Below are 228483 nucleotides of genomic sequence, written 5' to 3'. Positions count from 1 at the left end.
CAGCAGCGCATTCGCCATCACGCTGACGCTGGAGAGCGCCATCGCCGCGCCCGCCACCACCGGGCTCAACAGACCCAGCGCCGCGAGCGGCACGCCAGCCGCGTTGTAGGCAAAGGCCCAGAACAGGTTCTGCCGGATCTTGCCGACGGTGCGGCGCGAGAGTTCAAGCGCTTCGGCCACCAGCGCGAGGTCACCACGCATCAGCGTGATGCCAGCGGCCTCCATCGCCACGTCGGTGCCGCCCTGCGCATGCGCCATGGCAATGCCGACGTCGGCAGCCGCCAATGCGGGTGCATCGTTGACGCCGTCGCCGACCATCGCGACGACGTTCCCATTGCTTTTCAGCGCGCCGACCACGGCCGCCTTGTCTGCGGGCAACACCTCTGCGTGGACGTCCGCCGCGTCGATGCCAAGGCGCGCCGCCATCGCGTGTGCTGCCGCCGCGTTGTCGCCCGAGATCATCACCACGCGCAGGCCGCGCGCCCGCAGCGCCGCAATGGCTTCGGCCGCATGCGGCTTGGGCTGGTCGGTGAATGCGAGCAGCGCCCGCAACTGCGCACGCGTGTCTCCGGCGCCTTCGAACCGGAGCAGCGCCGACAAGGTCGCGCCCTCGACTTGCGGCGTGCGCTGCGGCTCGACCAGCACGCCGAGTTCCGCGCACCAACGCAGGCTCGCCAGTGCCCATTCGCTGCCGCCCACGATGCCGCGCACGCCGCGGCCTGGCAACGACTGCACGTCCTGCGGCGATTTGACATGCAGGCCCCGCCGTTGCGCAGCCGCGAGCACCGCGCGCGCCAGCGGGTGCCCGCTGCCGCTTTGCAGGCTGGCAGCCACGCCCAGCAGCGCGGCCTCGTCGCCCTTGCCTGCCGGCAACAGGGCAGCGAGCTCCGGCGTGCCCAGCGTGAGCGTGCCGGTCTTGTCGAACGCCACCGTGTCCACGCGGTGCGCTACCTCCAGCGCCTGCGCGTCCTTGACGAGGATGCCGCGCCGCGCGGCCACGCCCGTCCCGGCGATCACCGCCACCGGCGTGGCAAGGCCCAGCGCGCACGGGCAGGCGATGACCAGCACCGCCACCGCATGGACCAGCGCCAACTCCAGGCCCGCGCCGGCCAGCAGCCACCCGACCAGCGTCACCAGCCCGACCAGCAACACCGCCGGCACGAACACCGCCGACACCTTGTCGACCAGCCGCTGGATCGGCGCCTTGGCCGCCTGCGCGTCCTCGACGAGCCGGATGATGCGCGACAGCACGCTCTCGGCGCCCACCGCGCGCACCTCGATCACCAGGCGTCCGGTCCCATTGACCGACCCGCCAGTGACCGCATCCCCCGCGCGCCTGGGCACCGGCAGCGGCTCGCCGGTCAACATCGATTCATCGACCTCCGATTCGCCCTCCAGCACCCGCGCGTCCGCCGGCACGCGCTCCCCCGGCCGCACCGCAAGCCGATCACCCGGCATGACCTCGGCCAATGGCAGATCAGATTCCCCGCGTACGCCGACCAGATGCGCCACCTCCGGCCGAAGCTGCTGCAGGGCGCGGATCGCCGATGTGGCTTGCCGCTTGGCGCGCGCCTCCAGCCACTTGCCGAGCAGCACCAGCGCAATCACCACGGCCGACGCTTCGAAGTAGAGATGGGGCGCCGCGTGGCTCCCGTGCGCGCCAGCGCCCGTACTCGCGCGCCACCACAGCCAGAGCGACAGGCCGAAGGCCGCGCTGGTGCCCAGCGCCACCAGCAGGTCCATGTTGCCGGTGTGCGCCTTCAGCGCATGCCACCCGGCGCGGTAGAAGCGCGCGCCCAGCCAGAACTGCACCGGCGCGGCCAGCAGCAGTTGCAGCCACGGCGGCAGCGTGAGGTTCATGCCAAGGGGCGCCAGCAACATCGGTGCGAGCAGCGGCGCCGACAGCAGCAGCGCGGCCGCGACGGGGCCGAATCCGCGCCAGGGCGATGCCTCCGGCTCAGCACCGACGGCCGCAATGCGCGGTTCGTACCCGGCGGCGCGCACTGCACGACGCAAGCGCGCGTCCATCGCCTCGCCCATCTCATCCCCGGTCCAGGCCACGCGCGCCGACTCGGTCGCCAGGTTCACCGCGGCCCCGGTCACGCCGGGCACCTGCCGCAACGCACGCTCGACCCGCCCGACACACGACGCGCAGGTCATCCCGCCCACGGAAATATCCAGCACCGCTTCCTTCGACAAGTTCATGCCGCAAGGCTAAAGCCTCACATCGTGGCAAGGTCAAGTGCCCGCGCTTGACCTTGCCACGGCGTCAAGGTTCAGACTCCGGATCCTCAATCACAGGAGCCACACCCATGAGCCAGAAATTCCAGGTCGACGGCATGAGTTGTTCGCATTGCGCCGAGAGCGTCACCAGCGCTGTCAAGCAGGTCGACCCCGAAGCCCAGGTCACCGTCGACCTGCCCACCGGCCATGTCGATGTGATCACGCACAACCCCCGCGAAGATATCCGTCTGGCCATCGAGAACGCGGGCTACCGGGTGGCATGATGCCGGTCGCCATCGGCGAGGCGGCCCGCCAGTCGGGCGTCTCGGCCCGCATGGTGCGGCACTATGAAGGCCTCGGCCTGCTGCCCGCCGTCGGCCGCACCGACGGCGGCTACCGCCAGTACAGCGAGGCCGACGTTCACACCCTGCGCTTCATCAAGCGCGCCCGCGATCTCGGCTTCTCGATGAGCGAGATCGCCGAGCTGGCCGGCCTCTGGCACGACCACCACCGCACCAGCGCCAGCGTCAAGACCATCGCGCAGCGGCATCTGGCCGATCTCGACCAGCGTATCGCCGACATGCAGGCCATGCGCAAGACGCTGACCCACCTGGTGCATTGCTGCCACGGCGACCACCGGCCGGAGTGTCCGATCCTGGACGACCTGGCCGGCGCGTGACACTTGCGACGGAGCGCCTGCAGCGCATCCCACCGAGCCGGGCGCGGGCCCCGGGGCCGTGCGACGCAGGCCGCCGCGACAACTCGGTACCATTCGCGCCATGTCGCCGAAGCCCCGCATCCTGATTGCCGAAGACGAGTCGGGCATTGCCGACACCCTGCAGTACGTGCTCAAGAGCGACGGCTTCACGCCCGTCTGGTGCGCCACCGCCGAAGAGGCACTGAAGGAGTTTGCGCAGGAGCCGCCCGCGCTTGCGATCCTCGACGTGGGCTTGCCGGACCTCAACGGCTTCGAACTGTTCAAGCGCCTGCAAGGCATCACGCGCGCATCGGGCGGCGTTGAAGTGCCGATGATTTTCCTGACCGCGCGCAGCGACGAGATCGACCGCGTGGTCGGCCTCGAACTCGGCGCCGACGACTACATCGCCAAGCCCTTCTCGCCGCGCGAATTGGTGGCGCGCGTGCGCACGGTGCTGCGCCGCAGCGGCCGGGCGCAGGCGCAACCGCCGGCCGCCATGCCTGCCACCGCGCCGGCGTCCAAACCCCAGCCTTTCATGCTCGATGCCGAGCGCATGCAGATCCGCTACTACGGCCGCCTGCTCGACCTGTCACGCTACGAGTACGGCCTGCTCAGGCTCATGGTGCAACGCCCCGGCCGCGTGTTCACGCGCGACGAACTGCTGGAGCTCGTATGGGACGACGCCAGCGAAAGCTTCGATCGCACGGTCGACGCCCACATCAAGACCCTGCGCGCCAAGCTCAAGGCCATCGCGCCGGACATCGAGCCGATCCGCACCTTGCGCGGCACCGGCTACGCGCTCAACGAAGAACTGCCAGCGTCACCTTGAACATGTGCATCCCATGCCAGGAACACCGCGGAACCGGCTCTGCCGGGCCGCCGGTGTTGCCCACGGCGAGGGGGTGGGCGGCTACACGAAGTGAGCAAGCCTGGGGGTGGTCGAACTGACCCAGCGCACCCGCATCTTCATCGGCATCCTGCTGATCTACACCTGCGGCATTGCGTTCCTGCTGTACCGCGTCGTGGCCGACATCGATCCGCGCTATCGCGAATCGGCGGAAGAATCACTGGTCGAGACATCGCAGCTCATGGCCAGCCTGATCGAGCAGGACGTGATTGCCGGCGCGCTCAATACCGCAAAGCTCGAGCCGCTGTTCCGCTCGGTCTACGCGCGACAGTTCTCGGCGCAGATCTACAACCTGCACAAGACGCACGTCGAGTTGCGCGTGTACGTCACCGACAACACGGGCCACGTCGTGTTCGACTCGACCGGGCGGCAGCTCGGCCACGACTACTCGCGCTGGCCGGACGTGGCCCGCTCGCTCACCGGCGAATACGGCGCGCGCACGTCACGCGACGTGGCCTCCGACCCGCGCACCTCGGTGATGTACGTCGGCGCGCCGATCCGCTGGGGCGAAGAGATCGTCGGCGTGGTCACCGTCGGCAAGCCGGTGCAGAGCTTTGGCCAGTTCGTCGAGGATGCGCGGGCGCGCACGCTGTGGGTGGGCGCAGGCTCGGCCCTGGCCTTGCTGGTGCTTGCCATCATCATGTCGGTGTGGCTGGTACGGCCGTTCGGGCTGATCTCCGACTACTGGAAATGGGTGCGCAGCCAGCCGCGCCTGAGCGTGTCGCGCATGGTGCGCCGTGCGGTCGACGTGTTGCGCGGCGGGGTCAGCGAGATGCGCGATGCGCTCACCGGCCGCAACTACGTCGCCGACTACGTGCAGAACTTCACCCACGAAGTGAAGAGCCCGTTGTCCGCCATCCGCGGCGCGGCCGAGCTGCTGCAGGAGCCATCGATGCCGCAGGCAGAACGAGCGCACTTCCTCGCCAACATCACGCGCGAGACGCAGCGCATCCAGGAGATCGTCGACCGCATGATGGAACTCACCGCGCTCGAAGCCCGCCGCTCGCTGGACCGGGTGGAGGCGATTGCGCTCGCACCCTTGTTGCAGGACATCGCGGCCAGTGCGCGCACGGCGGCATCGGCGCGCGACGTGTCGGTGCGCGTGGCCATCGACGCCCCGCAGGCCACGAGCGAAGGCGACCCCTTCCTGCTGCGCCGCGCCGTGAGCAACCTGCTCGACAACGCCGTCGACTTCTCTCCCCCGGGCCGCGAAGTCGTCATCACGCTCCAAGCCACCGCGCGCCTCGCCCGCATCTCCGTACGCGACCGCGGCCCCGGCATTCCGGACTACGCGGAAGACAAGGTGTTCGAGAAGTTCTATTCGCTCGCACGGCCGCACAGCCACAAGAAGAGCACCGGGCTCGGCCTGGCGTTCGTGAAGGAGATCGCGGCGCTGCACCGCGGGCATGTCGAGTTGGTCAATGGGCCTGGCGGCGGCGCGCTGGCGACGCTCACGCTCCCACTCGCGCCCCGCGGCTGATCGCCCCACGCCAGAAGCATCACACCTTCTGGGCAAACATCCGGTAGATGAAGTCGCGCAGCCACTGGTTGGCCGGATCCTGGTGATACCGGGCATGCCAGAACATGGTGATCGCGGTGTCGGGCAATGGAGCCGGATGCTTGCTCCAGGTCAGGCCGAAGGGCTCGACGATCTTCTCGGCCAGGCGCTGAGGCAGCGTGGCGATCATGTCGGTGCCGGACAGGATGTGGCCCACGGCCACGAAGTGCGGCACGCGCAGGCGCACCGTGCGGTGGATGTTGCGGCGCTGCAAGGCTTCATCCACGCGCCCGTGCCCGGTACCTGCCGCCTCCACCACCACATGGTCTGCCGCCGAGAACTCCGCCAGCGTCAGGCGCCGCTTGCCGCCGGAGTCGAGCGCATGGCCCTTGCGAAACACGCACACGTACCCCTGTGGAAACAACCGGCGCTGCAGGAAGCCCGCCTTCAGTTGCGGCAACAGGCCCAGCGCCAGGTCGACCTGGCCCGCGCCCATCGCATCGGCCAGATTCACGGCGGTGTTGCGCACCGTGCTGATGCGCACCTGCGGCGCCTGCGCCTTCAGCGCATCCATCAAGGTCGGCAGGAAGTAGATCTCGCCGATGTCCGACATGCCGATGTTGAAACTGCGCTGGCTGGTGGCCGGATCGAAGCTGATGCGCTGATTCATCGCACCATGGATCAGCGCCAGCGCATCGGCCACCGGTTGGGCCAGCATCTCGGCCCGAGGCGTGGGCGCCATGCCGCCCGGGGTGCGCAGGAACAGTTCGTCGCCCAGCAGGCGCCGCAGCCGGGCCAGCGCATTGCTGACGGCCGGCTGCGTCAGGCCGAGCGTCTCCGCCGCGGCCGACACGCGCCGCTCGATCAGCAACTGGTTGAACACCACCAGCAGGTTCAGGTCGATCTCGTTGATTTCCACGGGCCTCCCGTATTCACAGGATTGATGCAATGTATTCGCCGGATTCCATTGGCTGATGCAGCAAAAAGCGCCATGATGGCCGTCACGACGCCGCCCCACAAGAGGAGACAGTCATGGCCATCGAAGCCACCCTGCACTGGCATGACGCCGGCACCAGCCGCATTCCCTTTGCGGCTTACACCGACGACGCACGGCACCGCCTGGAGCTGGACCGGTTCTTCTACGAGGCCCACTGGTGCTACGTCGGCCTCGAAGCCGAGATCCCCAACGCCGGCGACTTCAAGCGCACATCCATCGGCGAGCGCTCGGTGATCATGGTGCGCGACGCCAACGGTGCCGACATCCACGTCGTCGAGAACGCCTGCGCCCACCGCGGCGTGGCCTTCTGCCGCGAGCGGCATGGCAACCGCAAGGAGTTCGTCTGTCCGTACCACCAGTGGACCTACACGCTCAACGGCAACTTGCAAGGCGTGCCGTTCCGCCGCGGCGTGAAGCGGGACGGCAAGGTCAATGGCGGCATGCCAGCCGACTTCAAGCCTGCCGAGCACGGGCTCACCAGGCTCGAGGTCGCAGTGCGTGGCGGCGTGGTGTTCGCATCGTTCGACCATGACGTCGAGCCGCTCGAAGACTTCATCGGCCCAACCGTGCTGCACTACTTCGACCGCCTCTTCAACGGCCGCAAGCTGTGCATCCTCGGCTACAACCGCCAGCGCATTCCAGGCAACTGGAAGTTGATGCAGGAGAACATCAAGGACCCCTATCACCCCGGCCTGCTGCACACCTGGTTCGTCACCTTCGGCCTCTGGCGTGCCGACAACAAGTCGCAACTGGTGATGGATGCGCGGCACCGCCACGCGGCCATGATCTCCACGCGCGGCGCGCAGGGACAGGCCGACCAGGTGACGCAGGTGTCGAGCTTCAAGGCCAGCATGCAATTGCACGATCCGCGCTTCCTCGACATCGTGCCCGAGCCCTGGTGGGGCGGCCCCACCGCAGTGATGACCACGCTGTTCCCCAGCGTGATCCTGCAGCAGCAGGTGAACAGCGTGTCGACGCGCCAGATCATTCCGGATGGCCATGGCGCCTTCGACTTCGTGTGGACCCACTTCGGCTTCGAGGACGACACAGACGAGATGACGCAGCGCCGCCTGCGCCAGGCCAACCTGTTCGGCCCGGCCGGCTTCGTGTCGGCGGACGATGGCGAGGTGATCGAGTTGTCGCAGCTGAGCTTCGAGAGCAGGCCGTCGCATCGCACGCTGGTCGAGCTGGGCGGCAGGGAGGTCGAGGACACCGACCACATGGTCACCGAAACGCTCATTCGCGGCATGTACAAGTACTGGCGCGAAGTCATGGAGGCTTGACCATGCAGTTCGACGACTACATGGCGCTCACGCGCCTCTACGCAGACTACGCCAGCGCCGTGGATTCCGGCAACTGGGACTTGTGGCCCGGCTTCTTCATCGACGAGTGCAGCTACCGCATCCAGCCGCGCGAGAACCACGAGCGCGGCTTTCCGCTGGCCACGCTGGCGTTCGAAAGCAAGGGCATGCTGATGGACCGCGTCTACGGCATCAAGGAAACGCTGTTCCACGACCCGTACTACCAGCGCCACGTGGTCGGCGCGCCGCTGGTGCACAAGGCCGATGGCGAGCGCATCGAATGCGAGGCCAACTACGCGGTGTTCCGCACCAAGCTCAACGAGCTGACCAGCGTCTACAACGTCGGCCGCTACATCGACACCGTCGTACGCACGCCCGACGGCCTCAAGTTCGCATCGCGCCTGGTCGTGTACGACAGCGAGATGATCCCCAACTCACTGATCTATCCGCTATGAGCAGCATGACAACCACAGCCGAATGGATCGACATTGCCGCGGCCGATGCGGTGCCCGCGGGAGACGTCATCGGCGTCGAGACAGCCGGCCTCGACATTGCCCTCTTCAACGTCGATGGCACCATCCACGCCACCGACAACCGCTGCACGCACGGCGACGGCCGCTTGTGCGACGGCTTCCTCGAAGGCCACGAGATCGAATGCCCCCTGCACCAGGGCAAGTTCGACGTGCGCAGCGGCAAGGCGACTTATGCGCCGGCCGACAAGCCGATTCGCAGCTATCCGGTGAAGGTAAAGGACGGGCGCATCTGGCTGGTGAAATGAAACACCCCCGATGCGCCTGCGGCGCCTCCCCCTCGAGGGGGCGCACCCAGCGGCCCGGCAAAGCCGGTTCCGCGGGTAGATAAAACACCCCCGATGCGCCTGCGGCGCTTCCCCCTCGAGGGGGCGCACCCAGCGGCCCGGCAAAGCCGGTTCCGCGGGTGCCCACGAACAGGCCAGGATGAGCCCTCCCCGAATCGCCTGCGGCGCCTCCACTCAAGCCCCTCGAGGGGGCGCACCCGGCGGCCCGGCAAAGCCGGTTCCGCGGGTGCCCACGAACAGACTTCGCCGTGCTCGTCCTGGTTTCACGCAGCGAGGATCACGCGATGGCGTGGTGGAAATTGATACGAGGCGTCATCAACGGAACCAGTCGAGGATGCGGTTGCGTTCCTCGGGCCTGGGCACCGGCGCGACCTGCTCCACGGGCGCGGCCGGCGCAGCGGGAGTCACCGCCATTTGTTCAGCCGGCGGCGTCGGCACCGCCACCGCATCCAGCCCCAGGCTGGCCACCCCGTGCCCCGGCGTGAAGTCATCGAAGTACCAGCTGCCGTCGACATTGGCCACGCCCTCCGGCGGCGTCAGCGCCGCCACCGACACACCCTTCAGCGCGGTCTCCATATAGCCGGTCCAGATCGGCAGGCTCAGGCTGCCACCGGTCTCGCCACGCACGCCGAGTTGGCGCGGCGTGTCGTAGCCGACCCATGCAATGCCCACCATCGTGGGCTGGAAGCCCGCGAACCAGGTGTCGACCGAATCGTTGGTGGTGCCGGTCTTGCCGAACAGATCGTCGCGCTTCAGCGTCTGCCACGCCTTGAACGCGGTGCCGCGCTTCACGACGCTGTTGAGCAAGGTGCGCATCACGAAAGCATTGCGCTCTGGAATGGCGCGCATGTCTTCATCCCGCACCGGCGGCTTGTTCTCGAACAGCACGTTGCCCCTGAAGTCGGTCACCCGCGCCACGAGCCAGGGGCTCACGCGATAGCCGCCGTTGGCAAACACCGAGTAGGCCGCAGCCATCTGCAACGGCGTGACCGAGCCGGCGCCCAGGCCCATCGGCAGCACCGCAGGATGCTTGTCGCGGTCGAAGCCGAAACGCGTGATCCAGTCCTGCGCATATTGCGTGCCGATCGCCTGCAGCACACGCAGCGTGACCATGTTCACCGACTTCTCGAGTGCACGCTGGATCGTCATCGGGCCACCGTAGGTGCCCTCGAAATTCTTCGGCTCCCACGGCGCGCCGCCGGTCGCCGCGGAATCGAAGACCAGCGGCGAATCGTTGACCACCGTGGCCGGTGAGAAGCCCTTCTCCAGCGCGGCTGAATAGATGAAGGGCTTGAAGCTCGAACCCGGCTGGCGCCAGGCCTGCGTCGCATGGTTGAACTTGCTCTTGTCGTAGTCGAAGCCGCCGACCAGCGCCTTGATCGCGCCATCACGCGGATCGACCGCGACGAAGGCCGCCTCGACTTCAGGCAGTTGCGTGATCTCCCAGGTGTTCTTGGGCGTCTTGATCACGCGGATCACCGCGCCCCGGCGGATTCTCACGTTGGCTGCCGCCTTGTCGGAAAGACTCGCCAGCATCGGCCGCAGCCCTTCCCCGTTTATCTGAAGCGACTCGCCGTTGGCGCGCACCGCAACGACCTCCTTCGGGCTCGCGGACAACACCACCGCCGCCCTGACATCGCCGTTGTCGGGGTGATCGGCCAAGGCGTCGTCCACCGCGTCGTCGAGTGCCGACGGATCGGCCGGCAGCTCGACCGTCTCCTCCGGCCCGCGGTAGGGCTGGCGCCGTTCGTAGTCCAGGACGCCGCGGCGCAGCGAGCGGTAGGCAGCCATCTGGTCAGTCGCCACCAGCGTGGTGTAGACCTTCAAGCCACGGGTGTAGATGGTGTCGCCGTACTGGGCGAGCATTTCGCGGCGAACGGATTCGGCCACGTATTCCGCATGCACGCGCGTCGGATCGGCGGCATCGCGCAGGTGCAGTTCCTCGTCGCGCGCGGCCGTGGCCTGCTCGGCAGTGATCGCGCCGGTGTCCTGCATGCGCTCGATCACATGCAGCTGGCGCGTGCGCGCGCGGTGCGGATTGACCAGCGGGTTGTTGGTGCCCGGCGCCTTCGGCAGGCCGGCCAGCATCGCGGCTTCCGCCGTCGTGATGTCCTTCAGCGGCTTGCCGAAGTAGGACTCCGATGCGGCGGCAAAACCGTAGGCCCGGTTGCCGAGGTAGATCTGGTTCAGGTAGATCTCCAGGATCTGGTCCTTCGTGAGCTTGCTCTCCAGCTTGTAGGCGAGCAGCGCCTCGTAGGCCTTGCGGGTCAGCGTCTTCTCGGAGCTCAGGTACACGTTGCGCGCCACCTGTTGCGTGATGGTCGACGCACCCTGCCGGTTCGCACCATGCAGGATGTTCGAAAGCGCGGCACGCACAAGGCCGAAGTAGTCGATCCCGCCGTGCGCGTAGAAGCGCGAATCCTCCACCGCGATCACCGCATCCTTCAGCACCTTCGGCACTTCGCCGATCGGCACCAGGTCACGGCGCTCCTCGCCGAATTCGCCGATCAGCACGTTGTCGGATGAGTACACGCGCAAGGGCAGCTTGGGCTGGTAGTCGGCCAGCGCCGATACGTCAGGCAGTTTCGGCGTGATCACCACCGCTGCGACGCCCACTGCGCCCACCACCACCAGCGCCCCGGCAACGACAGCGCCGCCGCCCCATAGGACGACGCGCTTCAACACGGGAGAAAGTTTGAACATCCAGAAACACGCTTTCTCATCAATCAATTTCGCCGACGACGGCGCATTCGCGACACTGGCCCACAACGCCCCACAACGCATCTCTGTCGACCCTGCGGGTCGCCAGCATAGGCGATTCCGGATACGGAACTCTCCGACTTCGCAAGCAACAACAGGGGCAACAGTGCGATCGCCAAACCCACCGGCCTGCACGGCACGGGATGCATGCGCATGCTTGCGCAACAGCTCGAAACATTCGAGGCCGCGATGCTCGCCGCGCCATCCGAAGCCTGTATGAAGTCCATTGCCGCAGGACTTCACACAGACTTCACATTCGCGCTTCTTGATTCCCACGGTCTTCCAACTGGCTTCGCTTGCGCTCGCGACATTGAGGTCCGTGCAAGTTCGCACGACCTGAGGAAACAAGAATGACGCAAGCCGCCTCTCCCTGCCACGGCCATTGGCTATGGCTCGCCACCGTGAGCGTTGCCACCACCTGCTTCGTGCTGCTGACCGTGCGCCCCGCCAGCGCGCAAGAGGCCACGGGGCCGCGCCTGAAAACCGAAAGCCCGTACTTCTTCGTGAAGAGCGATTCGCCCGACACCGACCGGCTGCCGCTCAAGGCCACCGAGGTCAACGTGCATGTGTCGGGCGTGATCGCCGACGTGACGGTGACGCAGACCTATCGCAACGAAGGCCAGCGCGCCATCGAAGCGCGCTACGTGTTTCCCGGCTCGACCAGGGCTGCCGTCAGCGGCCTCAACGTGCGGCTGGGCGACCGCCTCATCACAGCGCAAATCCGCGAGAAGAAGCAAGCGCAGATCGAATACACCACCGCGAAGAACGAAGGCAAGACCGCCGCGCTGCTGGAGCAGCACCTCCCCAATGTTTTCCAGATGAACGTCGCCAACATCCTTCCGGGCGATGACGTGAAGGTCGAGCTGCACTACACCGAACTGCTGGTGCCGAACGCCGGCAACTACCAGTTCGTGTTCCCGACCGTGGTGGGTCCGCGCTATCACAGTCCGCGAGCCGACCCGGCCACGACGAAGTGGGTGGCGCAGCCGACGCTGCGTGCGGGCGTTGCGCCCAACACCACGTTCGCGCTCAAGGTCGCGATCGACACGCCCATGGGCATCCGGGAGATCCGATCGGCCACGCATGCGATCGACGTGAAGAAGGACGACGAAGAAAGGCACGCGGACGTCGCGCTCACAGCCACCAACGAGCCCGCGAACAACCGCGACTTCGTGCTTGACTACCGCCTCGCCGGCGACAAGATCGAATCGGGCCTGATGCTCTTCAAGGGCCAGGACGAGAACTTCTTCCTCGCAATGGTCGAGCCGCCCAAGTCGGTGGCGGCCAGTGCCATCTCGCCGCGCGACTACATCTTCGTCGTCGACATCTCCGGCTCGATGCACGGCTTCCCGCTGGACACCGCCAAGGCCATGCTCGAGCGCCTCATCGGGGGCCTGCGCCCAAGCGACACCTTCAACGTACTGCTGTTCTCCGGCAGCAACCGGATGCTCTCGCCCAAGTCGGTGCCAGCCACGCGCGCCAACATCGAGCAGGCCTTGGCCACCATCAACCAATACCAGGGCAGCGGCAGCACCGAGCTGGTTCCCGCGCTCAAGCGCGCGTACGCCGAACCGAAGCCGGACAACGTCTCGCGCTCGGTGGTGGTGGTGACCGATGGCTACGTCGATGTCGAACGCGAAGCCTTCGAACTCGTGCGCAAGAACCTCGGCCGCGCCAACCTGTTTTCGTTCGGCATCGGCAGTTCGGTGAACCGCCACCTGATGGAGGGGCTGGCCCGTGCCGGCATGGGCGAGCCGTTCATCATCACCGACCCGATCCAGGCGCCCGAGCAGGCTGCGCGCTTCAAGCGCATGGTCGAATCGCCGGTGCTGACGCACGTGAAGGCGACCTTCGGCGACCTCGACGTGTATGACGTGGAACCCACCGCATTGCCCGACGTGCTCGGCGAACGCCCGGTGATCGTGTTCGGCAAATGGCGCGGCGAAGCGAAGGGCCGCGTCGTCATCGAAGGCCAGAGCGCCAGCGGCGCGTATCGCCAGGAGCTGGCCGTGGACACGAAGACCCGCCAGGACACGGCCGCGCTGCGCACGCTGTGGGCACGCCATCGCATCGCGGCACTGAGCGACCAGGAGTCGCTGGAGCCCACCGACGCGATCGCGAAACGCATCACCGACCTCGGCCTGCGCTACAGCCTGCTCACGCAATACACGAGCTTCATCGCTGTCGACAAGGTGGTGCGCAATCCGGCGCCGCAAGGCACGACCAGCGTCGACCAGCCGCAACCGCTGCCCAAGGGAGTGAGCGAACTGGCGGTGGGCGGCACGCCGACGCTCGGCGCCGAAGTGCCGAGCACGCCGGAACCTGAATTGATCGGCGCCGTTGCCGTGGTGCTGTCGATGCTCGCCATGCTGCGTCGCCGCGCACGCCGCAACGACGCGCGTCGCCTGACACATTGAGGCCGGAAGATGTCGCTCGCATCCCTCGCCCGAACCCATCCCCGCCTGGTGGACTGGAGCATCCGGCTCGACCGCGCGCCAGCCGCCGGTTGGCTCGCGCTGCAGGCCACGGCGCTGGCGCCCACATGGCTGTGGATGGCCGCGCGCCTGCGCGACGGCTCCGATGATCCACTGGGCGTGCTGGCCCTGGCCGCGCTGGCCGTGCTGGTCTGGCATTCACGACGAGACCTGCGTGCCTCGCCGCGACTCGGCTGGCTCGCGCTGGCGATGATCGGCACTGTCGCCGCCACGCTGCTGCGGCCGATGTTGCCGCCGCTGGCTTCGGGATTGCTGGCCGTGCTGGCGCTCGCCTGCGCCTTGTCGGCATTCATGCCGCGCCGGGTCGCGATGCTGCCTGTTGCGGGCCTTGCGGTGCTGGCGCTGCCGCTGCTCTCGTCGCTGCAGTTCTATGCCGGCTATCCGCTGCGCGTGATCACGGCCGAGGCGAGCCGCTGGCTGCTCGCGCCGGCCTTCAGCGTGATGCGCGAAGGCACGACGCTCCAGGTCGACGGCCGCATGGTCATCGTCGATGCACCGTGCTCGGGCGTGCAGATGGTGTGGCTCGGCTACTTCACGGCATGCGCGGTCGCGCTGTGGGTCGGCCGCGGCAATCGTTCGTTCTTCGCGCGCCTGCCTGCGGTGGGCCTGCTGGTGATGGCCGGCAACGTCGTTCGCAACAGCGCGCTGGTGGCCTTCGAGGGCGCCGGCCGTCCGCTGGCGCCCTGGGCGCACGACGCGTTCGGCCTGCTCGTGCTCGCGGCAGTCTGCGCATGCATCGCGCGCGCGATGGCGCCGCCTCGATCGCGCGGCGCCGGACAAGCCCTCACCGACCACGGAGACCGCCATGTCCTTGCAACTGCTTGAGCGCTTGCTGTTTGCCAATCATTTCATGCAGCGCATCGCGCACAAGGCCGCCTTCGCGCTGGTGATGGCGATGTGCCTTTTGTGGTCGGCAGCCGATGCGCTTCATGCACCGGCAGAGTCCGTTCCCGTCGTCGCCGCAAGCTCGGTTCATGCGTGGCCGAAGCAATGGGACAACTCACCGATGCGCCCGGTCGCACTGAGCGCGGTCGAGCAGCGCTTTGCGGAACACTTCCCCGGCGCGATGACCCGCATGACCGACGGGACCCAGACGCTGGTGCTGCGCGAGGTCAATGCACCGACACGCATGCTGCATCCGGCCGCCGATTGCTACCGGGCGATCGGCTATCGCATCGAGAAGGCGCGGCTTGAACGCGATGCGCGGGAGCGCCTGTGGCGCTGCTTCACCGCCGAGCGCGCCCGCACGCAAAGCCTGCGCGTGTGCGAGCGCATCGTGGACGCCGGCGGCACAGCCTTCACGGATACATCATCGTGGTACTGGGCTGCGGCCAGCGGCCAGTCGAAGGGTCCGTGGCAAGCCGTGACCCTGGCGCGCGCGGCCGAGTAAAAAGGTGGGCCTTTCAACTTGCCTATAATGCGACCCTCACAAATCGCGGGAATAGCTCAGTTGGTAGAGCGCAACCTTGCCAAGGTTGAGGTCGAGAGTTCGAGACTCTTTTCCCGCTCCAATTTCATCCCTTGCGGCCCTCGGCCGGCAAGCGGTTCTGCAGGAGTCCCGGCGGCATGCATGTCGCCCGGCACCCCATCCTCAGATCACACCGCCCGGCCAAATGGCATAGCGCCAAAAATCCGGGGAACGGTGCCTGTGCGCAACGCCGCGCGCATGGCGATGCTCGACATTTGAAATCAGGCTGCGGCCGTGGCCGCCCGCAGCATGGCAAGCTGGCACGATCGCCACGATGACAATAGCGACGACAACGACCTCAACGAGACGCGCCGTGAACAAGATCCTGCGTTACCTGCTGTACGTGGCCCTGGCGCTGGTGGTGACGGCCGCCGTAGCCGTCGTCCTCATCGTCAGGATCGCGCTGACGCCAGCCGCGGGCGAGTGGGCCACGCGCGTCCAGGCCGGGCCGATCGAATTCGATGTCGGCGTGCCGACCATGATCCGCGTCGTGACCGCACCCTGGTTCGGCCCGTGGCTCGACGGCCGGTCGCTCAACACGCGCTTCGGCCCGACGCGCTTCGGCTGGAACGAGCCGAAGCAGACCCTCGACCTGGTGTGCGCACCCTGCAGCGCGACGGTGCCCGAACTGGGCGAACAGCCCATCAAGGTCGATCGCCTGCACATCACCGTGCGCCGTGACGTCGTCGCGCTGACCGGCACGCTCGAAGCCATGCTGCCCGGGAGCGCCGTGTCGGTGCTGCAGGGCCATTGGGACGGCCGCCTGTCGCAGAAGACGCTGCAGCTCAACGTCGACATGGACGACGCGCCCATCGACAAGTGGTACGGCGTGTTCGTGCCGACTCTCCCCGAATTGAAGCGCGCGCGCATCGGCGGCACGATGTCGTTGCGCGCCCAGCTCGGGCTGCCGACCGAGAGCTTTCGCGTCCAGCCGAAGATCTCGCAGTTCACGGTCGAGGGGCTCGGCACCGAAGCGATGCTCAGCGCACGCACCAGTTGCGGCCCTTCCGCCCGGCTCGCGCCGGAAAGCTGGCTGGCGCGCGCCGTCGTCGCGGCGGAAGACCAGCGCTTCTTCGAGCATCCCGGCTATGACCTCACCGAATTGAGCGCCGCCGCTGCCGCCAACCAGAAGGCCGGCCAGATCGAACGCGGCGGCAGCACGATCACGCAGCAACTCGCGAAGATGGTGGCGACAGGCAGGGAACGCACGGGCGAGCGCAAACTGCGCGAGATGCTCTACGCAGTGGAAATGGAACAGACGCTCGGCAAGGCCCGCATCCTGCAGATCTACCTCGACAACGCACCCTGGGGCGGCGGCATCTGCGGCGCCGATGCCGCCGCGCGGCGCTACTTCAACAAGCGCGGCGCTTCGCGGCTGGAGCCCACGCAGGCCGCGTGGCTGGCCGCGATGCTGCACAAGCCCGACGCGGAGCTGGCGCAGTGGAAGCGCACCGGCAACATCAACACCGCCCGCACCAAGTGGGTGATCGAGGGAATGCACACCGTCAGCAAGGGCCAGCGCGATGCGATGGTGCGCAACCTCGCCAATGCGCGCTTCGCACCGCCGCAGTGAAATGAAACACCCCCGAAGCGCCTGCGGCGCCTCCCCCTCGAGGGGGCGCACCCAGCGGCCCGGCAAAGCCGGTTCCGCGGGTGCCCACGAACAGACTTCGCAATGCTCGTCCTGGCTCGATGCTTCGCGGGAGGCGCTCCGCGACCGCTGACATGAAGACAGATGACATCGAGGCGATCGAGCGCGCCACCGTCGCCGCCGTCGCACCCCGGGCCGTGGAAGAGACTGACGACCGCTGGCTGCTGCCCTTCGACAACGGCACGGTCGGACGCGCGAAGACTGCCGTGCCGTTGCGCCATGAAGCGCCGGCCGCACGGCTGGTCGAGCGCATCGAAGGACGCTATCTTGCGCAGGGCCTGCCTGCCGCCTTCCGCGTGGCCGACGCGCCATGCTTCGATGCGCTGCAGGAAGCCTTGATGCAGAGCGGCTACCAGCGGCGCAAGCCCACGTTCACGCAGGTCGGCACGCTGCGAGCGTTGCTCGCGCTGTCGTCCGATGCACCGGCCGAGGTCGACGGCGCACCCGACGCAGGCTGGGCATCGGTGTTTCTCGGAGAGGGCCTCGACCCGGTCGATGGCGCGAGCCGCGTGAAGGCATTGAGCCGGGCGACCGGTACGCTCTTTGGCAGCGTGCGCGAGGACGGTCGCACGGTGGCCGCCGGCGCCATGGCGCTCAGCCATGGCTGGGCCAGCGTGCACGGCATGCGCACCGAGCAATCGGCGCGCGGCCGCGGGCTCGCCGGAAGGGTCATGGCGGGGCTGGCGCAGGCAGCGTTGCAGCGCGGCTTCGAGCGGGTGTTCCTGCAGGTCGAGGCGGGCAATGCACCGGCGCTGGCCCTGTACCGGCGCGCAGGCTTCACGCCGGCCTGGGCCTACGCGTACTGGACGCCCGCATCCGCCCGATAGTGGTGCATCCGGCGCGCCGGTGGTAGCGCGCTCATTGGCACATGTCTTGCGATTGCCAGTGCAATGGAACCTGTCGCCAACCCCCCTCCTGCGGCTGTCGAGATCGTTGCGCTGACCAAGCGCTATGCGGCCGGCACGCCCGCGGCGGTCGACCACATCGACCTTCGCATCGAAAGCGGCAGCTACTGCTGCCTGCTCGGCCCCTCGGGTTGCGGCAAGAGCACCACGCTGCGCATGATTGCCGGGCACGAGTCCGCCTCCGCCGGCGACGTGCTGCTCGACAACCGCAACATCACCAACCTGCCCGCCGCGGCGCGCGGCACGGCCATGATGTTCCAGAGCTTCGCGCTGTTTCCGCACCTGTCGGCGCTCGACAACGTGGCCTTCAGCCTGAAGATGAAGGGCGTGGGCAAGGTCGAGCGCCGCAAGCGTGCGGGCAACTTGCTCGATCGCGTGGCGATGGCCCATCTGGCCGAACGCAAGCCGGCCGAGCTCTCGGGCGGCCAGCAACAGCGCGTGGCGCTGGCCCGCGCACTCATCACCGAGCCGCGCGTGCTGCTGCTCGACGAACCGCTGTCGGCACTCGATCCCTTCCTGCGCATCCAGATGCGCGCCGAACTGCGCCGCTGGCAGAAGGAGTTGGGGCTGACCTTCATCCACGTCACGCACTCGCAGGAGGAAGCGATGGCGCTGGCCGACACGATGGTCGTCATGAACCAGGGACTGATCGAACAGGTCGGCTCGCCGCACGCGGTCTACAACCATCCGTCGAGCGAATTCGTCGCACGCTTTATGGGCGGCCACAACGTGATCGATACCCCGGCAGGCCCCATTGCGGTGCGCAACGACCACATGCGCGTGGGTGGCGCGGACGAGGCCGGCGGCATCGGGGCCGTGGTCACCGACGTCGAATACCAGGGCACCTACGTATTGCTGGGCCTCGACGTGACCGAGGCCGCCGAGGGCCGCAAGGGCGTGTCGGTGCTCTTGAACGAGTCGACCTTCCTGGGCCACCCCTACAGCGCGGGCGACCGCGTCACGCTGGCGTGGGACCCGGCCGATGCGCGGGTTCTGGGCCCGGGCGTCTCGCGGCCGGCTTCGCGCGGCACGTCCACGCCTTTCGGCCGCGCGCATCGCGATGAGTTGGCCGCTGAAGCCGCCTGAGCCCGTTCATCCTGTCCGTGGTTCTCCCACGCCGCTCCCTTCCCACCACCAACTCTGGAGGCCTTCCCATGTCCGATCCGATCGACTCTTCCAACAACGGCATCAAGCGCCGCTCCCTCGTGCAGGGCGGCGCCGGCCTCGCGGGCATCATGGCCACGGGCATGGCACCCTTCGTCCACGCGCAGGAAAAGGTCGTGCTGCGCTACCTCGGCACGGCGGTGAACCAGGACAAGGCGATCGGCGAGAAGTTCAAGGCGGACACCGGCATCGAGATCCAGTACGTGGCCGTGACCACCGACGACGTGACCAAGCGCGCCGTCACCGCGCCCAACAGCTTCGACCTGATCGACACCGAGTTCTTCTCGCTCAAGAAGATCGTGCCGACCGGCAACCTCAAGGGCATCGACACGAAGAAGATCAAGAACGCCGACAAGATCACCTCGCTCTTCACCAAGGGCGAAGTGGCCGGCAAGAAGGTCGGCGACCAGGGCACGGCGCCCAAGAAGGTGATCTACCTCGAAGGGGAGAAGTCGAAGAAATTCTCGGCCACGCCGACTCAGTTCATGTCGCTGATCCCGACGGTCTACAACGCCGACACGCTCGGCATCCGCCCCGACCTGATCAAGCGCCCGATCGACTCGTGGGCCGAATTGCTGAACCCCGAATTCAAGGGCAAGGCCGCGATCCTCAACATCCCCTCGATCGGCATAATGGACGCCGCGATGGTGGTGGAGGCCAAGGGCATCCACAAGTACGCCGACAAGGGCAACATGACCAAGCAAGAGATCGACCTCACGATCAAGACCTTGATCGAGGCCAAGAAGGCCGGCCAGTTCCGTGCGCTGTGGAAGGACTTCAACGAATCGGTCAACCTCATGGCCTCCGGCGAAGTGGTGATCCAGTCGATGTGGTCGCCCGCCGTGACGGCCGTGCGCACCAAGGGCATTGCCTGCAACTTCCAGCCGCTGAAGGAGGGCTACCGCGCCTGGGCTGCCGGCTTCGGCCTGCCGGCCACGCTGAGCGGCAAGAAGCTCGACGGCGCGTATGAATTCATCAACTGGTTCCTCGACGGCTGGGCCGGCGCCTACCTGAATCGCCAGGGCTACTACAGCGCCGTGCTCGACACCGCCAAGGCCAAGATGGAAGCCTACGAATGGGCCTACTGGATGGAAGGCAAGCCCGCCGCGCAGGACATCAAGAGCCCCAACGGCGACGTGCTGGCGAAGGCCGGCGCGGTGCGCGACGGCGGCAGCTACGAGCAGCGCATGGGCGGCATCGCCTGCTGGAACGCGGTGATGGACGAGAACGAGTACATGGTCCGCAAGTGGAATGAGTTTGTGGCCGCCTGACTTTCTGCCCCACTTTCAATCGCCATGCTCTCTTCCTGCGCTCTCCCACAGGACGAGGGAAAAAGATCCAGCACCATGAGCGCACCAGCAACATCCGGCCACGCGGCCACCATGCCGACCCACACGGTCAAGGCCTGGTGGCAGGCGGCGCCGTTTGCGCTGGTGTTCCTGTTGTTCTTCCTGATCCCGCTGGCGCTGATCGCGATGGTCAGCCTCTGGAATTTCAACGAGTACGAGTTGATCCCGGCGGTCACGCTGCGCAACTACTTCAGCATCTTCGAAGGCTGCTCGCACCTCACCGACAACGGTGACTTCTGCGTCACGCTCAGCACCTACATCAGCACGCTCAAGTTCTGCGTGCTGGTCTGGGGCATCACGCTGCTGCTGGGCTTCTCGGTTGCCTACTTCCTCGCGTTCCACGTGCGAACGCCGGGCATGCAGACGATCCTGTTCGTGCTGTGCACGGTGCCCTTCTGGACATCGAACGTGATCCGCATGATCTCGTGGGTGCCGCTGCTGGGCCGCAACGGACTCGTCAACGATGTGTTGATGACCCTCGGCTTCGCTGACAAGCCGGTCGAGTGGCTGCTGTTCTCCGATTTCTCGGTGGTACTCGCCTTCGTGCACCTCTACACGATGTTCATGATCGTGCCCATCTTCAACAGCATGATGCGCATCGACCGTTCGCTGCTGGAGGCCGCCAGCGACTCGGGCGCCTCGGGTTGGCAGACGTTGTGGAACGTGATCGTGCCGCTGTCGCGCACCGGCATCCTGATCGGCTCGATCTTCGTCATCACCATCGTGATGGGCGACTTCGTAACGATCGGCGTCATGGGCGGCCAGCAGATCGCGTCGGTCGGCAAGATCATCCAGGTGCAGACCTCCTACCTGCAATTCCCGCTGGCTGCGGCCAACGCGGTGATCCTGCTGGCGGTGGTGCTGATGATCATCTGGGGGTTGACGCGGCTCGTTGACATTCGCAAGGAGCTGTGAATGGAACACCCCCGATGCGCCTGCGGCGCCTCCCCCTCGAGGGGGCGCACCCGGTGGCCCGGCAAAGCCGGTTCCACGGGGAGGTTTAAACACCCCCGATGCGCCTGCGGCGCCTCCCCCTCGAGGGGGCGCACCCGGTGGCCCGGCAAAGCCGGTTCCACGGGTGCCCACGAACAGACCCGGATGACTCCCCCCCGATCCGCGGGTGCCCACGAACAGACTTCGTCTTGCTCCACGGGGTTTCATCCGTCGCGGGTCACGCGATAGCGCGGTGGAAAACCAAGGTGAAGACGAGCTTGCTTCAAGACCGGGGGTGGGATCGCGATCCAGACGTGCAGTCGTCGATCGGCCGGCACCACGGACCGTTCCACGTGCCGGGGGCGCTGGGTGTCCCCCGCGGCGAAATAAAGGAGGAGCCGAAGGCGGGGGACATTCGCGGAGGGGGATGCCCAGTGGCCTCGGCACGCATCCACGGTTCTCCGAGCGCCCCAAACGCACTCATGAGACAGGCACAACACACAGTGGGACGACAACGATGAGCCAACGCATCGGTGAACAGCGCGCCGCCGGCTTCTGGCCGCTGGCCTTCGTGTTCGCAGCCTTCGTGCTGTTTCTCTACGGCCCGATGATCACGATCTTCGTGCTGAGCTTCCAGGGCCCCGAAGGCGGGCTGACCTTTCCGCTGCGCGGCGTCTCGCTGCACTGGTTCCACAAGCTGGCAGAAGGTCTGGGCACGGTCGACATCGGCGCCGCATTCCGCCGCTCGCTGATGCTGGGCACGGTGGTCATGGTGTTCACCGTGGTGCTGTCGGTGCTGGCCGGCCTCGCGTTCCGCAAGCGACTCAAGGGCGGCGACGCCGTGTTCTTCGTCACGGTGGCCAGCCTCATCATGCCGTCGATCATCGTTTCGCTCGGCATCGGGCTGCAGTTCCGGCTGCTCGACACCGGCATCAAGGATGCGCTCGCCGCCATGGACGCGACCGGCACGCTCGAAAACTACGGCACCGCGCTCGGCCTGCTCACCTCGGCGCTTGGCGCGCACCTTACCTGGACACTGCCGTTCGGGCTGCTCATCATGTTCGCCGTGTTCAACCGCTTCAACCCCGCGTACGAGGAAGCCGCGCGCGACCTGGGCGCAACGCCATGGCAAGCCTTCCGCCATGTCGTGCTGCCGCTGATCGGGCCGTCGGTCGTCGGCATCGGCATGTTCGGCTTCACGCTGAGCTGGGACGAGATCGCGCGCACTTCACAAGCCATCGGCGACGTCAACACGCTGCCGCTCGAACTGCAGGGCCTGACGTCGACCGTCACCACGCCGTCGATCTATGCGCTGGGCACCGTGACCACCGTCGTCTCTTTCGCTGTCATCGGCATCGCGCTCGGCGCCGCCGCGATGCTGCGCCGCCGCTCTGCCAAGCGGGCGTGACGGCCCGCTTCGCTGCCTGACCCCACCGACCGCGCCATGCCTTCATTGCTCGTCATCAATCCCAACACTTCCGAATCGATCAGCCTGCTGCTGCAGCAACACATTCGCCAGGAAACCCGCGACGCGCTGGACGTGCGCACCATCACCGCGCGATTCGGTGCGCCCTACATTTCTTCCGAAGCCAGCTATGCGGTTGCCAACCACACCGTGCTGGACGCCTGGGCGGTGGCGCTCACGCAGCGGCCGAAGCCCGATGCGGTACTCATCGGCTGCTTCGGCGACCCCGGCCTGTTCGCGCTACGCGAAGGCGCCGGCGTACCGGTGAGCGGGCTGGCCGAGGCAGCGTTCTCGGCGGCCGCGTGGCATGGCCGATTTGCCGTTGTCACCGGCGGCGCGCGCTGGCGACCGATGCTGTCGCGCCTGGCCAGCGCGCTGGGCCACACCGAGACACTCGCCGGCATCCATACCGTGAAGCAGACCGGCGCCGAACTCGCGGCCGATCCGGCGGCCGCACGCAGGGTGCTGGCGCAGGCCTGCCGCGACGCAGCCGAGCGCTTCGACGCGCAAGCCATCATCCTTGGCGGCGCGGGGCTGGCCGGCATGGCGAGCTGCATCTCGGACGACGTGCCGGTGCCCCTCATCGATAGCGTGCAGGCGGGCGCGCAATGGGCGCTCGGTGCCGTGCGCAACGCCGACAAGGCACCGGCGGAAAGCGGCTTCGGCGTGGCCTGGGAAAACGTCTCGTGGGAAATGGCCGCGCTGCCCTGAGCGGCGCGAACAACCACAGCTCGGACATCCGCGTTGCTGGCGCGGTTGACCGCTTGGTGCGACCATCTTCCGATGACCAGCGCACAGCCCTCCCCGCACGCCCTCCATCTCACCGAACTGCTGCCCGTGGCCACGCCGCGCGGCATCGACCGCATCGTGGCCGGCGTCTCGACAAGCGACGGTGACGGCGTCAAGCTCACGCGCGTGCTGCAACAGCCTTTGCAGCAGCGGCTCGATCCCTACCTGATGCTCGACGCCTTCGGCAGCGACAACCCCGGCGACTACATCGGTGGCTTCCCGAACCATCCGCACCGCGGCTTCGAGACCGTTACCTACATGATCTCCGGCCGCATGCGGCATCGCGACAGCGCGGGCCATGAAGGGCTGCTGTCCAACGGCGGCGTGCAATGGATGACAGCCGGCCGCGGCCTCATCCACAGCGAGTTGCCGGAGCAGGAAGACGGCATGATGGAGGGTTTCCAGCTCTGGCTCAACCTGCCCGCCAAGGACAAGCTGCGCGACCCCTGGTATCGCGACATCCAGAGCGCCGAGATTCCCGAATACCTCACCCCCGCCGGCGTGCACGTGCGCGTGATCGCCGGCCTGAGCCACGGCGTGAATGGCGCGATGCAGCGCGAACACACGGAGCCGCTTTACCTCGACATCACGCTGCCGCCCGGCACCGAGTTCTGGCAGCCCCTGCCGGATGACCGCAACGCGCTTGTCTACGCGTTTCGTGAGTCGGTGTGGATCGGCAGCAGCGAAGTGCCGACCCGGCGCATGGCGATCATGGCCAACGACCCGGGCAGCGATGGCGTCCGGCTGCGCGCCGCTGCCACCAACCACAGCCCGGCGCGGGCGTTGCTCATCGCCGGCAAGCCGTTGCACGAGCCGATTGCGCAATATGGGCCCTTCGTCATGAACACGCGCGAGCAGCTCATGGAGGCGGTGCAGGATTTCCAGAACGGCAAGCTCGGCTGAAGGGCGCCGTTGGCGCCGGCAGCAACACGAAGTGCCGGGCCTCGGGGCAGAATCCTCGCACCATGTCCGAACCCTATACCCCCGAGACCACCGACCGCGCCGCGATCGACCGCTTCGATGGCCCCACCGTCGTCGAATTCGGCACCAACTGGTGCGGCTTCTGCCTGCGCGCCGAACCGTTGATCGACGAAGCCTTCGAAGGCCATGCCGGCGTGCGCCGCATCCGCGTGGAAGACGGCAGCGGCCGGCCGCTCGGCCGAACCTTCCGGGTCAAGCTGTGGCCCACGCTGGTGTTCATGCGCGACGGCAAAGAAGTTGCGCGCGTGGTGCGCCCGACCGCCGCCGACGAAATCAGCCGCGCGCTCGGGCAGATCACCACGCCGGCCTGAACAGGCAAACCAATCTTTACAAATCAGCACCCGCGCCGATGTCGAATTCGCGAGACCTCGTTCGGCGTACAGACAGAGCCGCCCTGATTCCGGTCGATATCGATCGACCGGCGGCTCTTTCATCCTCACCGCAACCTTTCAGGAGTACCGAATGAAATTCATGGTCATCGTCAAGGCCGACGCCAACACCGAAGCAGGCGTCATGCCCAGCGAGCAACTGCTCACCGAGATGGGAAAGTTCAACGAGTCGCTGGTCAAGGCCGGCGCGCTGCTCGCGGGCGAGGGCCTGCACCCGAGTTCGAAGGGCGCGCGCATCCGCTACGACGGCACGCAGCGCACCGTCATCGACGGACCGTTCGCCGAGACCAAGGAACTGGTGGCCGGCTTCTGGCTGATCCAGGTCAAGTCGAAGGACGAAGCCATCGAGTGGCTCAAGCGCGCACCGTTCGGCGACGGCGCCGAAGTCGAGATCCGCCAGGTGTTCTCCCCCGAAGACTTCGGCCCGGCGCTCACGCCGGAACTGAAGGCCAATGAAGAACGGTTGCGCGCGCAAGCCGCGGCGCAGCAGCAACAGCAATAAGCGCAGAGGGAGCACGCATGCGATTCATGATCATCCGCAAGGCCGACGCCGAGACCGAATCCGAAACCAGCCCCGTCGGCAAGGAACACGAGCAATTGCTCAAGGACATGATGGCCTACAACCAGGCCATGCTCGACGCCGGCATCATGCGCGGCGGCCAGGGCCTGAAGCCCAGTTCCGCCGGCGCACGCATCCAGTTCAGGGACGGCAAGCCGACAGTCACGGACGGCCCCTTCACCGAAGCCAAGGAGTTGATCGCCGGCTTCACGCTGATCGAGGTGAAATCGAAGGAAGAAGCCATCGAATGGGTGCGCCGCTGGCCGTCGAGCGACGGTCACGGCAATGTGTCGCTCGAGTTGCGGCAACTCTACGAACTCGAGGATTTCGAAGGTGTGGCCGGCCCCGAGCTGAAAGAACTCGAGAAGCAGATGCACGCCTCGCCCGACGTCCCCCGCTGACGTCCGGGGATCAGGGAGAACACCATGCTCAAGAAGATCCTGCTGACCACCGCCCTGCTGCTTGCCGCCGGCATCGCGATCGTGCTTGGCCTGGCGACCGGCAAGCCCGACACGTTCAAGGTCGAGCGCAGCACGACCATTCAGGCACCGCCTGAAAAGATCGCGCCGCTGATCGCCGACTTCCATCGCTGGGGCGCCTGGTCGCCCTACGAAAAAATCGACCCGTCGATGAAGCGCGAGTTCAGTGGAGCACCCAGCGGCAAGGGCGCTGTCTACGCTTGGGAGGGCACCGGAAACGCCGGCGCGGGCCGCATGGAGATCGCCGAGTCGACACCGAAACGGGTTGCCATCCAGCTCGATTTCAGCAAGCCCTTCACGGCCCACAACATCGCTGCGTTCACGCTGCAGCCCCAAGGCAGCGGCACTCAGGTCACCTGGTCGATGGAAGGCCCGGCGCCGCTGGTGTCGAAGGTCATGCAGGTGTTCTTCAGCATGGACACGATGATCGGCAAGGACTTCGAAACCGGCCTGGCGAGCCTCAAGGCCGCGGCAGAAAAGTGAGCTGAGGTGAGCGGCACGGGCGCCACCCACAGCGCCATCGATGCGGTCTGGCGCATCGAGTCCGCGAAGATCATCGCGGGCCTGACGCGCATCGTGCGCGACGTCGGCCTGGCGGAAGAACTGGCGCAAGACGCGTTGGTCGCGGCGCTGGAGAAATGGCCGCAGCACGGCGTGCCCGACAACCCCGGCGCCTGGCTCATGGCCGCCGCCAAATACCGTGCCCTGGACGAACTGCGCCGCCGCAAGCTGGTCGAGCGCAAGCACGACGAATACGGCCATGAGCTCGAAGTGCACGAGGCCCACCTGCACGTCGACTCGCACGAGGCACCCGATGACGACGTGGGCGACGACCTGCTGCGCCTCATCTTCATCGCCTGCCACCCGGTTCTTTCGCCGGATGCGCGTGCCGCCCTGACCTTGCGCCTGCTCGGCGGCCTCACGACCGACGAAATCGCCCGTGCCTTCCTCGTGCCCGAAGCCACGATGGCGCAGCGCATCGTCCGTGCCAAGCGCACGCTGACCGAAGCCCGCGTCCCTTTCGAAGTGCCGCGCGCCGCCGAGTTGCAGCAGCGCCTGGCATCCGTCCTCGAAGTGATCTACCTCGTCTTCAACGAAGGCTATGCCGCCACCGCCGGCGACCACTGGATGCGCCCCGCGCTGTGCCAGGAAGCGCTGCGGCTGGGCCGCATCCTCGCAGAACTGGTGCCGGGCGAACCCGAGGTGCACGGCCTCGTCTCGCTGATGGAAATCCAGGCCTCGCGCACGGCCGCCCGCGTCGACGCGCAAGGCGTGCCCATCCTGCTGCTGGACCAGAACCGCGCGCGCTGGGACTGGCTGCTGATTCAGCGCGGCCTTGCCGCTCTTGCGCGGGCCGAAGCACTCGGCGGCGCCTTGGGCCCCTATGCGCTGCAGGCCGCCATCGCCGCCTGCCACGCTCGCGCGACCACACCCGACGCGACAGACTGGCCCCGAATTGCCGCCCTCTACGACGCGCTGGCGCAACTCATGCCCTCGCCGGTGGTGGAGCTCAACCGCGCCGTCGCACTGTCGATGGCCTTCGGCCCGGCGGAAGGGCTCGAAGTCGTCGATGCCCTCGTGGCGCAGGGCGCCCTTCGCGGCTACCACTTGCTGGCAAGCGTGCGCGGCGACCTGCTCGCCAGGCTGGGCCGAATGAGCGAGGCGCGCGCCGAGTTCGAAACCGCAGCCTCCCTCACACGCAACGCCCGGGAGCGCGCCCTGCTGCGCGACCGCGCAGCCGCCTGCGCTTCGTAGCCAGCTCGTTCACCCAACTTTACGCAAGCACACCGCCGCCTCACGGTTGCGAAACAGAGCGATCCGACACTCCTCTCACCTGCTGCCGAGTGGCATCAGTCTTCTTCGAAAGGAAGCTCTCTCATGATCTCGATCACACAACGTCTCGTTTCCGCCGGCTTGCTGGCCACTGCGGCCTTCGCCGCTTCGGCCCAGGCGCCCACCGCGCCCACGGCACCGGGCGCACCCGCCGCACCCGCCGCTGAACACCGCATGGACCGCGAGCAGCGCGACGGCAAGTTCTTCGAACGCATGCAGGCCCGGCACGCCGAGCACCTGGCCGCGCTGAAGGCCAAGCTCAAGCTCAGCGCTGCGCAGGAAAGCGCCTGGTCCACCTACACCGCTGCCACCGCGCCACCGGCACGCCCACCGCAACGCCGCGACCGGGCCGAGTTCGAAAAGCTCACGACGCCGGAGCGTATCGACCGCATGCAGGCCCGCCAAGCCGAACGCCAGGCCATGTTCGCCAAGCGCGCCGATGCGACCAAGACCTTCTATGCCGCGCTGAACCCCGAGCAGCAAAAGACCTTCGATGCCGAGACGGTGGCCATGATGCGCCACGGCGCGCGTGGCGGTCCGGACCACCAGGGACATCGCCCGCCGCCCACCAAGGGTTGAGGCAAGGGCCTTTCCAGGCGCCTCATCCCACATGAGAGAGCCCGCCGCGCTCATTAGGTCAGGTACCGCCGTGCTTCGCACCGCGGTGCCAGCGCTTTCGGGCGGCGAGGCGGCCCTCCCGGACCGCGGCCTTTCACGCCTGGCGACACACGTCTACTTCGGCGTCCCGGTTTCGTGCGCCGGATTGGTCGGCACGTCCGGGCGTTCGCCCTTCTCGCCACCCCGGAAATGCGGACGCTCCTTGTAAGTCTGCTGGCGCACCTCGGCCCGAGTGGTGTCGCTGATCGGCGTGGGCATCATGTTCGGCTGGCTATTGACCGTCGTGCTCGCCTCGCCGCCCGGTGACAGCGAATTTGCCGGGGTGCGATTGTGGATGCGCGCCTCGGCACGCACCGCTTCGCGCGATGCCGGTACTGTCTCGCTCACGTGGGCGCTCGGACTCACCGGGTCCGGCCGCTGGGCTAACGCGGTGCCCGTGACGGCCAGCAAGGCGGCCAGCACGGCCGACGAAATAACTTGTTGCTGCTTCATGGTGTCTTCCTTTGGTTGGGTTGGAACTTCCGGCCCTTTCTCAGAAACTCAGAAACCGTGAAACCACCGTAGGCCTGCAATGCGGCCGCGGCGTGTGGTCATCGGGCAGGCCCCCCTGTAGGAGCCGGCCGCCGTGCCACGAAGGCGCGGCCTGAACGTGGTGTGCTCCTACAGGCAAGGCCATCTCGCCGCCGTAAAACCATGAATGCCATGACGCACCAACCACCCGCCACGCCCGTCGCCCAAGACGCACCGACCTCTCTGAAGGTGATGACGGTCAATACGCACAAGGGTTTCACCGCGCTCAACCGCAAGTTCATCCTCCCCGAGTTGCGCGATGCGGTGCGCACGGTCGGTGCGGACGTGGTGTTCCTGCAGGAGGTGCAGGGCACGCACGAGCGCCATGCGCGCCAGCATGAGAACTGGCCCGACACGCCGCACTACGAATTTCTTGCCGAAACGATGTGGCCGCAGTTCGCCTACGGGCGCAATGCGGTGTATCCGAAGGGACATCACGGCAACGCGGTGCTGTCGAAATTCCCGATCGTGGATTTCCGCAACCACGACGTATCCATTGCTGGCCCAGAGAAGCGCGGACTGCTGCATTGCGTGCTGCGCCTGCCCGGCCGACCCGGCGACGTGCACGTGATCTGCGCACACCTCGGCCTGGCCGAAGGGCACCGGCAGCAGCAACTCGAATTGCTCTGTCACATCGTGCGCGACGAAGTGCCGGCTGATGCAGCGCTGATCGTGGCCGGCGACTTCAACGACTGGCGTGGCCGTGCGCACGACGTGCTTGCCGAAGGCGCCGCTTTGCGCGAGGTGTTCGTGCATGCCAACGGCAGCGCGGCGCGCACCTTTCCGTCGCGCTTTCCGCTGCTGCCGCTCGACCGCATCTACGTGCGCAACGCCGGCGTGCACGCGCCCGTCGTGCTGCCGCGCAAGCCCTGGTCGCACCTGTCGGACCACACGCCGCTCGTAGCCGACATCGAACTGGTATGAAACACCCCCGATGCGCCTGCGGCGCCTTCCCCTCGAGAGGGCGCACCCAACAGCCCGGCAAAGCCGGTTCCGCGGGTGCCCACGAACAGACTTCGCCCTGGTCGTCCTGGGTTCATGCGTCGCTGGAGACGCACCGGGATCAGTGGCGCACTGAATGAACCGGAGAACCGCACCATGAGCAGCCGCTGGACCACGGGCAACAAGGTCGAATTGCTTGAGAACGGCGAGGGTTTCTACCCGCGCGTGTTCGAGGCCATCGCCGATGCCGAGCGCGAAGTGATCATCGAGACCTTCATCCTGTCCGAGGACAAGGTCGGCCAGGCCCTGCGCGACGCCATGCTCGCGGCGGCACGGCGGGGCGCGAAAGTCGACTTGATGATCGATGGCTTCGGCTCGCCCGACCTGTCGCATGAATACATTGCAAGCCTGACATCGGCCGGTGTGAAGGTACGTGCCTTCGACCCGGGCAATCGTCGCTTCGGCCGCCGCATGAACATGTTGCGCCGCATGCACCGCAAGATCGTGGTGGTCGATGGCGTGAGGGCCTTCATCGGCGGCATCAACTTCTCGGCCGACCATCTCGCCGACTTCGGCCCCAAGGCGAAGCAGGACTACGCGGTGGAATTGCGCGGCCCGGTCGTCAACGAGATCCACCGCTTCGTGCTGCACGCCATCGCGGCCGGCGGCAAGGGCCACCACTGGTATCGGCGGCGCGTGGAGGCGGCCATCCCCGACACGCAGCAAGCACAGCCGGCGGGCGATTCCGACGTGCTATTCGTCACGCGCGACAACCGCCATCACACCAACGACATCGAGCGCCACTACCGCGCCGCCATCCGCTCGGCCCGCCATCGCATCACCATCGCCAATGCGTACTTCTTTCCCGGCTACACATTGATCCGCGAGATGCGGCGCGCGGCGCGCCGTGGCGTCGACGTGCGGCTGATCCTGCAGGGCGAACCCGACATGCCGATCGTCAAGACCGCCGCGCGCATGCTGTATCACCACCTGCTGCATGCCGGCGTGCGCATCTTCGAATACTGCGACCGCCCGCTGCATGGCAAGGTCGCCCTGGTCGACGACATCTGGAGCACCGTCGGCTCGAGCAACCTCGACCCGCTCTCGCTGTCGCTCAACCTCGAGGCCAACGTGGTCGTACGCGACAAGGCATTCAACGCCGCGCTCGCGGAACGGCTCGAGCACCTGATGCGCCACAGTTGCACGCAGATCGAAAGCCAGCATCTCGACGACTGGAGCGGCTGGCGGCTGGTACGCAGCTTTTTCATCTTCCACCTGATGCGCTGGTATCCCGCGTGGGCCGGCTGGCTTCCGCGGCATGCGCCGCGACTGGAACGCATCCAGCCCGGACAATCCGGCGCGAACGGACCCACGCAAACGGACGTGGCATGACCATCCATTCGCTCACCACCCACCCCTGGTGGCCCTGGACCCGACGCATCGCAGTCGCGGGCTTCCTGTCTTTCGTACTATTCATGCTCGTGCACGTAGCCCGTGCCATCGACTGGCGCGAAGTTTTCGAAACGATGCTCGCCTACCCGCTGTGGGTCGTGGCGCTGGCGGCCGTGCTGGGCGCGACCAGCCACCTGATCTACAGCACCTTCGACCTGGTCGGCCGACACTACACGACGCATCCGCTGCGCGCGACGTCGGTCATGGCCATCACCTTCGTGAGCTATGCGTTCAACCTCAACCTCGGCACGGTCGTCGGCGCGTTGGCAATGCGCGTGAGGCTCTACGCGCGGCTGGGGCTGGACGCGCCCGTCATCGCCCGCATCGTCGGCATGAGCATGCTGACCAACTGGCTGGGCTACTGCCTGCTGGCCGGGCTGGCCTTCGTCTTCTGGCCGGTCTCGCTCCCATCGGACTGGCACATGGGCGCGGTGGCGCTGCGCGTGCTCGGCGGCGTGCTGGTGCTGGCATCGCTGGGCTACCTGGTGCTCTGCGCAGTGTCGAAGCGCCGCGAATTCAGCGTGCGTGGCCATGACATCGCATTGCCGCATCTGCGCATGGCGTGCGTGCAACTTGCGATTTCGTGTGCCAACTGGTCAGTGATGGGTGCCACGATGTACGTGCTTCTGCAAGGCAAGGTCGCCTATCCCGTGGCGCTGGGCGTACTGCTCATCGGCGCGGTCTCCGGGCTGATGTCTCGCGTTCCGGCCGGCCTGGGCGTGCTCGAGGCGGTGTTCGTCGCGTTGCTCTCGCCGCCGCTGTCGACCACCACGCTGATCGCCGCGGTGCTGACCTACCGCGCCGTCTACTACTGGGCGCCTTTGGTCGTCGCCACCGTGGTGTACCTGACCATGGAGGTGCACGCCAGAAAGCTCGCCGCGGCCGCCGCGGGCAATTCTGGCACGCGGTCACATCGACGGCGGCTTCAACCTTCCTGAGGACGCAGCCCACCTTCAAGTGGGCCAGCCCTCAAAAATGGTACTGGTAGCGCAACTTGAAGAAGGTCTCCCCGGGATTCGGCTCCTTGATGCCCGCATTCGACACATGCTGCACCCGCAACTGGAGTTCGTGCGCGCCGGTGTCGCCGAAACTGCGTCCGATGCCCAACACCTCGGTGAACTGGAAGCGCGTGCTGAAGCTGCGGTCCGGTGTTTCGTAGAGCTTGTCCAGCAGCGTCAAGCCGATGCCCAGGTCGGCGAACCAGGGTGAAGTGCCTTGCGCGAAGCGATAGCGCGCGTTCGCGATGATGCCGACCTGCGTGTAGTTCTGCTTGCGGTCGTTTGATCGTCTCTGCGCCCGCCATTCGCTCACGAACAAGTCGCCAAAGGTGGTGACGACGCCGCCCCACAACTCGCGACGCGGCCCGAACCCGAACGTGAAGCCCGCAGACGCCACGCCAGCCTTGGAATTGCCCTCCAGCGTGTTCCCGCCTTCCACATAGATGCCCCAAGGTGACTGCAACTCGGGGCTTTGTTGCTGGGCCACCACAGGGGCCGCCAGCGCCATCGCGCAACTTCCCGCACACACCGCCAACATCCGTCGCACGTTCATCATTTTTTTTCTCCTGTCGCACGGTGCGCGCACCGCCAAAAAAGGTTGTCTTGGAGACATTGTGGAAAAAAATCGCAAATCTCGCATCACCAAGTAGGACAGTGCGGTTTATGTTGCAGTGCAGCATAAAAATGCTGGCGGCCCTATAGTGGAGGCATGCGCACTTCCAAACCCTCCTCCCGGTTCTTCAATCCGCTCATGATCTGGACCGATGTGGCCCTGAAGACCAGCGAAATGCTGGTGTCCTCAGGCTCGGTAATTCAAATGCGCACCAGCCGCATGGCGGAGCACGGCATGGAACCCTCACCAGCCGACATGCGCGAGATTCACCTGATGAGCGCCGAAAAGCTTGCCGCGGCCACCGAATCTGGCGCAGCCATCGCCAACCAGTTGCACACGACCCACTACGCGCTCGTCAATCGCGCGGTACAGCAGTGGTTTCAAAGCCACACTGCACTGTGGTCGCTGGCCACCAGCTTCACGCCGGCGCAGGTGCTGGCGCGCAGCCAGGCTTTTCTCGAGGCAAGCACCCGCGTGGCGCACACCTGGAGTCAACTTTCGAGCGCTGGCGCGCGCATTGCTCAACGTGCGCTCAAGCCCATTCACGCCAAGGCCACCTCCAACGAGCGCCGTTTGTCGCAGGCTGTCCCGGCAGCCGCCTGAGCTGTCTCAGATCAGTCTTCCATTACGCTGTCGCGTGACCCGCGACGCATCAAACCAGGACGAGTGCTGCGAGCTCTGTTCCTGGGCACCGAACCGGCATTGCCGCGCCGCCGGGTGCTCCCCCTCGACGGGTCTTGACGGGGAAGCGCCATAGCCGCTTCGGAAGTGTTTCGTTCCAGTTTTGCACCACGCCATGCGTGACCCGCGACACACGAAACCGGCGCAGCCAAATGCCAGGGATACCGCGGAACCGGCTTCGCCGGGCCGCTGGTATCGCCCCCTCGGGGAGGCGCCGCAGGCGCTTCGGGGGTGTTTCATCTCACCGGGCGCGCACCAGGCGCAGCAGCGTGATTTCCGAAGGCGCGCCAAAGCGCTTCGGCGGCCCCCAATAACCGGTGCCCCGGCTCACATAGACCCACATGCCCTGCAGCCGGTGCAGCCCGGCCGTGAATGGCTGTTGCAGCGGTACGAACAAATTCCACGGAAAAAACTGGCCGCCGTGCGTGTGGCCGGAAAGCTGTAGTTGATAGCCCGCCGCCTCCGCAGCCACGGCGCTTCGCGGCTGATGCGCCAGCAGCACGCGAGTGGTCGTGGCCAACGGCGCACCGGCCAATGCACCTTCGGGATCGCTGGCCTGTGACGCGTCGAAGTGGCCGGCAGTGAAGTCGGTCACTCCCGCCAGCACCAGCGCCTCGTTGTCGCCTGTAGAACGCCCTGGCGAATCCTGCCGCAGCACAACATGTTCGTTCAGCAACACCTGCAGCCCGATGCGGCGTAGCTCCGCAATCCAGGCGGGGGCGCCAGCGTAGTACTCGTGGTTGCCAGTCACCACGTAGGTGCCGTGCCGCGCGCGCAATTCACCCAGGGGCGCAATGTGCTCGCGCAATTCGGGCACGCTGCCATCGACCAGGTCCCCGGTGATTGCCACCACGTCGGCGCCGAGCTTGTTCACGGCCTCCACGATGCGGTGGATATATCCGCGCTTGATGGTCGGCCCGACGTGAATGTCGCTCAACTGGGCAATCGTGAACCCTTCCAGTGCGGCCGGCAGCCCGGCAATGGGCACGTCAACCCGTCTCACGCCCGCTGTACGCCTCGCATTCACGAATCCAAGGAGGGAGGTCGCAGTGGCCATCAATGGCACCGCAGCGGCACTCCAGGCGCTTGCACGCGGCCAGTCGGCGGTCCAGAGTCCGGCCCAGCCACCCAACCAGGCGCCGCACAAGCCGACATCACGCACCAGAGTGAGCACGAGCATCGACGAAAACCACCCCATGCTGAGCAGCCCGACCCACTTCCAGGTGTCCGACACCGGCCTGGCCGACGAGCGCCTCCCGACGAACGGCAACGGCATCGTCACGGCCGAAATAGCCAGCAACAGCAGCACCACCGGCCAGATCGGCGTGAGGGCGGCCAGCGAAGGAAGAAGCCGCAACCCGATGAAGAGGTGCAGCAGGGACGTCAACAAGGTCAGGGGGCGAAGCGGCATCGAGGCCTTGGTCGTCGGGTAGTCCCGGGACCATCGAGATGCAAGGCGCGTGCCCCGCATTCAAGAGCACCGCTTCAGGAGAAATGCAGCGTCGGATCAGGAACGCAGCGCGCTGGTAGGCCAAACGAAGGTGGCTTTGCTGGCTTCGCCGGCACGCACGGTCAATTCCTGTTTCAGGGTCTGGCCGTTGAGCGTTGCTTCGACCGCGTAGTGCCCGGGCTCCAGCCGAGCCAGCAGGAACGGGCCGTCCGCTGTCGCTGTCAGAAGGGAATTGCCGTTGTTCGCATCACGTACCTGCACCTGGACATTGGCCGCGAAATCCGCGCCTTGCTTGTTCGACGCGTCCTTGACCGCGAATTCGAACGTCGCCGCCCACCGCGGCGACACCGTTTCCATGAACTGGGCCTCATCGCTGCCGATGCCGCCACTCATGTATTCGATCCCGTTGACGATGTGGATCGGCGGATTGGCCGCCTGCGCCGACAGCACGCCAAACAGGCTCGCGCCACAGAGAACGGCAACCGCTGCGGGCCGCATCGTCCCTTGCAAGAATTTCCAACCGGTCATGTTCGAACTCCTTTGAAGCGGGTGTGAAAAACGACGCCCTCACTCTGCAGCGTCCACCTTAGAGGAACCTGAGTAACCGGGCGATGGCTATTCCCCCAGGGCCGCCATCGTGCGCGCCGTCTGGCTCAATGCCGCGAAGTCGACATTCGACGGAAACACGAACAGCGCGGTAGCGGCAGCACCCCGAACCACCGTGAGGCGCTGCGTCACCGAAATGCCGCCCGCCATGGCCTCGACGTCATAAGTGCCCGGCTCCAGCCGCGTCAGCGTCAGCGGGCCGGTCGCCCGGATCTCCATCGCCAGGTAGCCGTTGTAGCTGTCGCGTACCGTCACCTGCACCGGTACCGGGAAGGCACCGCGAGGCCCCCGGCTCACTGCGAACTCAAAGGTGGCAGCCCAACGTGGCGACACCATGCGCAGGAATTGCGACTCTTCGCGGTCGGCGCCGCCGCACATGTACTCGACCCCCTGCGGCGCCACGCGAATCGGCGGATGGCTCCAGGCCTGAGCGCCGGCGATCCATGGCCCCGGAAAAACAGCACAGGCACACAGCGCCACGGCGCGGATTCGGGAGCGGGCGGACGCAAGGCGGGTATTCATCGCGGGCCAAATCGAGGAGGTTTTGCGGGGATCTGCAGCCCTAGCAAGACTCGGGCACAGCGAACGATTTGGCCGCATTCCGACCGACGCGCCAACCCGGTACGACCCGCACCTTCCCGCTCCCGGGCAACGCAACTCAACGAATCGCGCCGTCCTACAACCAGCCCGCCTTGCGAAACCGGTAGTACAGATAGCCGCAGGTGCCGCCCATGAGCGACAACGCAATCGCATATCCATAGCGCCACTTCAACTCCGGCATCGCTTCGAAGTTCATGCCCCAAATGCCGGCGAATGCGGTGCACACCGCAAAGATCGCGGCCCAGGCCGCCAGCCGCTTGGTGACTTCGCCGTCCTCGATCGTCACCATCGACAGGTTGACCTGGATCGCCGTACTGATCGTGTCGCGCATCGACTCGATCGACCCGTTGATGCGGCCCAGATGGTCCACCACGTCGCGGAAGTACTCCTGGGAGCTCACGCAGATCTGCGGCACCCGCCCGCCGTGCAGCTTGCCTGATGCCTCCAGCAATGGCGCCACCGCGTGTTTGAGCACCATCACGCGCTGCTTGAGCGCATACAGGTTCTGGATGCTGGTGCGCGCGTTGCTTTCGATGAAGATCTGTCGCTCGACCTGTTCCAGTTCCACTTCGAGCGCATCGATCACCGGAAAGTAGCGATCGACCACCGCGTCCATCAGTGCATACAGCACAAAGCCAGACCCGTTGCGCAGCAGCTCGGGCTCTCGTTCACACCGCGCCCGTACACCCAGGAATCCGGCCTTGCTCCGGCTGCGCACCGAGACCACGTAGTTGCTGCCCACAAACACATCGACTTCGCCAACGTTGAGTCCGTGTTCCTCGCCGCCGGCAACCGATTCCACGAGGTGCATCACGACGAACAACGAGTCGCCGTACTCCTCGATCTTCGGCCGCTGATGCCCATGGTGCGCGTCTTCCACAGCAAGCTCGTGCAGGCCGAACTCTTCCTTGAGCTCATCCAGTTCCTCGGGCGAAGGGTCGCTCAGCGCCACCCACACGAAACACGCGGGCTGCAACATGTAGTCGCTGATCTTTTCCACAGGAATATCGGCCAGCTTGGCCCCGTCCTGGTACGCAACGCAGTTGATCAGCATCGTGATGGACCCCGCAGGAGGTGTTGTTGATTTCCGAGATTCTCCGACCGGCCCGAGGGGCGCGGTTGTTCCTGCTATCTCTTCTTATTCTTCCTATTCAAATTAGTAGTAGTAGTAAGGGCGGCACCCATTTGTGGACAAGGCCGTTTTCCCGTTTGGCTACAACGAGTTGCGCCCGCTCAACCACTGTGCGCAGCTGCGCTATCCAGGTGTCGTGTCAAACGGAACAACATCGCACCGAACACGCGCACTGTGGACAACCGTCTGCTTGTGCCGGAAATGTCCCCAGAGTTGTGCTTTGACAGTGCGCAAAACACCCGCTAAAGGGAGCATTCACACGCTGATCTCCGCTGCTCAAAGTTTGAGCAATCTGTTGTTTATCCTTTGAAATCAACAACTTGCAACAGCCCTACACAGTAGTCAGACAGTTGTTCACAAAGTTAGTCCATGAATGTGGGGAGAAGGGAGCGAAGGGGTTCGTCACGGCGTGATGACGGGTTTGCGTTGCCGTCCAACGCGCGTTGCAGGCGACCCCTGTGCGCTCGATCGCGCTTTTCACCATGCTGGGGCGTCGAGTCTCGTGGCAAGGCCTCCAAAGGCCCGGAGATCACCGTGGGATGGCGGCGGTTGGCTGACGTGCGACGGAGGCAAGGAGGCAAGGACGGGAAACCAGCGCAACGGTGTTGGCGGCGGGGTGACCCAAGGACTGCGTCTTGGCGCCTCGTCAATCCCCGGCGTGTTGCAGCGACGACGAAAGGAGATCTGCGCGCCGCAGCAGCGGCTGTTCTTGCTATCTCTTCTTATTCTTCTTATTCAAATTAGTAGTAGTAGATAAGAGTCGCGCCCCTCTGTGGACAGTCACCCTTTCCTCTTTGGCCACAACGACTTGGCGCAGCTCAATCATTGTGCGCACCCGTGCTTCCGAACTGTCGCGTCGAAGCGAACAACATCGTCCGGCCCACCCACGCTGTGGACAACCCCTCGCTTGTGCCAAAACGCTCCCCAGGGTTGTGCTTTGACACGGCGCCAAAGGGTTGTTAAAGAAGCGAAATTCGCGCAAGCGATAGGTGCCTACGGATTAAGCAGACTGTTGATTTCCATTACAAATCAACAAGTTGCGACGGCCCTACACAGTAGTCCGACAGTTGTCCACAGCGTTGCTCAAGGTTTGTGGGGAGAAAGGTTGTGACGGAGTGATGACGAGCAGGCTGAGTCCGAAATTTGACGTCTGCATTCCCGCGTAGATCGAAAGTTCCCGCCACGATAGAACCATGTCGTGTTTGATACGTTCGCTCGCTTCGCTGCCTTCCCAATGAGCCTTCAAGATCGCGATTACAGAGACCAACGCCGCCTGGCGATGACCGCTTGGGAATGCAGTCTTCGGAACGGTTTGGCGTGCTCTGGCTGGTGCTCTTCCAGCTTTTTTTGGCGGGGCTGTATCGCGGAGGCGAATGGTTGCTGGGGCAACTCACTGAGCGACAAAGGTGCCGCCGACAATCGTTCAGGCCCCCAGCGCCAAGGGTCCATCAGTTGCCCTCGTCGATGGCTCGAACCGCGTTCAGTCGACGGCCTCAGTGGCGAGCACCACCGAGATCACCAAGTGCGTTGTCAAGCACCGGCAAGGGCGGATATTCCCGTAAGCGCGCAATAAACCACGCCCCTTCCTTCGCGAGCGACGAAGTGTGAGGCTACGTACCCCTGTACGTCTTCAGGAATCGACGACGTGATCGCGTAAAAATTTCGGGTTGGCAGAGAAATAGAGAAATGGCTTTTGGATGTTGATGAAACGTCTCGAGGAAGACAGGTTCATCTGGCCGGATGCTGGGCCAGCGCCAATTCACCTGGCTGGCGATGACGCCGCACAACGGCGGCCGCGCTCGGTGCCACGCTCTTGGCCAGCTGTCGCTCATACAGGCGCACCCAGCTGTTAGCTCTACTCGCTCATCGAGACTGCAAAGGCCAACAACGTCGAGCCGAATCGATACTTGGTCGCCCTGTTCAAGAAGCTGCCGCTGGCGTAGACGGCCGACGATTACGAAGCCCTGCTGCCGTGGCGACTCATGCAGTGACCGAGCGGGCTAGAAGTGACGCATGACCAATCCCAAAATGTGATTCACCTGCTCGATTGACTCCATCGGCGGCATCATCTCCTTGGTGCCCCAGGTCAGTGCAGGTCATTCGCTGCTCCGCAGCACTTCTTGAACTTCTTGGCGCTGCCGCAGGGGCAGGTCTCATTGCGCCCCACCTTGGGTTGCATCGACTTCGCCACCTCGCGCTCATAGACGGCGCGTCTGAGCGGGAGCCAGTGGGCATGCATGTCCAGCACCGCTTGCGGGATCTGGAGTGCCAACTCGGCCCTCATGGCGGGCGTCTTTGTGAGTTCGTCCTGATCCACGGAGAAGTCGTCTTCGCCGAGCAGGCCGATCGGCCTGAACCAGGCTTGCCCTTGCGGCGTTGATAGCAACGGCTGCCAATCATTCCAGCAGAGCTTCATTCCCTCAACGAAGCCGTAGGCCCACGACTCAGCGTCGTCATATTCCCGCTTGTCGCCCTCGTAGGTCATTGTTGACCAGCCGGGACTGACCACTCGCGGCACCTCTTCCAGCCCGGAAATGATGCTGTTGAAGTGACGCATGACCAATCCCAAAATGTGGTTCAACTGCTCGATTGACTCCATCGGCGGCATCATCTCCTTGGTGCCCCAGATCTGGGGCAGCCACCGCCTCGGCTGCACGGTGGTCGGACCAACCGCAAGGGCGTGCATGAACCCGTCCACCATGTCCAGCGTCATCACCTCTTCCGTGTCGACCTGGTAGAGGAGGAATCGGTCAAGCTCGTCGTACTCGTCCTCGGACAGTGGGGCAAATGGGTGGGTCATTGATTCGATCGAATGCAGGGTATGACCGCGAAGGCGCAGCAGGCGCATCGGGGGTGTTTCATGCTCACACGTCTATATTCGACGCCCGCAACGCATTCTGCTCAATGAACTCCCGCCGCGGTTCGACCTCGTCGCCCATCAGCATCGTGAACACGCGATCCGCCTCGATCGCGTCGTCGATCTGCACGCGCAGCAATCGTCGCACGTTCGGGTCCATCGTCGTTTCCCACAACTGTTCTGGATTCATCTCGCCCAGGCCCTTGTAGCGCTGCCGCGAGGTCGTGCGTTCGGCCTCGCCGATCAGCCACTTCATCGCGATGCGGAAGTCGGCGACCTTTTCTTCCTTCGCTCGTTCGCCTTCGCCACGCTTGACGACAGCTTGTTCACTCAGCAAGCCGCGGAAGGTATTTGCCGCTTCGGCCAGCGCAGCGTAGTCCGCGCCGTGCACGAAGTCCTGCGTGATCACGCTGCTCTTGATGTTGCCGTGGTGCCGACGGCTGATGCGCAGCAGAGGCTTATCGGTGCGCACGTCGAATTCGCTTGCCACTTCGGCAGGCACGCCCGTCGTGTTGAGCTCTCGCAGCTTGGTCTGCAGCGCGACCGCGCTGGCTTCGGCGCTGCCCGTCGTATCGAGGTTGAGCACCACGCCGTCTGCAATGGCGCGCAGCGCTTCAGCGTCCATGAAATTGCGCAGCCGAGCAATGACGGCCTCGGCCAGTTGGTGCTTGCGCGCCAGCTCCGCCAGCGTGTCGCCGCTGATGGTGGTCGACTTCTCGCCGCCGGTTTCAATGCTCGCATCCTTCAACGCCACCTTCAGCAGGAAGGCATCCAATGCGGGCCCGTCCTTCAGGTATTGCTCTTCCTTGCCGACCTTCACCTTGTAGAGCGGCGGCTGCGCGATGTAGATATGCCCGCGCTCCACCAACTCCGGCATTTGCCGATAGAAGAACGTCAGCAGCAGCGTGCGGATGTGCGCGCCGTCCACGTCGGCATCGGTCATGATGATGATGCGGTGGTAGCGCAGCTTGGCGACGTTGAAGTCGTCCGCGCCGCCGCCCGACGTGGTCGCGCCCGCGCGGCCGATGCCGGTGCCGAGCGCGGTGATCATGGTCAGGATTTCGTTGCTGGTGAGCAGCTTCTCGTAGCGTGCCTTCTCGACGTTCAGGATCTTGCCGCGCAGCGGAAGGATGGCCTGGAACTTCCGGTCGCGGCCCTGCTTGGCGGAGCCGCCGGCAGAGTCGCCCTCCACCAGGTACACCTCGCACAGCGCGGGGTCCTTTTCCTGGCAGTCGGCCAGCTTGCCGGGCAGGCCCATGCCGTCGAGCACGCCCTTGCGGCGCGTCATCTCGCGCGCCTTGCGTGCTGCTTCGCGCGCACGGGCGGCCTCGACGATCTTTCCGCAGATGATCTTGGCGTCGTTCGGGCGCTCCTGCAGGTAGTCTGTGAGCAGCTTGCCGACGATGTCTTCCACCGGCGCGCGCACTTCGCTGCTGACCAGCTTGTCCTTGGTCTGGCTGGAGAACTTGGGCTCCGGCACCTTCACGCTCAGCACGCAGCACAGGCCTTCGCGCATGTCGTCGCCGGTGATCTCGACCTTGGCCTTCTTGGCGAACTCGTTCTCTTCGATGTACTTGTTGATGACACGGGTCATCGCGGCGCGCAGGCCGGTCAGGTGGGTGCCGCCGTCACGCTGCGGGATGTTGTTGGTGAAGCACAGCACTTGCTCGTTGTAGCCGCTGTTCCACTGCATCGCCACTTCGACGCCGATGTGCGTGCCGGGAATGCCGCCGTAGGTGTCGGCCGGGCGCTCGCCTTCTGCATAGAACGAGTTCGGGTGCAGGACGGTCTTGCCCTTGTTGATGAACTCCACGAAGCCGCGCACGCCGCCGGCACCCGAGAAGTCGTCTTCCTTGCCGGTGCGCTCGTCCTTCAGGCGGATGCGCACGCCGTTGTTCAGGAAGCTCAGCTCGCGCAGCCGCTTGCTCAGGATCTCGTAGTGGAAGTCCGAGTTCTCCTTGAAGATCTGGACGTCGGGCAGGAAGTGCACCTCGGTGCCGCGCTTGTCGGTGTCGCCGATGATCTTCATGGGCGACACCTCGACGCCGTCGACCTTGTCGATCAGGCGGTTCTGGACGAATCCGCGGCTGAATTCGAGCTCATGGATCTTGCCTTCGCGCCGCACGACGAGGCGCAGCATCACGCTCAGCGCATTCACGCAACTTACGCCGACGCCGTGCAGGCCACCCGAGACCTTGTAGCTGTTCTGGTTGAACTTGCCGCCGGCATGCAGTTCCGTCAGCGCGATCTCGGCCGCCGAGCGCCTGGGCTCGTGCTTGTCGTCCATCTTCACGCCAGTCGGGATGCCGCGGCCGTTGTCGGTGACGGAGATCGAGTTGTCGGTGTGGATGGTGACGACGATGTCGTCGCAATGGCCGGCCAGCGCTTCGTCGATGGAGTTGTCGACCACTTCGAACACGAGGTGGTGCAGGCCGGTGCCGTCGGAGGTATCGCCGATGTACATGCCAGGCCGCTTGCGCACCGCCTCCAGCCCTTCGAGGATCGTGATGGAGCCTTCACCGTACGAGGTGTCCGGCGCGGTAATTTCAATCGGGATCGCGCTCTCGATCTCCGCCGTGTAGACCGGCTCGGTGTGCGGGACATCCGCCTTGTTTACTTCACTCATGACTTCCTCTCTTCACTCTCTCTCGGGTACCAGCGGGTGTCTCAACTCAGCTCGGATCAAATCCGCATCGGCATCACGACGTACTTGAAGCTCGTGTTTTCCGGAATGGTCAGCAGCGCGGAGCTGTTCGAATCGGCCAAGTCGAGCTTGACCATGTCCTGGCTCATGTTGGCAAGCGCATCGATCAGGTAGGTGACGTTGAAGCCGATCTCGATCGCGTCGCCGCCGTAGTCGATGTCGAGCTCGTCCTGGGCCTCTTCCTGCTCGGCATTGCTCGACGCGATGCGCAGCGTGCCGGGCTCGATGTTAAGGCGCACGCCCTTGAACTTCTCGCTGGTCAGGATGGCGGTGCGCTGCAGGCTGGCCAGCAGCGGCGCGCGGCCGAGCGTGACGGTGTTCTTGTGGTTTTTCGGAATCACGCGGTTGTAGTCGGGGAACTTCCCCTCGACCAGCTTGGTGACGAATTCCATGCCGCCGAAGCTGAACTTGGCCTGGTTGCTCGCGAACTGCATCTCGATCGCGCCCTCGGCGTCCGACAGCAGACGCTGCATCTCGAGCACCGTCTTGCGCGGCAGGATCACTTCCTGGCGCGGGACTTCGACATCGAGCATGGCCGAGGCGAAGGCCAGGCGGTGGCCATCGGTCGCGACCAGGCTCAGCTGCTTGCCTTCGGCCACGAACAGGATGCCGTTGAGGTAGTAGCGGATGTCGTGCACCGCCATCGAGAACGAGACCTGGCTGAGCAGGTCCTTCAGCGTCTTCTGCGGCACGCTGAACACGGGGCCGAAGCTCGCGGCCTCCTGTACCAGGGGAAAGTCCTCGGCCGGCAGCGATTGCAGCGTGAAGCGGCTCTTGCCGCCCTTGAGCACAAACTTGCTCGCGCTCGATTCGAGGCTCACGGTCTGGTCGGACGGCATGGTGCGCAGGATGTCGATGAGCTTGCGCGCACCGATGGTCGTCGTGAAATTGCCTTCGTCGCCGCCCAGCTCGGCAGTCGTCCGAATCTGGATCTCGAGATCGCTCGTCGTGAGCTGCAGCTGCCCGCCCGTCTTGCGGATCAGCACGTTGGCCAGGATCGGCAGCGTATGGCGACGTTCCACGATGCCCGATACCGACTGCAGCGCAGCGAGAACTTTTTCTTGTGTGGCCTTCAGGACGATCATTGCTTACCTCTTCCTAACTTTCTTTGAGTTGCGTTCCGACACTTGAGGATCATCAGCCCTTGAGCGTCTGCTCGAGGACGTGCAGTTGCTGGTTCAATTCGGTGAGCTGCTGGCGCTCGCCCGAGATCTTGCGCACGGCGTGCAGCACCGTCGTGTGATCGCGTCCGCCGAACAGCTCGCCGATCTCGGGCAGGCTCTTCTGCGTGAGTTCCTTGGCCAGGTACATCGCGATTTGGCGCGGCCGCGCAATGCTGGCCGGCCGCTTCTTGCTGTACATGTCGGCGACCTTGATCTTGTAGTAGTCGGCCACCGTCTTCTGGATGTTCTCGACCGAGATCTGCCGGTTCTGGATGGACAGCAGGTCGCGCAGCGCCTCGCGCGCAAGCGCGATCGAGATCTCTTTCTGGTTGAAGCGCGAGTACGCGAGGATCTTGCGCAGCGCGCCTTCGAGTTCGCGCACGTTGGAGCGCACGTTCTTCGCGACGAAGAAGGCCACTTCCTCCGGCATTTCCGCCGACTCGGCACGCGCCTTGTTGATCAGGATGGCCACGCGCATCTCGAGCTCGGGCGGTTCGATGGCCACCGTCAGCCCCGAATCGAAGCGCGAGACCAGCCGCTCGTGGATGTCGGCCAGGCCCTTCGGATAGGTGTCGCTGGTCATCACGATGTGCGACTTCTTGGCCAGCAGCGCCTCGAAGGCATTGAAGAACTCTTCCTGCGTGCGATCCTTGTTGGCGAAGAACTGCACGTCGTCGATCAGCAGCAGGTCCAGCGAGTGATACCGCTCCTTGAACTCATCGAAAGTCTTGCGCTGATAGGCTTTGACCACATCCGACACGAACTGCTCGGCATGGATGTAGAGAACTTTGGCATCAGGGCGGTCGTGCAGCAGGCGGTTACCCACAGCGTGCATCAAGTGGGTCTTGCCCAAACCGACGCCGCCGTAGATAAACAGCGGGTTGTACAGGTGGCCCGGCATGCCGGCCACGTGCATGGCGGCGGCACGCGCCATGCGGTTGGCCGTGCCTTCCACCAGTGTCTCGAATGTGAGGCCGGAATTGAGGCGGTTCTTGAAGCCGGTGGCAGCCGGATCCTCGCCCGGACCCGCCACGTCGCGGGGCACGTCGGTCTCGGCAAGCGCAACCATAGGTGAAGTCCGCACGGGCATTTCACGCGGAGCAAGCGCTAACTCCACGGCTACTGGCTGACCGTAAAGCTTCTCTGCCATCGCGGCAATGCGGCCGGCGTACTGGGCGCGAATCCAGTCCAGCTTGAATCGATTGGCGACGAAGACCGTCATGCGCGACAGGTCGTCTGCGACTTGCGCAGTGAGTGGTTTGATCCAGGTGTTGAACTGCTGTTCGGACAGTTCCTGCGCGAGCTGGTCGACGCAAGCCTGCCACAGGCTGTCGCCTATGCTGTCACTCGACATGGGGCTGCGGACGAATGGTGAAACCCTCTGTCATCTCTGTTTATTTTGTGGATATTTGCTGGTGCGAAGCGCCGGGCATTCTAACTTGTCAAAAACTTATCCACACGCCCGCAACGTCCGTGGAAAGCCCGAGTAAACCGGCCTCCATTGTTGCCACACTAAATGTCTGCGATAATCGCGGGTTTCCCTGAATGCCTCTTAGTGTGTGTGTTTCGGGGGCGTCCGACACCTTCTGTCGGGCTTATCAGGAAGAACCATCATGAAACGCACCTACCAAGCATCCAAAGTCCGCCGCGCCCGCACCCACGGTTTCCTCGTCCGCATGAAGACCCGCGGCGGCCGCGCTGTCATCAACGCACGCCGCGCCAAGGGCCGCAAGCGCCTGGCCGTCTGACGGCCCCGCGGGCGCCGTTGCCGGCATCCAGTCCATCGGAGCCATCGCCCGCTACTTCGGCAGGCGCATCGGCTCCCATGCAACGGCTCAAGACCCGCGCCCAGTTCCAGGCCGTCCTCGCGGGTTCTACCGTGGCGCGCACTGCTCACTTCGCCCTGCACCGTTGTGCGCTCGATGGCCCGTTGCTTTCCGCTGATTCCCCCGCTGCTGCTGCGCCGCTGTTCACCGTCGACGACGTGTGGATCGGTGCAATGGTGCCCAAGCGCTGGGCCAAGCGGGCAGTCACGCGCAATGCGATCAAGCGTCAGGTCTACAACGTGAGCGCTTCGGCCGACGTGGCTTTGCCGCGCGCGGCGCATGTGGTGCGCCTGCGTGCCGCGTTCGATCGCAAGGAATTCATCAGCGCCAGCTCCGAGAAGCTGAAGGCCGCCGTTCGCGCCGAACTCCAGCAGTTGCTCGCACGCGCGGCTGCGGGCGCCGCCGCAAGGGCCAGACCGTGATACAGCGCCTGCTGGTCAGCATCGTCAAGACCTACCGGCTTTTGCTGAGCCCATGGCTCGGTGCGTCCTGCCGCTTCGAGCCGACCTGCTCGGTCTACGCGATCGAGGCGCTGCAGGTGCATGGCGCCGCATATGGCTGCTATCTCACGCTCAAAAGATTGGCCCGATGCCAGCCCTGGTGCCAGGGCGGGCATGATCCAGTGCCGCCTGCAGGGGGGTCTGCAAAGACTGATTCAGGCGCGCTGTTCACATCTCTAATCTCCGACAAGAAATCTTCTTCATGAACGATATCCGCCGAACCATCCTGTGGGTGATCTTTGGTTTCTCGCTGGTGCTCCTGTGGGACCAATGGCAGGTCTACAACGGCAACAAGCCGACTTTCCTGAACGCCCCCACCAAGCCGGCGGCCACCCAGCCGGCCGCACCCGGTGCTCCCGCACCGAGCGCCGTGCCGGCCGCCGCGGGCAATGCGGGTGGCAACGCAACCGCCGTGCCGGCGCAAGCGACCGCACCGGCCGGTGAAAAGGTGACTGTGTCGACGGATGTTTTCAAGGCGACCATCGACGCCCAGGGCGCCACGCTGTCGCAGCTTGAGTTGCGCAAGTACGTCGACCAGACCAACAACGGCGGCCTGATCGAGACCTTCAAGAAGATGTTCGGCATGCCCGTGCCGCCGAACGAAATCAAGGACGTGACCTTGATGGAAGACAACTCGCCGGCCACGCGCTACGTTGCGCAAACCGGCCTGCTGAACCCGGTCGATACCGGCGACAGGTTTCCCAACCACCTGAGCCAGATGACGGCCAAGCCCGGTCCGCGCGAAATGGCCGATGGCCAGAACACGCTCGAAGTGGTGTTCGAGTCGCAGCCCGTGGGAGGTCTCAAGTACGTCAAGACCTATCTGTTCACGCGCGGCGACTACTCCATCCGCGTCAAGCACCAGGTCGTGAACACGAGCGACCAGCCGCGCGACGCGCAGCTCTACCTGCAGTTCGTGCGTCATGGCACCGTGGCATCGAGCACGATGTTCGGCACCAACACCTTCACCGGTCCGGCGCTCTATACCGAAGAGAAGAAATTCCACAAGGTCGATTTCAAGGACATCGAGAAGAAGAAGGTCGAAGTACCGCCACCTGCAAGCAATGGCTGGATCGCCATGGTCCAGCACTACTTTGTGTCGGCCTGGTTGTTGAACGCGCCTGACAGCAAGGATCTGAAGCGCGAGTTCCGCGTGGCGGACCTTGGCAACAACCAGTTCTCGGTCGCCATGGTGCTGCCGCTGAACAAGCTCGCACCCGGCGCCAGCCAGACCATCGACACCGATCTGTTCGCCGGCCCCGAAGAAGAAAAGAAGCTCGAGGCGCTCGCACCCGGCCTCGAACTGGTCAAGGACTACGGCATCTTCGCGATCATCTCGAAGCCGCTCTACTGGCTGCTGAACCAGTTGCACAACCTGCTGGGCAACTGGGGCTGGTCGATCGTCGCGCTGGTGGTGTTGCTGAAGGCGGCCTTCTACTGGCTCAACGCCAAGGCTTACGCCAGCATGGCCAAGATGAAGGCCATCAGTCCGAAGATCACGGAAATGCGCGAGCGCATGAAAGACAAGCCGCAGGAGATGCAGCAGGAAATGATGCGCATCTACCGCGAAGAGAAGGTCAACCCGATGGGCGGCTGCTTCCCCATCATGATTCAGATCCCGGTGTTCATCGCGCTCTACTGGGTGCTTTTGTCGTCGGTCGAAATGCGCCACGCACCGTGGATTGGCTGGATCCATGACCTCTCGGCGCCGGACCCCTGGTTCATCCTGCCGGTGGTGATGACGGCCACCTCGCTGTTCCAGACCTGGCTCAACCCGACGCCGCCGGACCCGATGCAAGCCCGTCTGATGTGGATCATGCCGCTCGCGTTCAGCGTGATGTTCATCTTCTTCCCGGCCGGCCTGGTGCTGTACTGGATCACCAACAACTCGCTGTCGATCCTCCAGCAGTGGTTCATCAACAAGCGGCTGGGCGTGCTCGGCAAGAAGTGATGCCGGTCTGACCCGCCAACCCACAGGGGCCGCTGACCGCGGCCCTTTTGTTTTGCGTCTGAAAGAATGTCGCCCATGCTTGCCCGCACCACCGATCCGATCGTTGCCATCGCCACCGCACCCGGACGCGGGGCGGTCGGCATCGTGCGCGTGTCGGGCGCGGGGCTGGCGCCTTTGATCGCAGCTATTTGCGTCAGGCCGCTCAAGGCGCGGGAAGCGACATACCTGCCATTTCGCGACGCCGCCGGCGAACCCGTCGACCATGGACTGGCGATTCATTTCCCGGCTCCGCACTCTTTCACCGGCGAGGACGTACTCGAATTGCAGGCGCATGGCGGCATGGTGGTGCTGCAGTTGCTGCTGGCCCGTTGCCTCGAGGCTGCGAACGAAGTCGACGCGTCCAGCGGCCGTGCGCGTCTGCCGGGCCTGCGCCTGGCGCAACCAGGCGAGTTCAGCCAGCGCGCTTTTCTGAACGGCAAGGTCGACCTGGCGCAGGCCGAGGCAATTGCGGACTTGATCGATGCCAGCACCGAGGCCGCTGCGCGCAGCGCCGGCCGTTCGTTATCGGGAGCGTTCTCGCGAGAAATCCATGGACTGCGCGATGCGCTCATCCATTTGCGCATGCTGGTCGAGGCCACCCTTGACTTCCCGGAAGAAGACATCGACTTCCTTCAGAAGGCCGATGCGATCGGCCAACTCAGAGCGCTGCAAAACCAATTGGCTGCGGTGCAACTGCGTGCGCGGCAGGGCGCGTTGCTGCGCGAGGGCATCAAGGTGGTCATCGCGGGCCAGCCGAATGCCGGCAAGAGCTCGCTGTTGAACGCTCTCGCCGGCGCGGAACTCGCGATCGTGAGTGCCGTTCCGGGCACCACGCGCGACGTGGTGGCCCAGACCATCCAGATCCATGGCGTGCCCGTGCACGTGGCGGACACCGCCGGCCTGCGCGAAAGCAGCGACGAGGTCGAGCAAATCGGCATCGCGCGCGCTTGGGACCAGATCGAATCTGCCGACGCGGTGCTGTTTCTGCACGATCTGACGCGTGCGGACAGCCCGGACTACGAGGCGGGCGACGCAGGCATACTGAATTTGCTCCGGCGAAAGCTGCCGGCCGGCGTGCCAGTCCTGGACGTCTGGAGCAAGCACGACGCCGTCGCGGTCGCGCAGCAGCACGATGGCCTGAGTTTGTCGGCAAAAACCGGTTTCGGCATTGAAGCACTACGCACGCGCTTGCTCGAAATCGCTGGCTGGCAGGCGGTGCCGGATGGCGTGTATCTTGCTCGGGCACGCCATGTGCATGCGCTGGCCCGTGTCGCGGACCATGTTTCGTTGGCTGCCGATCAGCTGGCAGCCCGCCATCCGGCGCTGGATTTGCTGGCCGAAGAGCTTCGTCTGGCCCAGAACGCGCTGAATGAAATCACTGGCGCATTCGGAGCGGACGAGCTTCTAGGTGTGATTTTTTCTCGATTTTGCATAGGCAAGTAAATCGAATGTTTTATATCAGTGACAATTGTTCCCAAGAGTATGTTGATTCCCCGCATACTTGCGTCGGCTATTGAGGATGAACCATGTCTTCCGTCATTCAGGAACTTTGTCGCGCCATCGCGCAAAACACGAGCTATGACGCCTTTGCGCCCGCCTTCTCGCAGGCGCAGTGGGATCTGCTGGGCGCCTATCTGCAGTCGATCGATCTGCCCGCCGGGCAAGTACTCATCAACCAGGGCATCCAGGACCGCACCCTGTTCTTCATCGAGAGCGGCGCGCTGAGCGTTCACGTAGTTGGCGAGGAAGGCCAGATGCAACTCGCAATCCTCAATCCGGGTTCGGTCGTCGGCGAGGGCGCTTTTTTTTCCCGGCTGCCGCGATCGGCCAATGTTGTCGCCACCGGCTCGGCGCGCGTCTGGCGCCTGAGCCCGATCCGATTCGCCGAACTGGCCAATCGCCAACCCGCTGTGGCCCTCGAACTCACGCTGGCGCTGGGCGCCGTGATCGCCAAGCGCATGGTCAACAAACCCAAGCGCGTGGCGGTGACCTGAGGCTGGAGCAGTCTCCCCAATCGCCCGGCGCAGTTACAAACTGATAGGAGGCGTGGACAATGTCTGTGGTATGTGCAGCTTGCGCCGCGGAAAACCGCAATGCTGCGAAGTTCTGCAAGGGCTGCGGCACGAAGCTGGCTTTGAGCGCACCGATTCGTACGCCCGTTTCGGAGCCCAATGACGAAGCGGCTTGGCCGGCCACCGCGCCGGCGCCCGCGCCCCATCCCCGCCCCGAGCCTGCGTCGGAACGCGAAGACGCCACTGTGATCATGCGAGGCGCTGCCGGTCGCGGGCCAACGGCATCGGCGCCAGTCCCACCGCCCGCCGCTCTCCGCGATCCCGTGCCGATTCGGCCGCAATCTGCTCGGCATTCCCCGTCTTCCAGCCGGCTGTCATCAAGTCGCACGAGGGCAAATCGCAGCAAGGCCCTCGGCGTCGGTTTTTCCGTTCTGGTGGTCGGCCTGGCGGCCGGCGGCGCCTGGTGGTATGCCGTGCGCGGCGACAACACGCGGCCGCCCGTCGAAGCCGCCGCGTCGGTGCCTGCAGTCGCCAGGCCTGCGCCGGCAGCAATCGCCGAGCCTGCTGCAGTTGCGACACCGCCCGCGCCTGCCGCGGTGGTCACGGCGCCTGCGCCGGAACCATCGCCTGTCATCACCGGGTACGCGTCGCCGCCGCCAACGCATGCGGAAGTCGCGCCGCCTGCTCGCCCGCCCGTGGCCGTGACGCCCAAGCCCAGAAAGGCGGCAGTCGCTGCCGCACCTGTCGCGCCGCCGCCGCCGCCCGTCGTAGTTGCAGAGGCCGCGCCACCACCGCCAGCGCCTCCTGCTAACCCACAGACAGCCTGCGAAGGCCGCAACTTCATCGCCATGGCGCTATGCATGGCTGAGCAATGTGGAAAGGCGGAGTTCAAGGCGACGGCGCAATGCGAGGCGGTCCGGGCGCAACAACGAATCGAAGATGAAAAACGCAATCCCAGCCTGATCAATTAGGTCTGGTGGGCGAAGTCAGGGAGTCCATGGAAATGCTTTGTCCGGCTTGTTCCCGGGAAATCGAGGGCCCGGCCCGGTTTTGCGACCAGTGCGGTGCGCCCATGGATTCGCACCGCCGCCGCATGGTGTTGTGGGGTGGTGCACTTGCGATGGCGCTGACGGGGGCGTGCGGTATTGCGGCGCAACGCTGGCTGCCCAAGACTTCGGTCGCGCCGGCTGAACTGCTCGAGGCCATGTCGAATGCCATCGCAAACGGGCAGGTGGTGCCCGGGCGCGATCCGATCTGCGTCGCCAATGGTCTTGCCTACGACAAGGAACCGGTCAACGTCCAGACCGGCAACACGGCGACGTTGTCGTGGATGGACATGCTGGTCGATGCGGGACTTTACGAGCGGCCGGTGGGCGGGCAGTCGGGGGGCTTGCTGTCCCAATCGATCTCGATCTACCGGCCCTTGCCTGAACTCGCCCGATGGGGCGGCGGCCGGCGGCTCTGCGTGGCGCGCGCAGTGCGGCTCGATGCGGTGTCGAACGTCGGTCCGGTCGAAGACATGCGCCTGCGCGGCAAGCGCTACACCGGCGTGCTGGCAGATGTCCGCTGGAGGCTCGACGATCCTGCGCCGTGGTTGGCGATACCCGGCGTCAGCGAAGCCCTGGCACACGAACTCCCCGGCTGGCGAAGCGCGCGCTGGCAGCCGGGCCCGCATGGCTGGGCGCTGACGCAACGCAAGAGTTTCGTGCTGGTCGACAGCCGCTGGACGGCGGGGGATGCGGTCGAGCGCGCTGCGCCGACGCGCACCAACCCGGACCCGATGTAGGGCATCCGCACCGGACGCCCAGTCAACGAGCCACGAAACAAGACGTTGCGTGGTGGCCGACGCTGCCCGGAGCGGATCAGCCCTTCTGCAACTTGTCCACCGCGATGGCCAGCGCAGCCGGCTTGCCCGACAGCACCAGCGTGTCGCCGTCGGCCAATTCGGTGTCATCGAGCAACTGGACGGCCTTGCCATCATGGCGACGCAGGCTGGCCACGCGAACGCCCAGCGCATGCAGCGCGAGCCGGGCGAGCGGTTGGCCGATGGCGCGGGCGCCGGGCGTCAGCGTGAAGGAGTTCAGCCGCTCGTGGTCGACCTCGTCGGCGTTGTCGTCGTCGGCGCCATGGAAGTACCCGCGCAGCAGGTTGTAGCGCGCGTCGCGCTGTTCCTGCACCACGCGGATCACGCGCCGCATCGGCACGCCGACCAGTGCCAGCGCATGGCTCGCCAGCATCAGCGATCCTTCGATCGCCTCCGGCACCACTTCGGTTGCGCCGGCCGTGCGCAGTCTTTCAAGATCATGGTCGTCCTGTGTGCGCACGATCACGGGCACCTGCGGCGCATGCGCCCGGGTGTTGGCCAGCACCTTGAACGCTCCCGGTACGTCGAGGTAGGTCACCACCACGGCACTGGCCCGCGCCAGGCCCGCAGCCATCATCGCCTGCAGCCGTGCCGCATCGCCGAACACCACCGAGTCGCCTGCTGCGGCAGCTTGCCGGACTCGATCCGGATCGAGGTCGAGCGCCATGTACGGGATGCCTTCGCGCTCCAGCATGCGCGCCAGGTTCTGGCCGCAGCGGCCGTAGCCGCAGATGATGACGTGCTGGCTGGTGTTGATGGTCTTGCGCGCGATGTTGGTCATCTGCAGTGACTGTTGCAGCCAATCGCTTGCCACCAGCTTGCGCACGATCTTGTTGCTGTAGAGGATGATGAACGGCGTCCCCAGCATCGAAAGCACCATCGAAGCCAGCACCGGATTCCCCAGCCAATCGGGCAGCAAGCTCCGGTCGTACGCGAGTGCCAAAAGCACGAAGCCGAACTCGCCCGCTTGCGCAAGGTAGAGGCCAGTTCGCAGCGACACCCCCGCGGTCGAGCCGAGCGCCCTCGCCAGCACCGTCACCAGCAGCAGCTTGAACAGCAGCGGCAGCGCCAGCAGCGCCAGCACCAATGGCCATTGCGAGACGGCCACGTGCCAGTCGAGCGTCATGCCGACCGTGATGAAGAACAGCCCGAGCAACACGTCGTGGAACGGACGGATGTCGGTCTCGACCTGGTGCTTGAACTCCGTCTCCGACACCAGCATGCCGGCGATGAAAGCGCCCAGCGCCAGCGAAAGTCCGGCGAACTGGGTCAGCCAGGCCATCCCCAGCGTGAGCAGCAGCACATTGAGGATGAACAGCTCCTCGCTGCGCAAGCGCGCCACGATGGTGAGCCACCAGCGCATCACGCGCGGGCCGCCGTAGAGCAGGATGAACACCAGGAAGCCGCCTTTCGCCAGCGCCAGCGCCAGCGCCTTGAACAGGACTTCGGGCTGCGCGCCGAGGGCGGGGATCAGCACCAGCAGCGGCACCACGGCGAGATCCTGGAACAGCAGCACGCCCATCACGCGCTTTCCGTGTTCGCTCTCCAGTTCGAGCCGCTCGGCCATCAGCTTGACCACGATCGCCGTGCTGCTCATGGTGAGCGCAGCCGACAGTGCCAGCGCTGTCTGCCACCCCAGCTTCCATTGCGGCGGCAGCCACGCCGCGACAATCAATGCACCGGAAGTGGCAATCGTCATCGTCAGCAGCACCTGCAGCAGACCCAGCCCGAACACGTGCTTGCGCATGGCGCGCAGCTTGGGCAGGCTGAACTCGAGTCCGATCACGAACATCAGGAATACCACGCCGAATTCGCCGAGGTGCTTGATGCCCTCGGAGTTGTCCGCCAGCGCCATCGCGTGCGGCCCGATCAGCACGCCCGCCACCAGGTAGCCCAGCATCGGCGGAAGCTTCAGCGAGCGGCACGCCACCACGCCGATCACTGCGGCCAGCAGGTACAGGAGTGTGAGTTGAAGCGCCGACATGGCCCGATGCTAGAGGAACTGCGTGACTTTGGAGGCGCCGCCTAAAATCCCGGCGATGAGTTCCCTCCCCGACTTGCCCCCCGGCACCGACGCCGACGCGCTGCTGGCGCGTGCGCGTCTGACCTTCGACATCGAAGCCGCTGCCGTGCTCGGACTGAAGAACCGGGTCGGGCCGAGCTTCGTGAACGCGGTGCAGCGCATCCTCAACGTGCGCGGCCGCGTCGTGGTGATGGGCATGGGCAAGAGCGGCCATGTCGGCCGCAAGATCGCCGCCACGCTGGCCTCGACAGGCTCGCCGGCCATGTTCGTGCATCCGGCCGAGGCCAGCCATGGCGACCTCGGCATGATCAAGACAGTCGACCTCGTGCTGGCCATTTCCAACAGCGGGGAAAGCGACGAACTTGCCGCGATCCTGCCTGTTGTCAAGCGCCAGGGCGTGCCATTGATCGCGATGACCGGCGGGCTCGATTCCATGCTGGCGCGCCACGCCGACGTCGTGCTCGACAGCGGCGTCGAAAAAGAAGCCTGCCCGCTCAACCTGGCACCCACCGCGAGCACCACCGCGCAAATGGCGTTGGGTGACGCATTGGCCGTCGCCCTGCTCGATGCGCGTGGATTCGGTGCCGAAGACTTCGCGCGCTCGCACCCCGGCGGCGCGTTGGGCCGCAAGCTGCTGACGCATGTGAGCGACCTGATGCGCAGCGGCGACAACGTGCCCCGCGTCGCACCGACTGCCTCGCTCAGCGAGTTGATGCGCGAGATGAGTTCCAAGGGCCTGGGCGCCACCGCCGTGGTCGATGCGGATGGCCGTGCGATCGGCATCTTCACCGACGGCGACTTGCGCCGCCTCGTCGAGACGGGCGCGGACCTGCGCGAACTCACCGCCGCCGACGTCATGCACAAGGGACCCCGCACCATGCGCGCCGATGCGCTGGGCGTGGAAGCGGCCGAGCTCATGGAGCAATACCGCATCACCAGCATCCTCGTCAACGATGCGGCCGGCCTGCTCATCGGCGCCATCAGCATCAACGACCTGATGCGCGCGAAAGTCATCTGATGACAGGAACACCGCTCCTTCGTTTCGACACCGAAACGCTGCTTGCCGCGCAGGACGTGCGCATCGTGTTCTTCGACGTCGACGGTGTGCTCACCGATGGCGGCGTCTACTTCAGCGAACACGGCGAAACGCTCAAGCGCTTCAGCATCCTTGACGGACTCGGCCTGAAGTTGCTGCGCCTGGCAGGTATCACGCCGGCCGTGATTACCGGGCGCGATTCGAAGCCGCTGCGCGTGCGGCTCGAAGCGCTCGGCATCGAGCACGTCCGCTACGGTACTGAGAACAAGCTACCCGCAGCCGAGGCCATGTTGGCCGCGCTTGGCCTCGATTGGAAGCAGGCCGCAGCCATCGGCGACGACTGGCCCGACCTGCCCGTGCTCGCCAGATGCCGGTTCGCTGCGGCGCCCGCCAATGCGCATGTCGAAGTGCGCACCATCGCGAACTACGTGACCACTGCGCGCGGCGGCGACGGCGCGGCCCGCGAGTTCTGCGATCTGCTGCTGACCGCCAGCGGGCACTACCGCCGCTTGCTCGACGTGGCGCGAGGGCCGGTCGCTTGACTGCCGGTGCCCGACGCCTGATCGCCCTGCTGCGCCTCGGAATCGACCGCGTCAGCCTCTACCTGCCGATCATCGTGGCCGGCGCCTTGGCACTGGGCACCTATTGGTTGGTGCGCAACGCGCCGCGCCTGTCGGTGCCACCGCCCAAGGAGGCGCCAAGCCATGACCCGGATTACTTCATGCGTGGCTTCGTGGTGAAGAACTTCCTTCCGAACGGCGAAATGCGCAGCGAGATCTCGGGCTCCGAAGGGCGGCACTACGCCGACAACGACACCATCGAGGTCGATCAGGTCAAGCTTCGCTCCGTCTCGCTGCAAGGCCTGGTCACGCATGCCTCGGCCGACCGTGGCTTGTCCAACGGCGACGTCAGCGAGGTCCAGCTGTTCGGCAATGCAGTCGTGATACGCGACGCTGCCGTCGGCCCCGATGGCCGGCCGATACCGCGGCTCGAGTTCCGTGGCGAGTTCCTGCACGCGCTCATTGACAGCGAGCAAGTACGCTCCAACCAACCAGTCACCTTGACGCGCGGCACCGACCAATTCACGGCGGACTCCATGGACTATGACAACCTGAGCGGCGTCGCCCACCTGAACGGCCGGGTGCGCGGTGTATTGATGCCATCGCCATCGGCCGCTGCTGTGCCAAAACGCTGACGACAAGAAAAGGGGAGGCATGACACAACGCCTGGTCTTCATCACCGGCGCATCGAGCGGCATCGGCCAGGCCCTCGCCGCGCGCTTCCACGATGCGGGCTACAACCTCGCGCTGGTGGCGCGTCGCACCGAACAGATCGAGTCATGGGCCATTGCCCGCAAGCTTGACGCCGCGCGCTATCGAATCTACAGCGCGGACGTGGCGCAGATCGACAGCGTCGTGGCCGCCGGCAACGACTGCATCGCCCGGCAAGGCGTACCCGACGTGGTGATCGCCAATGCCGGCGTCAGCATCGGCATGGATACCGCCGAGCGCGGCGATCTGGATGTCCTGGCTAGTACGCTCGCCACCAACAACATCGGCCTGGCCGCCACTTTTCATCCCTTCGTTGCCGCGATGGCCGCGCGCGGCAGCGGGCGGCTGGTCGGCATCGGCAGCGTGGCCGCGATCCGTGGGCTGCCGGGCCATGGCGCCTATTGCGCGAGCAAATCGGCCGTGGTCGCTTACTGCGAAAGCCTGCGCGGCGAAATGCGGCCCAGCGGCGTCAAGGTCGTCACGATCTGCCCCGGCTACATCGACACGCCGCTGACCCAGGGCAACCGATACGGCATGCCGTTCCTCATGAAGGCGGAAGATTTTGCCGAGCAGGCCTATCGCGCCATCGAGCGAGGCGTGAGCTACCGCGTGATCCCGTGGCAGATGGGGGTGGTCGCCAAGCTCATGCGCATGTTGCCGAATGCCGTCTACGACCGGGCGGTCCAGGGGCGCGGGCGCAAGAAGCGCCTCGGCGAAAGCTGACGGGCAACAAAAAGGCTCCCGAAGAAGCCTTTTGATATTGGCGCGAGCACCAGCCGATCAATAACCGCTGTTGCCGCCGCTGTTGCCGCCGTAACCGCCGCCACCACCACTGCGGCCACCGCCGCCGCGCGGGCCGGCGCCATAGGGGCTGCGGAATCCGCCGTCGCCGCCCCCACCGCCACCACCGTAGCCACCGCCGCTGCGACCACCGCCACCACCACCGTAGCCACCGCCACCACTGCGGCCGCCACCACCGCCGGAGCCGCCGCCACCGTAGCCACCGCCGCCACCACCATAGCCACCACCGCCGCCGCCATAGCCCCCGCTGCGGGGCGGACGGGCTTCCATCGGACGCGCTTCGTTGACGACGACGCTGCGACCGCCGAGTGGTTGACCATTCATACCGTTGATGGCGGCCTGCGCTTCTGCATCGCTGCCCATTTCGACGAATCCGAAGCCCTTGGAGCGGCCGGTGTCGCGTTCCATCATGACTTTGGCGCTGGTCACTGCGCCGAACTGCCCGAAGGCCTGTTCGAGGTCACCGTCGCGCACGGAATATGGCAGGTTGCCGACGTACAGTTTGTTGCCCATGACGGGACTCCTATAAACACATCAAAGAAAGCGATGGAGTCCCGACTGCATATCCAACATGAAACGCTGAGTCGCGCGAAACTGACCGATCACCCACATTTGCGTCATCCAAATGTTGCGGAGGTACGCTCGCTCATTATGTGTGAAATACACATTGTGCAAGCATAAATTTGTATCCCGCGCCACGCTTGAGTAACTAAGAAAGTTAGTACATACTTACTAACCACGCCGCGTCGCAGGGCTAGAATGGCTGTTGTCATCGGGGAGTAGCCGCCTTCCATTGCGAGAAGGGCATACGTCAACAGACTTGTTCTGCGCCCAGCGGAACATGGCGCAGGCAGTGTCCCACCTGGCGAGACCTTTGACTGTGCAACTTCGGGAATACGGCCGAAGGTGTTGCATGGTCAATTGCGTCCTTCGGCCCAAGGAACTCACAACTCATGGAAGCATTACTGGTTGCAACCGGCATCGTCTCGCTTGCCGAAATGGGCGACAAGACCCAACTGCTGGCACTCGTGCTCGCGGCGCGGTTTCGCAAACCCTGGCCAATCGTCATAGGCATTTTTGCCGCAACGATCGTCAACCACGGCCTCGCAGGTGCGGTCGGAACCTTCGTCACGCACTGGCTTGGCCCGGTCGCATTGCGATGGATCCTGGGTGTGTCGTTCATCGCCATGGCGATCTGGATGCTGATTCCCGACAAGCTCGATGAAGAAGACACCGCCACGCGATCGCACTTCGGCGTGTTCGGTACCACGGTGGTTGCGTTCTTCCTGGCCGAGATGGGAGACAAGACCCAGATTGCCACCGTCATGCTGGCAGCGCGCTTCGTCAACGATTACTTTCAGGTCGTCGCTGGCACTACGCTCGGCATGATGCTGGCCAACGTGCCGGTCGTGTTCTTCGGCGAACGCATCATGCGGCGCGTGCCGATCAAGCTCGTGCACGGCGTTTCGGCCGCGATCTTCCTTGGTCTCGGCGTCATCGCAATTCTCAGCTGAGTTCGCGGAGATATACTTCGCCTGCGCCGATTTGCTACAGCTTGCGGGCGCTTAACAAATTCAGCTAAAGACCGTGGCCGACCCGGCTCGTTTTTTTAGCGAGGCCGGGTTTTTTCATGCGCATATTTGCCCCCAAGCTCATCCCTTCCTGTATTGCTGCCCCCGGCAGCCGGGCGGTCGTCGATGTTTGAAGCCGTTCCACAGTCGATGTCCTTCGCTTCCCCGCTGGCGCTGCGCAGCGGCGCGTCGGTCGCTGACTACACGCTCGCCTACGAAACCTACGGCACGCTCAACGCGGACAAGAGCAACGCGGTCTTGATCTGCCATGCGCTCAACGCCGACCACCACGTGGCAGGCAGCTATGCGGGCAAGCCGAAATCAGAAGGCTGGTGGGACAACATGATCGGCCCGGGCAAGCCGGTCGATACCAATCGCTTTTTCGTCATCGGCGTCAACAACCTCGGCTCGTGCTTTGGCTCTACCGGCCCGATGCATGTCAACCCCGCCACCGGCCGCGTCTACGGCGCAGACTTTCCGGTTGTGACGGTTGAAGACTGGGTTGACGCACAGGCCACGCTGCTCGATGCCCTCGGCATCCGAACGCTCGCCGCCGTCATGGGCGGCAGCCTCGGCGGCATGCAGGCGCTCAGCTGGGCCTTGCAATATCCCGACCGCGTGCGCCATGCAGTGGTCGTGGCAAGCGCACCGAATCTCACGGCCGAGAACATCGCCTTCAACGAGGTCGCGCGCCGTGCCATCGTCACCGATCCGGACTTTCACGGCGGCCACTTCTACGACCACGGCGTCGTGCCGAAGCGCGGCCTGCGCATCGCCCGAATGATCGGTCACATCACCTACCTGAGCGATGACGTGATGAACGAGAAATTCGGCCGCAGCCTTCGCAGCGCGGCCGAAGGCGAATCGGTCGGATCGAGCTACCGGTATTCGACGCAGCAGGTCGAGTTCCAGATCGAAAGCTACCTGCGCTACCAGGGCGACAAGTTCGCCGAGTACTTCGATGCCAACACCTACCTGCTCATCACCCGAGCGCTCGACTATTTCGACCCGGCGCGTGCATACGGCGGCAACCTCACCGCGGCGCTCGCCAAGGCAACGGCCAAGTTCCTGCTCGTGAGCTTCACCACCGACTGGCGCTTTTCGCCCGCCCGCAGCCGCGAGATCGTCAAGGCGCTGCTCGACAACCACCGCAGCGTGAGCTACGCCGAGATCGACGCACCGCATGGCCATGATGCCTTCCTGCTCGACGACGCACGCTACTTTGGCGTGGTGCGCTCCTATTTCGAGCGGATTGCGGTTGGCAGCGAAGGGAGCGCGGCGTCATGAGCGACCTTGCAACGCAAAGATTGATTGCGCAACTCGTGCCGAAGGGCTCGCGCGTGCTCGACCTGGGTTGCGGCGACGGCGCATTGCTCGATCTGCTGCAGCGCGAACGAGGCTGCAACGGCTACGGCGTGGAAATTGCCGATGGCAACGTCATCAAGTGCGTCCAGCGCGGCGTCGACGTGCTGCAGTTGAATCTCGACGAAGGCCTGACGATGTTCGGCGACGCGTCGTTCGACGTGGTGCTGCAGATCGACACTTTGCAGAACTTGCGCAACGCCGAGATCATGTTGCGCGAAACCGCGCGCGTGGGCCGCATCGGCATCGTCGCGTTTCCCAATTTTGCGCACTGGCCCAATCGACTGAGCGTGGCGCGCGGGCGCATGCCGGTCACGCGCCGCCTGCCCTATCAGTGGTACGACACGCCGAACATCCGCGTAGGCACCTTCAAGGATTTCGAGGTGCTCGCACAGCGCAACAACCTGCGCCTGCTCGACGCGTTCGGCCTGCAGAACGAGCGTGAAGTGCGCTGGCTGCCGAACGCGCGCGCCAGCACCGCCGTGTTCAAGTTCGAGCGCAGCTGATATTTGTGGGCGCGCACGCGCGAAGGGCGCGGGTAGTAAGCTTTGCGGCGGCCAACCGCAACAACAAAAATCAGGCAAAACGTCATGAGCTTCCCTCTGGGCTGCATAGCGGACGACTTCACCGGGGCGACCGATCTCGCCAACAACCTGGTGCGTGCCGGCATGCGCGTGGTGCAAACCATCGGCGTGCCAAACGGGCCGCTCGGCGTCGAAGTGGACGCGGTCGTGGTGGCGCTCAAATCGCGCACCATCGCGCCTGCCGATGCCATTGCGCAATCGCTCGAAGCCCTGCGCTGGTTGCAGGCACAGGGCGTGAAGCAGGTCTACTTCAAGTACTGTTCGACCTTCGACAGCACGCCTCGAGGCAACATCGGCCCGGTGACCGAGGCGCTGATGGACGCGCTGTCCACTGACTTCACCATTGCGACGCCGGCCTTTCCCGACAACCAGCGCACGGTGTTCAAGGGCTACCTGTTCGTCGGCGACGTGTTGCTGAGCGAAAGCGGCATGAAGGACCATCCGCTGACGCCGATGACGGACCCGAACCTGGTGCGCGTAATGCAGGCCCAGTGCAGGCGAAAGGTCGGCTTGATCGACCACCGCGCCGTGGCAGCCGGCGCTGATGCGGTGCGCGCGCGCATCGCGCAACTCAAGGCCGACGGCCTGGGCATTGCCATCGTCGATGCCGTGTCGAACGACGACTTGCTGCGGCTCGGCCCGGCCTTGGCCGACATGCCCCTGGTGACGGCGGGTTCGGGCGTGGCGATTGGATTGCCTGGCAACTTCGGTATCTCGCCTTCGCCCTACGCGGCTGTATTGCCGCCCGTGAGCGGCCTGCACGCGGTGGTCTCGGGCAGCTGCTCCACCGCCACCAACCGGCAGGTGCAGGACTTCATTGCCCGCGGCCATCCGGCGCTCGCGCTGGACCCGATTGCCGTGTCGGAGGGTCGTCAGGGCGCCGAGGCAGCGCTGGCCTGGGCCACGCCGTTGCTGGCGAAGGGGCCTGTGCTGGTCTACTCCACCGCCGACCCGCAGGCGGTCAAGGCCACGCAAAGCCGGTTGGGTGTCGAAGCCGCTGGCGCGTTGATGGAGCGCACGCTGGCCACGGTCGCGCGCGGCATGGTCGAGCGCGGTGTGCGGCGGCTGCTCGTCGCAGGCGGCGAGACATCGGGGGCCTGTGTGCAGGCGCTCGGCATCGCGCAATTGCAGATCGGCGCGCAGATCGATCCCGGCGTGCCGTGGTGCCATGCGCTGGCCGATGTCGCCCCGGCGACCGGCATGCACATCGCGCTCAAGTCCGGCAACTTCGGCAGCGACGACTTCTTCAGCAAAGCATTCGGCGCATGACCGAATCCGAGGCACGCGACGAGATCTGCCGCGTCGGTGCGAGCCTGTTCGCACGCGGCTATGTGCATGCGACCGCCGGCAACATCAGCGTGCGGCTGGAGGATGGCGGCTACCTCATCACACCGACCGACGCTTGCCTGGGCGCACTCGATCCGGCACGTCTCGCGCGGCTCGATGGCAACGGCAGGCAGTTGAGCGGCGACCGCGGCAGCAAGACCATCGCGCTGCACATGCGCATCTACGGGGAGGCGGCGCGCTTCGATGCCAACACCCGCTGCGTGATCCACACGCACAGCACGCATTGCGTGGCGTTGACACTGCTTCCACCGGCGCCTGATGCGCAGGAATTGCTGCCGCCGATCACGCCGTACTTCGTCATGAAGGTGGGCCGCGTGCCGTTGATTCCATACCACCGCCCTGGTGCGCCGGAAGCGGCCGATGCCGTGGCGCGATCCATCGCGCACCATGGCGAACGCGGCGTGCCGATCCGGGCCGTGATGCTGGAGCGGTTGGGCCCCAATGTGTGGCACGACACGCCGGCTGCCGCAATGGCCACGCTCGAGGAACTTGAGGAAACTGCGCGCCTCTGGCTGCTCACGCGCGACCGCCATCCCGCGCCGCTGAGCGAGGCCGCGATCGACGAACTGCGCGTCACTTTCGGCGCCCGTTGGTAGTACACACAGACGAGAGGACCACACATGCCACGATTTGCCGCCAACCTGTCGATGCTCTACACCGACTTGCCATTCCTCGACCGCTTCGAGGCGGCCGCCCGCGACGGCTTCAAGGCGGTCGAATACCTGTTCCCCTATTCGTTTCCCGCGAATGAACTGGCCTTGCGCCTGAAGGCCAACGGCTTGCAACAGGTGCTGTTCAACGCGCCGCCCGGCGGCGACTCGCCCGAGGCCAACAGCGCTGCATGGGACCAGGGCGCGCGCGGCACGGCCAGCGTTCCCGGCTGCGAGGCGGAGTTCCGCTACGGCGTACAGCGCGCGCTCGAATACGCTGCCGTGCTCGACTGCCCGCGCATCCACGTGATGGCCGGCTTGCTGGCCGACGGCCAGACGCGCGAGGGACTGCGCGGCGTGTACATGGACAACCTGCATTGGGCCGCGATCGAAGCCGCCAAGGCCGGGCGCGACATCCTGATCGAGCCCATCAACACGCGCGACGTCCCGCGCTTCTTCCTCAATCGGCAGGACCATGCGCACGAGATTGTCGAGGCCGTCGGCGCGCTCAACCTCCGGGTGCAAATGGACCTGTACCACTGCCAGATCGTCGAAGGCGACGTTGCGATGAAGCTGCGCAAGTACCTGCCGACCGGGCGCGTCGGCCACATGCAGATCGCCGGCGTACCGCAGCGGCACGAACCCGACATCGGTGAACTGAACCATCCCTACCTGTTCGAAGTGATCGACGAACTGGCCGAGCAAGGCTACTGGAATGGCTGGATCGGATGCGAATACCGTCCGCGTGCCGGCACCAGCGAAGGCCTGGGCTGGGCCCGCGGCTTGCTATGACGGGCTTTGCACGCCAACTGTCCTTTCAGGGTTGAATGGCCTTCACGCTCGCCGAACCGGTTCACAGTGAACTGCTGATCAAGAAGAGTCGCTTTATCGGCTGCGTGCAACGGATCGTTGACCGGCCTGCCGCGCTGGCCGTGGTTGCCGGCCTGCGGGCGCAGCATCCGGGCGCAGCGCATGTCTGCTGGGCGTTGATGGCCGGCGGCCAATCGGCCGCCAACGACGACGGCGAACCCGGCGGCACGGCGGGCCGGCCCATGCTCGAAGTGTTGCGGCACCAGCAACTGGAAGGCGTTCTGGCGACGGTGGTGCGCTACTTCGGCGGCGTAAAGCTCGGCGCCGGTGGCCTGGTGCGGGCCTACACCGACTGTGTGGCGCAAGCGCTGCTCACAGCGTCGCCCGTGCCGTTGGTCGCGGTGCGGCGTCTCTGCTGCGCCGTGCCGTATGCGCTCGAAGGCTTGGTGCGAAGAGAGATCGACGCAGCGGGCGGCGTGCTCGAAGACGTGCGCCACGAGACGCTGGTGCAGTTCAGTTTGACGCTGGCAGTACCGCAGGCTGCCGCCTTTATTTCGCGCCTTGACGATGCCGCACAAGGCCGCGTCGACTGGAGGCCTTGAATCTTCGCCGCATGGCGCCTACCATGCTATGGATTTCATAGCGCGAGGGCATGAAGGGGACGTGGCGACCACGGATTCATCTCGCGTGTGACACAACGCAGACAATAGTTCAAGGGGAGTTCCACAACAAACGTATTTGGTTACGCATCTTTCCCAATGAAGTGCTGCGGTGCGGAAGTGCGTTCTTACGATACAGCTTTTCCAGGAGCTACACCTTTGGCCACTCAGTCCCCCTTCTTCGGCAAGCGCACCAGCGATTCCGACAATCTCACTTCCCGCCCGGCTCCGCTGGTGGGTTCGCCAACCAACCTTTCAGGCACCCCAGTGAACCAGGCCTCTCTCGTCAATGCCCAAGCGGCCAATGCCGTAGCGCCTGCGGTCAAGGAAGGCGGCAGCAAACTCACAGTCGGCCCGAACATCAAGCTCAAGGGCGTCGAGATCACCGATTGCGACACGCTTGTGGTCGAAGGCCTGGTCGAAGCGACGATGGCATCGCGCGTGATGCAGATCGCCGAGCAGGGCGCTTACAAGGGCTCCGCCGAGATCGACATCGCCGAGATCCATGGGGTGTTCGAGGGTAGCCTCACGGTGCGCGAACGGCTGGTGATCCATTCGACGGGCAAAGTCAGCGGCAAGATCCGCTACGGCAAGATCGTCATTGAAGAGGGCGGCCAGTTGTCCGGCGAAATCACCTTCGGCACCGGCGGCGCGAAGAGCGAGAGCAAGCCCGTTGAAAGCAAGCCTGCATTGCAGGCTGCGGCTTAGGCTTCGGCGGGTTTCCAGCCCAGACGTTCCAGCAAGGCACCGGCCGCGGCCGGTGCTTTTTCCTTGGCGCCATTGATGAAATAGACGAACACGTCGCGCTTGGCCGGCGTCTTGGCCCATGCTTGTGCGCGTGCGGCCCACGCATCGAGCGCCTCGGGTGCATAGCCGGTTGCCAGGTCGGCGGCGCTCATCATCAGGCGCGCATACGCAAAGTCGCCCTCGGGTTCTTCGAACGACGGAAACTTGTCGGAATCCGTGAAGACGGTCGACACCTTGTACTTCTTCGCCAGCTTCCGGTAGTCGAGAGAGATGAAGCTCTCGTGGCGCACGTCCATCACATGGCGCAGCACGCGGCTGCCTTCCTTTTTCGGCAGCAAGGCCAGGAAGGCTTCGAAGTCTTCCGCATCGAATTGCTTGGTCGGCATGAACTGCCAGACGATCGGGCCCAGCTTGTCCCCCAATTCGGCAATGCCGCTGCCGACGAAGCGTGAAATCGAATCGCCCGCATCCGCCAGGACCTTGCGGTTGGTAGCGAAGCGCGAGGCCTTGAGCGAGAACATGAAGTCGTCCGGCGTCTCGTCGTGCCATTTGCGAAAGCTCTCGGGCTTCATCGTGCTGTAGTAGGTTCCGTTGACCTCGATGGCCGTGAGTTGCCGACTCGCGTAATGCAACTCGAGCTTTTGCGACAGGCCCTTGGGATAGAAGTTGTCGCGCCAGGGCTCGTAGGTCCAGCCGCCGACGCCGACGCGGACCGGGTGTTTGGTGGTTGCCATGAGTGCGGATACCTTTGAATGCAGAGAGCGCAGAGGTTACGCAAAAACCGGAAAAGGGATACCGGAAAAATCTTTCTTGCAGTCGATGCGTTCGGTGCGCGCCTTCGTTTTCAAGGGCATGTGATCCGGCGCAAAATCCGCGCTTGCTCTTTGCCTGGAAAGAATCCCTGATGAACGCCCCCCTGCACAGCGAAAATCCGACGGGCCAGCTCGACGCCGCGCGCGCCCTGTCCGACGTGTCCTCCCGATGGGACGGCGACATCGTCAAGCAACTCACCAGCTACATCGAGATCCCCGCCAAGTCCCCGGGCTTCGACCAGCAGTGGTCTGCCAACGGCTACCTCGAGACCGTGCTGCGCAACGCGGCAAAGTGGGTGGAAGCGCAGAAGGTCGAGGGCCTGAAGCTGGAAATCGTGCGCATCGAAGGCCGCACGCCGGTCATGTTCTTCGAAGTCCCGGCCACCGGCACGGCGATGACCGAGACCGTCCTGATGTACGGCCACCTCGACAAGCAACCCGAGTTCAACGGCTGGCGCAACGACCTCGGCCCCTGGACGCCGAAGTATGAAGACGGCCTGCTCTACGGACGGGGCGGTGCCGACGACGGTTACGCGGTCTATGCGAGCGTGGCAGCCATACAGGCGCTCAAGGCGCAGGGTGTGGCGCATCCGCGCATCGTCGGGCTCATCGAAACCTGCGAGGAAAGCGGCTCCTACGACCTGCTGCCGTACGTCGATGCCTTGCGCCCGCGGCTCGGCGACGTCACGCTGGTGATCTGCCTCGACTCCGGCGCCGGCAACTACGATCAGTTGTGGCTGACCACCTCGCTGCGCGGCATGGCCAGCGGAACGCTCAAGGTCGAGGTGCTGACCGAAGGCATCCATTCCGGCGATGCATCAGGGCTGGTGCCATCGAGCTTCCGCATCATGCGCCAGGTGCTCGACCGCCTGGAGGACAGCAAGACCGGCCGTCTCCTCCCCGCAAGCTTTCATTGCGAAGTGCCGCCCGATCGGCTGGCGCAGGCGAGGGCCACGGCTGCCATCCTCGGCGAGGAGGTCTACAAGCGCTTCCCGTGGGCGCACTACGACTGCGAAGGCGCGACGAGCTTTGCGCTGCCCACCACCACCGACCCGGTCGAAGCATTGCTGAATCGCACCTGGAAACCGACCTTGAGCGTGACGGGCGCCGAAGGCTTTCCCGCGATCAAGGACGCAGGCAACGTGCTGCGTCCCTACACCGCATTCAAGCTGTCGCTGCGCCTGCCGCCACTGGTGCAGGCCGACGAAGCCGTGCAACAACTCAAGTCGCTGTTGGAAGACAACGCGCCGTACAAGGCACGCGTGACCTTCGAGGGCGGCACCGGTGCCACCGGCTGGAACGCGCCCACGATCACACCGTGGTTCGAACAGGCGCTGCATTCTGCAAGCCAGGCGCACTTCGACGCGCCATGCGGCTTCATCGGCCAGGGTGGAACCATTCCGCTCATGAACATGCTGACCAAGGGCTTCCCTACTGCGCAGATGATGGTCTGCGGCGTGCTCGGCCCCAAGAGCAATGCGCACGGACCCAATGAGTTCCTGAACGTGCCATATGCCAAGAAGCTGACTGCCGCAGTGTCCGAAGTGATCGCTGCACTCGCCGCGTCACACTTGGCGGCCGCGGCTTGAACAGCGATCTCACCCATCCGGACGGAGCGGGCATCGACCCCCTCGAGGGCGGCCTCACCTTGCGGCGACCCGATGGCGAGTCGCTCGCGCTGCGCGAATGGACCGTCGAGGGCACGACGCCGCGCGCGATCGTGCAGATCACGCATGGCCTCGGCGAACACATGGGCCGCTATGACCATGTCGCGCAGCGCCTCAACAGCTGGGGGTTCGAGGTTCGCGCGCACGATCACTACGGACACGGAAAGTCGAGTGGCGTACGAGGCGGATTGCCGAGCACGATGCGCTTGGTCGACGACCTGGCCGCCGTGGTCGACGAGACGCGCCGCGTCTGCCCCGAAGTGCCCTTGATCCTGCTGGGCCACAGCATGGGTGGCCTTGTCGCGGCCAGCTTCGTTGCGCGTGGCGTGCGGCCGGTCGAGGCGCTGGTGCTGTCTTCACCCGCGTTCGACCCGGGCCTCGATGCCGTGCAGAAGTTGCTGGTTGCCGTGCTGCCGCGCATCGCACCGAACCTGCGCGTGAGCAACGGCATCAATGTCGAACACATCTCGCATGATCCGGCCGTCGTGCAGGCCTATCGGGATGACTCGTTGAATCACGATCGAATCTGCGGTCGCCTCGCGAGCTTCCTGTCGGAGGAAGGGGCGGTGGTGCAGGCCGCGGCCCGGCATTGGAAGGTACCCACCTTGCTGCTCTACGCCGGCGCCGACAAGCTCGTGAATCCTGCTGCCAGCAAGGCTTTCGCACGGGCCACGCCGCAAGACGGTGTGGTGACCGCGACTTGCTTCGACGGGCTGTTCCACGAGATCTTCAACGAGATGAACGCGAAGGCGGTGTTCGCGTCGCTGCGAAGCTGGCTCGACAGGCACTGTTGAAGGGCCAGCCGCGGCTTGTTTCCGGGAGCGGCGACGCAACGTCGATGAAGCGCACCACCGGCAGCGAGAGATTGCAGTTCATTGCGCGCCCCGCCTCCGCTTGCCTCCTGAAAAAAGAAAAGGCGCCTGGAAGCGCCTTTCAATCAAGGGGATGCAGCAGGCCCGTTGCCTCAACCCTTCTGCAGGAGTCCGCTGAGCGACGACAGGAGATCGTCATGGCTGCCCAGCCCTTGGTCGGGAACTTTGCCATGCGGTGTGAGCTGGTCGATCAGCGAGGGAAGCATCGTTGCGAGCATTGGCAGCAGCGTCGCGGCGTTGATGCCCAGCTTGCCGGCGATGCTGGAAATCGCATCGCCACCGAGCACCTCGCCCAGTTGGTTGCCGGAGATGGGGGCGTTTTCGCCCTTGCCGATCCACGAGCCGATCACATCGCCCATGCCGGCCTGCTCGAACTTCGAAACCAGCCCGCCAAGGCCGCCTTGCGACCCATTGTTGGCCAGCAGGCCGCCCAGTGCACCGGCAAGCCCGCCGATATCGCCGAGCCCCCCAAGGCCCCCGCCTTGCTGCGGTTGTTGTTGCCCTGTGGCGCCTAGCACCTGACCGAGTACCGAATCCAGCAATCCCATGACTTTCTCCCGATGTGCGCATACAGGCGCGCTTGATATGTGTGGCAGCCTCGCATTGTCGAACGCCGCAGGCCTGCGTGCAGTCGACGTCGCGACTTTCAGGGGCTCAATGTGAAGTACTGCCTCGCAGCCGCGGCGCCAATCAGGCCTTGTGCGAGAAAGTGGCGAGCGGCCGAGGGATTCTGCGCGTACGGCTTGCGGCTGTCATCTCCGTCCACTTGCGCAGCACGGGAAAGCGGATCTCCGCCCGATGTTCACAGCCTCCTCAGCTTGCGAGGGAGACGAGGGCCGCGATGGCTGCGGTTTCCGCGCGCAGCACGCGCCTGCCGAGCGTGAGCGGTATGAAACCCCGGCGCAACGCCTCCTGTTCCTCCGGCGCGCTGAGACCGCCCTCGGGCCCGCTCAGCACCGTGAAGCTGGCCGGCGCCTCCGCGAGCAGCCCGCCGGTCGTGCGTGCGCCGTCGGCAAAGCTCAGGATGCTGCGACGCTCGCCTGCGCCCGCTGCAGGCAATGCCGCGAGCCAGTCGTTCAGCGAGCGTACCGCCAGGACTTGCGGCACACGATTGCGACCGCATTGCTCGCAGGCCGCGACAGCCACGGCCTGCCAGTGTGCGACCTTCTTCTCGGCGCGTTCGCCGTTCAGGCGCAGCACGCCGTGCGCCGTCATGAGGGGCTGGATGCTCGACACGCCGAGTTCGGTGGCCTTCTCGACCAGCCAGTCCATTCGCTCATTGGCCGGCATGCCCAGCGCGAGATGTACCGCGCGTGGCGCTTCACGTTCGACCGGATCGTGCGCACCCACATTCACGGCAACGTCGCTGCGGCCCATGCGCTCGACTATGGCGAGGTATTCACCGCCGGCACCGTCGAACAACGTGATCTCGTCGCCCGGCTGCAATCGCAGGACCTGCACATGGCGCGCCGCGCCGGGCGGCAGCACCAGCGTGTCGCCGCGCGACAGTGGCACGGAGCAGTAGAAGCGCGGCATCGTGGCGGCAGCGCTCAGACGCGGCCGAAAGCGAACCCGGTGGCTTCGGCCGTGCCTTCGACTTCGTCGATCACCCGCAGCAATGGCGTGAGCTGGCTGTAGCGGGCACAGGTCGTACGGATGTAGCGAATGAAGCGCGGCGTGTCGGCGAGGTACCGGGGCTTGCCGTCGCGCAACGTCAGGCGCGCAAAGATGCCGGCTACCTTCAGATGGCGTTGCAGGCCCATCCATTCGACCGCGCGGTAGAAGCTGCCGAAGTCTTCGTCGACCGGCAAGCCGGCCTTGCGCGCGGCTTCCCAGTAGCGCACGGTCACGTCGAGCACGAACTCCTCGTCCCAGCTCAGGAATGCGTCGCGCATCAGGCAGGCGATGTCGTAGCTGATCGGTCCGTAGACGGCGTCCTGGAAGTCGAGCACGCCGAGGCGGTCGTCCGCGCCAACCATCAGGTTTCGCGGCATGAAGTCGCGGTGCACATACACATTGGCGGATGCAAGGTTGGTCTCGACGATGAGCTTGAAGGCGCGTTCGAGCCGCTCCTTCAGGATGCCCTCGACCGCAACGCCGCGGTGTGCGCCCAGGTACCACTGCGGAAACAGCGACAACTCGCGCTCCAGCAGTGCCTTGTCGTAGGGCGGCAGGACACCCGGCTTCGACGTCGACTGCCAGCGGATCAGCGCGTCGATCGCCTGAAGATAGTGCGGCAGATTGGCCTCTGGCCGGCTGGCGTCGATCACGTCGAGCATCGTCTGCCGGCCGAGATCGTCCAGCAGCAGGAAGCCGTCGGGGCGGTTCCAGTCGAGCACCCGCGGAGCCTTCACGCCGGCTTCGGCCATCAGCGCGGCCACCTTCACGAACGGCGCGCTGTCCTCCAGCGCCGGAGGTGCGTCCATCACGATGCGCGAACCGATCCCGGCGTCGCGGCTGTCCACACGGAAGTAGCGGCGGAAACTGGCGTCGGCCGAAGCCAGCCGCACGGTTTCGGGGCGCAGTCCCTGGGCCGGTGCGATGGCGGTCAACCATTGTTCAAATGCGGCGGCGCGGGCGGAATCGCTCCACGCAATGGCTGGGTCGGCGCCGATGGGCGTTGGCGAAGGTGCTGTCATGGATAATCGAATTCTACAAATCCGCATGGCGCGGACGGCCGCCGGCAGCCTTGCCACTTGGCTGCGGCCCGACCCCTTGCCACCCATCACCGGCCACTCTGCCTCACCTGACCGACGCCCTTGCCTGTGCCGACGCCTGACCTGACCCGTGCCCCCCGGCGCCGCTGCCAACCTCCGCTTCCGCTGGCCGTACTGTCGCTGGCGCTCCTGCATGCGCATGGCGCGGCCGCGCAAACGGCGGACCTCGAGGGGCCGCTCACGCTCAGGCGCACGCCGCAATTGCAGGAAACGGTGCCGCAGCCGTTGCGGGGAGATCAATCGAGCTTCATCAGCGGCGACAGCATCTCGGGCCGGCCCGACCTGGAAACCGTGGTCACGGGCAATGCCTCGCTGCGCCGCGGCGACACGGTGATCCACGCGGACAAGCTCACGTACGACCAGCCCAACGACCTGGCCAAGGCCAGCGGACACGTGCGCGTGAACCAGGCGGGCAACGAGTACGAAGGGCCGGAACTCGAACTCAAGGTCGAGACCTTCGAAGGCTTCTTCAACAATGTGCGCTACCGGTTCCTGGCCACCGGCGGCCATGGCGAAGCGCAACGCATCGACTTCGTAGACGAGGCCCGATCGGTCGCGCGCGAGGCCAACTACACCACCTGCCGGCGCGAAGACTTCCCGGGCTGGATGCCGGCATGGATGTTGAGTGCGACCACCTTGCATACCGACACGGAAGAAAACGTCGGCGTTGCCGAAAACGCGCAACTCACCTTCATGGGAATCAGCACGCCGCCGTTTCCAAGCCTGAGCTTTCCGCTCAACAGCACGCGCAAGAGTGGCCTTCTACCGCCGATCGTTGGCATCGACAACGTCAACGGCATCGAGATCGCGCAGCCCTGGTACTGGAATATTGCGCCGAACCGGGACGCGACCATCACACCCACGCTGATGACCAAACGCGGCATCGACATCAGCACCGATTTCCGCTACCTCGAGAAAGGCTACAACGGCGAGGCCCGCGTCGACTACATGCCTTACGACGCGTTGCGCGACCGCGATCGCTGGGGCATCTGGTCGTCGCATTCGCAAACCTTCGATGCGAAGTCCGTCGGGCTCGACAGCTTCAGCGGATCGATCAACATCAACCGCGTCAGCGACGACGACTACTGGCGCGATTTCTCGCATACGCCGTCGCTCACGCAGCGGCTGCTGGCCAGCGACGGCACCCTCCGCTGGAGCAAGGGCGATTGGAGCGGGCAGGCGCGCGCGCTGTATTACCAGACGCTGCAGGACTCCACGGCACCCATCATCCCGCCGTACAACCGAATGCCGCAGGTCACCGCCGACTACAACAAGTACGATTGGCACGGCTTCGACGTCTCGCTCAACAATGACTACACGCGGTTCAACGCCGACCCGACCGTGCAGTACCTGCAGTACGCGGGCCGGGTGCCACCTCCGGTCTTGCTGAACCAGCCGAATGCCGAACGGGTGTACTCGCAAGCGACCATCAGCCGCCCGTTCATCACGCCCGGCAGCTACGTCATTCCGAAGCTTCAACTGAACGCACGGGCCTACCAGTTCGATTCGCCGCTCCAGGTGGATCCGCGCGCGGCGACATACGGTCAATTCAATGGCGCGTCGTCCGCGAATGTGACGGTGCCGACCTTCAGCCTCGACGGTGGACTGGTCTTCGAACGCAACACCAACTTCTTTGGCCGCTCGCTGATCCAGACGCTGGAGCCGCGCGCCTTCTACGTCTACACGCCCTATCGCGACCAGAGCGCGATCCCGGTCTACGACACCGCGGCCAACGACTTCAACTTCGCCACCATCTACACCGAGAACGCGTTCTCGGGCAACGACCGCATCGCCGACAACAACCTGCTCACGCTGGGCGTGACGTCGCGTCTGATCGACCCCGACACCGGCGCCGAAGCCGCACGCTTCGGCATCGCGCAGCGCTTGCGTTTCAGTGACCAGAAAGTGCAACTGCCGACCGTCTTGCCCGTCGAGAAGGGCGTGGGCGACCTGCTGCTGGGCGCGCAGATCAACTGGACGCCCAAGTGGAGCCTGGACACCACCATCCAGTACAACCCGGATACCCACATTTCGAGCCGCAACACACTGGGGGTGCGCTACAGCCCGGGACCCTACCGCACCGTCAGCGCGGCCTATCGGTACCAGGCCGAATCAAGCCCCGGCGCGAACGACGGCAACAAATCCATCGACGTCGGCTGGCAATGGCCGCTGAACGATCTCTGGGGCGACACGGGCGACAAGACTCTGGGCCCGGGCCGCGGAGAGGGGGGCGGGCGCTGGTATGCAGTCGGTCGGCTCAACTACAGCATGGTCGATCGCAAGATGACGGACGGCATCATCGGCCTCGAATACGACGGCTGCTGCTACATCGGCCGTGTCGTGCTGGAAAGGCTTACGACTGGTCAGGTCACCGCAAATACGCGCATCATGTTCCAGATTGAGTTCGTGGGCTTTACCAGCGTCGGCACCAGCCCGATGCGAACCCTGCAAACCAATATCCCGCGCTACACGCCGCTGCGCCAGCCGGTCGCCGGCCCCAGCCGCTTCACCAATTACGATTGAGCATCTCTGTCATGAAACACCTTCGCCCCACCCTCACGCTGGCCGTCGGCACGGCACTGGCCATGGCGTTTGGCGCGCAGGCACAAGGCCTCCGCCCCGCCACGGCACCCAACACGTCCGCCCCGGCCGCCCCGGCCGCTCCGGCCGCTCCGAGCCGCGGCATCACGGACATCATGCGGTCGCCGCAGCGATTCACGGCGCCGCCGGCTCAGCCCGCGCGCCCGGCTGCGGGTCCGGCAGCGCAGCGTTCCGCCGAATACATCGTGGCGCTGGTCAATTCGGAGCCCATCACCAACTCCGACGTGCAGATGCGCGTGGCGCGCATCCTCGAGCAGAACCCGAACGAGGCGGGCAAGATGCCCCGGGCCCAGCTGAACTCGATGGTGCTGGAGCGCCTGATCAGCGAGCGCGCCCAATTGCAGGTGGCCAAGGAGCAGGGCATCAAGGTCGACGACATCGCGGTCGACCAGGCCGAACAGACCGTGGCACGCCAGAACCAGCTCACCGTCGAGGAACTGCGCCGGCGCGTGGCATCCGAAGGCCTCACGCAAGCGGATTTCCGGCGCGACCTGCGCAACCAGTTGCTACTGACACGCTTGCGCGAACGCGAGGTCGACCCCAAGGTCAAGATCAGCGATCTCGAGGTGGACCAATTCCTGCGCGACCAGCGCACGTCGCCCAACGGCGCGCTGGCCTCCGATATCAATCTTGCGCAGATCCTCGTGGCAGTGCCCGAAGGCGCGACCGATGCCCAAATTGCCACGCTCGATCAAAAGGCCCAGGGCATCGCCAAGCGCGCACGCGGTGGCGAAGACTTCGCAAAGATGGCGCGCGAGTTGTCCGATTCTTCCGACAAGGCCGCGGGCGGTGCGCTCGGCCTGCGCAGTGCAGACCGCTACCCGCCGCTGTTCACCGACGCCGTCGAGTCGACGGCTGTGAACGGCATCGCCGGCCCGGTGCGCTCACCGGCCGGTTTTCACGTGCTCAAGGTGCTCGCCAGGTCGCAGCCGGGCGCTGCCGATGCGACCGTCACGCAAACCCAGGTCCGCCATATCCTGCTGCGTACCGATGCCAAGACGAGCACCGAGCAGGCGATCGCAAGGCTCGCAGATTTCAAGCGCCGGATCACCAGCGGCACGGCGGACTTCCCGGGGCTCGCGCGGGACAATTCGCAGGACGGAAGCGCCAAGGAAGGCGGCGAACTCGGCTGGACCCGTTCCGGCCAGTTCGTGCCTGAATTCGAGGAAGCCATGAACCGCCTGGCGCCGGGCGAAATAAGCGACCCGGTGGTGTCGCGCTTCGGTGTGCACCTGATCCAGGTGGAAGGCCGACGCGACACCAAGCTGAATCCGGCCGAGCAGCGCGAGGCAGCGCGCTCCGCACTGCGCGACAAGAAGCTTGAAGAAGCCTTCGACACCTGGGCGCAAGAGGTGCGGGCCCGCGCCTACGTCGAATTCCGCGAGCCGCCGCAGTCTTGAAGCACATCGCGCGCAAGCGCTTCGGGCAGCACTTCCTGTCCGATGGCGGGATCATCGACGCGATCGTGCAGGCAATCGCGCCCCAGCCGGGCGATGCCATGGTCGAGATCGGGCCGGGGCTTGCCGCCTTGACGCAACCGCTGGTCGAACGGCTGGGGCGTCTCACCGTCATCGAACTCGACCGGGACCTGGCCGCCCGGCTGCGCGACCATGCGCAGCTGGAAGTCATCGAGTCCGATGTCCTGAAGGTCGACTTCGCCGTGCTCGCTGCGCAAAAGGCCCCGGCCGCGCTGCGCGTGGTGGGCAACCTGCCCTACAACATCTCGACGCCGATCCTGTTTCACCTGCTCGGATTTGCGCACCTGATCGCCGACCAGCATTTCATGCTGCAAAAGGAAGTGATCGACCGGATGGTGGCGCGTCCTGCGACGTCCGACTACAGCCGCCTGAGCGTGATGCTGCAATGGCGCTACGCGATGGAGAACGTGCTGTTCGTGCCGCCGGAGAGCTTCGATCCGCCCCCGCGCGTGGACAGCGCCGTGGTGCGCATGGTGCCGCTGGCCGAGCCACCCGCTGTCGACGCTGGTCGGCTGGGCGAGATCGTGCAAGTGGCGTTCAGCCAGCGGCGCAAGATCCTGCGGCATACGCTGGGCAAGTGGCTGGAGGCGCACAACTTCGGGGGCACCTTCGACATCCAGCGCCGCGCGGAAGAAGTGCCCGTGGCCGAATACGTCGCACTGGCCCAGGCGGTACCCGAATAGAAAAGCCCGTCGCAAGGACGGGCTTGAATACCGAAGACACCGCAGAACCGGCTCTTCCGGGCCGCTGGTGTTGCCTCCGCTTGGAGGTGGGGGGACGCGCGACACGAGATGTCGCTGAGCCCGGCGGCGAGCAACAACCTCAGGCTGCGGCTAACCAATATCCTGCGTTGAAGGGACTGCTCATACGCAGCGCCAGCGGCGAGACATCGACCAACTTGTCAGTTGGCATTTTCTCGGCGTTGGGGTCTGCGTCAACGTTGATCCCGGCGAGCACGTCAGTGCCCTGCGAAGCCTCGTTCGCCCGTTCTGCTTGGCTGGTGTGTGCAGAACGGGCTACAGAAAAGAATAGAAGCACCTGAACGGTATCTTCCGGTCCCCCCAGTAGTCGGAGGCGTCGCGGAAGATGTCGAGCAGTTGCTCGCGCGCTTCCTTGTCGAATTTCGCGTTGGCCGGGATCTGCTCCAGGACCACCACGAAACCAGGCTGCGGACCCGACTTGTGAAGCGGGTCCGTCATGCAGTCATAAAGAGCGTCGAAGTTCTTGCCGACATGCGCCGGGAAGGTGAACTGCTGGGCGATCAGGTCAAGCACGTCCTGCTTGGTCTGGGCATTGCCCAGGTTGGCATACAGGAAGTGCTGGCCGGCTGCGTGCGCTGCTTCCTGCAGGTCGTTCACGCGGAAGGCGCGAATCGACTGCACGATGTTCGGCCGCACGGCACGAAGGGATAAAGTCATCTCCGCTGGTCTTTCAATGGTTGTCGTCGTCATTGCATCCTGGCGCGTCAAGGCGCCCCTCCATTCCAATTCGTCACTGCTCATTGCGTAATGCGCCTGAAACTTGCGTAGTGGTCAGCCGTATACCAACAGGCAGACGGTGTGGTTTGTTCGCCGCCGCAAACAATGCGCTTGGCACCGCGATCTCGCGAACCAGGGGTATCGACCGTGTATTCACGGTAATGGCCTCGCCGTTCCCGCGGCAACTGGCGTTCGCGATTGCCAAACACCGTGCCGTCTTTTTCGTGTCGGAAAGGACCACCTTTCAAGATGGCCTCGTAGGTTTGCTGCCCTTGCGGGGGCAACTCGGCTAACGCAATCGTTCCCGTGTCCGGCTGCCCGCCCCTGTAACCAAACCATTCACGCGCCTGAACTCCGGTGGAAAGCGCCACCAGCAACAAGCTGGTGAGCGCAAACTTGGAAACAGGAAACGTGTTCGGGGCGTGAGCCGCCATGGGGCACCAGGAGGAAAAGAGCGAGACCGAATCCGGGGCCAACCTTGGGGTTAACCCGGAAATTCAAGCCCGCTAGTGTGCACCAGACGCGCGCTAATAGCAAGCACCTGCTCAAGAAATGAGCAGTGCACAAGCGGCGCGCCGCGATTGTAAGTTAGCGCCCGCTGTCTTCCTGTGCCCTAGCGTTCGGCGTTTGCGTCGGCGACGGTCAGGGCGGTCATGTTGACGATCCGTCTGACAGTGGCGCTTGCCGTGAGAATGTGCACTGGCTTTGCCGCCCCCAGCAGCACCGGGCCGATGGCAATATTGCCGCCGGCGGCTGTTTTCAGCAGGTTGTACGAGATGTTGGCGGCGTCAATGTTGGGGAAAACGAGAAGGTTGGCATTGCCGGCCAAGGCGCTGTGCGGCATCACGGCGGCGCGCTGCTTTCCGTCCAATGCGACGTCGCCGTGCATTTCCCCGTCGACTTCGAGCCAGGGGGCCTGCTCGCGCAGCAGCGCCAGTGTCCTGCGCATCTTGATCGCGGTCGGCTGGTTGCTGGTGCCGAAGTTGGAGTGCGACAGCAGCGCCGCCTTCGGCTTGATGCCGAAGCGCATCATCTCCTCGGCCGCCATCGTGGTGATCTCCGCCAGTTCCTCGGGCGACGGGTCGTAGTTGACGTGCGTGTCGACCAGGAAGACCTGGCGGTCGGGCAGCAGCAGGCCGTTCATGCAGGCATACACGGGCACGTCCTGCGGCGTACTGGCGCAACCGCCGGCGCGCTTGCCGATGACCTGGTCGATGTAATGCAGGTGCGTCTGCGTGGTGCCCCAGGTGCCGCAGATGAGGCCATCGACCTCGCCCTTGTACAGCAGCATCGAGCCGATCAGCGTGAGGCGCCGGCGCATCTCGATCTTGGCGGTCTGCACGGTCTGGCCCATGCGCTCGGTCATGCGGTGGTAGGTCTGCCAGAAATCGCGGTAGCGGTGGTCCTGCTCGACGTTGACGATGTCGTAGTCGAGCTCCTCCTTCAGGCGCAGACCGAACTTCTCGATGCGCTGCGCGATGATGGCCGGGCGGCCGATCAGCGTCGGGCGGGCCAGGCCTTCGTCGACCACGATCTGCACGGCGCGCAGCACGCGCTCTTCCTCGCCCTCGGCAAAGGCCACGCGATTGCGGGTCGCGCGGCGGGCCGCGTCGAAGATCGGCTTCATCGCGGTGCCGGAGGCATAGACGAAGCTTTGCAGCCTGTCGCGGTAGGCGTCCATGTCCTGGATCGGGCGCTGCGCCACGCCGCTGTCCGCAGCCGCCTTGGCCACGGCCGGCGCGATCTTCATCATGAGGCGCGGGTCGAAGGGCTTGGGGATCAGGTACTCGGGGCCGAAGCTGAGTTTTTCACCGGCATAGGCCGCGGCCACGCGCTCGCTCTGCTCGGCCTGCGCGAGCTCGGCAATCGCGTGGACGGCGGCGATCTCCATCTCGTCGGTGATCGTGGTCGCGCCGCAGTCGAGTGCGCCGCGGAAGATGTACGGGAAGCACAGGACGTTGTTGACCTGGTTCGGGTAGTCGGTGCGGCCGGTGGCCATGATCACGTCGTCGCGCACGGCGTGGGCGTCTTCGGGCGCGATCTCGGGATTGGGGTTGGCCAGCGCGAAGATGACCGGGCGGGGCGCCATCTTCTTGACCATGTCGGCTTTCAGCACGCCGCCCGCCGAGAGGCCAAGGAACACGTCCGCGCCTGCGATGACTTCCGACAGCTTGCGCATGTCGGTCTTCTGCATGTACTGGCGCTTGTCGTCGTCCATCAGCTCCTCGCGGCCTTCGTAGACCACGCCGGCGAGGTCGGTCACGAAGACGTTCTCGCGCTTCAGGCCGACCTTGAGCAGCAGGTTCAGGCAGGCCAGTGCCGCGGCGCCGGCGCCGGAGGCGACGAGCTTGACCTTGGCGATGTCCTTGCCGGCGACCTTGAGGCCGTTGACCATGGCCGCCGCGACCGTGATGGCGGTTCCGTGCTGGTCGTCGTGGAACACCGGGATCCTCATGCGCTTGCGCAGCTCGCGCTCGACGTAGAAGCAGTCCGGGGCCTTGATGTCCTCGAGGTTGATGGCGCCGAAGGTCGGCTCCAGGGCGGCGATGACCTCGACGAGCTTGACCGGATCCTTCTCGTCGATCTCGATGTCGAATACGTCGACGCCGGCGAACTTCTTGAACAGCACGCCCTTGCCTTCCATCACCGGCTTGGAAGCCAGCGGGCCGATGTCGCCCAGGCCTAGCACGGCGGTGCCGTTGCTGATGACGCCGACCAGATTGCCGCGCGAGGTGTACTTGTAGGCGTTGGCCGGGTCCTTGACGATTTCCTCGCAAGGCGCCGCAACGCCGGGGGAGTAAGCCAGCGACAGGTCGCGCTGGTTGAGCATCTGCTTGGTCGCGGCGATGGCGATCTTCCCGGGGACCGGGAACTCGTGGTATTCGAGTGCGGCGCGGCGCAGTTCGGCGCGCTTGTCTTCAGCGCTGGGGGCAGTGGTGGTCGAGGGGGAATCGGACATGGACACCTGGCTCCTGCAGTCGCTGGGCACACGCAATAAGCCGCAGGCGACATTGTTCATTGGGGGCGCGATTGTAGACCTCGGCCTGCATGCAGGCGGACCCGCGATGCAGGGGCATGAAATCGGCGCATGCCGGGATGCCGATGTGGCAATATCCCGCCGCAGAAGCACATTCCCGAGGAGCAACCATGGCCCTGATGGATTTCATCAAGAAGCAGTTCATCGACATCATCCAGTGGACCGAGACCGGCGACGGCACGCTGGCCTGGCGCTTCCCGATGGCGGAGATGGAAATCCAGAACGGCGCCTCGCTCACGGTGCGCGAGTCGCAGGTTGCGGTGTTCGTCAATGAGGGCAAGGTGGCCGACGTGTTCGGCCCCGGCCTGTATAAGCTCACGACGCAGACGCTGCCGGTGCTGACCTACCTGAAGAACTGGGACAAGCTGTTCGAGTCCCCGTTCAAGAGCGACGTCTACTTCTTCAGCACGCGCCAGCAGGTCGACCAGAAGTGGGGCACGCCGCAGCCGATCACCGTGCGCGACAAGGACTTCGGTGCGGTGCGCATTCGCGCCTTCGGCAACTATTCGTTCCGGATCGGCGATGCCAAGCTGTTCCATACCGAGATCTCGGGCACGCGGGATGTCTACACGGTGGCCGATCTCGACGGTCAACTGCGCGGCCTGGTGCTGCAAAACATCAGCAATGCGATCGCGTCCAGCGGCGTGCCCTTCCTTGACCTTGCGGCCAACCAGATCCAGTTTGCGACGGCGCTGGCCACGCAACTGGTGCCCGAGTTCGCCAAGATCGGCATCAAGCTCGAGAACATCACCGTGCAGAACGTGTCGCTGCCCGAGGAACTGCAGAAGATCCTCGACCAGAAAATCGGCATGGGCATGGTCGGCAACGACATGGGCAAGTTCATGCAGTACCAGACGGCGCAGGCGATTCCGAAGTTTGCGGAAGGCGCGGCGCATGGTGGAGGCATCGCGGGCGATGCGATGGGGCTGGGGGCCGGCGTGGCACTGGGGCAGGTGCTGGCGCAGAACCTTTCGCAAGGCCTGAACCCGAACGCCAACGCCGCCGCGGCTGCCGGCGCGGCGGTGGCACAACCGGTGGTGGCAGTGGTCAGCGCGGCCGATGTGATGACCACGCTCGAAAAACTCGGCGAACTCAAATCCAAGGGGATCCTGACGCAGGAAGAATTCGACGCCAAGAAGGCGGAATTGCTCAAGAAGCTGGTGTAGAGATGTTGCTTGCCCGCAGGCTACGCGCTCTGCGTGGCGCTTCCCTCGCCCCCTGCCGGGCGCATTGCCAGCGGTCCGGAAAGTGTGTTGCTCCCCCCCAGGCTCCGCGCACTTCGTGCGCTCCTCCCGCCCCCTGCCGGGGACAATACCGGCGGCCCGGCAAAGCCGGCTCCGCGGTATTCCTGGAATTGAAACGCGGCGCTTGCGCGCACCATGGCTGAGGAGAGCCAGCGCGCCTATCGGGCGCCCTGCCCCGGCTGCGGCGCGCCGGTCGAGTTCCGTTCGGCGCAGTCGACCTTTGCCGTCTGCCCGTATTGCCAGAGCACCGTGGTGCGGCAGGGCGAGACGCTGGCACGGATCGGCAAGATGGCCGAGCTGTTCGATGACTTCAGCCCGCTGCAATTGTTCGCGGCTGGCCGCATCCAGGACAAGCCCTTCACGCTGGTCGGCCGACTGCAGTACAGCTATGCCGGTGGACGCTGGACCGAGTGGATTGCCGCACTCGACAGCGACCGCACCGGGACCCTGAGCGAGGACAACGGCGCGTTCGTCTTCTCGCTGCCGCTGGCGCTGCGGCACGCCGCACCGCCAGTCTCCGCGCTGCGCGTCGGCGCGACCACCGCCATCAACGGCGAGAACTACACGGTTGCCTCCAACGAGCAGGTGCAACTGGTGTCGGCGCAAGGCGAACTGCCGAAACTGCCCGAATTGGGGCGGCCTTTCGCGGTGGTCGAGCTGCGCAGCGACAAGGGACTGGTGCTGAGCCTGGACTACGGCGCCAACCCGCCAGGCGCCTACCTCGGCCGCGCGGTTCGACTCGAAGACCTGAAGCTCACCGGACTGCGCGACGAATCGGCGAAGGACGAGAAAGGCCGCGGCTTCAACTGCCCGAATTGCGGCGTGCCGGTCACCGTCAACTTCGAGAGCAGCAAGAGCATCACCTGCGGCAGCTGCCACAGCATCATCGACCTGACCCAAGGCATCGGCGGCGAGCTGAAGCACGTCGAGCAGGACGAGCCGGTGCGTCCACTGATCGCGCTCGGCACGCTGGGCCAACTGCAGGGCGCGCAGTGGCAGGTGGTCGGCTTTCAGCACCGCATGGGCAACGCGCCCGGCGATGACGAGCATTTCGGCTGGGACGAATACCTGCTGTTCAACAAGAAACGGGGCTTCAGCTTCCTGGTCGACGCCGAAGACGGCTGGAGCATGGTCCAGCCGACGACCGGCGCGCCAACCATGGCCGAGAGCGGCGCGACCGCCACCTATCTCGGCAAGCGCTACCAGCAGCAGTACGCGTATAACGCCGAAACCACCTACGTAGCCGGCGAGTTCTATTGGAAAGTCGAACGCGGGCAGACCACCTTCAACCGGGATTTCGCCAGCGGGAACAGCCTGCTGTCGATGGAGCGCTCGCCCAATGAGCTGACCTGGTCGTCTGGCGACAAGCTCGACAGCGCCGCCGTCGCGGCGGCGTTCAAGCTCGACGCGAAGAAGGAGATGTTCAAGCGCAATGACGCGTCGCCGGTGAGCGCCGCGTCGAGCCTGGGCTGCGGCACCATCATCCTGATCGTGGTGATCATCCTCATCCTGCTGATCATCCTGAGCACCTGCAGCAGTTCGTCGGGGGGCGGCTACCGCAGTTCAGGGGGGTCATCGGGCGGTTTCTCGAGTGGCGGTGGGCATAAATGAAATGACTTTGACTGGAGGTCCCCATGGGATTTGAATGGCTGAAACCGGGCGTCATCCTCGGCTCGCTCCTGTATGCCGTGATCGGCGTCATGGTGTTCTGGGTCGCGTTCCTGATCATCGACAAGATCACGCCGTACGACCTGTGGCGTGAGATCGTCGAGAAACAGAACATGGCGCTGGGGCTCGTGGTCGCTGCGATGAGCCTGGGCATTTGCGTGATCGTCGCGGCGGCGATTCATTGACGCTGTCGTGAGCGTCGTGTCTCCGCCCGCGCGGGCCATCGCCGGCGCGCGGCCGGTCGAGATCGCGTTGCTGGCCAGCGTGTTCGTCATCGCGGCCTGCGGGCTGGTGTACGAACTGACTGCCGCAGCGCTGAGCTCGTACCTGCTCGGCGATTCGGTGCTGCAGTTCAGCACCATCATCGGCACCTATCTCTTCGCGATGGGCGTGGGCTCGTGGCTTTCGCGTTATCTCGAGCGACAACTGCCGGCGCATTTCCTGCGCATCGAGTTGCTGGTGGCGCTGGTGGGTGGCGCGTTGCCGGCGCTCCTGTTCATGGCGAATGCCTGGCTCCCCGGCGCGTTCCGGTTGCTGTTGTATGGGCTGGTGATGGTGGTCGGCACGCTGGTCGGGCTGGAGATTCCACTCGTCATGCGCATCCTCAAGCGCAACGTGCAACTCAAGGACCTGGTGTCACAGGTGCTGACCTTCGACTACCTGGGCGCGCTGGCTGTGTCGATCGCGTTTCCGCTGCTGCTGGTGCCGCAGCTCGGCATGATCCGCACCGGCCTGCTGTTTGGCTTCATGAACGCCGCCGTTGCCGTCTGGGCACTCTGGTTGTTCCGGCATGAGTTGCGGCGCGTGGTGTCGCACGGGGTGGCTTGTGCACTGACGCTGGCGGCGATCGGCGCGGCGTTCGTGGGCGCGGACCACATCACGACCGTCGCGGAGGACAAGTTCTACCAGGACCACATCGTGTTCAGCGCGACCTCGCCGTACCAGCGCATCGTGGTCACGCGCGGGCAGCTCGGGCATCGGCTGTTCCTCAACGGCAACCTGCAATTTGCCGAACGCGACGAATACCGCTACCACGAAGCGCTGGTGCATCCGGTCATGGCGGCGCACGGCGCGCCGAAGAAGGTGGCGGTGCTGGGGGGTGGCGACGGCATGGCGGTGCGGGAGATCCTCAGGTACCCGTCGGTGGAGCAGGTCACGCTGGTCGAGCTCGATCCGAACATGACGAAGTTGTTCACCGAGCACGAGACGCTGGCGGCGTTGAACGACGGGTCGCTGAAATCGCCGAAGGTGAAGATCGTCAACGCAGATGCGTTCCAGTGGCTGCAGCAAACGGGCGCAGACCCGCGCAGCGGCGGGCCGACCCAAGATGCGCGCGCCCCTTTGACGGGAAGCGAACCACGCGCAGCGGCCGGTGACCTGTTCGACGTCATCGTCGTCGACTTTCCCGACCCGACCAACTTCGCGATCGGCAAGCTCTATACCAATGCCTTCTACGCGCTGCTCGACAAGCGCCTGTCGGCCAGCGGCTATGCGGTGATCCAGACCACCTCGCCGCTGGTCGCGCGCAAGAGCTTCTGGACCGTGGCGACGACCATCGAATCGGTCGGGCTGATCGCCACGCCGTACCACGCGCACGTGCCGAGTTTTGGCGAATGGGGCTACATCGTTGCGAGCCGCCGGCCCTATCGCCTGCCCGATGCATTGCCGGAGGGGCTGCGCTTCCTCACGCCGCAGACGATGCCGCTGCTGTTCGATTTTCCGAAGGACATGGCGCGCGTGCCGACGGAAGTGAATCGGCTGTCGAACCAGATCTTGGTGACCACCTATGAACAGGAGTGGGGCAAGGTGGTCGCCCATTGAAGCGTCGCGAGTTCCTGGCTGCCGGTAGCGCAGCGTTTGCGCTGGGCGGATGCAATTCGCCCTCCGCAACCATCGAAGGCGGCTTCACCGGCATCGATGTGGCGCGCGGGCATGCATTGCGCGACGACCTCGTGCGCGGCACGACGCCCTCGCAGGCGCGACGCACGCGCGTTCTGATTGCGGGCGGCGGAGTGTCGGGACTTGCGGCGGCGCGCGCATTGCGCCTGTCGGGCATCGAGGACTTCGCGCTGCTCGAACTCGAGGACACGCCCGGCGGCAACAGCCGCGGCGGCACGGTCAACGGGCTGACTTGCCCGCTCGGCGCGCACTACCTGCCGGTGCCCGGCAACGACGCCCACGAGGTGCAGGACCTGCTCGAGGAACTCGGCTTGCGCCAACGCGTGGCCGGGCGCTGGCAGTACGACGAGCGGCACCTCTGCCACAGCCCGCAGGAGCGCATCTTCTTCGAAGGCGAGTGGCACGATGGCTTGCTGCCTGTGCAGGGCGTGGGCGCCACCGCGCTCGCGCAGTACAGCCTGTTTGCGCAGCGCGTGGGGGCGCTGCAGACAGCGGCCCGCTTCGTCATACCGACGTTGCGCGCGCCGCTCACGCCGACACTGAGGGCGCTCGACGCCATGCCGTTCGCGACGTGGCTCGACCAGGAGGGGCTCGACGAGCCGCATCTGCGCTGGTACCTCGACTACTGCTGCCGCGACGACTACGGCGCGGGTGCGGCGCATGTCTCGGCCTGGGCCGGCATTCACTACTTCGCGAGTCGGCATGGCTTTCATGCGCCAGGTGATGACAACGCGGAGCGCGATGCCGTGTTGACCTGGCCCGAGGGTAACGGTTGGCTGACGCGCCGGATGGCGCAGCCGCTCGGTGATCGAATCAAGCCCGGCCAGGTCGTCACACGCATTGCCGAAACGCGCAGCGGTGTCGAGGTCGATGCGTTCGACGTGGTGTCTCGATCGATGGTGCGCTGGCAGGCCGAGCACTGCGTGGTCGCGCTGCCCGTCTTCATCGCGGCGCGCGTGGTCGAAAACCCGCCCGAGGTCTTGCGCAATGCCGCAGCGACTGTGAAGTACGCTCCCTGGCTGGTCGCCAACATGCACTTGCGCGCGCCCCTCGCCGACCGGCCCGGTGCCGCGCCGAGCTGGGACAACGTGCTCTTCGGCACCCGCGGGCTCGGCTATGTCGACGCGCAGCACCAATCACTGGACCCGACGCCTGGCCCTACCGTGCTGAGCTGGTACCGACCGCTTGGCCCGAGCAGCTACGACAGTGGCGATGGGCGCCGGCTCCTGCTGGATCGTCCATGGACCGGCTGGCGCGACGACGTGCTCGCCGAACTCTCGGTGCCGCATCCCGACGTGCGAAGCAAGGCCACGCGCATCGACATCACCCGCTATGGCCATGCGATGGCGATGCCCACGCCTGGCCTGCTGGACCGCATCGGCCCGCAGGCACCGTCGCGCGGGCGACTCCTGTTCGCGCATGCCGACTGGTCGGGCTATTCGATCTTCGAGGAAGCGTTCACGCGAGGGCACCTGGCCGCGCTTGCCATTCAGCGGTGAGGGGCCTCCGGACGCAGCAGCGCGTCAACAGCGGCGACACATGCGCCGACCGAATGACCCTGATACCAGTCGAATGCAGCCTGCGAGATGCGTACGACATCCGCGGGACCCGGGTCCGTCGTGGGAATGCCCTTCAGGTAGTGCACGCCGCTTTCGAGCCCGTCGTAGTTGCCGGTGTTCTCGGACAGCAGCACCGGCACCAGCCCATGCGCGCAATAGGCCGCGAAGATGCCGCTCTTGGCGACGTCATGAGGCGAGTACGCGACGAGGCCGTAGGTCGCCTTGCCGAACGCCTGCTGGACGGCGTCCGGTGGCAGGCGTCCGTGGGCGATCACGCCGTGGGTCTGCAGCAATGCGGCCACTTCCGCGTCGCGCAACGGCGAGCCGATGTCGTGGAGTGCGATGCCGCTTGCCTTGGCCCAGCGAAACAGCGCCTCGCCGGCTGCACGCCAGGTGCCGGTCCGCACAGGCTCGCTGCCGAACACGACCAGCGCCTTGTTCCTGGAGATGCCTGTCAAGCCGGCAAGTTCGCCGATGTTGGAAAACACCGGCATCCACAGGTGCGGCAGGTCGCCCGCCTGCGTCTCCAGCCAGGCATGGACCTTCGTCGTGTTGGAGATCCAGAAATCGGAATGCTTCGCCAGTTGGCTCGCGACGTGGCGCTGCGCCCGCCACACCCAGAACACCGAGGAGGTGATGCGGTTGCTGGTGGCGTAGGCCTCGTGCATGAAGACGCCGAAGCGCTTCATGCGCGGCTTGTTCCTGCGAACCCAGGACAGCAGGTGGAACGGCGCGCCGTAGCGGGAGTAGCCATAGCCGCTCACATGCAGGAGCACGACATCGCCGTCGACGTTCAAGTCCTTGCGGTAGGTCAGTACGCGCGCGTCGCCCATGCGCTCGGCCATCACGTTGGCGTAGTCCATCACCCCGCCCGCCTGGTCGGGGATGATCATAGAAATGCGGTCGCCCATGGGTTTCGGGCTCAGCGCATCAACGCTTCGATCTCGTCCGCCTTCACCGGCACGCCGCGCGAGATCAATTCGCAGCCGGTGGCCGTGACGATCGCGTCGTCCTCTATACGGATGCCGATGTTGTGGAACTGCTCCGGCACGCCCTCGGCCGGCCTCACGTAGATGCCGGGCTCGATGGTCAGCACCATGCCCGCGTGCAGGATGCGGCTGGGGCGGTTCTTGATGATCTCGTTGGACAGCGGGTCCTTGCGCTCGCTCACCTCGCCGACCTGCGTGGGCTCCACGTAGCTGCCGCAGTCGTGTACGTCCATGCCGAGCCAGTGGCCTGTGCGGTGCATGTAGAAGGGGAAGTAGGCGCGCTGCTCGATCACGTCGTCCACGCTGCCGACCTTGTTGGCGTCGAGCAGACCGACGTCGAGCATGCCCTGCGAAAGCACGCGCACGGTGGCATCGTGCGGGTCCGTGAAGCGCGCTCCGGCCTTCGTCGCCGCCACCGCCGCGTCCTGGCTGGCCAGCACCAGGTCGTACAACGCGCGCTGCGGGCCGGTGAACTTGCCGTTGGCCGGGAAGGTGCGGGTGATGTCGCTGGCATAGCCGTCGAGTTCGCAGCCAGCGTCGATCAGAACCAGCTCGCCGTCGCGCACCGGCGCGGCATCGGCGCGGTAGTGGAGCACGCAGGCATTGGCGCCTGCCGCGACGATGGAGCCGTAGGCCGGGTACTGTGAGCCGCCCCGGCGGAATTCATGCAGCAGTTCGGCGTCGAGGTGGTATTCGCGCACGTCCTGTCCCTCGCGCAGCATGCGGGCGCTGAGCTGCATGGCGCGGACGTGGGCGCGGGCGCTGATCTGCGCGGCGCGGCGCATCGTGTCCTGCTCGTGCGCGTCCTTTACCAGGCGCATCTCGTCCATGGGTCCGCACAAATCGCGCTGCTCCTCGGGGCACAACGCGCCGTAGCGCACCCGAGCCCGCACCGACGACAGCCAGCCATCGATGCGCGATTCCAGCCCCTTGTGCGTGGCGAACGGATACCAGACGACCGAACGGTTTTCCAGCAGTTTCGGCAGCCGATTGTCGAGCTCGCCGATCGCGTAAGCCTGATCGACGCCGAGCGCCATAGGTGCGGCGTCCGGCCCCAGACGGTAGCCGTCCCAGATTTCGCGCTCCAGATCCTTGGGCGCACAAAAAAGCGTGCTGGCGCCGTCACCCGTCAAGACCAGGCAGGCGTTGGGTTCGGAGAACCCGGTGAGGTAGAAAAAGTAACTGTCGTGTCGATACAGGTAATCGCTGTCGCGATTTCGGCCGTGTTCCGGCGCGGTGGGGATCACGGCAATTCCGTCCGCGCCCAATTGGGCGGCGAGGCGGGAGCGGCGGTCTGAATAAAGAGTCGAAGTCATGCCCAAACGATGCCACAGGTCTGTAACAAGCGCTTGTTGCGCTGCAGCACGCCAGTTTAGTTTTGAAAGTGCATGGCCAGCGCAACTTCTCGACGGCCCGTTCTTCAGGCGGGCCGTTTTTCGATGGCGTTCAACTGCGCGAGGCGCTCCGGCGTGCCGACGTCGGCCCAGGCGCCGGTGTAGAGCTCGGCGCTGACGCGGCCCGCAACCATCGCCAGGCGCAGGAGTGGCGCCAGCGCGGCCTTCGCGCCCAGCGGATTGCCGGCGGGGATGGCGCACCAAGGCGGCATGAACATGGCCGCGCGGTAGAGGGCGATCGTCGAAAAGGTGTACGTCTCGTCGGCTTGATTCAGTGCCCGGCCCTGCGCGTCGAGGCCGAAATCCCCGCGCGGCTTGTGGGCCGGGTTCGGCACCAGCCACAGGTGCGCCAGCATGCCCCCGGCCTTGAAGCGGCTGACCGCCTCTTGCGTGAAGCGGAAGTCGGGTGCATACACGTCGCCGGCCGCGACCCAGAAGACGTCGCCGAGCATCGGCAGCGCACGCACGATGCCGCCTACCGTCTCCAGCGCCCCGCCGAAGTCGCGTCCCTCGTGCGAGTAGGTGATAGAGGGGCCGAAGTGGTCGGAAATCTGGTCGCCGAGCCAGGCCGTGTTCACTACCAAGTCGGAGAAGCCGCCCGCCTTCAGCGCGTCCATCGGCCACTGCATCAGCGGCTTGCCGAGCACTTCCAGCATGGGCTTGGGCGTGACGTCGGTCAGGGGTCGCATCCGCTCGCCGCGGCCGGCGGCCAGGATCATCGCCTTGGTGGTGATCGCGGCGCCGCTCATTGGGTAACCTCCGTGTTTCGCACTGCGGTGCGAGCTTGTTTGGGGCGGCCCGGCACTGCGCTCACGCGTTCACCGTCCTCAGGCTGCCCCGCGTGATGGCATGGCGCTCGACATGCCCCGGCTTGAACAGCGCCAGCAGGGCGGCCATCAGGTCATGCGCCTTGGCCGAATGGTCGCCGCCGAAGTTGCAGACGTAGACGTCGAGCGTGACCGCGCCCTGCTCGGGCCAAGTGTGGATGCACAGGTGCGACTCGGCGAGCAGCACCGTGGCCGTGACGCCGCCCACGCCCTGTGCCGTCGATGGAAATGTGTGGGAAAGCCGGGCCACGCCCTGCAGACCCGCCCCCTCGACGGCTTCGACGCAGGCAGCGCCCAGCGCCTCGGCGTCGAGCAGCCAATGTGATTCGCATTGGCAATCCTGAAGGTCGGCGGTAAGGTGCAGGCCGTGCATGCGCGGCACTCTAGCAGCCCATCGCGCCGGGCCCGGGGGGCTCGTTCGCTAAAATCGCGGGCTCCCCCCAATCCCCCTCCTCGAAAGCCTTCCCAAATGGCCAACCAAGCCCTGATGGCCAACGCGATCCGCGCGTTGGCAATGGACGCCGTGCAAACCGCCAACTCGGGTCACCCGGGTGCGCCGATGGGCATGGCCGACATGGCTGTCGCGCTCTGGGGCGAACACCTGCAGTTCAACCCGAGCAACCCGCACTGGGCCAATCGCGACCGCTTCATCCTGTCGAACGGCCACGCCTCGATGCTGCAATACGCCGTGCTGCACCTCGCCGGGTACGACCTGCCGATCGAGCAACTCAAGCACTTCCGCCAACTGCACAGCAAGACGCCGGGGCACCCCGAAGTCGACGTGACCCCGGGCGTGGAAACGACGACCGGGCCGCTCGGCCAGGGCATCGCCAACGCCGTCGGCTTTGCGCTCGCCGAGAAGCTCCTGGCCAGCGAGTTCAATCGCAGCGGGCATGACATCGTCGACCACCACACCTACGTGTTCCTCGGCGACGGCTGCATGATGGAAGGCATCAGCCACGAAGCCTGCGCCATCGCCGGCGCCTGGCGGCTCGGCAAGCTGATCGCGATGTATGACGACAACGGCATCAGCATCGACGGCCAGGTCAAGCCCTGGTTCATCGACAACACCGCGGAACGCTTCAAGGCCTACGGCTGGCATGTGATCGGCCCGATCGAAGGCAACGACGCCAATGAAGTGTCGAAAGCCATCGCCGAAGCCAAGACGCACGGCGCCAGCGCCAACCAGCCCACCTTGATCGTCTGCAAGACGCAGATCGGCAAGGGCAGCCCGAACCGCGCCAACACGGCCAAGGCCCACGGCGAACCGCTGGGCGCGGAAGAAATCAAGCTGACGCGCGAAGCGCTTGGCTGGCCGTATCCGGCCTTCGAGGTTCCCGCGGAAGCGTACGCCGACTGGGACGCCAAGGACCGCGGCGCCAAGGAAGAAGCGGCCTGGAACGAGCGTTTCGCCGCCTACAGCGCCGCCCATCCCGAACTTGCCGCGGACTTCACCCGCCGCATGAAGGGCGACCTGCCGGCCAACTTCAACCAGGTCGCGTTCGACACCGTGGTGTCGGCCGACACCAAGGCCGAGACAGTGGCCTCGCGCAAGGCATCGCAGATTGCGCTGGAGTTCTTCACCGCCGCCCTGCCCGAGATGCTCGGCGGCAGCGCCGACCTCACCGGCTCGAACCTCACCAACACCAAGAGCACGCCGGCCTTGCGCTTCGATGCCAACGGCGACGTCGTGATGACCGCGCCGGTGGAGCAGCCCGACCAGGGCGCCGAGGACGAGCCCTGCCCCGACAGCACCACGAGCGGTGCCGAGCCCGCGCACGGCCAGATCGGCCGCCACATCAACTACGGCGTGCGCGAGTTCGGGATGGCCGCGATCATGAACGGCGTGGCGCTGCACGGCGGCTACATCCCCTACGGCGGCACCTTCCTCACCTTCAGCGACTACAGCCGCAATGCGATCCGCATGGCCGCGCTGATGAAGCGTCGCATCATCCACGTGTTCACGCACGATTCCATCGGCCTGGGCGAAGACGGCCCGACGCACCAGTCGATCGAGCATGCGGCCTCGCTGCGCCTGATCCCGAACCTCGACGTCTGGCGTCCGGGCGACACGGCCGAGACGGCGGTGGCCTGGGCCGTCGCGTTGCAGACGCAGGGCCGCCCGAGCGCGCTGCTGCTGTCGCGCCAGAACCTCGCCTACTCGGCCAAGAAGGACCTGGCCGACATCAGCAAGGGTGCCTATGTGCTCAGCGAGCCGGCGGACGTCGGCCTGAAGAAGAAGGCGCAGGCGGTCCTGATCGCGACCGGCTCCGAGGTGCAGCACGCTGTCGCGGCGCAGAAGCTGCTCGCCGAGCAGAAGATCGCTGTCCGCGTGGTCTCCATGCCCAGCACGACGGTTTTCGACCGCCAGTCCACGGCCTACAAGAAGGCCGTGCTGCCGGCCGGCCTGCCGCGCATCGCGGTCGAAATGGGCGTGACCGGCGGATGGTGGAAATACGGCTGCGCGGCGGTCGTCGGCATCGACACCTTCGGCGAGTCGGCCCCGGCGGGCGCACTGTTCAAGCACTTCGGCTTCACGCCAGACAACGTGGCGGACACGGTTCGCGCCGTGCTCGCGAAGTAACCCTTTTCAAGCAACTCTAGGAGCTATCTGTGGCAATCAAGATCGGTATCAACGGCTTCGGCCGCATCGGGCGCATGGTGTTTCGTGCGGCCGTGCAGAACTTCAAGGACATCGAAGTGGTCGGCATCAACGACCTGCTCGAGCCCGAATACCTGGCCTACATGCTGCAGTACGACTCCGTGCATGGCCGCTTCAAGGGCGAAGTGTCGGTCGAGGGCAACACGCTCGTCGTCAACGGCCGGAAGATCCGCCTGACGCAGGAGCGCGACCCGGCCAACCTGAAGTGGAGCGACATCGGCGCCGACATCGTGGTCGAGGCCACCGGCCTGTTCCTCACCAAGGAAACCGGCCAGAAGCACATCGACGCGGGCGCCAAGAAGGTCGTGATGTCCGCACCGAGCAAGGACGACACGCCGATGTTCGTCTACGGCGTCAACGACAGCACCTACAAGGGCGAAGCCATCATCAGCAACGCCAGCTGCACCACCAACTGCCTGGCACCCGTGGCCAAGGTGCTGCACGACAAGTGGGGTATCAAGCGCGGCCTGATGACCACCGTGCACGCCGCCACCGCGACGCAGAAGACCGTGGACGGCCCGAGCAACAAGGACTGGCGCGGCGGTCGCGGCATCCTCGAGAACATCATCCCGTCGAGCACCGGCGCGGCCAAGGCCGTAGGCGTGGTGATTCCATCGCTCAACAAGAAGCTGACCGGCATGAGCTTCCGCGTGCCGACCTCCGACGTGTCGGTGGTCGACCTGGTCGTCGAGCTCGAAACGGCTGCCACCTACGCCGAGATCTGCGCCGAGATGAAGAGCCAATCCGAAGGCGCGCTCAAGGGCGTGCTCGGCTACACAGAGGACAAGGTCGTCTCCACCGACTTCCGTGGCGAGCCGCGCACCTCGGTGTTCGACGCCGAAGCCGGCATTGCGCTCGACGGCACCTTCGTCAAGGTCGTGAGCTGGTACGACAACGAATGGGGCTACTCGAACAAGGTGCTCGAAATGGTGCGCGTGGTGGCGAAGTAAGCCTTCCGACCCCAAGCCCGCTTCACACGAAATGCGCGCCTGGCGACAGGCGCGCTTTTTTTTGGCACCTGCGGCGAGTGACGCCGCGCGAAATCCCCGCAAGCATTCGCGTTTTCATTCAGAGCGAGGGCCGCGCCGATGTCACTCTCCACTAAAAAATGGCTGCGCCGGATCATCATGGTCCTGTTGTTGCTGGTGGCGCTGGCCATTGCGGCGGTTTGGCTGGGCCTTCAGCTTGCGCAGCGCAGGATGGAGCGCAAGCTCGACGTCCCGGTGCAGGCCGTGGCGTTGCGCGACGACGCGGCTGCCGTTGCGCGCGGCCAGTACCTGTTCTCCTCGCGCGGTTGCGTCGATTGCCACGGCGCGAACGGCGGTGGGCGCGTCTTCATCGACGACCCGAAGAACGGCATTCGCGTCATCGGCCCGCACATCGGCCCGGGGCCGGGCAGCGTGACCGCCGCCTACCAGCCGGGCGACTGGGTGCGGTCGATTCGCCATGGCGTCAATCCGGCAGGCCGTCCACTGATGATCATGCCGAGCGAGGACTACAACCGCTACACCGATGACGACCTGGCTTCATTGGTCGCGTACATCCGTTCGATGCCGCCGGCGGAAGGCGGCGCCGCGGTGCTGGAGCTCCCGGTGCCGGTGCGTGTGCTCTATGGCTACGGGATGATCCGGGACGCGGCCGCGAAGATCGATCACACGCTGCCGCCCACGCAACCCGTGGCGCAGGCAGTGACGCGGGAACACGGCGCGTATGTGGCGAACATGTGCCTCGGCTGCCATGGCGCGACGCTGGCCGGCGGCAAGATCGAGGGCGGCCCGCCCGACTGGCCGCCGGCCGCTCGTCTCGCAATCGGCGAGGGCTCGGTGATGCCCCGCTACCCCGACGCCGCCAGCCTGATCCAGTTGTTCCGCACCGGCAAGCGCGCCGACGGCACGGCCGTGAAGGTGATGCCTTTCGATTCGCTCGGCAAGATCAGCGACACCGACATGCAGGCGCTGCACCTGTTCCTCACGACGCTGCCGACGCCGGCGAAGAGTTGATCAGACGGGCTGCAGCACGTGGATGACACGGCTCTCCAGCAGGTCTTTCGTCTTCGCGCCATAGGCCGCCATGTGCGGCGCCGCGGCATGCGCCTTGAGCGCGTCCAGCGTCTCCCATTTCTCGACCACGACGAAGGTGTCGGCGCCCATCGTGCCGCGTGACGGCGGCATGCCTTCGGCGTCGATGGTCGCGTTGTATTCGATGCAACCGGCTTCGGCCAGCACGGCCGGGCGGTTGGCGGCGAAGGCTTCGAGGACCTGGGCGCGCTGGCCGGCCTTGGCGGTGATGATGGCGACGACGTGGATCATGTGAACCTGGCTCCGTTGGTTGTGGATGCTGCCGCCGGCGGCGACGTGCCCCGAATCTAGACGATGCCGCTCATCGCCGCTGTCGCGCCCGTGGCCCGCGAATTTGGACTACCTGTGAATTCCGGTTTGGCGCACGGCAGGACGCATGGCCGCGCGCGACAGTGCGCTCATCCAAACGGCCGGATGACCGACAGGCGTCGCCCGGCCGCCCAAAGGCGCCGCAACGCAGTGCGCGGCACGGAGGTGACCCATGAGCCCGAAGCAACTGTTCGACCTGTGCCGCAGCGCCGTCAGCGCCTGGTCCGACGACTTTGCGCCGAGCATGGGCGCTGCGATTTCGTACTACACGATGTTCTCTCTGGCGCCCCTGCTGGTGATCGTGATCGCAATTGCGGGCGCGCTGTTCGGGCGCGACGCGGTGCAGGGCGAGATCGTCGGCCAGTTGAGCGGCGCGATCGGGGAGGAAGGCGCGCTCACCGTGCAGGCGCTGGTGCGCAGCGCCAGCGATCCGCACAGCGGCATGGTGGCCGGGTTGATCAGCACCGTCGTGCTTATCGTCGGCGCGACCACCGTGTTCGCCGAATTGCAGAGCGCGCTCGACCGCATCTGGCACGTGCCCGCGGCGGACAAGCCGACCGGCCTCTGGGCATTGCTGCGTGCGCGAGTGCTGTCGTTCGGTCTGATCCTTGGCCTGGCCTTCCTGCTGATGGTGTCGCTGCTGGTCAGCGCCGGCGTGGCCGCGGTCGGCCGCTGGACCGGCGGCCTGATGCCCGGCTGGGAAGCGTTGCTCCAGGCCGTCAACATGCTGATCTCGCTGGTGGTCAGCACGCTGCTGTTCGCGATGATCTTCAAGTTCATGCCGACCGCGCCGATCACCTGGCGCGACGTCTGGATCGGGGCGGCGGTGACGGCGGTGCTGTTCGAGTTCGGCAAGGCGCTGATCGGGCTGTATCTCGGCAAGAGCGGAATCAGCCAGACGTTCGCGGCGGCTGGCTCGGTGGTCGTGCTGCTGGCCTGGGTCTACTACGCGGCGCAGATATTCCTGCTCGGCGCGGAATTCACCAAGGTTTATGCGGGTGCGCACGGGTCGGTGGCCGGCGCCAAGGCGCTGGCGGCGACGGAACATGCTGCCGCTGTCGCCGCGGCCGGCACCGATGTCGTGGCGCAGCCCGGCGCGCCATGCGTCGACGGCGAGGCGCTGGCGCGCACCACCGAAACGCAATGCGAAGTCGCGAGACGGCTCGACCAGGCCACGCAGGCGCTGGTCCGGCAGGTCGTGGCGCTCGCGGTGGTCACGCTCGCCGGCGGCTTGCTGTCGCGATGGCAAAAACGGCGCAGTAGACAGCAACGCCGTATGCGGCATTGAGTTGTGGTGTTCAATAGGCCCCGGGCGCGCGATATTGCGGCGACCGTTTGAAAGTCTTCCCATGGCCGAATCGCTGCTCCTCTCCACCGCCCGCGTGACGACCTTCGACGGCGACCGGCTCCTGACCGGCGCGAGCGGGTTCTTCTTCGAGCGTGACGACAAGCTCTTCTTCGTAACCAGCCGGCACGTGGTAGTCGACGCGCCCAGCAAGCACTTTCCGAACCGTATCGAGATCGAGCTGCACACCGACGCCGTCGACCTGACCCGCGCTCTGGCCATCTCGGTGTGGCTGTATGCGGACGGCAAGAGCGTCTGGCGGCAAGGTAGCGACTTGGGCGGCGAGATCGACGTGGCTGCCATCGAGATCCCCCGTTCGGCCATCCCCGCCGGTGCCGCGATGTTCGCCTTCACGCCGGGGCACCTGCCGCGCTCGCTCGACGAGGTGGAGGTGGGCAGCGTGCTGCTGGTGGTGGGATTTCCGCTCGGCTTTCACGATGTGGTGCACCACTTGCCCGTGGTGCGGCAAGCGGTGGTGGCGTCGTCGTTCGGCGTTCGCTTCCAGGGACAAGGCTATTTCCTGACCGATGCCCGCACGCACCGCGGTACCAGCGGCGCACCGGTGGTCATGCGCATTCCGTCTGCCGGCGGCAAGCTCCCGTGGAAGCTGTTGGGCGTGCACTCGGCGCGCATGGACATGAGCACGCGTGACTTGCAACTTGACGAGTCGCTGGGCCTCAATCTGGCCTGGTATGCCGACATTCTGTTGACGCTGACTGCGCCGTCTCCCGGGGTCGACGCGGTTCTCCCGCCGCAGACGCAAGCCCAGGCTTAGGCAGCGGTTCTCCCGCCGCAGACGCAAGCCCAGGCTTAGGCCGCGGGAGATGCAGCGCCAGGCAGTGACGCCACGCGTCACATCGCTCGCACTTCGAGTTGGTTGTCGACCGAGGCGACGCCACTGACGGACTTGGCGATGTCGCTCGCGCGTGCCTTGGCTTCAGCGCTGGGCGCGGGGCCGGTCAGCTTGACGGAGCCGGCCCGGGTGACAACGCTGATTTGCTTTGCGCTCAGCTCGGCGTCCTTCGCCAGCCCGGCGGTCACCGATGCGGTGATGGCCGCGTCGTCCACTTTCGCGGCGGCTACCGTGCCGACATTCTTCAAGGCTTCGGTCACCTTTTCAGCGTCCTGGCGCACCTGGGGGGATTTTGCGAACGCGACGGTCTGGTCGCGTGCTTTCTCGGCCAACTCGGCGGCCTTGTTGGCGGCGGCGACGGTGGCGTCGCGCGTCTTGTCGATCGCGGCGTCAACCTGCGCGCGATCGCGATCTGCCTTTGGCGTGCGGTTGTCGCAGGCCGTCAGCGATACCGCGCCGGCCATCGCCAACGCCGCGAACGGCACCAGCGACAGGCGTCGGACAGTGAATTTCAAGGTCATGGCAGCACGGTAGACGTGCAAGGCCGACTGGCCAAGCACGCCGTTTCGCCACTGCTTGTAGGACCGCATCACGTCGAGGCGATGCGCTTCATGCATTTCAGTGCGCCATGACAGCGTCTTCTGCGGTGCATTGAATCCGGGACAGCGCTGCGAAGTCTGTTCGTGGGCACCCGCGGAACCGGCTTTGCCGGGCTGCCGGGTGCGCCCCCTCGCGGGTATTTCAATAGTGCGGCGGCAACTCGTCGCGCAGGTTGCGCGGCCCGCCCCCGCCGGCGTCGGGGGCTTGCTGCCGCAACTGGAGCACCTGCTGCACCAGGCTGTCGATCTGCTGCTGCTGCCGGTAGATGACCATGTTGAGCTGGTCGAGCAGGTCTTCGGTGTAGCTGGCCTTGATCTCCAGCTCGTCCAGCCGGCGCGCGACATCTTGCAGTGGTTCCATGCCGCTATTGGACAGGAAAGTTCAGGCCGGCCGTTCCTCGCGCCCGTCGGGGTGCCGGGCGAAGCGTGCCGGGTCGCGCCCATGAACCGGCGCCTCGTCGGGCCAGGGCCAGCCGCCGAACTGAGTGCGGCGGTAGTCCTGCATGGCCTGCGCGATCTCGGTCTGCGTGTTCATGACGAAGGGGCCGTATTGCGCCACCGGCTCGGCAATCGGGCGGCCTTGCAGCACCAGGAACTCGGCCACGCTGGCATCGCCATTGGCCAGCTCGACTTCTTCCGACGCGCGCAGTTCGATCATGGCAGGCCGGTTCACCGCCTGCCCGGCGACTTCCACCGACGCACCCCTGAAGAAGTACAGGGTGCGCCGCGTGTCCTTGCCGGTAGCGGCGGGCAGGGTCCAGCGCGCGCCGGGCGCCATCCGGATGGTCCAGATGGCCAGGTCGGAACCGGGTTGCGCGGCCCAGGAGTCGGGCGGCGGCGCCAGGGGGCCGCCCTCGCCGGGCGCGCCATCGACCGGGCCGATGCGGCCGGCGATGCTGGCCACCTCGGTGTTGCGGCCGGCCTCGTCGGTCGCGGTGAAGCGCGGCACGTCTTCCGCCCAGAACATGGTGAAGTGCGGCGCCACCATCTTGTTGCGCGCCGGCAGGTTCAGCCAGATCTGGAACAGCTCGAGCGGATTCGGTGCGCTGGCGTCGAGCAGCGGGAACATCTCGGAATGCACGATGCCCTTGCCGGCAGTGAGCCATTGCACGTCGCCGCCGCCGAAGCGCGCTGCCGCACCGAGCGAATCGGAATGGTCGATCAGGCCCTTGCGCACGATGGTCACTGTCTCGAAGCCACGGTGCGGATGCCCCGGAAAGCCCGGCACCGGGTTGCCGTGGTACATGCTCCAGCCGTCCTTGCGGCTGAAGTCGCTGCCGAGATTGCGTCCGGCCAGCAGCGCATCGTCGACGGCCATGTCGCCGTTGCCGCGCGGGTAGGCGTCGTCGTGGTAGGCGCAAAACAGGAACGGGTCGATGGTCTCCCACGGGAAACCGAGCGGTTTGATCTGGACGATGGGGTTCTGGAGAACTGTGGACACGGAACACTCCTTGTGGGGGCTGTGAATCCATCAACATGGGGGCGACCCGCTCCCGTGAAAGAGTCCGCCGCGGGACACAGCGACCCGCCAGCAGGACAATGCGGCACGTTGCAGCCGGCGCCGACCGCGCGCCGCGTTCCTCACGGTCCCCCTGCATTGTGAAAGAAAACAGGCCCGAGGAATGCGTCGCTGCGGGCAACACGCCCTTGGGGTGGAAGCAATCGGGCCGTTGCGGCATGCTCGCGAATCCCACGGACTCACTCATTCAGGAAGACCCATGACATTCAACGCACTGCTCCTCACCAAGGCCGATGACGGCACCACCCATGCCGCCGTCACCGCGCTCGACGAGGCGCAGTTGCCCGAGGGCGAGGTGCGCGTCAACGTCGCCTTCTCCACGCTCAACTACAAGGACGGCCTGGCCATAACCGGCAAGTCGCCCGTGGTGCGCAAGTTCCCGATGGTGCCCGGCATCGACTTCGCCGGCACGGTGGCCGAGAGCAGCGATGCGCGCTACAAGGTCGGCGATGCGGTGGTGCTCAACGGCTGGGGCGTCGGCGAATCGCACTGGGGCGGCCTCGCGCAGCAGGCTCGCGTGAAGGCCGACTGGCTGGTGCCGATGCCTGCGGGGCTCGACGCGGGCCAGTGCATGGCGATCGGGACGGCCGGCTACACGTCGATGCTGTGCGTCATGGCGCTGCAGGCGCAGGGCGTGAAGCCGACGGATGGCCCGGTGCTGGTGACGGGCGCCAACGGTGGCGTCGGCAGCATCGCCATCGCGCTGCTCGCCAGGCTGGGCTTCGAGGTCCATGCGTCGACCGGCCGCCTCGACGAGGCTGGACATCTCAGGCATCTGGGCGCAACGGAAATCGTCGAACGCGCGACCCTGTCCGCGCCCGGCAAGCCGCTGCAAAAAGAACGCTGGGCTGCGGCAGTCGACAGCGTCGGAAGCTACACGCTGGCCAACGTCTGCGCGAGCCTGCGCTATGGCGGCACCGTGGCCGCGTGCGGGTTGGCGCAAGGCATGGACCTGCCGGCGAGCGTCGCGCCTTTTATCCTGCGCGGCGTGACGCTGGCCGGTGTGGACAGCGTGCAGGCGCCGTATGCAAGGCGCGTTGAGGCCTGGCGTCGACTGGCCAGCGAACTGCCGCTCGACCTGCTCGAATCCAACACCGAAACCATCGGCCTCGGCGACGCCGTGACGCTGGCGCCCAGGCTGCTGGCAGGGCAAGTGCGGGGGCGTGTGCGGGTGGATGTGAACAGAGGGCGTAGCCAGGGATCGAATTGATCGATGTGTACGACTCCCCTGAATGCTGCGGACCAAGCTTCGGTGCGGGAACTCGGCCCGGACTGCGCGAGTAGCTCGAGTCTGGCGCGCCAACCGCGCCCAGTCCGTCAGCACAGCGGACCATGGCGTCACTTCTCCTCCTTGCCCCGCCGCATCGCGCGCCCCTGCTCAGTCAACTGGTGCGCCACCGCCTCGAAGGGCTCCATGCTCTGATCGGCCCGGCTGAGCACCACGGCGCCCTCGGCCGAGGCGATCAGCACCATCGCCAATCGGCGCGCTGGCTCGGCCGGCACTCCGCCCTGGCGCAACAGGTCCGCCAACCGTTCACGCCAGGCGCGAAACACTGCCGTAGCGTGCGAGAGTAGCTCGGCCGAGTCGGTCGCTACCGTCACGGCCAGCACGGCACAACCCGCCTCGCACTGGGAGCGCGTGAGCACCGCGCGCCAGATCGCGAGGAAGCGCTCCACCACAGCCTCGGCGGGTTCACCGGCCACGCTTTCCATCGCGTCGGAGAGGATCGCGCCGGCGCGGTCCACCGCCGCGGCCACCAACTGATCCTTGCCGCCCGGGAAGTGGTGGTACAGCGAGCCCCGTGGCGCCCCGGTCGCCGACAGCACTTCCGAGAAGGATGTGGCCTGCAGCCCTCGCCGCGCCAGCAGCACCATCGCGCCTTCCACCATGCGTTCGCGAATCTCGCCCGCCATCTTTTTACCTGCCTCTTCGAATTGAACTCACAAAGACTATGACAGTCATCATAATTGGTGCTACTATGACGACTGTCATAGTCGTCCTAGGAGCTCTTTGTCATTCGCACCGTCGATCCGTTCTGGCTGCCCTCGCTCTCGTCTTGCCACTGACCCTGACTGCCTGCGGCGCGTTCCATGTCGCACCCTCATCGAAAGCCGCCCATGACACTTGAACAAACCCAGCAAGCCCTGATCGGCGACTGGACCAGCATCACCCCCGAGGTGCGCCCGAGCGCCGCGAAGAACGCGGACGGCACGCTCAAGCCGTTCTACCTCGAGCGTGATTTCAGGGCCTTGCCTGGTGACCGCTTCGAGCTGGCCATCCTCAACTTCGGGGACCCGTACGGCAAGGTGCCGCTCGCGCGCCTGCTGATCAAAGGCCACGTACTCTGGCGAGGCGAGCACCCGATCGCCGCCGCCGCGCAGAAGGTGGACTTCGTGCCAACCGCCGCGTGTCAACCTCGCCCAGATCGCCGTGCTGCCCACCCAGCAGCCCGTTTGATACGTGAAACCGTTGCGCCTTGGCGAAGGGAGTCGGTCGTCAATGTCCATGACGGCACATGAGGCCAGTGCAGGTCAGCCCCTTGGCGCCACCGCGCTGCCGCGCTCGTTGAGAATCGGAAACCCGCGCTGGTGCCACACCGGATACGCCGCCGGCGTATCGCTTGCCGCATCCAGCGCGGCCACCTGCGCAGCCGTCAGGTTCCATCCCACGGCGCCGACGTTCTGCAGCAGTTGTTCCTCGTTGCGTGCGCCGATGATCACGCTGGACACCGTCGGCCGTTGCAGCAGCCAGTTCAACGCAACCTGCGTGATGGTCTTGCCCGTTTCCGCCGCAACCGCGTCCAGCGCATCGACGATGCGGAACAACCGCTCCTCCTCGAATTGCGGTCCGGTGCCCGCGATGTCGTGCGCGCGCGTGCCGGGCATCGCGGGTTGGCCGCGGCGGATCTTGCCGGTGAGCTTGCCCCAGCCCAGCGGGCTCCATACCACCGCTCCCACGCCCTGGTCGAGGCCGAGCGGCAGCAGCTCCCATTCGTAGTCGCGGTTCAGCAGCGAGTAGTACGCCTGGTGCGCCACATGCCGCGGCCAGCCATGGCGGTCAGACACTGCAAGCGACTTCATCAGATGCCATCCTGAAAAATTGGAGCAGCCGATGTAGCGCACCTTGCCCGAGCGCACGAGTTGGTCGAGCGTCGACAAGGTCTCTTCCACCGGCGTGTTGTAGTCCTGCCCGTGCAACTGAAACAGGTCGATGTGCTCGACACCCAGGCGCTTCAACGCCTTGTCGACTGCGTCGAGCAGGTGCTGCCGGGACGAGCCGAAGTCGTTCGGCCCATCCCCGCTCGGAAAGGTTGCCTTGGTCGAGATCAGCAGCCGGTTGCGCTTGCCCTTGATGGCCGCACCGAGGATCTCCTCGGCCATTCCCGCCGAGTAGCCGTCGGCGCTGTCGAACATCGAGACGCCATGGTCCAGGCACACGTCGATGAGCCGCGCCGCGCCGCCGGCGTCGGTCGAGCCCCAGGCCTTGAAGAAGTCGTTGCCGCCGCCGAAGGTGCCGGTGCCGAAGCTGAGCGCGGGTACGCGCAGGCCGGAGTGGCCGAGACGTCGCTGTTCCATGGATGCGTCCTTGTTGCCCTGTCGTCGAACGAGCCCCGCAATTTATCCCTTTGCGTGCAATCGTGCAGACGGGCAAGATGGGCCTGATGCGCTCACCGCGGGCCGGCATGCCAACCTTCAAGACGATCGCGCTCACCGCGGCGGCGATGCTCGCCTTCGCGGCCAACTCGCTGTTGTGCCGCGCCGCGCTGCAGCACCGCGGCGTCGACCCGGCCAGCTTCGGCAGCATCCGGCTCGTGTCCGGTGCGATCGCGCTGGCCCTGATCGTCCGGATGCGCTCGCAGCCCGTGCTGCCCGACCCGGTCGACCGCATCGCACCGCTCATGCTGTTCGCCTATGTGGCCTGCTTCTCGTTTGCGTACCTCAGCCTGTCGGCCGGGACCGGCGCGCTGATTCTCTTCGGCGCGGTGCAGTTGACGATGTTCGGCGCGGGCCTGCGCGCAGGCGAGCGCTTCGACAAGGTCGCCCTCACCGGATTGGCGCTGGCCGTGGTCGGGCTGGTCTACCTCGTGTCGCCAGGCGTCACCGCGCCGCAGCCACTGGGCGCGGCGCTGATGGCCGCTGCCGGCGTGGCATGGGGCGTGTACTCGCTGCGCGGTCGTCGGGTGACCGATCCGCTGGCCGCCACCGCGCGCAATTTCGCCTGGGCGGCGCCGATGGCATTGCTGCTGAACATCGTGTTCATGGCGGACGCGCATGCGAACGCAAGCGGCATCGCGCTGGCCATTGCTTCCGGTGCGATTACATCGGGAGCAGGGTACGTGATCTGGTACGCCGCGCTATCCCATCTTTCCGCGATGCGCGCGGCCACGGTGCAGTTGTCGGTGCCGCTGATCGCTGCCTTGGGCGGGGCGCTGATGTTGACGGAAATCATCACGCCGCGCTTAATGGGTTCGTCCGCGGCGATCCTCGGCGGCATTGCGCTGGTGCTGTTCGCACGGTCTCCGACACGAAGGAGTGCCTGACTTGATGCATGTGACTTTCATCGGTGCCGGTGCCATTGCAAGCGAGGTGTTTACCCGGCTCGAGCCGTATCGGAACGCGCTGGAAATCACCGCCATCGTGCGCTCCGGCGCGGCCACTGCCTCCAGGGGGCGGGCCGTCGATTCGACCTGGCGTGGCGTGCCCGTGCATGCGGCGTTGCCCGGCCACGGGTACTGCGACCTCCTCATCGAGATGGCAGCGGATTCCGCCGTGCTCCAGCACGTGGTGCCGGCGTTGCGCAACGGCGTGCCTTGCTTCATCTGCTCGGTCGGTGCACTCGCGGCGCCGGAAGTGCAAGCCGCCGTGCGGGGCGCGGCGCAGCAAGGCGGCACCACGGCGCAACTCATGACCGGCGCCATCGGCGCACTGGACGCGCTGGCCGCCGCCGCGGTGGGTGGACTCGTCAGCGTGCACTACACCGGGCGCAAGCCACCGCGGGCGTGGGCGGGTACGCTCGCCGAGGCGAACGGGCCGCTCGACTCGCTCACATCGCCCACCATCATCTTCGAAGGCAACGCACGCGATGCCGCGCTGAAGTACCCGTTGAACGCCAATGTCGCGGCCACCGTTGCGCTTTCCGGCGTGGGGTTCGACAAGACACGCGTGACGCTTGTCGCCGACCCCTGCGTGGACTGCAACGTGCATCACATCGAAGCGGCGGGCTCGTTCGGCCGGCTCGACTTCTGCGCGCACAACCTGCCGTCGCCGGACAACCCCAAGACCTCGGCCATCGCGGCATGGAGCGTGGTGCGCGCGGTGCTCGACCGGGTCAGCGCGTTCCGGTCGTGACCCTCTGATTTCAGTTTTCCACCACGCTATCGCGTGATCCAAGCACGGCGAAGTCTGCTCGTGGCGCCCGCGGGGCTCGGCGCATGGGCGCCGCACGCATACGGCGCAAGGCATATGCGCCCTCGTCACCGGGCGCGAAGCCGCGAATCCGCATGAAGCCCGCGCAGCCTTGGCCTCGCTATTGCCCCACCACCGACCAACCTGCCTTCTGGTTGGACTTGTCGTTCTCGTATTCCCATCGGGTGCCGCAGGCGTCGCAGCGGTAGGTGGTGATGTTGACGTCTCGCTCGTCCTTGCGGCTCGACTGCTGTACCAGCTCGGCATGCCCCGGTGCCTTGCGCCAGTTGCGCTGGATGCCGGCGCAGCTGGCGCACAGCGCCATCTTCTTCTGGTCGGCCGCGCGGGCGGAGCGCTTGGGGTCGTTGGGATTCATGACAGTGCCGATCGACGGATCAATGATGGTGCCCGTGCACACCATGCACGTGCCGGTGCGCGATCTCTTCCTCGGAGGCGGCGCGCACCTCGGTCACCTTGAGGCTGAAGCGCAGTTCCATGCCGGCCAGTGGATGGTTGCCGTCGAGCAGCACCTTGTCGCCCTTGATCTTCATCACGGTGAAGACCTGCGGCTCGCCGCGGTCGTTGCGGCCTTCGAGCTGTCCGCCGACCTTCACGCCTGGCGGAAACTCCGACTTGGGGATGGTCCGTGTCAGCGATTCGTCGCGCTCGCCGAAGCCGTCTTCCGGCTTCAGCTCCAATGTGAGCTGATAGCCGGGCATGCGGCCATCGAGCGCGGCCTCGATCTTCGGCAGCGTGTTGCCGTAGCCGCCATGCAGGTAGACCATCGGGTCCTTGCTCTCCTCGATGAGCTTGCCCTTGGCGTCGGCGACTTTGTAGCGGAGGGTGACGACGGTGTCTTTTTCGATCTTCATGGGGATTCGGCAGAAATGCGATGGGCTCGATTCTCGCGCTTCACGCCGCAGGCATGGGCGGCTCCCTGTTACGGCGAATGAAACACCAGCATCGACCGCGCCGTCACCATGTATCGATGCCCTGGCCGGAAGACGTCTTCCTCCTGCGTCGCCAGCGCCGTGTCCAGAACGCGGGTCCAGATCTTTCCCCTGGCCCTGCCGCGCGCGGGCAGCCTGAATTCGAGTGCGCCTTCCCATGCGTTGAACACCATCAGCACGCTCGCGTCCGCCACCGGCTGTGGCAGCAGCGATCCGGGCACGCTGCCTTCCAGCAGCAGGCCGAAGCAGCGTGTGCGCGGATCGTGCCAGTGGGTCGCGTGCATCTCGGCGCCGTTGGGCAGGCGCCAGCTCGCGTCCTTCACTCGCGTGACCTCGCTGGCCTTGCCCGTCAGGAAGCGGTTGCGGCGCAGCACCGGGTAGGTCTTGCGCAAGTGGATGACGTGCTGCACGAACTGCTGGAGCGCCCTGTTGTGCGCTTCGCCTGCAGCCTGCCAATCGATCCAGCTGATTTCGTTGTCCTGGCAATAGGCGTTGTTGTTGCCTTGCTGCGTGCGGCCGAACTCGTCGCCGGCCAGCAGCATCGGCGTTCCTTGCGACAGCAGCAAGGTGGCGAGCAAGTTGCGTTGCTGGCGGGCGCGCAGCGCGAGCACTTCCTCGTCGTCCGTCGCGCCTTCGACCCCGCAGTTCCACGAGCGGTTGTGCGAGTGGCCGTCGCGGTTGTCCTCGCCATTGGCCTCGTTGTGCTTTTCGTTGTAGCTCACCAAGTCGGCCAGCGTGAAGCCGTCGTGCGCGGTGATGAAGTTGACGCTGGCCCATGGTCGCCGGCCGCGATGGTTGAAGCAGTCGCCGCTCGCGGTCAAGCACTGGGCCAGCGCAGGCGCCATGCCTTCGTCGCCCTTCCAGAAGGCACGGACGTTGTCGCGATACTTGTCGTTCCATTCGGCCCAGCCCGGCGGAAAGCGGCCTACTTGATAACCACCGGGCCCGATGTCCCACGGCTCGGCGATCAGCTTCACGCTGGAGAGCACCGGGTCCTGCCGACAACTGTCCAGAAAGCCACCGCCTTCGTCGAAGCCGTGCCACTCGCGCGCGAGGATCGTCGCCAGGTCGAAGCGAAAGCCATCGACGTGCATCTCCGTCACCCAGTAGCGCAAGCTGTCGGTCACCATCTGCAGCACGCGCGGGTGGCTCAGGTTGAGGGTGTTGCCGGTGCCGGTGTCATTGATGTAGTAGCGCGGCCCGGGCCCGTCATGATTGGGCATCAGGCGGTAGTAGCTTGCGTTGTCGATGCCCTTGAACGACAGCGTGGGGCCGAGTTCGTTGCCCTCGGGTGTGTGGTTGTAGACCACGTCGAGGATCACTTCGAGCCCATGCGCATGGAACCGGTCGACCATGTGCTTGAACTCGTCGATGTTCGGCCCGTCCATGTAGCGCTGGTCGAGCGCGAAGAAGCCGATGGTGTCGTAGCCCCAGAAGTTGGTCAGCCCCTTTTCGGTGAGGAAGGGCTGGTTCAGGAACATCTGGATCGGCAGCAACTCGACGCTGGTCACGCCCAGGTCGCGCATGGGACCGAGCACCTCGTCGCGCGCCAGTCCGGCGAAGGTGCCGCGCAGGTGCTCGGGCACGCCAGGGTGCTGCATCGTGAAGCCGCGAACATGGGTTTCGTAGAACACGGTCCGGTTCCAGGGAACGCGCACGGCGTCCGTCTGCGTCCACTGGAAGCGCGAGTCGACTACCACGCACTTGGGCATGAAAGGCGCACTGTCGCGCTCGTCGAAGCTCAGGTCGCCATCGGGGTGGCCGACGGTGTAGCCGAACAGCTCCGGCCCCCATTTCAGCTCGCCCTTGTGCGCCTTGGCATACGGGTCGAGCAGCAGCTTGTGGTGGTTGAAGCGGTGGCCTTTTTCCGGTTCGTAGGGGCCGTGCACGCGCAGGCCGTAGCGTGTGCCGGGCAGCAGGCCGGGCACGAAGCCGTGCCAAACCTCGTCGGTGTATTCGGGCAGCGTGATGGAGGCCGTCTCGACGGTGCCCGATTCGTCGTACAGGCACACCTGCACCCGGGTGGCGTGTGCGGAGAACACGGCGAAATTGACGCCCCGACCGGTGAACGTGGCGCCAAGCGGATGCGGTGCGCCTTCTTCGAGCGCATGGGAATGGCTGGGGTCTGTCATCGAGGCTCCAAGCAAAGAGCAGTACTTTGCGATATCGCGGCTGTCGCCGGCACGGAAAGCCTGCGGGACTTCTCGTAGGTGAACATCTTTTCTCCGCAATTGCCGTGCCCGCCCGATGCCATCCCGTGGAACAGGCCGTCTCGTTCGGATACGCGGCGCTGGCGAATCGGGACTACATTCGGCGCCCGGCAAATATCCGATGGTAGGGAGGAACGCTCAAGGCTGGCTGAGTGTTTGCCGACGGGCGGCCGGCCGCAATCGATTCCGCGGGTGCCCACGAACCTGGTTTCATGCGTCGCGGGTCATGCGACAGCGTGGTCGAAAACCGAAGTGAGGCCATGGACTCCTACAGGCAGGCGCCGCCGCAGCACCGCGCCGGTGACGGCACGTTGATGCAGCGGCCGGTGGACGCGCGAGCGCAATGGCCGTGATGAAAAGCCAGCCGGGGGCTCAGTGGTTGTCTCGCGGCACCCCGAAGGTCGCGTGGATCCGCTGGTACTTCACCGCCGGCTTCAGCACCATGCCTTCCGACAACTCGGCGACCACGCCGCGCTGGATCTCCTGCCATGGCGTCTGGCTCGGCGGGTATTTGTAGCCACCGGCCGCATCGAGCTTCTCCCGGCGCTGCTTGAGTTCTTCATCCGACACCAGCATGTTGGCCGTGCGTTTCTTCAGGTCGATGCGCACGCGGTCGCCGGTCTGCACCAGCGCCAGGTTGCCACCGGTCGCTGCCTCGGGTGAGGCATTGAGGATCGAGGGCGAACCCGAGGTGCCCGACTGCCGGCCGTCGCCGATGCAGGGGAGGGCGGTGATGCCCTTCTTCAGCAGGTAGTTCGGCGCGCGCATGTTCACCACCTCGGCCGCGCCCGGATAGCCGACCGGCCCGACGCCGCGCATGAACAGCACGCTGCGCTCGCCGATCTTCATCTTCGGATCGTCGATGCGGTGGTGGTAGTCCTCCGGGCCGTCGAACACGATGGCGGTGCCTTCGAAAGCCATCGGGTCTTTTTCATCCTCGAGATAGCGCTTCCTGAACTCGTCGGTGATCACGCTGGTCTTCATGATCGCGGAGTCGAACAGGTTGCCCTTGAGGTTGAGGAACCCGGCGTCCTTCTTCATCGGCTTGCTGTAGGCAAAGATCACCTTGCGGTCGCTGGTGAACCGGCCTTCGCAGTTGTCCTTGAGCGTCCTGCCGTTGGCCGTCATCGCGGGCTTGATCTTGTCCTTGGCGACGAGCTCGGCCACCACGGCGGGCACGCCGCCGGCGCGGTAGAAATCCTCGCCGAGGTATTCGCCGGCCGGCTGCAGGTTGACCAGCAGCGGCACCTTGTAGCCATGCTTTTCCCAGTCGTCGGTGGTGAGTTCCACGCCGATGTGCCGCGCAATCGCGTTCAGGTGAATCGGCGCATTGGTGGAGCCGCCGATCGCCGAGTTCACGACGATCGCATTCTCGAAGGCTTCGCGCGTGAGGATGTCGGAAGGCTTGAGGTTCTCGCGCACCATCTCGACGATGCGCTTGCCCGTCATGTAGGCCATCTCTTGCCGATCGCGGTATGGCGCCGGAATTGCCGCGCTGCCGGGCAGCGTCAGGCCGAGCGCCTCGGCCAGCGAGTTCATCGTCGAGGCCGTGCCCATCGTGTTGCAGTGGCCGGTCGACGGCGCCGATGAAGCCACCAGCTTCAGGAAGCCCTCGTAGCCGATCTCGCCCGCCGCCATCAGCTCGCGCGCCTTCCACACGATGGTGCCGGAGCCGGTGCGCTCGCCGTTGTACCAGCCGTTGAGCATCGGCCCGGCATTCAGCGCAATGGCTGGGATGTCGACCGTCGCCGCCGCCATGATCTGCGCTGGCGTGGTCTTGTCGCAGCCGGTGGTCAGCACCACCCCGTCGATCGGGTAGCCGTAGAGGATCTCGACCAGCGACAGGTATTGCAGGTTGCGGTCGAGCGACGCGGTGGGCCGCTTGCAGGTCTCCTGGATCGGATGGATCGGAAACTCGAACGCCACGCCGCCCGCGTCGCGAACGCCTTCGCGCACGCGCTCCGCCAGCACCAGGTGATGGCGATTGCAGGGCGCGATGTCCGAGCCGGTTTGCGCAATGCCGATGATCGGCCGGCCCGACTGCAGCTCGTCGAAGCTCAAGCCGAAGTTCATCGTGCGCTCGAGGTAGAGCGCGGTCATGTCCGCGTTGTCGGGGTTGTCGAACCAGGCTTGCGAGCGCAGCCCGGTCGGCTTGCCCTGTTTCGGCTTGGCCTTCGAATCCTTGGTTGCCTTGTTCTTCTTGTCGGTCTTGTCGGATTTCATCAGTTCATTCCCTTCAGGGTTTCGTTCGCATTGGGGAGCGCGGCGCAATCGTGGATGTACTGCCGGATGATGTCGGCGAAGTTGTCGTGCGGATGCAGGCCCAGCTTGCCCGCGCGCGCGGCCGTCGCGCCCGTGGGCCAATTGGCCACGATGCCGGCGATGCGCTCGTCGCGCTCGAAGCGCACCAGCCCGCGCACCTTGGCGCCGGCGACTTCCTCCAGCGCGTCGAGCATGTCACCCACGCGCACGTTGATCGACGGCAGGTTCAGCGCGAGCCGGCCTTCGAAGGCCTCGCGGCTCGCTTCATAGACGGCGATCAGCCCGTCGATGGTCCGGCCGGGCGACGACATCGGATGCGACACATCGGGCGACACCGGGCATATCGCTTCCACGCCCGCCAGCGGCTCGCGGATGATCCCGCTGAAGAACGATGAGGCCGCGCCGTTGGGCCGTCCCGGACGCACCGTCACCGTCATCAGGCGCGCGGCGCGGCCATCGACGTAGCCCTTGCGCGTGTAGTCGGCGATGAGGTGCTCGCAGATGAGCTTCTGCACGCCGTACGAAGTCTGCGGCGCCGGCAACGTGTCGTCGGCCACCAGCTTGGGCATCGGCACGGCCGCATCCGGCCCGAACACCGCCACCGAGCTGGAAAACACGAATCGCGGCACCTTGCCGCCGGCGGCGACGTTGGCGCGGATCGCATCGAGCAGCGCACGCGTGCTGTCGAGGTTGGAGCGCATGCCGAGGTCGAAGTCGAGCTCGCATTCGCCCGACACGGCCGATGCCAGGTGAAAGATGCCGTCGAAGGCCTCGGTGCGCAACGCATCGGTCTGCGTCAGCAGCGGACCGGTGCGGGCCTCGACGCGGGTGTCGGCCAGCAGGTCGACCGGGGGCGGTGCGATGTCGGTCAGCACGACGCGGTCGATCTGCTGCCCGGCCAGCGTGCCGCGTTTCAGCAGTGTGCGGGCAAGCCGGGCGCCGACGAAACCGCCGCCGCCCGTGATCATCAGTTTCATGGGGTCTCCTTCAGACGATGGGTTGCCTTGGCGGCGGCCTGTCGGCGCCTGCCATGAATGATTCCGCCCTCGACGAGCCGTTGCTCGCCGCGGATCAGGTGTTCGTTCGCGCGATGGCGTGCAGCGACCGGGTCGTGTGCCGCGATGGCTTCGTAGATGGCCCGGTGTTCGGCCTGCACGGCCACCATGAAATCGGCTCGCCGCGCCTCGTTGCCGCGCGTGATGCGCATGCCCTCGCGTAGGTACTGCTCCAGAAACCCGAGCAGGAGGCGGAACTGCGGGTTGCCGGTCGATTCACCGATGACCCGATGAAACTCAAGGTCTTCCGCCACGCCGTCGCGCCCCGCGGCCACGGCATCGTCGATGCTCTTGAGCGCGCGGCGCAAGGCGGCGATCTGGCTGCGCGTGGCCCGCTCCGCGGCCAGCGCGGCGATCTCGCCTTCCAGTACGCGCCGCACTTCGACCACATGCACCACCGATTGCACCGAGTCCAGCACGGTCGGGTCGAACGCCAGTGGCTGGTTGACCGGGCTCGGCGCCACGAACACGCCCGAGCCCTGGCGCGACTGCACCATCGCCCTGGACTTGAGCTGGTGCACCGCCTCGCGCACCACCGTGCGCGACACGCCATGCGCCAACGCCAGCTGCTGTTCGGTAGGCAGCCGGTCACCTGGGCGAAGCGTGCCTGAATCGATCTGTGCGCTCAGTCGCGCCGCCAGCCGGTCTGACAGGCGATCGACGGTGAGCGGGGGAGGGTCTGAAAGGGCAGAGGTCCGCATGGAGGCGGAGGATATGGACGTAGTTATGTGGTCATCATACAAATTTCTGGGGGTTAGTGCGTAACGGTTTGCCCTGATAGCGCTGCCATGCTGCACCGCCAATACTGCGCGGCTGCGATGCAGCTCCTCTGCGTCGGCGTTGGTTTGCGAACTTTCAGGACTCAGTGCATGGCCAGTGTCACGATCCAGGCGGTCAAGAAGAATTTCGGCGATGTGCCCATCCTTCATGGTGTGGACATCGACATCAAGGACGGCTCCTTCACCGTGCTGGTGGGCCCTTCGGGCTGCGGCAAGTCCACGTTGCTGCGCATGATCGCGGGGCTGGAACAAATCAACGGCGGCGAAATCCGCATCGGCGACAAGCGCGTCAACGACCTCCCGCCCAAGGAACGCGACATCGCGATGGTGTTCCAGAACTACGCGTTGTATCCGCACATGACGGTGCGCGACAACATGGCTTTCGCGCTGGCACTCGCCAAGGCCGACAAGGCCACCATCGACTCGAAGGTGAAGCGCGCCGCCGAGATCCTCGCGCTCCTGCCCTTGCTGGACCGCTTTCCGCGCCAACTCTCGGGCGGCCAGCGCCAGCGCGTTGCCATGGGCCGCGCCATCGTGCGGGATCCGCAGGTGTTCCTGTTCGACGAACCGCTTTCCAACCTCGACGCCAAGCTGCGTGTGGCCATGCGCAGCGAAATCAAGGAGCTGCACCAGCGCCTGAAAACCACGTCAATCTACGTCACGCACGACCAGATCGAGGCCATGACCATGGGCGACAAGATCGTGGTGATGCGCGACGGCCGCATTGAGCAGACCGGCAGCCCGCTCGAACTCTACGACCATCCGGCCAACCAGTTCGTCGCCGGCTTCATCGGCTCGCCGGCGATGAACTTCCTGCCCGGCACCTTGCGCCGCAACGGCAGCGGCGCCTACGTGGAACTGAGCGACGGCACGCGGCTCGACGCGCCCGTGCACGCGGGCGGCAGCGACGGCCAGTCGGTCGTCTACGGCACCCGGCCCGAGCATCTTTCGCTGGCGGATTCAGGCGGCATTCCTTCGCAGGTCGTCGTGATGGAGCCGACCGGCATGGACACCTTCGTCGCCTGCCGCCATGAAGGCGCCGACCTCTCCGCCGTGTTCCGCGAGCGCTACGACTTCGCGCCCGGCAGCACGATCCTGCTGCAACCCGACCTGCAGCGCGCACATCTCTTCGATGCAAGCACGGGGCAGACGCTCGTTGCTTGACTCGACAGACTGACTTCCGCCGACCGGCCCGTTCAAACCTAGGAGACGAAATCCATGAGTGACTTCAACAACCGACGCAAGATCCTGAAAGGCTCGGCCGGGCTGGCCGCCGCGGCCACTGTCGGCACCGGCACCGCGCTGTTCTCCTCGCTGGCGCAGGCGCAGACCATCAGCTTCAAGCCCGAGAAGGACGCCAAGCTGCGCGTGCTGCGCTGGAGCCGATTCGTGCAGGGCGACATCGACGCCTACATGGCGAACGTCAAGAAGTTCCAGGACACCACCGGCATCGAGGTCCGTGTGGACAACGAAGGCTGGGAAGACGTGCGTCCGAAGGCCGCCGTGGCCGCAAATACCGGTGCCGGCCCCGACATCATCCTGTCGACCAACGACGACGCCAATCTCTACCCTGACAAGCTGCTCGACTGCACCGACCTGGCCGAATACCTCGGCAAGAAATACGGCGGCTGGTACCCGGCCGGGGAAGCCTTCATGCGCCCCGACGGCAAGAAGTGGCTGGGCCTGCCGCTCGGCGCCTCGGGCTCGCTCATGGTGTATCGCGAAAGCATGCTCAAGGCGGCCGGCTTCGACACCTTCCCGAAGAACACCGACGACTTCCTCAGGATGCACAAGGCGCTCAAGGAAAAGGGCACCCCCGGCGGCATGGCGCTCGGCAACGCGACCGGCGACAGCGTGTGGACCAACTGGCTGATCTGGGCCTTCGGCGGCAAGCTGGTCGACAAGAGCAACAAGGTCGTCATCGACAGCCCCGAGACACTGAAGGCGCTCGAGTACGCCAAGGAGCTGTATGCCAACTTCATCCCCGGCACGCTGTCGTGGCTTGATCCGAACAACAACAAGGCCTTCCTCGACGGCCAGATCAGCGTCACCAACAACGGCATCTCGATCTACTACGCCGCCCGCAATTCGCCCGACCCGAAGGTCAAGGAAATGGCCGCCGACATCAACCACGCGGTGTTCCCGATCGGGCCGGTCGGCGTGCCCACGGAGTCGCACCTGTTCTTCAACCAGATGATCATGAAGTACACCAAGTATCCGCAGGCCTCGAAGGAGTTCCTGCGCTTCATGATGGAGAAGGAACAGTTCGATCCGTGGCTCCAGGGCGGTGGCGGCTATGTCGCGCAGCCGTTGCGTTATTACGAGAACAACCCGATCTGGACCTCCGACCCGAAGAACACGCCCTACCGCGACTCGGTCAAGAACCTGCGCCCGGCCGGCTACGACGGCAAGCTCGGCTATGCCTCGGCCGGCGCCGCAGCGGACTTCATCGTGCCGAACATGGTGGCCGAGGCCGCGAGCGGTGCCAAGACGCCGAAGGAAGCCGCCGAACGCGCGCAGAAACGCGCCGAGCGGTACTACAAGGTCTGACCTCCTCGCCGATCGGACCGGGTCGTCGAAGCCATTCGACTGGCCCGGCGAGCGGCCTCCGAACCCCATCATGACTCTACTGGCCAGATTCCAGAACAGCCGCAACGCCCTCGGCTTCATGTTCATGTTGCCGGCGGCGCTGTTGCTGCTGCTATTCCTGACCTATCCGCTCGGACTGGGCACGTACCTCGGCTTCACCGATGCCAAGGTCGGCCGGGGCGGCGAATGGATCGGGCTGGAGAACTACGAGTTCCTGTGGGGCGACGCCGTCACGCGGCTCGCCCTTTTCAACACGCTCTTCTACACGGCAGTGGCAAGCGTGTTCAAGTTCATGCTGGGCTTGTGGCTCGCGTTGCTGCTGAACAAGAACATCCGTTTCAAGACCTTTTTCCGCGCGGTGATCCTGCTGCCGTACATCGTGCCCACGGCGCTGTCGGCGATTGCGTTCTGGTGGATCTACGACTCGCAGTTCTCGATCATCAGCTGGGCGCTGGTGAAGATGGGCCTGATCGATACCTACATCGACTTCCTCGGCACGCCCTGGAATGCGCGCATCGCGGTGATCATCGCCAACGTGTGGCGTGGCGTGCCCTTTGTGGCCATCACCTTGCTGGCCGGGCTGCAAACCATCTCGCCCTCGTACTACGAAGCCTCGGCCATCGACGGCGCGACACCCTGGCAGCAGTTCCGCCATGTGACGATGCCGCTGCTCACGCCGATCATCGCGGTGGTGATGACCTTCTCGGTGCTGTTCACCTTCACGGACTTCCAGCTCATCTACGTCATCACGCGCGGTGGTCCGCTGAACGCCACGCACCTGATGGCCACGCTGTCGTTCCAGCGCGCGATCTCGGGCGGTGCACTGGGCGAAGGCGCGGCCATTGCGATCGCCATGGTGCCGTTCCTGCTGGCCTGCGTGATGTTCAGTTTCTTCGGCCTGCAGCGCCGTGCATGGCAACAAGGCGGATCCGACAAATGAGCGGCAAACCAGGCCAGGTCGACACCGTCGGCATGAGCTTCCTCGATACCTTGCCACGCAAGGCCGTGACGGTCTATTTGCCGCTCGTCGTCTTCCTGATCGTGCTGCTGTTCCCGTTCTACTGGATGGCGATCACGGCGGTGAAGCCCGAGCCCGAGCTGCTCTCGCGCGAAGGCAATCCGTTCTGGGTCATCCACCCGACGCTGGCGCACTTCCACAAGCTGCTGTTCCAAACTTCGTACCCACAGTGGTTGTGGAACACGGTGCTGGTTTCGGTGGTGTCGACCTTCGCCTCGCTCGCGGCGTCGGTGTTCGCGGCCTACGCCATCGAGCGGCTGCGTTTCAAGGGTGCGAAGCACGTCGGCCTGTCGATCTTCCTGGCGTACCTGGTGCCGCCATCGATCCTGTTCATTCCGCTGGCCAACGTGGTTTTCAACCTCGGCTTGTTCGACACGCGCTGGGCGTTGATCCTCACCTATCCGACTTTCCTGATCCCGTTCTGCACCTGGCTGCTGATGGGCTACTTCCGCTCCATCCCGGCCGAGCTGGAAGAGTGCGCGCTGATCGATGGAGCCAATCGCTGGCAGATCCTCGTGAAGATCGTGCTGCCGCTCGCGGTCCCGGGCCTGATCTCGGCCGGCATCTTCGCGTTCACGCTGTCGTGGAATGAATTCATCTACGCGTTGACCTTCATCTCGTCGTCGGAGGTCAAGACGCTGCCGGTCGGCGTTGTCACGGAACTGGTACAGGGCGATGTCTACCAATGGGGCCCATTGATGGCCGGCGCCTTGCTGGGTTCGCTGCCGGTAGCCTTCATCTATTCGTTCTTCGTCGAATACTACGTGTCGGGCATGACAGGGTCGGTCAAGGAGTAGCGCTCACGCAGGCGCATGACCTTCTTGCCCGCCGCGGCGCAGCAGAGCCGCCCGCGAGCGCCATCTCCATCGATTCGAAGCCCGCCGCCGCGGTCATCTCGCAAGCCGTGGCGCATGACTGGGCATGGGGCCCGGTCAAGGGCAGCGACCACCTGCTGCGGCGCGCGTTCAACGACGTCTGCGCGCTGCAGTTCGAAGACGGCAGCCAGCGCAAGCAGGTCGACCTGCTGAGTTCCTGGGAGTCGTTGCAGACGCCCGCTTGACGTGGAACACTGCACCGACACGTCGCGGGTGAGCAGGGAGCCACAAGCCCAATGGGCGGCACGGAAGGGTGCACTCCATGAACTCGTCACACGTCCCTTTTTGCGCCCGGATCCGCCTCAAGAAGGGCGTTCTGCCCCGTGTGCGCGAATGGGCTGCGCACATGGCAGCACATCGTGCCGAAGCCTTGCAGCGGCTGGTTGTCGAAGGGGTGTCGATCGAGTCGGTGTTTCTCGACATCACGCTCGAAGGCGATTTCCTCGTGTACTACATGCGTGCCGCCTCGCACGAAGAAGCCCACCGCATGGTTACGCAATCCGCAGCCGAACTTGACCAGTACCACAAGGTCTTCCAGCGCGAGACCTGGGGTGCCGCGCAACGGCTTGAGCTGCTTCTGGATTTGCGCCGCGATACGAGTTGATGCGCTACTGACGCTGCACAAGTTCCTGGACATCCGCGAACGCGGGACAGCGCCAGTTCAGCAACTCCGCCAGTCGCCGCACAACCCACGTGGCCTCGGCCGCGGACACGCCCGACTCCACCGTGAGCAGCCCGTCTCGGCAACGGTGCAGGATCTCGTCTTCGGAAGGCACGGCGACGTGGTGCAGCAATCGCGCCTGTTCGATGAGGTGCGTTGCCAGGTCTTCGCACAACTCGTAGCGCGCTCGCACGATGGCGATCGGCTCGCACAGGCGCTGGCGCGCGTCCGTGTACACGGCAAAGAAAGACGGCGGAATGTCGATCTGGTAGTCGTCCGACATGGAACCCTTCAGAAGATGTTCACCAACGTTGCAACGGCAAAGTGCCGGGCTCGGCGTCCCGGCGCTGCGGCAGTGTCTGCGCCCGGTGATATTGCACAAACATGCACCGCAGAAGTGCAGGTTCGGTGCGGTCGTGACTTTATGCACGGACGAGATACAGCCGCTCGCTTACAAACAGTGCTCACAGTTGCATTTTGAAAGAAATACCTTGGTTGCCAACGGCATTGCATTGATCGTGGAGGAACCCGCTCCCGGTCAGTTTTACTGGGTGCTTGAAGAACAGCGGATCCGCTCCGCGCGGGACCCCCAGTTGGAACGGGCAGAACGCCCCATGCCCAGCTATGGCTTGGCCGTGATGGCCGGCATGGCCGCGCTCGAGCAGCGCTCCGGCGTGGCGCTCGGCCGCCAAGGGCGGATTTCGGAGCATGCCGCCATGGATTTCGGTCCGACCACCGTCGCCGGGAATCTTTAAGTCTTGCCCCAGTCTCCGCGCATTTCATCCGCACCTGCCATCACCTGCGGGAAGTAACGCAGCAGTTCGGCAGAGCCGGGCGCGGCATCAAAGCAATCGCACCTTCACGCTCTTGCCCTTGACCCGGCCGTTCGACAGTTTCAGCAGCGCCTGTTGCGCGATGCGGCGGTCCACCGCCACATAGGTCGAGAACTCGTTGACGTTGATCTTGCCGACCTGCTCGCGCGTGAATCCGGCCTCGCCGGTGAGCGCGCCCAGCACGTCGCCGGCGCGGATCTTCTCCTTGCGCCCGCCGACGATCTGCAGCGTAGCCATCGGCGGCTGCAGCGGGCCCCCTGCCGCAGGCGCAAGGCTGGCGAGCTCATGCCAGTCCGATTCGCGGCCCTGCAGCTGCTCGATCTTGCCGACGTAGCCCATCTCGTCCATGCTGGCCAGGTTCAGCGCCAGGCCTTCGGCGTCGCCGCGCCCGGTGCGGCCGATGCGGTGGATGTGCAGCTCCGGCTCGGGCGTCACATCGACGTTGATCACCGCCTCGAGCTGCGCGATGTCGAGCCCGCGCGACGCCACGTCGGTCGCCACCAGCACCGAGCAGCTGCGGTTGGCGAACTGCACCAGCACCTGGTCGCGCTCGCGCTGCTCCAGTTCGCCGAACAACGCCATCGCGCTGAAACCCTGCGCCGCCAGCACCTCGACCAGGTCGCGGCACTGCTGCTTGGTGTTGCAGAAGGCCAGCGTGCTTTCCGGCTGATAGTGATTCAGCAGCAGGCTCACGGCATGCAGGCGCTCGCTCTCCTTCACCTGGTACCAGCGCTGGCGGATCTTGCCGGCCTCGTGCTGCGCCTGCACCGTCACCTGCTGCGGGGACTTCATGAACTGCTTGCTGAGCTGCGCGATGCCTTCGGGGTAGGTCGCCGAGAACAGCAGCGTCTGCCGCGCAGCCGGGCATTGCCGCGCCACCTTGGCGATGTCGTCGAAAAAGCCCATGTCGAGCATGCGATCGGCCTCGTCGAGCACCAGCGTGTTCAGCGCAGCGAGGTCGAGATTGCCGCGCTCCAGGTGGTCCATGATGCGGCCCGGCGTACCGACCACGACGTGCGCGCCATGTTCGAGGCTCGCGGTCTGCCCGCGCAGCGCGACGCCGCCGCAGAGCGTCACGACCTTGATGTTTTCCTCGGCCCGCGCCAGGCGGCGGATCTCGGTGGTCACCTGGTCGGCCAGCTCCCGCGTCGGGCACAGCACCATCGCCTGCACGGCGAAGCGCCGCGGGTTCAGATTGGCCAGCAGCGCAAGCGCGAAGGCGGCGGTCTTGCCGCTGCCGGTCTTGGCCTGGGCGATGAGGTCCTTGCCGAGCAGCGCCAGCGGTAGCGCCGCAGCCTGGATCGGCGTCATGCGCACGTAGCCGAGTTGCGTGAGATTGGCGAGTACCTGGGGCGAGAGCGGCAGCGCGCCGAAGTCGTTGGTGTCTGTCGTCATGATGGAGGGAGGGGTTGGGGTGAAGGCAGGACAGAGAACGCCCGCGCGCCCAAGCCCGGCAGCAGCGCAATGGCAGCGAGCCCCGCGCTCCGGGAATTGAAGCCATGCGCCGCAGCACTGCGATTCATGGCGAGTTCCAGGGTTGTTTCGGGCAAACAAAAAGGCCTCCAGCGCCCGTGCTGCTTGCGCAGGAGCTATCCGCGGATAGCAACGGGAGCCCGGAGGCCGGATCGACGGGGCCAGCAACGATGCTGGCCGCACGCGTCAGCGACGGGGTGTCGACGTGTTCGACGGCGGCATCGGGCCGCGACCGTTCAGGTGGCGGAACGTGATGCGGCCCTTGGTCAGGTCGTAGGGCGACAGTTCGAGCGACACCTTGTCGCCCGCCAGGATGCGGATGTGGTGCTTGCGCATCTTGCCGCCGCTGTAGGCGATGAGCTGGTGCCCGTTGTCGAGCGTGACGCGATAGCGTGAATCGGGCAGCACTTCCGTGACTGCACCGTTCATTTCAATCAGTTCTTCCTTGGCCATGAATGATTTACCTCTGCGTGATTATCGTGAATTGTGCTGAAAAGCGCTTGGCCGGTGTCACGCCACTACAACGCGCGAGCGGGTACGTTCGCGTACCCAGCCAAGGCCTTGTTCGGTTGCATAGCGCTGCGCCTGCGCGTGGCTGTCGAAGCGCGGCGTGAACCGCATCACGCGGTCGTGCATGCTGCGGCCCTGGCCGGAACGAATCGAGACGGAAGCGGCGAAATCTCCGTCGTCGGTGTGCCGGATCAGCGGCGAGATAAGGTACTTGCCCACTGCGACAGTGGTGTGAATGATGTCCATGAATTGCAATGCCCGGTGGCCACGCTCTGCGTGACGCACCCTGAAAAATGTTTGAAAACGGCGCGCGGGGTTGCCGACGAGAAGTCGGCCAACAGGGCGCGAAATTCGCTTTACAAGACAGAAGGCAGTGGTGGCAATCATGGGCGCCCGATCTGGCGCTCCAACGCACTGTGAGGGCCGGCTCGAGGAAAAAGGCCCAGGATGCGGGCCAGCCGGTCGGTATGACGAAAAGTGCTTCGTCGTGTCAGCGAACTGTCAATTATAGCCCGATTGGCACAAGTGTTGCTAAACGGAGGGTTATGGCGCCCCCCTGCTGCAGTCGGCGGACGCTCGGCGCAGTATGCGAAATACCTCTGACGCCTGCGAGGAGCAAGGCCATGTCGCGATCACTGCTGACCCGTCTTCGACTGCATCTTCATTCGCTGGGCGTGGTGATCCTTGCGGTCGCCATGCTGCTGGTCGCCTCGCCCGTGCGCGCAGCGACGGCGACGGGCACCGGCCTGCCTGCAAGCACCCAGCTCGACATCCTCCAGCACGTCAACGCCGCCCTCGTCGGGTTGTACGCCGAGGCGATACCGGGCGCGCGCTCGATCGAGACCCTGGGCGAAACGCGCGCCGGCTCGGGTGTGCTGATCAGCGACGACGGGTTGATCCTCACCATCGGCTACCTCGTGCTCGAGGCGCAGTCGATCGAGGTTCTCACCCAGGACGGGCGCCGCGTGCCGGCGCGCTCCGTCGCGTATGACCTTGCCACGGGTTTTGGCCTGGTCCGGTCGCTGGTGCCGTTGCGCGGGACGGAGCCGGCGGTGCTGGGAGCGAATGCCGGCGCCTCGACAGGCGACAAGCTGCTGGTCGGCATGGGCGGCATCGACGGCGGCATCGGCATGACGCAGCTCGTCAGCAAGCGTGCGTTCTCCGGCTACTGGGAGTACTTCATCGAGTCGGCCCTGTTCACCAGTCCGCCCGCGCCCAATCACAGTGGTGCCGGACTGTTCAATCTGCAGGGCGAGTTGCTCGGCATCGGCAGCCTCTACACCAACGATGCCGCCGGCAAGGGTCCGCGCTCGCTGGCCGGCAACGTGTTCGTGCCGGTGGAATTGCTGAAGCCGGTGCTTGCGGAAATGCAGGCCACCGGCAGCACGCGGGCCAGCCGCCGGCCGTGGCTTGGACTGTCGTCAGGTTCGCTCGGCGGGCATCTGCAGGTGCTGCGCGTGACCCGCGAAAGCCCGGCCGAGGCGGCCGGCCTGCGTCCAGGGGACGTGGTGCTCGAGATCGACGGCGCCAAGGTCGCCACGCCCGAAGCGCTCTACAAGCAGCTCTGGGCCCACCCGGAACCCGACGCCGAGATCGAGCTCACGGTGCAGCAGGGCGAGGAGGTGCGCAAGATACGCGTGCGCGCCATCGACCGCATGCAGACGTTGAGCAAGCCTGAGGGGATCTAGCAACACCGGCGCGAAGATCGGCGCCTGCGATCGCCTGCATTGGGCACAATGACTTTCTCGCCCAGCAGGTATCCACCCGCCATGCCCCAGACCGTTGCCGGCCGCCTCAAGATCGGCCTTTCAGCCTGTTTCCAGCACGCGGACCCCACGCGCTCGCTGTTCACCAACAAGACGTTGCAATACGTGGAGCAGTCGATTGCGCACTGGCTCATGTCGGCAGGCGCGATGGTGGTGATGGTGCCTTGCCCCACCGGCGAGACGGCGCGCGGCGACACCCGGCTCTCGCACTACGCCGAGTGGCTCGACGGCGTCGTCATGCATGGGGGCGCCGACGTGTGGCCGGGCAGCTATGGCGAGACGCCGTTGAAGGAAGCCTGGATCGGCGACCGCATCCGCGACCTCTACGACCTGGCGCTGGTCGAGGCCTTCGAGCAGGTCGGCAAGCCGATCTTCGGCGTGTGCCGCGGCCTGCAACTCATCAACGTGGCCTTCGGCGGCACGCTCTACCAGGACATCGAAACACAACATCAGGGCGCGCTCACGCATCGCGACCCGGTGAGCTACGACAAGAACTATCACGACCTGGTGCTGGTCGAGGGCACGCGCCTTGCGCAGTTGTACCCTGGCGTCACGCACACGCGCGTCAACAGCATCCATCACCAAGGCATCAAGGATCTTGCGCCCGGCTTCGAGATCGAGGCCTGGAGCTATCCGGACCATGTGCCCGAGGCGATTCGCCGCACGACCACCCGCGGCGGCCACGGCTATATTGCGGCCACGCAATGGCATCCGGAGTTCCATGGCCGAGGCAGCGAGATCGCCACGGTCGACGACACGCCGATCCTCGAAGACTTCCTGGCCGCCTGCTCTGCCGCCCGGCGCCACCCGCAGCGCTGGCGGCATCGCATGCCCGGCCAGATCCGCGATCGGGCCGCGCGGCTGCTGCGGCAGGCATTGCTGCGCCGCTGAACTGCGGTCGCCGCGCCGCCCGTTCTCGTAAATCTCGCGGCCCCTCGACGACGGCCGCACAGGGTTTATCTGTAGAGGGGTGGTGCCCGTCGGATGGGTATTCTCGATGCGGAAGCCCCCGCGCGACCTGCCCCCGCTTCCGAGGGGCGGAGAGCGGCATGGTGTCCCGGTTTTGGAGGAGCCGGCCGTGATCACCGAGACGCTTGTCGTGCTGGTGGACGCCGCTGAAGCGGCCGCTCCGCTACCGGCGGCTACACAACTACACAGAGGACGACGATGAGTGAAGAGCTAGCAAAGAAGACGGGCGCCGCTGCGACCAAGCGTGCGCGGGCGGCGGCGAACGCCGTGCCTGCGAAGGTGCCTGCGAAGAAGGCGCGCGCGGCGGCCCCGGCCAAGGTGGCGAAGTTAGCCAAACCGGCCGCAGACGCGGCGACGAAGCCCGCAGCGAAGAGGCCCGCAGCGAAAAGCCCCGCGGTGAAGCCCGTGGCAGGGCCCACGGAAAAGCCTGTGGCGAAGAAGGCCGGCACCCCCAAGGCCACCATCCCCAAGGCCGCCGCAACCAAGGCAGCGGCCGGCAAGGCCGCGTCTCCCAGGCCGGCCAGGGCCGCCCCGGCGGCTGCAGCCCCTGCGCCAAAGGCCGAGCCGCCCAAGGCCAGCGTCAAGAAGCCCGCCGCCGCCGTGGCCACCGACTCGCTCGCACTTGTCAGCCAACTGGCCGATGACGCCGCGAGCAGCACCCTGGCCGTCAACCCCTTCCTCGGCATGCGCACACAGGACCTGGGCGAGGGCGTGCAGGCGTTCATCGGCGCGGTCATGCAGCAGCCAGCGAAGTCGGCGAAGCGCTGGGCCTCCTACGCCGTGGAAATGGGCAAGGTCTTCGCAGGCAAGTCGGCGGTCGAGGGCGATCCCAAGGACAAGCGCTTCGCCGACCCGGCCTGGCGCGAGAGCCCGCTCTACAAGCGCCTGCTGCAGGCGCATCTGGCCACCTCGAAGCAGATCAACGGCTTCATCGAGGACAGCGAGATGGACCCGCGCGACAAGGCGCGCGCCCAACTGGTCGCGTCCATCTATATCGATGCCATCGCGCCCAGCAACGCGATGATCAACCCGATGGCCCTCAAGCGCGTGCGCGAGACGCGCGGCAAGAGCTGGCTCAAGGGCATGAAGAACCTGGTCAGCGACTGGCGCCACAACGGCGGCTTGCCGTCGTCGGTCGACAAGTCGAAGTTCGAGATCGGACGCAACCTGTGCCTGAGCGAAGGCCAGGTGGTGTTCAAGAACGATGTGCTGGAACTGATCCAGTACCAGCCGAAGACGCCCGAGGTCTACGCTCGCCCGCTGGTGATCTGCCCGCCGCAGGTCAACAAGTTCTACGCCATGGACCTCTCGCCCGAGAAGAGCCTGGTGAAGTACGTGGTCGAGCACGGTGTGCAGATCTTCTGCGTGAGCTGGTTCAACCCCGCCCTCGAACAGCGCGACTGGGACATGTCCACGTACGTGAAGGCGCTCGACGAAGCCGTGGACGCTGCGCGCGAGATCACCGGCAGCCCCGACATCTCGCTGTGGGGTGCCTGCTCTGGCGGCATGACGGCCGCGTCGTACGTTGGCTGGCTCGCCGCCACCGGCCAGGAGAAGGTTGCCAACGTGATCAGCCCTGTGTGCACGCTCGACCCCGAGAACACGGCAGACACCAGCATGGGCCTGTTCATGACGCCCGAGAGCGTGGCCGCCATCAAGGCGGCTACCAAGGCCAAGGGCTATGTCGATGGCGAGTCGCTGGCGCGCGTGTTCGCGTGGCTGCGTCCGAACGACCTCATCTGGAGCTACTGGGTCAACAACTACCTGCTCGGCAACGACCCGCCGGCCTTCGACATCCTCTACTGGAACGCCGACACCACCCGCCTGCCGGCCGCGTTCCACTCCGATCTGCTCGACATCATGGTGAAGAGCCCGTTCGTCAACGCCGGCAAGCTGAAGGTGCTGGGCAAGCCGATCGACATGCGCAAGGTGAAAGTCGACGCCTACATCGTGGCCGGCATCACCGACCACATCACGCCCTGGAAGGCGTGCTACCCCACGGCCCGCATCTATGGCGAGAACAGCACCTTCACGCTGGTCAATGCCGGCCACCTGCAGAGCCTGCTCAATCCGCCGGGCGGCGCCAAGTCCTTCTTCCTGACCGCCAAGGCCGCCGGCCCCGATCCCGAGGCCTGGGCGGCGAGCGCGCCGCGCACCGACGGAAGCTGGTGGCCGCACTGGATGGCGTGGATGCACGAGCGCTCCGGCGCCAAGGTGCCGGCACCCGCGAAGCCGGGCAGCGCAAAACACAAGCCGGGCGCAGCTGCGCCGGGCGAATACGTGCTGCAGAAATGATCGGCGCCGTCCTGCGCTGGGTTGCGCCTCCCTTCGTCACCACTTCGATCCCCCGTTGCATGCACACTGCCAAGAAAACGCTGCAACCCACCGGCGCGCCGGAAGACCGGCTTCAGGATGTGCAGATCGACCCCGCGTCCGGCATGCACATCGGGACCATCACCATTGGCGACCAGTTGCTGCGCGTCGGGATCCGTCCCGGCGCCCGCGCCGATGGCGCGCAAACCCGCGTGCCGCTGCTGCTGTTCAATGGCATCGGCGCGAACCTTGAACTGGTCAACCCGTTCTCGGCGGAGCTGGAGGACACCGAAGCCATCATCTTCGACGTCCCGGGTGCCGGCAAGTCGCCTGCGCCCAAGCGCGCCTACCGGCTTTTTTCCGTTGCACGGCTGGCCGCGAAGCTGCTGGATGCGCTGGGCTACCAGCAGGTCGACGTACTGGGCGTGTCGTGGGGCGGCGGCCTGGCGCAGCAGTTCGCGATCCAGTTTCCGTCACGCGTGCGCCGCCTGATCCTGGCTGCGACGACGATGGGCGGCAGCACCATGCTGCCGGGCAAGCCGAGCGTGCTGTGGAAGATGGTCAATCCAAAGCGCTACACCGACAAGGGGTACATGAAGAGCATCGCTCCCGACATCTACGGCGGGTCGTTGCGCACCAATCCGGATGCCATCAAGCTTTTCACCGAACACGCGCGCGGCGGCGACCCCAAGGGCTACCGCTACCAGTTGTTGGCCATGATGGGCTGGACCAGCCTGCCGTGGCTTTGGCGACTCCACCATCCGACGCTGGTGATGGCCGGCCGCGACGATCCGCTGGTGCCGTTGGCCAACGCGCGCATGCATGCGGCGCTGATGCGCAACGCGCAGTTGTGCATCGTGGAGGACGGCCACCTGTTCCTCATGAACAAGGCCAAGGATGTGGCGCCCTTGATCCTCGACTTCCTGCGCAAGTAGCCAGGCAGCAGCAGGAGCGCCCCAAGTCAAGCGGGCCCCGGTCATCGCGACCGGGGCCCGCTTATCTTGGTGTGGCGTGGTGTGGTGTGGTGTGGTGTGGTGTGGTGTCGCGTGGCGGATCAATCGGCCGACAGGTGCTTGCCGACGATGCCGGCCAGCTCGAACATCGTCACCTGGTCCTTGCCGAACACCGGCTTCAGCTTCGCGTCGGCATTGATCGCGCGCTTGTTGGCCGCGTCCTGCAGGCCGTTGGCCTTGATGTAGTCCCACAGCTTCTTGATGACCTCGGTGCGCGCCACCGGTTCGGCGCCGATCACCGCGGCCAGTTCGTTGCTGGGCTTCAGGCCGGCGCTGGTCTTGCGCGGTTCCTTGGGCGCTGCGGCTTTCTTGGCCGCGGCCTTCTTCGCGGGTGCGGCCTTCACCGTGGCCGCCTTTGCGCTAGCGGTCTTCGCAGGCGCCGCCTTGCCGAAGGTCTTGCGCGGCGGGAACTTGCTGGCACGCGGCTCGAACTCGAAGGTCACCTTGCCCTCGTCCTTGTTCCATGCCAGGAAGGCCTTGAATGCCCGGCGCGTGCGCATCGAGACGAACTTGTCGAGCAGGTCGGTCTTTCCGGTGGCCAGCAGCTTCTCGAGCTGATCGCGGTCTACCGGCTGCTGCAGGATCACCTTGCCGGTCTTGAAGGTGCAGCTCGGCGTCGGCTGCTCGAGGGTCGGCACGGACTTCTCGCAGACGTAGTTGGCACCCGACTCGAACACGCGCGAGGCGCAGATCGGGCAGGCGCCCAGCGAGGTCTGGCCGGTGAAGTCGACGATCTCGCCGGTCTCGGCGTTCTTGTCTTCGCCGAAGTCGAACTCCAGCTTCCAGTTGTTCGCCTCTTCGTCGTGCTTGATGAGGATCTCGGCCGTGAACGGCCAGCCCGCCTTCGAGCGGAAGCCTTCCAGCGGGCCGATGTGCTTGTCGCGCAGCAGCGCCTCGGCCTCGGCCACCTCGAAGGTGCGGCCCGCCGGCGACTTGCCGAATGAGAAGCCGCAGGCATCGTCGCCCGTGCCGCTCTTGCCGGTGCAGGCATAGCGCCGGTAGTTTTCCTTCACCACGCCGCCGCAGTTGGGGCAGGGCGTCTGCAGCGTGGCGTAGTCGCCCGGCACCGTGTCGCGGTCGTATTCCTTTGCCTTCTTGACGATGTGCTCCGTCATTTCGGCGATCTCGCGCATGAAGGCGTCGCGGCTGAGCTTGCCGTGCTCCATCTGCGCGAGCTTGTATTCCCATTCGCCGGTGAGTTCGGCGCGCGAGAGTTCCTCCACGCCAAGGCCGCGCAAGAGCGTCATGAGCTGGAAGGCCTTGGCGGTCGGGATCAGCTCGCGGCCTTCGCGCAGCATGTATTTCTCGGCGATCAGGCCTTCGATGGTCGCAGCGCGCGTGGCCGGCGTGCCGAGGCCCTTCTCCTGCATCGCCTCGCGCAGTTCGTCGTCGTCGATCAGCTTGCCGGCGCCTTCCATCGCGCCGAGCAGCGTGGCTTCGGAATAGCGTGCCGGCGGGCGTGTCTTCAGGCCCTTCATGTCGGCCGACTCGGTCTTGACGATCTCGCCGGGCTTCACCGGCACGAGGTTCTTGCCGTCCTTCTCGTCGTCCTCGGTGACGGCTTCCTTGCCCCAGATCGCCAGCCACCCCGGCTTGACGAGCACCTTGCCGTCGCTGCGGAACGGGTACTTCCTGCCGTTGCGCTCGACCGTGCTGATGCGCGTGGTGACCTGGTATTCGGCGCTCGGGAAGAACACCGACATGAAGCGCCGCACCACGAAGTCGTACAGCTTCTGCTCGGCATCGCTCAGGCCGCTTGGTGCCTGCAGCGTCGGGATGATCGCGAAGTGGTCCGACACCTTGGCGTTGTCGAAGATGCGCTTGTTCGGCTTGACGTAGTTGCCGTCGACCGCCTGCTTCGCAAACGGCGCGAGGTGCTTCATGCCGCTGTTGGCGATCATCGCCATGGTGTTCTTCACCACCGGCAGGTAGTCCTCGGGCAGGGCGCGGGAATCGGTCCGCGGATAGGTCAGCGCCTTGTGGCGCTCGTAGAGGCTCTGCGCCAGCGCCAACGTGGTCTTGGCGCTGTAGCCGAAGCGGCCGTTGGCCTCGCGCTGCAGCGAGGTCAGGTCGAACAGCATCGGCGAGGCCTGCGTGGTGGGCTTGCTTTCCTCGGTGACGGTGGCGGGCTGGCCACGCGCGGCGTCGGCGATCTCGAGCGCCTCGCGTTCGTTCCAGACACGGTCGGCGCGCTGCTCGGCGTCGGGCTCGCCATTGGGCAGCAACGGCGCGTTGGCCTTCTTCCAGTTGGCATCGAACCACTTGCCCGGGTACACGCCGGCCTCGGCCGCGAAGCTGGCGTGGATTTCCCAGTAATCGCGCGACACGAACTTGCGGATCTGCTCCTCGCGCTCGACCACCACCGACAGCGTCGGCGTCTGCACGCGGCCCACGGTCGTGAGGAAGAAGCCGCCATCGCGCGAGTTGAACGCCGTCATCGCGCGCGTGCCGTTGATGCCGACCAGCCAGTCGGCTTCGGAGCGCGAACGCGCGGCGTCGGCCAGGCCCTGCATCTGCTTGTCGGTGCGCAGCGTCTCGAAACCGTCGCGGATGGCCTGCGGCGTCATCGACTGCAGCCACAGGCGCCGGACCGGCTTGCCCAGCGCCGACTTTCCGCCCGCGTACTGCTCGATCAGCCTGAAGATCAGCTCGCCCTCGCGCCCCGCGTCGCAGGCGTTGATGAGCTGCGTCACGTCCTTGCGCTTGGCCTGCCTGACGACGGCGTTCAGGCGGGTCTTCGTCTTGTCGACCGGTTTCAGGTCGAAGTGCGGCGGGATCACCGGCAGGTTGGCAAAGCTCCACTTGCCGCGCTTCACGTCGAATTCCTCCGGCGCCTGGATCTCGACGAGATGCCCGACGGCGCTGGTCACGACGTAGTGCTCGTTCTCGAAATGCTCCTCGTGCTTCTCGAACTTGCCGGCCGTGGGCGTGAGCGCGCGGACGATGTCCTGCGCCACCGACGGTTTTTCTGCAATCACCAGAGTCTTGGTCATCTTTTCTCTCTATCTACAATCTGCCGCTTCTCGCGTGCGTACGCGCGCACGCGCATACGTGTGCATATTCAAACTAACAGACTTCGGCGATGCCCTCCAAATCCCCTTCGACTTCAGGCCGCCGCATCCAGACGCGCCGCTCCGGTGTCCACGGCAACGGCGTTTTTGCCGTGCAGGATATCGCCGAGGGCGAAACTCTCATTGAATACAAGGGCGAAGTGATCAGCTGGAAGGAGGCCCTGCGCCGCCATCCGCACGACCCGTCGGACCCCAACCATACTTTCTACTTCCACATCGACGACAAGCATGTCATCGACGGCAAGGTCAACGGCAATGCCTCCAAGTGGATAAACCACTCCTGCGACCCGAACTGCGAAGCCGACGAGCAGGACGGCCGGGTCTTCATCAAGGCGCTGCGCAACATCGCTGCCGGCGAAGAACTCAACTACGACTACGGCCTGATCATCGACGAGGAATACACGCCCGAACTGCTTGCCGAATTCCCGTGCTGGTGCGGCGCCGAGACCTGCCGCGGCACGCTGCTGTCGCCCAAGGACGATGACGAGGGCGCGAAGGCGAAACCCGTCAAGAATAAGAAAAAGAAGGCTGAGAAGGCCGGCAAGTCTGCCAAGTCCGCCAAGTCCGCCAAGGCCGCCAAGGCCGCCAAGGCCGCCAAGGCCGGAAAGGCCGGGAAAGCCGCCAAGTCCGAAAGGTCGGGGAAGGCAGCAAGGTCGGAGAAGGCGGTGAAGTCGCAGAAGACCGGGAAGCAGGCCAGGAAGGCGAAAAAAGAAAAGGCCGGGAAGGCCGCGAAGGCTGGCAAGGCGTGACGAATCGCTGGCCGACCGCCGAACTGGGCGCCGCGCTGGGCGCGCTGGTGCCGGGCTTTGCGGTCGAGGTCGTGCCCGAGATCGATTCGAGCAACACCGAGCTCATGCGCCGTGCGCGTGCCGGCCAGGCGGCGCCGGTGCTGCTGGTGGCCGAGCGCCAGACCGCCGGCCGCGGCCGTCTGGGGCGCCCCTGGCAGAGCGCTACCGGCGCCGGCCATGCGGTGGTAGACGAATCGCTGACCTTTTCCATGGGCATGCCGCTGGCGCCGGGCGACTGGTCGGGCCTGTCGCTCGCTGTCGGCGTCAGCGTGGCCGACAGCATCGACCCGGGCGGTACGCAGGTGCGCCTCAAGTGGCCGAACGACCTCTGGACGGCGCAAGACCGCAAGCTCGGCGGCATCCTCATCGAAACAGCGATGGCGCAGTCGGCGCAGGCGCAGCGCTACCTCGTCATCGGCATCGGCCTGAACATCGGCCCGCGGCCCGCCGAAGGGCTCACCATCGCGCCGGCCTGGCTGCGCGAATGGCACGCGGGTGCCAACGCGCCGCAAGTGCTCGCCGACATTTCGGCGCCGCTGTTGCGCAGCGTGCTCGCGTTCGCTGCCTACGGCTTCGAGCCCTTCGCTGAAGGCTTCGCCCGGCGCGATGCATTGCGCGGACGTGAGGTGCGCCTGAGCGACGGTACCGCCGGGCTCTGCGAGGGCGTCGGCGCCGGCGGCGAGTTGCGGGTGCGCACCGCCGACGGCCTGCAGTCGGTCACCAGCTCCGAAGTCAGCGTGCGGCCGGCCGGCGCGGCGCAATGAAAACGCTGCGCGTGCTTCTGGCCATGCTTGTGGTGGCCAACCTCGGTTACTTTGCTTGGACCAAAGGCGCGCTGGCGGTGTTCGGCACCGTGCCAGCCGCGATCTCGGAGCGCGAGCCGCATCGGATTGCGCAGCAAATCCGCCCAGACGCCCTCCAAATCCTCAAGGAGCCGCCCGCCGCGCGTGTATCGGCACCGCCGCCCGACCCGTCCGCGGCTGCCGCCGAGGCCGAAACTCGCTGACTCGCTGACTCGCTGACTCGCTGACTCGCCGATCCACCGATCCACCGATCCACCGATCCACCGATCCACCGATCCACCGATCCACCGACCCGCCGATCCACCGACCCGCCGTCAGCCGTCAGCCGTCAGCCGTCAGCCGGTCTTGAAGCGCACGCTGAACAGCGCCCCAGGTGGCTGACGGCCCGGCCGCGCGTCGTCGAGCTCTACCTTGGCCTGATGCTGGCGCGCGATCTCCATCACGATCGGCAGGCCCAGCCCGGAACCGTCGACTTCGTTGCCCAGCACGCGGTAGAACGGTTCGAACACCAGCGTGCGCTCGTGCAATGGAATGCCGGGCCCCGAGTCCTCCACCTGCAGCATCGCCACCCGTCCGAACGGATCCGCCAGCACGCGCACCGTGACCACGCCGGGGCGCTCGATCGAGGAGGGGGTGTAGTTCAGCGCGTTGTCGATCAGGTTGCGCACCAGTTCCTTCAGCAGCGTCGCGTTGCCCTCCAGCATCACGCCCGGCGTGCCGGGATCGGCGCCGTCGTAGCCCAGGTCGATGCGCCGCTCGATCGCGCGGGGCACGGCCTCGCGCACCACCTCGATGGTGAGCCGAGCCAGGTCGCAGCTCTGCCGCGAAATCGCGCCGCCGCCGCCTTCGGCACGTGCTAGCGCCAGCAGTTGGTTCACCGTGTGCGTGGCGCGGATGCTGGAGCGGCCGATCTGCTTGAGCGACTGCTTCAGGTCATCGGCGCTCGCACCTTCGCGCTGCGCCAGGTCGGCCTGCATGCGCAGGCCGGCGAGCGGCGTCTTGAGCTGATGCGCTGCGTCGGCCAGGAAGCGCCGCTGCACCGCGATCGATTCCTTCAGGCGGGTCAGCAGGCCGTTCACCGACATCACCAGCGGCGCCACCTCGACCGGCACCGAGGTCTCGTCGAGCGGGCTCAGGTCGTCGATCTTGCGCTCACGGATGCGGTCTTCCAGCTCCGACAACGGCTTGATGCCGCGCACCAGCGCCAGCCAGATCAGCAGGATCGCCAGCGGCAGGATCGCGAACTGCGGCAGCAGCACGCCCTTGATGATCTCGGTGGCCAGCACCTCCTGCTTGCGGCGCGTCTCGGCCACCTGCACCAGTACCAGCCCGGAGCCGGGCAGCGGCGGCTGGACCCAGGTGTAGGCCACGCGCACCGGATCGTCGCGCATGCGCTCGTCGCGCAGCCACACGTGCTCGTCCGACGGGGTCTCGTCCTCCGGCGGCAGCGGCAGGTCGCTGTCGCCGCCGAGCAGCTCACCTTCGGCGCTGCGCACCTGGTAGTAGACGCGATCAGTGTCGTCGGCGCGCAGGATGTCGCGGGAGGGCTGCGGCAGGTAGAACTGCACCTGCTTGTCCTGCACCGTCACCAGGGCGCCCAGCGTCTGCACGTTGTATTCGAGCGCGCGGTCGAACGGTCGGTTGGCGATGCCCTGTGCCACCAGCCAGGTGACGCCGATACTGACCGGCACCAGCAGCAGTAGCGGCGTCAGCATCCAGTCCAGGATCTCGCCGAACAGTGATCGCTGGCCGCGTTGAAAAAGTCTCAAGTGGCGGTTTCCTCAGAAGGGGAACGGATTGTTGTCGTTCGGGGCATCTCGAGGGCAGGCCCAAGGGAAATTCTTGCTGCGCTGCCGTTGCAGGTTGTCGATCGGATCAAGCCCGCGCGCTGGTCATCAATCTCAAGACACGGCAGCGAGTCGTGATGCTGATCCTGGACAAGCCGAAGTAGACGCTGCGCGCCGGCCTGGCTTACGCCGGGATCTTCTCGAGGCAGTAGCCCAGCCCCCGCACCGTCGCAATGCGGATCGGGCCCTTTTCGATCTTCTTGCGCAGGCGGTGGATATAGACCTCGATGGCGTTGAGGCTCACTTCCTCGCCCCATTCGCACAGCCGCTCGACCAGCTGGTCCTTGCTGACCAGGCGGCCGACGCGCTGCAGCAGCACTTCGAGCAGGCCGAGTTCGCGCGCCGACAGCTCGATCATCTTGCCGTCGATCGTTGCCACCCGGCCCGCCTGGTCGTACACCAGCGGGCCGTGCCGGATGGCATTGCTGGTGGCGCCCATGCCGCGCCGCGTCAACGCCCTGACGCGCGCCTCCAGTTCCTGCAGCGAGAACGGCTTGGCCATGTAGTCGTCGGCGCCGTGGTCGAGGCCGCGCACGCGCTCTTCCACGCTGTCGGCCGCCGTCAGCACCAGCACCGGCAGCGTCGACCCGCGCGCACGCAGGCGCTTGAGGATTTCGAGTCCATGCAGGTTGGGCAGGCCGAGGTCGAGGATGAGCAGGTCGAACTCGCTGTTGGTCATCAGCGCCGCGTCGGCCTGCGAGCCGGTGGCCACGTGGTCGACTGCCGCCCCCGAAGTGCGCAAGCTGCGCAGCAGCGCATCGGCCAGTACCTGGTCATCTTCGGCAATCAGGATTCGCATGAGGTCTCGTTGGCGGATTCGTGGCGAATTCTAGGCCGCGGCATAGGCCTCGAGACCGATGGTTACCACCGTCGCGATCTCGTTGCCCACGCTGGCGCGGAACTCGGCCTCGGCCTGCGCAACAGCCCGCCGGAAGGCCTCCAGCCAGGCCAGCCCGTCGGCTGTGAACAGCACGCGCCGGGCCCGCGCGTCGAGCGGGTCCGGCTCGCGTGTGACCAGTCCCCATGCCTCGCATTGGTCGACCAGCATGCCCATCGCCTGCTTGGTCATCCCCGCGCGCTCGGCCAATTCGGTGAGTCGCGAACCGCCGCGGGCCAGGTGGCGCGTGATGTGGATGTGCGCCGCGCTGACCTGCTGCCGCGCCGCCAGGTTGGACAACGCAAGCGGCACCTCGACGTCCTGCGCCATCAGCGCCAGCACGCGTTCGTCGAAGCGGCGCATGGCGTGGCCGAGCAGGCGCCCCAGGTGGGTCTGGCGCCAGTCGTCGTCGGAGGTCGGAGTCATCTATAAATGGTAAAGCAAACTGACTAAAAAATGGCTTTACGCATTTATACAGTCCCGTACACTACTGTTCAAGCATCCAGCCTGTTGTTCAACACAGGTGGATAAAACAAATCACAAACCGTTGATATTCAAGGAGTTTTCCAATGGACGCAGTCGTCAAAGGCGCAAGCATCGCAGGTGCCAACACCGAAAAGGCCAAGGCCCTGCAGGCCGCGCTGGCCCAGATCGAAAAGCAGTTCGGCAAGGGCACGATCATGCGGCTCGGCGAAGGCGAGGTGCTCGAAGACATCCAGGTCGTCTCCACCGGCTCGCTCGGCCTCGACATCGCGCTGGGCGTCGGCGGCCTGCCGCGCGGGCGCGTCATCGAAATCTACGGCCCTGAATCCTCGGGCAAGACCACGCTCACGCTGCAGGTCATCGCCGCCATGCAGAAGCAGGCCGGCACCTGTGCCTTCGTCGATGCCGAGCACGCGCTCGACGTGCAATACGCGCAGAAGCTCGGCGTCAACCTGTCCGACCTGCTCATCAGCCAGCCCGACACTGGCGAGCAGGCGCTCGAAATCGTCGATTCGCTGGTGCGCTCCGGCGCGGTCGACCTGATCGTGATCGACTCGGTCGCCGCCCTCACGCCCAAGGCCGAAATCGAAGGCGAAATGGGCGACTCGCTGCCCGGCCTGCAGGCCCGCCTGATGAGCCAGGCGCTGCGCAAGCTCACCGCCACCATCAAGAAGACCAACTGCATGGTCATCTTCATCAACCAGATCCGCATGAAGATCGGCGTGATGTTCGGCTCGCCCGAAACCACCACCGGCGGCAACGCGCTCAAGTTCTATGCCTCGGTGCGCCTCGACATCCGCCGCATCGGCACCATCAAGAAGGGCGACGAGGCCATCGGCAACGAGACCAAGGTCAAGGTGGTCAAGAACAAGGTCTCGCCCCCGTTCAAGACGGCCGAGTTCGACATCCTGTTCGGCGAAGGCATCAGCCGCGAGGGCGAGATCATCGACATGGGTGTCACCGCCAAGATCATCGACAAGTCCGGCGCCTGGTATGCCTACAACGGCGAGAAGATCGGCCAGGGCCGCGACAACGCCCGCGAGTTCCTGCGCGAGAACCCCGAGCTGTCACGCGAGATCGAGAACAAGGTGCGCGAGTCGCTGGGCATCCCGCTGCTGGCAGCCGATGCGGGCATGGCCGAGGCGGGCGCAGCCGAGGCGCCAGCGGCAAAGCCCCCGAAGGCTGACAAGGCTGACAAGGCCGACAAGGCCGACAAGGCGGAAAAGTAAGCGTCGAACCAGCCGATGGCATTTGCAGCCCCTTCCCTCAAAGGCCGTGCGCTGCGCCTGCTGAGTCAACGAGAGCATTCGCGCGCCGAGCTGGAACGCAAGCTCTCGCGGCACGAAGTAGAGCCGGGCTCGCTGAGCCGCGCCCTCGACGAACTGGCTGCGAAAGACTTCATCAGCGAGGCGCGTGTGGTCCAGTCCGTGCTGAATCAGCGTGCGTCGCGCGTCGGCGCCGCGCGGGTCAAGCAGGAGTTGGCCCACAAGGGCATTGCGCCGGAAGCCATTGCCGAAGCAGTGGCCAGCCTGCGCGACACCGAGTTGCCTCGCGCCCTGGAAGTCTGGCGCCGCCGATTCGGCACCCTGCCCGTGGACGCCGCCGAGCGCACCCGGCAAGCACGGTTTCTGCTGGCGCGTGGCTTTTCGGCCGACGTGGTCGCAAAAACGCTGAAAAGTAGCGCCGATAACGACTGAGGCCTCTGCGCCCCAAGTCAGAGGAGGTGCGCAGCGCCGCCCGGCCGCCCGAAGGCGCTCGCACCGCAGTGCGAAGCACGGAGGTTACCCAGCGCTTGGCGCCGCAGCGGATGACCCGCGGGTTCAGGCTGCGTCCGTCGTCTCGCCTTCCACCGCCGGCGCGCTGGCGGTGTGCGAAGCGATGTCGCGCACGTTCTTCTGCACGGCCACGGCACCGAACAGCGCGAGCAGGAACGCCATGCCGTAGAAGCCCTTCTCACTTGCCGCCAACGTGGCGTTGAAGAGGCCGACACCCAACAGCGCCACCGACATCAGCAGCGAAACCCAGCACAGGCTGTAGTAGATGTTGGTGACGGGAATGCCCTCCAGCCGGTCGCGCACCGACTTCTGCAGGGAGACCGCGGAGAACAGGCCATACATCAGGATGGTGAAGTAGTAGCCCTTCTCGTTGAGCTGCATGGATGCGTTCCACAACCCGATCAGAAAAACGATCGCACCGATGAACAGTGCGGCCCAGGACGCAGCGACGAACGCGCCGGTCGGTTTCTGGAATTTCGCGGCGACCATGTGAGCACTCCTCATTATCTTGATCGCCGCATGATAGCGACACTACAAGGCCCGAAATGGCAAAAGTCGCGTCCTGCCTGCGTAAGCCGCTATCAAATAGATAGCGAAGCGGGGTTCAAAGCCCCAGCATCAACTGCAGGTTCTGCACCGCGGCGCCGCTGGCGCCTTTGCCGAGGTTGTCGAGCCGGGCGATGACGACCGCATGGCGGTGGTCTTCGTTCGGGAACACGCGAATCTCGAGTTCGTTGGTGTCGTTGAGTGCGAGCGGGTCGATCTTGCCCCCATCGGTCGGTGGCAGCACTTTCACGTACTTGGCCGGCGTGTTGCTCCTGGCGTAGTGCGAAGCCAGCGCGTCATGCAGGTCGCTCGCCTTCGGCTTGCCGGGCAACTCGTCGAGGTGCAGCGGCAACTGAACGAGCATCCCCTGCCTGAAGTTGCCCACCGACGGGATGAACACAGGCCGGTGCTTGAGGCCGGTGTACTTCATGATCTCGGGAATGTGCTTGTGCTTGAGGCCGAGCGCGTAGGTCTCGAACAGCGGTGCCTCGCCCTTTTCGTACGCCTCGATCATGGTCCGGCCGCCGCCCGAATAGCCGCTGACCGAGGGCAGCGCGATCGGCTGGTCGGCGGGGAGCAATCCCGCGTCGATCAGGGGGCGCACCATGGCGATGGCGCCAGTCGCGTAGCAGCCGGGATTGGCCACGCGATCGGCCTTGGCCACCGCTTCCCAGTGGCCGGCCACCAACTCGGGGAAGCCAAACGTCCAGGCCGGATTGACGCGGTGCGCCGTCGACGCATCGATGATCTTGGGCTTCTTGCCGGTCAGCTGGTCGATGAGCGCCACCGATTCGATGGCCGCGTCGTCATGCAGGCACAGCACCACCAGGTCGACACCGGCCACCAGCTCGCGCTTGGCGTTCACGTCCTTGCGCAGCTCGGGCGCAATGCTGACCACCTCGACGGCGGGCATCCTGGCGAGACGTTCGCGGATTTGCAGGCCGGTGGTGCCGGCTTCGCCGTCGATGAAGACCTTGGCCATATAGATATTCTGGGCTGTAGAAACTACGTATTGACCACAAGCAAATGCCTGCGGTTGGTGCAACGCACCATGATACATTCCCCGGTTGTTCGCCGGCCCTGTCCTTTGGTCATCACATCGGGGCGCCGTGGCCCTCGGACAACAGCCTTCCATCCCCGTCCCAACTCCTCTTCCGAGAGAAATCCTCATGAAGATTCACGAATACCAGGGCAAGGAAATCCTTGCCAAGTTTGGTGTGCCGGTGCCGCGCGGCATCCCGGCGTACACGGTGCAGGAGGCGGTCGAGGCCGCCCAGAAACTCGGCGGCCCGGTGTGGGTGGTCAAGGCACAGATCCACGCGGGCGGCCGCGGCAAGGGCGGCGGTGTCAAGGTCGCGAAGAGCATCGACGACGTCAAGCGCCTGGCCGGTGAGATCCTCGGCATGCAGCTCGTCACGCACCAGACCGGCCCGGAAGGCCAGAAGGTCCGCCGCCTCTACATCGAGGACGGCGCGGACATCCAGAAGGAATACTACGTGTCGGCCGTGACCGACCGTGCGACCCAGAAGGTCGCGTTCATCGCCTCCAGCGAAGGCGGCATGGACATCGAGGCCGTCGCGCACGACACGCCCGAGAAGATCATCACCGTGATGGCCGACCCGAAGACCGGCCTGACCGACGCGCAAGCCAAGGAAATCGCCGACGGCATCGGCATCCCGGCCGGCTCCACCGCGCAGGCCGTGGACATCTTCAAGAAGCTCTACACCTGCTACATGGAGACGGACGCCTCGCTGGTCGAGATCAATCCGCTCAACCGTGACAGCAAGGGCAACATCATCGCCCTGGACGCCAAGTTCAACTTCGACAGCAACGCGCTGTTCCGCCACCCCGAGATCGTCGCCCTGCGCGACCTCGACGAAGAAGACGCGGCCGAAGTCGAGGCCAGCAAGTTCGACCTGGCCTACATCAGCCTCGACGGCAACATCGGCTGCCTGGTGAACGGCGCCGGCCTGGCCATGGCCACGATGGACACCATCAAGCTGTTCGGCGGCGAGCCGGCCAACTTCCTCGACGTGGGCGGCGGCGCCACCCCCGAGAAGGTCACCGAAGCCTTCAAGATCATGCTGAAGAACAAGAACGTGGAAGCGATCCTCGTGAACATCTTCGGCGGCATCATGAAGTGCGACACCATCGCCACCGGCGTGATCGCAGCCTGCAAGGCCGTCAACCTGCAGGTGCCGCTGGTGGTGCGCATGAAGGGCACCAACGAGGTCGAGGGCAAGAAGCTGCTGGCCGATTCCGGCCTGCCGATCATCAGCGCCGACACCATGGCGGAAGCGGCCCAGAAGGTCGTGGCAGCAATCAAAGCCAAGGCCTAAGGAAATCAAGTCATGTCGATCTACATCAACAAAGACACCAAAGTCATCACCCAGGGCATCACCGGCAAGACCGGCCAGTTCCACACCGAGAAGTGCCAGGAATACGCGAACGGCAAGAACTGCTTCGTCGCGGGCGTGAACCCCAAGAAGGCCGGCGAATCGATCTTCAACATCCCGATCTTCGGCTCGGTCAAGGAAGCCGCCAAGCAGACCGGCGCCACCGTGTCGGTGATCTACGTGCCGCCTCCGGGCGCTGCCGCCGCCATCTGGGAAGCCGTCGAAGCCGACCTGGACCTGGCGATCTGCATCACCGAAGGCATCCCCGTGCGGGACATGCTCGAAGTGCGCAACAAGATGAAGGCCAAGGAAGCCGCCGGCGGCAAGAAGACGCTGCTGCTCGGCCCGAACTGCCCCGGCCTGATCACGCCCGACGAAATCAAGATCGGCATCATGCCCGGCCACATCCACCGCAAGGGCCGCATCGGCGTGGTCTCGCGCTCGGGTACGCTGACCTATGAAGCCGTGGCGCAACTCACCGAAATCGGCCTGGGCCAGTCCAGCGCGGTCGGCATCGGCGGCGACCCCATCAACGGCCTGAAGCACATCGACGTGATGCAGGCCTTCAACGACGATCCCGACACCGACGCCGTGATCATGATCGGCGAAATCGGCGGTCCCGATGAAGCCGACGCCGCACGCTGGTGCAAAGACAACATGACGAAGCCGGTCGTCGGCTTCATCGCCGGCGTCACCGCGCCTCCGGGCAAGCGCATGGGCCACGCCGGCGCGCTGATCTCGGGCGGCGCCGACACGGCCGAAGCCAAGCTGGCGATCATGGAAGAGTGCGGGTTCACCGTAACGCGCAATTTTTCGGAATTGGGCAAACTTCTCAAGTCGCGGCTGTAAGTCCGCGTCGGGCGAGCGAAGCTCTTGCACCTGCAAAAAAGCGCCCGCAACCCTGGTTGCCGGCGCTTTTTTTAAACGATGGAATAAGAGCCCTGGAGACTCTGGATGGAAATGCTGCAAACAGCTGATTTCTGGTTGGGACTGTTGAAGATCGTCTGGATCAATATCATCCTTTCCGGCGACAACGCGGTGGTGATCGCGCTCGCGGCGCGGTCGCTGCCCCCGCATCAGCAGCAAAAGGCCGTGATGTTCGGTTCAGGCGCGGCCGTGGTGCTCCGGATCGTGCTCACCATCGTCGCCGCCAAATTGCTGGCGCTGCCTTATCTGCAAATCGTGGGGGGTTTGCTGCTGCTGTGGATCGGGGTGCAGCTGCTCAGTGACGACGAGGAAGACGAAGGCCAGGGCAAGGAATACGGAACGCTGGCTGCCGCGGTGCGTACCATCCTCATTGCCGACCTGGTGATGAGCCTCGACAACGTCATCGCCGTTGCGGCGGCTGCCAACGGCAGCATGGTTCTGCTGGTCCTGGGCCTGGCCATCAGCATCCCGCTGGTGATCTTCGGCAGCACGCTGATGATCAAGTTGATGGAGCGCTTCCCGATCATCGTGATGCTGGGTGCCGCATTGATCGGCTGGGTTGGTGGCGAAACGATCGTGCAAGACGTCTCGCTGCATGGCGCGCTGGCGGGTAATCCGTGGTTGCATTACGCTGCGGCGGCGGCGGGCGCGGCGATTGTCGTGGTGCTCGGCCGTATCCTGCAAAAGCGCGCCCACGCGGCGCATTGAAAGAGCAAAGACCCGTCCATGCCAATTTCAGGCGTCGCATATTCTCCCGGGGCCGCGTCCTTGCCCTGGGATTTCGCGGCGCTGACGGATTCCGGGCGGGTGCGAGCGAACAATGAAGACGCCATCGCATTCGACCCCGCGCTGGGTCTCGCAATCCTGGCGGATGGCATGGGCGGCTACAACGGCGGCGAGGTCGCCAGCGGAATGGCCATCGCGCTGCTGCAGGCGAGCTTCGGGCGCTGGTTGGCTCACGCGGGGCCACGGGCGCATGGACGCGCCGTCCGGCGTGCGCTGCAAGCCGGCGTCGACGAAGCCAACGATGCGATCCTGGAAGCGGGCGTTGCAAATATGCAACTCCAGGGCATGGGAACAACCCTCGTCGTGGCCGCGTTCGGTCCACACCGAGTCATCGTCGGCCACATCGGCGACTCGCGTTGTTACAGATTGAGGGCTGACAAGCTCGAGCAGCTGACGCGGGATCACTCCCTGCTGCAAGAGCAAATCGACGCAGGCGCCATCACGGTGGAGCAGGCCGCGCAGTCGCCGCATCGCAACCTTGTGACTCGCGCACTGGGCATCGAGCGCCACGTCGATCTCGAAATGCACGAACACAGCGTTCGCCCTGGTGACTTGTACCTGTTATGTTCGGACGGTTTGAGTGAAATGGTTCTCGAAAGGCAGCTTTTCACGGTTTTGTTACAAGATATCGGACTGTCAGAAAAAGCAACCCTTTTAGTTGCAATTGCAAACGAGAATGGCGGCCGGGACAACATATCGGTTGTTCTTGCTCGCGCGGGCAACAATTCCGCACCCGATGCCACCGCATGAAAGGTGCCTCGGAAGGACGGTTGATCGGCGAGCATTCGCAGGTGGCTAAAAACACACTGAGTTCCAGGAGTCGGCCATGCCGAAATTGATCGTTTCGATCGACGGAGTTGTGATCAAGGAGGTCACGCTCGCAAAGGACCGCACCACGCTCGGGCGGCGGCCCTATAACGACATCGTGATCGACAATCTGGCGATCAGCGGGGAGCATGCCGTTCTGCATATGATCGGCAGCGACGTCTATCTTGAAGATCTCAACAGCACCAACGGCACCTACGTCAATGCGCGCGCCATCAAGAAGCAGGCGCTGGAGCACAACGACGTCATCGAGGTCGGCAAATACAAGATCCGGTACCTCGCAACCAGTGTTGCGTCCGAAAATGCCGGGGTTGTGCGGGGCCCCGCTTCGGCGGCGCCAATGCCGATTCCCCTGTCTACCGCGCCCACTGAACTATCGCCGCTCAATGCTGGCACGGGCATCGCGGTCATCCGCGTGCTCTCCGGCGCGGGTGCCGGACGCGAACTCTCGCTGCAAAAGGTCGTCACTACCATCGGCAAGCCAGGCGTGGCGGTGGCCGCGGTCACGCGCCGTCTGCAGGGCTACGTGGTGGCGCCGATCGACGGCGGCACCGTACTCAACGGCGAACCGCTCGGCAGTGACGCCGTCGCGTTGCAGGACGGCGATGTGCTCGAACTTGGCGGCACCCGAATGCAATTCGTCCACACCTGAGCCCCGGGCGCGATGGCTGCGCTGCTGAAGCACTGGCAGCGCATCCTCATCACGCTGGTGCCCATGGTGCTGGTGTTGTTGCACGCCGTGGGCGCACAGCGGCGACCATTCGTCGACAGCCTCGACAACTACATCTACGACTGGCGTCTGCGTGCCACCATGCCGAAGACGCTGGACCCGCGCATTGTCATCGTCGACATCGACGACGCGAGCATTCAGGCCATCGGCCAATGGCCATGGGGCCGCGACCAGTTCGCGCGCCTGACCACTGAACTCATGGGCCGGCAGCAGGCGGCGGTGCTCGGCTTCAACATGGTGTTTGCGGACGTCGATCGAAGCTCCGGCCTCGCCAATCTGCGCGAGTTGTCGCGCGGCCCGCTGGAGCGAGACGCCGCGCTCGCGACGGAACTCGCCCGGCTCGAATATTCGCTGGACTTCGACGGCAGCTTTGCGCGTGCCATCGAGGGCCATCGGGTGGCGCTTGGCTACTACTTCAGCCAGGGCATCGCGCCTTTGTCAAAAGGGGTCATGCCGCCACCCGTGTTGCCGCTGACCGCCTTTCCGGCGCGCGGAGCCTATGCCCCGGAGTGGAATGGCTATGGCGGCAATATCGCGCCGCTCGCGCAGTCGACAGCGACCGCCGGCTTCATCAACGCGGACCTGGAATCGACCAGCGACGGACTGCTGCGCGCGGCGCCCTTGATCGCCCGGTATGAAGGCGGCGCGGCGCCGGCCGGCTACTACGAATCGCTCGGGCTCGCGGTCTATCGCCTGGCGTCGGGTATTTCCAGGGTGACCCCGACCTTTGCATCGAACCCGTTTGGCGACGACGGTGGCCGGCCCCTCATCCAGGCGCTGAAGCTGGGCGACGACAAGAATGCATTGCTCGCACCGGTCGACCAGCGCGCGAGCATGCTCATTCCCTACCGCGGGTCCGGCGGCGCGCTGGGCGGCTCGTTTCAATACGTCTCTGCCATGGACGTGCTGGCGGGTGCGCTTCTGCCGGGGGGGCTTCAAGGCAAGATCGTGCTCGTCGGCACCACCGCACCGGGCTTGCAAGACCTGCGCGCCACCCCCACGAGCGCCACGTTCCCGGGCGTGGAAATCCAAGCCAACATTGTCTCGGCCCTGCTCGACCGGCGGCTGCTTGCCGTGCCGGACTATGCGCTGGGCTACGAAGTCGTGGTGCTCGCGAGCGCCGGCATCATCCTTGCGCTGGGCCTTTCGCTGCTGAGGATGTCGCGCGCCGTGATCCTTTTCGCGGCCACCATCGCGGCCGTCGTGGGGCTGAACGCATGGCTCTTCGTGTCGGGCGGGCTCGTGCTACCCCTCGCATCGGCGCTGCTCATGATGGGCATGGCCTTTGCCGCCAACATGGGCTGGGGCTACTTCGTGGAAGAACGCGGCCGCCGCGGGCTGGCCAACCTGTTCGGCACCTACGTGCCACGCCAGCTCGTCGAAAAAATGCTGGAGCGCCCGGCCCAATACAGCATGCGCGCCGAAAGCAAGGAGCTCACCGTCATGTTCTGCGACATGCGCGGCTTCACAAATCTCTCGGAGCAGCTGTCGCCGCAGGAACTGCAGGAGTTCCTGAACACCGTCTTCAACCGTCTCACGCGGATCATCAGCCGCTACGACGGTACGGTCGACAAGTACATGGGTGACTGCGTCATGGCCTTCTGGGGTGCGCCGGTGGACACGCCCAATCATGCGGCGCTGGCCGTCGAGGCCGCGATCGACATGGCAGCGTCGATTCGCGAACTCAGCGAGCAGAATCGCCAGGCTGGCCGGCCGGCGATCAGTGTCGGCATCGGCATAAACACCGGGGTCATGAGCGTTGGCGACATGGGCTCGGCCGTGCGGCGCAGCTACACGGTGATCGGCGACGCGGTCAATCTAGCGTCGCGCCTGGAGGGTCTTGGCAGCACCTATGGCGAGGTCATCGTGGCCAGCGAGACCACAATGCGAGCCGCCCCCGCATTCGCGTGGCAGGAACTGGACCGCGTGCGCGTCAAGGGCCGGCAGCAGGCCGTCACCATTTACGCCCCCTTGGGCCACGCGACCGCCATGACGGCAGAAGAGGCCAGCCAATTTCCGCAATGGGCCAAAATGCTGGGGGCCTACCGGACGCAGCAGCCAGACGAAGCGCAGACTGCAGTGAACGAGCTGCTGGCCCGGGATGCGAAAAAAGTCCTTTACCGGTTGTATGCAGAGCGTATAGCCTCGATGAAATTGCGACCCTTTGACCCGGAATGGGACGGCGCAACCCGGTTCGAATCCAAGTAGAGACCAAGAGAAGAGGCGCTGCAATATGCAGGTGCGTGTACTGGGGTGCTCAGGTGCCATTGCCAAGGACTGCCGGACGACCTCGTTCCTGGTCGACAACGACCTCCTGGTCGACGCCGGCACCGGTGTGGGCGACCTGACCCTCGACGAAATGGCCAGCATCGACGACGTGGTGCTGACCCATTCGCACCTCGACCACATCGCCGCCCTGCCCCTGATGCTCGACACCGTGGCGAGCCTGCGTACCAAGCCGCTGCGCGTGCATGCGCTGCAAGCGACCATCGAGGCGCTGCGAACGCACGTCTTCAACAACACCATCTGGCCCGACTTCGCCAGCATCCCCAGCACCGAATCGCCCTTTGTTACCTTCCATCCCGTGTCGATCGGGCAGACCTTGCAACTGGGCAGCAGCCAGCCCAAGCACATCGAGGTCTTGCCTGCGGTGCACACCGTGCCGGCATGCGGCTATGCGGTGCGCTGCGTCAAGGGGACCCGGTATTGGGTTTTCAGCGGTGACACGGAACGCAACGAGCCCTTCTGGCAGCGCGTCAACGAACTGGATGTGGGAGTGCTGGTGATCGAGACGGCGTTCAGTAATCGGGAGCAGGCGTTGGCGCGGCGTAGCTTGCATCTATCGCCCATCACGTTGGCTGACGAGTTGGCACAGATTGCGGCGGGCAAGCGCTACCCCATCTACATCACGCATACCAAGCCGGCCGAGACGGAAGAGATCATGAGCCAGATCGATGCGCTTTCGGAGGGGTGGAAGATGCATGGGTTGGAGGAGCGGGATATTCGGTGGTTGAAGGCGGCTGCGGTGTTGACGCTTTGAGAATGAGAAGGCGAAGCGCATCTGACACTTTTTGACACATAAAAGACAGTTTTGTCACAGTTGCTAACAAGTTGTGTCAGGAGGTGTAAGCGGAATGTCTGCAATTGGGCGGCGCAACCGTCCGATATGGGGGGTTTAGCGATTGGCACAGATGCTGCCCTTACTTCAGCGCTCCGGGAGGGGTTTCCCGGGCTTTCAACCAACCTGGAGTAAGTAAATGAACCGTCGGTCTGTCGCACGTAGCGTGCAAAAGGGCTTCACCCTTATCGAACTGATGATCGTTGTCGCGATCATCGGCATCTTGGCGGCGGTCGCGCTGCCGGCTTACAAGGACTATACGATCCGTGCCAAGGTGTCGGAACTTGTGTTGGCCTCGAGTGCGGCACGCACTTGCGTCACTGAAGCGTATCAATCGGCAGGCAGTGCATCTGCACTCCCTGGCGGTCTCGCGTCGGCCTGCTCGATTGCCGCTGTTGGCAAGGTATCCAGCGCCTCGATCGGTGATACCACCGGCGTTGTTACCATCATTGCCGATCCTGCTGCCTCCCAAGTTGGAGCTGATGCGACAATCATTTTGACGCCGTCGGTTCAATCTGCAGCTGGAACTCTCACTTGGACCTGCTCCGGCTCCCCTACGAAGTACGTCCCCGCCTCGTGCCGCGGCTAATCGCAGTTCTGGACTCAGCGCGGCTCTCCTGAGGCGATTGCCGCGCCAATGATCGCCCCTTACGGTGGGGCAAAGTAAGCTGATCAGGCCTACCGACCCGAGTCTCCCACGCAACTGCTGGGAGACTCTTTTGCGTGGGGTGCCTCATGCAAATGCCGCCATGGCGGCCAATCTAACCGCAGCAACTTGCCGTCACCGAACTGGATCAACATCGCTCTCTCTTTAATCGAACCGTCAGGTGTCGGCCCCGAGGAATCGACACTTTTGGGTAAATTGGCAAAAATTGTCACTTGCTCGCGAACCGCTCAACAAGAACTGTCAGATGGTATAGGTGGAATGTGAACAAATGCGCGGGACCACAGGCTCGAATAGGGACATTGGCGTTGGCACAGATGCTGCGGATGCCTAAGCGCTCCGGGGAAGGTTTTCCCGGACTCAACCAACCTGGAGTTGTTAATGAACCGTCGGTCTATCGCACGCAACGTGCAAATGGGTTTCACCCTTATCGAACTGATGATTGTCGTGGCGATCATCGGCATCTTGGCGGCTGTGGCGCTGCCCGCCTACAAGGACTATACGATCCGCGCCAAGGTGTCAGAACTTGTGTTGGCCGCGAGTGCGGCACGCACTTGCGTCACAGAAGCGTATCAATCGGCTGGCAGTGCATCTGCACTCCCTGGCGGTCTCGCGTCGGCCTGCTCGATTGCCGCTGTTGGCAAGGTATCCAGCGCCTCGGTCGGTGATACCACCGGCGTTGTTACCATCATTGCCGATCCTGCTGCCTCCCAAGTTGGAGCTAATGCGACCATCATTTTGACGCCGTCGGTTCAATCTGCAGCTGGAACTCTCACTTGGGCCTGCTCCGGCTCCCCTACGAAGTACGTCCCCGCCTCGTGCCGCGGATAATGCGGGCGAACTCTGGAACTGAACGCCTGACGGCGCTCGCATTCCAGCTCGCCTGTCGACGTAGCCCAGTAAACTGACGCAATCGCCGACCCGAGCCCCTCATGCTTTGGCTGAGGGGCTTTTTACATGGACCCAACCAATGCAACTGCCTTCGATTTTTGACCACAATGCCGAAAAAGCGCTGGCCAGCGATCTGGCGGCGCACTTGGTCAAGAACATCTCGCCGACAACCATGGTGGAGCGACGACATACTCTGTCGGCCAGCAGAATCACACGTATTCTCGAACAAGTGTACGAGCGCGCCGCCAATTACCGTACGCAGAATAAGCCAGGTTTTCTGAGGCGCACAGTTTTGACCAACAACTTTCGTTGGGAAATGGAAAGCGCCGGATACCCTAAGGACTTCATCGATGTTGCAGTCGAGGGTTTCGTTGTCGCTATGACCAAGCAGCCAAAAAAGCCATAAATCATTAAATTTTGATAGACGGAAAATTCTGATGCTTGGTTCATTGGTACGCCGCTTCCTGGTGCCGCTAACGGGAAACTCAAGGCCCGATCCGCAAACGATCAGGGATTTATATCTCAGCGCCAAGAGGCTTTTCGAAAATCACGATATCAGGGCTGCGCAAGCCGAGTACCAAAAATATCTGGAGTACCAGCCCCACGACGTCGACGCGCTCAACGACTATGCCTGCTGTCTTGCGGCCGTGGGCATGGAGCAAGCTGCAGCCGAAATCTTCGAAAAGGCCTTTGCTCTCAATGACGCCTTTTTTCCGGTGGTGACTAATTACGCCAATTTACTTAAGAGCAAATACAAGACCGAAGAAAGTCTTAAATATTTGGCGAAGGCCAGGCTGCAGAGCCCTTATCTCGCTAATATAAGAACCGTATATGGCGCAATATTATTTTCGCGCGGCAGTGCCGCCAGTGCGGCGCCGCATAATTTGGCAGGCTGGTTGTCAAAATTCGACGATCTGAGACAGGGAAACTCCTATCTTTTTTCGCTCGCCTACTGTTGTCCAGATGAGGCATTACTGGCTACCGAGCACAGATTTTGGGCTGAAACTCTGAAACCACTCGAAGTCGAAGCCGGTCGTCGGCCGAGTTCGCCGCAAATCGAGATTGTTCGCAGCGAACCTAGAAAAATCAGAATCGGTTATTGGTCGCCGGACCTTCAAGCGCACTCGGTCAACTTTTTTTTTCGCCCCTTGCTGGAAGGGCATGACAAAAATCAATTCGAAATATTCATATACCACGACGCGCATAAAAGGGACGAACAGACAGATTTGGTGGAACAAACAGCGGATCAATTTTTTTCCGTCGCCGAATTCCAAGATGTCGATCTCAGGGACCTGATCCTTTCCCATGATTTGGATGTGCTGGTGGAAATGGCCGGTCACTCCTCGTCCAACCGACTCAATCTCCTTCAGGCGCGCTTAGCGAAACTCCAGGTCACGGGAATTGGCTATCCCCCGACCACCGGTCTGAATACAATAGACCTCAAGATGCTCGACGTGCACATGGTAGATGGCGCCGAAAGCGCGCGTTATTACTCAGAGCGCATTGCGGTCCTACCCCGGTCCTTTTGGTGCTACGATCCCATGGCCCCCGTAGTGGCTCCTTCGGTGCCTCCATGCACCGCCAACGGCTTCATCACCTTTGGCTGCGTAGGCAACCTCGCGAAAATCACGCCGCAGATGATGCGTTGTTGGGCGGAAATACTGTTTCAGGTTCCTCGGTCTCGACTGTTGCTGCGGGCCATCAACTTCAACGACCCTGCCGCGCAAGATGCCATGCTGTCGCCGTTGCTTGAACTTGGCATTTCCAGGGACCGAATAGACATCCGCAAGCCTGAGGGAGGGGACAAGTTCTCCGAGTCCTATTCGGAAATCGACGTCATCTTGGACACCTACCCCTTCAACGGCGGCACGACGTCGTGCTTTGCCACCTACATGGGAGTCCCTATTGTTACGATGGCCGGCAAATCGCTGGTCTCCAGGATGGGCGAATCCATCATGAATAATCTGGGCCTGGCAGATTGGGTGGTGAGGACGCCAGAAGAATATGTCAGCCGTGCAGTGCGTGCTGCTGTAGAAATGGATTGTCTTCCTGCCTTGAGAGCGGAAATGCGGCAACGCTTCCAACAGAGCGCATTGGGCGATCGAAATTTGTTCGCACGAGACTTCGAGCACATGATTCGGCATGAATTGAACAACGTGACGTCAGAATCAAATCAGGCGAAAGTGTCTAGCGTGGGTGTGCTCCCCGAAGACGAAATCATCCGGCGCGCGTATTATGTCCTTCGATCTGGGCAGTTCGATGCGGCGCGACGGATCGTCGATCATTGCTTGGCCCATTACCCAACAAATGGCGCTGCAAACGTGCTCTGGACCGAGCGCCTGACATCTAAGGGTAAGTTTCAGGAAGCTGCGGATTACCTGGAGCGAACGCTCCCGATCGTCTCCCAATCCGACCACGCGAAAGTCGCGATCAATCTGAGTCGATTGCATTTGCTTCTCGATCGCGCCGACGAGGCCCGGCGCGTTATCGAGAATCGAAACCTTTTGGCAGGCGCTAGTGAAATGGATCGCCTCCAATTGCGTCAGATCGCAGCGTGCATTCGCGCCGGGTCAGCGGCCGCCATGCCTGCGAATGTCAAAAACAATTCAAGCGGAGGCCGGACTCAAAATGTCGAGGTGCTTATATTTTGCGATGACTCCGCACTGTATCAATTGATCGCAGATGACCTGACCATCAGGGGTGCGCCGCCGGCATCGCTCAAGATCCACGTTCGACAGCTAAGCGAAGGGCTGAAATTGCAGGCTTACGAAGAAAGTCTCGACAACGAAGGCGCCGACTACAAAATCTGGATTCAGAAGAACGTGAGGATATTCAATACCAGTTTCTGGGTCGACCTGATGGAGGCCATGAATTCTTCGGACCTGCTATCTGTCACCGGTGCGCAATCTTGGCGCCAGTCGGATTGGAGACTGAGTGCGGTTGCAGAAAAAAGCGGCTCGCTCATTATTCCTTCGGGAGAAAAGAAGGATTTCTACGAAGTCCAGTTCTTTGGCAATCAACCTCAATTAACTATTAGCGGAGTTGGGGTTCTCGGGGGTGAATTCCTAGTCTTGAAATCAGGCGCGTGGATTTCCGAGGCAAAGAGCTACTTGGAGTCGGAACTGGAGCAGGGAGGAACGCATTTAGAGGATTATTTCAGTCATGCTGCCGCTGCTGCGGGGGCGAGGCTTGCGGTACATCAGTGCCTTGGAGTTAGTGTTGATTGGCGCGTACCCTTGGACGAACAATATCTCGGCGAAGCCCGGATGCGGGCGGCCGAACTTCTTGGCATTAATGCTTTTGATTTTCCAGAAGAAAACAATTCCGCTTTGACGGTGCCGGTGCGCTCGGTCGATGTGGCTGTGACAACCCAAAAACTTTTTCTGGAAAGGGGAGCGTGAAGCATCATGGCGTACTACAGCAACGTCAATACCACCATCCTTGATTTAATTGGTGCCGAAGTGCAGTCGATATGTGAGTTCGGCTGTGGGGCAGGGGCGCTCGCAGAAGCGGTAAAGATCAAAAATCCAACTGTTTTTTATGTGGGCATCGATATCGCGGCTGAGCCTTTGCGGGATGCCGCTCGATTTCTTGATGTCGCGATTCAATGCAATGTCGACACTTATCCGCATTGGGACGATCACCCTCAAATGAAGGAGGCCATTCCGCCAAACCATTTCGATTGCATCGTTTTTGGCGATGTTTTGGAGCATCTTTACGCGCCTGAGATAGCTGTTCAGCAAGCGGTGGCCCGATTGAAGCCAGGTGGTGTGCTGATTGCGTGCATTCCCAATGTTCAGCACTGGAGCGTATTTGTGCAGCTTGTCAGCGGGAGTTGGCCTCGGCATGACGAAGGCCTTTTCGACCGTACGCATATTCGATGGTTTGCTTTGAGCGACATGTGCCTGCTGCTCCAAAATGAGGGGTTGTCTGTCGAAAAGGTGGTACCACGCGTATTCAATGAGCCCGCAGGTCGGGAAATACTCGAGTTCCTGGAGCCATTGGCTCAGCACTTGCACCAGGAGCCGGAACAGTTCGTCAGTATGTCGCTTCCTTTGCAATATGTGCTCGTAGGCCGCAAGGTGAATTAACCGATGGCACTTGTGTTTTACAAGCAGTGGCGCCGTCTCGTTCGCGTGATTCGGTCGACCCTCCTGGGAAAAATTGCTTACGAAGCGGCGTTTGAAGGGAAAACAAGGTCTATTCATTTTGTAGTTGCGACCAGAAGCCCCGAGAGATCGTTTTGGACTGAAACAATGACCGGACGCAAATTGGCTGCGCTGCGATCCAACTCAGAGGTTAAAACGACTGTCTTTTTTGAAAATAGAGAAGGCCTGCCGGCTGTCTATAACAGGGCCTTGGTAGAATCCCAGGCGGATGACACTGTAGTATTTGTTCACGATGACATCTGGCTCAACGACGCCAACGTTTTGGAAAGAATTAGAGCGGGCACAAAGCAATTCGATATTATTGGAATTGCAGGAAACCGCCGAAGAGTCGACGCCCAACCTGCATGGCTTTTTCGCGCCATAGAAGGTGGAAACTTCATCTGGGACCATCCCAACCTTTCCGGCGCGGTGCGGACCGGGAACCAGAAGTCGTCGGCACTTAGTTACTTTGGCGCAGCTCCTGCCCCTTGCAAATTGCTGGACGGCGTCTTTCTTGCTGCGCGCAGAAAGACCCTGCGGAGAGCGGGCGTGAAGTTCGACGAGACGTTTGACTTCCACTTGTACGACATGGATTTCTGCCGAACCGCGGAGAAGGCAGGTTTGACCATGGGGACATGGCCCATCGACCTCGTCCACGAAAGCGGCGGCGCCTTTGGTTCCGACGGCTGGAAGAGGAATTTTGCTGTTTATCTGAAGAAGTGGAAGAAATAGGCCGATAGGCGGGGCCTTTGAGGATCGTCGAGGAAGAGGTGCCAACCGGCAACTGCGGGCGGACTTCCTGCGGACGGCAACTCAACTTGACATCGACGTGCTGCTGTCGTGCGACTGCGAAGTGTCAACAAGTGCGGACACATAAGGGTGCGCAACAATCTGCTGCCCACGACCAGCCGCTTTGGCATTCATTCCATATGTCCTCTCGCGCGCCGATGTGCGGGCGATCTGCAGCGAATGTCGGCGGTTCTTATGGGTGGCGCGCCTTTTGACGAGGACGCACCTGGCGCGCCGGTGTCCGCGCCTAATGCGCCTGCTCGCTATCGTCAATTTGTAGTACGTTAGTAGTCACCATTTCGACGGGCGGCACCGGTTTGGGGGACAAGCGGTAACAGTTTCGCCGCAGATTTGTCACCATTGGATACATGTGTGACGAAACCTCCTTGCCACTTCGCCGGTCGATCGCGGCCTCCTTCCGAGGCGTGACGCTCCTGGAACTGATGGTCACCATCGTCGTCCTGGGCATCCTCGTCGCCTTGGGCCTGCCCAACCTGCGCGACTTCCTTGTCGGCACCCGCCTGTCATCCAGCGTCAATGGCTTCGTCGGCCTAGCGAGCTTTGCCCGCAGCGAAGCCATCGTCCGCAACCAGGATGTCATCGTCTGCCCCAAGAACGCCGGCAGCAACGCCTGTGTTTCAACCACCGCCTGGAACACATACGAGGTCGAGGCGTTCGTCGACGCAGACGGCGACGGCAATTTCAGCGCCGGCGACATCCTCCTCAAGACCCAGGCGGCCGTCGACCCCGATAACTCGCAGATGGGCTTCGACCGCTCCTCCCCCGGCATCCTGACCTTCGGCAGCGCCGGCTTCGCGCGCACCGCCCAGTTTTTCAAGATCTACGCGAAGTCATCCGACGCCGCGTACCAGGCCAAGTACGGCCGAACGATCTGCGTCAGCAAGGTGGGTCGTATCCGCGTCGCCGATTACGCGCTGACGACTTGCCCCGACTTCTGAGAGTCAACAAGGAAGCGAGCATGAACACGAGACATCCCCGGTTCATCAGTCACGCAAGGCAGAAGCAGCAGCAAGACCAGCGCGGCGCCACCCTGATCGAGGCGCTGGTATCGCTGGTCGTCATGTCATTCGGCCTGTTGGGCATTGCGGGCTTGCAGGTGGGCGGCCTCGCGTTCCAGAAGTCCGCATGGTCCATGCATCGCGTGACAGACATCACGAGCGATCTCGGCGAGCGGATCAGGGCCAATCCGAAGGCGATCGATGCGAACTACCAATACACCGCGAACTACGCGACCGCCAAGGGCGCCACGCTGACGAAGTTGAACTGCCGTACGACCGGCACGTGCAGCCCTGCGGAGGTTGCAGCCGACGACCTCGCCGACCTGTTGTTCAAGGCCCAGACGTTGTTGCCGCAAGGCGCCATGCAAATCACCGGCACGGTGGCCGGCGGATTCACGGTCACGTCGATGTACATGGACAAGGACTTCCGGACGACCGCCGGCGCGCTGGACCAGAGCCCGACTTGCGGAGCTTCCACCAGCGGCATCGACGCGCGCAATTGCTGCCCCGCCGCGGCCGCTGCGCCGGCCGGCATTCGCTGCCGCAACTTCATCATCATTCCCTGAGCTGCCGGCCCAAGTCATGCACCCTCGTCCCCCCGCCCGCAGAAGTCGTTCACGCCATCGGGGCGTGACCTTGGTCGAACTGATGGTCGGCCTGACCATCGGCCTGGTCCTGGTCATCATCGCCTCGGCCGTCTACCTGTATTCGAAGCAGTCGTACAACGCCGTCTCCGAAAACTCGCAGATGGAAGAGAACGGCCGGTTTGCGATCGACCTCGTGACCAAGTCCATTCAGAGCGCCGGTTTCGCGATGGTGGATCCGACCGCGCCCGGCCCCACGCTGCCGCTGGACAGCAAGCTGGCCGCCTGCGACTACGGCTATGTGAACGCCAATTCGACGGGGACGCTGACGATGGCGGACCTTGCCTGTCGCACGTCCACCCCCGCGGGTCAGCGGCAATCGGCATCGATCTTCACGCGCTACGAGACCGATGCCTACGGTTCCACGGGCGGCAAGCAGCAAGGCTTCGATTGCACCAGTGCGGCGGCCGCAAGCAAGCAGCTCGCAGGCGGGGTGCAAACCTACGAGGTGCGGTCGTACCTCTTCGTCTCGCAGGTGAATGCGCAGACGCCGTATGGCACCAAGTCGATGGGGCAGCTTGGCTGCGTGTCCGATACCACGCCGGTGGTCAATGGCGTCTCCGGTACGCTGGCGCTTGCTAGTCAGCCGATCGTGCCGGGAATCGAGCAGCTGGCGTTCAGGTATATCTCGACGGCAGGCAAGGTGGTGCCGACCCCGGTCACCACGCTCGACTGGCAAGGCATTGCCTCCGTCGATGTGTGCGTGTTGGGTCGGAGCATCCAGGCGTCCGGCAACGACACCGGGACCACCTACGCGGATTGCTACGGCGCCGCGATCACGCCCGGCCCCTCCGAGAGCTACCGCGTCTTCCGCGCGACGGTGGCATTGCGCAACACGGTCACGGTTTCGCCATGAACGCCTCTTGCCACCCGCCACCGGTGCCTCGGCGCCTTCAGCGCCAGCGCGGCATTTCGCTGTTCATCGTGATGATGTTCCTCGTCATCCTGAGCATCCTGGGCATCACCGCCATGCAGAGTTCCAACCTGTCGGCGCGCGTTGCCGGCAATGAAGCGGACCGCACGCTGGCGTTCCAGGCCGCGGAAGCCGCGCTGCGCGATGCCGAGAAGGACATCAAGGGGCTGTGCACCAGCGGATGTCGATCGACACCGATCTCACCGGAAACCGCGGACCAGTTCGACACGACCTGTGCCCTCGGCTTGTGCCTGCCGAACGCCACGACGCCAGTGTGGGAGCAGAAGGACAACTGGACCGTTGCCGGTCGGGCCGCGGACTACGGCGCCTTCACGGGGTCGGCCGCCTTGCCCGTCGTTGCAAGACAGCCCAAGTACCTCATCGAGTACTTCAAGCTCGGCGAATCCTTCGTCTATCGCGTCTCGGCCACGGGTTACGGCGCCACCCTGTCCACGCAAGTCTTGCTGCAAACCTCGGTGAAGGCATTGAAATGAAAACACCCCCGAAGCGCCTACGGCGCCTCCCCCTCCAGGGGGCGCACCCGGCGGCCCGGCAAAGCCGGTTCCGCGGGTGCCCACGAACAGATTTCGCGGTGCTCCTCCTGGGTTTCATGTGTCGCGGGTCACGCGACAGCGTGGTGGAAAACTGAAATGTTTTCACGGACCCTGGATCGATGGGTGGCACGCGCTGTGGGCATGGCGATGCTCATGGCGACTGGCCTGTTTGCCGCTTCGGCCGTTGCCGTCAACCTCACGCCATTGCCACCGTACCTGACGGAGACCAAGGGCTCGCCGATGGTGATGCTGAACCTGTCGCGCGACCATCAGCTTTCCTACAAGGCCTACAACGAGTTCTCCGACCTCGACGGCGACGGCGTCATCGAGACCCAGTACAGCCACACGTTCAGGTACTACGGCTACTTCGACAACCAGCGTTGCTACACCTACGACACGTCAGCCAATGTCTACGTGCCGACCAGAAAGGTCGACGCCACCAACTATTGCAACTATGGCGGCGCGATCGTCAACGAGTGGAGCGGCAACTTCCTGAACTGGGCCACCATGACGCGGATGGATGTGATCCGCCGCATTCTCTACGGCGGAATGCGCTCCACCGACACGACACCGACGACCATCCTGGAGCGGGCGCATCTGCCGACCGACGCCCACTCGTTCGCCAAGTACTACAACAACACCGATATCGCCAAGCTCACGCCGTACGGCGGCACCACCGAGATCACCATCTGCAATGCGACCTTTCGCAACGGCAGCTTGCAGTTTTCGCACGACGCGGCCGGTCCGCCGGCAATGCAGGTGGCCAAGGGCAACTTCTCGCTCTGGAATTCCAACGAGCGTTGGCAGTGCTACTGGTCGGAAGACAAGGGTGCCAGCAACGGCAACAACCCGGCCGTCACGGGGCTGAGCGCCGGCGGCAGCAACCCTTCGCGGCTCAGCAACGCCCTTGGGCCTGGCGGGACCGGACTCGGCGCCGGCACGTACACGGTCAGGGTGCAGGTCTGCAAGACCGGGCTGGACCTGACCGATGCGACCAAGACCGACTCGTGGACTTTCACCGACGATGAAAAGAACCGCTGCAAGCTTTACCCCAACGGCAACTACAAGCCGGTCGGGCTGCTGCAGAAATACGGCGAGCGCAATGAAGCCGGATTCGGCTTGATCACCGGCAGCTATCAAAAGAATATTTCGGGCGGCGTGCTGCGCAAGAACATTTCGCCGTTCTCGCCGGAAGTGGACTTGCGCAGCGGCATCTTCACAGGCATCGACGGCATTGTCTCGACGCTGAACAAGCTGCGCATTTATGGCTACGACTACGGTGACGGCACCTATCTCGGCAACGACCAGTGCAACTTTGGCCTGATCGGGTTGACCGAGGGCAAGTGCGCCAGTTGGGGCAACCCTATTGGCGAGATGTACCTGGAATCGCTTCGCTATCTGGCGGGCGCGGCGCCGACAGGTGCCTTCAACACCACCGGCGGCAAGGATGCGGCCCTGGGCCTGACTGTCGCCGCCTGGACCGATCCGTTCGCCGATTCGACGGTCGGCACGTTCGGCGCGGTGAGCTGCAGGCGCTCCAGCGTGGTCAACTTCAATGCCAGCGTCAGTTCGTACGACAACGACCAATGGAGCAGCGCCGGTGACGTGAAAGGACTTTCGCAGGCCCTGGTCACGACGCTGACCAACGACATCGGCTCGGCGGAAGGCCTCTACGCGACGGGCAAGAGGTGGACGGTCGGCTCGACGACAGGCAACACAAATAACCTGTGCAGCGACAAGACGATCTCCGCGCTGGCCGACAGCGTCGGTATCTGCCCCGAAGCACCGACCGGCTACGGCGGATTCCTGATGGCTGGCGCCGCGCAGTACGCCCACACCAATCGCATCAGGGACACCACACCGCCGTTGGGCGCGATCTTCACGGACGCGTTCAAGGTCGACACCTACGGTGTGGCGCTGGCCACGTCCACGCCGCGCATCAAGATTCCAGTGCCCAACCAGGCCGGCAAGTTCGTTGTGATCCAGCCGGCCATGCGCTTCTTCTCCGGCACCGGCGGCGCGGGCGCGCTGGTCGACTTCCGGGTGGTCAGCCAGTCGCCCACCTCGGGCAAGTTCGTGGTCCAGTGGGAAGACTCCGAGCAGGGCGGCGATTACGACCAGGACATGTGGGGCACGCTGGAGTACAGCGTGAACGCGGCCACCGGCAAGATCACGATCACGACCTATGCGGCCTACAGTTCAACGCCGTATGCGCTGGGATTCGGCTATGCCATCGCAGGCACCGACAAGGACGGCGTGCACATGCACTCGGGCATCAACGGTGCAACCTACGCGGACCCGAATCCCCCGGTGACGGTCACGCCCACGACCTATCTCAGCGGCGGCGGGTGCAGCGGCTGCCAGGTCCAGCAAACGGCGACTGCGGCCGTCTTCAGCATGACCGGCGTCACAGGCGAAGCCCTCCGCGACCCGATGTGGTACGCGGCCAAGTACGGTGGGTTCGACCGCGGTGTGGCCGGCAACTACGTGTCGGGCTCCGTGTTGCCCACCAATGCCTGGGACTCGAAGAAAGTCGATGGCAGCGCCGGCAGCGACGGGGTTCCTGACAAGTACTTCTATGCCATCGACCCGGCACAACTGGAGCGTTCACTGGCCAGCGTGTTCAATTCCGTATTCACGGCCGGCGGAGCGGCGCCAGCCGCAGCCACGACGTCACGAACCCAGACCGGTGGCTATGTCTATGCCAGCACCTACAGCGTCAAGCCGAAGACCGTGGGAAGCCCCATCGATGCGGATAACAGCGGGGAGTTCGCGCGCTACGGCTTCGACTCGAACGGGGGCGTCAGTCTCACCAGCGACTGGAAGGCCGGCGCGCTGCTCACGACCGCACTCAGCGGCCTCGGATGGGATGGCAACCGCGCCGTGCTGTCCATGGCGGACACGGGGCCCATCGCCTTCAGATGGAGCAACCTGTCTCCGACTCAGCAGACGGCGCTGAACACGAATCCGGCGAGCGGCGTTGTCGATGCGAACGGCCCCAGCCGCCTGAACTGGCTGCGCGGCGACGCCTCGAATGAATCGGACACCGGCTATCGCATCCGCACGGCCAGGCTCGGCGCAATCATCAACTCCACGCCCTGGTATGTGGGCGCCCCGGCCGCGGGCTACACCAATGCGCAATACGGCGGGGGCTATGGCGCATTCCGCACCGGCATCGTTGCGGCCAACGGGAACAAGGCCCGGTCAGCAGTCTTCGTCGGCGCCAACGACGGCATGCTGCACGCGTTCGACGGCACCGACGGCCACGAACTCTTTGCATACTTGCCGCGGGCTTTCTACACCACGTCCTCGGCGCCGCCCTACTCGAAGCTGACGGCCCTCACCGCCAAGGACTTCTACCTGGGCGAGTCGACCGAGCGGCTCACGATGGACGGCAGCGTCATGGCCGCCGACGTCAAGGTTGGCGGCACCTGGTCGACCTACCTTTTCGGCGCTTTCGGCCGCGGCGCCAAAGGTGTGTACGCGCTGGACGTGACCAAGCCGCAAACGATCAATGAAGCATCGGCTTCCAGCGTGGTCAAGTGGGAGTTCACGGAGGCCTCGGAGCCCGCGCCCAGCGACATGGGCCTTATCACGGGCCGTACCAACATCCGCTCGAACGGCCAGCCGTTCCAGTCGGGCTACATGGCCAACGGCAAGTGGGCAGCCATCTACGGCAACGGCTACAACAGCGCCACCGGCAGGGCTGCGCTCTACATTCTGTTCGCCGACGGCCCGCCGTCGACCAGTCCGACCGCCTGGACCGCGGGCACGCACTTCATCAAGATCGTGACGCCGCTCGTCGCTGGCGATACCGGTGACAACGGCCTGGCGTCGCCGACGGCCGTCGACATCAACAACGATGGCGTGATCGATCGCATCTATGCCGGCGACCTGAAAGGCAACGTCTGGAAGTTCGATGTCACCGATGCGAATCCGGCCAACTGGAAGATCGCGAACAAGGATGCATCGAACAACCCGGTGCCTCTGTACAAGGCGACCACGCTGGTTGGCACCGTCATCACGCCGCAGCCCATCACGACGCCGATCGTGACGTTCCCGAATCCGCAAGGCGGCTACCAGCTGGTATTTGCCACCGGCAAGGCCCTCGAGTCGAACGACTACCCGATGTCCACGGTGTACACCAACACCATGTATGGCATCTACGACAAGCCGGGCACCACGTCGACGTTGACAACGGGCAAGACAGAGCTCGTGCAGCAGACGCTGACCGACGTGTCGGGCACCCGGTACATCACCTCGGCCACGGTGAGCTATTCGAGTGGCAAGCTGGGGTGGTACGCCAACCTGCCGGTCGCCTCGGAAGGTGTCGTCTTCAACCCGTTTGGCGAGGACACCAACCGCGTCAACGTTCGTTCCCTGGCCCCCGCGGCGACCTCGAATGGTTGCCGCTATGACGGCAACTCCTTCGACATGGCGCTCGACCCCATCAACGGAATTGCCATCGCCGGTGCCGTGCCCGGCGTGACGACCACAGGCGCGGTCGGCATCACCAATCTCAACTACTTCGAAGGTGCCAGCGGCGGCCAGTTCAGGATTCCCCCGACGCCGCCGACCCAGCCGGGCGAGACGCCGGCACCGCCGGCGGCCTGTGCGGGCCAGTGCCTGTTCCGTTCCATCATCTCCGCCGGCGACGGCACGCTGAAGACGGTGAACCGCTGCGGTGCCTGCACCGATGGCCGAATCACATGGCGCGAAATCTTCCGTAACCGTTGAACGAGCCGCCCATGCAAGAACACCGAGAACGCGCCGGACACCAAGCCGGCTTCACGCTAATCGAACTGATGATCGTGGTGGCCGTCGTGGCCATCCTGGCAGCCATCGCGCTGCCCGCCTACTCGCAATACATCAAGCGCTCCAACCGGGCCCAGGCGCGCGCCGAGATGCTCAAGGGCGAGGGCTGGCTGGAGCGCTATTACACCGAGAACAACCGGTACAGCAACCCGCCCGCGAGCAGTTCCAACACCGGCTTCACCGGGGTCTTCGGCATGGTGCCGCCGGGTGGCCCTGCGCTCTACAACATCGGCCTTGTCGCCGATACGGCGAGCTACACGATCACAGCGACACCCGCCGGTGCGATGGCAGGCGACTACTGCGGCGTCTATACCAAGACGAACAACACGGCGCTCGCGTCGGCGACGAACGATCCGGCGAAGTGCATGAAGTGAGCACTACTCTGGCGTGTTGTCGAAAACGACCTTGACCCGCGTTTCGGTTGACAGCCTGCCCAGCCGAAGCGCGAGGGGCGAATCGACCAGGCCTGTGGTGGTGCTGCCGCTCGACTGGCACATCGGCCAGCCGCGAATCAGTTCGCCGTGAAGCTCCCCGACTTCCCCCCATGCTTCTCCAGCACGCGCACGTCGTTGATCGTCATCCCCCGGTCCACCGCCTTGCACATGTCGTAGACAGTCAGCAGGGCGATCTGCACAGCCGTCAGCGCTTCCATTTCCACCCCGGTCTGCCCCACGGTCTCGACCGTCGCCTGGCAGGTCACATGCGGCGCCACATTGCCAGCGCCCGCCGTGGTGGTGAAACTCACTGCAACCCGCGTCAGCGCGAGTGGATGGCACAGCGGGATCAGGTCGCTGGTCTTCTTCGCGGCCTGGATGCCCGCGATACGGGCGACGCCCAGCACATCGCCTTTCTTGGCGCTGCCGGACTCGATGAGCGCCAGCGTACTCGCCAGCATTTCGATGCGGCCCGTGGCGACTGCGATGCGGTGGGTGGCCGGCTTGGCGGCCACGTCGACCATGTGGGCTTGACCCTGGCTGTCAAAGTGCGTGAGTGCGTTCATGAGTGAACATTCGGTGCGGTCGCGCATCATACGAGGCTGACTCAACAACCAGGGATCCTGCGGTTGACTTCAATTTCCAAGCCAAAACGGGGCGTGAGGCCCGCCCTGCGGTCGTTTTGCGCTACTGTTTTGATAGCGTGCCAGGTCATGATGCCGCCGGTGGCGCGCGCACAGGCACAGGTCTTGCCCGGGATGGGCGATGGCGAAATGACCGCCAGCGCCGAGCGCCAGTTGGGCGACACCATCGCACGCCAGATCTTCCGCGACAACGACTTCCTCGACGATCCGGTGCTGGTCGAATACATCCAGGACATCTGGCAAAAGCTGCTGGCTGCCGCCCGCCTGCGCGGCGAACTGACGCCTGAGCTGGACGAGCGCTTTGCCTGGACGATCCTGCTCGGCCGCGACCGCGACATCAACGCCTTCGCCCTGCCGGGCGGCTATATGGGTGTGAACACCGGCCTGATCGCCGTGGTCGGCAGCCGCGACGAGATGGCCACCGTGCTCGGCCACGAGCTGTCGCACATCACGCAGCGGCACATCTCGCGCATCCTGAGCCGCGACGCCCGCAACATGCCGCTGATGGTCGCGGCGATGGTGCTCGGCATGCTGGCCGCAGCCAAGAGCAACAGCCGCAGCGGCAGTGACGTCGGCCAGGCCGTGATGATGGGCGGCCAGGCGGCGGCAATGCAGAACCAGCTCAATTTCTCGCGCGACATGGAGCGGGAAGCCGACCGCATCGGATTCGGCGTGATGACCCAGGCCGGCTATGCGCCCCAGGGCGCCGCGGCCATGTTCGAGAAGCTGCAATACGCGTCCCGCCTCAACGACAACGGCTCGTACCCCTACTTGCGCAGCCATCCGCTGACGACCGAGCGCATCGCCGACATGCAAGGCCGCGCCCAGCTCAAGCCCGGCGCCGACGCCGCCATGCCGCTGGTGATGGACCACGCCATGATCGCGTCACGCGCGCGCGTGCTATCGCGCCCCGGCGTCGACGTCTTGCGGGTCTGGGTTCAGGCCGCAGGCACCACCGAATTTGCCAAGGGTTCGCCCGCGCAGCAGGCGGGCATGCTCTACGCGGCGGCGCTGTCGGCCAATGAGTTGAAAGACTATGGCGTCGCACGCGACATGGCCGCGCGCCTGCGTGAGCGCACGGCGGGCAATGCACCGGCTGCGCGGCTGGCGCGGCTGCTGGCCGCGGAAATCGAGCTCTCCGCCGGCCAGCCTGCGCGCGCCGGCGCGCTGCTCGATGCCAAGGCCAGGGACCGGCCCGAAATGATGCTGTCGGCCCAAGCCGCCATTGCCGCGCGCAACCCGGCGCCGATGGTAGGCCCGCTGCGCGACTGGGTTGCCACGCATCCCCGCGACGCGACCGTCTGGCGCACCCTGGGCATGCTCTACACCGCCCAGGACGAGCCGTTGCGCGCGATCCGGGCCGACGCGGAAGCCAACGTCGCCATCCTCGACTACGTTGCCGCGCGCGACCGCTTCAAGGCCGCCCAGGACCTGATGCGCCGGCCCGGCGCCGGCCCGGTCGACCACTACGAGGCATCCATCATCGATACGCGATCGCGCGAGGTCGACATATTGGTGCGGGAGCAACACGCGGAGGAAAAAAAGGCCCAGCGGTGATTTGCGTCATGAAATAGGGCAGTCGGATGACACAGGCGGATGAGGCGCATGACTAATATCTCAAACGTAAAAATTTGTTAGCGTTCCGACTTGTCTGCCATCCTCGCCGGATCAGATGCGCCTTTCGACGAGTTGGTCGAAGCGCTGGGGCAGGGGCGTGGCCCAGTCGAACGGCCTGGTGCGCGTGTTGTTCAACGTGCTCAATGCGCCCCTCGGCCGACTCGAACCGTGTGGTCGACCTGCTGGGAAATGCAGTCGCCGAGCCAGGGCATCGCCATCGGCCGGCCGATTGCCAACACCTCGGTATGGGTGCTCGATCCGCTGGGCCATCCTTGCCCGGCGGGTGTCGCGGGCGAGGCTTGAATCGGTGGGTTGGGTGTGACGCTGGGGTATCACCGGCGCGGCGAACTGACGGCCCAGCGCTTCGTGCCGGACCCGTGGAGCGACGAGCCCGGCGCTGTATCGAACGGGCGACCGGGCCCGCTGGCGGCACGATGGCCTGCTCGAGCACCTCGGCCGGCTCGACCATCAGGTCAAGATACGCGGTTTCCGCATTGAACTGGGTGAGATCGAAGTCGCCTTGTCGGAACATCCCTCCGTGGCCCACAACGTGGTCGTCACGCACACCGAGGGCGAGGATGATGTCCGGCTCGTGGCCTACTGCGTCCCGCGCGAGCACGTACTGGATCCGGCGGCGTTACGCGAGCATCTGCGCACCCGCTTGCCGGAATACATGCTGCCGCAGCACATCGTGCGACTGGAATCGCTTCCGCTATTGCCGAATGGCAAGACAGGCCGTAATGCCCTGCCGCGGCCAGTCGGCAATGTCCTGCGGTCGCCGCGGCAACAGTGCGCATGCTTGCGCACCACCGAGGAAATCACCAATTCGCGCAGATATGGGCCAGGTTGCTGGGCACGGATGACATCTCCCCCATCGACAACTTCTTCGATCTGGGCGGCCACTCGTTGCTGGCGATGCGCGCGGTGCTCGGCATCCGCGAGCGCCTTGGCTGGAATGTGGCGCCGAGCCGCCTCGTCTATGAAACGCTCGGCCAGATCGCCCGCAAGGAAAACCTGACGTTGAATTGATCGAGGGCGCGCGACCAGCCCCTCGCATCAGTGCTCCGCCACGCTATCGCGTGACCCGCGACGCATGAAACCAGGACGAGCACGGTGAAGTCTGTTCGTGGGCACCCGCGGAACCGGCTTTGCCGGGCCGCCGGGTGCGCCCCCTTGAGGGGGAGGCGCCGCAGGCGCTTCGGGGGTGTTTCATCTACCCGCGGAACCGGCTTTGCCGGGCCGCCGGGTGCGCCCCCTTGAGGGGCTCGAGGGGGAGGCGCCGCAGGCGCGGGTGTCCCATTTCAGTTTTCCACCACGCTATCGCGTGACCTGCGACGCATAAAACCAGGACGAGCACGGCGAAGTCTGTTCGTGGGCACCCGCGGAACCGGCTTTGCCGGGCCGCCAGGTGCGCCCCCTCGAGGGGGAGGCGCCGCAGGCGCATCGGGGGTGTTCTACCTACCCCTGCGACAACAAGTTGCCAAGCGCGGCCTCGATGACGATCCCGAGCAACGAGTAGAGCACCGAGCCCAGGAGCGCCGCGCCGAAACCGGTGACGTGGAAGCCGTCCAGCAACCCCGACGCGGCCCAGAACATCAAGGCATTGATCACGAAGAGGAACAGCCCGAGCGTGACGATGGTGACCGGCAGGGTCAGCAACACGAGCAGCGGCCGCACGACCATGTTGAGCAGCCCGATCACCGCAGCCGCGATCATGGCCGAGCCGAAGCTGCCCACCTGCACGCCGCTATAGAGGTAGGCAACGGTCAATAGCGCGAAGGCGCTCAGCAGCCATTTGAGAATCAGTCGCATGGCATCAGGATACCGCAGCGCATTGAAACGCCGCCGGGCCCTCGCCTACTCGGCCAGTTCGTTCGCCAGCACCAGCAGCGCGCCCATGCCCACCACTGCGCCGGGCAATGCCCAGCCTGAATGGCCGGCCGCCGGCACGTCCGGCGCCACCGGCTCCAGGTCCACGCCCACCTTCGGTCGGCGCGCGTCGATCACGGGAACCGCGCCATGCGTCGATCTCAGTTGCCGCGTCAGTTCAGCCAGCGGTCCCTTTGCAAGTGACGAGGTGATTTGGTCGCCCGGGCGGCACAGCACCGGCGTCACCTCGCTTACCGTCTTGGCGAACCACTTGGCGCGCCAGTTCTCGCGTGCGCTGTGACTCACCCATTTGCTGATCCGGTGCGTCATGCGCGGCGCGCACGTCACCAGGATCCAGTGGCGTGCTCCGCCGTCCGCGCCCATGGCAGGCGCCACCAAGTGGGCCACGTGCTGGCGCGCAAAGGCCGCGTCGTCCACGTACACGATGATCTTTTCCATGATGCGCTCCTGTTGTGAATGGGGAAACCGCGGAAATCAATCGATGGAGTGGCCTTGCGCGGCAAGCTCGCCGTGGCCCGCACGATCGCCGCCCGGCGTCCGGTCGCGGCGGGTCTTGAGCCAGCCGGCGCCCAGCACGCCGACGATGGTCAGCACGCAAACTCCCCAATAGGCGACCTGGTTGGCCGTGCCGGTGCCGGCGAACCAGGGTGACAGCAACTTCTCGTTGACGATCATCTTGCCGGCCGTGAAAGCAAGCACCGCGGCACCCAGCTGGATGATCACGGGGAAGCGTTGCACCAGCTTCAGCACCATGGTGCTGCCGAACACGACGATCGGCACGCTGATCAGCAAGCCCAGGATCACCAGCACGAAATCGCCATGCGCCGCGCCGGCCACGCCGAGCACGTTGTCGATGCCCATCAGTGCGTCGGCGATCACGATGGTCTTCATCGCGCCCCAGAAGGTGGTCGCACTGACGCTGGCGTGTTCATCGCCTTCATGCGTATCGGCAAGCAGCTTGTACGCGATGTAGAGCAGGCCCAGCCCGCCCACGAGCATCAAGCCTGGAATCTTCAGCAGCCACACCACGCCGACCGTCATGATCGAGCGCACGACGATCGCGCCGACCGTGCCCCAGACGATAGCCTTGCGTTGATGTTGTTTCGGCAGGCTCCGCGCGGCCAGCGCAATGACGATCGCGTTGTCCCCCGCAAGAACGAGGTCGATCAGGATGATGGCCAGCAATGCCGACAGCCAGGGGGTGGAAAAAAGCTCCATGTGCGGATCACTCCAGTGCGTTTCGATTCATCCCGCGGCGGTGCGGGCAAAACGGCTGGTGGGATCGGGGGCCGGGTGTTCCGGGGATCTCAAGAGCGCTTCGACCAAACCTTTGACGGGTTCAAATCGAAGGTCTCGCTCGGCAGCGCACCCTTGCGGCGCGGTGCCCGACAGACCGGAAGTGTTTGCTTCGTATTGACGGCCTGGCGATGTCCACCGCAAGGCGCGATGGGCGGGAGCTACTCCCCTTCGGGTTAGCGATTAAAGCATCGCAATTGCCCACGCCGCAATCGCAAAATTCAGGCTTCAAATGGAAGAAAGGCCGCAGATGGCCGCTTGGCGGGCAGGTGACGCTATGAATTCAATAGCAACAATGACCTTCCGAGCGGTCGGGGCTTGCGCAGACTATGATGCGCCTCCGCTGTCTTGCTCCGCCCATGGCCGCCCTTCACATCACCGACATCGAGGCCGCCATCAATTATTGGCGCGACCGGAGCCCGTCTCCCGACGGCATCACGCTGGCCCCCGAACTGCGCGCGCTGGCCGAGGTCTACGCGTTGATGGTCTACCACCGCGAAGACGAGGTCAGCGAGGTCGGCTTCCCGGCCAAGGCCTGGGCCGCGTGGCTCGAGTGGTACCACACGACGCCGGACACGCCCTGCATTGCCATCTGTTCCACCAGCCAGGGCGACGACCAATGCAAGGGATGCGGCCGCAGCTTCGATGAAGTCCAGCACTGGCCCGCGATGACGCCCGCCGAAAAGCGCGGCACCTGGCGACGCATCACCATGGAAGACACGGCCTGGCGCTTCAACAAATACGCCGAGCGCGCGCGCGAAGCGGAGCAAGTCTGGCCGGATGACGATTCCGCCCCCGACACGGTAGCGTCCGTCGGCGACTGACGCGGCCTGCGAGCGTGGCCGCCTACGCGTTCGTTCTGCTCGTCGGACTCGTGGCCGGTGCGGTGAGCGGCGTCATCGGCACCGGTTCCTCGATCATGTTGCTGCCGGTGCTCGTCTATGCCTACGGGCCCAAGCAGGCGGTGCCGATCATGGCCGTCGCCGCGGTGATGGCAAATCTGTCGCGCGTGCTGGCGTGGTGGCGCGAAGTCGACTGGCGTGCATTCGCCGCCTACTCGGTGACGGGCGGGCCGGCTGCGGCGCTGGGTGCGCGCACCTTGCTGCAGTTGCCTGCCACGCTCATCGATGTCGTGCTCGGCATCTTCTTTATCTCGATGGTGCCGTTCCGCCACTGGGTGCAGCGGCGCGCGTTCCGGGTGCGGCTGTGGCAGATGTCGGTGGCCGGCGCGATCATCGGCTACCTCACCGGCGTGGTGCTCTCGACCGGGCCGCTCAGCGTGCCCGTGTTCGCCGCCTACGGCCTGGTCAAGGGCGCCTTTCTCTCGACCGAGGCGGCGAGTTCGTTGGTGTTGTACGTCAGCAAGGTGCTGACCTTTCGCGGTGCTGGCGCCATGCCGCTGCCCGTATTCCTGCAGGGCCTGATCGTCGGCGCGTCGTTGATGGCCGGCACTTTCGCGGGCAAGGCGATGGTGCTGCGGCTCAGCCCGCGCGCCTTCCAGTACATGCTCGACGCCCTGCTGGTGTGCTCGGGTGGCGCATTGCTGCTGGCCGCCACCCGGCACTGACGCGCCTGGCCAGACGCGAGGTCGAGCAGATGCAGACGAAACGCGGGGCCTCCGCTTTCAATTCGACGATCGGATATCCAGGCCGCGCGGACATCCTTCGAAGAATCGAGAAACACCCGATTCGATGGGGCACAGGCACACACGGGCCGATTCGGAAGTCATTGAAATTTGAACATTTGTGATCTGGCGGCCGGAGCCGTTGCATCGCTTGCGGCGCATCGTAGACTGTCAAACCAGCCAGGGCGTCGCAGCTCCCAAGCCGACAGATAAACAACATTGGGAGGCGGCATGTTGCGCTTGTGGTTCGTTCTTTTTTTACTGGTGGGTTCTCACCATGCCGCTGCGCAATCGGGGCCGCCCGCCCCGGCGCCAGAGAAGGGCTTCGCGCCGGGCATCGCCTATGAGCGGCGCCATGTGGACTACACGGTGGAACGCGATGGTCGTTTCGTCAAGGAAACCGATTCGATCCGCTTGGTGCTCAACGAGGCGGGCGTGCGCGAAGTCGCGCAGATTTCACTTCCGTACAGCGCCAGTCTGCAAACCATCGAAATCCTTCTGGCAAGGCTGACCACGCCCGGCGGAAAGGAAATCGACGTCCCGCCCTCCGCCATCTTCGAGCAGGAGCCTTACGCCTCGCAGGCCGCACCCATGTTCAGCGACCAAAAGGTCAAGACCATCGTGTTCCCACAGGTCACGCCAGGCGCGCGCATCCATCTGAAGACTCGCCATACGCAACGCGTTCCGATCCTGCCGGGCCAGTTCAGCGCTTCGGAATTCATTTCGCCACACGCTTCGCGGCGTGATTTTGTCTTCACGGTGACCGTACCAAAGGACATGCCATTGGACGTACAGACGGTGGATCTGTCGCATTCGCAGGAAATCTTGGCCGACGGTCGCGTGCGGCACACCTTCCGCGGCGACAACGCGCAAGCCGTGGCGCCTGAAGCAGGCAGCGTGGCACGCAGTGACTACAGTCCCCGGATGGTCGTCAGCACCCTGCCGGGCGGTGCCGATCTCGCCAGTGCTTACCGTCAACTGGTGGGGGACGTCACCGTCCCGACCGAGCAGGTGACGGCGTTGGCGGAGCAAGTGACCCGCGGCATTGCAGATCCCGGCCTGCAGGCCAAAGCGCTCTACGACTGGGTTCGGCTGAACATCCGCTACGTCAGCGTGGTGCTCGAACGCGGCGGCTTCGTGCCGCGGCCGCTCGACAGCATCCTCTCGAATGGGTACGGTGACTGCAAGGACCAGGCGATCCTGCTCGTAGCGCTCCTGCGTGCGAAAGGCATCGACAGCACGCCGGTGCTGATCGGTGCAGGCAACGCCTTCTGGATGCCGCGCGCGGGGGCGCTGCAGGCGTTCAACCACATGATCACCTACGTGCCCCGACTGGACCTCTATCTGGACAGCACGTCACGCTACGCGCCCTTTGGAACACTGCCCGACGCCGACGGCGGCAAGCAGGTGCTTCATGTGAACACCGGCCTATGGGCGCGTACGCCTCTTGCTGCCGGCGGGGTGACGGCAGCAACTCAGGTGATCGACGTGGCCGATGACGGCTCCGCCGCCATCAAGCTCTCCATCCGGGCGGCCGGGGCCGGTGCCGGCGCGGTGCGCAGCACATTCTCTGCGCTGCAGTCGGTGCCTGACGATCAGGTGGTGAGATCCATGCAGGCGGAGTTCGGGGTCAGCGGAAAGGGCGTGCTGCGCCGACCGGATCTGCGCGGCGACAGCGCGGAGGCCGAATTCGGGCTGGATTTCGAAGCGTCGAACTTCGTAGACCTTCCTGGGCCAGGCGTGCTTCACGTTCCTGCGGCCGGGTCCAACGTCTTGGCGTCCTGGGTCGGATTGCTGAAGACCGAGCGCCGCTATCCCACCGGATGCCCCAACGGTGAACTGAGCGAGGCACTCGAACTCAGGCTTCCCCGGGTCGTGCGTCTGCAGCGGGACCCGGCGCCGGAACATCACACGCTCAGCTTGTCAGGCAGTCGCATCGACTATCGACAGACGGTCCGACGCGAGGGCGAAATCCTCAAGCTCTCACGGACCCTGACCATGGTCGCAACGCAGGCGGTGTGTACAACGGTCGACGTGAATGCGCAGAAGGCCTTTGCTCAAAAGGTCGAGCGCAGTCTGCGCGCGCAACTGCTGTACGAGTGACAGGCTGCATGAATTGAAACACCCCCGAAGCGCCTGCGTCGCCTCCCCTCGAGACCCCTCGAGGGGGCGATACCAGCGGCCCTACTTGAGGCGCGCCAACTCGATGTCGATGCTCTCGGCGCCGTTGCCGAGCGTCAGCGTGTTCTCGTGGACGGTCGCTTGCAACTGCATGCTGCGTTCCGCGAGCATGGCGACGGCTTGCGAGGTCTCGCTCGGAATGCGCCACACCTGCAGGTTCTGCGGACGCGTCAGCTTGTTCTCGATGCCTTTCCACCAGATGCCGGCCGCATGGCTGTAGCAATAGACGATGACCTCGTCTGCCTTGCCGCACGCCTTGATGATGGGCTTGTCCTCGGGCTGGCCGACTTCGACCCAGAGCTTGACCTCGCCCGTGAAGTCGCGCAGCCAGACGTCGGGTTCCTCGACGTTCGACAGCCCTGCGCCGAAAGTCAGCGTGCCATCGCCCTGGACCAGGTCCTGCAGCTTCCAGGCGTTGAGCGCGAGCGCCATGAGCCGAATCATCATCCGCTCGTCGTTCTCGCTCGGATGACGGGCAAGGGTCAGCGAATGGTCGGCATAGTAGTTGTGATCAATATCGGCGACCGCGACGTTGGCCTTGAAGATGGTGGATTTGAGGGCCATCAGAACCGCCGCCGGGCCGCGCCAAGGCGGATCAGCCCCCGTGGGGGGCAGCGAGGACACGAAGTGCCGAGCGTGGGGGCCACGATCCGGCGCCGGGCCGCCCCAAGTCGGATCAGCCCCCGTGGGGGGCAGGGAGGACACGAAGTGCCGAGCGTGGGGGCCACGATCCGGCGCCGGGCCGCCCCAAGGCGGATCAGCCCCCGTGGGGGGGCGGGAGGACACGAAGTGCCGAGCGTGGGGGCCACGATCCGGCGCCGGGCCGCCCCAAGTCGGATCAGCCCCCGTGGGGGGGCGGGAGGACACGAAGTGCCGAGCGTGGGGGCCACATTCATACGCGTTTCGCGAGTTCGGCCGCCTTGCCGGTGTAGCTGCCCGGCGTCATGGCCAGCAGGCGTTCCTTCTCGGCCACGGGAATTTCGAGCGAGCGGATCAGCCCGTGCAGCGCCTCGGCCGTCACCGTCTTGCCGCGCGTCACTTCCTTCAGTTGCTCGTAGGCGCCTTGCACGCCAAAGCGGCGCATGACGGTCTGGATCGGCTCGGCAAGCACTTCCCAGGAAGCGTCGAGGTCATCGGCGAGCGCCTGCTCGTTGAGTTCGAGCTTGCCGAGGCCCGTCGCCAGGCTGGCATACGCCAGCGCCGTATAGCCAAAGCCCACGCCGATGTTGCGCAGCACCGTGCTGTCGGTCAGGTCGCGCTGCCAGCGGCTGATCGGCAGCTTTTCGCTCAGGTGCCGCAGCACCGCGTTCGCCAGTCCGAGATTGCCTTCGGCGTTCTCGAAGTCGATCGGGTTGACCTTGTGCGGCATCGTCGACGAGCCGATCTCGCCCTTCTTCAGCCGTTGCTTGAAGTAGCCGAGACTGACGTAACCCCAGATGTCGCGCGAGAAGTCGATCAGGATCGTGTTGGTGCGCGCAAAAGCGTCGAACAACTCGGCCATGTAGTCGTGCGGCTCGATCTGGATGCTGTACGGCTGGAAGCTCAGGCCCAGGCCCTGCGGCGCCGGAGTCTCCACGACCTTGCGGCTGAAGCCTTCCCAGTCGAACTCGGGCCAGGCTGCGATGTGCGCGTTGTAGTTGCCGACGGCACCGTTCATCTTGCCGAGCAGGGCGACGGCGGCGATCTGCGCACGCGCCTTGGCCAGGCGCACGGCAACGTTGGCGATCTCCTTGCCGACCGTGGTCGGGCTCGCCGTCTGCCCGTGGGTGCGGCTCAGCATCGGCACTTCGGCGAACTTGCCGGCCATTTCGCGCAGCGTGGCAATGATGCCGTCCAGCGCGGGCAGCATCACCTTGTCGCGCGCGGCCTGGATCTGCAGGGCGTGACTGGTGTTGTTGATGTCTTCGCTGGTGCAGGCGAAATGGACGAATTCAGAAGCCGCAAGGAGTTCGGGTCGCGCCTCGAACTTCGACTTGACCCAGTACTCGACCGCCTTGACGTCGTGGTTGGTGGTCTTCTCGATTTCCTTGATGGCCTGAGCGTCGGCCTCGGAAAAGTTGGAAACCAGCCCCATGAGGTACTTGCGGGCGCCGCCGGTGAGTGGCTTGAACTCGGCAAATCCGGCATCGGACAGCGCGATGAACCATGCCACCTCCACCTGGACGCGGCGGTGCATGTAGCCCTGCTCGCTCATGAGCGGCCGCAGGGCGCCGAGTTTGCCGGCATAACGGCCGTCGAGGGGGGACAGGGCAGAAACGGTGGAGAAGGTCATCCTTCAATTTTAGGTGTCGGCTGTGGCGTTTCCCCCTCGCTTCCCCGCTGTCGGTCAGTGACCTGTGGGGCGGTTCCCCTAGAATCAAAGCGCTACAACGAATGTCACCCAAAGGTAAGAGCCCGCATGAAATTGATCGGATCCGCCGCCAGTCCTTATGTGCGCAAGGTGCGCGTGGTCATGGCCGAAAAGCGGCTGGATTACCAATTCATCAAGGAAGATGTCTGGGCTGACGACACCACCATCGGCCAGTCCAACCCTCTGGGCAAGGTGCCTTGCCTGATCATGGACGGGAGCGAGGCGATGTTCGATTCGCGCGTCATCGTCGAATACCTCGACACCCTCTCGCCGGTCGGCAAACTCATTCCGCAGCAAAGCCGCGAGCGCGCCGAGGTCAAGACCTGGGAAGCGTTGGCCGACGGCGTGATGGACGCCGGCATTCTCTGGCGTCTCGAAGCCACCTGGCCCAAGCGTGCCGACAGCGAGCGCAGCCAGGCCTGGATGGACCGCCAACGCCTGAAGGTCGACGCCGGCATCGCCGCCATGGCCAAGGGGCTCGCCGACAAGCCTTTTTGCAGCGGCATTCACCTGAGCCTGTCGGACATCGCGGTCGGCTGCGCGCTGGGCTGGGTCAGTTTTCGCTTCCCCGACATCGACTGGCGCGGCGAGCATTCCAACCTGGCCAAGCTGAGCGACAAATTGCTGCTGCGCCCCAGCTTCGCCGACACCCTGCCCGCCTGACATCGGCTCCCGGAGTCGGCCTCGCTGCGTGTCGCCGGCCACCCGCCCATCGCGCGGCAACACCGGCTCCTCTTTGCGGCAACAGCGGCTCCTCATTGCGGCAACACCGGCGGCCCGGCAAAGCCCGTTCCGCCGTTTCCGGACCTGGTAGCGGCCCCGGACCCCTTGCCGAATACAAAAATGCTGCGAGGCGCCCCGTTGCGAAGAGGGAGGGAGGGAGGAGGAGAAGAATCGCCTCGGGATTTCAGCCGGACCACTAAACGTCCGGAAGACCTCGCAGCATGAAACCGGTCGAGCCCTCGTTGCCCGATGCGTTTAGGAGGAACGGCGCCAGGCCGGGGTTCCCCGGTTGAACGTAAACATTTGTGAAGACGATGCCGATGACCTGGCGCACCGGCCAGGCGCAGCACTATTTCGGCCCGAGCTGCTTTTCAAGCTCGCGGACGAAGTCCTTGTTATCGGGTGTCGTCATGCTCGAATAGCTCGCGACGACCTTGCCGTCACGGTCGATCAGGTACTTGTAGAAGTTCCACTTCGGCGTAGTGCCCGAGAGTTGGGCAAGCTCCTTGAACAGCGGATTGGCGTCCGGCCCGCGCACGGACGACTTGGCGAACATCGGGAATTTCACGCCGAAGGTGCTCTCGCAGAAATCGGCGATCTCCTTGTTGGAACCCGTTTCCTGGGCGAAGTCGTTCGACGGAAAACCGAGCAGCGCGAGTCCGCGCGCGCGATATTTGCTGTCGAGCGCCTCCAGTCCCTTGTATTGCGGCGTGAAACCGCAAAAGCTCGCCGTATTGACCACTAGTACGACTTTGCCGGCATATTGGCAAAGCGGTTGGGGTTTCTCGTCTTGCAAACGCGGGAACGTGTGTTGCAGGATTGGAGGGCAGGCGGCGTCCGCCTGGGCCAGCGCCGCGGCGGGGCTCAGCGCAGTCGCAGCCAGGCAAGTGAAAAGCAGGGAGCGTATATCCATCGGGTTTCTCCGGCGGCAGGGGTGCATTCATTCAGCGCTGCACGCATTTCCGCATCATCGCGCGCTTGACACGGCCATGCCAATCCCTGCCGACTAAAATCCGGCGGTTACAGAAAGACATTGATGCTCTACCCGGAACTTTTCAGACAGCTCGAATCCGTTCGTTGGGACATGGACCGGGACATTCCGTGGCAGTCGTTCGACTCCGCCAAGCTCTCCGCCGAGCAGGCGCAGACCATCAAGATGAACGCCATCACCGAGTGGGCGGCACTTCCGGCGACCGAGATGTTCCTGCGCGACAACCGGCATGACAGCGATTTCTCGGCCTTCATGTCGATCTGGTTCTTCGAAGAGCAGAAGCATTCGCTGGTTTTGATGGAATACCTCAAGCGCTTCAGCCCGGAGCATGCGCCGACCGAGCAGGAGTTGCACGAGGTGCGCTTCGACTTCGATCCCGCGCCACCGCTCGAAACGCTGATGCTGCATTTCTGCGGCGAGATTCGCCTCAACCACTGGTACCGGCGCGCCGCCGAGTGGCACACCGAGCCGGTCATCAAGCACATCTACACCACGCTAAGCCAGGACGAAGCGCGTCACGGCGGCGCCTACCTGCGCTACATGAAGCGTGCCATGGAGAAGTTCGGCGACGAGGCGCGCGCCGCCTTCACCAAGGTCGGCGTGCTCATGGCCAGCGCGCGCCGCACGGCGCAGGCGCTCCACCCGACCAACTTGCACGTCAACAAGGCGCTGTTCCCGAACGACACCATCCAGAGCCGCATGCCCGATCCGGACTGGCTCGAGCACTGGCTCGACAAGCAGATCAAGTTCGACGCGGTCTGGGAAACCAAGGTTGGCGAGCGCATCCTGCACAACCTGAGCCTGCTGATGAACCGCAGCTTCAAGACGGTGCAGGAACTGAACCGTTATCGCAAGGAACTGGCCGCGACGCTCGGCCCCAAGCCCGAATACCAGGGCGCCTGAGTTTCGTTCAGCAGCGCTCAGCGCCGTTCGACGACGACCGGCGCGAGCCCCAGGCCGTTGCGGACTTGCTCTCCGGCCGCCAAGGCGGATTCTCGTGAAGCGTAGGGGCCTGCCTGCAGGCGGTGTATTCCGTTTTCGCTGAAGACGGTCAACTTCAATGCCGGCAGTTGCCGGGCCACTTTCTCCTGGAAGCTCGCCGCGCCATCGCGCTGGATGAAAGCGCCCAATTGCACCCAGAAGCCGGTAGCGGGCGCCGCCGTGTCAACGGGACGGGGCGATGCCTGCGTCGGTTGCGAAGGCAAGGCGGTCGCACTCATCGGCGGCAGGTCCACGACGGTGGCGCGCGGCTGGTCGACCACCGGCGACGTCATCGCAATCGGCACCGCGACCGCGTCAGGGGGCTGTGGCGCCGATGCGACTTGCGTTGCCGTCGGCTGTGATGGCTGTAGCGGCGGCGGTAGCTGCCGTAGCGACGGCGGCGTCGGTGGCGTCGGTGCGGGTTGTGCCACCGCGGTAGTGCCGGCACGTCGCCAGGCGCCCGTGCGGATGTCTTCATTTGTGATGCGTTCGATCTCGACGGGCGCCACGCCGCGCAGCAGGTCGAGCTTCAGCGCCGCGGTGTAGCTCAAGTCGATGATGCGGCCTTCGTGGAACGGACCGCGATCGTTCACCCGCACGATCACCTCACGCCCGTTGGCAGGGTTGCGCACGCGCACGTAGCTGGGCAGCGGCAGCGTCTTGTGCGCTGCCGTCATGGCGTACATGTCGTAGGGCTCTCCGCTCGCGGTCGAACCGCTGTTGAATTTGCGGCCATACCAGGACGCCAGCCCGCGCTCGCGAAACGGGCGGTCGTCGACGATCGGCACGTACGACTGGCCCAGCACGGCGTAGGGCTTGCTGGTGCCGCCGGAGGCGCGGATGGCTTCCACGCGCGGCTCGGCGTCGGGCACGCGGTCGAGGTTGGCGGGTGCGTTGGCTTCGGCGCCATCGCCGCCGCGCGGCCCGCTGGCGCAACCGGCCAGCACCGCCAGCACCGCCAGGACCGCGCACGCGAACAGCGTCCATGCCGGGCGCTTCATCGCCGACGCACTGCGTTCAGCCAAAGACCGCCTTCCACAAGGCGAGCATCGCGGTGCGTTCCGCGACCAGCGAAGTCATCGGCACCTGCGTCGGGTCTTCGTTGAGCCGCGCGACGTGCTGCACGCGCCGCAGTTCGCGGTAGGCGACGCTGGCGGCATGGCCTACGCCGGGCGGCAACAGTCCGGCATCTTCGGCGCGTTGCAGCAGCGCGATATTGCCGACGTTCGGCAGCAGCGTCGGAAAACGTGCACCGGCCGACAGCACCAGGTACTGCACCACGAACTCGCCATCGACCATGCCGCCAGGGCTGTGCTTGACGTCGAAGCGATCGGCCTTGATCGGATGCGCGGTACGCACCTTGTCGCGCATCGCGACGATCTGCTCCTTGAGCGAATCCAGATCGCGCGTCGAGGTGATCGTGGCCTCGCGCACGGCGTCGAAGCGCGCGCCCAGCAACGGGTCGCCGAGCACGAAGCGCGCGCGGGTCATGGCCTGGTGCTCCCAGGTCCACGCGGTGTTGCTGCCGCGGCCGAGCTGGTACTTTTCGTAGGCGTCGAAGCTGATGGTCAGCAGGCCGGAGTTGCCGTTCGGGCGCAGGGCCGTGTCGATTTCGAACAGGTCGCCCTCGGCCGTCTTTACCGTGAGCCAGTTGATGAGCTTGCGCACGTAGGCGGCGTAGACCTCGCTGGCGCGTTCGTCGTCGTCGTCGTAGAGGAAGACGATGTCGAGGTCGCTGCCGTAGCCCAGCTCCTTGCCGCCGAGCTTGCCGTAGCCGACGATCGCGAACTGGGGATGCTGGCGATGGTGGTTGCGCACCAGCGGCCAGCACCAGCGCGCAGTCACGCGCAGCACGGTGTCGGCCAGCGCGCTGAGGTCGTCGGCCACCTGCTCGACACTGATGCGGCCTTCGACGTCGCGAGCCAGGGTGCGGAACACCTCGGCATGGTGGGCGCGGCGCAACAGGTTGAGCATGGCCTCTTCGTCGGCCTCGCCGGTGCGGCGCAGGGCGCCGCGGCGCTCTTCGAGCTCATGCTCGAAGGTCCGCGCATCGAAGCGGCTGGTGAGCATCTGGTTGTCGGCCAGTTCGTCGATCACGCCGGGGTGCTTCAGCAGGTAGCGGGCGGGCCATTTGGCCGCGCCCAGCAGGCGCAACAGACGGCGCTGCACGACCGGCCGCTCGACCAGCAGCGCCAGGTAGCTCTCGCGGCGCAGCAGCGGTTCGATCCAGTCGGCCCAGCGCAATGCCGCCTGCAGATGGTCGGTGATCTCGCCTGCGCCATCGCCATCGGGCTCGTCGCGCATCCATTGGCCGGTGCGGTGCACCAACTGGCGCAGGCGTCCCTGGGCTTCTTCGCGCAACGCAAGCACGCGCGGATGGTCGATCCAGCGATTGATGCGCACGGCAAATGCGGGCGGCAGCTCTTCGAGCAGGTCGGTCAAGTCCGCCGGCGTGGCCTGGCTCGACTTGCCGTTGCATTTGCCGTTGCATGGCTTCGGCTCGCCGCCCAGCAGCTTGTCGAACTCCTGCGCCACCAGCTCGCGATGCGTGTCGAGCTGGGTCAGGAAAGCGCAGCAATCCGCGTAGCCGAGCGTCTGCGCGATCCAGTGCAAATCGTCGTCGTTGACCGGCAGCGCGTGGGTCTGCTGGTCGTCGAGATATTGGATGCGATGCTCGACACGGCGCAGAAAGACATAGGCCACGGCCAGTGCGTCGGCGGTCGCCTGCACCATCAGCCCGGCGCGGGCGAGGCGCTGCAGTGCGTCGAGCGTGGGGCGGGTGCGCAGTTCGGGGTACTGGCCGCCCCGCACCACCTGAAGCAGTTGCACGGTGAATTCGATCTCGCGGATGCCGCCGCGCGACAGCTTGACGTCGTTGGCGCGCGCCGGACGGCCCGCGCTGCGGCGCGCCGCCTGCTCGCGAATCTGGCGGTGCAGCACGCGCAGCGAGTCGAACACGTTGTAGTCGAGATAGCGGCGGAAGACAAAGGGCAGTACCACCGTGCGCAGCGCCTGCGCCGAGGCGTCGGCGATGCAGTCGAACGGCGCCACGACGCGGCTCTTGAGCCAGGCGAAGCGCTCCCATTCGCGGCCCTGCACCTGGAAATATTCCTCGAGCGCATCGAGCGAGACGGCGTTCGGCCCCGAGTTGCCGTTCGGGCGCAAGGCGAGGTCGACGCGGAACACGAATCCATGCTCGGTGATGTCGCCGACCAGCGCATAGATGCGCTTGACCATGCGGCCGAAGAAGTCCTGGTTCGCGATCTTGCCGTAGCCCGACGCATCGCCGGTTGTCTCGCCATCGGCGTCGTAGAGGTAGATCAGGTCGATGTCGCTGGACACATTGAGTTCGCGCGCACCCAGCTTGCCCATGCCGACGATCCAGAGGCTGGCGGGCTTGCCGTCCGGGCCGAGCGGCTGGCCGTGCAACAAGGCCAGCTCGCGCCGGGCCTCATGGCATGCCGTGTCGAGCGCGAATTCGGCGAGTTGCGTCACCGCCGTGGTCACGTCCTCGAGCGGCGCCCCGGCTTCGCAGTCGAGCGTGACGAGGCGTTCCATCACGAGCTGTCGAACGATGCGCAAGGCGTCGGCGACCGGGGCGCCGCGTTCGCGCAAGGCCCCGTAAGCCTGCGCCACGTGCGCCCGCACTGGCGCACCGGCCGGCAGCAGCGCAAGATCGGCCGCATAGCGCCGACGCAGCCGCTGCACGAATCGGGAATGGGATGAAAGCGGCAACGCAGGTGCTGGAGTGGCACCATGGCTGCGCGCGTCCGGGCTGGAACTGGTCTGAAGGCTGGCGGTCATAATTCCTGACACAGCGCGCGATCCTTAATGAACGACACGACGTCTTCCCCCTCACGTCTGCTCCACGCCACCGCTGTCACGGCGCGCTGGATGCTGGGACTCCTGATCGCCGCCTGGTTGTTGTTCGCGCTGTCGGTCGTTGTCCTACACGGGTGGATTGTGCCGCGAATCGGCGAATACCGCCCCGCGCTCGAAGCGCAAGCCAGCAAAGCCATCGGCGTGCCCGTGCGGATCGGTGCAATCTCCGCGCTGTCGGAGGGCCTTTTCCCCACCTTCGAGCTGCATGACGTGGTGCTGCACGACGGCCTGGGTCGAGAAGCGCTCAGGTTGGCGCGCGTGGTGGCCAGCGTGTCGCCGCGCTCGCTGTGGCGTTTCAACTTCGAGCAGATCTACATCGAGAGCCCCGAGGTCGACGTGCGGCGCGACGCCATGGGAAAGCTGCATGTGGCCGGGCTCGACATGGCCGCCGACACCAGCGGCGATACCCGCGCGGCCGACTGGTTCTTTTCGCAGCGCGAATTCGCAATCAAGGGCGGCACCGTGCGCTGGACGGACGAAACGCGCGGCGTGGCGCCGTTGCTGCTGACCGACGTGACCTTCGTCGTGCGCAACAGCACGCGCCGCCATGCGTTGCGTCTCGATGCCACGCCGCCCGAGGGCTGGGGCCAGCGTTTCACCATGCGCGGCCAGTTCCGGCAACCCTTGCTGTCGGCGCACAACGGCAAGTGGCAGACGTGGGATGGCCAGCTCTATGCCGATTTTCCCCATATGGACGTCACGCGGCTGGGCGCATACGTGTCGCTCGACGCGCGGATCCGCGAAGGCAACGGTGCGCTGCGACTCTGGGCCGATGTGAACGATGGCCAGGTTCAAGGGGGGGCGGTCGACCTCGCACTGTCGCGTGTCGATGCCGCGCTGGGCGAGAAGCTGGAGCCGCTGGTGTTGCGCGACGTCACCGGCCGGCTCGCAGGCGAGATGAACGACGAGACTTTCAGCTTCGCGACCACGGATCTGCAGTTCATCGCCGCCGACAGCACGCGCTGGCCGGGTGGCAACCTGAGCTTCCGGCGCACCCCGGCCAAGGGGCGCCTCGGGTCTGAACGCGGCGAGGTCAGGGCTGACCGGCTCGACCTGGGCGCGCTCGCGCAGATCGCCAGCCGGCTGCCGCTCGACGACGTGAGCCATCGTGCGCTCGCGACCTTTGCCTTGCGCGGCCTGGTCGAGCGCATCGAGGCGAGCTGGCAAGGACCGCTGGCCAAACCAGAAAAGTATCAGGCGCGCGGCCGTGTGAGCGGTCTCGCCATCGCCTCGCAGGCCGCCGAACCGGCGCCTGTCAGGCCGCCCTCGCCACGCGGAACAAACGTGCCCGCCGCCGTGCCGACCGGAACGCCCGGCGTGCGTGGCGCTACCGTCGTATTCGACGCGACCCAGGCCGGCGGCACGGCCGACGTGGCGATCCTGAAAGGCGCGCTTGAATTTCCCGGCGTGTTCGAGGAGCCGGTGGTGCCGATCGACCAGCTTTCGGGCAAGCTCGCCTGGAAGCTCGACGGGTCCGGCACCCAGGTGCAGGTGACGGGCCTGCGTTTCTCCAACGCCGATACGCAGGGCGAGGCAAAGGCAGAGTGGCGCACCAGCGATCCGGCCACGTCGCGCTCGCGCGGGCGCTATCCGGGCGTGCTCGACCTGCAAGGTCAACTCACCAAGGCCGACGGCACGCGGGTGTTTCGCTACCTGCCGCTGGTCATTCCCAAAACGACGCGCGACTATGTGCGCGACAGCGTGAACAAGGGCACCGCCCCGACGGTCGACTTCAAGGTGCGTGGCGACCTGTACGACGTGCCGTTCATGGACCCGAAGCAGGGCGACTTCCGTATCGCGGCCAAGGTGGCCGACGTGACGTATGCCTACGTGCCGCCCGCGCCAGGGGCGCCGCCGGCCGCGGACGCGTGGCCTGCATTGACCGGGCTCTCGGGCGAGTTGATCTTCGAGCGCGCGGGCATGCAGGTGCGCAACGCGCGCGGACATCTGGTCGGCATGCAGGGCATCGAGGTGACCAAGGCCGATGCCGAGATTGCAGACATGTCGCACGCCGCGCCGTTGCTGAAGATCGATGGACTGGCCAAGGGACCGCTGCCTTCCATGATCAAGGCGGCGGGAACCATCGTGGGTGGCGCCACCGGCGAGGCCATCGCACGCGCGCGTGCCACCGGCAATGCCGACTACAAGGTGCGTCTCGAACTCCCACTCGAGGCCATGGAAAAGTTCAAGCTCCAGACCAGCGTGCTGCTGACCGACAACGAACTGCAGCCGGTGCCGGAAGCGCCCGCCTTCCTGCAGGCGCGCGGCACGCTGAGCTTTACCGAAAGCGGATTCACGCTCGCCGGCCTGCAGGCCCGGATGGCCGGCGGCGAAGTCAAGGTGGAGGGGCACGGGCGCTATGGCGGCAACAACGGCAGCGAACTCGTCTTCAAGGCCCAGGGCACGGCCACGGCCGAGGGCCTGCGCGGCATGCGCGAAGTCAGCTGGCTGAGCCGGTTGGCGAAACGAACCAGCGGCAGCACGCCTTATGCGGGCGCGTTCTCGCTGCGCGACGGCGTTGCCGAATTCAGCCTCACCAGCAGCCTGCAGGGCCTGGCCCTCGAACTGCCTGCGCCGCTGATCAAGCCGGCGGCCGATGCCATGGCGCTGCGTCTCGAAAAGAAACTTCTCCCGCGCGCGTCGCCCACTGCGCCGGCGCGCGACGAACTGCAGGTGGATCTCGGAAAGCTGGCATCGATCCGCTACCAGCGCGACATCTCCGGCTCCGAGCCGAAGGTGATCAATGGCGCAATCGGCGTGGGTCTCGATGGCGCCGAGTCGGCCGTTCCGCCGGCACGCGGCGTGCTGGCCAACATCCGGCTGGCGCGCTTCGATGTGGATGCGTGGAAATCGGTGTTCAGCGAGGCCACCGGCGCGCAGCCGGAAGCGCTCAATGCGAGCGCGGAGGAAGAAGCATCGGGCTACCTGCCCACGCTGGTCGTCGTGCGCGCGCAGGAGCTGGTGCTGTCGCGGCGCAAGCTTCAGAACGTGGTCCTGGGCGGCAGCCGTGAAGGGGCGGTGTGGCGAGCCAACATCGACGCCAGCGACCTCAATGGCTACGCCGAATACCGACAGTCGCACGACGGCCGCCTGTATGCGCGGCTGGCACGACTGCGGATTGCGCCCAGCGAAGCCACCGAAGTCGAATCGCTGCTCGACGAACAACCCGGCACGCTGCCGGCGCTCGACATCGTGGTCGACGACTTCGAGCTGTTCAATCGCCATCTGGGCCGCGCGGAGATCAACGCAGTGAACCTGGGCGGTGCCAGCCGCGAATGGCGCCTGAACAAGCTGGCCCTCCTCACCCCCGAGGCCAGCTTCACGGCCGAAGGCAACTGGGCCGCCCTGCCGGCAACTGCGACGCCCGGCCGGCGAATGGACGCGCGGCTCACCAACATGCGCTTCACGATGGACATCACGGACGTCGGCCTGCTGCTCAACCGCTTCAACATGAAGGACGTGGTGCGGCGCGGCCACGGCCGGCTCGAGGGCGAAGTCAACTGGCGCGGCTCGCCGTTTTCGCTCGACTATCCGAGCCTTGGCGGAAAGCTCCACATCGACGTGGAAACGGGCCAGTTCCTGAAGGCCGACCCCGGCCTGGCCAAGCTGCTCGGCGTGTTGAGCCTGCAAGCGCTGCCGCGCCGCCTGACGCTGGATTTCCGGGACATCTTCAGCCAGGGTTTCCAGTTCGACTTCATTCGTGGCGACGCGAAGATCAGCGAGGGCACCGCGAGCACCAACAACCTGCAAATGAAGGGCGTGAACGCGGCGGTGTTGATGGAAGGCACCGCCAACATCGTGCGGGAGACCCAGTCGCTGCACGTGGTGGTGGTGCCCGAGATTTCGGCCGGCACCGCGGCGCTGGCGGCGACCGTCATCAACCCCGCGATCGGACTCGCAGCCTTCCTCGCGCAAGCCGCGTTGAGCAAGCCGCTCAGCGCCGCGGCAACGCAGGAATTCCAGATCGACGGCACTTGGGCAGACCCGAAGATCACCAAAGTGCCGCGCCGGGGTGCGCAGGAGGTAAAGCAGTGAAAGTCTCGGCGATCCAGATGGTTTCGGCGGTCGAACGAGAAGCCAACCTCGCGCGCGCCCATGCGCTGCTGGGCGAGGCCGCCGCGGCCGGTGCCGAACTTGCGGTGCTGCCCGAATATTTCTGCGTCATGGGCCGGCGCGACACCGACAAGATCGCGTTGCGCGAGCAGCCGGGCGAGGGCCCGGTGCAGCGCTTCCTGGCCAATGCGGCACGCGAGTTCGGCCTCTGGATAGTGGGCGGCACGTTGCCGCTGGTGAGCCCGGAAGACGACAGCCATGTGCTGAACACTTCGCTCGCGTTCTCGCCGGCCGGCGACTGCGTCGCGCGCTACGACAAGATCCACCTCTTCTACTACGACAATGGCACCGAACGCTATGACGAGCGCCGGGTCATCACCCCCGGCCTGCAGCCGGTGCTGTTCGAGTTGCCCTCGCGGGACGGGCACGTCTGGCGCGTCGGCATGAGCGTTTGCTACGACCTGCGTTTTCCGGAGCTGTACCGCGCGCTGGCGGCGCGAGGCGCGGATTTGCTGATGGTGCCGAGCGCCTTCACCCACACCACCGGCTCCGCGCATTGGGAGGTGCTGCTGCGTTCCCGTGCCATCGAGAACCTCGCCTGGGTGATGGCGCCGGCCCAGGGCGGCGAGCACGAGAACGGCCGCCGTACCTGGGGCCAGTCGATGGTGGTCGACCCGTGGGGCACGATCGCAGTGCAGCGAGAAACTGGCGAGGGCGTGGTGTCGTGCGACATCGACATCGCGCAGGTCGAGGCAGCGCGGCGCCAATTGCCGGCGCTGTCGCATCGCGTGATCATCTGATGAAACACCCCCGAAGCGCCTGCGGCGCATCCCCCTCCAGGGGGCGCACCCGGCGGCCCGGCAAAGCCGGTTCCCCGGGGGAAATGAAACACCCCCGAAGCGCCTGCGGCGCTTCCCCCTCAAGGGGGCGCACCCGGCGGCCCGGCAAAGCCGGTTCCCCGGGGGAAATGAAACACCCCCGAAGCGCCTGCGGCGCTTCCCCCTCAAGGGGGCGCACCCGGCTGCCCGGCAAAGCCGGTTCCGCGGGTGCCCACGAACAGACATCGCTGAGCTTGTCTTGGATTTCATGCGTCGCGGGATCCGCGGTATCGCGGGGATCTGACTGCGCCGGTTTCATGCGTCGCGGTGCACGCGATAGCGTGGTGGGAAGCTGACGTGGATGATCTGGCGCCGCCATCGCCTGCGCCTGCGCCTGCACGGCAGGCCTTTGCGCGGCTGCGTTCGTTGTGGCAGCGCTGGTTCCTGTGGCTGCTGTTGGCGGTGCTGGTGCTGGTGCTGCTCACCACCGTCGTCTGGCTGGCGGGGCGGCATGAGGCCGAGCAAGTGCAGGTGGTGCTCGACCACGACACCGCGGACGCACTGGCCGAACTGCGCGGCGGACTGCAACGCAACGCCCAGAGCTTGAACGCACTGTTGACCGATGCCGTCAGTGCCCGGCGCTGGCCCGAGGACGAGGCGGCCACCCTGTTGCGCGCGCATCGCGAATGGCTGCGCCTGGAATGGCGCGATCCGCAGTTGCGACTGCTGGCCGCCACGGACTCGCCCTACCGCATGCGCCTGTTCGAGCAAGCCGCGCGCGAGGCCGTGCAGTCCGACATTGCGCTGGCCTGCACTGCCGCGAACAAGCTGTCGTCCGCGGCCTATTCGCCCAGCCACTACGTGTCGACCAGCACCGGCAACGGCATGGAGGTCCTGGAGATCTGCCTGCCGTCCGATGCAGGCGGCTACCTGGTCGCGACCTATTCCCTGCGCGACGCGCTGACCGAACTGGTCGGACCGACGCTGCGGCGCGGGCAAGAGGTTGCATTCACCGAGCCCGACGGCACGCGGCTGGCCACCGTGGGCGTGGCGCGCCGCACCGGCAGCCGCGTCTTCACATCGCAGCAACTGCTCGATCTGCCCGGCGTCACGTTGATGCTGCGGGTCGATGGCTGGCGCTCCGAGCCCGATCTGTTCCCGAACGTCCTGACTGCGCTGGTCACGGCGGTGTCGATCGCGCTGGTGTCCGTGCTGGTGCTGCTGGCCCGCGACACGCGCCGGCGCCTCAAGGCCGAACGCGACCTGGCCGACACGCTGGCCTTTCGCAAGGCGATGGAAGACTCGGTCATCACCGGCCTGCGTGCGCGTGACCTGCAGGGTCGCATCACCTATGCCAACCCGGCCTTCTGCGCAATGGTCGGCTTCAGCCTCGATGAACTGGTCGGCAGCGCCGAGGCGCCCTACTGGCCGACCGAACTCGCACATGAATACCACCAGCGCCAGACGCTGCGTCTTGCCGGCCGCGTGCCGCCGCGCGAGGGCTTTGAGTCGGTCTTCATGCGCAAGGACGGCACGCGCTTTCCGGTACTGATCTTCGAGGCGCCGCTGATCAACGCGCAAGGCGTGCAGACCGGCTGGATGAGTGCCTTCGTCGACCTCAGCGAGCAGCGTCGCATCGAGGAGATCTCGCGTGCCAGCCAGGAGCGCCTGCAGGCCAGCGCACGCCTCGCCACCGTCGGCGAAATGGCATCGCTGCTGAGCCATGAATTGACGCAGCCGCTGGCCGCCATCGCGAGCTATGCCACCGGCTCGCTGAACCTCCTGGATGGCCAGGCGGGCAGTACGCCGGCCGAGCTTTCCATGGCCATGCGGCGCATCGGCGAGCAGGCCGAACGCGCCGGGCAGGTGATTCGCAGCGTGCATGACTTCGTGCGCCGCCGTGACCGGACGCGCGAGCCGGTGGCGCCGCAGGTCCTGCTCGACGCAGTGATGCCGCTGGTGCGCCTGCAGGCACAGAAGCTCGGGGTGCGCATCGACATCGTAGTGGAGCCGGCATTGCCGCAAGTGCTGTGCGACCGGACGCTGGTCGAGCAGGTGTTGCTGAATCTGGCCCGCAACGCCATGCAGGCGATGGACCAGCCTGCCATCGCGGAACGCGTGCTGTTGCTTCGCGTGGCGACTGCACCCGGCCGCGTGGACGCGGCGCCCGAGGCGCGGCGCTGGCTCGAATTCTCGGTGGCCGACCTGGGCAGCGGCATCGACGAAGCGGTGGCGCGGCGCCTGTTCACGCCCTTCTTCACCACGCGCACGGATGGCATGGGGCTCGGCCTGAGCCTCTGCCGCACGGTGGTCGAGCAACACGGCGGCGCGCTGCTGTTCGAGCCAAACCGACCGCGCGGCACGGTGTTTCGATTTACATTGCCGGCGGTGGTGCGAGAACCCGCCGAAGTCCCGGCCCTGGCAGCCATTCAATGACCATGCAACCCCCGATCGATGCCCTGATCTTTATCGTCGACGACGACGCCAGCGTGCGCGAGGCGCTCGCCTGGCTGCTGCGCTCGCGCCGGCTCATGAGCGAACATTTCGCCAGCGCCGAGGCTTTCGAGGACCGGCTCGCGGGCGACCCGGCGCTCGTCGCGCCGACACAGCCACGCTGCCTGCTGCTGGACGTGCGCATGCCCGGAACGAGCGGACTGGAACTGTTCGAGCGACTTGCCGGGCGCGGGCTGCTCGACACGATGCCGGTGATCTTCCTGACCGGCCACGCCGACGTGCCGACCGCCGTGGACCTGGTGAAGCGCGGCGCCTTCGACTTCTGCGAAAAACCGTTTTCCGACAACGCGCTGGTGGACCGCATCGAGCAGGCGCTGGGGGCGTCCCTGCGCGCGGTGGAGCGTCAGCGCGAGCGGTCGCGCCTGTCGGCGCGCACGAACGAACTGACCGAGCGCGAACGCGACGTGATGCGGTTGATTGTGGAAGGCGTGCCGAACAAGCTCATCGCGGACCAGCTTTCGATCAGCGTGCGCACGGTGGAGGTCCATCGGGCACGCATCTTCGAGAAGATGGAAGTCAAGTCGGCCGTGGAATTGGCCAACCTGCTGCGGGCGATCTAGATGAAGCACCCCCGAAGTGCCTGCGGCGCTTCCCCCTCAAGCCCCTCAAGGGGGCGCACCCAGCGGCCCGGCAAAGCCGGTTCCGCGGGGAGGTTCAAACACCCCCGATGCGCCTGCGGCGCCTCCCCCTCGAGGGGGCGCACCCAGCGGCCCGGCAAAGCCGGTTCCGCGGGTGCCCACGAACAGACTTCGCCTTGCTCGTCCTGGTTCATGCGTCGCGGGTCATGCGTCGCGGGTCATGCGATGGCGCGGCGGAATCTGACATGAACAGGTGCCGCCGCGTCGAGGCTGCGGAAGCCGTGGACTCAGCCTTGCGGTGGACGTTCGCCGACGAAGATCTCGACGCGGCGATTCTGTGCACGGCCGGCGTCGGTGCCGTTGTCCGCCACCGGCTCGCGTGAGCCGCGGCCGTCGATGTTGAAGGCGTTGGAACGCACGCCGCGCGAGATGAGGTAGTCGCGCGTGGAGGCGGCGCGCTCGATCGAAAGCGGGTTGTTGATGGTGTCGGTGCCGGTACTGTCGGTGTGGCCGATGATCCGCACGTCGGCATTGGCGTTGTTGCGCAGGCCGGTCGCGAACTGGTCGAGCACGCGCGCGAAGGTCGGCTTGATCACGGCGCGGCCGGTGTCGAACGACGCATCGCTTGGAATGGCGAGCTTGAGTTCGTTGTTTGCGGTCTGCGATACGGCGATGCCCGTTCCCTTCGTGGCCTGTTCCATTTCCTTCTTCTGGTTTTCCATCCGTTGCGACCACAGGTAGCCGCCCAGCGCGCCGGCCGCCGCGCCAATGGCAGCGCCGCCTGCAATGGCGTTGCGGTTGCCGCCCGTAGCGGAGCCGATGGCAGCGCCAGCCAGCGCCCCCGCGCCGGCGCCGATACCGGTGTTGCGTTGCGTGTCGGTCATGCCGGCACAGCCGGTCAACACGACGGCCAGGGCGCAAGTGCTGAGAACGAGTTTTTTCATGGATTCCCTTTCAGTGATAGTGGCGAAGAGCCGAGGATTATGGAGAACGGGCAAGGCGGTCTATGGTGTCCGCATGTAAAGAAGCCGTAACGGCGAAATGGGCCGAAAGGCTTGTCGTGCAGCCAATCCATGCTATTAAAGAGATAGCAAATGGCCGGTCGGCTGACGGCGGGAGGCGGCAGCGGGCTACAGCAGATCAGTCACGCTTCGGCGGTTTGGCCTGGTCTGCCGCGCCTGGCGCATCGTCGCCATGGTCGCCATGGTCGAGTTCGCCGCCCTTGCGCCCGGAGAACATCGTCCACCAGACGATCAGGATGAACACGGCACCGGCGAGAAAGGCTTCAAGCAGAATCAGACCCATGAAAAAAGGACTCCTGTGGCGGCTGGCTGGGCCCGCGATCGTAGTGGCAATGGTGGCCGGCTGCTCATTCAGCCCGCGAACGCCCGAAGTTGCAGTGCCGTCGGGCGTTGCGCCGCCGGCGCCATTGCCTCCGCTCGCCGGCTCGCTCACGCATCCCAAGAGCCGCTGGGTGCCTGTGTCCTGGGCCGACCTGCCGGGCTTTGGCGACGATCCGTTGCATGAAGGCTGGGTGGCACTGGTCTCGAACTGCATGCGGCCCAATGCAGCCATCCGGCCGCTGTGCGACGACGTGCGGCGCCTGGCCATTGCCGATGCCTCCACGCAGCGGCAGTGGATCACCGAGCGGTTGCAGCCCTACCGCATCGAGTCGCTCAGCGGCCAGAGCGACGGCCAACTCACCAGTTATTACGAGCCCGTATACGACGCCACGCGCCGCCCGAGCGCGCAGTTCAGCGTGCCCCTCTACCGCACGCCCGACAGCATCGCGACGCGCAAGCCCTGGTACACGCGCCAGCAGATCGACACGCTGCCTGAGGCGCAGGCCGCGCTGCGCGGCCGCGAGATCGCCTGGATGGCCGACCCGATCGACGCGATGATGCTGCACATCCAGGGCACCGGCCGCCTGCGCCTCACCGAGGCCGACGGCTCGCAGCGCATGGTGCGGGTGGCGTTCGCCGCCACCAATGACCAGCCCTATCGCAGCATCCAGCAATGGCTGACCAACCAGGGCGTGCGTGCCGGCAAGTGGCCGGACGACACGCGTGACTGGGCCCTGCAGAACCCGCAGCGCGTGCCGCAACTGCTCTGGAGCAACCCGCGCTATGTGTTTTTCCGCGAGGAAGAGATGAGCGAACTGGACGCGTCGGCCGGACCCCGCGGCGCACAGGGAGTGCCCTTGACGGCCGGCCGCTCCATTGCGGTCGACCGCGACAGCATTCCCTATGGCACGCCCGTCTGGCTCGCGTCGAGCGGCCCGGCCGCGCAGTTGCAGAAGCTGGTGGTGGCGCAGGACACCGGCAAGGCGATCACCGGTGCGGTGCGTGCCGACTACTTTGCCGGGACCGGCCCGGAGGCTGGACGATTGGCGGCGGGCATGAACCAGCCGCTGCGGCTGTGGGCCTTGTGGCCGAAGCAGGCGGCGCCGTCGCCTTGATGGCGGGGAACTCCGAACGGCACGTCTGCCGCGAAACGTGCGTCCTCGCGAGGAATTGACCAGCGCATCCTCACCGCGGGGGACGTGGGGCGGCTCCCGTCGCGGCGCGCAGTTGATCGGCGTCGGTCAGGGTCCGCAGGAACGCCACCACGTCCCGCACTTCCGAGTTGGTGAGCGCTGGCCGGTCGCCGGGGAGTCGGTCGAACGGCGGGTCGGCGTTGAGGTTGTCGTGGTACGCGGGCGGCAGGTCGTCGAACTTCCTCACCCGGCCGTCCCTGCCGCGCGGATACCAGCGGGCGGGATGGGTGTCGCGCTCAGCATAGAAGCGCACGGCTTCCTCGAGCGAATGGAAGACGCCGTTGTGAAAGAAGCTCTGGCGCACCGCGACGTTGCGCAAGGACGGTGTGCGAAACAGGCCGCAGTATTCCGGCCGGTCCCTGAAGTCCGTGCGGATCGGCCCGCACAGGCCGAGATCGTGGAAGGCCGGGTCGGCGTTCGCCGGCAGCCGGCGGTTGCGCGGAACGCCGATCGCGATCAGGCCGAAATCGGTGAACAGCGGAAAGGCACCGTCCGCCGTGACCGCGCTGATGTGACAGGACGCGCAATTGCCTTTGCCGGAGTCGTTGAACAGCCTCAAGCCGCGTGTCTCGGCAGCGCTCAGCTTTTGCTGGCCGCGCAGGTAGGCGTCGTACTTGCTGTCGAACGGATAGAAGTCGGCCGGCGATTGCTGGAACACCTCGAGCGCCATCGATGCGGCGCGAAAGGTGCTCGCCGGGTCGGCAAACAGGTCGTTGCCGAATGCGGCGCGCAGCTTGTCGGCATAGGCTGCGCGCGCCAGTTTGCGCGCCACCGCTCCCTTCGATTCATTGGCCATCTCGGCTGGCGACAACAGCGGCATGCCGGCCTGTTCATGCGCCGACCCGGCACGGCCGTCCCACATGCGGCCCCCGGTGGGGCCGGCGTCGATGCTGTCGTCGCCGTCGTTGTCGTGATGGTGCTCGGTGAATGCGGCCAGCGTCTGCAGGTAGCGCAGGGAGGGCGAGGCGCGCAGCCCTGGCGTGCGAAGGTCGGGGCCCCCGGTCTGCACCGACAAGGCGTTCGGCGGGCCGTAGGCGTGTCGGGGGTCGTGGCAGCTTGCACACGACATGCGGCCCGACGCCGACAAGGAGGCGTCCGAGAAGATGAGGCGGCCGAGTTCGGTCAATTGCGCGGCGCTTGCCTGCGGCTTGCCCTGGGTGGCCGGCGCATAGGCGGCCCCTGCATGCGCGGGCGGGGCGGTCTTTTCCACGGGGACAGCCAGGTCGGTGGCAGCGGCAGGTCTGTGGGCCGCGCTGATCGCGACGAGGGCGGCCAGCGCCAGCATGCAGTTTGCTGCAGCGGGGCGGAAGGACGAGGGGTAGGACGAAGGAAACGACACGGGCAACACGATACGGTGCCGTCCACGGTATCACCAACATGTTCAGGCGCCATGACGCTGGAACCCTTGTTGGCATGCTCAAGCAATCCCTTTTGCCATGGGGCTGTCATTCAAGTGAAAGACCATAGGAGATGGCGGAGAAATCACGGACGCCCGCCGTCAGAATGCAGCGTAAAAGGCCACGGTCACACCCATGAATCTCCCTCGCTCCAACTCCACCTCCGGGCGCGTTCAAGCGCCTTTGCGCTGCTGGCCCGTTGCCGCAGTGGCCGCCGGGCTTCTGGCGGCCTGCGGCAGCAGCGGCGCCCCGGGCGGCGCGGCAGGGCCATCGACGAGCGGCGTGGTGACGGGAAGCTACTACCGCAACGCCAAGGTCTGCGTCGACGACAACGGCAATGGCCGTTGCGATCCCGGCGAGACCAGCGCGATGAGCAATGCCAACGGCGCCTTCGTCGTTGGCGGCCGGGGCGCGCTGGTCGCGGAGATCGGCACGTCGAGCAGGCGCTTCGACCCCGCGACCGGCACCGAAAGCGCCGTCCTCCAGCCGCTGGTGTTCCGCGCGCCCGCCGAGGCCAATGGCGTGCTGAGCGCCATCAGCACCGAACTCGTCGTGCTTGCCGCGGCCAATGGCGGCAATGTGGCAACTGCCCGGACGACGCTTGCTACGCGACTTGGCGTCGGCGAAGCGCAACTGCTGGCGGATCACAACAAGCTGGGCGACGCCAAGGCCAAGGCGGCGCTGCAGACCGAGATCGAGCAGGCGACACCGCGCATCGCGGAAGCCGTTGCAGAAGCAGGCGCCGGCGGCGACATCGTGCGCGCATTGCGCAACCGCTTTGCACTCGATCCGATCCAGAACGTCGTCATCATCTATGCGGAGAACCGCTCGTTCGACAACCTCTATGGGCTGTTCCCCGGGGCCAACGGCGTGCCTGGCGCCAACCCGGCGGCCAGCCCCGCCGAGCCGCAGAAGGATTTCGACGGCGCCGTGCTGCCCAGCCTGCCGCCGGTTTGGGGTGGCGTGACGGCCGCTGGCCAACCCACGGTGGTCACGCAGGCGCAGACCGTCGGCATGCCGAACAGGATGTACCGGATCGACGACCCGGCCGGCTTCTTCAACACCGGTCTCGTCGTGTCGCAGCAGACCATCACGCGCGATCTGGTCCACCGCTTCTACAACAACCAGATGCAGATCAATGGTGGCAAGAACGATAAGTTCGCCGCCTATTCCGACGTCGGCGGCCTCAGCATGGGCTACTACGACGGCAGCCGCATGAAGCTCTGGAAGGTGGCCCAGCAGTTCACGCTGGCCGACAACTTCTTCATGGGCGCTTTCGGCGGCTCCTACCTCAATCATCAATACCTGGTGTGCGCCTGCGTGCCGACCTATCCGAACGCCGACGCTGAAACCTCACCCGCCAAAGGTTCGATCTCCGCCATCGACGTCGATGCCAACGGCAACTTCGTCCGGCTGACACCCGCGGCCTCGTCGCCGGCCTCCGTGCTGAACGGCGCGCCCGTCTACAAGCACGACAGCACGCTGACGCCGAAAGATGCAAGCGGCATGTTCTATTCAGTCAACACCATGCAGCCGGCCTACCAGCCGAGCAGCAATGCACCGGCGCCCAACGACGCCACCAAGCTCTTCGCCGATCCGGCCAAGGCCACGACGCTGCCGCCGCAGACACAGGCCACGATCGGCGACCTGCTCTCCGCCAAGGGCCTGAGTTGGGCCTGGTACGGCGGCGCGTGGAACAGCACCACGGCGCTCGCGACCGGCAGCCGAGCCTTCCCGGCCGCCGTGCCGCCGGCGGCGTTGACGCCCAACTTCCAGTACCACCACCAGCCCTTCAACTATTACGCCCGCTTCGATCCCGTGGCCCACCCCGGCGAGCGCGCCCTGCACCTGAAGGACTTCGACGCCGACTTCCTGAAGGACATGGCCGCCGGCACCTTGCCTGCAGTGAGCTTCTACAAGCCGCAGGGCAACCTGAACCAGCACGCCGGCTATGCCAACGTGAGCGACGGCGACACCCACATCGCCGACCTCATTGCCAAGCTTCAGGCGAGCCCGCAATGGAAGAACATGCTCGTCGTCGTCACCTACGACGAGAACGGCGGGTTCTACGACCACGCGCCCGTGCCCCGAGCCGACCGCTGGGGGCCGGGCACGCGCATCCCGGCGATCATCATCTCGCCGTTTGCGAAGAAGGGCTTCGTTGACAAGACGCAGTACGACACCGCCTCGACCTTGCGTTTCATCACGCACCGCTGGTCGTTGCCGCCGCTGCCGGGCCTGGTCGAACGCGACAGGGCGCTCGTGAAGAACGGCGGCCGTCCCATGGGCGACCTCACCGGCGCGCTGGACTTCGGCGGCAGGTCCTGACGCTTTTTGGGTCATCATGCGTCTCCCTGAAGGAGACACATCCATGACCTTGACCATTGGACTGATCGGCCTTGGCGCGATGGGCAGCGGCATGGCCCAGTCGCTGCGCCGTGCCGGCCATTCGCCGCACGTGTTCGACGTGCGGCCTGGCGCCGCCGAAGCTTTCGTGCGCGATGGCGGCCATGCCTGCGCGACGCTGGCCGACCTGGGCGCGCGCTGCGACGTCGTGGTCTCGGTTGTCGTCAACGCGGCGCAGACCGAGAGCGTGCTGTTCGGTGCCGGCGGCGACGGCGACGGCAGCCTGGCGGCGGCGATGCAGCCCGGCAGCGTGTTCGTGATGTGCTCGACGGTCGACCCGAACGTGTCCATGGCATTCGAGTCGCGGCTGGCAAAGAAGGACATTCTGTACATCGACGCGCCGATCTCCGGCGGCGCCGCCAAGGCCGCGAGCGGCGAGATGACGATGATGACCGCCGCCAGGCCCGAGGCCTATGCCAAGGCCGGCGCGGTGCTCGACGCGATGGCTGCAAAGGTCTACCGGCTCGGCGACCGCGCCGGCGCCGGCAGCAAGGTCAAGGTCATCAACCAGTTGCTGGCCGGCGTGCACATCGCGGCCGCCGCCGAGGCCATGGCGCTTGGCCTGCGCGAAGGCGTGGACCCGGCGGCGCTGTACGAAGTCATCACGCACAGCGCCGGCAACAGCTGGATGTTCGAGAACCGCATGGCCCACGTGCTGGCGGCCGATTACACACCGTTGTCTGCCGTGGACATCTTCGTGAAGGACCTCGGCATCGTGCTCGACATGGCGCGCGCGACCAAGTTCCCGCTGCCGCTGTCGTCCACGGCGCACCAGATGTTCATGCAGGCCTCGACCGCGGGTTTTGCCAAGGAGGATGACAGCGCGGTGATCAAGATCTTTCCCGGCATCGAGTTGCCGAAGAAGGCGTAGCAACCCTTATCGCTGCACGATATAGCGGGTCACGACAGGCAGGTCTTCGCCCAGGTGGAACGCAAGCCGGCGCTCGCGCAGCGCCAGGTCGGCGGCGGTCGCACGGTTGAAGCGGCGCAGGTGCTCCGTCCATGACTCGTCCACGATCTGTTCCACATAGCGCTGGGGCTGGGCGATGTCGTGCAGCAAGTCCCAGTCGATCGCGCCTTCGCTCAGGCGCGTGCGGCGGGTCTGGTGCATCACGATGAGGAAAGCGGCCGCGCGCGCGGGGTCGATGATGTATTCGACGTTGATCACCACGCGCCCTTCGCCCGGCGCCGGATGCGCAGGCGCCTTGCTCCAGCCGGGCTGCGCGGGGCTGACGTCGTCGTCGGTGCCGTGGTCGCGCACCATGCGCAGCGCGACCAGCATCGTCAAGGTGCCGCTCACGGCTGCAATGCAAAGGGTCGCCTGCAATGTCGACAGCGTGGCGATCTGGCCCCACACCGCGGCGCCGAAGGCGGTCGCGCCCATGATCGCCATCTGGTAGGTCGACATGCCCCGTGCGCGGACCCAGTCCGGCAGCGCCAACTGCGCCGAGACCGACAGCGAATTGGCCACCGTGATCCACGCTGCGCCGCCGAACATCATGGCCGGCACGGCGATCCACACGTTAGGCGCAAACGCCATCACTGCCGTCGCCACCGATTGCACCAGCGTGCCACGCAACACCAGTTGATCGCGCTCGAAGCCTTGTCGCAGCCGTGGCAGGAACAGCACCGCGATGATTGCGCCCGCGCCCATCGCCGCCAGCAGCAGCGTGAAGGTCCCGGCGTCGCCGCCCTTCAGCCCGCGTGCCAGCAGCGGCAACAGCGCGAGCAGCGCGGTCGAGTGCAGGAAGAAGATCGCGACACGCGACAGCACGGCCCACATGCGCTGCGATTGCCACACGAACTGGACGCCGACGCGCATTGCGCTGATGAGTTTCTCGCGCCCCAGCGGATTGGGCGTGTGCTCGCGCCGCCAGCGCAGCACGATGAAGCCCGAGGCTACCGACATGGTTGCGTTGAGCACGAACACCCACAAGGTGCCGGCGCTCGCGATCAGCGAGCCGGCCACCAGCGGCCCGATGATGCGCGAGGCATTCATCGCAATGCCGTTGAGTCCGAGCGCCGCCGGCAATTGCGGCCGCGGCACCAGCTCCGGCACGATTGCCGAGAACACCGGCCAGCGCATCGCCAGGCCGATGCCGTTGGCAAAGGTGAGCGCCAGCAACAGTGGCGCACTCATCCACCCCAGGGCCACCGCCGCGCACAACACGATCGCCACGATGGCCAGCCAGAACTGCGTCGCGATCAGCCAGCGCCGCCGGTCGAGAATGTCCGCCAGCGCGCCGCTCGGCAGGCCGAGCAGGAACACCGGCAAGGTCGAGGCCGATTGAACCAGCGCGACCCAGATCGGCGTGCTCGTCAGCGTGGTCATCATCCATGCCGCCGCCACGTCATTCATCCACATGCAGATGTTGGCTATGAGCCAGGTGCTCCAGAGCATGCGGAACACCGGGAGCTTGAGGGGCGTCAGCGCGCCGATGCGCGTGGGGCGCACGGACTGCGGCGGTGTCTCCTCGGTGGATATAGGTGGCATCGATGGTATTTCGTGAAGATTCTCAGTAATCCTATTCCTCATGCCGCACGAGCAATTGACTCAAGATCTCTCTGACGTGCCGCCACCGCGATACCAGCATGTCAATCATGAATCGACTCCTCCAAGCAAGCGAGGGGGTGCAGTTGCGATGGCCTGGTGCAATCGGGCCTGCAAAGCCTCACGTGGTGGCAACACCGTCAGGTACTCGGCGACATGGATGCCGCTCATGCGCTCCTGCAACTGACGGGCCACACGCCGGCGCGCACCGTCGATCCGTTGGCGAACGTCGGCAATCAAGGCCATGTCGTGAGCGGGCGGTGTTGCCACCGGTTGATTTTTCTTGCCGGGTAGCTCCTCAGGCGCCGAACAGGCTTTCGCACTCTGTGATTTCTTGATGGCCATGGAGGCGGGCGTACGGGCTTGGGGTTGGTGGGACTCGCTGCTAGTTTCTCACCGCCCGGGACGATTTCTCAATCGCAAGAACCGTGTATTTGGCGCGGCGCCAGAGGCGCCAAGTGCTTTCGTAGTCTCAGCCCCGATCGCTACGCGCCAGCCGATGTTCCAGCCGCCGCAGCATCGTCGTCAGCGCCAACGTCATGAACCAGTAGATCACCGAGATCGCCAAGTAGGGTTCCCAATAGCGCGCATAGGCTCCGGCCACAGTGCGCGCCGCGTACGCCAGCTCCGCCAGCCCGATGGCGGACACGAGAGAAGTGTCCTTCAACAGCGCGATAGCGTTATTGCCGAGCGGCGGCAGCATGCGGCGGAAGGCTTGCGGCAGCACGACGTAGCGCATCACCTGTGCCGGCGTGAAGCCGATCGAGCGCCCCGCATCCACTTGCCCCTTGGATATCGACTGGATCCCTGCGCGGAATACTTCCGAGATATAGGCCGCCGAGTTCAGCGTCAGCGCAACGATGCCCGAGATCAGCGCGCCATGCTCCTGCTTGAGCTCCCGCGCCAAATCACCCGTGATCAGCAGCCCGCTGGTTGGATGGATGAACACCGGCATCACCGCGAAGTGGATCAGCAGGATCTGCACGAACAGCGGCGTGCCGCGAAAGAAACTCACGTACACCGTCGACGGCCAGCGCAGCAGGTAGCGCGTGATCCACGACCATGGCGCATGCCGCGCGTTCGCAAGCCGCGCAATGGCCAGGCACAGGCCCCAGCTCGAACCCAGCAGCACGCAGACCACGGTCATGCGTAGCGTCATCCACGCGCCCTGCAGGAACAGTTCCTTGTATTCGAGAAGGATGTCGACCCGAAACCAGCCGAACCAGACGATGGGCTCCATGGTCAGTGGGTGTTAGGGTCTTTGTTGAACCACTTCTTGTAGATGGTGTTGTAGCTGCCGTCCGCACGGATCGCGGCGAGGCCGGCCGCGAGCTTGTCCTGCAGCGCCTTGTCGCCCTTCTTCACGACGATGCCGAAGCCCTCCTCAGGAAAGGATTTGTCGTCGACCGTCTTGAGGTCGGCGTTTTGCGCCACGCGATACGCGATCACGCCGTTGTCGCCCACCGCTGCATCGACGCCGCCACCCGCCAGTTCCGAGATGATCAGCGGCGTGCTTTCGAAGCGGCGGATGTTCGGGTTGGTCTTGCCGAATTCGCGCGAGACCACGTCGTCGGCCGTCGAGGCATTGACCACGGCGATCTTCTTGCCGTTCAGGTCTTTCAGCGACGCGACGCTACTGGCCTTGGGTACTGCGATCAATTGCTTGGCCGCGAAGTACGAGGGCGAGAAGTCGTAGCTCTGCTTGCGCTTCTCGTTGATGGTCACGCCCGAGATGATCAGGTCGACGTCGCCGTTGTTCAGCGCCGCGAAGATGCCGCTCCAGGGCGTGTTGACCAGCTTGATCTTGAGGTTCTGGTTCTTCGCGATGGCATTGATGATGTCCACATCGAAGCCGACGATCTGTTTGTCCTTGTTCTCGAACGCGAACGGTGCGTAGGTGGCGCTGGAAGCCACGGTGAGTTCGCGGTTCTGGGCTTGCGCGCCGAGCGCAAGGGTGGCGGCGGCGAAGCCCAGCGCGAGGGCGCGGCGGATGCGGTTCATTCGGTCTCCAGGTGGAATAGTTGTGGTCTGGAAATTCTAGGCGTGCGAACAGGCCCCGCCGCGAGGCGCCGAACCGGTCCGAACGACTCCACGTCCCCCCAGGCGCCAGATGGCCGAGCGGCAGCGCACTGCTCGCCTTCACCTCCATCAGTGAAGAACTGATGTGCAGGGCTTTCACGTTCGGCAGGTTCATCAGGTGCTGGTGCGCGAAGGTGGAAAAGGTGTCGAGGTTCTGCGCCACCATCTGCAGTTCGAGGGTGCCGGTCCCTCTGATGCAGTGGCAAGACACCACTTCGATAGTAGATTCGCACGAATGGGCCGGGTCGGCCCATGCGCTTGCTTCTTCATGGCACCTTGGCGCGCAAGCGGTCCAGCCATGTGGGCGGCAAGGTGATATTCACACTCCCGTCGCCGACCCCCACATGCACGTACCTTTCGTCCCAATAGATCCAGCTGAAGGATGGATTCTGGAATTCCGCCTCGGCGAGGACGGTGCCGTCCTTTGTCGAACGAAGCCGCGCAATGCCGTCGAGAGTGGCGTCCTGCCCCCTGCCAGCCATATAGCAGGTCTCCAACTCGTACAGGCCGTCGGGAGACCGTCCCTCGTCTCCGACACTGCAGTAGGCGGCAAGGGTTCGGTCCAGCATTCCCCCGGTAATGTAAAGAGCTACCGTCAGCAGCAGCCAGCGCCCGAGCTTTCTCGCACGTGCAATGGCGCGCTCCCTGCGGCCCTCCACCTGCTTGAGGATGATCCACGGCGACAGAAGAACCATCCATGCAAGGATGGGAATGCACAGCATCCAGAAGCCCTGGCGCAGGTAGTACTGCTCGCCGAACAATTCGAAGGGAGTCGCCGTCATGGCTGACTCGCATGAAGGGGCCGCGTCGGCCAATGCGATTGCTTCTTCACGGCAGTTTGGCACGCAAGCGGTCCAGCCACGTGGGCGGCAGGTGGATGAACGCCGCCCCACTGCTAGCGCCCACTATCACCAGCTTTCCATTCCAGTCCCAAAGGATGTTATTGAAGGACGGGTCGTGGAATTCCGCTTCGGCCAGGATGGTGCCGTCCTTTGTCGAGCGAAGGCGCACGAGGCCTTCGATGTCGGAGTCCTGCACTCTGCCGCCCATGAGGCAGACCTCCAACTCGTACAAGCCGTCGGGTGACCTCCCTCTGACAACGCATTCAGTAGCAAAGGCGCGGTCCACCATCCCCTGTGCGATGTAAAGAACGGCCGCTAGCAGCAGCCATCGACCGATCTTTCTCGCGCGTCCGATCGCGCGCTCTTTGCGGCCCTCCCCCTGTTTGAGGATGACCCACGGCGACAGAAAGAGCATCCACGCCAGCACGGGGACGCACAACATCCACAGCCCCTGGCGCAGGTAGTAGTGCCCGCCGAACAGCTCGAATGGAATCGCCGTCACAGCTTCACCTTGATCGGTCGAATCCAGACCTTTCTCACGTCTGAATAGGCGATGAAATCGCCGCCTTGGCCGTGCCTGTCGCGCCAGTCACGAAAGCTCTTGTTCGTCACCGGGTACATCACGGTGCCCTTCTCGTAAATGCTCTTGTCGATGTCCACCAAGGGCCTGCTGATGGCCCGCAGCGCCAGGCCGTCGCCCTGCAGCGGCAATGGTGCGAGATAGACGCCGTTCTGGTTCCAGTGGCCCAGGTATTGGGTCGCGCCCAGTGCGCTTGCTACGCGAACCGCTATGGACCCTTCCTCCGGATCCAGGAAGGAGTACGAATCCCGCACATAGACGTAGACGGATTCCACCGTGGCGGTGCCGCCGCGGTCCACGACGAAATCACCGATGGCCGCATAGATGGAGAAAGAACCGAGCGCACCTGTCAGGTCGTCGGGCGCCATCGCGATGCCGAACTTTTCCTTGGCAAGCAGGGCGGCCTTGTCGGACCAGCCTTCATCGACCGGCCCGCGCTGAAACTGGAATGCAGGATGCAGCCGGTGGACATCGCCGCCGCAAGCCGTTGTGGCGTCCGCTCGATACGGGAGCGTTGGCAGTCCGTTACGAAAAAATCGTCGCAGAGCTTCGCGAAGTTTTTGCTCTGCTTTTTCTTTGTAAATGCTCTTTCCAACCAATTCCTCATACACCTTCTTGGCCCGAGGAAAGCCTAGCACCCAATCCAGCCTGAGGATGCTCTGATCGATCATGCTCAGCGGAAATGGCTTTCCGTTGTGGTCGATCGCGTTGGTCACGTCCTCCGGAGTCCGCGAGTAATTGGACGCCCCCGCAAACCAATGCCGCATCATCCGAGCCGACATCGGCCGCTTGGTCTTGTCCATGACATCGGGAACGTCCTGGATGTCAAACGGCGGAATGACGGGTTCAGCCGCCGCCGGTGCCAGCGCCTTGGCTTGTCGCGGAGGAAAGAGCGGGGGCGTCGGCCTCGTCCACCAGTCTTGCATCGCGTCGCCGACCGCGAGCAGGTTCTGCACGAACTTCCGGTCTCGCTCGGCCTGCAATTGCTCCCGGGTCTTGCGCGGAGGCGAGGGCGCCAGAGGCGGCGTCGGCTGGCCGCGCAAGGGCGGCGGCGCGCGGTCCAGCGACAGCGCGGCTCGCTCCAGCGCCGCGCATCCCTTCCTGTCCTTGGCCGCGCAGGCGACCCAGGTCCATAGAAGCCAATTCGTCTTGTAGTAGGTGACCGGCGTGTCCGACTTGCTCAGGATCACTTTGCCGTTCTTGCCGAACTCGAATCGGCCGACTTCCGCGTAGCTTGACCCGCTCATTCATGCTCCCTGACTCTTTTTGGTGCACCGAGGCTACCAGACGCCAGCCGAATTTCCTGCCAGGACTTCGCGTCCCATCGTAGGAGCGCGCAACGGCCGTGATTGCTTTACGAAGAGGCCGACAGGTGCCCCAGCGGCAGCGCATGGCTGGCCTTGACTTCGCCCAGCGAGAAGCTGGTGTGCAGGTCCTTCACGTTGGGCAGGTTCATGAGCTGCTGGCGCGCGAAGGTGGAAAAGGTGTCGAGGTCTTGAGCGACCACCTGCAATTCGAAGGTGCCGGTGCCGCTGATGTAGTGGCAGGACACCACTTCGGGCATCTTGCGGATGGCCTCTTCCAGCTTGCGGGTGGCGTCGCCCTGCACCCGTTCGGCATCGATGCGCACGAAAGCAAGCACGCCCAGGCCGATCAGGTGCCGGTCGATCTCGGCGTGATAGCCCCGGATGAAGCCGGCCTCCTCGAGCGCGCGCACGCGGCGCCAGCACGGCGCCGCGGAAAGCCCCACGCGCTGCGCAAGCTCGGCGTTGGTCAGCCGGCCGTCGGCCTGTAGTTCTTGCAGTATCGCAAGGTCGAACTTGTCAATGCTTTCCATATGCGCTGATTTTAAGAAAGATTCTTTCTAGAACGCGGGTTTTCGAGGCAAAGAACGCAAACACCTATCCGAGGTGCAGGCATACACTTTGCGTGATCATTTGGGAGCGCCCTACCAGGGCTCAATCACCTTTTTCAGCCACGCCCACAAGGCCACGCCACAGGAGACCGGATTCATGAACGCCCCGCTACCCGAGCACATCCGCAAGGCCCTCGAAACCGTCACGCTTGACGACAAATACTCGCTCGACTACGGCCGCGCCTTCATGAGCGGCGTCCAGGCGCTGGTCAAGCTCCCGATGCTGCAGCGCCTGCGCGACCAGCGCAACGGCAAGAACACTGCCGGTTTCATCAGCGGTTATCGCGGTTCGCCCCTCGGTGGGTATGACCAGGCCCTGTGGAAGGCCAGCAAGTTCCTCAAGGCGCAGAACATCGTCTTCCAGCCGGGCGTAAACGAAGAACTCGCGGCCACGGCACTCTGGGGCACGCAGCAGCTCGGCTTCTCGCCCAAGGGCACCAACAAGTTCGACGGCGTCTTCGGCATCTGGTATGGCAAGGGCCCGGGCGTGGACCGCTGCTCCGACGTGTTCAAGCACGCCAACATGGCCGGCACGACCGAATTCGGCGGCGTGATCGCGGTGGCTGGCGACGATCACATCTCCAAGAGCAGCACGGCCGCGCACCAGAGCGACCACATCTTCAAGGCCTGCGGCACGCCGGTGTTCTTCCCGACCAACGTGCAGGAAATCCTCGACCTGGGGATCCACGCCTTTGCGATGAGCCGCTTCTCGGGCATCTGGTCGGGCATGAAGACGATCCAGGAAATCGTCGAATCCAGCGCCACCGCGATGATCGACCCCGAGCGCGTCGACATCGTCATTCCCACCGATTTCCAGATGCCGCCCGGCGGCCTGCACATCCGCTGGCCCGACCATGCGCTGGAGCAGGAAGCGCGCCTGATGCACTACAAGTGGTACGCCGCGCTGGCCTACATCCGTGCCAACCGGCTGAACCACAACGTCATCCAGGGTCCGAACGACCGCTTCGGCATCATGGCCAGCGGCAAGGCCTACAACGACACGCGCCAGGCGCTGATCGACCTGGGCCTCGACGACGATGCCTGCCGCCAACTCGGCATCCGCCTGCACAAGGTGAACGTGGTGTGGCCGCTCGAAGCGCAGCTCACGCGCGACTTTGCGACCGGCCTGCAGGAAATCCTCGTGGTCGAGGAAAAGCGCCAGGTCATCGAATACCAGCTCAAGGAAGAGCTCTACAACTGGCGTTCCGACGTGCGTCCGAACGTGGTCGGCAAGTACGACGAAGGTGAGGTGCATGCGGCCGAGGGCTACTCGGGCGGCGAATGGTCGATGCCCAACCCGACCTCGCACACGCTGCTGCGCGCCAATGCGGACCTGAACCCCGCGCTCATCGCCAAGGCCATCGCACAGCGCCTGAAGCGGACCGGCTTGCTTGCCCAGGCCGGAGCCGACATGGTCGCTCGCATCGACGCGCAACTCGCCATCCTGGAGGCCAAGGAGCGCTCGATGGAAGTGCTGCAAGCCGGTGGCGGCGTGACCGAAGGGCGCCAGCCCTGGTTCTGCTCGGGCTGCCCGCACAACACCAGCACGGTCGTGCCCGAAGGCTCGCGTGCCATGGGCGGCATCGGCTGCCACTTCATGGCGACCTGGATGGACCGCTCCACCATCGGCTTCACGCAGATGGGCGGCGAGGGCGTGCCATGGGTGGGCCAGCAGCCGTTCACCACCGACCAGCACATCTTCGCGAACCTCGGCGACGGCACGTATTTCCACAGTGGCCTGCTCGCGATCCGCCAGAGCATCGCGGCGGGCGTGAACATCACCTACAAGATCCTCTACAACGACGCGGTCGCCATGACCGGCGGCCAGCAGGTGGGCGAGCGGCCCGAGGGCCACTCGGTGCTGCAGATTGCCGAGAGCCTGCATGCCGAGGGCACAAAGAAAGTCGTCATCGTTACCGACGAACCCGAGAAGTACCAAGGCGTGAACGTCCCCGGCGACCACGTCGCGGTCAAGCACCGCGACCTGCTCGACGACATCCAGCGCGAATTCCGCGAGATCAAGGGCACCACCGCCATCATCTACGACCAGACCTGCGCCACCGAAAAGCGCCGCCGCCGCAAGCGCGGCACGGCCGTCGACCCGGCCAAGCGCGTCGTCATCAACGAACTGGTCTGCGAAGGCTGTGGCGACTGCAGCGTGCAGAGCAACTGCCTGAGCGTGGAGCCGCTGGAGACCGAGTTCGGCCGCAAGCGCACCATCAACCAGAGCACCTGCAACAAGGACATGAGCTGCCTCAAGGGCTTCTGCCCGAGCTTCGTCACCGTCGAAGGTGGCCAACTCAAGAAGAAGTCGAAGGGCAAGGCCAACTCGCCATTCGAAATGGGCGCCATGCCCGAGCCCGTGGTGCCCATGCTTGCGAAAGACCAGGTATGGGGCGTCGTGGTCGCCGGTGTCGGTGGCACTGGCGTCATCACCATCGGCCAGTTGCTCGGCATGGCCTCGCACATCGAAGGCAAGGGCATCGTCACGCAAGACGCGGCCGGCCTCGCGCAAAAGGGCGGCGCCACCTGGAGCCATGTGCTGATCGGCGATACGCAGGACGCGATCCGCACCACGCGCGTCGGTACCGCCGCGGCCGACCTGATCCTTGCGGCCGATCCGCTGGTGGCCGTCAACAACGAAACGATGACGCGCATGCGCGAAGGACGCACGCACGTTGCGCTCAACAGCCACAGCGCGCCCACGGCGGCATTCGTGCGCAATGCTAACTGGCAGAACCCGCAAGACCAGTGTGCCAACGAGATCGCACGCGCGGTCGGCACCGATGGCCTCGCCACCTTCGACGCCGACGCCACGGCTGTCGCACTGATGGGCGACAGCCTCTACGCCAACCCGATGCTGCTGGGCTTCGCCTGGCAAAAGGGCTGGGTGCCACTGGAGCATGAATCGCTGATGCGTGCGATCGAATTGAACGCCGTGGCCGTCGAGAACAACAAGACCGCCTTCGAATGGGGCCGCCGCGCCGCACACAGCCCCGCCGCCGTTCAAAAGCTCGTGACGCCCGGCCAGGTGATCGAGTTCAAGAAGCGCGAAACGGTCGAAAGCGTGGTGAAGCGTCGCGTCGAATTCCTCACCGCCTACCAGAGCGCTGCCTATGCCGAGCAATACAAGGCCTTCGTTGGCCGGGTGCAGCAGGTCGAAACCGCCCGGGTCGGCAAGAACACCCTGACCGAAGCCGTCGCTCGCTACCTGTTCAAGCTGATGGCGTACAAGGACGAATACGAGGTCGCGCGCCTGCACACCGACCGCAGTTTTCTCGACCGCGTCGAAGGCATGTTCGAAGGCGACTTCAAGCTCAACTACCACCTGGCGCCGCCGCTCATGGCGAAGAAGGACTCGAAGGGTCACCTGCAAAAGCAGAAGTTCGGCCCGGGCATGCTGACGGGATTCAAGTTGCTTGCCAAACTCAAGGGCCTGCGTGGCACCGCATTCGACATCTTCGGCAGGACCGAGGAGCGCAAGACCGAACGCGCCCTCATCGGCGAATACCGCGCGAGCATCGAGGAGGTGATCTCCGGACTGACTGCCGCCAACCATGCCACTGCGCTGGAAATTGCCGCCCTGCCGGAGCAGATCCGTGGCTACGGCCATGTGAAGGACCGCAATCTGGCCGCCGCGCGCACGCGCTGGACCGCGCTCATGACCCAGTGGCGCCAGCCACAGGGAGCCCGCGCGGCGGCCTGACATCTGCCGTCATTTCAGACGACCAAGCCAGCAACGCCCAGCCATTGGGCGTTGGCTGCTATCAATCAAATAGCAGCACGGGTGCCCCACGCAGGCCATCCAAAGCCCCGTTCACGGCGCCGGATTAGCGGTCGGCCGCGTCGACACCCACGAATACAATGCCGGGTGCTGCCGCGCGGGCATGGTCCCGCGCCGCGTGGCCGCACCCTGCGGTCGCCGCGACTTGCTGTGGGCATCGCCCGCGTTCCTGACATCCTCTCTGCTGGAGACTCCCGTGTTCATTTCCTCTGCCTTTGCCCAGACCGCTGCTCCTGCTGCCAGCGGCGACATGTTGTCTGCGTTCGGCGGGCTGCAACTGCCGATGATGGTGGCCATATTCGCAGTCTTCTACTTCGTCATCATCCGCCCGCAGCAGAAGCGCCAGAAAGAAGCCCGCGCCATGATCGAGGCGCTGGCAAAGGGCGACGAAGTCGTCACCGGCGGCGGCGTGTTGGGCAAGATCACTTCGGTCGGCGAGCAGTACCTTGGCCTTGAAATCGCCAATGGCGTCGAGATCAAGATCCAGCGCAGCGCCGTCGTCCAGGTGTTGCCCAAGGGCGCGATCAAGTAATTGACGGCCGCGGGGGATCGCCCCCGGGGCAACCATGCGCCAAGCCGAACTTCCAACGCTCAACCTCCCGCCATGAATCGTTATCCGGTCTGGAAGTACACGGTCATCGTGATCGTTCTCCTGTTGGGGCTCATCTACGCCCTGCCCAACTTTTTTGGTGAGGCGCCTGCCGTGCAGGTGTCGGCCGCCAAGTCGACCGCCAAGGTCGACGCGTCGACCCAGGCCCGCATCGAGGAAGCGCTCAAGACGGCCGGGCTCAAGCCCGACCTGCTGACGCGTGATGCGTCGGCAGTCCGTGCCCGCTTTGCCAGCACCGACGACCAACTCAAGGCGCGCGACGCGCTGCAGCATGCGCTGGTGCCCAATGCGGATGACCCGTTGTACGTGGTGGCGCTGAACCTTGTGTCGCGCTCGCCATCCTGGCTCACCACTTTGCATGCCTTCCCGATGTACCTCGGCCTCGACCTGCGCGGAGGTGTCGACTTCCTCATGCAGGTCGACATGAAGGGGGTGCTCGACAAGAAGGCGGAAACCTTCGCCGGCGACATCCGCACCGGTCTGCGCGACAAGGAAATCCGGGGCACGTCGGTCACCCGAAACGGCCAGACCATCGAGGTGCGCCTGCGCGATGCGGCCAGCCTTGAAATCGCGAAGCGCCTGATCCAGGACCAGTTCACCGACCTCACCACGGTCGACAGCCAGGAAGGCAGCGACTACAAGATCGTCGCCTCGTTCCGGCCCGAGGCTGGCGTGAAGATCCAGGACGCGGCGCTCAAGCAGAACATCACCACGCTGCACAACCGGATCAACGAACTCGGCGTGGCCGAACCGGTGATCCAGCAGCAGGGCATCGACCGCATCGTGGTCCAGTTGCCGGGCGTACAGGATCCGACCCGGGCCAAGGCCATCCTGGGCCGCACCGCCACGCTCGAAATGCGCCTGGTCGACGAAAGCGCCGAAGGCCGCGCGGCCGAAACCGGCAGCGGCCCGGTGCCATTCGGCTCCGAGAAATTCCTCGACCGCGAAGGCCGCACCGTCATCGTCAAGAAGCAGGTGCTGGTCACCGGCGAGAACCTGACGGACGCCCAGCCCGGCTTCGACGGCCAGACCAGCCAGCCCAAGGTCGACCTGACGATGGATTCGAAGGGCGGCCGCATCATGCGCGACGTGAGCCGCGAGAACTACAAGAAGCGCATGGCCATGCTGATGTTCGAGAAGGGCAAGGGCGAAGTGCTCACCGCCCCGTCGATCAACGGCGAACTCGGCAACCGCTTCCAGATCTCCGGTTCGATGAACGTTGTCGAAGCCAATGACCTTGCGTTGCTGCTGCGCGCAGGTTCGCTGGCGGCGCCGATGGAAATCATCCAGGAACGCACCATCGGCCCGAGCCTCGGCGCCGACAACATCGCAAAGGGATTCGACAGCGTGATGTACGGCTTCGCCGCGATCATGGTGTTCATGTCGCTCTACTACGCGCTGTTCGGCGTGTTCTCGTCGATCGCGCTGGCGGTCAACCTGCTGCTGCTGGTGGCAGTGCTTTCCATCCTGCAGGCCACGCTCACGCTGCCCGGCATCGCGGCCATGGCGCTGGCCATCGGCGTGGCCATCGACTCCAACGTGCTGATAAACGAGCGTATACGCGAGGAGTTGCGCAATGGCGCCGCACCGCAAGCCGCCATCCATGCCGGCTATGACCGCGCCTGGGGCACCATCCTCGACTCCAACGTGACCACGCTGATCGCCGGCATTGCATTGCTGGCCTTTGGCTCGGGTCCGGTGCGCGGCTTCGCGGTAGTGCACTGCATCGGCATCGTCACCTCGATGTTCTCGGCCGTGTTCTTCTCGCGCGGCCTGGTCAACTACTGGTACGGTCGCAAGAAAAAGCTCAAGACCGTGTCTATCGGCACCGTCTGGCGCCCCAAGACCGACGGCGCGGCCGTGGCCGAATAAGAACAGGACGACCAAGCCATGGAGTTTTTCAGAATCCACAGGACGATCCCGTTCATGCGCCATGCACTGGTGCTGAACATCATTTCGTTCGTCACTTTTGCGCTCGCCGTGTTCTTTCTGCTGCACCGCGGCTTGCACCTGTCGGTCGAGTTCACCGGCGGCACGGTGCTGAACGTGGGCTACCAGCAGTCCGCCGATGTGGGCAAGGTGCGCGACATCATCGGCAAGCTTGGCTACCCCGATGTGCAGGTGCAGAACTTCGGAACCTCGCGCGACGTGCAAATCCGCCTGCCAGTGCAGAAAGGAATGAGTTCGGCCCAGCAGGGCGCGCAGGTCATGGAGGCGCTCAAGGCGGCCGATCCGGCAGTCGAGTTGCGCGGCAATGAATTCGTCGGCCCGCAGGTCGGCGACGAACTCACTACCAACGGGCTGAAGGCGCTCGGCATGGTGGTGGTCGGCATCATGATCTACCTTGCGTTTCGCTTCGAATGGAAGTTCGCGCTGGCCACGGTTCTGGCCAACCTGCATGACGTGGTCATCATCCTGGGCTTCTTTGCCTTCTTCCAGTGGGAGTTCTCGCTCGCGGTGCTGGCGGCGGTGCTGGCGGTACTTGGCTATTCGGTGAACGAATCGGTGGTGATCTTCGACCGGATCCGCGAGAACTTCCGGCGTTATCGCAAGATGACGACCATCGAGATCATCGACAACGCGATCACCTCGACCATCAGCCGGACCATCATTACCCACGGCTGCACGCAACTCGTGGTGCTCTCGATGTTCTTCTTCGGCGGGCCGACGCTGCACTACTTTGCGCTGGCCCTGACCATCGGCATCTGCTTCGGCATCTACTCTTCGGCCTTCGTGGCGGCGGCGATTGCCATGTGGCTCGGTGTCAAGCGCGAGGACCTGGTCAAAGGTCCGGTCAAGCGTGACGGCGACCCGGACGACCCGAACGCGGGCGCCGTGGTCTGATTCAAATGCTGAAAATTGCGGGTTGGCGAGCATGCAACGGGTCTTGTGTCAAAAGGCTTCCCGATGCAAGCTTGGCGATTGCCAAAGTTCCCGAGCTGTCTTGATTAATTCATGAGCACCCAGCGGTCCCACGTTGCCTCTTTGCAGTTAGCCCGTGAGGCCCGCGAGCGTTTCGTGACCGCGACCGGCGGGGTCATCGCGCCGTCCGCGCATGCCATCCGGGAGCGCCTGACGGCGCTGTCGCAGCAGGTTGCCACCGCGCGCGAAATGCAGGAGCACCGCGACGATTTCCTGACTTTCCGGACCAAGGAGTCGAACTGGGTTTCGCTGGCGCAAGACGGTTGGCGCAAGGCCCTGGCGGGGGTGTCGTCCAGCACCGGCGGCTTGAGCAATTCGTTGTCGACGCTCGAACTCATTGGCGACGAGGTGGTTGAAAACAACATCCTGTCGTCACGGCTGGCGCTGGTGATCCAGGACAAGGCCAGCTTCGAACTGAACGACCTGCGCTTGCGCATCCAGTCCCTGGAAGGCACGACCGAACTCGGTTCCAAGGACGTGCTGCGGCCCGAGTCGCTGGCCAAGATGCTGGTCGAGCAATGGCTGGCCGCGGGGCTGAGCCGGCAACTCTGGAACAAGGTGCAGGACGTCGTCCATACCCGCTTGCTGGAGGTTGTGGTGGGCGCTTACCACGACGCCAACGCATTCCTGATCTCCAAGGGAGTGATGCCGGAGATCGACCTCAAGCACTTCGTCAAGCGCACCGGCGCCGTCACGAATTCTGGTGCGCTGGGCGGGAGCTTTGCGCATGAAGCCAGCGCCCATCCGCCCACTGGGGGCGGTGGATATGGCGCTGGGTCGGCCGGTGGATTCGGCGGCGGCTATGCCGGTGGCTTCGGCGTGCCACCGGGCAGTTTTGCGCCTGCGGCCATTGGCGTGATGCCCGTCCAGGGTGGGAGCGGTGGTACCAGTGGCGGCGGCAGTGGCAGTGGCAGTGGCAGTGGCGGCGGCGGCTCCAGCGGACGTGGCTATGCCGGTGCCGCGATGCCGGGCATGGATGGCATTGCCGGTTCGCCGTTTTTCGTGGCGCGCCAGCGCGCCCAGGGCGTACTGCTGAACCTCAAGCGATTCGTGACCGCGCGCATTGGCGGTGAGACCGTGGCGCAACGCGGCGGCGCGATGGGCGGCGGCGTCGGCGCTACCGGGATGGGTGTCAGGTCTGCAACCGGCGGCGGAATGGGCGGCGGCGTCGGCGTCGGCGTCGGCATGGTGGGGGGTGCCGGTGGCGGCATTGGCGGCGCAGCCTTTGCCGCGGCGATCGCGGACGCGGAGGCGGCCTATCAAATTGCCGCGTCGCAGTACCTCCTCGGCGACGAAGCCACGGCCGTCCAGCAGACGGCGGTCGACTTGCGCCGCCGCAGCGCCGAACTCAAGAAGAAGGCGCCGACCACCGCCGACAAGGCCACCGTCGAAATCGTGGCGCTGATGTTCCAGGCCATCCTTGCCGAGGAGCGCATTCCGTTCTCGGCGCGCGTCTGGTTTGCACGGCTGCAGATGCCCGTGTTGCGCGTGGCGATTGCCGAGCCCGAATTCTTCGGCACGCTGCAGCATCCTGCGCGCATGCTGATCGACCGCATGGGTTCCTGTGTCATGGGCTTCGACGCGGCCGCCATTTCAGGCAGCGCACTCGAAGGCGAGATCCGACGCGTCGTCCAGGTGATCGAGCAATATCCGGAGACCGGCCAGCGGGTATTCAAGCTGGTGTTCGACGAGTTCGTCGCGTTCCTGAACAAGTACCTGACGCAAAGCGATGCCACGCAACGCCTGATGAGCGTCGCGCAGCAGGTCGAGCAGAAGGAAACGATGGCGATCCAGTACACCATCGAGTTGCGCAAGATGCTCAACGACATGCCGGTGCGCGAGGAGATCCGCGAGTTCCTGTTCAAGGTCTGGGCCGAAGTGCTGGCCATTGCCGCGCTGCGCTATGGTGGGCAGGATGAGCAGACCGTGACGCTCAAGCGCGCGGCTTCCGAACTGGTCTGGGCTGCCAGCGCCAAGCCGAACCGCAGCGACCGCACCCGCGTGATCCAGGACTTGCCGAAGCTGCTGCAGCGGCTGCGCGCCGGCATGACGCTGCTGGGCATCGTGGGCGAGCCGCAGGAACAGCACATCAAGATCATTGGCGATACGCTGGCCGACGCTTTCATGTCGAAGACCGAAGCCATTCCGACCGCGCAGATCGATGCCATGGCCAAGCGACTGGCCAACCTCGAGGACTTCGTCACCGACGAGGGCGGTGATGTCTCTGGCGAACTGCCGATCGACGCCGGCAGCATCGAGCTGCTGCTGGGCGTGGATGCCGCCTCGATCGAAGTCATTCCGAATGCGGGTACCAAGGTCAGCGAAGACATGCTCGCCTGGGCACACGAACTGCAGGTCGGCACTTGGTTCATGCTCGATCACAACAGTCGTGTGAACCAGGTTCAATTCGTCTGGCGCAGCGACCGCAAGCAATTGCACCTGTTCGCCGCCACCCACGGCCGCAATTTCCTGATCCAGGCCGGGCGACTCGCCTCCTACCTGCAGGCCGGCCTGCTGGTGCCGGCCGAAGAGGAAACCCTCACCGTTCGCGCCACTCGCGAAGCGCTGGCCAAGCTCGACGCCAATCCCGAGCGTCTGCTGAACTGACTAATCAGCGGCCAGCCGCAGGCCACGAACTGCACTGCCAGAAACATCGCGGAACCGGCTTTGCCGGGCCGCCGATGTTGCCCCCGGCCGGGGGTGGGAGAAGCGACACGAAGTGTGCGGAGCCCTGGGAGCGAGAAATCAATGCGCCACGCGCCCCGCGCGGGTTTCGCAGAGTTCGTCGAGCACCAGCGCGTCGGGTTCGATGCCGGTGCTCCAGTGCACCATGAGCACGATGATTTTCAGTTCATCCAGCGCCACCGGATTGCCCGGGGCCGCCATGGCGCGCTCGATGACGATTTCGCGCAGGCCGCCGTCGAGCACGTTCGACGCCTCCAGAAAGGTGATGAAGCCCAGGCACTCGGCGCCCAGGTGGTTTTGCTCCGCGCCGGAGTAGACCCGCATGGCCAGGTCGGATTGGGGCAGGGCTGCCTCGTCGGGGCCACGCAGCGTGACCGTGGCGCTAGTGCCGTCGGCGTCGAACTGCAGTTGGGCGCCGCGGGTCGCGAGGCTCAGGCCATCCAGCCACTGCAGCGCATCGCGGATCTCGTCGTGGTCGAAGCCGTGCGCGCTGAGCTTGCGGCCCAATTGCTCGGGTTCGGGACAGGCGTCGCCGCGCCAGTAGTTTTCATAGACGAATACGAGCACTTCGAACATGCCCCAATATAGCCCAGCCGCCTGAAAAAGCCGTGCGGCTTTTTGTCAGGCGGACGCAACGCGTTGAAACAGCCCGCCAGGCAATCGCGCCACGTGCCCATCCAGCTCGAGTTCAAGCAGGCGGACCTGCAGATCTGCCGCGCTCCAGCCGGTACGAGCGGTCAGCGCGTCAAGGCTGACGGGGTCGTGGCCGAGGGCATCGAGCAGCGGGTTTTCTGGTTCCGTGACAGCAGAAACCCCCGCCGACCTTGCATTGGCTGCTATCGAATCGATAGCGACCGGAAATTGCAGTTCTTCCAGGATGTCCTGCACCGACTCGACCAGCTTGGCGCCTTGCCGGATCAGCGCGTGGCAGCCGCGCGACTGCGGCGCGTGGATCGAACCCGGGATCGCGAACACTTCCTTGCCTTGCTCGAGCGCCAGCCGGGCGGTGATCAGCGAGCCGGATTGCAATGCGGCCTCGACCACCAGCGTGCCTTGCGAAAGGCCGGCAATCAGGCGGTTGCGTTTCGGGAAATTCTGCGTGAGCGGAGGCGTGCCGATCGGAAATTCGCTGACCAGCATGCCCTGCCCGACGATGCGGCGCGCCAGGTCGCGGTGTCGCGCCGGGTAGACGCGGTCGAGTCCGGTGCCGACGAAGGCGATCGTCGCCAGCCGAGGTGTGCCGCCGGCAGCGTCCAGCGCGCCTTGATGTGCCGCGCCGTCGATGCCGAGCGCCAGACCGGAGACGACCGCGATTCCCGCTTCGCCCAGCGCCTGGGCAAAGGCGCGTGCGTTGGAAAGCCCCTGTGGCGTCGGATTGCGGCTTCCCACCATCGCCAGGCTGCGATCGACTTGCGCCAGATCGAATCCGGCGGCGCCCAGTGAGTAGAGCATCAACGGCGGGTCGGCCATCTGCAGGAACCCGCTCGGGTAGCCGGCATCACCAAGCGTCAGCACCCTGCGCGCGGCGCCGGTTTCGTCGCCGCCGTGCAACCACTGCCACGTTGCTTCGACGAGTGCGTCGAGCCCGGAAGGCAGTTGCCGGAGCGCCGCGGCGGACGCGTCGGGCACGAGGTGGCCAAGTGCGGCCGGCGTCTGCCGGAAAACGTCGTCGGGCAGCCCGAAGGCGCCCAGCAACTTGCGCGCGGCGATGTTGCCGATGCCCGGCGTCAGGGTCAGCCGCAGCCAGCCCGCAAGTTCTTCACGATCCACTCCCTACCCACTCCCCTGTTGTTTCTCAGGGGTTGATGAGCAAATCCCCTGCCTTCGGAGTGTCGCTGATCTCGAGCACCAGGGCGTACGAGACCTTTTCGAACGGTCGGAACACCATGAGGAGGCCGATCCGTTCGTTCGGCAGCTTGAGCGTGTCCTTGCCGCCGTTGGTGCGGTCGACGATGACCTCGCCATTCTTCAGAATGGCAAGCACGTGGCCGGTTTCGATGCCGTCGCGGGTGCCCTTGTTGATGGACACCACCTGGTTCTGCGCGGCAAAGGCCACCGAATTGCCGTAGACGGAGATGATGCGGCCGTTGGCGATGGTGCCCGAGGGCGCACGCGGCGCATAGCTCAACAACTGGCGCGGCGGTTCGGGCAGCAGGCGGTCACCGGCACGGATTTCCTCCTTGGCTGCCACGACGTCGACGGTGGCGGGCACCACGTTGGTGACCTCCTTGCCGTCCTGCATCATGGTTTCGGTCGTCTCGCTGCGCTGCAGCTGGACTTTGCCCAGGTACTGCGCCTCATAGCCGAGGATTTCGCCGGTGGCCGGATCCTTCAGTGGTGTCGCACTGCGGAACACCCGGTACTGGTTGATCGGTCCGGGGATCTCGATCAGCGGCATGTTGGCCTCGCCACGCGCATAAGCCCGGTCGCCGCGCGACAGCAGCACGTGGTTGTCATTGCCGGCGACGATGCGCGGCGCCAGCTTGACGGTGTCCTCGTCGACCACGATCGGCTCGGTGAGGAAGGGCTCGATCAGCGCCGAGTTCAGCGTCGGCAAGGCCATCCCCGACAAGGATTCGGTACGGGTGCGCGGCGACAGCTTGATGGTGTCGGGCGCGCCGGTGCCGGTGCCGCGGCGGGTGCTCAGGCGGGCGCGGCCGCCGGTCTTGTCGAGAAACAGCACCTGGCCGGGGTAGATGAGGTGCGGATTGCGGATGTCGTTGAGATTCATGCCCCACAACTCCGGCCAGCGCCACGGGGAGCGTAGGTACATGCGCGAAATCGCCCAGAGCGTGTCGCCTCGCTTGACCGTGTATTCGTCCGGCGCATTGGGCGCCAGCTCGCTCACCGGAATACCGGTTTGCGCCGTCTGCTGGGCGGTTGCGCGTTGGGTTGGCGTGACCGGATAGTTCTGCGCAGACGCCACCGTGGCAGAGCCGAACAGCGCCAGGGCTGCGAGCGTTGCAAGAGGGGTCGGACGCAGGCCAGCGATGGTTCGGGATGTATTCATGAGTTTGATGGTGTGCACACACTACCGCCACGGAGAGCGGAAACGAATCCTCACAATTTGCAACGAATTTTGCGCTGAAGCCCATGGGAGGGCAACGTTTATCCCTTTTCGCGTCCGCGAGGCGTCGCGGAATTGGCGAAAATAGCCACAACTTTCGCACGATTTCATGGCCAAACGACCCATCCTGAGTTTTCCCGATAAACGCCTGCACACCGTCGCCAAGCCGGTGCAGGGCATCGACGCCCGCATCAAGACCCTGGTGGCCGACATGCTGGAGACCATGTACGACGCCCAGGGCATCGGTCTGGCTGCCACGCAGGTCGATGTGCATGAGCGCCTCGTGGTCATTGATGTTTCCGAGGAGCGTAACGCCCCGGTGATATTGATCAACCCCGAAATCGTGTGGGCGAGCGACGAAAAAGTGATCAATGAAGAGGGCTGCCTCTCGGTTCCCGGCATCTATGACGGCGTCGAGCGGTCCACCTCCGTGCGCTGCACCGCCCTCGACCTGGACGGCGAACTCCGCACCATCGAGGCCGACGGGTTGCTGGCGGTCTGCATCCAGCACGAACTCGACCACCTGCTCGGCAAGGTGTTTGTCGAGTACCTTTCGCCACTGAAGCGCAATCGCATCAAGAGCAAGATGCTCAAGCAGCAACGCGAAGAGCAGCGCGAAGGCCGGGGATGAGCATGTTCTGCCGCCGGCCGGGGCCGGCTGCAATGTTGATGACGGTCGCCCTGGTGGCCGGCCTCTCGGGTTGCGCCGGCGAGCCGACGCGGCTTCCGCTCGACAGCACCCGGGCCGAGACACTCCAGCGATTGGGTCCGCCGACCGCGACGTATGCGCTCGCTGACGGCGGAGAGCGCCTCCAGTATTCGCGCGCGCCGGCGGGCTTTGAAGTCAACAACGTCGATCTCGACAAGGGCGGCCGGGTGGTTTCCATTCGGCAGGAACTCGACGAGGGCCTGTTCGGCGACACCATCGAGCCCGGCGTCTGGCGCGTGCCCGACGTGCTGCGCACCTATGGCCGGCCCTCCGAGATCACCCGCGTCACATCGTTCGACGGCGGGGTCTGGACCTGGCGCTACAAATGGCACAACACGATCCGGCTGCTCTATGTGTACGTCGATCCGCAAGGCGTGGTGGACCATTACAACGTCGGCGACGACCTGACGTTCGAGCGCCGGATCCGCTGAACCTGCGAGTACCGATTGAGAATTGTCTTTGCGGGCACGCCCGACTTTGCCGCGACCGCGCTGGCCCGACTCGATGCCGCCGGCTTCGACATCGCCCTGGTACTGACCCAGCCCGACCGCCCCGCCGGCCGTGGCCTCAAGCTGCAGGCCTCGCCAGTCAAGACCTTGGCGTTGCTGCGCGGATGGCGCGTGGCGCAACCGCGTAGCCTGCGCCTGGACGGCAAATACCCGGACGATGCGGCCGCCGCACAGGAGGAGTTGCGGTCCGCCAACGCCGACGCCATGGTGGTGGCCGCCTACGGCCTGATCCTGCCGCAGTGGGTGCTCGACATGCCGCCGCTCGGTTGCCTCAACATCCACGCCAGCTTGCTGCCGCGTTGGCGCGGCGCAGCGCCGATCCACCGCGCCATCGAAGCCGGCGATGCGGAAACCGGCGTGACCATCATGCAGATGGACGCCGGACTCGACACCGGCGACATGCTCCTGCGCGAGTCGCTCGCCATCGGCGACGACAGCACCGCGGCGCTGCACGATCGGCTGGCCGAAATGGGCGGGCGGCTTGTGGTCGATGCGCTACGCCTTGCCGAAGCGGGTGGGCTGAAGCCGCAGCGCCAACCCGCCGAAGGCGTGACCTACGCCCACAAGGTCGAAAAGCACGAAGCGAAGATCGGCTGGGACCAGCCTGCCGAGGCCATCGTCCGCCGCATCCGCGCCTTCGACCCGTTTCCCGGTGCGAGCAGCGAACTCCATGGCGAAACCGTGAAGCTGTGGGCGGCCCGCAGCGAGACCGGCACGTTGGCGCAGCCGCCCGGAACGATCCTGGCAGTGACGCCCGCGGGCATCGCGGTCGCCGCCCGGAGTTCGACCGTCGTCGTCACTGAACTGCAGCGCCCCGGCGGCAAGCGCCTCGCGGTGGCGGACTTCCTGCGCGGGTTCGAGGTCCTTCCCGGTCAGACCTTCGGACGCTGATCGTTGTTCTTCCTTCGCGCCGTCCGCAACCATCCGGCCTTCCGGGAAGGCGCCCGCAACATGGCGCCGCTGGCGCTCGGCATCTCGGCATGGGGCTTGATGACGGGCGTGGCGATGGTGCAGTCGGGCATGAGCGTGTTCGAGGCCGTCGCGATGACGCTGCTGGTCTATGCGGGAAGTTCGCAGCTTGCGGCGATTCCCTTGCTCATGGCGGGCGCGCCGGGCTGGGTGATCCTGGCCACCGGCTTCTGCGTCAACCTGCGCTTCGTGGTGTTCAGCCTGCATTTGCGGCCCTACCTCATGCACTTGCCGCGCTGGCGCCGGCTGGTCAACGGCTACATGACGGCCGACCTCAGCTACGTGATGTTCACGCGCCGCTACCCCGAGCCGGCACAGGACACGGCAGGACGCGACGAGCAGGAGGCGTACCTGGCAGGCGGCTACTTCCTCACCTGGGCAGCATGGATGGGCCTGAGCCTGATCGGCGTGGCGCTCGCCAACTTCATTCCGCTGGCATGGGGGCTCGGCTTCGCCGGCGTGCTGAGCCTGGTTGCCATCCTGTGCTCGATGGCGACCAGCAAGCTGCGCATGGTCGCGGTCGGCATTGCCGGCGCGACGGCGGTGGCAGCCTACAACCTGCCGCTCAAGCTCAACATCGTGGCCGGCATCGGCGTCGCGGTGTTGCTGTGCTTCTGGTTCGAGAAGCAACTCGGGCTCGACCCGAATGCAGGAGACGAGGCATGAGGGGCGGCTTGATGCCCGGCGTGACCGACGGCTGGACGCTGCTGATCATCCTGGGCCTGGCAGCCGTCAGCGTGCTCACCCGCTGCTTTTTCTTCATCCTCGACCGGCCTTGGGGCTTTCCGCCGTGGGCGCACCGCGCGCTGCACTATGCGCCGGTGGCGGCGCTGGCGGCGGTCGTCGTTCCCGAGATCGTGATGGCAAAAGGGCATTTCATCGCGACCTGGCAAGACGCGCGGATCTACGCGGCAGTGGCCGGCGCGGCCTATTACTTCCGGCGCCACGGGGTGCTTGGCACCATCGTCACGGGCATGGCGGTCTATCTGCCGCTGCATCTGGGATTGGGCTGGTAATTGGGCTGGTAGCGCGAGCCCTGTTCCGCCGTGCAGCTATTTGCGTGAAGACGCGCCAACGCGTACCGATGCCGCCATGACGGACTCCTAGAATCGGCCGCATGAACGTCATCCGCTTTACCGATCTGTGCGCCCAAGGCAAAGCTGCCGGCCAGCGCGTTTTCATCCGTGCCGACCTCAACGTGCCGCAAGACGACACCGGCCGCATCACCGAGGACACGCGCATTCGTGCCTCCGTGCCCTGCATCCAGCAGGCGTTGGCCGCCGGCGCCGCGGTCATGGTGACCTCGCACCTGGGCCGCCCGACCGAGGGCGAGTTCAAGCCTGAAGATTCCCTCGCGCCCGTCGCAGCGCGGCTGGCCGAGTTGCTCGGCCGTGAAGTACCGCTGGTGGCGAACTGGGTCGACGGCGTCGACGTGAAACCCGGCAACGTGGTGCTCCTCGAGAACTGCCGCGTCAACAAGGGCGAGAAGAAGAACGACCCCGCGCTCGCGAAGAAGATGGCCGCGCTGTGCGACATCTACGTGAACGATGCCTTCGGCACCGCCCATCGCGCCGAAGGCACGACCTACGGCATCGCCGAATATGCAAAGGTGGCCAGCGCCGGCCCGTTGCTGGCCGCCGAGATCGATGCCATCAACCGCGCGCTCGCGGCTCCGAAGCGGCCGCTGGTCGCCATCGTCGCGGGCTCCAAGGTCAGCACCAAGCTCACCATTCTCAAGAGCCTGGCCGAGAAGGTCGACCAGTTGATCGTCGGCGGCGGCATTGCCAACACTTTCATGCTGGCGGCCGGACTGCCGATCGGCAAGTCGCTCGCCGAGCCTGACTTGCTCGACCAGGCCAAGGCGGTGATCGAGGCCATGCGCGCGCGCGGCGCCGCCGTGCCGATCCCGGTCGACGTGGTCACGGCCACGGCGTTCGCCGCCGATGCGCCTGCCACGGTCAAGGCGTCGACCGATGTCGCCGCCGACGACCTGATCCTCGACATCGGCCCGAAGACAGCCGCGCAATTCGCCGCGCAATTGCGCGAAGCCGGGACGATCGTCTGGAACGGGCCGGTCGGCGTGTTCGAGTTCGATGCCTTCGCCAATGGGACCAAGGCCATCGCCGAAGCCATTGGCGACAGTCCGGCGTTCTCGATTGCCGGCGGCGGCGACACGCTGGCCGCCATCGCCAAGTACGGCATCGAATCGAAGGTCGGCTACATCTCGACCGGCGGAGGCGCCTTCCTCGAGATCCTCGAGGGCAAGACGTTGCCGGCGTTCGAGATCCTGACCCGGCGCGCAGCCGCATGACCGCCCTGCATTGAACCGACACCCGTTCGCGCTCGTCTCGCGGGCGCGGCGGGCTGGAATCCTGAAGACCCTCTGACCCCATACCGCTCCGGAGACTTGCCCCATGGACACCGCCGCCCGCCTTCCCCGTCACGCCACGAAGATCGTCGCCACGCTTGGCCCGGCCTCCAACACGCTGGAGCTGCTCGAGCAGATGATCCTGAACAAGGTCAGCGTGGTGCGGCTGAACTTCAGCCACGGCACGGCACAGGACCACATCGACCGCGCGGCGATGGTGCGCGAGGCGGCGCGCCGCACCGGCCGCGAGGTCGCGATCATGGCCGACCTCCAGGGCCCGAAGATCCGCGTCGGCAAGTTTGCCGAAGGCAAGGTCTGGCTCGAACCCGGCGCCAGGTTCCTGCTGGACGCGGCACGCACCGAACCCGGTGACATCGACGGCGTCGGCCTCGACTACAAGGACTTGCCGCGCGACGTGAAGCCCGGCGACAGGCTGCTGCTGAACGACGGCCTGATCGTGCTGTCGGTCGATGCGGTCAAGGGCGAAACGGTGCTCACCACGGTCAGGCTCGGCGGCGAGTTGTCGAACAACAAGGGCATCAACAAGCAGGGCGGCGGACTCACCGCGCCGGCGCTGACCGGCAAGGACATGGAAGACATCAAGACCGCGATGAGCTTCAAGGCCGATTACGTTGCCGTCAGCTTCCCGAAGAATGCGACCGACATGGAAATGGCGCGCCAGCTTTGCAACGTGGCAGCGGCCGACCTCGGCCACAAGCCGGGCCTCATCGCCAAGATCGAGCGCGCCGAGGCGATCCCCAAGCTGGAGGAAATCATCCGCGCCAGCGACGGCATCATGGTGGCGCGCGGCGACCTGGCCGTGGAAGTCGGCAACGCAGCGGTGCCGGCGCTGCAGAAGAAGATGATCCGCATGGCGCGCGAGATGGACCGCGTCGTCATCACCGCCACGCAGATGATGGAATCGATGATCACCAACCCGGTGCCGACGCGCGCCGAGGTCAGCGACGTGGCCAACGCCGTGCTCGATGGCACCGACGCCGTGATGCTCTCGGCCGAAACCGCCTCGGGCCGCTACCCGCTCGAAACCGTGCAGGAAATGAGCCGCATCTGCGAAGCCGCCGAAGCGGCCGAGGACAAGACCCGCGACACCGACTTCAGCGGCCACACCTACAACCGCATCGACCAGTCCATTGCGATGGGCGCGCTGTTCACCGCGCACCACCTGGGCGCCAAGGCGATCGTCGCGATGACCGAGTCGGGCTCGACGCCGTTGTGGATGAGCCGGCATGCCGCGCACATTCCGGTCTACGCATTGACCTCGCGGCTGGCCACGCAGCGCAAGATGGCGCTGTTCCGCAATGTGCGCCCGCTGCTGATGGATTCGCAAAGCGACCGCGACACCGCGCTGGAACAGGCCGAGGCGCACTTGAAGAAGCGCGGCATCGTGCAGAGCGGCGATGTGTACGCGATCACCTGCGGGGAGCCGATGGGCGCGCCTGGCGGCACCAACATGCTGAAGATCTGCCGGGCTACATGACCTGACTCTCTGCAGGCCAGCGAATCCATATCGCCCCGTCCGGCGTATTGCCCCCATGATTCGCGCTCTCTCCAGCCGGCGTGCCGCGCTGTTCCTTACCGCCATCGGCGCCGCGCTGCTCTCGGCCTGTTCGCCGGCCAGGCTGCTCGACCGCGTCGTGCCGCGGGACACCTACGACTTCGAGGGCGGCGTGGCCTACGGTCCGGCGCCGCGCCAGAAGCTGGATGTGTTTCGTCCGCTGGCCGCCGCATTGCCGGGCCCGGGACGACGTCCGCTCGTGGTGTTTCTCTTCGGCGGCGCCTGGACCACTGGCGATCGCGCGGACTTCAGGTTCGTGGGCGAGGCGCTGGCGTCGCGCGGCGCGGTGGTCGTGCTGCCCGACTATGGGCTGTCGCCCGCGTTCCGGTATCCGGTGTTCGTGCAGGACAGCGCGCTGGCCGTCAAATGGGCGCTCGACAACGCGGTTCGTCTCGGCGCGGACCCAAGGCAGATCTATGTGATGGGCCACAGCGCGGGCGGCTACAACGCGGCGATGGTGGCGCTGGACGATCGCTGGCTCGGCGCAGCCGGCGCAAGCCCGAAGCAGCTCGCCGGCTGGATCGGCCTGGCCGGCCCCTACGATTTCCTGCCCATCGAGAATCCCGATGCCAAGGTCGCTTTCGACTGGCCGGCCACGTTGCCGGAGTCGCAGCCCATCGGCCACGTCTCGGCCGCGGCGCCGCGCACGCTGCTCATGGCGGTGAACAAGGACACCCTGGTCAACCCGGTTCGCAACACGCGGCAAATGGCCGAGCGGCTGCGCGCGGCGGGCGTCGACGTGGAGGTGAGCGAGTTCGACGATCTCGGGCACGTGTCGTTGATCGCCGCGGTCGCGAAGCCGCTGCGCTGGCTGGGCGGCCCGGTTCTGCCGCCGATCATGGGTTTCATCGGGTTGAAGTAGACGCACAGCACCGGGATGTGAGGGCAATCCTCTTCTGTCGCAGAGGGGGTCGATAGAATCGCGGGCAGTACTTTTTTCCGACTTCCCCCCAACATATAGCGAGGCACCCCCATGGCACTGGTATCGATGCGCGAGCTGCTGGACCACGCAGCCGCCAATGGCTACGGCATTCCGGCTTTCAACGTCAATAACCTCGAGCAGGTGCAGGCCGTGATGGAAGCGGCAAAGGAAGTCGGCGCACCCGTCATCCTGCAGGCCAGTGCCGGCGCCCGCAAATACGCCGGCGAGGCGTTCATCAAGCACCTGATCCAGGCCGCCATCGAGGCCTATCCGAGCGTCCCGCTGGTCATGCACCAGGACCACGGCCAGAGCCCCGACATCTGCAAGGGCGCCATCGACCTGGGCTTCAGCTCGGTCATGATGGACGGCTCGCTCGAAGCCGATGGCAAGACCATCGCCAGCTACGAATACAACGTCGAGACCACCAAGAAGGTGTCGGACATGGCGCACCGCGTGGGCGTCACGGTCGAAGGCGAACTGGGTTGCCTGGGCTCGCTCGAGACGATGAAGGGCGACAAGGAAGACGGCCACGGCACCGACGCGACCATGACGCGCGAACAACTGCTGACCGACCCGGAGCAGGCGGCGGATTTCGTCAAGCGCACGCAGATCGACGCGCTGGCCATCGCCATCGGCACCAGCCACGGGGCCTACAAGTTCACCCGCAAACCCACCGGCGACATCCTGGCAATCGACCGCATCAAGGAAATCCACCGTCGCATCCCCAACACCCACCTCGTGATGCACGGCTCGTCGAGCGTGCCGCAGGAGTTGCTGGCCATCATTCGCCAGTACGGCGGCAACATGAAGGAAACCTACGGCGTACCGGTCGAGGAAATCCAGGAAGCCATCAAGCACGGCGTGCGCAAGATCAACATCGACACCGACATCCGCCTGGCGATGACGGGCGCGGTGCGCAAGTTCCTGGCCGAGCACCCCGAAAAATTCGACGCGCGCGAATGGCTCAAGCCGGCGCGCGAAGCGGCCAAGCAGATCTGCAAGCAGCGCTATATCGAGTTCGGCTGCGAAGGCCAGGGCCTGAAGATCAAGGGCGACACGCTGCAGATCGTGGCGGCCAGGTACGCCAAGGGCGAGTTGGCGCAAGCGGTGGTTTAAGCTCGCATCACTCGAAGCAGGCCACCCTTCGCGGTGGCTTTTTTCTGCGCGCACAATTCGGGCCTCCGACCCGTTTTCCAGATCGATTCCTGTCCCATGACCACCGTCCACACCTCCTCCATCAAGAGCCTGCCCCTGCTGGCGCGCGGCAAGGTTCGCGACAACTATGCCGTCGGCAATGACCGCATCCTGATGGTGGCGAGCGATCGATTGAGCGCCTTCGACGTGATCATGGGCGAGCCGATTCCCGGCAAGGGAGAGATCCTCACGCAGATGGCGCTGTGGTGGTTCGACCGGCTCGGCGACATCTGCCCCAACCACCTCACCGGCGACGCGCCCGAGAGCGCCGTCCAGCCCGAGGAAGTGCCGCAGGTCAAGGACCGCTCGATGCTGGTCAAGCGCCTGAAGCCGATTCCGGTCGAGGCCGTGGTCCGCGGCTACCTGGCCGGCAGCGGATGGAAGGAATACCAGGAGAACCGCGCGGTCTGCGGCGTGCCGCTGCCCGAGGGCCTGACCAACGCGAGCCAGTTGCCGCGCCCGATCTTCACGCCCGCGGCCAAGGCCGCGGCCGGCGAGCATGACGAGAACATCAGCTACGATCGCGTCGTCGAGATCGTCGGCCCCGCGCTCGCGCAGCAGATTCGCGAGACCAGCATCGCGATCTATGAAACGGCGGCCGAAATCGCGCTGGCCAAGGGCATGATCATTGCCGACACCAAGTTCGAGTTCGGGCTCGACGAAGCGGGCCGGCTGGTGCTGATGGACGAGGTGCTCACGCCCGACAGCTCGCGCTACTGGCCCGTCGAAGGCTACGAGGAGGCGCTGCGCACGGGCACGAATCCGCCAAGCTACGACAAGCAGTTCGTGCGCGACTGGCTGGAGGCCACGAAGATCAACGGCAAGCCCTGGGACAAGACGCCGCCCGCTCCCCGCCTGCCGGCCGACGTCATCCAGAAAACCGCCGCGAAATACCGCGAGGCGCTCGAACGCCTGACCGGATAGGGCGGCACGTTGCGCGCGTAGTGTCAACGTGAATAAGTCACACGCGCGGCGGCAATAGTCCCCACCTGCCAGCGTACAGATTCCGGACACTCTTCTCATCCCAACGATTGAGGAGAGCGACATGAATCTGGCATCCCAACTGCAGGCCTCGACCTCCTACGCCCCGGCGAGCATGCCGCCTCCGGAAGCGCTGCATGCCGGCATGCTGGCCCGCGTGCTCGACGAAATCGACCATGGCCTGCTGCTGGTCGACCTCACCGGGCGCATCCTGCATGCCAATCATCCGGCGATGCGCGAGTTGGCGGCGCAGCGCACCTTGCGCAATGTGGACGGGATGCTCCACGCGGCGCAGCCCGGCTGGCAGAACCCGATCCGGCAGGCGCTCAAGGATGCCGAGCGCGGCTGCCGCAGCATCGTCGAACTCGAGCATGCGAGCGAGCCGCTGTCGCTGGCCTTCGTTCCCCTGGGTCCGCGCGACGAAGGCGCCGGCGTCGACACCGTGCTCGTCATGTGCAGCCGCTCGGCGGGCTGCGAGACCATCACGATGCAGATGTTCGCGCGCGCCAAGCAACTCACGCGCGCCGAACAGAACGTGCTGGCCCAGCTCTGCGCTGGCCACGGCGCGGAGGAAATCGCGTGCCTGCAGGGCATTTGCCTGTCGACAGTGCGCACCCACATCAAGAACGTGCGCCAGAAGACTGGGAGCGGGAGCATTCGCGAGGTCGTGCACCGGGTCTCGCGCATGCCGCAGGTGGTGTCGGCGCTGCGCATGCACGGCTAGGAGAGTTCTTTACTGCGCTCGCCGTTCGGCGACCCGGTGAAAGGCAGCCCCCGGAGGTCGGCCCTATATTCGGTGGATGCCCGCGCCCGCTTCCGATTCCCGTGTCGACCCGAACGCCACGCTGCCTCCCCACTTGCTCAAGCTTGCCGCCCTGGGCGTACAGCGCCGCTTTCGAACGCATGCGGTGCTGATCAACGAGGGTGATCGGGGGGATGCCATCTACATCGTGCTCTCCGGCCGCCTGCGGGCCTTTGTCTCCGATTCGCGTGGGCGCGAAGCCACGTTGGGCCACCATGGACCGGGTGAGTACGTCGGCGAGATGTCGCTCGACGGCGGCTTGCGCTCAGCCAGCGTGCAGGCGATGGAGCCGACGCTTTGCGCCGTGGTGACGCGCGAAACGATGCTGCGCCACATCGCGGCGGACGGCGAGTTTGCGATGGGCCTGATCCTCAAGTTGATCAAGCGTGCCCGGCTTGCGACCGCGAGCGCCCGCAGCATGGCTCTGCTGGACGTGTACACCCGGCTGCGCCAGTTGCTGGAAGCGCGCGCGCAGTTGCAGCCCGACGGGTCGCGAGTGATCGTCGAGCGACTGACGCACCAGGCCATTGCCAGCGAGATCGGTTGCTCGCGCGAGATGGTGAGCCGCTTGATGAAGGATCTTGAAGGAGGCGGCTATGTCGTCGTGGAGGGCCGGCAACTCAGTTTCACCAAGGCGCTGCCGACCCGCTGGTAGGCGAGACCGTCATGCAGGCAGGAGCCCCCGACCCCGGTGGTTTTCACGGCTATCTCGGCGACGGGCTTCTGTGCCTGCCGGTGACTCCACCGCCCCTGTCAGGGGGGTGATGCGGTTCGCAATCCGAGCTCCAGCACCGCCAGCGGCATCGAACGCCCGTCGAGCAGCGTGAGCTGGCCGCCGCTCACGGTGTAGCCGGCGGTGGTGTCGAGCACGGCCAGGAAGCGGGTTTCGAGCGCGTTGCGGCTGGCGTCGATGCAGGCCTTTCGCGTCGAGGCGAGTGGGCCGATGCGCAGCGCCTTGCCGGTGATCCGGTACCCGCCGGAGAGGTTGTTGCAGCCGCTGGTGCCGCTGACGCGCTGGGACTTGCCATCGAACTGGATGCGGGGCGTCGCGGCGGGTTCGGCGCCGGCCATGACCTGCTGGCCGTCGAGCTGCACTAGCCGCCATGGCGTTCCTTCCAGCGGCTCGTCGAGACTCACGCTGGCGCAAGCCGCGAGCGCGGCCAGTGCAACGAAGGCGCATGCAAGCCGCGCCGGGACGGGAAACCAGGAAGGGACCGGATGCGGTGGGGTTGCGGGCATCGTGCGTGTTCCACCCAGGGATCAGTCAGCTCAGGACGACGCTGCTGAGGCGGCGCCGGTATGTCGATACGGTCGGGTCGGCAGGCGGAATCTGCCCGTCGGCCACCTTGACCTTCGGCGGCTCGATGATCTCCAGGATGGCCACGTAGGTCTTGCGCGCCAGGTCTTCGCTCCAGCTCTTGTCGCGCATGAGGATTTCCAGCAACTCGTCCATCGCGTCGGTCCATCGCTGCGCGGCCATCAGCAGGCGGGCGCGGTCGAAGCGGGCCGGAAAATCGCGCTTGGCGGCGGCGATCTTCGCGTCGAGCTCGGCCAGCGCGGGCGCGGCGCCAGTGGGCGGATTGGCGAAATCGATGGCATCCATCCAGCGTTGCAGGGCATCGAAGCGGCGCACGGTCGGAGCCTTGCTGATCACCGGCGCGAAGGCGACCTTCGCATCGTCGTCGCGGCCCTGAAGTAGCAGCAGCTTGACGTAGTCGAAGCGCGTGTCGTCGTTGGACGGGTCAGTCGCGACGGCGTGCTGCAGCTTCTCGAGCGCGCCTTCGGTATCGCCTTCCGCCAGGGCGTCTTGCGCGGCCTCTTCCTGCGCAGCGGCAGCCAGTTCTTCGGGGGCCGGCACGTGCTTGTCGAGGAAGGTGCGAATTTCCGCAGCGGGCACGGCGCCGACGAATCCGTCCACCGGCTGGCCCCCCTTGAACATCACGCAGAACGGGATGCTGCGCACGCCGAACATCTGGCTCAGCTGCTGCGAAATCTGCGGCACCTTGTCGGCGTCGAGCTTGGCCAGCGTGAAGCGGCCGGCGTATTCGACTTCGAGCTGTTCGAGCACGGGGCCGAGCTGCTTGCATGGGCCGCACCATTCGGCCCAGATGTCCAGCAGCACGGGCGCGGCCATCGAGCCTTCGATGAGTTCGGTCTGAAAGTTTTCGAGGGTGATGTCGATCATCGGATGAAGCTGGGGGTCAAAACGTAAAATTGCGACCATGAACCAAGCAATCCAGGTCGGTGTGGTGATGGGCTCGAACTCCGACTGGGAGACGATGCGCCATGCCGTCGAGATTCTCCAGCAATTCGGCATTGCGCACGAATCACAAGTGGTCTCTGCCCATCGCATGCCCGACCAGCTCTTCGCCTACGCCGAAAACGCCGCCCCGCGTGGGCTGGCTGCCATCATCGCAGGCGCCGGCGGTGCGGCGCACCTTCCGGGCATGCTCGCCGCCAAGACGACAGTGCCCGTGCTCGGCGTGCCGGTCGCCAGCCGCCACCTGCAGGGCGTCGATTCGCTCTACAGCATCGTGCAGATGCCCAAGGGCGTGCCGGTGGCGACCTTTGCCATCGGCAACGCCGGCGCGGCCAATGCGGCGCTTTTCGCGGTGGCGATGCTGGCCGTGGACAACCCCCGCCTGCGCACCCAGCTCGACACCTTCCGCGCTGCCCAGACCGCCACGGCGCAGGCCATGACCCTGCCGCCACCCGGCGCCGACGCGCATGCGCCGGGCGCCCCGTCGGTCTCGCTCTTCTCGCCGCAAGGCGGGGGCGCCCTGTGAGCGTGGATCCCAAGAACGGCGCACCCATTCTTCCCGGCGCCACGCTCGGCGTGATGGGCGGTGGCCAGCTCGGCCGCATGTTCGTCCATGAAGCGCAGCGCATGGGCTACGCCACGGCCGTGCTCGATCCGGATCCGGACAGCCCGGCCGGCCGCGCGAGCCACCACTACATACACGCCGACTACACCGACGTCGATGGTCTCGCGCGGCTCGCGGGCCTCGCGGACGCCATCACCACCGAGTTCGAGAACGTGCCGGCGCCTTCACTGCAGCACCTGGCCGTGGCGCGGCCCGTTTCGCCGGGCGCGGCGCCCGTGGCCATCGCCCAGGACCGAATCCGCGAGAAGGCGCACTTCTCCCGCTGCGGCGTGACCTGTGCGCCGTATGCCGTCCTCGAGGACCTCGACGACCTGGCCGCAATCGACGACGAACTGCTGCCCGGCATCCTGAAGACTGCGCGCCTCGGTTACGACGGCAAGGGCCAGCAACGCGTTCGCACGCGCGACGAGCTGGCCCGGGCGTGGGAAGCCGCCGGCGGCGTCGCCTGCGTGCTCGAAAAGATGCTCCGGCTGGACTTCGAGTGCTCGGTGATCGTGGCGCGCGGCCGCGACGGGCAGATGGTGCATTTGCCGCCGCAGCGCAACCTGCACCGCGACGGCATCCTGGCCGTGACCGAGGTCCATGAATACAACATGGCCGCGGACGTGGCGGAGCAGGCCATCGCGGCCGCCCGTTCGATTGCGGAGGGCCTCGAGTACGTCGGTGTGCTGTGCGTCGAGTTCTTCGTGCTGATGGATGGCACGCTGGTCGTTAACGAAATGGCGCCGCGTCCGCACAACAGCGGCCACTGGAGCATGGACGCGAGCGACATCTCGCAATTCGAGTTGCAGGTGCGCACGCTCGCTGGCCTGCCGCTCACACAGCCGCGCCAGCACAGCCCGGCGATCATGCTCAACCTGCTGGGCGACCTGTGGTTCCCGGACGGCGATGCGCGGCGCGAGCCGCCATGGGCCGACGTGCTGGCGCTGGCCGGCGTCCATCTGCATCTCTATGGCAAAGCCGAGGCGCGGCGCGGCCGCAAGATGGGCCATCTCAACGTCACCGGCGCCGAAATCGACGCGGTGCGCAGCACGGCCGATTTCGCGGCGGCGCTGCTGGGTCTGCCGATCCCGTTGTCGGAATGACCGGGTCGGGCGAACTTCCATGATCCTCGACGGCCACTCCCCCGATGCCATCCACCAGGCCGCAGTACTGCTGCGCGGGGGTGGCCTGGTCGCCTTTCCCACCGAAACGGTCTATGGACTGGGAGCGGATGCCACCAGCGATACCGCGGTGGCCGGCATCTTCGCGGCCAAGGGGCGCCCGAGCGACCATCCGTTGATCGTTCACGTGGCATCGGGCGTTGCCGGCGCCGAGGCGGTGTCGCGCTTCGCGCAGCCGCTGCCGCCGTTTGCCGCGTTGCTGGTGAAGGCCTTCTGGCCCGGCCCGCTGACCTTGATCGTCACGCGCCAGCATGGCGTGGGCGCCGCGGCGGCGGGCGGGCAGGACACCATCGGTCTGCGTTGCCCTGCGCACCCGGTGGCGCAGGCGCTGCTGGCGGCTTGCATGGCGCAAGGCGTTCCGGGCCTGGCCGGCCCGAGCGCCAACCGCTTCGGCCGCGTGAGCCCGACCACGGCGGCGCACGTGCAGCACGAGTTCGGCGACGACTTGATGGTCATCGACGGTGGACCCTGCCATGTCGGCATCGAGTCGACCATCGTCGACTGCAGCCGCGGTGCGCCCGTGCTCCTGCGGCCCGGTGGCATCACCCGTGCACAGATCGAGGCCGTCTGCGGCGAGCGCGTGCGTGAACCCGCCGAACTGGCCCAGCCCGACCCGCGTGCTTCCGGCACGCTGGAAGCGCACTACGCGCCCAATGCCAAGCTGCGCCTGATGGATGCGCGCGCATTGCAAACCGGGCTCGACGTGCTGGGCGCCGATGCCGCGCACATCGCCGTGTGGTCGCGCAGCCTTCTCACGAGTCGGTCGCAGCGCGTGAGGCAGCGGCGCATGCCCGACGACGCCGTGGCCGCGGCGCAGCAGCTTTTTGCCGTTCTGCGCGAATTCGACGCGGGGGGCGCCAAGTTGATCTGGATCGAAACGCCGCCCGATTCGCCCGAGTGGGAAGGTGTGCGCGACCGGCTGCGACGCGCCGCGGCCGCTTGAGCTGACGCATGAGAAGGTTGATGCCAATTCGCTGAGGCGCAATGTGCCGCGTTGGCCGACAGTGGGTCGGGCCCAGGTTGCTGCCGAAGCGCAGCAGTTCGTACCAGCCGCTGGGGCTGCTGCCTTGCGAGTTCGCACCCAGGCTGTTGTGGCGCCGGTTGGCTTCGGCGTAGAGGTCGTACTCGAAAGTGGCATCCGACCTCTCGGTGCCGATGTCCACTCCCAGGGCGTCGTAACTTTTCAGATAGGCCTTGCCCTTGTCATAGCGGATGGACACCCATTGCGCCACGCCAAGGGTGGTGGTTGTGCTGGCCGCTCGCAGGTGGCTGGTGGGATTGGCTGCGCTGGTGGGCGTCGCGGCCGGCAGGTAGACGACGCTGTCGGTGCGGCCATCGGCAGTGGGGGCGACCGGTGGATCGATTTCGCTCCAGCACGGCTGGCGTCCGATGATGGTCCGGGCATTGGCTGCGTCGCAGCAGATCTCGAAGTGGATCTGGCCGGTGTGGCTGTAGATCCGCCCGGGACTGCCCAGTTCGTCCTTGCGGTAGATGCGGTCTCCAGTCTTCCACTGAGCGTTCGTCTGGGGGTTCCTGGCGATGGCGCTCAGATGCATGTACAGGCTGTAGTACCTGATCGTGGTGGATCTGGACGCTGTGTCATTGCTCGCGCCGATCTCGGTTTCGTGCTCGATGATGAGCACGCCGTTGTCGGTCCA

General features: G+C 65.3%; 210 protein-coding genes, 1 tRNA gene, 5 pseudogenes and 1 riboswitch (2 of these 217 cut by a window edge). Of the genes and pseudogenes, 141 read left to right on the top strand and 75 right to left on the bottom strand.

Annotation, left to right across the window (positions count from 1 at the left end):
• Positions 1-26, top strand: the final stretch of a protein-coding gene (locus WKW80_RS08020; RefSeq protein ID WP_340363027.1) for an acyl carrier protein. Its footprint begins 301 nt before the window's first position; the window shows 26 of its 327 coding nt (coding positions 302-327); its start codon lies beyond the left edge, outside the window; the stop codon is at positions 24-26.
• On the opposite strand, the gene WKW80_RS08015 is transcribed toward WKW80_RS08020, so the two are convergent.
• Positions 1-2205 carry the 5' portion of a heavy metal translocating P-type ATPase gene (locus tag WKW80_RS08015; protein WP_340363026.1) on the bottom strand. Its footprint begins 36 nt before the window's first position, so the window shows 2205 of its 2241 coding nt (coding positions 1-2205); its start codon is at positions 2203-2205; the stop codon falls past the left edge of the window. The genes WKW80_RS08020 and WKW80_RS08015 overlap by 62 nt on opposite strands.
• A gap of 107 nt (positions 2206-2312) precedes the next feature.
• Between WKW80_RS08015 and WKW80_RS08010 the strand changes: the two genes are divergently transcribed.
• The 4 genes from WKW80_RS08010 to creC all read left to right on the top strand — a co-directional run bounded on the left by WKW80_RS08010 (position 2313) and on the right by creC (position 5307).
• Entirely contained in the window at positions 2313-2507 is a 195-nt protein-coding gene (locus WKW80_RS08010) for a heavy-metal-associated domain-containing protein (protein WP_340363025.1), read from the top strand.
• Positions 2504-2902, top strand: coding sequence for a Cu(I)-responsive transcriptional regulator (gene cueR, locus WKW80_RS08005; protein ID WP_340363024.1), 399 nt, complete (start codon positions 2504-2506; stop codon positions 2900-2902). The genes WKW80_RS08010 and cueR overlap by 4 nt, the downstream gene beginning before the upstream one ends.
• Before the next feature lie 100 nt (positions 2903-3002).
• A complete protein-coding gene (gene creB / locus WKW80_RS08000) occupies positions 3003-3749 on the top strand; it encodes a two-component system response regulator CreB (RefSeq protein ID WP_340363023.1) in 747 nt (248 codons plus the stop codon).
• 115 nt (positions 3750-3864) lie between these two features.
• On the top strand, positions 3865-5307 hold the full coding sequence (gene creC / locus WKW80_RS07995; RefSeq protein ID WP_340363176.1) for a two-component system sensor histidine kinase CreC: 1443 nt from the start codon (positions 3865-3867) through the stop codon (positions 5305-5307).
• A 19-nt stretch (positions 5308-5326) separates the two neighbouring features.
• On the opposite strand, the gene WKW80_RS07990 is transcribed toward creC, so the two are convergent.
• Entirely contained in the window at positions 5327-6244 is a 918-nt protein-coding gene (locus WKW80_RS07990; RefSeq protein ID WP_340363022.1) for a LysR family transcriptional regulator, read from the bottom strand.
• Between the two features lie 113 nt (positions 6245-6357).
• Between WKW80_RS07990 and WKW80_RS07985 the strand changes: the two genes are divergently transcribed.
• Genes WKW80_RS07985 through WKW80_RS07975 form a run of 3 tightly spaced genes read left to right on the top strand, consistent with a single transcriptional unit; the run spans position 6358 to position 8401 of the window.
• Positions 6358-7605 carry an aromatic ring-hydroxylating dioxygenase subunit alpha gene (locus WKW80_RS07985; protein WP_340363021.1) on the top strand — a complete coding sequence of 416 codons (1248 nt, stop codon included), beginning with the start codon at positions 6358-6360 and terminating at the stop codon, positions 7603-7605.
• A 2-nt stretch (positions 7606-7607) separates the two neighbouring features.
• Positions 7608-8078: an aromatic-ring-hydroxylating dioxygenase subunit beta gene (locus tag WKW80_RS07980; protein ID WP_340363020.1), complete on the top strand. Its 471-nt coding sequence runs from the start codon at positions 7608-7610 to the stop codon at positions 8076-8078.
• Positions 8079-8083: 5 nt separating this feature from the next.
• Complete coding sequence (locus WKW80_RS07975) at positions 8084-8401, top strand: non-heme iron oxygenase ferredoxin subunit (protein WP_422822868.1); 318 nt, start codon at positions 8084-8086, stop codon at positions 8399-8401.
• A gap of 354 nt (positions 8402-8755) precedes the next feature.
• On the opposite strand, the gene WKW80_RS07970 is transcribed toward WKW80_RS07975, so the two are convergent.
• On the bottom strand, positions 8756-11143 hold the full coding sequence (locus WKW80_RS07970) for a penicillin-binding protein 1A (RefSeq protein WP_340363018.1): 2388 nt from the start codon (positions 11141-11143) through the stop codon (positions 8756-8758).
• A 407-nt stretch (positions 11144-11550) separates the two neighbouring features.
• Between WKW80_RS07970 and WKW80_RS07965 the strand changes: the two genes are divergently transcribed.
• The 4 genes from WKW80_RS07965 to WKW80_RS07950 all read left to right on the top strand — a co-directional run bounded on the left by WKW80_RS07965 (position 11551) and on the right by WKW80_RS07950 (position 15206).
• The gene (locus WKW80_RS07965; protein ID WP_340363017.1) at positions 11551-13617 is read left to right on the top strand and encodes a VIT and vWA domain-containing protein; all 2067 of its coding nucleotides are present in this window, start codon (positions 11551-11553) and stop codon (positions 13615-13617) included.
• Positions 13618-13626: 9 nt separating this feature from the next.
• Positions 13627-14520, top strand: a complete 894-nt coding sequence (gene xrtQ / locus WKW80_RS07960) for an exosortase Q (RefSeq protein WP_340363016.1) — start codon at positions 13627-13629, stop codon at positions 14518-14520.
• Positions 14501-15085 carry a hypothetical protein gene (locus WKW80_RS07955; RefSeq protein ID WP_340363015.1) on the top strand — a complete coding sequence of 195 codons (585 nt, stop codon included), beginning with the start codon at positions 14501-14503 and terminating at the stop codon, positions 15083-15085. Before xrtQ ends, WKW80_RS07955 begins: the two co-directional genes overlap by 20 nt.
• Before the next feature lie 45 nt (positions 15086-15130).
• Positions 15131-15206 (top strand) — tRNA-Gly (locus WKW80_RS07950).
• 80 nt (positions 15207-15286) lie between these two features.
• Here the strand turns inward: WKW80_RS07950 and WKW80_RS07945 are convergent.
• Complete coding sequence (locus WKW80_RS07945) at positions 15287-15484, bottom strand: hypothetical protein (protein WP_340363014.1); 198 nt, start codon at positions 15482-15484, stop codon at positions 15287-15289.
• Between WKW80_RS07945 and WKW80_RS07940 the strand changes: the two genes are divergently transcribed.
• The 14 genes from WKW80_RS07940 to WKW80_RS07875 all read left to right on the top strand — a co-directional run bounded on the left by WKW80_RS07940 (position 15477) and on the right by WKW80_RS07875 (position 28239).
• A complete protein-coding gene (locus tag WKW80_RS07940) occupies positions 15477-16736 on the top strand; it encodes a biosynthetic peptidoglycan transglycosylase (RefSeq protein WP_340363013.1) in 1260 nt (419 codons plus the stop codon). The genes WKW80_RS07945 and WKW80_RS07940 overlap by 8 nt on opposite strands.
• A 152-nt stretch (positions 16737-16888) precedes the next feature.
• Complete coding sequence (locus WKW80_RS07935; RefSeq protein WP_340363012.1) at positions 16889-17641, top strand: GNAT family N-acetyltransferase; 753 nt, start codon at positions 16889-16891, stop codon at positions 17639-17641.
• A gap of 63 nt (positions 17642-17704) precedes the next feature.
• Positions 17705-18805, top strand: a complete 1101-nt coding sequence (locus WKW80_RS07930; RefSeq protein WP_340363011.1) for an ABC transporter ATP-binding protein — start codon at positions 17705-17707, stop codon at positions 18803-18805.
• 68 nt (positions 18806-18873) lie between these two features.
• Positions 18874-20154 carry an ABC transporter substrate-binding protein gene (locus WKW80_RS07925; protein WP_340363010.1) on the top strand — a complete coding sequence of 427 codons (1281 nt, stop codon included), beginning with the start codon at positions 18874-18876 and terminating at the stop codon, positions 20152-20154.
• 75 nt (positions 20155-20229) lie between these two features.
• Positions 20230-21147 carry an ABC transporter permease gene (locus tag WKW80_RS07920; RefSeq protein WP_340363009.1) on the top strand — a complete coding sequence of 306 codons (918 nt, stop codon included), beginning with the start codon at positions 20230-20232 and terminating at the stop codon, positions 21145-21147.
• 535 nt (positions 21148-21682) lie between these two features.
• Positions 21683-22573, top strand: coding sequence for an ABC transporter permease (locus WKW80_RS07915; RefSeq protein ID WP_340363008.1), 891 nt, complete (start codon positions 21683-21685; stop codon positions 22571-22573).
• A gap of 36 nt (positions 22574-22609) precedes the next feature.
• Positions 22610-23341 (top strand): aspartate/glutamate racemase family protein, encoded by a 732-nt coding sequence (locus WKW80_RS07910; protein ID WP_340363007.1) that lies wholly within the window; start codon positions 22610-22612, stop codon positions 23339-23341.
• 72 nt (positions 23342-23413) lie between these two features.
• Positions 23414-24322, top strand: coding sequence for a pirin family protein (locus WKW80_RS07905; protein WP_340363006.1), 909 nt, complete (start codon positions 23414-23416; stop codon positions 24320-24322).
• 62 nt (positions 24323-24384) lie between these two features.
• On the top strand, positions 24385-24711 hold the full coding sequence (locus WKW80_RS07900; protein WP_340363005.1) for a thioredoxin family protein: 327 nt from the start codon (positions 24385-24387) through the stop codon (positions 24709-24711).
• A gap of 151 nt (positions 24712-24862) precedes the next feature.
• Positions 24863-25291 (top strand): YciI family protein, encoded by a 429-nt coding sequence (locus WKW80_RS07895; protein WP_340363004.1) that lies wholly within the window; start codon positions 24863-24865, stop codon positions 25289-25291.
• Positions 25292-25308: 17 nt separating this feature from the next.
• The gene (locus tag WKW80_RS07890) at positions 25309-25749 is read left to right on the top strand and encodes a YciI family protein (protein ID WP_340363003.1); all 441 of its coding nucleotides are present in this window, start codon (positions 25309-25311) and stop codon (positions 25747-25749) included.
• Positions 25750-25773: 24 nt separating this feature from the next.
• The gene (locus WKW80_RS07885; protein WP_340363002.1) at positions 25774-26310 is read left to right on the top strand and encodes an SRPBCC family protein; all 537 of its coding nucleotides are present in this window, start codon (positions 25774-25776) and stop codon (positions 26308-26310) included.
• A gap of 6 nt (positions 26311-26316) precedes the next feature.
• A complete protein-coding gene (locus tag WKW80_RS07880; protein WP_340363001.1) occupies positions 26317-27582 on the top strand; it encodes an RNA polymerase sigma factor in 1266 nt (421 codons plus the stop codon).
• Positions 27583-27705: 123 nt separating this feature from the next.
• The gene (locus WKW80_RS07875; protein WP_340363000.1) at positions 27706-28239 is read left to right on the top strand and encodes a Spy/CpxP family protein refolding chaperone; all 534 of its coding nucleotides are present in this window, start codon (positions 27706-27708) and stop codon (positions 28237-28239) included.
• A 153-nt stretch (positions 28240-28392) separates the two neighbouring features.
• Here the strand turns inward: WKW80_RS07875 and WKW80_RS07870 are convergent, their stop codons facing one another.
• Positions 28393-28770 carry a serine/threonine protein kinase gene (locus WKW80_RS07870; RefSeq protein WP_340362999.1) on the bottom strand — a complete coding sequence of 126 codons (378 nt, stop codon included), beginning with the start codon at positions 28768-28770 and terminating at the stop codon, positions 28393-28395.
• Positions 28771-28971: 201 nt separating this feature from the next.
• Between WKW80_RS07870 and WKW80_RS07865 the strand changes: the two genes are divergently transcribed.
• From WKW80_RS07865 to WKW80_RS07855, 3 genes are all read left to right on the top strand, one after another.
• The gene (locus WKW80_RS07865; protein WP_422822867.1) at positions 28972-29772 is read left to right on the top strand and encodes an endonuclease/exonuclease/phosphatase family protein; all 801 of its coding nucleotides are present in this window, start codon (positions 28972-28974) and stop codon (positions 29770-29772) included.
• Between the two features lie 174 nt (positions 29773-29946).
• Positions 29947-31182: a cardiolipin synthase ClsB gene (clsB, locus tag WKW80_RS07860; protein ID WP_340362998.1), complete on the top strand. Its 1236-nt coding sequence runs from the start codon at positions 29947-29949 to the stop codon at positions 31180-31182.
• A complete protein-coding gene (locus tag WKW80_RS07855; RefSeq protein ID WP_340362997.1) occupies positions 31179-32180 on the top strand; it encodes a lysylphosphatidylglycerol synthase transmembrane domain-containing protein in 1002 nt (333 codons plus the stop codon). The genes clsB and WKW80_RS07855 overlap by 4 nt, the downstream gene beginning before the upstream one ends.
• Positions 32181-32211: 31 nt before the next feature.
• On the opposite strand, the gene WKW80_RS07850 is transcribed toward WKW80_RS07855, so the two are convergent.
• Complete coding sequence (locus WKW80_RS07850; protein ID WP_340362996.1) at positions 32212-32796, bottom strand: acyloxyacyl hydrolase; 585 nt, start codon at positions 32794-32796, stop codon at positions 32212-32214.
• A gap of 195 nt (positions 32797-32991) precedes the next feature.
• Here WKW80_RS07850 and WKW80_RS07845 point away from each other — a divergent pair, with 195 nt between their 5' ends.
• Positions 32992-33456: a polyhydroxyalkanoate granule-associated phasin gene (locus tag WKW80_RS07845; protein WP_340362995.1), complete on the top strand. Its 465-nt coding sequence runs from the start codon at positions 32992-32994 to the stop codon at positions 33454-33456.
• Between the two features lie 319 nt (positions 33457-33775).
• Here the strand turns inward: WKW80_RS07845 and WKW80_RS07840 are convergent, their stop codons facing one another.
• The 4 genes from WKW80_RS07840 to corA all read right to left on the bottom strand — a co-directional run bounded on the left by WKW80_RS07840 (position 33776) and on the right by corA (position 37244).
• Positions 33776-34945 (bottom strand): metallophosphoesterase, encoded by a 1170-nt coding sequence (locus tag WKW80_RS07840; RefSeq protein WP_340362994.1) that lies wholly within the window; start codon positions 34943-34945, stop codon positions 33776-33778.
• A gap of 96 nt (positions 34946-35041) precedes the next feature.
• Complete coding sequence (locus tag WKW80_RS07835; RefSeq protein ID WP_340362993.1) at positions 35042-35482, bottom strand: carboxypeptidase-like regulatory domain-containing protein; 441 nt, start codon at positions 35480-35482, stop codon at positions 35042-35044.
• Positions 35483-35599: 117 nt separating this feature from the next.
• Positions 35600-36112: a hypothetical protein gene (locus WKW80_RS07830; RefSeq protein ID WP_340362992.1), complete on the bottom strand. Its 513-nt coding sequence runs from the start codon at positions 36110-36112 to the stop codon at positions 35600-35602.
• 154 nt (positions 36113-36266) lie between these two features.
• Positions 36267-37244, bottom strand: coding sequence for a magnesium/cobalt transporter CorA (gene corA, locus WKW80_RS07825; RefSeq protein ID WP_340362991.1), 978 nt, complete (start codon positions 37242-37244; stop codon positions 36267-36269).
• Positions 37245-39175: 1931 nt separating this feature from the next.
• On the opposite strand from corA, the pseudogene WKW80_RS07820 reads away from it, so the two are divergent.
• Positions 39176-39265 (top strand): annotated as a pseudogene (locus WKW80_RS07820) (transposase domain-containing protein); the annotation flags it as partial.
• Positions 39266-39408: 143 nt separating this feature from the next.
• On the opposite strand, the gene WKW80_RS07815 reads toward WKW80_RS07820, so the two are convergent.
• The 4 genes and pseudogenes from WKW80_RS07815 to dnaA all read right to left on the bottom strand — a co-directional run bounded on the left by WKW80_RS07815 (position 39409) and on the right by dnaA (position 45400).
• Positions 39409-40170: a UPF0149 family protein gene (locus WKW80_RS07815; protein WP_340362990.1), complete on the bottom strand. Its 762-nt coding sequence runs from the start codon at positions 40168-40170 to the stop codon at positions 39409-39411.
• Between the two features lie 16 nt (positions 40171-40186).
• A pseudogene (gyrB, locus tag WKW80_RS07810) lies at positions 40187-42706 on the bottom strand (DNA topoisomerase (ATP-hydrolyzing) subunit B); the annotation flags it as partial.
• Positions 42707-42861: 155 nt separating this feature from the next.
• Positions 42862-43968, bottom strand: coding sequence for a DNA polymerase III subunit beta (gene dnaN, locus WKW80_RS07805; RefSeq protein WP_340362988.1), 1107 nt, complete (start codon positions 43966-43968; stop codon positions 42862-42864).
• 52 nt (positions 43969-44020) lie between these two features.
• A complete protein-coding gene (gene dnaA, locus WKW80_RS07800; protein ID WP_340362987.1) occupies positions 44021-45400 on the bottom strand; it encodes a chromosomal replication initiator protein DnaA in 1380 nt (459 codons plus the stop codon).
• Between the two features lie 259 nt (positions 45401-45659).
• Between dnaA and rpmH the strand changes: the two genes are divergently transcribed.
• The 8 genes from rpmH (at position 45660) to WKW80_RS07760 (ending at position 52160) form a co-directional block, all read left to right on the top strand.
• On the top strand, positions 45660-45794 hold the full coding sequence (gene rpmH, locus WKW80_RS07795) for a 50S ribosomal protein L34 (RefSeq protein WP_007834827.1): 135 nt from the start codon (positions 45660-45662) through the stop codon (positions 45792-45794).
• Positions 45795-45871: 77 nt separating this feature from the next.
• Complete coding sequence (locus WKW80_RS07790; protein ID WP_340362986.1) at positions 45872-46294, top strand: ribonuclease P protein component; 423 nt, start codon at positions 45872-45874, stop codon at positions 46292-46294.
• Positions 46291-46578 carry a membrane protein insertion efficiency factor YidD gene (gene yidD / locus WKW80_RS07785; protein ID WP_340362985.1) on the top strand — a complete coding sequence of 96 codons (288 nt, stop codon included), beginning with the start codon at positions 46291-46293 and terminating at the stop codon, positions 46576-46578. The genes WKW80_RS07790 and yidD overlap by 4 nt, the downstream gene beginning before the upstream one ends.
• Positions 46575-48323, top strand: coding sequence for a membrane protein insertase YidC (yidC, locus tag WKW80_RS07780; RefSeq protein ID WP_340362984.1), 1749 nt, complete (start codon positions 46575-46577; stop codon positions 48321-48323). The genes yidD and yidC overlap by 4 nt, the downstream gene beginning before the upstream one ends.
• A gap of 75 nt (positions 48324-48398) precedes the next feature.
• The gene (gene mnmE, locus WKW80_RS07775) at positions 48399-49805 is read left to right on the top strand and encodes a tRNA uridine-5-carboxymethylaminomethyl(34) synthesis GTPase MnmE (RefSeq protein ID WP_340362983.1); all 1407 of its coding nucleotides are present in this window, start codon (positions 48399-48401) and stop codon (positions 49803-49805) included.
• An 83-nt stretch (positions 49806-49888) separates the two neighbouring features.
• On the top strand, positions 49889-50356 hold the full coding sequence (locus tag WKW80_RS07770) for a Crp/Fnr family transcriptional regulator (protein ID WP_340362982.1): 468 nt from the start codon (positions 49889-49891) through the stop codon (positions 50354-50356).
• Positions 50357-50808: 452 nt separating this feature from the next.
• Positions 50809-51345: a hypothetical protein gene (locus tag WKW80_RS07765; RefSeq protein WP_340362981.1), complete on the top strand. Its 537-nt coding sequence runs from the start codon at positions 50809-50811 to the stop codon at positions 51343-51345.
• A 101-nt stretch (positions 51346-51446) separates the two neighbouring features.
• A complete protein-coding gene (locus WKW80_RS07760) occupies positions 51447-52160 on the top strand; it encodes a hypothetical protein (protein ID WP_340362980.1) in 714 nt (237 codons plus the stop codon).
• Between the two features lie 76 nt (positions 52161-52236).
• Here the strand turns inward: WKW80_RS07760 and WKW80_RS07755 are convergent, their stop codons facing one another.
• On the bottom strand, positions 52237-54222 hold the full coding sequence (locus WKW80_RS07755; RefSeq protein ID WP_340362979.1) for a monovalent cation:proton antiporter family protein: 1986 nt from the start codon (positions 54220-54222) through the stop codon (positions 52237-52239).
• 55 nt (positions 54223-54277) lie between these two features.
• Here WKW80_RS07755 and WKW80_RS07750 point away from each other — a divergent pair, with 55 nt between their 5' ends.
• The 4 genes from WKW80_RS07750 to WKW80_RS07735 are packed head-to-tail and all read left to right on the top strand — an operon-like array spanning position 54278 to position 57291.
• Positions 54278-55279: a KpsF/GutQ family sugar-phosphate isomerase gene (locus WKW80_RS07750; RefSeq protein ID WP_340362978.1), complete on the top strand. Its 1002-nt coding sequence runs from the start codon at positions 54278-54280 to the stop codon at positions 55277-55279.
• Positions 55279-55839: a KdsC family phosphatase gene (locus WKW80_RS07745; protein WP_340362977.1), complete on the top strand. Its 561-nt coding sequence runs from the start codon at positions 55279-55281 to the stop codon at positions 55837-55839. Before WKW80_RS07750 ends, WKW80_RS07745 begins: the two co-directional genes overlap by 1 nt.
• A complete protein-coding gene (lptC, locus tag WKW80_RS07740) occupies positions 55836-56492 on the top strand; it encodes an LPS export ABC transporter periplasmic protein LptC (RefSeq protein ID WP_340362976.1) in 657 nt (218 codons plus the stop codon). Before WKW80_RS07745 ends, lptC begins: the two co-directional genes overlap by 4 nt.
• A 19-nt stretch (positions 56493-56511) precedes the next feature.
• On the top strand, positions 56512-57291 hold the full coding sequence (locus WKW80_RS07735) for an SDR family oxidoreductase (protein WP_340362975.1): 780 nt from the start codon (positions 56512-56514) through the stop codon (positions 57289-57291).
• A 57-nt stretch (positions 57292-57348) separates the two neighbouring features.
• Here WKW80_RS07735 and WKW80_RS07730 read toward each other — a convergent pair whose 3' ends face one another.
• Positions 57349-57882, bottom strand: coding sequence for an RNA recognition motif domain-containing protein (locus WKW80_RS07730; protein WP_340362974.1), 534 nt, complete (start codon positions 57880-57882; stop codon positions 57349-57351).
• A gap of 249 nt (positions 57883-58131) precedes the next feature.
• A riboswitch (yybP-ykoY riboswitch) is annotated at positions 58132-58315 on the top strand.
• A 7-nt stretch (positions 58316-58322) separates the two neighbouring features.
• On the opposite strand from WKW80_RS07730, the gene WKW80_RS07725 reads away from it, so the two are divergent.
• The 8 genes from WKW80_RS07725 to WKW80_RS07690 all read left to right on the top strand — a co-directional run bounded on the left by WKW80_RS07725 (position 58323) and on the right by WKW80_RS07690 (position 65060).
• On the top strand, positions 58323-58883 hold the full coding sequence (locus tag WKW80_RS07725) for a TMEM165/GDT1 family protein (RefSeq protein WP_340362973.1): 561 nt from the start codon (positions 58323-58325) through the stop codon (positions 58881-58883).
• Positions 58884-59066: 183 nt separating this feature from the next.
• Positions 59067-60227, top strand: a complete 1161-nt coding sequence (gene metX, locus WKW80_RS07720) for a homoserine O-succinyltransferase MetX (RefSeq protein ID WP_340362972.1) — start codon at positions 59067-59069, stop codon at positions 60225-60227.
• A complete protein-coding gene (metW, locus tag WKW80_RS07715; RefSeq protein WP_340362971.1) occupies positions 60224-60808 on the top strand; it encodes a methionine biosynthesis protein MetW in 585 nt (194 codons plus the stop codon). Before metX ends, metW begins: the two co-directional genes overlap by 4 nt.
• An 84-nt stretch (positions 60809-60892) precedes the next feature.
• Positions 60893-62155 carry a 3-oxo-tetronate kinase gene (otnK, locus tag WKW80_RS07710; protein ID WP_340362970.1) on the top strand — a complete coding sequence of 421 codons (1263 nt, stop codon included), beginning with the start codon at positions 60893-60895 and terminating at the stop codon, positions 62153-62155.
• Complete coding sequence (locus tag WKW80_RS07705) at positions 62152-62829, top strand: class II aldolase/adducin family protein (RefSeq protein WP_340362969.1); 678 nt, start codon at positions 62152-62154, stop codon at positions 62827-62829. The genes otnK and WKW80_RS07705 overlap by 4 nt, the downstream gene beginning before the upstream one ends.
• Positions 62830-62853: 24 nt before the next feature.
• Positions 62854-63675 carry a 2-oxo-tetronate isomerase gene (gene otnI / locus WKW80_RS07700; protein WP_340362968.1) on the top strand — a complete coding sequence of 274 codons (822 nt, stop codon included), beginning with the start codon at positions 62854-62856 and terminating at the stop codon, positions 63673-63675.
• Positions 63676-63710: 35 nt separating this feature from the next.
• Positions 63711-64295, top strand: coding sequence for an IMPACT family protein (locus WKW80_RS07695; protein WP_340362967.1), 585 nt, complete (start codon positions 63711-63713; stop codon positions 64293-64295).
• 216 nt (positions 64296-64511) lie between these two features.
• Positions 64512-65060 (top strand): bactofilin family protein, encoded by a 549-nt coding sequence (locus WKW80_RS07690; protein WP_340362966.1) that lies wholly within the window; start codon positions 64512-64514, stop codon positions 65058-65060.
• Here WKW80_RS07690 and WKW80_RS07685 read toward each other — a convergent pair.
• The gene (locus WKW80_RS07685) at positions 65057-65833 is read right to left on the bottom strand and encodes a DUF72 domain-containing protein (protein WP_340362965.1); all 777 of its coding nucleotides are present in this window, start codon (positions 65831-65833) and stop codon (positions 65057-65059) included. The genes WKW80_RS07690 and WKW80_RS07685 overlap by 4 nt on opposite strands.
• A gap of 170 nt (positions 65834-66003) precedes the next feature.
• Between WKW80_RS07685 and WKW80_RS07680 the strand changes: the two genes are divergently transcribed.
• Together WKW80_RS07680 and WKW80_RS07675 are read left to right on the top strand one after the other, a co-directional pair.
• Positions 66004-67500 carry a M20 family metallopeptidase gene (locus tag WKW80_RS07680; protein ID WP_340362964.1) on the top strand — a complete coding sequence of 499 codons (1497 nt, stop codon included), beginning with the start codon at positions 66004-66006 and terminating at the stop codon, positions 67498-67500.
• A 32-nt stretch (positions 67501-67532) separates the two neighbouring features.
• On the top strand, positions 67533-68372 hold the full coding sequence (locus WKW80_RS07675) for an alpha/beta hydrolase (RefSeq protein WP_340363174.1): 840 nt from the start codon (positions 67533-67535) through the stop codon (positions 68370-68372).
• Positions 68373-68542: 170 nt separating this feature from the next.
• Here WKW80_RS07675 and WKW80_RS07670 read toward each other — a convergent pair whose 3' ends face one another.
• From WKW80_RS07670 to WKW80_RS07660, 3 genes are all read right to left on the bottom strand, one after another.
• On the bottom strand, positions 68543-68998 hold the full coding sequence (locus WKW80_RS07670) for a YidB family protein (RefSeq protein WP_340362963.1): 456 nt from the start codon (positions 68996-68998) through the stop codon (positions 68543-68545).
• 265 nt (positions 68999-69263) lie between these two features.
• Positions 69264-69986 (bottom strand): 16S rRNA (uracil(1498)-N(3))-methyltransferase, encoded by a 723-nt coding sequence (locus tag WKW80_RS07665; protein ID WP_340362962.1) that lies wholly within the window; start codon positions 69984-69986, stop codon positions 69264-69266.
• A gap of 14 nt (positions 69987-70000) precedes the next feature.
• Positions 70001-71089: an aminoglycoside phosphotransferase family protein gene (locus WKW80_RS07660; RefSeq protein WP_340362961.1), complete on the bottom strand. Its 1089-nt coding sequence runs from the start codon at positions 71087-71089 to the stop codon at positions 70001-70003.
• A 126-nt stretch (positions 71090-71215) separates the two neighbouring features.
• Between WKW80_RS07660 and WKW80_RS07655 the strand changes: the two genes are divergently transcribed.
• The 3 genes from WKW80_RS07655 to rsmA are packed head-to-tail and all read left to right on the top strand — an operon-like array spanning position 71216 to position 75929.
• The gene (locus WKW80_RS07655) at positions 71216-73690 is read left to right on the top strand and encodes an LPS-assembly protein LptD (protein ID WP_340363173.1); all 2475 of its coding nucleotides are present in this window, start codon (positions 71216-71218) and stop codon (positions 73688-73690) included.
• A gap of 11 nt (positions 73691-73701) precedes the next feature.
• Positions 73702-75168: a peptidylprolyl isomerase gene (locus WKW80_RS07650; RefSeq protein WP_340362960.1), complete on the top strand. Its 1467-nt coding sequence runs from the start codon at positions 73702-73704 to the stop codon at positions 75166-75168.
• Complete coding sequence (gene rsmA / locus WKW80_RS07645) at positions 75165-75929, top strand: 16S rRNA (adenine(1518)-N(6)/adenine(1519)-N(6))-dimethyltransferase RsmA (RefSeq protein WP_340362959.1); 765 nt, start codon at positions 75165-75167, stop codon at positions 75927-75929. Before WKW80_RS07650 ends, rsmA begins: the two co-directional genes overlap by 4 nt.
• Before the next feature lie 333 nt (positions 75930-76262).
• Here rsmA and WKW80_RS07640 read toward each other — a convergent pair whose 3' ends face one another.
• From WKW80_RS07640 to WKW80_RS07630, 3 genes are all read right to left on the bottom strand, one after another.
• Positions 76263-76697 (bottom strand): barstar family protein, encoded by a 435-nt coding sequence (locus WKW80_RS07640; protein ID WP_422822866.1) that lies wholly within the window; start codon positions 76695-76697, stop codon positions 76263-76265.
• 47 nt (positions 76698-76744) lie between these two features.
• Positions 76745-77158, bottom strand: a complete 414-nt coding sequence (locus WKW80_RS07635) for a guanyl-specific ribonuclease (RefSeq protein ID WP_340362957.1) — start codon at positions 77156-77158, stop codon at positions 76745-76747.
• A gap of 179 nt (positions 77159-77337) precedes the next feature.
• Positions 77338-79683, bottom strand: a complete 2346-nt coding sequence (locus WKW80_RS07630; protein ID WP_340362956.1) for an NADP-dependent malic enzyme — start codon at positions 79681-79683, stop codon at positions 77338-77340.
• Positions 79684-79871: 188 nt separating this feature from the next.
• Between WKW80_RS07630 and WKW80_RS07625 the strand changes: the two genes are divergently transcribed.
• The 5 genes from WKW80_RS07625 to WKW80_RS07605 all read left to right on the top strand — a co-directional run bounded on the left by WKW80_RS07625 (position 79872) and on the right by WKW80_RS07605 (position 86071).
• Positions 79872-80927, top strand: coding sequence for an SPFH domain-containing protein (locus WKW80_RS07625; protein ID WP_340362955.1), 1056 nt, complete (start codon positions 79872-79874; stop codon positions 80925-80927).
• 213 nt (positions 80928-81140) lie between these two features.
• Positions 81141-82616 carry a DUF4178 domain-containing protein gene (locus WKW80_RS07620; protein WP_340362954.1) on the top strand — a complete coding sequence of 492 codons (1476 nt, stop codon included), beginning with the start codon at positions 81141-81143 and terminating at the stop codon, positions 82614-82616.
• 23 nt (positions 82617-82639) lie between these two features.
• A complete protein-coding gene (locus WKW80_RS07615) occupies positions 82640-82858 on the top strand; it encodes a DUF350 domain-containing protein (RefSeq protein ID WP_340362953.1) in 219 nt (72 codons plus the stop codon).
• A gap of 7 nt (positions 82859-82865) precedes the next feature.
• Entirely contained in the window at positions 82866-84494 is a 1629-nt protein-coding gene (locus WKW80_RS07610; protein ID WP_340362952.1) for a polyamine aminopropyltransferase, read from the top strand.
• Positions 84491-86071, top strand: a complete 1581-nt coding sequence (locus WKW80_RS07605) for a flavin monoamine oxidase family protein (protein ID WP_340362951.1) — start codon at positions 84491-84493, stop codon at positions 86069-86071. The genes WKW80_RS07610 and WKW80_RS07605 overlap by 4 nt, the downstream gene beginning before the upstream one ends.
• On the opposite strand, the gene WKW80_RS07600 is transcribed toward WKW80_RS07605, so the two are convergent.
• From WKW80_RS07600 to speD, 4 genes are all read right to left on the bottom strand, one after another.
• Entirely contained in the window at positions 86062-87024 is a 963-nt protein-coding gene (locus WKW80_RS07600) for a hypothetical protein (protein WP_340362950.1), read from the bottom strand. The genes WKW80_RS07605 and WKW80_RS07600 overlap by 10 nt on opposite strands.
• A 29-nt stretch (positions 87025-87053) precedes the next feature.
• Positions 87054-88436 (bottom strand): aminopeptidase P N-terminal domain-containing protein, encoded by a 1383-nt coding sequence (locus tag WKW80_RS07595; protein ID WP_340362949.1) that lies wholly within the window; start codon positions 88434-88436, stop codon positions 87054-87056.
• Between the two features lie 104 nt (positions 88437-88540).
• Positions 88541-89263, bottom strand: coding sequence for a nucleotidyltransferase family protein (locus WKW80_RS07590; RefSeq protein ID WP_340362948.1), 723 nt, complete (start codon positions 89261-89263; stop codon positions 88541-88543).
• A 61-nt stretch (positions 89264-89324) separates the two neighbouring features.
• Positions 89325-89714 carry an adenosylmethionine decarboxylase gene (gene speD / locus WKW80_RS07585; RefSeq protein ID WP_340362947.1) on the bottom strand — a complete coding sequence of 130 codons (390 nt, stop codon included), beginning with the start codon at positions 89712-89714 and terminating at the stop codon, positions 89325-89327.
• A gap of 96 nt (positions 89715-89810) precedes the next feature.
• Here speD and WKW80_RS07580 point away from each other — a divergent pair, with 96 nt between their 5' ends.
• From WKW80_RS07580 to WKW80_RS07570, 3 genes are all read left to right on the top strand, one after another.
• Positions 89811-91925 (top strand): transketolase family protein, encoded by a 2115-nt coding sequence (locus tag WKW80_RS07580; RefSeq protein ID WP_340362946.1) that lies wholly within the window; start codon positions 89811-89813, stop codon positions 91923-91925.
• A gap of 29 nt (positions 91926-91954) precedes the next feature.
• A complete protein-coding gene (gene gap / locus WKW80_RS07575; RefSeq protein WP_340362945.1) occupies positions 91955-92953 on the top strand; it encodes a type I glyceraldehyde-3-phosphate dehydrogenase in 999 nt (332 codons plus the stop codon).
• Positions 92954-93091: 138 nt separating this feature from the next.
• Positions 93092-94003: a c-type cytochrome gene (locus tag WKW80_RS07570; protein WP_340362944.1), complete on the top strand. Its 912-nt coding sequence runs from the start codon at positions 93092-93094 to the stop codon at positions 94001-94003.
• On the opposite strand, the gene WKW80_RS07565 is transcribed toward WKW80_RS07570, so the two are convergent.
• A complete protein-coding gene (locus tag WKW80_RS07565) occupies positions 94004-94312 on the bottom strand; it encodes a putative quinol monooxygenase (RefSeq protein ID WP_340362943.1) in 309 nt (102 codons plus the stop codon). It abuts the gene before it with no gap.
• A 250-nt stretch (positions 94313-94562) separates the two neighbouring features.
• On the opposite strand from WKW80_RS07565, the gene WKW80_RS07560 reads away from it, so the two are divergent.
• On the top strand, positions 94563-95678 hold the full coding sequence (locus WKW80_RS07560; RefSeq protein WP_340362942.1) for a YihY/virulence factor BrkB family protein: 1116 nt from the start codon (positions 94563-94565) through the stop codon (positions 95676-95678).
• A gap of 61 nt (positions 95679-95739) precedes the next feature.
• Positions 95740-96510 carry a trypsin-like peptidase domain-containing protein gene (locus WKW80_RS07555; protein ID WP_340362941.1) on the top strand — a complete coding sequence of 257 codons (771 nt, stop codon included), beginning with the start codon at positions 95740-95742 and terminating at the stop codon, positions 96508-96510.
• A 77-nt stretch (positions 96511-96587) separates the two neighbouring features.
• Here the strand turns inward: WKW80_RS07555 and WKW80_RS07550 are convergent, their stop codons facing one another.
• From WKW80_RS07550 to WKW80_RS07540, 3 genes are all read right to left on the bottom strand, one after another.
• On the bottom strand, positions 96588-97205 hold the full coding sequence (locus WKW80_RS07550; RefSeq protein WP_340362940.1) for a BON domain-containing protein: 618 nt from the start codon (positions 97203-97205) through the stop codon (positions 96588-96590).
• 124 nt (positions 97206-97329) lie between these two features.
• Positions 97330-97548 carry a SlyX family protein gene (locus WKW80_RS07545; protein ID WP_340362939.1) on the bottom strand — a complete coding sequence of 73 codons (219 nt, stop codon included), beginning with the start codon at positions 97546-97548 and terminating at the stop codon, positions 97330-97332.
• A gap of 21 nt (positions 97549-97569) precedes the next feature.
• Positions 97570-98628: a pirin family protein gene (locus tag WKW80_RS07540; protein WP_340362938.1), complete on the bottom strand. Its 1059-nt coding sequence runs from the start codon at positions 98626-98628 to the stop codon at positions 97570-97572.
• A 277-nt stretch (positions 98629-98905) separates the two neighbouring features.
• Between WKW80_RS07540 and acuI the strand changes: the two genes are divergently transcribed.
• On the top strand, positions 98906-99916 hold the full coding sequence (gene acuI, locus WKW80_RS07535) for an acrylyl-CoA reductase (NADPH) (RefSeq protein WP_340362937.1): 1011 nt from the start codon (positions 98906-98908) through the stop codon (positions 99914-99916).
• A 128-nt stretch (positions 99917-100044) separates the two neighbouring features.
• On the opposite strand, the gene WKW80_RS07530 is transcribed toward acuI, so the two are convergent.
• On the bottom strand, positions 100045-100620 hold the full coding sequence (locus tag WKW80_RS07530) for a TetR/AcrR family transcriptional regulator (RefSeq protein WP_340362936.1): 576 nt from the start codon (positions 100618-100620) through the stop codon (positions 100045-100047).
• A gap of 204 nt (positions 100621-100824) precedes the next feature.
• On the opposite strand from WKW80_RS07530, the gene WKW80_RS07525 reads away from it, so the two are divergent.
• Positions 100825-101226: a hypothetical protein gene (locus WKW80_RS07525; protein ID WP_340362935.1), complete on the top strand. Its 402-nt coding sequence runs from the start codon at positions 100825-100827 to the stop codon at positions 101224-101226.
• 12 nt (positions 101227-101238) lie between these two features.
• Here WKW80_RS07525 and WKW80_RS07520 read toward each other — a convergent pair whose 3' ends face one another.
• Positions 101239-102282, bottom strand: coding sequence for an aldo/keto reductase (locus WKW80_RS07520; protein ID WP_340362934.1), 1044 nt, complete (start codon positions 102280-102282; stop codon positions 101239-101241).
• 86 nt (positions 102283-102368) lie between these two features.
• Between WKW80_RS07520 and WKW80_RS07515 the strand changes: the two genes are divergently transcribed.
• Together WKW80_RS07515 and WKW80_RS07510 are read left to right on the top strand one after the other, a co-directional pair.
• Positions 102369-103247 (top strand): DMT family transporter, encoded by an 879-nt coding sequence (locus WKW80_RS07515; protein ID WP_422822876.1) that lies wholly within the window; start codon positions 102369-102371, stop codon positions 103245-103247.
• A gap of 4 nt (positions 103248-103251) precedes the next feature.
• Positions 103252-104055, top strand: a complete 804-nt coding sequence (locus WKW80_RS07510) for an aspartate dehydrogenase (protein ID WP_340363172.1) — start codon at positions 103252-103254, stop codon at positions 104053-104055.
• 178 nt (positions 104056-104233) lie between these two features.
• Here WKW80_RS07510 and WKW80_RS07505 read toward each other — a convergent pair whose 3' ends face one another.
• From WKW80_RS07505 to WKW80_RS07480, 6 genes are all read right to left on the bottom strand, one after another.
• Positions 104234-104488, bottom strand: coding sequence for a hypothetical protein (locus tag WKW80_RS07505; protein ID WP_340362932.1), 255 nt, complete (start codon positions 104486-104488; stop codon positions 104234-104236).
• A 19-nt stretch (positions 104489-104507) separates the two neighbouring features.
• Positions 104508-104984, bottom strand: a complete 477-nt coding sequence (locus WKW80_RS07500) for an FKBP-type peptidyl-prolyl cis-trans isomerase (RefSeq protein WP_340362931.1) — start codon at positions 104982-104984, stop codon at positions 104508-104510.
• Positions 104985-105052: 68 nt separating this feature from the next.
• Positions 105053-107194, bottom strand: a complete 2142-nt coding sequence (gene glgX, locus WKW80_RS07495) for a glycogen debranching protein GlgX (RefSeq protein WP_340362930.1) — start codon at positions 107192-107194, stop codon at positions 105053-105055.
• A 450-nt stretch (positions 107195-107644) separates the two neighbouring features.
• Positions 107645-109495: an IlvD/Edd family dehydratase gene (locus WKW80_RS07490; RefSeq protein ID WP_340362929.1), complete on the bottom strand. Its 1851-nt coding sequence runs from the start codon at positions 109493-109495 to the stop codon at positions 107645-107647.
• A complete protein-coding gene (denD, locus tag WKW80_RS07485; protein ID WP_340362928.1) occupies positions 109495-110511 on the bottom strand; it encodes a D-erythronate dehydrogenase in 1017 nt (338 codons plus the stop codon). The genes WKW80_RS07490 and denD overlap by 1 nt, the downstream gene beginning before the upstream one ends.
• Complete coding sequence (locus WKW80_RS07480; protein ID WP_340362927.1) at positions 110508-111290, bottom strand: FadR/GntR family transcriptional regulator; 783 nt, start codon at positions 111288-111290, stop codon at positions 110508-110510. Before WKW80_RS07480 ends, denD begins: the two co-directional genes overlap by 4 nt.
• 168 nt (positions 111291-111458) lie before the next feature.
• On the opposite strand from WKW80_RS07480, the gene WKW80_RS07475 reads away from it, so the two are divergent.
• The 6 genes from WKW80_RS07475 to WKW80_RS07450 all read left to right on the top strand — a co-directional run bounded on the left by WKW80_RS07475 (position 111459) and on the right by WKW80_RS07450 (position 116454).
• A complete protein-coding gene (locus tag WKW80_RS07475) occupies positions 111459-112532 on the top strand; it encodes an ABC transporter ATP-binding protein (RefSeq protein WP_340362926.1) in 1074 nt (357 codons plus the stop codon).
• A gap of 54 nt (positions 112533-112586) precedes the next feature.
• Positions 112587-113918 (top strand): ABC transporter substrate-binding protein, encoded by a 1332-nt coding sequence (locus tag WKW80_RS07470; protein WP_340362925.1) that lies wholly within the window; start codon positions 112587-112589, stop codon positions 113916-113918.
• A gap of 70 nt (positions 113919-113988) precedes the next feature.
• Positions 113989-114897, top strand: a complete 909-nt coding sequence (locus tag WKW80_RS07465; RefSeq protein ID WP_340362924.1) for a carbohydrate ABC transporter permease — start codon at positions 113989-113991, stop codon at positions 114895-114897.
• Positions 114894-115772 (top strand): carbohydrate ABC transporter permease, encoded by an 879-nt coding sequence (locus WKW80_RS07460; protein WP_340362923.1) that lies wholly within the window; start codon positions 114894-114896, stop codon positions 115770-115772. The genes WKW80_RS07465 and WKW80_RS07460 overlap by 4 nt, the downstream gene beginning before the upstream one ends.
• Before the next feature lie 107 nt (positions 115773-115879).
• Positions 115880-116035 carry a hypothetical protein gene (locus WKW80_RS07455; RefSeq protein WP_340362922.1) on the top strand — a complete coding sequence of 52 codons (156 nt, stop codon included), beginning with the start codon at positions 115880-115882 and terminating at the stop codon, positions 116033-116035.
• Positions 116036-116112: 77 nt separating this feature from the next.
• Complete coding sequence (locus WKW80_RS07450) at positions 116113-116454, top strand: DUF6176 family protein (protein ID WP_340362921.1); 342 nt, start codon at positions 116113-116115, stop codon at positions 116452-116454.
• A gap of 4 nt (positions 116455-116458) precedes the next feature.
• Here WKW80_RS07450 and WKW80_RS07445 read toward each other — a convergent pair whose 3' ends face one another.
• Positions 116459-116794: a hypothetical protein gene (locus WKW80_RS07445; protein WP_340362920.1), complete on the bottom strand. Its 336-nt coding sequence runs from the start codon at positions 116792-116794 to the stop codon at positions 116459-116461.
• Here WKW80_RS07445 and WKW80_RS07440 point away from each other — a divergent pair.
• The gene (locus WKW80_RS07440) at positions 116793-117266 is read left to right on the top strand and encodes a hypothetical protein (RefSeq protein ID WP_340362919.1); all 474 of its coding nucleotides are present in this window, start codon (positions 116793-116795) and stop codon (positions 117264-117266) included. The two genes, WKW80_RS07445 and WKW80_RS07440, sit on opposite strands and share 2 nt — an antisense overlap.
• A gap of 87 nt (positions 117267-117353) precedes the next feature.
• On the opposite strand, the gene dbpA is transcribed toward WKW80_RS07440, so the two are convergent.
• The 3 genes from dbpA to WKW80_RS07425 all read right to left on the bottom strand — a co-directional run bounded on the left by dbpA (position 117354) and on the right by WKW80_RS07425 (position 119573).
• Positions 117354-118739 carry an ATP-dependent RNA helicase DbpA gene (gene dbpA / locus WKW80_RS07435; RefSeq protein WP_340362918.1) on the bottom strand — a complete coding sequence of 462 codons (1386 nt, stop codon included), beginning with the start codon at positions 118737-118739 and terminating at the stop codon, positions 117354-117356.
• Between the two features lie 264 nt (positions 118740-119003).
• Positions 119004-119270 (bottom strand): translation initiation factor IF-1, encoded by a 267-nt coding sequence (gene infA / locus WKW80_RS07430; protein ID WP_340362917.1) that lies wholly within the window; start codon positions 119268-119270, stop codon positions 119004-119006.
• 57 nt (positions 119271-119327) lie between these two features.
• Positions 119328-119573 (bottom strand): hypothetical protein, encoded by a 246-nt coding sequence (locus WKW80_RS07425; RefSeq protein WP_340363171.1) that lies wholly within the window; start codon positions 119571-119573, stop codon positions 119328-119330.
• Positions 119574-119950: 377 nt separating this feature from the next.
• Between WKW80_RS07425 and WKW80_RS07420 the strand changes: the two genes are divergently transcribed.
• From WKW80_RS07420 to phaZ, 4 genes are all read left to right on the top strand, one after another.
• Entirely contained in the window at positions 119951-121015 is a 1065-nt protein-coding gene (locus tag WKW80_RS07420; RefSeq protein WP_340362916.1) for a S1C family serine protease, read from the top strand.
• A gap of 81 nt (positions 121016-121096) precedes the next feature.
• A complete protein-coding gene (locus WKW80_RS07415) occupies positions 121097-121984 on the top strand; it encodes a gamma-glutamyl-gamma-aminobutyrate hydrolase family protein (protein ID WP_340362915.1) in 888 nt (295 codons plus the stop codon).
• Between the two features lie 276 nt (positions 121985-122260).
• Entirely contained in the window at positions 122261-124357 is a 2097-nt protein-coding gene (locus WKW80_RS07410; RefSeq protein WP_340362914.1) for an alpha/beta fold hydrolase, read from the top strand.
• Positions 124354-125310 (top strand): poly(3-hydroxyalkanoate) depolymerase, encoded by a 957-nt coding sequence (phaZ, locus tag WKW80_RS07405; RefSeq protein WP_340362913.1) that lies wholly within the window; start codon positions 124354-124356, stop codon positions 125308-125310. Before WKW80_RS07410 ends, phaZ begins: the two co-directional genes overlap by 4 nt.
• A 119-nt stretch (positions 125311-125429) precedes the next feature.
• On the opposite strand, the gene WKW80_RS07400 is transcribed toward phaZ, so the two are convergent.
• Positions 125430-128381 carry a DNA topoisomerase III gene (locus tag WKW80_RS07400; protein WP_340362912.1) on the bottom strand — a complete coding sequence of 984 codons (2952 nt, stop codon included), beginning with the start codon at positions 128379-128381 and terminating at the stop codon, positions 125430-125432.
• A gap of 89 nt (positions 128382-128470) precedes the next feature.
• Between WKW80_RS07400 and WKW80_RS07395 the strand changes: the two genes are divergently transcribed.
• From WKW80_RS07395 to WKW80_RS07385, 3 genes are read left to right on the top strand one after another with little or no spacing between them, the layout of a single operon-like run.
• Positions 128471-129208 (top strand): SET domain-containing protein, encoded by a 738-nt coding sequence (locus WKW80_RS07395; protein ID WP_340362911.1) that lies wholly within the window; start codon positions 128471-128473, stop codon positions 129206-129208.
• Positions 129205-130011, top strand: a complete 807-nt coding sequence (locus tag WKW80_RS07390; RefSeq protein ID WP_340362910.1) for a biotin--[acetyl-CoA-carboxylase] ligase — start codon at positions 129205-129207, stop codon at positions 130009-130011. Before WKW80_RS07395 ends, WKW80_RS07390 begins: the two co-directional genes overlap by 4 nt.
• A complete protein-coding gene (locus WKW80_RS07385; protein WP_340362909.1) occupies positions 130008-130253 on the top strand; it encodes a sporulation protein in 246 nt (81 codons plus the stop codon). Before WKW80_RS07390 ends, WKW80_RS07385 begins: the two co-directional genes overlap by 4 nt.
• 132 nt (positions 130254-130385) lie before the next feature.
• Here the strand turns inward: WKW80_RS07385 and WKW80_RS07380 are convergent, their stop codons facing one another.
• From WKW80_RS07380 to WKW80_RS07370, 3 genes are all read right to left on the bottom strand, one after another.
• Positions 130386-131819: a sensor histidine kinase gene (locus WKW80_RS07380; protein ID WP_340362908.1), complete on the bottom strand. Its 1434-nt coding sequence runs from the start codon at positions 131817-131819 to the stop codon at positions 130386-130388.
• Between the two features lie 202 nt (positions 131820-132021).
• Complete coding sequence (locus tag WKW80_RS07375; protein ID WP_340362907.1) at positions 132022-132696, bottom strand: response regulator; 675 nt, start codon at positions 132694-132696, stop codon at positions 132022-132024.
• Positions 132697-132726: 30 nt separating this feature from the next.
• Positions 132727-133200 carry a MarR family winged helix-turn-helix transcriptional regulator gene (locus tag WKW80_RS07370; protein WP_340362906.1) on the bottom strand — a complete coding sequence of 158 codons (474 nt, stop codon included), beginning with the start codon at positions 133198-133200 and terminating at the stop codon, positions 132727-132729.
• A gap of 143 nt (positions 133201-133343) precedes the next feature.
• On the opposite strand from WKW80_RS07370, the gene recA reads away from it, so the two are divergent.
• Positions 133344-134486 (top strand): recombinase RecA, encoded by a 1143-nt coding sequence (gene recA / locus WKW80_RS07365; RefSeq protein ID WP_340362905.1) that lies wholly within the window; start codon positions 133344-133346, stop codon positions 134484-134486.
• A gap of 15 nt (positions 134487-134501) precedes the next feature.
• Entirely contained in the window at positions 134502-134954 is a 453-nt protein-coding gene (gene recX / locus WKW80_RS07360; protein ID WP_340362904.1) for a recombination regulator RecX, read from the top strand.
• Positions 134955-135077: 123 nt separating this feature from the next.
• On the opposite strand, the gene yiaA is transcribed toward recX, so the two are convergent.
• Together yiaA and argC are read right to left on the bottom strand one after the other, a co-directional pair.
• Entirely contained in the window at positions 135078-135521 is a 444-nt protein-coding gene (yiaA, locus tag WKW80_RS07355) for an inner membrane protein YiaA (protein ID WP_340362903.1), read from the bottom strand.
• A gap of 115 nt (positions 135522-135636) precedes the next feature.
• Entirely contained in the window at positions 135637-136560 is a 924-nt protein-coding gene (gene argC / locus WKW80_RS07350) for an N-acetyl-gamma-glutamyl-phosphate reductase (protein WP_340362902.1), read from the bottom strand.
• 187 nt (positions 136561-136747) lie between these two features.
• Between argC and sucC the strand changes: the two genes are divergently transcribed.
• The 19 genes from sucC (at position 136748) to WKW80_RS07255 (ending at position 159171) form a co-directional block, all read left to right on the top strand.
• Positions 136748-137917: an ADP-forming succinate--CoA ligase subunit beta gene (sucC, locus tag WKW80_RS07345; RefSeq protein WP_340362901.1), complete on the top strand. Its 1170-nt coding sequence runs from the start codon at positions 136748-136750 to the stop codon at positions 137915-137917.
• A 12-nt stretch (positions 137918-137929) separates the two neighbouring features.
• The gene (sucD, locus tag WKW80_RS07340; RefSeq protein WP_340362900.1) at positions 137930-138823 is read left to right on the top strand and encodes a succinate--CoA ligase subunit alpha; all 894 of its coding nucleotides are present in this window, start codon (positions 137930-137932) and stop codon (positions 138821-138823) included.
• Positions 138824-138928: 105 nt separating this feature from the next.
• Positions 138929-139609, top strand: a complete 681-nt coding sequence (locus tag WKW80_RS07335; RefSeq protein WP_340362899.1) for a TerC family protein — start codon at positions 138929-138931, stop codon at positions 139607-139609.
• Between the two features lie 18 nt (positions 139610-139627).
• Positions 139628-140437, top strand: a complete 810-nt coding sequence (locus tag WKW80_RS07330; RefSeq protein WP_340362898.1) for a Stp1/IreP family PP2C-type Ser/Thr phosphatase — start codon at positions 139628-139630, stop codon at positions 140435-140437.
• 76 nt (positions 140438-140513) lie between these two features.
• The gene (locus WKW80_RS07325) at positions 140514-141164 is read left to right on the top strand and encodes an FHA domain-containing protein (RefSeq protein ID WP_340362897.1); all 651 of its coding nucleotides are present in this window, start codon (positions 140514-140516) and stop codon (positions 141162-141164) included.
• Positions 141165-141176: 12 nt separating this feature from the next.
• Positions 141177-143450, top strand: coding sequence for a CHASE2 domain-containing protein (locus WKW80_RS07320; protein WP_340362896.1), 2274 nt, complete (start codon positions 141177-141179; stop codon positions 143448-143450).
• 25 nt (positions 143451-143475) lie between these two features.
• Positions 143476-144282, top strand: a complete 807-nt coding sequence (locus WKW80_RS07315; RefSeq protein ID WP_340362895.1) for a 3',5'-cyclic-nucleotide phosphodiesterase — start codon at positions 143476-143478, stop codon at positions 144280-144282.
• Between the two features lie 217 nt (positions 144283-144499).
• Complete coding sequence (locus WKW80_RS07310; protein WP_340362894.1) at positions 144500-144949, top strand: pilin; 450 nt, start codon at positions 144500-144502, stop codon at positions 144947-144949.
• 456 nt (positions 144950-145405) lie between these two features.
• Positions 145406-145855, top strand: coding sequence for a pilin (locus WKW80_RS07305; RefSeq protein WP_340362893.1), 450 nt, complete (start codon positions 145406-145408; stop codon positions 145853-145855).
• A 139-nt stretch (positions 145856-145994) separates the two neighbouring features.
• A complete protein-coding gene (locus WKW80_RS07300; protein ID WP_340362892.1) occupies positions 145995-146321 on the top strand; it encodes a hypothetical protein in 327 nt (108 codons plus the stop codon).
• Between the two features lie 31 nt (positions 146322-146352).
• A complete protein-coding gene (locus tag WKW80_RS07295) occupies positions 146353-149316 on the top strand; it encodes an O-linked N-acetylglucosamine transferase family protein (RefSeq protein WP_340362891.1) in 2964 nt (987 codons plus the stop codon).
• A 6-nt stretch (positions 149317-149322) separates the two neighbouring features.
• On the top strand, positions 149323-150006 hold the full coding sequence (locus WKW80_RS07290; RefSeq protein WP_340362890.1) for a class I SAM-dependent methyltransferase: 684 nt from the start codon (positions 149323-149325) through the stop codon (positions 150004-150006).
• A gap of 3 nt (positions 150007-150009) precedes the next feature.
• Complete coding sequence (locus WKW80_RS07285; protein ID WP_340362889.1) at positions 150010-150795, top strand: glycosyltransferase; 786 nt, start codon at positions 150010-150012, stop codon at positions 150793-150795.
• A gap of 425 nt (positions 150796-151220) precedes the next feature.
• Complete coding sequence (locus tag WKW80_RS07280) at positions 151221-151811, top strand: GspH/FimT family pseudopilin (protein ID WP_422822865.1); 591 nt, start codon at positions 151221-151223, stop codon at positions 151809-151811.
• A 20-nt stretch (positions 151812-151831) separates the two neighbouring features.
• Entirely contained in the window at positions 151832-152437 is a 606-nt protein-coding gene (pilV, locus tag WKW80_RS07275) for a type IV pilus modification protein PilV (protein WP_340362887.1), read from the top strand.
• 16 nt (positions 152438-152453) lie between these two features.
• Positions 152454-153371, top strand: coding sequence for a PilW family protein (locus tag WKW80_RS07270; RefSeq protein ID WP_340362886.1), 918 nt, complete (start codon positions 152454-152456; stop codon positions 153369-153371).
• Positions 153368-153922, top strand: a complete 555-nt coding sequence (locus WKW80_RS07265) for a pilus assembly PilX family protein (RefSeq protein WP_340362885.1) — start codon at positions 153368-153370, stop codon at positions 153920-153922. The genes WKW80_RS07270 and WKW80_RS07265 overlap by 4 nt, the downstream gene beginning before the upstream one ends.
• A 156-nt stretch (positions 153923-154078) precedes the next feature.
• Complete coding sequence (locus WKW80_RS07260) at positions 154079-158719, top strand: pilus assembly protein (RefSeq protein WP_340362884.1); 4641 nt, start codon at positions 154079-154081, stop codon at positions 158717-158719.
• Positions 158720-158730: 11 nt separating this feature from the next.
• On the top strand, positions 158731-159171 hold the full coding sequence (locus tag WKW80_RS07255) for a type IV pilin protein (protein ID WP_340362883.1): 441 nt from the start codon (positions 158731-158733) through the stop codon (positions 159169-159171).
• Between the two features lie 137 nt (positions 159172-159308).
• Here the strand turns inward: WKW80_RS07255 and moaC are convergent, their stop codons facing one another.
• Complete coding sequence (gene moaC, locus WKW80_RS07250; protein WP_340362882.1) at positions 159309-159797, bottom strand: cyclic pyranopterin monophosphate synthase MoaC; 489 nt, start codon at positions 159795-159797, stop codon at positions 159309-159311.
• 147 nt (positions 159798-159944) lie between these two features.
• Here moaC and WKW80_RS07245 point away from each other — a divergent pair, with 147 nt between their 5' ends.
• From WKW80_RS07245 to WKW80_RS07235, 3 genes and pseudogenes are all read left to right on the top strand, one after another.
• On the top strand, positions 159945-161432 hold the full coding sequence (locus WKW80_RS07245; protein WP_340362881.1) for a M48 family metalloprotease: 1488 nt from the start codon (positions 159945-159947) through the stop codon (positions 161430-161432).
• A 598-nt stretch (positions 161433-162030) separates the two neighbouring features.
• Positions 162031-162162, top strand: a pseudogene (locus WKW80_RS07240) (hypothetical protein); the annotation flags it as partial.
• Between the two features lie 125 nt (positions 162163-162287).
• Complete coding sequence (locus WKW80_RS07235) at positions 162288-162521, top strand: phosphopantetheine-binding protein (RefSeq protein WP_340363170.1); 234 nt, start codon at positions 162288-162290, stop codon at positions 162519-162521.
• Between the two features lie 429 nt (positions 162522-162950).
• Here the strand turns inward: WKW80_RS07235 and WKW80_RS07230 are convergent, their stop codons facing one another.
• From WKW80_RS07230 to WKW80_RS07220, 3 genes are read right to left on the bottom strand one after another with little or no spacing between them, the layout of a single operon-like run.
• Complete coding sequence (locus WKW80_RS07230; protein WP_340362880.1) at positions 162951-163304, bottom strand: phage holin family protein; 354 nt, start codon at positions 163302-163304, stop codon at positions 162951-162953.
• A gap of 45 nt (positions 163305-163349) precedes the next feature.
• Positions 163350-163820, bottom strand: coding sequence for a hypothetical protein (locus WKW80_RS07225; RefSeq protein WP_340362879.1), 471 nt, complete (start codon positions 163818-163820; stop codon positions 163350-163352).
• A gap of 36 nt (positions 163821-163856) precedes the next feature.
• Positions 163857-164600, bottom strand: a complete 744-nt coding sequence (locus tag WKW80_RS07220; RefSeq protein WP_340362878.1) for a TerC family protein — start codon at positions 164598-164600, stop codon at positions 163857-163859.
• Between the two features lie 437 nt (positions 164601-165037).
• On the opposite strand from WKW80_RS07220, the gene WKW80_RS07215 reads away from it, so the two are divergent.
• The 3 genes from WKW80_RS07215 to WKW80_RS07205 all read left to right on the top strand — a co-directional run bounded on the left by WKW80_RS07215 (position 165038) and on the right by WKW80_RS07205 (position 168405).
• Entirely contained in the window at positions 165038-165502 is a 465-nt protein-coding gene (locus WKW80_RS07215) for a DUF3717 domain-containing protein (RefSeq protein WP_340362877.1), read from the top strand.
• Positions 165503-165516: 14 nt separating this feature from the next.
• On the top strand, positions 165517-166245 hold the full coding sequence (locus WKW80_RS07210; protein ID WP_340362876.1) for a sulfite exporter TauE/SafE family protein: 729 nt from the start codon (positions 165517-165519) through the stop codon (positions 166243-166245).
• Positions 166246-166533: 288 nt separating this feature from the next.
• Positions 166534-168405: a DUF3857 domain-containing transglutaminase family protein gene (locus tag WKW80_RS07205; RefSeq protein WP_340362875.1), complete on the top strand. Its 1872-nt coding sequence runs from the start codon at positions 166534-166536 to the stop codon at positions 168403-168405.
• An 81-nt stretch (positions 168406-168486) separates the two neighbouring features.
• Here WKW80_RS07205 and WKW80_RS07200 read toward each other — a convergent pair whose 3' ends face one another.
• Both WKW80_RS07200 and purB read right to left on the bottom strand, forming a co-directional pair.
• On the bottom strand, positions 168487-169047 hold the full coding sequence (locus WKW80_RS07200; protein ID WP_340362874.1) for a YaeQ family protein: 561 nt from the start codon (positions 169045-169047) through the stop codon (positions 168487-168489).
• 328 nt (positions 169048-169375) lie between these two features.
• Positions 169376-170755, bottom strand: a complete 1380-nt coding sequence (purB, locus tag WKW80_RS07195; RefSeq protein WP_340362873.1) for an adenylosuccinate lyase — start codon at positions 170753-170755, stop codon at positions 169376-169378.
• 126 nt (positions 170756-170881) lie between these two features.
• Between purB and WKW80_RS07190 the strand changes: the two genes are divergently transcribed.
• Positions 170882-171496 carry a glutathione S-transferase N-terminal domain-containing protein gene (locus WKW80_RS07190; RefSeq protein WP_340362872.1) on the top strand — a complete coding sequence of 205 codons (615 nt, stop codon included), beginning with the start codon at positions 170882-170884 and terminating at the stop codon, positions 171494-171496.
• Positions 171497-171905: 409 nt separating this feature from the next.
• On the opposite strand, the gene WKW80_RS07185 is transcribed toward WKW80_RS07190, so the two are convergent.
• A complete protein-coding gene (locus WKW80_RS07185) occupies positions 171906-172469 on the bottom strand; it encodes a glutathione peroxidase (protein WP_340362871.1) in 564 nt (187 codons plus the stop codon).
• 123 nt (positions 172470-172592) lie between these two features.
• On the opposite strand from WKW80_RS07185, the gene WKW80_RS07180 reads away from it, so the two are divergent.
• Positions 172593-173450, top strand: coding sequence for a ferritin family protein (locus WKW80_RS07180; protein WP_340362870.1), 858 nt, complete (start codon positions 172593-172595; stop codon positions 173448-173450).
• Positions 173451-173467: 17 nt separating this feature from the next.
• On the opposite strand, the gene WKW80_RS07175 is transcribed toward WKW80_RS07180, so the two are convergent.
• Positions 173468-174553, bottom strand: coding sequence for a septal ring lytic transglycosylase RlpA family protein (locus WKW80_RS07175; RefSeq protein WP_340362869.1), 1086 nt, complete (start codon positions 174551-174553; stop codon positions 173468-173470).
• Positions 174546-177332 carry a bifunctional [glutamate--ammonia ligase]-adenylyl-L-tyrosine phosphorylase/[glutamate--ammonia-ligase] adenylyltransferase gene (gene glnE / locus WKW80_RS07170; protein ID WP_340362868.1) on the bottom strand — a complete coding sequence of 929 codons (2787 nt, stop codon included), beginning with the start codon at positions 177330-177332 and terminating at the stop codon, positions 174546-174548. The genes WKW80_RS07175 and glnE overlap by 8 nt, the downstream gene beginning before the upstream one ends.
• Positions 177333-177359: 27 nt before the next feature.
• Here glnE and WKW80_RS07165 point away from each other — a divergent pair, with 27 nt between their 5' ends.
• The 4 genes from WKW80_RS07165 (at position 177360) to WKW80_RS07150 (ending at position 185355) form a co-directional block, all read left to right on the top strand.
• The gene (locus WKW80_RS07165; RefSeq protein ID WP_422822864.1) at positions 177360-181445 is read left to right on the top strand and encodes a YhdP family protein; all 4086 of its coding nucleotides are present in this window, start codon (positions 177360-177362) and stop codon (positions 181443-181445) included.
• Entirely contained in the window at positions 181442-182263 is an 822-nt protein-coding gene (locus WKW80_RS07160; protein WP_340362866.1) for a carbon-nitrogen hydrolase family protein, read from the top strand. Before WKW80_RS07165 ends, WKW80_RS07160 begins: the two co-directional genes overlap by 4 nt.
• A 375-nt stretch (positions 182264-182638) precedes the next feature.
• Positions 182639-184717, top strand: coding sequence for a two-component system sensor histidine kinase NtrB (locus tag WKW80_RS07155; protein ID WP_340362865.1), 2079 nt, complete (start codon positions 182639-182641; stop codon positions 184715-184717).
• A 2-nt stretch (positions 184718-184719) separates the two neighbouring features.
• Positions 184720-185355 (top strand): response regulator transcription factor, encoded by a 636-nt coding sequence (locus tag WKW80_RS07150; protein WP_340363169.1) that lies wholly within the window; start codon positions 184720-184722, stop codon positions 185353-185355.
• Positions 185356-185660: 305 nt separating this feature from the next.
• Here the strand turns inward: WKW80_RS07150 and WKW80_RS07145 are convergent, their stop codons facing one another.
• Both WKW80_RS07145 and WKW80_RS07140 read right to left on the bottom strand, forming a co-directional pair.
• Complete coding sequence (locus WKW80_RS07145; RefSeq protein ID WP_340362864.1) at positions 185661-186317, bottom strand: YiaD family glycine zipper/OmpA-like lipoprotein; 657 nt, start codon at positions 186315-186317, stop codon at positions 185661-185663.
• A 196-nt stretch (positions 186318-186513) separates the two neighbouring features.
• Positions 186514-186678, bottom strand: a complete 165-nt coding sequence (locus WKW80_RS07140) for a hypothetical protein (RefSeq protein ID WP_340362863.1) — start codon at positions 186676-186678, stop codon at positions 186514-186516.
• Between WKW80_RS07140 and mltA the strand changes: the two genes are divergently transcribed.
• Positions 186677-187831, top strand: a complete 1155-nt coding sequence (gene mltA, locus WKW80_RS07135; protein ID WP_340362862.1) for a murein transglycosylase A — start codon at positions 186677-186679, stop codon at positions 187829-187831. The genes WKW80_RS07140 and mltA overlap by 2 nt on opposite strands.
• A gap of 70 nt (positions 187832-187901) precedes the next feature.
• Here the strand turns inward: mltA and WKW80_RS07130 are convergent, their stop codons facing one another.
• Entirely contained in the window at positions 187902-189194 is a 1293-nt protein-coding gene (locus tag WKW80_RS07130; RefSeq protein ID WP_340362861.1) for a cytochrome-c peroxidase, read from the bottom strand.
• Between the two features lie 247 nt (positions 189195-189441).
• Here WKW80_RS07130 and acpA point away from each other — a divergent pair, with 247 nt between their 5' ends.
• Positions 189442-191634 carry an acid phosphatase gene (acpA, locus tag WKW80_RS07125; RefSeq protein WP_340362860.1) on the top strand — a complete coding sequence of 731 codons (2193 nt, stop codon included), beginning with the start codon at positions 189442-189444 and terminating at the stop codon, positions 191632-191634.
• A gap of 43 nt (positions 191635-191677) precedes the next feature.
• Positions 191678-192583, top strand: a complete 906-nt coding sequence (gene ltnD, locus WKW80_RS07120) for an L-threonate dehydrogenase (RefSeq protein ID WP_340362859.1) — start codon at positions 191678-191680, stop codon at positions 192581-192583.
• Between the two features lie 6 nt (positions 192584-192589).
• Here the strand turns inward: ltnD and WKW80_RS07115 are convergent, their stop codons facing one another.
• From WKW80_RS07115 to WKW80_RS07075, 9 genes and pseudogenes are all read right to left on the bottom strand, one after another.
• Entirely contained in the window at positions 192590-194206 is a 1617-nt protein-coding gene (locus WKW80_RS07115) for an MFS transporter (RefSeq protein ID WP_340362858.1), read from the bottom strand.
• A 105-nt stretch (positions 194207-194311) separates the two neighbouring features.
• Positions 194312-194437 (bottom strand): annotated as a pseudogene (locus WKW80_RS07110) (PDDEXK nuclease domain-containing protein); the annotation flags it as partial.
• Positions 194438-194735: 298 nt separating this feature from the next.
• Positions 194736-195503 (bottom strand): amino acid ABC transporter permease, encoded by a 768-nt coding sequence (locus WKW80_RS07105; protein WP_340362857.1) that lies wholly within the window; start codon positions 195501-195503, stop codon positions 194736-194738.
• Positions 195504-195505: 2 nt separating this feature from the next.
• The gene (locus WKW80_RS07100; RefSeq protein WP_340362856.1) at positions 195506-196264 is read right to left on the bottom strand and encodes a basic amino acid ABC transporter substrate-binding protein; all 759 of its coding nucleotides are present in this window, start codon (positions 196262-196264) and stop codon (positions 195506-195508) included.
• 103 nt (positions 196265-196367) lie between these two features.
• Positions 196368-196559: pseudogene (locus tag WKW80_RS07095) on the bottom strand (Lrp/AsnC ligand binding domain-containing protein); the annotation flags it as partial.
• Positions 196560-196608: 49 nt separating this feature from the next.
• Positions 196609-197124 (bottom strand): hypothetical protein, encoded by a 516-nt coding sequence (locus tag WKW80_RS07090; protein WP_340362855.1) that lies wholly within the window; start codon positions 197122-197124, stop codon positions 196609-196611.
• Positions 197125-197170: 46 nt separating this feature from the next.
• Positions 197171-197686, bottom strand: coding sequence for a hypothetical protein (locus tag WKW80_RS07085; protein WP_340362854.1), 516 nt, complete (start codon positions 197684-197686; stop codon positions 197171-197173).
• Positions 197683-198954 (bottom strand): DUF6402 family protein, encoded by a 1272-nt coding sequence (locus WKW80_RS07080; RefSeq protein ID WP_340362853.1) that lies wholly within the window; start codon positions 198952-198954, stop codon positions 197683-197685. The genes WKW80_RS07085 and WKW80_RS07080 overlap by 4 nt, the downstream gene beginning before the upstream one ends.
• A 164-nt stretch (positions 198955-199118) precedes the next feature.
• A complete protein-coding gene (locus WKW80_RS07075; RefSeq protein ID WP_340362852.1) occupies positions 199119-199601 on the bottom strand; it encodes an Lrp/AsnC family transcriptional regulator in 483 nt (160 codons plus the stop codon).
• A gap of 175 nt (positions 199602-199776) precedes the next feature.
• Between WKW80_RS07075 and WKW80_RS07070 the strand changes: the two genes are divergently transcribed.
• The 5 genes from WKW80_RS07070 (at position 199777) to WKW80_RS07050 (ending at position 209602) form a co-directional block, all read left to right on the top strand.
• Positions 199777-203385, top strand: coding sequence for an indolepyruvate ferredoxin oxidoreductase family protein (locus WKW80_RS07070; protein ID WP_340362851.1), 3609 nt, complete (start codon positions 199777-199779; stop codon positions 203383-203385).
• 274 nt (positions 203386-203659) lie between these two features.
• Positions 203660-203995: a preprotein translocase subunit YajC gene (gene yajC, locus WKW80_RS07065; protein WP_340362850.1), complete on the top strand. Its 336-nt coding sequence runs from the start codon at positions 203660-203662 to the stop codon at positions 203993-203995.
• Positions 203996-204067: 72 nt separating this feature from the next.
• Complete coding sequence (gene secD / locus WKW80_RS07060; RefSeq protein WP_340362849.1) at positions 204068-205945, top strand: protein translocase subunit SecD; 1878 nt, start codon at positions 204068-204070, stop codon at positions 205943-205945.
• An 18-nt stretch (positions 205946-205963) separates the two neighbouring features.
• Complete coding sequence (gene secF, locus WKW80_RS07055) at positions 205964-206917, top strand: protein translocase subunit SecF (protein ID WP_340362848.1); 954 nt, start codon at positions 205964-205966, stop codon at positions 206915-206917.
• A gap of 111 nt (positions 206918-207028) precedes the next feature.
• The gene (locus WKW80_RS07050) at positions 207029-209602 is read left to right on the top strand and encodes a DUF1631 family protein (RefSeq protein ID WP_340362847.1); all 2574 of its coding nucleotides are present in this window, start codon (positions 207029-207031) and stop codon (positions 209600-209602) included.
• Between the two features lie 138 nt (positions 209603-209740).
• Here WKW80_RS07050 and WKW80_RS07045 read toward each other — a convergent pair whose 3' ends face one another.
• From WKW80_RS07045 to WKW80_RS07035, 3 genes are read right to left on the bottom strand one after another with little or no spacing between them, the layout of a single operon-like run.
• The gene (locus WKW80_RS07045) at positions 209741-210256 is read right to left on the bottom strand and encodes a Smg family protein (protein ID WP_340362846.1); all 516 of its coding nucleotides are present in this window, start codon (positions 210254-210256) and stop codon (positions 209741-209743) included.
• Positions 210257-210301: 45 nt separating this feature from the next.
• Positions 210302-211450 carry a DNA-processing protein DprA gene (dprA, locus tag WKW80_RS07040; RefSeq protein ID WP_340362845.1) on the bottom strand — a complete coding sequence of 383 codons (1149 nt, stop codon included), beginning with the start codon at positions 211448-211450 and terminating at the stop codon, positions 210302-210304.
• 25 nt (positions 211451-211475) lie between these two features.
• Complete coding sequence (locus tag WKW80_RS07035; protein WP_340362844.1) at positions 211476-212690, bottom strand: LysM peptidoglycan-binding domain-containing protein; 1215 nt, start codon at positions 212688-212690, stop codon at positions 211476-211478.
• Positions 212691-212856: 166 nt separating this feature from the next.
• Between WKW80_RS07035 and def the strand changes: the two genes are divergently transcribed.
• The 12 genes from def to WKW80_RS06975 all read left to right on the top strand — a co-directional run bounded on the left by def (position 212857) and on the right by WKW80_RS06975 (position 223432).
• The gene (gene def, locus WKW80_RS07030; protein ID WP_340362843.1) at positions 212857-213378 is read left to right on the top strand and encodes a peptide deformylase; all 522 of its coding nucleotides are present in this window, start codon (positions 212857-212859) and stop codon (positions 213376-213378) included.
• 38 nt (positions 213379-213416) lie between these two features.
• On the top strand, positions 213417-213887 hold the full coding sequence (locus WKW80_RS07025) for a hypothetical protein (RefSeq protein WP_340362842.1): 471 nt from the start codon (positions 213417-213419) through the stop codon (positions 213885-213887).
• Between the two features lie 15 nt (positions 213888-213902).
• On the top strand, positions 213903-214856 hold the full coding sequence (fmt, locus tag WKW80_RS07020; RefSeq protein ID WP_340362841.1) for a methionyl-tRNA formyltransferase: 954 nt from the start codon (positions 213903-213905) through the stop codon (positions 214854-214856).
• A 60-nt stretch (positions 214857-214916) separates the two neighbouring features.
• A complete protein-coding gene (locus WKW80_RS07015) occupies positions 214917-215600 on the top strand; it encodes an AzlC family ABC transporter permease (protein WP_422822875.1) in 684 nt (227 codons plus the stop codon).
• Entirely contained in the window at positions 215597-215950 is a 354-nt protein-coding gene (locus WKW80_RS07010) for an AzlD domain-containing protein (RefSeq protein ID WP_422822863.1), read from the top strand. The genes WKW80_RS07015 and WKW80_RS07010 overlap by 4 nt, the downstream gene beginning before the upstream one ends.
• 101 nt (positions 215951-216051) lie before the next feature.
• Positions 216052-217245, top strand: a complete 1194-nt coding sequence (locus WKW80_RS07005; RefSeq protein WP_340362839.1) for a phosphoglycerate kinase — start codon at positions 216052-216054, stop codon at positions 217243-217245.
• Between the two features lie 103 nt (positions 217246-217348).
• Entirely contained in the window at positions 217349-218800 is a 1452-nt protein-coding gene (gene pyk, locus WKW80_RS07000) for a pyruvate kinase (RefSeq protein ID WP_340362838.1), read from the top strand.
• A 55-nt stretch (positions 218801-218855) separates the two neighbouring features.
• On the top strand, positions 218856-219740 hold the full coding sequence (locus tag WKW80_RS06995; RefSeq protein ID WP_340362837.1) for an alpha/beta hydrolase: 885 nt from the start codon (positions 218856-218858) through the stop codon (positions 219738-219740).
• A 111-nt stretch (positions 219741-219851) separates the two neighbouring features.
• Positions 219852-220916, top strand: coding sequence for a class II fructose-bisphosphate aldolase (gene fba, locus WKW80_RS06990; protein WP_340362836.1), 1065 nt, complete (start codon positions 219852-219854; stop codon positions 220914-220916).
• 96 nt (positions 220917-221012) lie between these two features.
• Positions 221013-221918, top strand: coding sequence for a phosphoribosylaminoimidazolesuccinocarboxamide synthase (locus WKW80_RS06985; RefSeq protein WP_340362835.1), 906 nt, complete (start codon positions 221013-221015; stop codon positions 221916-221918).
• A 121-nt stretch (positions 221919-222039) separates the two neighbouring features.
• Positions 222040-222699 carry a helix-turn-helix transcriptional regulator gene (locus WKW80_RS06980; RefSeq protein WP_340362834.1) on the top strand — a complete coding sequence of 220 codons (660 nt, stop codon included), beginning with the start codon at positions 222040-222042 and terminating at the stop codon, positions 222697-222699.
• A gap of 76 nt (positions 222700-222775) precedes the next feature.
• Complete coding sequence (locus tag WKW80_RS06975; RefSeq protein WP_340362833.1) at positions 222776-223432, top strand: Crp/Fnr family transcriptional regulator; 657 nt, start codon at positions 222776-222778, stop codon at positions 223430-223432.
• A gap of 98 nt (positions 223433-223530) precedes the next feature.
• Here the strand turns inward: WKW80_RS06975 and WKW80_RS06970 are convergent, their stop codons facing one another.
• Both WKW80_RS06970 and WKW80_RS06965 read right to left on the bottom strand, forming a co-directional pair.
• A complete protein-coding gene (locus WKW80_RS06970; protein WP_340362832.1) occupies positions 223531-224016 on the bottom strand; it encodes an META domain-containing protein in 486 nt (161 codons plus the stop codon).
• A gap of 25 nt (positions 224017-224041) precedes the next feature.
• A complete protein-coding gene (locus WKW80_RS06965; RefSeq protein WP_340362831.1) occupies positions 224042-224962 on the bottom strand; it encodes a tetratricopeptide repeat protein in 921 nt (306 codons plus the stop codon).
• A gap of 37 nt (positions 224963-224999) precedes the next feature.
• Between WKW80_RS06965 and purE the strand changes: the two genes are divergently transcribed.
• The 4 genes from purE to WKW80_RS06945 form a co-directional block, all read left to right on the top strand.
• Entirely contained in the window at positions 225000-225563 is a 564-nt protein-coding gene (purE, locus tag WKW80_RS06960) for a 5-(carboxyamino)imidazole ribonucleotide mutase (protein WP_340362830.1), read from the top strand.
• A 2-nt stretch (positions 225564-225565) separates the two neighbouring features.
• Positions 225566-226747, top strand: coding sequence for a 5-(carboxyamino)imidazole ribonucleotide synthase (locus WKW80_RS06955; protein ID WP_340362829.1), 1182 nt, complete (start codon positions 225566-225568; stop codon positions 226745-226747).
• A 19-nt stretch (positions 226748-226766) separates the two neighbouring features.
• A complete protein-coding gene (locus WKW80_RS06950) occupies positions 226767-227768 on the top strand; it encodes an L-threonylcarbamoyladenylate synthase (protein WP_340362828.1) in 1002 nt (333 codons plus the stop codon).
• Between the two features lie 280 nt (positions 227769-228048).
• The coding region (locus WKW80_RS06945) for a hypothetical protein (protein ID WP_340362827.1) at positions 228049-228483 on the top strand (435 nt) is incomplete at its 3' end.

It is taken from the genome of Variovorax humicola (genome assembly GCF_037889915.1).
Classification (GTDB): domain Bacteria; phylum Pseudomonadota; class Gammaproteobacteria; order Burkholderiales; family Burkholderiaceae_C; genus Variovorax; species Variovorax humicola.
This window is presented reverse-complemented; position numbering and strand designations above follow the sequence as displayed.

Bases quoted from the DNA above. Each gene is read 5' to 3' on its own strand.
- WKW80_RS08010 (WP_340363025.1), top strand. From the start codon at position 2,313: ATGAGCCAGAAATTCCAGGTCGACGGCATGAGTTGTTCGCATTGCGCC.
- cueR (WP_340363024.1), top strand. From the start codon at position 2,504: ATGATGCCGGTCGCCATCGGCGAGGCGGCCCGCCAGTCGGGCGTCTCG.
- creB (WP_340363023.1), top strand. From the start codon at position 3,003: ATGTCGCCGAAGCCCCGCATCCTGATTGCCGAAGACGAGTCGGGCATT.
- WKW80_RS07985 (WP_340363021.1), top strand. From the start codon at position 6,358: ATGGCCATCGAAGCCACCCTGCACTGGCATGACGCCGGCACCAGCCGC.
- WKW80_RS07980 (WP_340363020.1), top strand. From the start codon at position 7,608: ATGCAGTTCGACGACTACATGGCGCTCACGCGCCTCTACGCAGACTAC.
- WKW80_RS07975 (WP_422822868.1), top strand. From the start codon at position 8,084: ATGACAACCACAGCCGAATGGATCGACATTGCCGCGGCCGATGCGGTG.
- WKW80_RS07970 (WP_340363018.1), bottom strand. From the start codon at position 11,143: ATGTTCAAACTTTCTCCCGTGTTGAAGCGCGTCGTCCTATGGGGCGGC.
- WKW80_RS07965 (WP_340363017.1), top strand. From the start codon at position 11,551: ATGACGCAAGCCGCCTCTCCCTGCCACGGCCATTGGCTATGGCTCGCC.
- xrtQ (WP_340363016.1), top strand. From the start codon at position 13,627: ATGTCGCTCGCATCCCTCGCCCGAACCCATCCCCGCCTGGTGGACTGG.
- WKW80_RS07955 (WP_340363015.1), top strand. From the start codon at position 14,501: ATGTCCTTGCAACTGCTTGAGCGCTTGCTGTTTGCCAATCATTTCATG.
- WKW80_RS07935 (WP_340363012.1), top strand. From the start codon at position 16,889: ATGAAGACAGATGACATCGAGGCGATCGAGCGCGCCACCGTCGCCGCC.
- WKW80_RS07930 (WP_340363011.1), top strand. From the start codon at position 17,705: ATGGAACCTGTCGCCAACCCCCCTCCTGCGGCTGTCGAGATCGTTGCG.
- WKW80_RS07925 (WP_340363010.1), top strand. From the start codon at position 18,874: ATGTCCGATCCGATCGACTCTTCCAACAACGGCATCAAGCGCCGCTCC.
- WKW80_RS07920 (WP_340363009.1), top strand. From the start codon at position 20,230: ATGAGCGCACCAGCAACATCCGGCCACGCGGCCACCATGCCGACCCAC.
- WKW80_RS07915 (WP_340363008.1), top strand. From the start codon at position 21,683: ATGAGCCAACGCATCGGTGAACAGCGCGCCGCCGGCTTCTGGCCGCTG.
- WKW80_RS07910 (WP_340363007.1), top strand. From the start codon at position 22,610: ATGCCTTCATTGCTCGTCATCAATCCCAACACTTCCGAATCGATCAGC.
- WKW80_RS07905 (WP_340363006.1), top strand. From the start codon at position 23,414: ATGACCAGCGCACAGCCCTCCCCGCACGCCCTCCATCTCACCGAACTG.
- WKW80_RS07900 (WP_340363005.1), top strand. From the start codon at position 24,385: ATGTCCGAACCCTATACCCCCGAGACCACCGACCGCGCCGCGATCGAC.
- WKW80_RS07895 (WP_340363004.1), top strand. From the start codon at position 24,863: ATGAAATTCATGGTCATCGTCAAGGCCGACGCCAACACCGAAGCAGGC.
- WKW80_RS07890 (WP_340363003.1), top strand. From the start codon at position 25,309: ATGCGATTCATGATCATCCGCAAGGCCGACGCCGAGACCGAATCCGAA.
- WKW80_RS07885 (WP_340363002.1), top strand. From the start codon at position 25,774: ATGCTCAAGAAGATCCTGCTGACCACCGCCCTGCTGCTTGCCGCCGGC.
- WKW80_RS07875 (WP_340363000.1), top strand. From the start codon at position 27,706: ATGATCTCGATCACACAACGTCTCGTTTCCGCCGGCTTGCTGGCCACT.
- WKW80_RS07870 (WP_340362999.1), bottom strand. From the start codon at position 28,770: ATGAAGCAGCAACAAGTTATTTCGTCGGCCGTGCTGGCCGCCTTGCTG.
- WKW80_RS07865 (WP_422822867.1), top strand. From the start codon at position 28,972: ATGAATGCCATGACGCACCAACCACCCGCCACGCCCGTCGCCCAAGAC.
- clsB (WP_340362998.1), top strand. From the start codon at position 29,947: ATGAGCAGCCGCTGGACCACGGGCAACAAGGTCGAATTGCTTGAGAAC.
- WKW80_RS07855 (WP_340362997.1), top strand. From the start codon at position 31,179: ATGACCATCCATTCGCTCACCACCCACCCCTGGTGGCCCTGGACCCGA.
- WKW80_RS07850 (WP_340362996.1), bottom strand. From the start codon at position 32,796: ATGATGAACGTGCGACGGATGTTGGCGGTGTGTGCGGGAAGTTGCGCG.
- WKW80_RS07845 (WP_340362995.1), top strand. From the start codon at position 32,992: ATGATCTGGACCGATGTGGCCCTGAAGACCAGCGAAATGCTGGTGTCC.
- WKW80_RS07840 (WP_340362994.1), bottom strand. From the start codon at position 34,945: ATGCCGCTTCGCCCCCTGACCTTGTTGACGTCCCTGCTGCACCTCTTC.
- WKW80_RS07835 (WP_340362993.1), bottom strand. From the start codon at position 35,482: ATGCGGCCCGCAGCGGTTGCCGTTCTCTGTGGCGCGAGCCTGTTTGGC.
- WKW80_RS07830 (WP_340362992.1), bottom strand. From the start codon at position 36,112: ATGAATACCCGCCTTGCGTCCGCCCGCTCCCGAATCCGCGCCGTGGCG.
- corA (WP_340362991.1), bottom strand. From the start codon at position 37,244: ATGCTGATCAACTGCGTTGCGTACCAGGACGGGGCCAAGCTGGCCGAT.
- WKW80_RS07815 (WP_340362990.1), bottom strand. From the start codon at position 40,170: ATGCGCCTGCTGCGCCTTCGCGGTCATACCCTGCATTCGATCGAATCA.
- dnaN (WP_340362988.1), bottom strand. From the start codon at position 43,968: ATGATCGTCCTGAAGGCCACACAAGAAAAAGTTCTCGCTGCGCTGCAG.
- dnaA (WP_340362987.1), bottom strand. From the start codon at position 45,400: ATGTCGAGTGACAGCATAGGCGACAGCCTGTGGCAGGCTTGCGTCGAC.
- rpmH (WP_007834827.1), top strand. From the start codon at position 45,660: ATGAAACGCACCTACCAAGCATCCAAAGTCCGCCGCGCCCGCACCCAC.
- WKW80_RS07790 (WP_340362986.1), top strand. From the start codon at position 45,872: ATGCAACGGCTCAAGACCCGCGCCCAGTTCCAGGCCGTCCTCGCGGGT.
- yidC (WP_340362984.1), top strand. From the start codon at position 46,575: ATGAACGATATCCGCCGAACCATCCTGTGGGTGATCTTTGGTTTCTCG.
- mnmE (WP_340362983.1), top strand. From the start codon at position 48,399: ATGCTTGCCCGCACCACCGATCCGATCGTTGCCATCGCCACCGCACCC.
- WKW80_RS07770 (WP_340362982.1), top strand. From the start codon at position 49,889: ATGTCTTCCGTCATTCAGGAACTTTGTCGCGCCATCGCGCAAAACACG.
- WKW80_RS07760 (WP_340362980.1), top strand. From the start codon at position 51,447: ATGGATTCGCACCGCCGCCGCATGGTGTTGTGGGGTGGTGCACTTGCG.
- WKW80_RS07755 (WP_340362979.1), bottom strand. From the start codon at position 54,222: ATGTCGGCGCTTCAACTCACACTCCTGTACCTGCTGGCCGCAGTGATC.
- WKW80_RS07750 (WP_340362978.1), top strand. From the start codon at position 54,278: ATGAGTTCCCTCCCCGACTTGCCCCCCGGCACCGACGCCGACGCGCTG.
- WKW80_RS07745 (WP_340362977.1), top strand. From the start codon at position 55,279: ATGACAGGAACACCGCTCCTTCGTTTCGACACCGAAACGCTGCTTGCC.
- WKW80_RS07735 (WP_340362975.1), top strand. From the start codon at position 56,512: ATGACACAACGCCTGGTCTTCATCACCGGCGCATCGAGCGGCATCGGC.
- WKW80_RS07730 (WP_340362974.1), bottom strand. From the start codon at position 57,882: ATGGGCAACAAACTGTACGTCGGCAACCTGCCATATTCCGTGCGCGAC.
- WKW80_RS07725 (WP_340362973.1), top strand. From the start codon at position 58,323: ATGGAAGCATTACTGGTTGCAACCGGCATCGTCTCGCTTGCCGAAATG.
- metX (WP_340362972.1), top strand. From the start codon at position 59,067: ATGTTTGAAGCCGTTCCACAGTCGATGTCCTTCGCTTCCCCGCTGGCG.
- metW (WP_340362971.1), top strand. From the start codon at position 60,224: ATGAGCGACCTTGCAACGCAAAGATTGATTGCGCAACTCGTGCCGAAG.
- otnK (WP_340362970.1), top strand. From the start codon at position 60,893: ATGAGCTTCCCTCTGGGCTGCATAGCGGACGACTTCACCGGGGCGACC.
- WKW80_RS07705 (WP_340362969.1), top strand. From the start codon at position 62,152: ATGACCGAATCCGAGGCACGCGACGAGATCTGCCGCGTCGGTGCGAGC.
- otnI (WP_340362968.1), top strand. From the start codon at position 62,854: ATGCCACGATTTGCCGCCAACCTGTCGATGCTCTACACCGACTTGCCA.
- WKW80_RS07695 (WP_340362967.1), top strand. From the start codon at position 63,711: ATGGCCTTCACGCTCGCCGAACCGGTTCACAGTGAACTGCTGATCAAG.
- WKW80_RS07685 (WP_340362965.1), bottom strand. From the start codon at position 65,833: ATGGCAACCACCAAACACCCGGTCCGCGTCGGCGTCGGCGGCTGGACC.
- WKW80_RS07680 (WP_340362964.1), top strand. From the start codon at position 66,004: ATGAACGCCCCCCTGCACAGCGAAAATCCGACGGGCCAGCTCGACGCC.
- WKW80_RS07670 (WP_340362963.1), bottom strand. From the start codon at position 68,998: ATGGGATTGCTGGATTCGGTACTCGGTCAGGTGCTAGGCGCCACAGGG.
- WKW80_RS07665 (WP_340362962.1), bottom strand. From the start codon at position 69,986: ATGCCGCGCTTCTACTGCTCCGTGCCACTGTCGCGCGGCGACACGCTG.
- WKW80_RS07660 (WP_340362961.1), bottom strand. From the start codon at position 71,089: ATGACAGCACCTTCGCCAACGCCCATCGGCGCCGACCCAGCCATTGCG.
- WKW80_RS07650 (WP_340362960.1), top strand. From the start codon at position 73,702: ATGAAACACCTTCGCCCCACCCTCACGCTGGCCGTCGGCACGGCACTG.
- WKW80_RS07640 (WP_422822866.1), bottom strand. From the start codon at position 76,697: ATGACGACGACAACCATTGAAAGACCAGCGGAGATGACTTTATCCCTT.
- WKW80_RS07635 (WP_340362957.1), bottom strand. From the start codon at position 77,158: ATGGCGGCTCACGCCCCGAACACGTTTCCTGTTTCCAAGTTTGCGCTC.
- WKW80_RS07630 (WP_340362956.1), bottom strand. From the start codon at position 79,683: ATGTCCGATTCCCCCTCGACCACCACTGCCCCCAGCGCTGAAGACAAG.
- WKW80_RS07625 (WP_340362955.1), top strand. From the start codon at position 79,872: ATGGCCCTGATGGATTTCATCAAGAAGCAGTTCATCGACATCATCCAG.
- WKW80_RS07620 (WP_340362954.1), top strand. From the start codon at position 81,141: ATGGCTGAGGAGAGCCAGCGCGCCTATCGGGCGCCCTGCCCCGGCTGC.
- WKW80_RS07615 (WP_340362953.1), top strand. From the start codon at position 82,640: ATGGGATTTGAATGGCTGAAACCGGGCGTCATCCTCGGCTCGCTCCTG.
- WKW80_RS07600 (WP_340362950.1), bottom strand. From the start codon at position 87,024: ATGATCATCCCCGACCAGGCGGGCGGGGTGATGGACTACGCCAACGTG.
- WKW80_RS07595 (WP_340362949.1), bottom strand. From the start codon at position 88,436: ATGACTTCGACTCTTTATTCAGACCGCCGCTCCCGCCTCGCCGCCCAA.
- WKW80_RS07590 (WP_340362948.1), bottom strand. From the start codon at position 89,263: ATGAGCGGCGCCGCGATCACCACCAAGGCGATGATCCTGGCCGCCGGC.
- speD (WP_340362947.1), bottom strand. From the start codon at position 89,714: ATGCACGGCCTGCACCTTACCGCCGACCTTCAGGATTGCCAATGCGAA.
- WKW80_RS07580 (WP_340362946.1), top strand. From the start codon at position 89,811: ATGGCCAACCAAGCCCTGATGGCCAACGCGATCCGCGCGTTGGCAATG.
- WKW80_RS07570 (WP_340362944.1), top strand. From the start codon at position 93,092: ATGTCACTCTCCACTAAAAAATGGCTGCGCCGGATCATCATGGTCCTG.
- WKW80_RS07565 (WP_340362943.1), bottom strand. From the start codon at position 94,312: ATGATCCACGTCGTCGCCATCATCACCGCCAAGGCCGGCCAGCGCGCC.
- WKW80_RS07560 (WP_340362942.1), top strand. From the start codon at position 94,563: ATGAGCCCGAAGCAACTGTTCGACCTGTGCCGCAGCGCCGTCAGCGCC.
- WKW80_RS07555 (WP_340362941.1), top strand. From the start codon at position 95,740: ATGGCCGAATCGCTGCTCCTCTCCACCGCCCGCGTGACGACCTTCGAC.
- WKW80_RS07550 (WP_340362940.1), bottom strand. From the start codon at position 97,205: ATGCATGAAGCGCATCGCCTCGACGTGATGCGGTCCTACAAGCAGTGG.
- WKW80_RS07545 (WP_340362939.1), bottom strand. From the start codon at position 97,548: ATGGAACCACTGCAAGATGTCGCGCGCCGGCTGGACGAGCTGGAGATC.
- acuI (WP_340362937.1), top strand. From the start codon at position 98,906: ATGACATTCAACGCACTGCTCCTCACCAAGGCCGATGACGGCACCACC.
- WKW80_RS07530 (WP_340362936.1), bottom strand. From the start codon at position 100,620: ATGGCGGGCGAGATTCGCGAACGCATGGTGGAAGGCGCGATGGTGCTG.
- WKW80_RS07525 (WP_340362935.1), top strand. From the start codon at position 100,825: ATGACACTTGAACAAACCCAGCAAGCCCTGATCGGCGACTGGACCAGC.
- WKW80_RS07520 (WP_340362934.1), bottom strand. From the start codon at position 102,282: ATGGAACAGCGACGTCTCGGCCACTCCGGCCTGCGCGTACCCGCGCTC.
- WKW80_RS07515 (WP_422822876.1), top strand. From the start codon at position 102,369: ATGCGCTCACCGCGGGCCGGCATGCCAACCTTCAAGACGATCGCGCTC.
- WKW80_RS07510 (WP_340363172.1), top strand. From the start codon at position 103,252: ATGCATGTGACTTTCATCGGTGCCGGTGCCATTGCAAGCGAGGTGTTT.
- WKW80_RS07505 (WP_340362932.1), bottom strand. From the start codon at position 104,488: ATGAATCCCAACGACCCCAAGCGCTCCGCCCGCGCGGCCGACCAGAAG.
- WKW80_RS07500 (WP_340362931.1), bottom strand. From the start codon at position 104,984: ATGAAGATCGAAAAAGACACCGTCGTCACCCTCCGCTACAAAGTCGCC.
- glgX (WP_340362930.1), bottom strand. From the start codon at position 107,194: ATGACAGACCCCAGCCATTCCCATGCGCTCGAAGAAGGCGCACCGCAT.
- WKW80_RS07490 (WP_340362929.1), bottom strand. From the start codon at position 109,495: ATGAAATCCGACAAGACCGACAAGAAGAACAAGGCAACCAAGGATTCG.
- denD (WP_340362928.1), bottom strand. From the start codon at position 110,511: ATGAAACTGATGATCACGGGCGGCGGCGGTTTCGTCGGCGCCCGGCTT.
- WKW80_RS07480 (WP_340362927.1), bottom strand. From the start codon at position 111,290: ATGCGGACCTCTGCCCTTTCAGACCCTCCCCCGCTCACCGTCGATCGC.
- WKW80_RS07475 (WP_340362926.1), top strand. From the start codon at position 111,459: ATGGCCAGTGTCACGATCCAGGCGGTCAAGAAGAATTTCGGCGATGTG.
- WKW80_RS07470 (WP_340362925.1), top strand. From the start codon at position 112,587: ATGAGTGACTTCAACAACCGACGCAAGATCCTGAAAGGCTCGGCCGGG.
- WKW80_RS07465 (WP_340362924.1), top strand. From the start codon at position 113,989: ATGACTCTACTGGCCAGATTCCAGAACAGCCGCAACGCCCTCGGCTTC.
- WKW80_RS07460 (WP_340362923.1), top strand. From the start codon at position 114,894: ATGAGCGGCAAACCAGGCCAGGTCGACACCGTCGGCATGAGCTTCCTC.
- WKW80_RS07450 (WP_340362921.1), top strand. From the start codon at position 116,113: ATGAACTCGTCACACGTCCCTTTTTGCGCCCGGATCCGCCTCAAGAAG.
- WKW80_RS07440 (WP_340362919.1), top strand. From the start codon at position 116,793: ATGGAACCCTTCAGAAGATGTTCACCAACGTTGCAACGGCAAAGTGCC.
- WKW80_RS07445 (WP_340362920.1), bottom strand. From the start codon at position 116,794: ATGTCGGACGACTACCAGATCGACATTCCGCCGTCTTTCTTTGCCGTG.
- dbpA (WP_340362918.1), bottom strand. From the start codon at position 118,739: ATGACGACAGACACCAACGACTTCGGCGCGCTGCCGCTCTCGCCCCAG.
- infA (WP_340362917.1), bottom strand. From the start codon at position 119,270: ATGGCCAAGGAAGAACTGATTGAAATGAACGGTGCAGTCACGGAAGTG.
- WKW80_RS07425 (WP_340363171.1), bottom strand. From the start codon at position 119,573: ATGGACATCATTCACACCACTGTCGCAGTGGGCAAGTACCTTATCTCG.
- WKW80_RS07420 (WP_340362916.1), top strand. From the start codon at position 119,951: ATGTCGCGATCACTGCTGACCCGTCTTCGACTGCATCTTCATTCGCTG.
- WKW80_RS07415 (WP_340362915.1), top strand. From the start codon at position 121,097: ATGCCCCAGACCGTTGCCGGCCGCCTCAAGATCGGCCTTTCAGCCTGT.
- WKW80_RS07410 (WP_340362914.1), top strand. From the start codon at position 122,261: ATGAGTGAAGAGCTAGCAAAGAAGACGGGCGCCGCTGCGACCAAGCGT.
- phaZ (WP_340362913.1), top strand. From the start codon at position 124,354: ATGATCGGCGCCGTCCTGCGCTGGGTTGCGCCTCCCTTCGTCACCACT.
- WKW80_RS07400 (WP_340362912.1), bottom strand. From the start codon at position 128,381: ATGACCAAGACTCTGGTGATTGCAGAAAAACCGTCGGTGGCGCAGGAC.
- WKW80_RS07395 (WP_340362911.1), top strand. From the start codon at position 128,471: ATGCCCTCCAAATCCCCTTCGACTTCAGGCCGCCGCATCCAGACGCGC.
- WKW80_RS07385 (WP_340362909.1), top strand. From the start codon at position 130,008: ATGAAAACGCTGCGCGTGCTTCTGGCCATGCTTGTGGTGGCCAACCTC.
- WKW80_RS07375 (WP_340362907.1), bottom strand. From the start codon at position 132,696: ATGCGAATCCTGATTGCCGAAGATGACCAGGTACTGGCCGATGCGCTG.
- WKW80_RS07370 (WP_340362906.1), bottom strand. From the start codon at position 133,200: ATGACTCCGACCTCCGACGACGACTGGCGCCAGACCCACCTGGGGCGC.
- recA (WP_340362905.1), top strand. From the start codon at position 133,344: ATGGACGCAGTCGTCAAAGGCGCAAGCATCGCAGGTGCCAACACCGAA.
- recX (WP_340362904.1), top strand. From the start codon at position 134,502: ATGGCATTTGCAGCCCCTTCCCTCAAAGGCCGTGCGCTGCGCCTGCTG.
- yiaA (WP_340362903.1), bottom strand. From the start codon at position 135,521: ATGGTCGCCGCGAAATTCCAGAAACCGACCGGCGCGTTCGTCGCTGCG.
- argC (WP_340362902.1), bottom strand. From the start codon at position 136,560: ATGGCCAAGGTCTTCATCGACGGCGAAGCCGGCACCACCGGCCTGCAA.
- sucC (WP_340362901.1), top strand. From the start codon at position 136,748: ATGAAGATTCACGAATACCAGGGCAAGGAAATCCTTGCCAAGTTTGGT.
- sucD (WP_340362900.1), top strand. From the start codon at position 137,930: ATGTCGATCTACATCAACAAAGACACCAAAGTCATCACCCAGGGCATC.
- WKW80_RS07335 (WP_340362899.1), top strand. From the start codon at position 138,929: ATGGAAATGCTGCAAACAGCTGATTTCTGGTTGGGACTGTTGAAGATC.
- WKW80_RS07330 (WP_340362898.1), top strand. From the start codon at position 139,628: ATGCCAATTTCAGGCGTCGCATATTCTCCCGGGGCCGCGTCCTTGCCC.
- WKW80_RS07325 (WP_340362897.1), top strand. From the start codon at position 140,514: ATGCCGAAATTGATCGTTTCGATCGACGGAGTTGTGATCAAGGAGGTC.
- WKW80_RS07320 (WP_340362896.1), top strand. From the start codon at position 141,177: ATGGCTGCGCTGCTGAAGCACTGGCAGCGCATCCTCATCACGCTGGTG.
- WKW80_RS07315 (WP_340362895.1), top strand. From the start codon at position 143,476: ATGCAGGTGCGTGTACTGGGGTGCTCAGGTGCCATTGCCAAGGACTGC.
- WKW80_RS07310 (WP_340362894.1), top strand. From the start codon at position 144,500: ATGAACCGTCGGTCTGTCGCACGTAGCGTGCAAAAGGGCTTCACCCTT.
- WKW80_RS07305 (WP_340362893.1), top strand. From the start codon at position 145,406: ATGAACCGTCGGTCTATCGCACGCAACGTGCAAATGGGTTTCACCCTT.
- WKW80_RS07300 (WP_340362892.1), top strand. From the start codon at position 145,995: ATGCAACTGCCTTCGATTTTTGACCACAATGCCGAAAAAGCGCTGGCC.
- WKW80_RS07295 (WP_340362891.1), top strand. From the start codon at position 146,353: ATGCTTGGTTCATTGGTACGCCGCTTCCTGGTGCCGCTAACGGGAAAC.
- WKW80_RS07290 (WP_340362890.1), top strand. From the start codon at position 149,323: ATGGCGTACTACAGCAACGTCAATACCACCATCCTTGATTTAATTGGT.
- WKW80_RS07285 (WP_340362889.1), top strand. From the start codon at position 150,010: ATGGCACTTGTGTTTTACAAGCAGTGGCGCCGTCTCGTTCGCGTGATT.
- WKW80_RS07280 (WP_422822865.1), top strand. From the start codon at position 151,221: ATGTGTGACGAAACCTCCTTGCCACTTCGCCGGTCGATCGCGGCCTCC.
- pilV (WP_340362887.1), top strand. From the start codon at position 151,832: ATGAACACGAGACATCCCCGGTTCATCAGTCACGCAAGGCAGAAGCAG.
- WKW80_RS07270 (WP_340362886.1), top strand. From the start codon at position 152,454: ATGCACCCTCGTCCCCCCGCCCGCAGAAGTCGTTCACGCCATCGGGGC.
- WKW80_RS07265 (WP_340362885.1), top strand. From the start codon at position 153,368: ATGAACGCCTCTTGCCACCCGCCACCGGTGCCTCGGCGCCTTCAGCGC.
- WKW80_RS07260 (WP_340362884.1), top strand. From the start codon at position 154,079: ATGTTTTCACGGACCCTGGATCGATGGGTGGCACGCGCTGTGGGCATG.
- WKW80_RS07255 (WP_340362883.1), top strand. From the start codon at position 158,731: ATGCAAGAACACCGAGAACGCGCCGGACACCAAGCCGGCTTCACGCTA.
- moaC (WP_340362882.1), bottom strand. From the start codon at position 159,797: ATGAACGCACTCACGCACTTTGACAGCCAGGGTCAAGCCCACATGGTC.
- WKW80_RS07245 (WP_340362881.1), top strand. From the start codon at position 159,945: ATGATGCCGCCGGTGGCGCGCGCACAGGCACAGGTCTTGCCCGGGATG.
- WKW80_RS07235 (WP_340363170.1), top strand. From the start codon at position 162,288: ATGCTTGCGCACCACCGAGGAAATCACCAATTCGCGCAGATATGGGCC.
- WKW80_RS07230 (WP_340362880.1), bottom strand. From the start codon at position 163,304: ATGCGACTGATTCTCAAATGGCTGCTGAGCGCCTTCGCGCTATTGACC.
- WKW80_RS07225 (WP_340362879.1), bottom strand. From the start codon at position 163,820: ATGGAAAAGATCATCGTGTACGTGGACGACGCGGCCTTTGCGCGCCAG.
- WKW80_RS07220 (WP_340362878.1), bottom strand. From the start codon at position 164,600: ATGGAGCTTTTTTCCACCCCCTGGCTGTCGGCATTGCTGGCCATCATC.
- WKW80_RS07215 (WP_340362877.1), top strand. From the start codon at position 165,038: ATGGCCGCCCTTCACATCACCGACATCGAGGCCGCCATCAATTATTGG.
- WKW80_RS07205 (WP_340362875.1), top strand. From the start codon at position 166,534: ATGTTGCGCTTGTGGTTCGTTCTTTTTTTACTGGTGGGTTCTCACCAT.
- WKW80_RS07200 (WP_340362874.1), bottom strand. From the start codon at position 169,047: ATGGCCCTCAAATCCACCATCTTCAAGGCCAACGTCGCGGTCGCCGAT.
- purB (WP_340362873.1), bottom strand. From the start codon at position 170,755: ATGACCTTCTCCACCGTTTCTGCCCTGTCCCCCCTCGACGGCCGTTAT.
- WKW80_RS07190 (WP_340362872.1), top strand. From the start codon at position 170,882: ATGAAATTGATCGGATCCGCCGCCAGTCCTTATGTGCGCAAGGTGCGC.
- WKW80_RS07185 (WP_340362871.1), bottom strand. From the start codon at position 172,469: ATGGATATACGCTCCCTGCTTTTCACTTGCCTGGCTGCGACTGCGCTG.
- WKW80_RS07180 (WP_340362870.1), top strand. From the start codon at position 172,593: ATGCTCTACCCGGAACTTTTCAGACAGCTCGAATCCGTTCGTTGGGAC.
- glnE (WP_340362868.1), bottom strand. From the start codon at position 177,332: ATGACCGCCAGCCTTCAGACCAGTTCCAGCCCGGACGCGCGCAGCCAT.
- WKW80_RS07165 (WP_422822864.1), top strand. From the start codon at position 177,360: ATGAACGACACGACGTCTTCCCCCTCACGTCTGCTCCACGCCACCGCT.
- WKW80_RS07150 (WP_340363169.1), top strand. From the start codon at position 184,720: ATGCAACCCCCGATCGATGCCCTGATCTTTATCGTCGACGACGACGCC.
- WKW80_RS07145 (WP_340362864.1), bottom strand. From the start codon at position 186,317: ATGAAAAAACTCGTTCTCAGCACTTGCGCCCTGGCCGTCGTGTTGACC.
- mltA (WP_340362862.1), top strand. From the start codon at position 186,677: ATGAAAAAAGGACTCCTGTGGCGGCTGGCTGGGCCCGCGATCGTAGTG.
- WKW80_RS07140 (WP_340362863.1), bottom strand. From the start codon at position 186,678: ATGGGTCTGATTCTGCTTGAAGCCTTTCTCGCCGGTGCCGTGTTCATC.
- WKW80_RS07130 (WP_340362861.1), bottom strand. From the start codon at position 189,194: ATGCTGGCGCTGGCCGCCCTCGTCGCGATCAGCGCGGCCCACAGACCT.
- acpA (WP_340362860.1), top strand. From the start codon at position 189,442: ATGAATCTCCCTCGCTCCAACTCCACCTCCGGGCGCGTTCAAGCGCCT.
- ltnD (WP_340362859.1), top strand. From the start codon at position 191,678: ATGACCTTGACCATTGGACTGATCGGCCTTGGCGCGATGGGCAGCGGC.
- WKW80_RS07115 (WP_340362858.1), bottom strand. From the start codon at position 194,206: ATGCCACCTATATCCACCGAGGAGACACCGCCGCAGTCCGTGCGCCCC.
- WKW80_RS07105 (WP_340362857.1), bottom strand. From the start codon at position 195,503: ATGGAGCCCATCGTCTGGTTCGGCTGGTTTCGGGTCGACATCCTTCTC.
- WKW80_RS07100 (WP_340362856.1), bottom strand. From the start codon at position 196,264: ATGAACCGCATCCGCCGCGCCCTCGCGCTGGGCTTCGCCGCCGCCACC.
- WKW80_RS07090 (WP_340362855.1), bottom strand. From the start codon at position 197,124: ATGACGGCGACTCCCTTCGAATTGTTCGGCGAGCAGTACTACCTGCGC.
- WKW80_RS07075 (WP_340362852.1), bottom strand. From the start codon at position 199,601: ATGGAAAGCATTGACAAGTTCGACCTTGCGATACTGCAAGAACTACAG.
- WKW80_RS07070 (WP_340362851.1), top strand. From the start codon at position 199,777: ATGAACGCCCCGCTACCCGAGCACATCCGCAAGGCCCTCGAAACCGTC.
- secD (WP_340362849.1), top strand. From the start codon at position 204,068: ATGAATCGTTATCCGGTCTGGAAGTACACGGTCATCGTGATCGTTCTC.
- secF (WP_340362848.1), top strand. From the start codon at position 205,964: ATGGAGTTTTTCAGAATCCACAGGACGATCCCGTTCATGCGCCATGCA.
- WKW80_RS07050 (WP_340362847.1), top strand. From the start codon at position 207,029: ATGAGCACCCAGCGGTCCCACGTTGCCTCTTTGCAGTTAGCCCGTGAG.
- WKW80_RS07045 (WP_340362846.1), bottom strand. From the start codon at position 210,256: ATGTTCGAAGTGCTCGTATTCGTCTATGAAAACTACTGGCGCGGCGAC.
- WKW80_RS07035 (WP_340362844.1), bottom strand. From the start codon at position 212,690: ATGAATACATCCCGAACCATCGCTGGCCTGCGTCCGACCCCTCTTGCA.
- def (WP_340362843.1), top strand. From the start codon at position 212,857: ATGGCCAAACGACCCATCCTGAGTTTTCCCGATAAACGCCTGCACACC.
- WKW80_RS07025 (WP_340362842.1), top strand. From the start codon at position 213,417: ATGACGGTCGCCCTGGTGGCCGGCCTCTCGGGTTGCGCCGGCGAGCCG.
- WKW80_RS07015 (WP_422822875.1), top strand. From the start codon at position 214,917: ATGGCGCCGCTGGCGCTCGGCATCTCGGCATGGGGCTTGATGACGGGC.
- WKW80_RS07010 (WP_422822863.1), top strand. From the start codon at position 215,597: ATGAGGGGCGGCTTGATGCCCGGCGTGACCGACGGCTGGACGCTGCTG.
- WKW80_RS07005 (WP_340362839.1), top strand. From the start codon at position 216,052: ATGAACGTCATCCGCTTTACCGATCTGTGCGCCCAAGGCAAAGCTGCC.
- pyk (WP_340362838.1), top strand. From the start codon at position 217,349: ATGGACACCGCCGCCCGCCTTCCCCGTCACGCCACGAAGATCGTCGCC.
- WKW80_RS06995 (WP_340362837.1), top strand. From the start codon at position 218,856: ATGATTCGCGCTCTCTCCAGCCGGCGTGCCGCGCTGTTCCTTACCGCC.
- fba (WP_340362836.1), top strand. From the start codon at position 219,852: ATGGCACTGGTATCGATGCGCGAGCTGCTGGACCACGCAGCCGCCAAT.
- WKW80_RS06985 (WP_340362835.1), top strand. From the start codon at position 221,013: ATGACCACCGTCCACACCTCCTCCATCAAGAGCCTGCCCCTGCTGGCG.
- WKW80_RS06980 (WP_340362834.1), top strand. From the start codon at position 222,040: ATGAATCTGGCATCCCAACTGCAGGCCTCGACCTCCTACGCCCCGGCG.
- WKW80_RS06975 (WP_340362833.1), top strand. From the start codon at position 222,776: ATGCCCGCGCCCGCTTCCGATTCCCGTGTCGACCCGAACGCCACGCTG.
- WKW80_RS06970 (WP_340362832.1), bottom strand. From the start codon at position 224,016: ATGCCCGCAACCCCACCGCATCCGGTCCCTTCCTGGTTTCCCGTCCCG.
- WKW80_RS06965 (WP_340362831.1), bottom strand. From the start codon at position 224,962: ATGATCGACATCACCCTCGAAAACTTTCAGACCGAACTCATCGAAGGC.
- purE (WP_340362830.1), top strand. From the start codon at position 225,000: ATGAACCAAGCAATCCAGGTCGGTGTGGTGATGGGCTCGAACTCCGAC.
- WKW80_RS06950 (WP_340362828.1), top strand. From the start codon at position 226,767: ATGATCCTCGACGGCCACTCCCCCGATGCCATCCACCAGGCCGCAGTA.